This window comes from Ideonella sp. BN130291 (genome assembly GCF_036231905.1).
GTDB lineage: Bacteria > Pseudomonadota > Gammaproteobacteria > Burkholderiales > Burkholderiaceae_C > CAMLIZ01.
In genome coordinates, this window is the sequence record NZ_JAZARE010000006.1 from 273,147 (window position 1) to 435,499 (window position 162,353).

Sequence of the window (162,353 nt, forward strand, 5' to 3'; positions counted from 1 at the left end):
CCTTGCCGCGCAGCGCCTTCACCTGGCCGCGCTGGCTCTTGCCCTCCAGCCGCCGCTGCTTGGAGCCGAACGTCGGTTTGGTGGGCTTGCGCGGCTTGGGCGGCGTGGCCACGCTGTCCACCAGCGCCTGCAGCCGCTCCATGGCTTCGGCCAGGTTCATCGGCTGGCTGCGGTGGGTCTGCGCCTTGATCACCACCACGCCCTCGCCGGTGATGCGCTGGTCACCCAGGGCCAGCAGGCGCGCCTTCACCGCCTCCGGCAGGGACGACGCGTGGACGTCAAAGCGCAGCTGCACTGCGCTGGACACCTTGTTGACGTTCTGCCCGCCCGCGCCCTGGGCGCGGATCGCTGTCCACTCCACCTCGTCCGGGCGCACCTGCGGCATGGCGACGGATCAGCTCGTGGCTTCCTGCCGGATTTCCTGGTAGCGGCGCTCCAGCTCCTGGCGCAGCTGCTTGCGCAGCTTGGCCGCCTCGCAGCGGTGCTTTTCCGCTGGCGTGGCCGGCTGCAGCGGCGGCACCGGCACCGGCTTGCGTTCGTCGTCCACTGCCACCATCGTGAAGAAGCAGCTGTTCACATGCCGCTCTTCCTGGGTGCGGATGTTCTCGGCGATCACCTTCACGCCGACCTCCATCGACGAGGTGCCGGTGTGGTTCACGCTGGCCAAAAAGGTGACCAGCTCGCCCACGTGGATGGGCGAGCGGAACACCACCTGGTCCACCGACAGGGTGACCACGTAGCGCCCGGCGTAGCGGCTGGCGCAGGCATAGGCCACCTGGTCCAGGAGCTTGAGGATGGTGCCGCCGTGCACGTTGCCGGCAAAGTTGGCGGTGTCCGGCGTCATCAGCACCGTCATGGAGAGCTGGTGGGAAGGCAGGGTCATGAGGGGTCGCAAAGCGCGGGCTGAAGTGCCTGCATTGTGCGGCCAGGCTCTTGCTGCAGCAGCCGCACCTCGGCCGGCCCGCCCTCCGCACTGAGCACCGCTTGGGCGCCGGCGGCCAGCGCCATGGACTGGCCAGCGACCAGGAAGTGGTCATCCGGGTCGCCGGCCCGCGTGAGCCAGACCCGGCCCTGCAGCACGCTCAGGCGCACCGGGTGCTCGTCGTTGCAGCGCAGGTGCTGGCCTTCGCGCAGTTGCAGGAGGGTGGGCTGGGCGGTGGTGGTCATGGGGCGCTCCTTGTCAATGGCGTCCAGTGTCGGCAGCCGGCCGCCCGACCGACAGAGCCAGAGCAGAACCAAATGGAGCAGCACAGTTGGCCCGCCGCTGTGCGCTGTATTGCCCGCAACTGGGCACATCTGTGCCGGTACGGCAGCGCAGGAACTCCTCACAATAGGGTGCATGGACGACTCTGCGCGATCGCCGTCCGCCGCCGTTCCGGGGGCCGACACCCTGTACCAACGCATTGCGGGCCAGATCGAACGCGGCATTGCCAGCGGCGCGCTGCGCGCCGGCGCCCGCCTGCCCTCCGTGCGCCAGCTCAGCCTGCAGCACGGCGTGAGCATCACCACCGCGCTGCAGGCCCTGCGCCACCTGGAGAACCAGGGCATCGTGCAGGCGCGGCCCAAGTCCGGTTATTTCGTGATGCCGCGGGCACCCTCGCTGCCGGAGCCGCAGTTCGACCTGCGGGTGGACGCGGCCAGCTTCGTGAGCATGGACCACGTGCTGCACGAGTTCCTGCTCACGGTGGAGGACCCGCTCGCGCTGCCCGCTTTCCACGCCGCGCCGGCGCGCTCGCTGCTGCCGGAAGCCAAGCTGCAGCACATCCTGGCCAGCGTGAACCGGCGCCACCCGGAATACGCCACCACCTACAACATGGGCGGCAGCCTCGCCCTGCGCCAGCAGATCGCACGCCGGGCGGTCGGCTCGGGCGTGCAACTGCGGCCGGAAGAGATCGTTGTCACCAACGGCGGCATGGAGGCGATGTACCTGGCGCTGAAATCCGTGGCCAGCGCCGGCGACACCATCGCGCTGGAATCGCCCACCTACTTCCACCTGCTGCAGTCGGTGGAAAGCCTGGGCATGCGGGCGCTGGAGATCCCCAGCCATCCGAGGGTGGGCATTTCGCTGGAGGCACTGGACTTCGCGACGCAAACGCCGGGCGCCGTGAAGGCCTGCATCCTGCTGCCGCACTTTCCCAACCCCGGTGGCAGCCTGATGCCGGTGGAGCGCAAGCGCCAGCTGGTGCAGCTGTGCGCCGACCGCGGCATCACGCTGATCGAAAGCGACATCTACGGCGAGCTGTATTTCGGCGACCAGCGCCCGCCGGTGCTCAAGAGCTTCGACGAACACAACGACGTGATCCTGTGCTCGGCCTTCACCAAGACGGTGGCGCCGGGCTACCGCATCGGCTGGGTGGCGCCCGGGCGACATTTCCTCAAGACGCAGGCGCTGAAGATGCGCACCTCGGTGGCCTGCCCGATGCTGCAGCAGGAAGTGCTGGCAGAGTTCATGCGCGATGGCGGCTACGACCACCACCTGCGCCGGCTGCGCGCCGCGCTCAAGACCCAGGCGCACCAGATGGCCGATGCGGTGGCGCGCTACTTCCCCATGGGCTGCCGGCTCAGCCTGCCCCAGGGTGGGCTGCTGCTGTGGATCGAGCTGCCGCGCCATGTGGACTCGCGCGCGGTGTTTGCGCTGGCGCGGCTGGAGCACATCGGCGTGGCGCCGGGCGCGGCCTTCAGCATCAGCCGGCGTTTCGACCACTTCATCCGGCTGCAATACGGCCAGCCCTGGACACCGGAGCTCGACTCGGCGCTGCGCCGGCTGGGGCAGATCGTGGCCAAGCTGGCCGAAGCGCCGGTCGCCGCGCCCACCACCCAGTGGGAAGCGGCCTGAGGCCGGCCGGAGAACCGCGGCGCGCAAGCCGCAGCAGCCGGGTGCGGGGCGGCTTCTAGCCTCCCTTGGCGGCGCCCGCGGCTTCCGCCCGTGCATAGGCCGCGGGCGTGCGGCCCACCAGGCGCTTGAAGTCGCGGATGAAGTGCGCCTGGTCGAAATACCCCAGCTCCTGCGCCAGCGCGGGCCAGTCCACCGGCGCGCCGTGCTGCAGCCGCTCGATGGCGTCGTGCATGCGGTAGCGCTTGATCACCCATTTGGGACCGATGCCCACGTAGTCGTTGAACAGCCGCTGCAGCGCACGCGGACTGACGCCGCAGCGCTGGGCGAGTGCCTCCACGCGCGTGAGATCGCGGTCGTGCACGATGCCGGCAACGATGTGGGCCACCCACGCCGCCTGCGGATTGGGCGGTGGGCAACGCGGCCGCAGGAAACGCTCCATGGTGGCCGCCATGGCTGCCATGTCGCCGGCAGTCAGCACCTGCGTTTCGAGCGCCTGGCAAGCGCCGCCGAACACCTCGGCCAGGCTGGCGGAGCGGTTCACCAGCTGCGACACCGGCCGCCCGAACCAGGGCCGGAAGGCACCGGCCTTGAACTTCACGCCGAACACCAGGCCGCAGCCGGCCAGCTCGCGCCTGAAGCGGCCCTCGTGCACACCCCACACCGCCGTGCGGCCCGCCTCCACGACGAGGTGCACATTGGGATGGGGCAGCGTCTCCTGCACCTGCGGCGGTGCAGCGCCCATGTCCCAGCGCACGCACCAGAAGTGCTCCAGCCAGTCGGCCAATGCGGAGCCGGGCGCCAGGCGGTCGTGCCGGAAGGTGCCGGGGCCGAGGTGGCGGCGCAGCACGCCGCGCGGTGCGCCGGGGTCGCGTCGCGTTTTTGCAATCGGCGATGCGTCCGCCCTGTTCAAATCGATGCTCATCCCGTCAAGGTTGTTTTGCATGACGCCCAGATCGCGCATCATCGCCGCAGCGGCCACAACCGCCGCCGTGCTGCTGTCGGCTCCGGCAGCACACTGCGCCGACGCGCCGGCCGCCCCGCACAAGGAGACTCGCATGACCACCACCGCCACCGGCCCGTTCGAGGTGAAGCTCAATCCGGAGGCGCCCAGTGCGCCGGCCTCGGCGGCAGGCCTGGGCCGCATGTCGCTGGACAAGCAGTTCCACGGCGACCTGGAAGCACGCAGCCAGGGGGAGATGCTCGCCTTCCGCAGCCCGGTGGAGGGCTCCGCCGGCTACGTGGCGATGGAAACCGTGACCGGCCGCCTGCACGGGCGCGAGGGCAGCTTCACCTTGCAGCACAGCTCGACGATGCGGCGCGGTGCGCCGGTGCAGTCGATCAGCGTGGTGCCCGATTCGGGCACCGGCGAGCTCACCGGGCTGGAGGGGCGCATGACGATCATCATCGAAGGCGGCAAACACTCATACCGGTTCGAGTACAGCCTGCCCGAGCCGCGCTGAGCGCGCCGGCAGGGGAGCACTGCGCCGGTCAGGCGCGCAGGCGCTCTGGCGGCGGCGCCGAGGCCGGCTTCGCGCGCAGCCCGGGCAGGCTGGTGAGGCGCGGTGCCGCGCTTTGCAGCACCCGCCACAGCGCCAGTGCCGCCGGCTCCACGTCCTTGCGCCACACCAGGCGCCAGGGCCGGCGCAGCGGCGTGCGCGCCAGGCGGCGCGCCACCACGTCGCCGCGCCGCAGGTGCGGCTCGGCCACCCATTCGGACAACACGCCGATGCCCATGCCGGCGCGCGCGAAGTCGATCACCGCCTCTGTCAGCGGCATCAGCTGGTAGTGCAGCGGCGCCTCGCCCCGCCGGGCTGCAAGCGGCTTGTGGAACCAGCCCATGTCGCGGGTGGGCAGACGCGAGGTGAGCAGGGTTTCGCCGGCCAGGTCGGCCCGCGTGAGTGCCGGCAGCGCCGCCAGGCGATGCGAGGCCGCCATCACGAACACCACTTCGTCGGCAAACAGCGGTTTGTCCACCAGGCGGCGGCTGCGCGGCGTGGGCGCCTCGCTGATCAGCGCGACGTCGATCTCGCCGGCCAGCAGCGCGGCCACCGGATCGCGCGTGCCGTCCAACGCGATCTGCAACGACACCCCCGGCAGCGCGGCTTGCAGTGCGCGCACCGCGCTCGGCATCCAGTGGTAGGCGGTGTAGCACTCGCACACCAGGCGCAGCGGCTGCACCGGTGTGGCCGGGGCACGCAGCTGTGCCTCCAGCTGCTGCAGCTCCGCCAACAGGGGCGGGGCGCCGCGCAGCAGCGCGTGGCCGGCGGGCGTGGGCTCCAGGCCGCGCGGCGTGCGCTCGAACAGGCGCACACCGAGCTTGTGCTCCGCAGCCAGCAGCGCACGGCTGACGGCCGGCTGGGTGAGGTGCAGGCTGGTGGCCGCGCCGGCGGTGCTGCGTGCAGTGGCCAGCGCGAGCACCAGACGCAGGTCGCGGCTGTCGAGCCGGGTGGGCGATGCAATGCGGTCCATGCATCGAGTGTATGTGCCGAATGCGTTGGACGCATCGGCATGCGGTCGCAACACTGCGCTGCATTGCAACCCTTTGGGAGACACCATGTACGCCGACCCCTCCACCGCCACCGCATTTGAGAGCAGCACCTCCGCCACCGCCGAGGTGCTGCGCCGCTTCAACGAAGCCTTCCTGCGCCACGAGCCTGCGCTGCTGCCGCCGCTGATCGCGCCCGACTGCGTGGTCGAGCGCTCGCAGCCCACGGCCGACAGCACGCACCTGGTGGGCGGCCCGGCCTGCCTGGCGATGTGGCTGGAGATCGCCGCCAACCGCAACGGCCACTTCACCTTGGAAGAGGTGGTGGTGATGGGCGAACGTGGCCTGATCTTCTGGGAGTACCGCACCGGGCCCGGGCCGGCCGAGGTGTCGCGCGGGCTGAACGTGATGACCGTGCGCGGCGGCCGCATCGTTGAAGGCCGCGGCTACGTCAAGCGCCCGGCTTGAAGGAGCCCATCATGAAGAGCTATCACATGACCCTGGGCGCGGGGCTGCAGGGCCTGGTGCTGCGTGAGCACGAAGTGCCGCAGCCCGGGCCGGGCGAGGTGCTGCTGAAGGTGCACGCCGTGTCGCTGAACTTTCGCGAGCTGATGATCCTGCAGCAGGGCCGTTACCCCCTGCCGGTGAAGCCGGACGTGATCGGCCTGTGCGATGGCGCCGCCGAAGTCGTGCAGCTGGGCGCAGGGGCGCACCGGTTCGCCCTGAGCGACCGCGTGGTGGCGTCCATCTTTCCCCATTGGCAGGCCGGGCCGTTCACCGCGCAGCGCGCCGCCCAGCTCGGTGGCTCGCTCGACGGCATGCTGACCGAATACGCAGTGCTGCCGCAGGACGCGCTGGTGCCGGTGCCCGACCACCTGTCCTGGGAGGAGGCCGCCTGCCTGCCGTGTGCCGGGGTCACCGCCTGGAACGCCCTCACCGGCGGCCTGCCCTTGCAGGCGGGGCAGGACGTGCTGGTGCTCGGCTCCGGCGGCGTCTCGCCGTTTGCGCTGCAAGTCGCCAAGGCCTTTGGTGCACGCGTGATCGCCACCAGCTCGGGCGAGGCCAAGGCGCGGCAGCTGCGCAAGCTGGGCGCGGACGCGGTGATCGACCGCGGCGTGGTGCCCGACTGGTCGGCCGAGGTCAAACGGCTCACCGGCGGTACCGGGGTGCAGCACGTGGTGGAGGTGGGCGGCGGCGCCACCTTGCCGCAGTCACTGCAGTCGGTGGCCCTGGGCGGCGAGATCGCTTTTGTCGGCACTGCCGCGGGTGGCAGCTCGTTGATCGACGCCAATGCGGTGTTCGCCTCGGGCGCCGTGCTGCGCCCGGTGGCGGCCGGCAGCCGCGAACAGCTGGCCGCCTTCGCCCGCACGATGGCGGTCAACACCCTGCGCCCGGTCATCGCACGCGTGTTCGACTTCGAGGACGCGCCGGCGGCGCTGGCCTGGTACGCCCAGGGCCAGGCGGTGGGCAAGACAGTGATCCGGGTGGCGTCGTGAACCGGGCGCGCAGCTCTGCGCTCAGAAGGTGTGAATGAACCGGGCGTGCGCGAGCAGGCTGCGCAAACGGACTCAATCTAGGCGCAAAGCACAGCCGTAGCTCGGGCCACGGCGAGCATTTGCAACGACGAGTGGGGCCGTTTGCGAAGGATGAGCGGGCATGACGGGTTCGTTCACACCTTCTCAGGCCACCACGCTGACCGGCACCCGGCGCGCCAGCGCGCACATCAGTTCGTAGCCCAGCGTGCCGGCCGCGTGCGCCACCTCGTCGATCGGCAGCAGGCTGCCGTGCGGCCCGCGGCCCCACAAGGTGACCTCGCTGCCCAGGCCGGCATCGGGCACCGGGGACAGGTCGACCGCGATCATGTCCATGGACACCCGACCCAGCGTGCGGCAGCGCACGCCGTCCACCAGCACCGGCGTGCCGGTGCCGCAGTGGCGCGGATACCCGTCGGCATAACCGCAAGCGGCGGTGCCGACGCGCAGCGGCGTCTCGGCGCGGAAGGTGCTGCCGTAGCCCACGGTGTCGCCGGGCTGCAGGTCGTGCACCGCGATCAGCCGGGTGCGCAGGGTCATGGCCGGCTGCAGGCCCCAGTGGGCGATGTCGTGCTCGGGATGGTCGGGGGCGGAGCCGAAGCTCATGATCCCGGTGCGCACCCAGTCGGCCCGCACCTCCGGCAGGTGGGCATGGCGCAAGGTGGCGGCGCTGTTGCTGAGCGAGCGTTCGCCGGGCAGGTCGCGCGTGGCCTCCACGAAGGCCTGCACCTGGTGCCCGATGCCGCGCGGGCCGTCGGCGTCCGAGAAATGGGTGACCAGCGAGATCTCGTCCACCTGCGGCAGCGCGTTCAGCCGGGTCCAGGCGCTGCGGTAGGCATGGGGCGCAAAACCGAGCCGGTTCATGCCGGAGTTCATCTTGAGGAACACCCGGTGCGGGCGCTGGGTCTTGTGCGCGGCCAGCCAGTCGATCTGGGCGTCGTTGTGCACCACATGCCACAGGTCCAGGCGGGAACACAGCTCCAGGTCGCGCGGCTCGAAGGCACCTTCCAGCAGCAGGATGGGGCCGCGCCAGCCAAGCGTGCGCACCCGCTCCGCCTCGTTGAGGTCCAACAGCGCAAATCCGTCGGCAGCGCGGAAGGCCTCGTACACACGCTCGATGCCATGGCCGTAGGCGTCGGCCTTCACCACCGCCCAGACCCGTGCATCCGGCGCCGCCTGGCGAGCCCGCCGCAGGTTGTGGGCCAGGGCGTCGGTGTGGATCAGCGCTTCGATCGGGCGGGGCATGGTGCGGAAGATTCTGCCAGCCGGCCCGTCGAGCAATTCTCCAAAGCGCAAGGCTCGCACCGGCACAACCCCCGGTCGTTTCGGGCCTGCATGCTATAAACCCCGCCGGCTCCGTCTTTTGCCGACGGTCTGAGACCCCACACTCCGCACCGACCGTCCGCGCGCCGCCAGAGCGAATGAAAAAAGGCTTCTACACGATCATGTCAGCGCAGTTCTTCAGCTCGCTGGCGGACAACGCATTGTTCGTGGCGGCGGTGGAACTGCTCAAGACCTCGGGCGCGGCCGAGTGGCAGCGCGCCGCCCTGGTGCCGATGTTTGCGCTGTTCTATGTGGTGCTGGCCCCTTTTGTGGGCGCGTTCGCCGACGCCGTGCCCAAGGGCAAGGTGATGTTCGTGTCCAACGCCATCAAGGTGGGCGGCTGCCTGCTGATGCTGTTCGGCACCCATCCGCTGCTGGCCTACGCGATCGTCGGCCTGGGCGCCGCCGCCTACTCGCCGGCCAAGTACGGCATCCTCACCGAGCTGCTGCCGCCGTCGCAGCTGGTCAAGGCCAACGGCTGGATCGAGGGCCTGACCATCGGCTCCATCATCCTGGGCCTGCTGATGGGCGGCCAGCTGGTGGGCCGGGCGGTGGCGTCTCACCTGCTGGCCGTCGATGTGCCGTATGTGAATACCGGCATCGACACGCCGCCCGAGGCGGCGATCTCCAGCCTGATCCTGCTGTACATCATCGCGGCGGCCTTCAACCTGCGCATCCCGCGCACCGAGGCGCCGCTGCAGCCGCTGGCGCACAACCTGATCGTGCTGGTGCGCGACTTTTCCCAGTGCAACGCCCGGCTGTGGAACGACCGCCTGGGCCAGATCTCGCTGGCCACCACCACCGTGTTCTGGGGCGCCGGCGGCAACCTGCGCTATGTGGTGCTGGCCTGGGCCACCGCCGCGCTGGGCTACACCACCACCCAGGGCACCTCGCTCACCGGCGTGGTGGTGATAGGCACCGCCGCCGGCGCACTGCTGGCCTCGGTGATCATGCGGCTGGACAAGGCCACCGCCGTGATCCCGCTGGGCGTGGGCATGGGGCTGGTGGTGATTGCGATGAATGCCATCCACAACGTGTGGATGGCCGTGCCCTTCCTGATCCTGCTGGGCGGCTTCGGTGGCTTCCTGGCGGTGCCGATGAATGCGCTGCTGCAGCATCGCGGCCACAGCCTGATGGGCGCCGGCCGCTCGATCGCGGTGCAGAACTTCAACGAACAGGCGGCCATCCTTGGCTTTGGCGCCTTCTACACCGGGCTCACCCGGTTCGGCCTGTCGTCGGCCGGCGCGATCACCCTGTTCGGCCTGCTGGTGGCCGGCACCATGGGCCTGATCTGGCGCTGGCACCGGCGCAACCTGGTGATGCACGGCGACGAGGTGCAGCGCCTGCTGGCCATCGCCCGCTCCGACCGGCACTGACGCCGCCGAGACCTCCCCGCGTTGTTCAGCGCTGGATGGCGCGCACCGGCCCGGGACGGGTGAAGGTGGCACCGTGCGCGGCCAGCAGGCGGCGCAGGCTGCCGTCGTCCACCGGCTTGACCAGGTAGGCATCGGCACCGGCCAAGGTGGCGCGCACGCGCTGCACCGGCGCATCGGTGTCGCTCAGCAGGAACACGGCCGGGCGGGTGCCCGTGCCGACGGCGTGCTGGTGTTTCACATGCTGGCAGAGGTTGAGCCCGTCCATCTCGCTGGCCGCGCCCAACTCGGTGTCGACGAACACGAACTGGAAAGCCAGGCGCGCCATCAGCTCCAGCGCCTTGCCGCTGGTATTGGCGCGCGCCACCGACAAGCCCAGCGCCTGCAGCTGGCGCTCCAGCGTGCGCGCGCTCAGGTCGTTGGGGTCCACCAGCAGCACCTGGGGCGACACGGTGCGTGCAGGTTCCGGCAGGTCGCTGGCGCGCCGGCCAGTGGGTGGCGCAGCGGCGCCGGCCCAACGCTGCCCCACCACGCCGTCGAGCTCGCGCAGCACGTGCAGCGGGTCGATCGGCCGCATCATCCACGCCAGCGCACCTTCGGGCGCCTGCGCGCCGATGAACACCGTGTCGGCCACCCGGCCCGCGGCAATGACCTGGTCCACCACGCCGGGGTGGTCCGCATCGGCCACGATGAAGCGGGCGTCCTCGGGCGAGTCGGTCTGCTCGTAGGCGGGGAAGCGGTCCCCGGCGAGGCGGAAGTAGGACGCCAGCGCGCTGCGCTCGAACTCGCTGAAGCCTTGCAAGGCAACGCGGACACGGGGATGGGAAGCAGCGGCAGCGGCGGTCATGAACGAGGTATCAGGCGGGGCTGGCAATCATGTTCGGAGCGCGCGGCAGCGCTGTCAACGCGGCCCGCCCGGCAAACAGGGGGTGGCCCACGCGACTAACATGCACTTGTGTGGTGCCGGGCCGATGTTCAGAGTCCGGCCGGCAGCACTGGTTCCGCTTGCAACAGAAAGGCAGCCCATGACCGCCCAAAGCCTGTACGACTTCGAGGCCCGCACGATCGACGGCCAGACCCGCCGCCTGAGCGACCTGAAAGGCCATGTCGTGTTGATCGTCAACACCGCCAGCGAGTGCGGGTTCACCCCGCAGTTCGCCGGCCTGGAAAAGCTGTGGGCCCAGTACAAGGACCGCGGGCTGGCGGTGGTGGGCTTCCCGAGCAATGAATTCGGCGGCCAGGACCCGGGCAACGATGAACAGATCGCCTCCTTCTGCCAGGTGAACTACGGCGTCAGCTTCCCGATGATGAGCAAGATCGAGGTCAACGGTGCCAGTGCGCATCCGCTGTTCCAGTGGCTCAAGCAGCAAGCACCGGGCCTGCTGGGTACCCAGGCGATCAAGTGGAACTTCACCAAGTTCCTGGTCGGCCGCGACGGGCAGGTGATCAAGCGCTATGCCCCCAACGACACGCCCGAATCGCTGGAAAAAGACATCGTGGCCGCACTCGCCGCGCCGGCGCCCTGACCTGCACCCTTTCACTCCCGGAGAACCCATGTTCCAGCACGTCGAACCCTTCGGCGGCGACCCCATCCTGTCGCTCAACGAGGACTTCCAGAAGGATCCTCGCCCCCACAAGATCAACCTGTCGATCGGCATCTACTTCGACGACGAAGGCCGCATACCGGTGATGGCCTCGGTGCGCCGCGCCGAGCAGAAGCTGCTGCAGAACAACGGCCCCAAGCCCTACCTGCCGATCGAGGGGGCGGCCAACTTCCGCGCTGAAGTGCAGAAGCTGCTGTTCGGCCCCGGCCACGAGGCGGTGACCTCCGACCGCATCGCCACCATCCAGTCGGTGGGTTCCAGCGGCGGCCTGAAGGTGGGCGCCGACTTCATCAAGCGCTACTTCCCGGCCAGCGAGGTGTGGGTGAGCGACCCCACCTGGGACAACCACCGCTCGATGTTCGAAGGCGCGGGCATCACGGTGCGCACCTATCCGTACTACGACCCCGCCACCGGCGGCGTGCGTTTTGCCGAGATGATGTCCGCGCTGCGCGCCTTGCCGGCCAGCACGGTGGTGCTGCTGCATGCCTGCTGCCACAACCCCACCGGCGTGGACCTCACGCGCGCGCAATGGGATGAGCTGATTCCACTGCTGAAGGAGCGCCAGCTGCTGCCTTACCTGGACCTGGCCTACCAGGGCTTCGGTGACGGCATCGAGGCCGACGCCTATGCGGTGCGCCAGCTGGCGGCCGCCGGCGTGAGCTTCTTCATCGCGAACTCCTTCTCCAAGAGCATGAGTGTGTACGGTGAACGCTGCGGTGCGCTCAGCGTGGTGTGCCCCGACGCCGCACAGGCCGCCAACGTGCTGGGCCAGCTCAAGTTCACGGTGCGGCGCAACTACTCCAGCCCGCCCATTCACGGCGGCCAGATCGTGGCGCTGGTGCTGGGCGAGCCGGAGCTGCGCAGCCTGTGGGAGCAGGAGCTGGCGGCCATGCGCGAGCGCATCCTGGCCATGCGCAAGACGCTGCACGGCGTGCTCACGCAGAAGGTGCCGGGCCGCAACTTCGACTACTTCCTCACCCAGCACGGCATGTTCAGCTACACCGGCTTGAGCGCCGACCAGGTGGACCGGCTGCGCGAAGAGCATGCGGTGTACCTGGTGCGCTCGGGCCGCATCTGCGTGGCGGGCTTGAACTCGCACAACGTGGAGCCGGCCGCCAAGGCGATGGCGGCGGTGATCGCCCAGGGCTGATCCTTCGCCCCTTGCCGGGTGAATGCAAGGCGCTCCACGGAGCGCCTTTTTCATGCCCGCAGCACAGCGCCTCATCCAGCGCGGCGCCGGCGGCGTACATGAAGTCCAGCAGCCGGTGTAAGGAACGCCACAGAGCACCGACTGACTCCCGCCGCCTCACTGCGATGGCGAGCGTTCAACCCACACCAAGAGGAAATCACCATGGCAAACATCAAGACCGGTCTGGCCATCGCCACCGCTGCCGCCGCCCTGCTGTCCACCGGCCTGCTGGCCACCACCGCCCAGGCGGCCGACCAGGGCGCGGTGAAGTGCTCCGGCGTCAACAGCTGCAAGGGCACCTCGGAATGCAAGACCGCCTCCAACGAGTGCAAGGGCCACAACAGCTGCAAGGGCCAGGGCTGGGTGAGCAAGAAGTCCGCCGCCGAGTGCACCAAGGCCGGCGGCAAGGTCGTCACGGAATAAGCGCTGTTCCAGGAGCCACGGGCCGCGACGCATCGCGGGCCCGTGTTGTGAACCGATGCACGCCCATCGCGGGCATCGGCCTTTTTCCTGCACGACGACCATGACCTCCCTGCACGGCTTCGGCCTGGGCCTGCGCCCCGAGCACTACCGCGACTTCCTCGAAGGCCGCCCGCGCGTGGACTGGCTGGAGGTGATCTCCGAGAACTACATGGTGCCTGGCGGCAAGCCGCTGCACCACCTGGACCGCATCCGGCGCGACTACACCATGGTGATGCACGGCGTGTCCCTGTCCATCGGCGGCAGCGACGCGCTGGACCTGCACTACGTGCGCGAACTCAAGGCGCTGGTTGACCGGGTGCAACCGGCCTGGGTGTCGGACCACCTGTGCTGGACCGGCACAACCGGGCACAACCTGCACGACCTGCTGCCCCTGCCGTACACCGAAGCCGCCTTGCGCCACCTGGTGCCCCGCATCCACCAGGTGCAGGACCTGCTGGGCCGGCGCCTGGTGCTGGAAAACGTGTCCAGCTACGTGAGCTTCGCGGCCGACGAGATCAGCGAAGCCGAGTTCATCGTGCAGCTGCTGCAGCGTGCCGACTGCCAGCTGCTGCTGGACGTGAACAACGTTTACGTGAGCAGCGTGAACCACGGCTTCGACGCACATGCCTTCATCGATGCGATGCCGTCCGAGCGGGTGGTTCAGCTGCACCTGGCGGGCCACCAGGATCATGGCGACCACCTGGTGGATACGCACGACGCCCCGGTGTGCGACGCGGTGTGGGATCTGTACGGGTACACCGTGCAGCGCCTGGGTGGCGTGCCGACGATGATCGAACGCGACGACCACATCCCGCCGCTGGACGAGCTGGTGGCCGAGCTGGACCGGGCGCGCCAGATCGCCGCCAAGAACACGGCGTCGGTGCTGGAGATGGCCGCATGACAACGCTGCAGGCGCAGCAGCAGGCCCTGCTGCAGGCCATCACCGCACAGGCGCCACCCGCGGACACCCGCTGGCTACGCGCCAGCCCCGGCGGCGCCGCGCCGCGCCTAGGCATCTACCGCCACGCCTACCGTGCCCGCCTGGCCGCTGCGCTGGCTGACAACCACACCGTGCTGCAACGCGCGCTCGGTGACGACGCCTTCGCGGAACTGGCGGCGGCCTATGTGGCGGCCTGCCCGTCCACCACACCCTCGATCCGCTGGTTCGGCGATCGGCTGGCGGACTACATGTGCAGCCGGGAGGACCTGGTGCCGCATCCGGCGCTGGTGGACCTTGCGCGCATGGACTGGGCCTTGCGCGCTGCCTTCGACGCATCCGACGCCGCCGAGCTCGGGCTCGGCGCCCTGGCCAACGTGGCGCCGCAGCAGTTCGCGGGGCTGCGCTTCACGGCGCACCCGAGCGTGCGGCTGCTGGTGATGGACTGGACGATCGAGCCGGCCTGGCGCACACTGCGCGAGCACGACCCTGCCTCCGGCGCCGACGAACCGCAGCTGCCGGAACCGGAAGCCGCGCCGCACACGCTGCTGGTCTGGCGCCGGCAGCTGGACACGCAGTGGCGCTCCCTGAGCGCGCTGGAAGCAGCGCTGCTGCAGGCGGCCTTCGATGGGGAGCCCTTCGGCGCCCTGTGCGAGCGGGCTGCGGCCGCGCTGGACGGTGATGCGGAACAGGCCGCCGCCACCTGCGCCGGCGCGCTGCAGCAGTGGCTGCAGGACGGGCTGTTCTGCGCTGTGCAGCCAGCCCTGGGCTGACAGGCGCAGCCAGCCTCAGGCGTTGCCCGTTCGCCCGCCCGATTGGGTCTTGCGCTGGTCTTCCCGCGTTTCACGCGGCACGCCGGCGGCGCGTTCTTCGCCGGCCACGTCCTCCTGGTGTTCGGAGTGGGCGCCGTATTCGTCGGACGCCTGCTCACGATTCCATTCGCCGGGCGTGGCCTTGTTCTCCTTGGCGGCGCCAGGCGGTGATGCAGCGGGGCGGGTGGGCTCGGCCATGGTCTGCTCCTTCGGGTGACAGCTGTGTGGGCCATCACCCGGGCAACACGGATGCCCGCGCGCCGGCCGGCTGGGGCGGCTTGTCAGATGCAGCGCCCGCCGTCCACTTCCATCGCCACGCCGGTGATCATGGAAGCCTCGTCGCTGCAGAGGAAACACGCGGCGTTGCCCAGGTCCTCCGGCGTGGAAAAACGGCCGATCGGGATGGTGGAGAGGAACTTCGCGCGCATCTCCGGCGTGTCCTCGCCCATGAAGGTCTTGAGCATCGGCGTTTCGCCGGCCACCGGGTTGAGCGCGACCACGCGGATGCCGAAGGATGCGAGTTCCACCGCCATGGAGCGGGTGGCGGTGATGACCCAGCCCTTGCTGGCGTTGTACCAGGTGAGCCGCGGGCGCGGGCTCACGCCGGCGGTGGAGGCCATGTTGAGGATCACGCCGCCTTCGCCGGTGCGCTCCTTCTGCTCCTTGAAGCGTGGCACCACCTCGCGGCAGGCGAGGTAGATCGCTTTCATGTTCACCGCCACGATGCGGTCGAACTCGTCCTCGGGCAAGGTCTCCAGCGGCTGAGGCGTGTGGCCCACGCCGGCGTTGTTCACCAGGATGTGCAGGCCGCCGAAATGCGCCTCGGCGGCCTCCATCATGATGGTGACGTCGGCCGGGTTGCTCACGTCCACGCGCATCGCGCGCGCCCGTGGACCGAGCGACGCGGCCACGTCCAGGCCGGCTTGCAGGTCGCGGTCGGCAATGAGCACCTGCGCGCCCTCGGCCACGAACTTGCGCGCAATGCCGGCGCCGAAGCCGGAGCCCCCGCCGGTGACGATGGCGATCTTGTCTTTCAGTCGCATGCGGTCTGCCCCTGTGGGTTGTGTCACCCGTGGTGGATGGCGATGGTTTTCAGCGTGGAGAAACCATACAGCGCCTCGAAGCCTTTTTCACGCCCGTGGCCTGAGAGTTTCACGCCGCCGAAGGGCAGCTCGATGCCGCCGCCGGCGCCGTAGTTGTTGATGAACACCTGGCCGCACTTCAGCGCGCGCGCCAGGCGCAACTGGCGTCCGCCGTCGCGAGTCCACACCCCGGCCACCAGCCCGTAGGGCGTGCCGTTGGCGATGCGCAGCGCATCGGCTTCGTCGTCGAAGGGGATCACCACCTGCACCGGGCCGAAGATCTCCTCCTGCGCCAGCGCATGCTCGGGCGGCACCTCGGCCACCAGGGTGGGCGGCAGGTAGAAGCCACCATCGGGCGCATCGGCCACCACCTCGGCCTGGGCCGCGATGCGCAGACCGCTGTCCTGCGCCAGGCGCAGGTAGCGTTGCACGATCTCGCGCTGGCGTGCAGAGATGAGCGGGCCCACGTCCAGGTCGCTCAAGGCCGGGCCCACGCGCAGGGCGCGATAACGCTCGGCCATGCGGCGCAGCACCTCCTCGAACACCGGCCGCTGCACCAGGATGCGCGAAGCCGCCGAACAGGTCTGGCCGGCGTTCTGAATGCCGGCGTTCACCAGGAAGGGCAGCGCGGCGTCGAGGTCGGCATCGGCAAACACGATCTGCGGGCTCTTGCCGCCCAGCTCCAAGGTCACCGGCACCGCATGGCGCGCGGCGGCCGCCTGCACCAGCGCGCCGGTGGCCACGCTGCCGGTGAAGCTGATGTGCTGGATGCCGGCATGCGAGGACAAGGCCGCGCCCGCCTCCTCGCCCAGCCCGGGCACCAAGTTGAGCGCCCCGGCGGGCAGGCCGCTGTCGTGCGCGATGTGGGCGAAGGCGAGCGCGGTGAGGCAGGCCTCTTCCGCCGGCTTGAGCACGCAGGCGTTGCCCATCGCCAGCGCCGCGCCCACGCTGCGGCCGATGATCTGCATCGGGTAGTTCCAGGGCACGATGTGGCCGGTGACGCCATGCGGCTCGCGCAGCGTGAGTGCGGTGTAGCCGTTGGCAAAGGGCAAGGTCTCGCCATGCACCTTGTCGGCCGCACCGCCGTAGAACTCGAGGTAGCGCGCCAGCGCCACCGCATCGGCGCGGCCCTGTTTGAGCGGCTTGCCCACGTCCAGCGCTTCGAGGCGGGCCAGTTCGTCGGCCTGCTCCAGCACCCGGGCGGAGATGCGTTGCAGCACGCGGCCGCGCTCGGTGGCGCTCATGCGGCCCCAGTCGCCGGCGAGTGCCGCATGGGCCGCGTGCACCGCGGCATCCACATCGGCCGGGCCGCCGCGGGCGATGGGCACCAGCACCGAACCATCGGAGGGGTTGAGCAGCGGCAGCTGCCCGCCGGAAGCGGGCGCCTGCCAGCGCCCGCCGATGAACACGCGGTCGGTGTCGAAGGCCAGCGTGGCCGCCATGCGCGCTCTCCTGGTGAAGCCGGAAAGGCCATGTTAGCCTCGGCCGACTGTTCGCACCGTGCATCCATGCCCGCTGTGTCTGCCCCCTCACGCCACACCCGACGCAACCGCCCGGCATGAGCGTCTTCCTGCTGCGGCGCCTGCTCACCTTCGCCGCCACCTTGCTGGTGGCCTCGGTGGTGGTGTTTGCCGCGCTGGAGCTGCTGCCGGGCAATGTGGCGCAGATGATGCTGGGCGAAAGTGCCACGCCAGAATCCATCGCCGCGCTGGAAACCAAGCTGGGGCTCAATCGCCCCCCAGTGCAACGCTACGCCGACTGGATCGGCGGCTGGCTGCAGGGCCGCAGCGCGGTCAGCGTGTCCTACGACACCCCCGTGCCGCAGCTGATCGCCGAGCGCCTGCAGGTGAGCCTGCCGCTGGCGCTGATGGCGATGGCGCTCACCACCGTGCTGGCCCTGGCCCTGGGTGTGTACGCCGCCGCGCGCCACAACCGGCTGGGCGACGTGGGCGTGATGGCGCTCAGCCAGGTGGGCATCTCGGTGCCCAGCTTCTGGCTGGCCATCCTGCTGATCTGGTTGTTCGCGGTGAAGCTGCAGTGGGTGTCGGCCGGCGGCTTCCCCGGCTGGGGCGACGAGGATGGTGTGTGGGGCGGCGTGCGCGCCCTGCTGCTGCCCGCCGCGGCGCTAGCGGCAGTGCAGGCCGCCATCCTCGCGCGGGTGACCCGCTCGGCGGTGCTGGAGGTGATGCGCGAGGACTTCGTGCGCACCGCCCGCGCCAAGGGTTTGTCCAAGCGTGCAGTACTGTGGCGCCATGTGCTGCGCAACGCCTTCGTGCCGGTGCTCACCATCATGGGCCTGCAGTTCGCCAACCTGATCACCGGCACCATCATCGTGGAGAACGTGTTCGTGCTGCCCGGCATCGGCCGCCTGGTGTTCCAGGCGATCGCCAACCGCGACCTGGTGGTGGTGCGCGACGTGGTGATGCTGCTGGCCGCGGTGGTGATCTTCATCAACCTGGTGGTCGACCTGTTGTACGCGCTCATCGACCCGCGGCTGCGCCACTCATCATGAGCACGGGCCTCGCTTTGCACAAGCGCGCACGCCACCACCCCAGCTTCGTGCTGGGCGGCGTGCTGGTGGCGCTGATGCTGGCGGCCGCGCTGCTGTCGCTGGTGTGGTCCCCCTACCCGCCGGCCGACATCGACGTGCCGCACAAGCTGGCCCCGCCCAGCGCCTCGCACTGGCTGGGCACCGACAGCCTGGGCCGCGACATTGCGTCGCAGCTGCTGGTGGGTGCGCAGAACAGCATCGTGGTTGGCATCGTGGCCGTGGGCATCGGCCTGCTGTTCGGCGTGTCGCTCGGCTGCCTGGCCTCGGCCCGCCGCGGCTGGGTGGAGGAGCTGGTGATGCGCGCATCCGACTTCGCGTTCGCCTTCCCGGCGCTGCTCACCGCCATCATGCTCACCGCGATCTATGGCCCGGGCCTGCTCAACTCCATCATCGCCATCGGCATCTTCAACGTGCCGGTGTTCGCCCGCATCAGCCGCGGCGCCGCCAATGCGGTGTGGACACGCGACTACGTGCTGGCTGCCCGCGCCTGCGGCAAGGGGCCGTGGCGCATCACGCTCGAACACGTGCTGCCCAACATCGCCAGCGTGCTCATCGTTCAGGCCACCATCCAGTTCGCCGTCGCCATCCTGGCCGAGGCCGCGCTGAGCTACCTCGGCCTGGGCACGCAGCCGCCGCAGCCGAGCTGGGGCCGCATGCTCAACGAAGCGCAGAGCCAGCTGTTCCAGGCACCTGAGCTGGCGATCTATCCGGGGGTGGCGATTGCGTTGAGCGTGCTGGGGCTGAACCTGATGGGGGACGGGCTGCGCGATCTGCTGGACCCGAAGTTGGCGAGGCGTCGGTGATGAAGGTCAGTGCCCTCCACTGTGGAGCGAGCCGAGGGCGGCGGATGACCGGCTTCGCTCATGTCCCCCGCCCTTGGCCTGCGGCCAAGGCCTCCTCCTTTACTTCGCTACGCCGGTCACCCGCCACCCTCGGCATTCCACCGGCTTTGTCCTCATCGAGAACAGCAGGTGGTGGCGGATCGGGACCGCGGGGCGTTGTGCAGAGCGAAGTAAAGGAGGAGGGCCCGCAGGGCCCGGGGGACATGAGCGGCGCACAGCGCCCCGCCGTCCCGATCCTCGCCCAGTCATGGTGGACGCTTTTGAGATGAACAAACTTCTCGAGGTATCCGACCTGCGGGTGACGCTCAACACCTCACGTGGCCAGGTCCACGCCTTGTGCGACGTGTCGTTCGAGCTCGAACGCGGCGACTCCCTGGGGCTGATCGGTGAATCGGGATGCGGCAAATCCATGACCGCTTTGGCCCTCATGGGCTTGCTGCCTGAAGGCGCCAAGGTGAGTGGCTCCATCCGGTTCGATGGCCAGGAGCTCACGTCGCTGGACGATGGTGCCATGGGCCGGCTGCGTGGGCACCGCATCGGCATGGTGTTCCAGGAGCCGATGACCGCGCTGAACCCGCTGCACACCATCGGGCAGCAGATCGCGGAGCCGCTGCGGCTGCATCTTGGCTTGAACGCACGCGATGCGCGCGCGAAGGCCTTGGAACTGCTAGAGCGGGTGCACCTGCCGGACCCGGCGCGGCGGCTGGACGCGTACCCGCACCAGCTCTCCGGCGGCCAGCGCCAGCGTGTGGTGATTGCGATCGCGCTGGCCTGCGGGCCCAGCCTGCTGATCGCGGACGAACCCACCACGGCGCTGGACGTCACGCTGCAGCGCGAGGTGCTGGAGCTCATCGCCCGCCTGGTGGCCGAGGACGGCATGGCGCTGCTGCTGGTGAGCCATGACCTCGCGGTGATGGCCGACAGCGTGCGGCGCCTGCTGGTGATGTACGGCGGCACGGTGGTGGAACAAGGGCCCACCGAAGAGGTGTTCCGGCGCCTGTCGCATCCCTACACGCGCGGGCTGTTTGCCGCTCGGCCTCGGCTGGGGCTGCCGCGGCGCAGCCGGCTGGCGACCATCCCGGGGCGGGTGCCCGAGCTGGCCGACCTGCCCGCGGGCTGCCCGTTCGCCAGCCGCTGCGGCTTCGTGGTGCCGGCCTGCCACGATGCGCTGCCGGCGCAGCACCCGGTGGGGCTGGACCACACGGCGCGCTGCATCCGGCTCGGCGCGGTGCTGGACACGCCGCTGGAACAGGGGCTGGTGACATGAGCCGCAGGGCCGTTCCCAACCCGAATACCGCAGCCCGCAAGGCGGAGGTTTTCTCATGAGCGGTCCCGGCACCGCGCCCCTGCTGGAGCTGCAGGACCTCACGCGCCACTACCGGCTGCCGCGCCAATCGCTCTGGCAGCCGGCACCCCTGGTGAAGGCGCTGGATGGCGTGAGCCTGCAGCTGCAGGCCGGCCGCAACCTGGGCATCGTGGGCGAATCGGGCTCCGGCAAGTCCACGCTGGCGCGCCTGGTGATGGCACTGGAGGCACCGACCTCCGGCCGGGTGCTGATGGACGGCACCGACCTGCAGTCGCTGTCCGTGGCGGCGCTGCGGCGCGCGCGCGCCGGCTTCCAGATGGTGTTCCAGGATCCGTATGGTTCGCTGGACCCCCGCCGCACGGTAGAGCGCATCGTGGCCGAGCCGCTGGAGGCGCTGGTGGACCGCTGCACCCGGGCCGAACAGCGGGAGCGCGCGGCCGAGGCGCTGGAGGCGGTGGGCTTGCGCAGCAACGACCTGGCCAAGTACCCGCACGAGTTTTCCGGCGGGCAGCGCCAGCGCATCGCGATCGCGCGCGCCCTCATCACCCGGCCCAGGCTCATCGTGGCCGACGAGCCGGTGAGCGCGCTGGACGTGTCGGTGCAGGCGCAGGTGCTGAACCTGATGCTGGACCTGCAGGACCGGCACGGTGTGTCTTACCTGTTCATCAGCCACGACCTCGCGGTGGTGGGCCTGGTGTGCGACGAGGTTGCGGTGATGCAGCATGGCCGGGTGGTGGAGCAGGGTGACCCGCAGCAGCTGTTCCGCCAGGCCGAACATCCGTACACGCAGGCGCTGCTGGCCGCCATTCCCGGCCAGCGCGCCACAGTTCAGAATCGCCCCACGATTGCCCATTCATTGCCATGAGGAGCTCGCCATGAGGATCCACCGTCGTGCCGCCATTGCGCCGGCCGCCAGCGCCGCCCTGATTGCCGTCGCCCTGGTCGGCACTGCCTCGCCCGCGCAGGCCCAGAGCCGCAAGGACGCCGTGGTGCTGGCCATGGTGCTGGAGCCGCCGGGCCTGGACCCCACCACCGCGCCGGCCGCCGCCATCGGCGAGATCGTGCACTACAACGTGCTGGAGGGCCTGACCAAGATCAACCAGGACGGCAGCGTGACGCCGCTGCTGGCCGAGAGCTGGACCATGGACCCCGACGGCCGCAGCTACACCTTCAAGCTGCGCAAGGGCGTGAAGTTCCACGACGGCGAGGCGTTCGACGCCAGCGACGTGAAGTTCAGCTTCGAGCGCGCCAAGGCCGAGGGCTCCACCAACAAGGCGAAGAAGGCGGTGTTCGACAACATCGCCCGCATCGACACGCCGGACCCGGCCACGGTGATCCTCACGCTGAACAACGCCGATGCCACCCTGCCCTTCCGGCTGGGCGAAAACACCGCGGTGATCCTGGACCCCAAGAGCGCCGCCACCACGGCCACCAAGCCGGTGGGCACCGGGCCGTTCAAGTTCGAGAACTGGAGCAAGGGCGCCGCGGTCACGCTGACCAAGTGGGACGGTTTTCGCAACGCGGCCGCGGTGAAGCTCAAGAAAGTGAGTTTCCGCTTCATCAACGACCCGGCCGCGCGCGTGGCCGCGCTGCTGGCCGGCGACGTGGACGGCGTCCCGCGCATGGACAACCCCTCGGCCACCAAGCAGTTCCAGGCCGACAAGCGCTTCACGGTGGAGATCGGCAACACCGCGGGCAAGGGCATCATGACGATCAACAACAAGAAGAAGCCCTTCGACGACGTGCGGGTGCGGCGCGCCCTGGCCCACGCCATCGACCGCAAGGCTTTCATCGACGGCGTGCTCGACGGCCTGGCCAAACCGATCGGCAGTCACTTCGCACCCACGGATGCCGGCTACATCGACCTCACGGGCACCTACCCCTACGACCCCGAGAAGGCAAAGGCGCTGCTGAAGGAAGCGGGCGTGCAGACGCCGCTGAACGTGACGCTCACCCTGCCGCCGCCGCAATACGCGCGCAAGGGCGGCGAGGTGGTGGCCGCCATGCTGGCGAAGGTGGGCGTGATTGCGAAGATCGAGAACGTGGAGTGGGCCCAGTGGCTGGGCGGCACCTTCAAGGGCAACTTCGACCTCACGATCATCAACCACGTGGAGCCGCTGGATTACATGCAGTACGCCAACCCGGCCTACTACTGGGGCTACGACAGCAAGGTCTTCAAAGACCTGGCGGCCAAGCATGCGGCGGAGACCAATGCAAAGGAGCGCCAGCGGCTGTTTGGCGAGCTGCAGAAGATGATCGCCACCGATGCGGTGAACGTGTTCATCTTCAATCCGTCGCAGGTGGCGATTGCGAAGAAGGGGCTGAAGGGGTTGTGGTCGAGTTCGCCGATCTTTGCGAATGACATGGCCGCGGTCAGTTGGCAGTGAGTCGGTTGAGCGTGATCGGGACGATGGGGCGCTCTGCTGCGCTCATGTCCCCCGGCCTGCGGCCTCCTCCTTTACTTCGCTCCGCAGAACGCCCCACCGTCCCGATCCGGCACCACCGAGGCGGATCACCCATGAAGACCCGCTCACATTGTCGGAGGCAGCCCCTGTGACCCTGCATGATCTGAGTGCGATGGAGTTGTTGGCGCGCTATCGCGACGGTTCGCTGTCGCCGGTGGAGGTGGCGCGCGAAGTGCTGGCGCACATCGAGCGCTGGGAGCCGCAGTTGAAGGCGACCTATGCCCTGGATGCAGAGAGTGCCCTCGCGATGGCGCGGGCATCCGAGCGGCGGTGGTTGAAGGGTGAAGCGCTGGCGCTGGACGGCGTGCCGGTCACCATCAAGGAGAACATCGCCACGCGTGGCGTGCCGGTGCCCCTGGGCACCGCGGCCACCGAGCTGGTGCCGGCCGCGGAGGACGCACCGCCGGCCGGGAGGCTGCGCGAAGCGGGTGCGGTGATCCTGTGCAAGACCACGATGCCGGACTACGGCATGTTGTCCTCGGGGCTGTCGAGTTTTCATCCACTGGCGCGCAACCCGTGGAACCTGGCACTGAATCCGGGCGGTTCCAGTGCGGGGGCCGGTGCTGCGGCGGCGGCCGGGTACGGGCCTCTGCATGTGGGCACCGACATTGGCGGCTCGCTGCGCCTGCCGGCGAGCTGGTGCGGCATCTTCACCTTGAAGCCGAGCCTGGGGCGCATTCCGATCAAGCCGCCGTATGCGGGCCGCGTGGCAGGGCCGATGACGCGCACAGTGGCCGACAGCGCGCTGATGATGCAGGTGCTGTCGCTGCCCGACTGGCGCGACACCATGAGCCTGCCGTGGGCCGACATCCACTGGATGTCGCTGGAGCGGTCGCTCAAGGGGCTGAAGATCGGCCTGCTGATGGATGGTGGCTGGGGCCTGGGTTTGGATGGCGAGATTGCTGCGGCCGTGCAGGCGGCCGCGCGTGTGTTCGAGCGCGAGGGCGCGATCGTCGAGCCGATGCGGGCGTTCGGCAAGCGTGAGCACATCGACGGCATGGACCGTTTCTGGCGTGTGCGCTCGTGGCTGGACTTCAGCGCGCTGCCCGCAGAGCGGCAGGCCAAGGTGCTGCCCTACATCCGCGCCTGGGCCGAAGGCGGCGCCTCGGTCTCCGCGGCGCAGCTCTTCCACGGCTACAGCCAGATGGGCGCGATGCGCGATGCCGCCGTCGCGGCCTGCCAGCCGTACGACTTCGTGCTGTCGCCAGTGAGCCCGGTGGGCAGCTTCCCGGCCGAATGGGCCGGCCCCACCAACGACCCGAAGCGGCCGTTGGAGCACATCGCCTTCACGCTGCCGTACAACATGAGCGAGCAGCCGGCCGCGTCCATCAACTGCGGCTTCACCGCCGCCGGCATGCCGATCGGCCTGCAGATCGTGGGCCACCGGCATGATGACCTCGGCGTGTTGCAGGTCGCAGCCGCTTACGAACGGCTGCGATCGACACAACGCCCCTGGCCGGAACCCCCGCCGCGGTCGTGACACACTGCGGTCGGCATCACTTTGTGGAGTCGGCCGCATGAGCAGCACGATGCGCGACGTTCGAGGCAATCCGATCGGCACCGGATCGGCCGCGGCGCTGTCTGCCGCCGAGAAGGCGCTGTGGCGAATGATGTCGTTCTACGACGCACCGCTGGCCGACTTGGACACCGCGATCGCCGAAGACCCGGGCTGGCTGCTGCCGCGCGTGATGAAGGCCGGCTTCCTGTTGAGCCTGACCGAACCGGCGCAAGTCGATGAAGCGCGCCGCCTGCTGGACGAAGCCACCGCGCTCGAAGTCGACGCGCCGCCGCGCGAACGCGCCCACCTGGCTGCCACCCAGCAGGTGCTGGAAGGCCGCTGGCAGAACGCCTGCCAGACCTGGGACGAGCTGCTGCTGGAACATCCGCGCGACGCCCTTGCGCTGCAGTGGTCGCAGCTTTGGGACTTCTATCGCGGTGACGCGCCCAACCTGCGCCTGCGCCCGGCGCGCGTGCTGCCCGAGTGGGACGAAGGCGATCCGCTGCACCCTTTTGTGCTGGGGCTGTACGCCTTCGGGCTGGAAGAGAACAACCTCTATCCGCAGGCCGAAGAAGCCGGCCGGCGCGCGCTGAACGGCGCCGACTGCGTGCCCTGGGCGGTGCATGCGGTGGCCCATGTGATGGAGATGCAAGGCCGCTTCGACGATGGCGCCGCCTGGCTGCGCCAGCACCAGCACGCCTGGTCCGAAGGCAACGGGTTTGCCGGCCACCTGTGGTGGCACCTCGGCCTGTTCCGCCTGGAGGGCCTGGACGATGCCGGCGTGCTGCGCCTGGTGGACGCGCACCTGGCCGGCGAGGCGCTGCAGATCACCTTGCAGCGTGTGGACGCGGCTTCGTTGCTGTGGCGCCTGCAGCTGCTGGGCGCGGACGTCACCGCCCGCTTCCAGGCCCTGGTGGACACCTGGCCGCTGGACGACGCGCATGCCGGCTACTACGCCTTCAACGACCTGCATGTGCTGCTCGCGCTGGTGGGCGCAGGAGAACTGACGCGCGCCGACCGCTGGCTGGCGCGCTGCGCCGAACGGGCGATGCAGCCGGAAGACGCACGTCGCGCCAATCATGCGATGGCACGTGAAGTCGGCCTGCCATTGATGCGCGGCCTGCTGGCCCATGCCCGCGGCGAGCATGAGGCCGCGGCCCAGGCGCTGTACCCGGCGCGGCGCGTGGCGCAGCGCTTCGGCGGCAGCCATGCCCAGCGCGATCTCGTGGACCAGACCCTGCTGGCCACCTGCAGCGCCGGCCAGTTGCGCCCGCTGGGGCGCGCGCTGCTCAACGAACGGCTGATGGCCAAGCCGGCCACGCCGCTCACGCGGCACTGGGCGACGCAGCTCGGCTTTGCAGAGCGGGTGCCCTCATGAGCACGAAGACCCTGGACGAGCACATCGCCGAGCAGCTGGCGCACAGCCAGCGCAGCGGCGAGCTGCAAAGCGCCGAGAGCTGGGGCAAGCCGCTGGACTTCGGCGACGGTTATGCGCAGACCCCGGAAGAGCTGCGCATGGGCTTCAAGATCCTCAAGGACGCCGGCGTGGTGCCGCACGAGGTGGAGATGTTCAAGCAGATCGCTGCCTTGAAGGCGACCCTGCAGCACACCACGGACGAGGCCGAGGCCACGGCCCTGCGCCGCCGCATTGCCGAACTGCAGCAGGCGGTGGCCTTGCGGCTGGAGAAGCTGGCCACCTCGCGCCGTCTCTGACGCGCTCGCCCGCCCACCTGGCGGATCAGCCGCCGCCGGGCGATGCTGCATGCACCAGGGCGTCGCACCGGCCCTGCAGGAAGTGGCGCACCGCGGGATCTCGCTCCAGGCCGATCGCGCGGCGATAGGCTTGCGCCGCCCCATCGGCGTTGCCGCTGCGTGCCAGCAGCTCGGCGCGCGCAGCCCAATACGGCTGGTAGTCCGCCAGCCGGGCATCACCCGCCAGCGCGTCCAGCGCGTGCAGGCCCGCGGCCGCGCCCGCGGTTTCCGCCAGCGCCACCGCCCGGTTGAGCGCAGCCACGGGCGAGCCGGTGAGGCCGCACAACAGGTCGTACAGCTGGGCGATCGCCGCCCAGTCGGAGCGGCCGGTGTGGCGGCGCACCGCGTGGGCCGACTGCACCGCGGCCTCGAGCTGGTAGCGCCCGTGGCCGTCGAGCCGGCTGGCGTGCGCCAGCAGCGCCTCCGCCTCGTCGATCATCGCGCCGTCCCACAGGCGGGTGTCCTGCTGCGCCAGCGGCACGTAGCCTCCGTGGCGGTCGCGGCGCGCCGGCCGGCGCGCCTGCGCAAACAGCATCAGCGCCAGCAGGCCCAGTGCCTCCGGCTGCTGTGGCAGCAGCGACGCCGTCAGGCGGCCCAGCCATACCGCCTCGTCGGCCAGGTTGCGCCGCCGCGGATCGGTGCCTTCGCCGTCGGACCAGCCCTCGGCATAGGCGGCGTACACCGCGTCGAGTACGGCATCCAGGCGCGGCGCCAGTTCATGCCGGCCCGGCACATCAAAGGGCACGCCGGCCTGGCGGATCTTGGCCTTGGCCCGCACCAGCCGCTGGCCCATGGTGGCCGGCGCCACCAGGAAGGCCGACGCGATGGCAGCTGCGTCGAAGCCCAGCACCGCCTGCAGCATCAGCGGCGCGCGCACGCCGGGCTCGATGGCCGGATGCGCGCAGGCGAACAACAGCGCCAGCCGGTCGTCGGGCAGGCCGGCCTCGTCTGCCTCCGCAGCAGCCAGCTCCGCCAGCAACAGCTGGTGTTCGGCCGCCCCTTCGCCCAGTGTCCGTTCGCGGATGGCGTCCACCATGCGGCGGCGTGCCACCGTGAGCAGCCAGGCTTCCGGGTTGAGCGGCACGCCGCGCTGCGGCCAGTCGGCCAGCGCGGCGGCAAAGGCCTCGGACAAGGCATCCTCGGCGCCCGCAACGTCGCGTGTGCGGGCGCTCAGAAAGGCGATGAGCTTGCCGTAGCTGCGGCGCGCCGCAGCCTCGGCGGCCTGGGCGCAGGCCGCACGGGCAGAAGGCTGCGTCGGGTTCAGCGCACCACCGGCCAGATCGGCCGCACTTCCATCGTGCCGTGCGAGGCGCCCGGGCAGCGCGCCGCCCAGGCCAGGGCCGTGTCCAGGTCCGGCACGTCGATGAGGTAGTAGCCACCGAGCTGCTCGCGCGTCTCGGCATAGGGGCCGTTGAGCACCTCGGTCTTGCCGCTCCTCAGGCGCACCGTGGTGCCGGTGTCCGCCGAGCGCAGGCGGTTGGCCCCCCGCATCACGCCGGCCTTGGCCAGCGCCTCGGTGTAGGCGCCGTAGGCGGCCATGCGTTCGGCCATTTCGCCCGGGCTCAAGGTGTTGCCTTCGGCCTCTTCGGCGTGGATCAGCAGCAGGTATTCCATGGAGACTCCATCTGGTTGGCGACGGCGCACCATGCCCCGTCCGACAATGTCGCGCGGGCGGCGGGCATTTCGACATGGTGCGCGAAAAATCGCGCGGCGGGGTGTTTGCGGACCGCCTGCGATGCGGAGGCGCGCCCTTTGCTCCTTCCAGGCAGGCCAACCCGGCCGCGGAGGAAAGACCGTGCTGCGTGTGATTGCCCTGGTGTCCATCGGCCTGCTGGCCACGCCAACGGCCCGCGCCGACCGCCTGGCCACCCACGGCAGCGGCGAGGCCCGCATCGTGCTCACCGACGACATCTGCCCGCAGTCGCAAGGCAGCGATGAGCTGATGCAGGCCTACAGGCCGGCGCGGGGCACGGCGGCAGCGGGCTGCTGGATGATCAACCAGCGCGGCAATCCGGTGATCAGTTGGAACGGCGGGGGCGTGCAGGAGCTGGACGCCGCCCAGGTGCGGCTGGAACCGGAGTACGCGGCGCTGCTGCGCGACGTGGACACCGCCGCACCGGCGGTGCGGGTGGCGCCGGCTCGGTCACGGCCGGCCACCGGCACTTCATTTGCGCGCCCCGCGTGGTGCAAGGACGCTCGGCAGCCGCACGAGCGCGTGATCTGCGCCAACCGCGACCTGGCGGCGGCCGACCTGCAGCTGGGGCCGCTGTGGCGCGCCTACCGGGACACGCTGGCGCTGAGCCCGCTGGAGCAGGCCCGGCAGAAGAGCATGTTCTTTCATCAGCTCAAGGCCTGCGGCGAGGACCGGGCCTGCCTGGCCGCGCGCCAGGCGGAGCGCCAGCGGATCTACCGCGATGCGCTGGCGGCTGCCGGTCACTGACCGGCAGCGCTATCGCGGACGCGGGCGACTTACGCGGCGCGCGAGCGGCGGCGGCGTACAGCCAGGCCCAGCGCGGCCAACCCTGCAGCCACCAGGGACGAGGTGGTGGGCTCGGGCACGGGCGAGGTCTGGAACGTGAGGTTGTCCATGCCGAAGAAGCCGCGGTTGTGGTCACGCCACTCGATGCGGGCGATCGGGTCGGTGGAGCCGATGCCGAAGAAGACGGCCTCGCCCTCGGCGCGCGGCAGCAGCACGCGGAACCGGCCCAGGCTGTCACCCGCCGTGCCGTAGGCCTCGATGGTGATCAGGCGCACCGTGGAGTGCGTGAAGTCGGGGATGTTTCCCAGCCAGCTGCCCACGGCGTACACCGGGTTGGCGAAGCTCACGCCCATGTCGGAGTAGGTGGCGCTCACGAGGTTCGACATCCCCTGCTCGCCGAAGAAGCCCGAGAAGTTACCCGACGCGCCAAACCAGCGTTCCGTGGACGATGGCCCCGTTTCCAGGTACGCCATGCCGTCCACGCCGGGCAATGCGGTGCTGCCGGTTTCAAACGTGACCACCGTGGCGGTGTCAGCAAAGGCATCTGCGCCGATGCGCGTGGTGGCGGCCGTGGCTGCTTGCGACAGCAGCAATGCGCCCAGCGCGATGGCGCCCAGTTGATGGTTCATGGTCTTCCTCCTCCAAGGAAGGCGAATTACATCATTTGCAGTTGCCGCAGATGGCCCTCATCCGGGGGGAGGACGGCGCCCAGCCGGGGCACCGCCGGGCCGGCAGGCAAGCAATCGACCGGCCTGCGGCGCTCATGGTTTCCTCGGGGCGATGCGCGTCACCTGCGCGACGCGCCGGCGCGTGAGCCCGGTCGTACCCTCGTTGGCAATCGCAGCGACCTCTTTCGCTGCGGCTCTGGGAGACACCATGCACCGCACCGCCTCGCCCTACCGTTGCTCCGCGCTGGTCACCCTGGCGGCCAGCCTCGCCTTGCTCGCCGGTTGCGGCGGCGGCGACGATGACGACGACACGCCCGCGCCGGAAGAAAGCCGGCCGCAGGACGCGTTGACCTTCACACCCGTGGTCGAGACGAGCTTCGCCGCGCTCGCCGGCAGCGCGGTGGAGACCGACCGCTGGACCGGCGTGCTCAACGGCGCGGCCTACCGCATCGAGGTGCCCAAGACGGGCTGGAACGGCAAGCTCGTGATGTGGGCGCACGGCTACGCCGGCAGCGGCCCCAACCTCACCGTCGGTACGCCCATCATGCGGCGCTACCTGCTGGACAACGGTTATGCCTGGGCGGCGTCCAGCTACAGCAAGAACAACTACGACGTGCGCGCCGGCATCGAGGACACCAATGCGCTGGCGCTCAACTTCGTGAGCATCGCGGGCAGCAAGGGCCGCACGCTGGCCGCGCCCTCCAAGATCTTCATCACCGGCGTGTCCATGGGCGGCCACATCACGGCGGCCGCCATCGAGGCCGAGACGGAAACCACCGCCGTGCACAAGGTGCACTACCACGGCGCCGTGCCGCTGTGCGGCGTGGTGGGCGACAACGAACTGTTCAACTACTTTGCCGGCTACCAGGTGGCCGCGCAGCAGCTGGCCGGCGTGCCGATGACGAGCTTTCCGGTCACCAACTTCGCCACCCTCGCACCGGCCATCCAGTCGGCGCTGTGGACCACCTTCCCCACCCAGACCAACGCCCAGGGCGACAAGCTCAAGAACGTGGTGATGAACCTGAGCGGCGGCGCGCGCCCGTTCTATGCCGAAGGCTGGGCCAACGCGGGCAACCAGGGCAACATCTGGGCCTCGCTGGGCGGTGACGGCACCATCAGCGGCATCCTGAACAAGAACGTGCTGGACACCACCGGGCTGTACTACAAGGTGGACGCGTCCAGCACCGACAAGACCGCGCTCGACGACGCGTTCAATGCCAGCGCCTTCAAGATCACGCCGGCACCGGACGCGAACCGGCTGCGCCGCGACGGGCTGCGCTGGATTCCGGTGGTCAACGGCGAGTTCAGCGTGCCGGTGGTGTCGCTGCACACGCTCGGCGACCTTTTCGTGCCCTTCCGCATGGAGCAGGTCTATCACGACCGCGCCAAGGCCAAGGGCAACGACCAGCGGCTGGTGCAGCGCGCGATCCGCGACGTGGGCCATTGCGCGTTCACCGCGGCGGAAGCGACCACGGCGTTCGACGACATGGTGAAGTGGGAAGCTGGTGGTGCCAAGCCCGCGGGCGACGATGTGGCCACCGCCGCCACGGTGGCCTCGCCCACCTACGGCTGCGCCTTCACCAACAACACGCCCAGCACCGAGGACTACACCGCCCCGGACGTGCGCGCGGCATTCCAGGCGCACTACCCGGCTTGTCCGTGAGCGCCGCCCGGCCGGCCGAAGGCGCTCGCACCGCAGTGCGAAGCAGGGAGGTTGCCCAGTGAGCGGCGCGCGCTGTCGGCGCCCTCAGCGGGCCGACAGCGCCTCCCAGCGCTCCAGGGCGGCCATCAGCTGCTCCTCGATCTGGGCAAAACGCGCCTGCACTTCGGCCACACGCTGCGGCTGCTCGGCATACAGCTCATTGCTGGCCAGCTGCAGCTCCAGCGCCTTCTGCTCGGCCTCCAGCGCCTCGATGCGGGCGGGCAGTTCGTCCAGCTCGCGCTGTTCCTTGTAGCTGAGCTTGCGCACCGGCGCCGCCGGCCTGGGCGCGGCCACGGGTGGTGGCGGGGCCGGCACTGGCGCGGGCTTGGCCGCAGCCGCCTGGGCTGCACGTGAGCGGTCACGCTGCAGCTTCCAGTCCTCGTACCCACCTTCGTATTCGCGCCAGAGGCCGGGGCTGGCGTCGCCCTCCCAGGCGATCGTGCTGGTGACCACGTTGTCCAGGAAACGCCGGTCGTGGCTCACCAGGAACACCGTGCCGTTGTAGGACTGCAGCAGCTCCTCCAGCAGCTCCAGCGTGTCGATGTCCAGGTCGTTGGTGGGCTCGTCCAGCACCAGCACGTTGGCAGGCAGCGCGAACAGGCGTGCCAGCAGCAGGCGGTTGCGTTCGCCGCCGCTGAGCGTGCGCACCGGTGAGTTGGCGCGCGCCGGCGAGAACAGGAAGTCGCCCAGGTAGCTCATCACATGCTTGCGCTGGCCACCGATCTCCACCCATTCGCTGCCCGGGCTGATGGTGTCGGCCAGCGTGGCGTCCAGGTCGAGCGCGGTGCGCATCTGGTCGAAGTAGGCGACGCTCAGGTTGGTGCCGCGGCGCACCGAGCCGGCGGTGGGCTCCAGCTCGCCGAGGATCACCTTCAGCAGCGAGGTCTTGCCCGCGCCGTTGGGGCCGATCAAGCCCACCTTGTCGCCCCGCAGCAAGGTGGAGCTGAAGTCCTGCACCAGCAGCTTGTCGCCGAAGCGCAGGGAGACCTTGTTGAGCTCGGCCACGATCTTGCCGCTGGGCACGCCGGCGTCCAGCTCCAGGCGCACCTGGCCCAGTTGGTCGCGCCGCTTGGCACGCTGCTCGCGCAGCTGCACCAGGCGGGCGATGCGCGCCACGCTGCGGGTGCGGCGCGCCTCCACGCCCTTGCGCACCCACACCTCTTCCTGCGCCAGCAGCTTGTCGGCGCGCGCGCTGGCCAGGGCTTCGGCTTCGAGCTCACGCTGCTTGGCGGCTTCGAAGGCGGCCAGGTTGCCCGGGTAGCTGCGCAGTTGGCCGCGGTCCAGCTCCACGATGCGGGTGGCCACCGCGTCGATGAAGGCGCGGTCGTGCGAGATCAGCACGATGGCACCGCGGAAGCCGACCAGCAGCCCCTGCAGCCACTCGATCGCGTCCAGGTCCAGGTGGTTGGTGGGTTCGTCCAGCAGCAGCACCTCGGGCGAGGCCACCAGCGCCTGCGCCAGCGCCACGCGCTTCTTGGTGCCGCCGGACAGCGCGTCCACCTGCGCCTCGGGGTCCAGGTTCAGGCGGTGCAGGGTTTCATCGACCCGCTGCTCCCAGTTCCAGCCGTCCAGCGCCTCGATGCGGGTCTGCAGCGCGTCCAGGTCTTCGCCGGGCGCATGGGCTTCGTAGCGCGCCCGCACCGCCTTGGCCTCGGCCACCCCTTCGCTCACCGCCTCGAACACCGTGTGGCCGGGCTCGAACACCGGCTCCTGCGGCACGTAGTAGCGGCGCAGGCCCTGCTGCACCTGCAGGATGCCGTCGTCGGGCTTCTCCAGCGCGGCCAGGATCTTCAGCAGCGAGGACTTGCCGGCGCCGTTGCGCCCGATCAGCCCCACCCGCTCGCCCGACTCCAGCGACAGGCCGGTGCCATCGAGCAGGGCCACGTGGCCGTAGGCGAGGTGGGCGTTGGTGAGCGTGAGAAGGGCCATGGGGACAAGGGCAGGACTGCAGAAGAACCTGCGATTGTCGCCGGCCAAACGGATGTCCCTCTGGGACAGACCGCGCAGCGGTCAGGGGAGGCGCAAGCGCCTCCCCCATGGGGTGTCATGTCGCCCTCTCCCCAACCCTCTCCCCAGGGGAGAGGGGGTCCCCCCTGGACAGACCGCGTGCAGCGGTCAGGGGCGGTGGTGGCGGCGGTGGCGCCAAGCGGCCGGGGGCTCACATCCCTACCGGATGAAGCGACCGCCTGGGCCCACGATGAGGAGGTCGACGAAGTTGGAACCGTGGTGGTTGGTGGGGCTGAAGTTCAGCGTGAAGCCGCCCAGGTCCACCTTGCCCATGCTTTCGATCGCGCCCGGCAGGCTGGCCGAGGTGACGCCCTTGCCGGCGCGCTTCAAGGTCTCCAGCAGCACCCGCATGTTGAGGTAGCCGAAGAAGTGGTCGAAGTCGATCGGCAGTTTGGCCTTGTCCATCACCGCGGCGTATTCCTTGGTGATGGGCGTGGTGGCGCGCATCGGATACGGCACGTTCTGGGTGAAGGCCAGGCCGCGGGCGTCGTCGCCGAGCGCGGTGAGCAACTGGTGCGAATTGGCGATGGACGGCGCATACACCGGCACGGCGAGGAAGCTGCGTGCCGCGCGCGCAAACGGGATCAGCGCCGGGCCGAAAGCCATGAAAATCACGGCCTGCGGGTTGCTGGCCGCCAGCTGCTGGCACACCGCGCCCGATTCCTGGCCGGGGATGTCCAGCGCGGCCTTCGCCACCAGCGTGGAACCCTGTTCCTTGCAGACCTCTTCCACCACCGGCAGCATCAGCTGGCCGAAGGGGCTGTTGTGATAGGCCAGCGCGATCTTCGTGCGGCCGACGGTGGAGAGGTTGCGCACCATCTGCACCACCTCGTCGCGGTAGCTCGCCATCGCGGTGAAGAAGAAGGGATGCTGCCTGGCGCGCAGCGCCGGCGCGCCGGTGTACACGCCCACCAGCGGCACCTTCTTCTCGGCGATCAGCGGCAGCACGGCGGCCACGTTGGCGGTGCTGGCCAGGCCGAACAGGGCGGTGACGTGCTCCTTGTCGATCAGCGTGTTCACGTTCTCCACGCAGCGCTTGGGATCGTAGGCATCGTCCAGCGTGATCAGCTTGACCTTGCGCCCGCCCACGCCGCCCTTGCGATTGAACTCCTCCAGCGCCAGGTCCTGGCCCTTGAGCACCGCCTGCAGGGTGGCCGACAGCGGGCCGGTGAGGTGGGCACTCTGGCCGATCACGATCTCGTCGCCCGCGGCCGGCGCGGCCCAGCTGCTGCGGGCGGCGAGGGCGGTGGCGGCCAGCGCGCCCAGGCCACGGAGGCAGGCACGGCGTTGGGTGGAATACAGCATGGGACGGGTCTCCTGCGCGCGGTGGCACACGGCGGCGCGCTTGATCGTGGGGTCATCCGCCGTGCCGGATGCCGCTGCGGCGACAGCAGCGTGGCCGCACCGTAGCGGCCGCTCCTGTGCACGGCCGTCACCTTCGCGACAGCGCCCCGCGCCGTTCGTGAACCGCACCACGCCGCCAAGGCAAACCCCTACGCCCGCGCCGGCAGAAATGGCGCGGCAGGCCGCCCCGCGTCCAGGGCGTCGGCGTTCGGTCAGACGAAAGCGGCCGGGCTCAGCGGATCTGCAGCACTTGCAAGGGCAGCACCACCGGCGCCTCATGCCCCCAGCTGCGTCGGATGTAGGTGGCCACCGCGGCGATCTCGGTGTCGTTGAGCGTCGGGCCGAAGGGTGGCATGCCGTATGGGCGCGGGTTGCCGGCCGTGGTGGGCGGAAAACCACCGCTGACGATGGCGCGCAGCACGTTGGCGGGGGACTCCAAGGTCACGCCGCGGTTGCCCGCCAGTGGCGGATAGGCGCCGGGTGCACCCTGGCCCTGCTCGCCATGGCAGCTGGCGCAATGGTCGCGGTACAGGCGCCCGCCCAGCGCCATCTGCGCCGGGTCGGCCTTCTCGGGCTCGTCCTGCTTCTGCGGCGCCTGCTGCGGCAAGGCCTGCAGGTACACCGCCATCGCGCTGAGGTCGGCATCGGGCAGGTGCTGGGTACCGCGGAACACCACCTCCGCCATCGGCCCCATCACCGAGCCGCGGGGGGACACGCCGGTCTTGAGCAACTGCACCACGTCGTCGGTGCGCCAGCCGGCCACGCCGGCTTCGCGCGCCGAGGCCAGCGAGGGCGCATACCAGTTCTGCATCGGGATCAGGCCGCCGCTCAGCTCCAGCTCCCCGCTGGTGGCACCCAGCAGGTTGCGGCTGGCGTGGCAGGCATTGCAATGGCCCAGGCCCCGCACCAGGTAGCTGCCGCGGTTCCACTGGGGCGATTGGGCGGCATCTGGCTGGTAGACGCCGGGCGTGAAATAGAGCGCGCGCCACACCGCCAGCGCCGCCTGCAGGTTGTAGGGAAAGCGCAGCTCGTGTGCCAGGTTCGCCTGCGGCACCGGCGCCAGGCTGCGCAGGTAGGCATAGAGCGCGTCCGAATCGGCGCGTGTCACCAGCGTGAAGTTGGGGTACGGAAAGGCGGGATACAGCAGGCGGCCGTCGCGCGAGCGGCCGTTGTGCAGGGCGCGCCAGAAGTGGTCAGCGCTCCAGCGGCCCAGCCCGGTGGTGTCGTCGGGCGTGAGGTTGGGTGCGAACACGCGGCCGAAGGGCGTGTCGATCGCGCGCCCGCCGGCATAGGCCAGCCCACCACGCGCGGTGTGGCAACCCATGCAATTGCCGGCGCGCGCCAGCACTGCCCCGCGCTGCACCTGCTCCGGGGTGGCGACGAAGGGCGCGGGTGTGTCGGGGATGGCGGCTTCGTCACGGCGGTTCAAGGCCCACACCAGCGCCGTGGCGATCAGCAGCACAAGCGCAGAGATCAGCGCCAGGCGCAGGCCGGGCCGACGCCAGCGGCTGCTCACCGGGCCGCCTTCGCACCGCGGGCGGGGCGGCTCGGCGTGACGGCGGCCGCGCAGCTCATGGCGGCACGCTGCCGCAACGCAGCGGCAAAGGGCCGGGCAGCGCCGGCACCGGCCGGCTGTCGGCGGGCAGCGGCTGCGCCGCCAGCCAGTTGGCGAGGTCGCCAATGTCCTGCGGGCCCAGCCGCTGGGTGATCTGCGCCATGCAGTCGGGTGCGGCGGCCCGGCGCAGGCCGTTGCGCCAATTCCCGAACTGGCCCACCAGGTAGTCGCGCGGCAGGCCGAGCAGGCCGGGGGTGGCGGGCAACACACCGGTCATGGCCGTGCCGTGGCAGGCCACACAGGCCGGGATGCCACGCTGCGGGTCACCCCGCTGCACCAAGGCCTGGCCGCGTGCCAGCGCGGTGGTGTCGACGTCTGCGGGCTGCGGCGGCGGATAGGGCAGCTGCAGCCCGGCAAAGTAGTCGGCGATGTCGTGCAGGTAGGCATCCGACATCTGGTCGACCAGGTAGGTCATGGTTGCGTTGCTGCGCCGGCCGTCACGAAAGTTCGCCAGCTGGTTGAACAGGTAACCCGCCGGCTTGCCGGCGATGCGCGGAAACCAGCCCTGGTTGGTAGAGCGGCCCTCCTTGCCGTGGCAGGCGGCACAGGCCTGCATGCGCTGGGCCATGGTGTCAGGCACCTGCAGCGGCGCGGCGGACAGCACACCGCAGGCAGCGAGCGCAGCGCCCGCTGCCAGGGCGCGCAGCGATGCAAGAAAGGAGAGCATCACCGGGCTGGCAGCAAACCGCGCTCCAGCACGAAGTTGCTCGGCACATGGCGCTGGCGCAGCCGCATGAAGGGCGTTTCGACCGCGCGGTAGAGCAGCCAGCCACCCGCCAGGCAGACCAGCGTCACCACCGCCGGCAAGGCGGCGCCTGCCAGCGCGGTGCCCTGGAGCTGGCGCTGCACGATGAAGGCGAGCGGCTTGTGCGTGAGGTAGATCGCATAGGACCAGGCCGCCAGCGACGCGGCGCCCGGCACGCGCCAGCGGTACAGCACCGTCTGCGGGCTGAGCGCGGCCAGCACCAGCAGCGCGAAGGCGCAGGCGAGCAGCGAATAACCGAAGCCGGTCATGAAGTAGCCGTACCCGTAGCCGTCGATGTAGTAACCCTGCAGGATGCCCCAGCCGAGCAGCAGCAACGCGGCCAGGGCAGCCACCAGCAGCACGCGGCCACGGGCCATCAGCGCCGACCAGGCGGGGGGATGGAAGTTCTTCAGCAGGGCGATCGCCACGCCCGGCAGGAACTCGTCCATGCGGGCCCAGCTGGCGTAGTAGATGTTCGGCATGTAGCCGATCACGCCGCGGTCCGCCTCCAGGCCGTTGTCGCGCCACAGCAGGCTGCGCAGCACGATGCCGCCCAGGATGCCGCCCACCACCAGGCCCCAGCCCCAGCGCACCGACAGGCGCCAGCGCAGGCCCAGCACCAGCAGCGCCGGCAGCAGCAGGTAGAACTGCTCCTCGATGCACAGCGACCAGGCGTGCGAAAACGCGGTGCCCGGCTGCAGCCCGATGTTCTGCGTGAAGGTGAGAAAGCGCCACAGCGGCGGCGGCGTGCGCCCGCCCATCACGGCCGGGAACAGGAAGTACAGCGCCAGCACCACGTAGAAGTTGGGCAGCGTGCGCAGGAACCGGCGGGCGTAGAAGGCCTTCAGCGACGGCTCGCGCCCGCGCGCCACGCCGCTGAAGAGCTGGTTGCCGATGAGGTAGCCGCTCAGCACGAAGAACAGATCCACACCCGCCCAGCCCACGGTGCTCAACCAGCCGAAGGTGGGCTCGCGGCTGACGAACACCATGTAGTGGTAGGCGAACACCATCACGATGGCGGCAGCGCGCAGGGTGTCCAGGCCGGCCAGGCCGTCGGCCCGGGAGTGTGGCAAGGGCTCCACGTCAGAGCACGCGTTCGAGCGCGTCGACGAACATCTTCGGCACGTCGAAGCCGGTCTGCTGCGTGATCTCCTGGAAGCAGGTCGGGCTGGTGACGTTGATCTCGGTCATGCAGTCGCCGATCACGTCGATGCCCGCCAGCAGCAGGCCGCGCGGCGCGAGCACCTTACCCACCTCGACCGCGATCTCGCGGTCGCGTGCTGACAGCGGCTGGGCCACACCCTTGCCGCCCGCAGCCAGGTTGCCGCGGATCTCGCTGCCCTGGGGGATGCGCGCCAGCGAGAACGGCACCGGCTCGCCGTCGATCACCAGGATGCGCTTGTCGCCCTGCGTGATCTCGCTGAGGTACTTCTGCACCATCACGGTTTCCGCGCCGCCCTTGTTGAGCGTCTCGATGATGGAGCCCAGGTTCAAACCATCGGGCCCGACACGGAAGATGCCCATGCCGCCCATGCCGTCCAGCGGCTTCAAGATGATGTCGCGGTGCTGCGCGTGGAAGTCGCGTACCGCCTGCGGATCGCGCGTCACCAGCGTGGGGCCGATCAGGTGCGGGAACTCCAGGATGGCCAGCTTCTCGGGATGGTCACGCAGCGCGCGCGGCTTGTTCACCACCTTGGCACCTTCGCGTTCGGCCTGTTCCAGCAGGTGGGTGGCGTAGAAGTACTCGCTGTCGAAGGGCGGATCCTTGCGCATCAGCACGCCGCCGAAGCTGGCAAGCGGGCGCACGGCCTCTTCCTCCACGATGAACCAGTCGTGTTCGTCGCCGGTCAGGCGCACGCGCCGGCAGCGCGCCGTCACCTGGGCGCCCGTCTGCCACAGCAGCTGCGCCGGCTCGCAGGCCCACAGCCCATGGCCGCGCCGTGCCGCCTCGCGCATCATCGAGAACGTGGTGTCCTTGTAGGTCTTGAAGACCTCCAGCGGGTCGGCGACGAAGAGCAGTTCCATGGCGGTTTTCGGATCCGGTGGTGAGCGATGCGGCGGCGGGCGCTGGCCGCGGCCGGGCCCGCCATCAGCGGGCGGGGCGAAAGTGTTGCACAGCCATCGCGATCGCGCCGGCGACCACGCCCCAGAAGGGAGATCCCACCCGCCACAGGGTGACGCCACTCAAGGTGACCAGGAAGGTGATCAGCGCCGCATCGCGTGCATGTTCGTCCTTCATCGCCATGCTGAGCCCTCCGCCGATGGTGCCCAGCAGCGCGAAGCCGGCCACGGCGAGCACCAGCTCCTCCGGAAAGGCGGCGATCAGCCCCACCACCGCGCCGCCCAGCAGCCCGACCACGATGTAGAACACACCCGCCATCACCGCGGCCATGTAGCGGCGGCCGGGATCCTCATGGGCTTCGCGCCCCATGCAGATGGCCGCGGTGATGGCCGCGAGGTTGAGTGCGTAGCCGCCAAAGGGCGCAAGCACCAGGCTGGCCAGGCCGGTGACCCCGATCACCGGCGACACCGGCGTGGTGTAGCCATTCGCCCGCTGCGCCGCCACGCCGGGCAGGTTCTGCGACGCCATGGTCACCACGAACAGCGGCAATGCGATGCTGATGGTGGCCGCCAGGCTGAACACCGGCATCGTGAACACCGGCACCGCCGCATGCCATTCGACCGCGCCGAAATGCAGCTGCCCCTGCATCGCCGCGATGACGATGCCCGCGGCCAGGACCGACGGCACCGCATAGCGCGGCCACAGCCGCCGGCCGACCAGGAACACCGCGAACATGGCGGCCACCAGCACGAACTGCGTGCGCAGTGACAGAAAGGCATCGAGCGCAAAACGCGCGAGCACTCCCGCCAGCAAGGCCGCGGCCAGCGCCTGCGGAATGCGGTTCATCACGCGCTCGAAGAGGCCGCTGAAACCGGCCAGCGTGATCAGCAGTGCGCACACGATGAAGGCCCCCACGCCTTCGGCCATGGGCACGCCGGCACCGGCGGCCACCAGCACGGCCGCACCCGGCGTGGACCAGGCGGTGAGCACCGGCTGCCGGTAATACAGGCTCAAGCCCGCGCTGGTGAACCCCATGCCCAGGCCCAGCGCCCACATCCAGGAGGTGAGCTGCGCCGGCGTGGCGCCGAAGGCGGCCGCGGCCTGGAACACGATGACCACCGAGCTGGTGAAACCCACCAGCACCGCGACAAAACCGGCCACGGTGGCCGGCAGCGACAAGTCCCTCAGCATGTTCTTCATCGCGCCGGAGCATAGGGCAGCCCGGGCCGCGGCGCTGGCGCGGGGCGCTGCGCCGCCACGCATGTCATGCGCGCGGGGCCGCTGCGCCTTCGTCTAGAAGTCGCTCTTCCCGAAGCGGGCGAAGCCCTGGTTCACGCCCGGCGGATCGAGCGTGGCGAGGTCCAGCGCCAGCGGCTCGCCGATCCACTGCGCCAGCGTGGTGTGGTCCGCCAGGTCGTCGTGGGTGAGCGGATGCACTAGCACGCGCAGGCCGCTGGCCCGCAGCAGCGGCATCAGCTGCGGCAAGGCGCGCTGGTGGAAGTGGATCTCGTACTGGGGAATGGGGTGCGGCCCGGCCGGGCCTTCGCAGGGGCGGCCCACGAACAGCAGGTCAGGCAGGTCGCCGGAATCCTTCAGCGCGCCGAGCTGCCGGTGCAGCGCATCGGCACCGTCACGATCGGCCTGCGTGAAATACACATGGGCGTGCCAGGGTGCGAGTGCGTCGTCGGTCATGGTCGGCTCCCCTGCGGGGTCAGATCTCCACCTTGGCGCCCAGCTCCACCACGCGGTTGGACGGCAGGTTCAGGAAGTCGGCGGCCGCGGCCGCATTGCGGTGCATGCTGGCGAACAGCTTCTCGCGCCACATCGCCATGCCTTCGCCGAAGGTGGGGATCACGGTGTCGCGCGACAGGAAGTAGCTGGTTTCCATGTCGTCCAGCACCACGCCGCGGCCCTGCAGCAGCTTCAGCGCCTCCGGCACGTCGGGGTCGTTCTTGAAGCCGAAGTTCAGGGTCACGGCCCAGCAGGCGCGGCCCAGCGGCTCGATCTCCACCCGGCGGTTGAAGCCGATCCACGGCACCTCGTGGTGCTTCACATGCACGAACAGGTTCTGCTCGTGCAGCACCTTGTTGTGCTTGAGGTTGTGCATCATCGCGTTGGGCGTGAGGCCGGGCTCGCCCACCAGGAACACCGCAGTGCCGGGCACGCGAAGCGGCGGGCTGATGAACACCGCATCGAGGAAGCTCTTGAGGTCGATCGCCTCGTCTCGCAGCCGGTTGCTGAGGATGGTGCGGCCCTGTTTCCAGGTCATCATCAACGTGAACATGCCGATGCCGATGACCACCGGGAACCAGCCGCCGTTGAGGAACTTCAGCGTGTTGGACGCGAAGAACAACACGTCGATCACGAAGAAGAAGCCGGTGGCGGCGATGCACAGCAGCAGCGGCAGGCGCCAGCCGTAGCGGATGACGAAGAAGGTCATCACCGTGGTGATGGTCATGTCCAGCGTCACCGCGATGCCGTAGGCGTTGGTGAGCTTGGAGGAGGACTCGAACAGCACCACCGCCAGCACGATGAACACATACAGGCCCCAGTTCACGAAGGGCACGTAGATCTGCCCGGTGTCGCGCACGGAGGTGTGCTTGATGTGCATGCGCGGCAGCAGCCCGAGCTGGATCGCCTGCTTGGTGACCGAGAAGGCCGCGGTGATCAGCGCCTGCGACGCGATCACCGCCGCGGCGGTGGCCAGGAACAGCAGCGGCAGCTGGGCCCAGTCCGGCGCCATCAGGTAGAACGGGTTTTCCACCGCCTTCGGGTCGGCCAGCAGCATGGCGCCCTGGCCGAAGTAGTTGATCACCAGCGCCGGCATGACGATGCTGTACCAGGCGATGCGGATCGGCAGCTTGCCGAAGTGGCCCAGGTCGGCATAGAGCGCCTCGCCGCCAGTGACCACCAGCACCACCGCGCCCAGCGCGATGAAAGCCACGCCGCGGTGGTGCATCACGAAGTCGATGGCGTACATCGGGTCGAGCGCACGCAGCACCGACGGGTTTTCGGCGATGTGCGGCAGGCCCAGCAGCACCAGCACCGCGAACCACACCAGCGTGATCGGCCCGAAGGCCTTGCCGATGCCGGCGGTGCCGAAGCGCTGCACCGCGAACAGCGCGGTGATGATGATCAGCGCCAGCGGCACCACGAACCGCTGCGAGGCCGGGGCGATCACCTGCAGGCCTTCGATCGCGCTGACCACCGTGACGGCCGGCGTGATCACGCCGTCGCCATAGAAGATGGCGGTGCCGAACATGCCCACCGTCATCAGCACCCGGCGCAGCTGCGGCTTCTCGTTCACCGCCGTGGTGGCCAGGGCCAGCATGGCGATCAGGCCGCCTTCGCCGTTGTTGTCCGCGCGCAGGATCAGCAGCACGTACTTCAGCGACACGATGATCGTGATCGTCCAGAAGATGAGCGAGAGCACGCCCAGCACGTTGCCGGGTGTCATCGGCACATGGGCGCTGTGGAACACCTCCTTCAGCGCATACAGCGGGCTGGTGCCGATGTCGCCGTAGACGACGCCCAGGGCGCCGAGGGTCAAGCCCGCCAGGACGGAGGGACTGCGATGTGCAGTGGAGGTCACGAAGGAAGGCCCCGCGGCGGGGCCAATGCTCGGAAGGAGCCGTATTGTGCCCCTGGGGCCCCGGCACTCCGAAAACCGTTGTTGCAGTGCACCAACAATGGAAAAAGGGGGCATCGCCCCCTTTCGTCGGCCGAGCCCGGGTCGTTCAGCGGGCGCGGCGGCGCGCGGCGGCACCCACGGCGGCCAGGCCCAGCACCATCAGTGCATAGGTTTGCGGCTCGGGAACCGGATTGATCTGCGCCGACAGGTAGGTGCCGGTGGGCAGCGACTGCTCGCCCCAGCTGAACGTGATGGAGTCCGCGGTGTGGGTTTCCGTCACGCCGACAAGGTTGGTCGTGAACGTCACGCTGCCGATCGGCGCGCCCAGGTCCAGGCTGGTCAGCTGCAGGCTCACCGGTTCGCCACTGCAGGCGAACACACCGCAGAACTGGGAGGTGGAACGGATGCTGAAGCCGGTGTCGGAGTAGTCGTAGAACTGGTTGGAGAAGAAGTTGCCGTCTTCGCCGGCGCCCACCACGGCCACGCTCTCGCTGCTGCCGAACTGGCCGACGTATTTGGTGACCACGGTGTCGCCCGTGAGCCCTGCGTGCGCAGGCAGCGCGACGGCCAGTGCTGCCACGGCTGCGGCGGCGCTCGACTTGATGAATCCCATGTGTGTTCCCTCGAGGAATGTTGTTTGCAAATGCGGGCGAAGTGTCTCAACCCGGGCGGGTTTTGACCGCCCCCTCGAGCCGGGGGCACCACACGTTTGCGGGGGGAACTTGGGACGAGGCGCGCGGCTGGCGCCTTATTCGTAGATCTCGGCGTCGGGGTCGGTGGACTCCAGCTCGTAGCTGGCCGCCAGCATGGCCAGGCGGGCGATCACGCCGTACATGTAGAAGCGGTTGGGCGCGCTTACACCCGGCTTGACGCCCGCGCGCGGCAGCTGGTTGCTTTCGGCAAAGGCCAGCGGCACGAAGCTCGCCCCGGGTGAATTGAGGTTCTCGTCGATGCCGCGCTCGGCGTGCACCCGGTAGAAACCGCCCACGACGTAGCGGTCCAGCATGTAGACCACCGGCTCGGCCACCGCGTCGTTCATGCGCTCGTAGGTGGGCACGCCTTCCTGGATGATCAGCTCGCTGATGTCCTGCCCGTCCTTGGCGGTGCTCATCTTGTTGCGCGTGCGGCGGCCGATCTCGTCCAGCTCCTTCGCGTCGCGCACGGTCATGATGCCCATGCCGTAGGTGCCGTTGTCCGCCTTGACGATCACGAACGGCTTCTCGTTGATGCCGTATTCCTTGTACTTGCGGCGGATCTTGCCCAGCAGCGTCTCCACGTTGCTCTGCACTTCCTCCAGGCCGGTGCCTTCCTGGAAGCTGACGTTGCGCGCCTGCGAGAACATCGGGTTGATCAGCCACGGGTCCATGCCCAGCAGCTTGGCGAACTTCTTCGCCACCTCTTCGTAGGCCTGGAAGTGATGCGTCTTGCGTCGCACCGCCCAGCCGGCGTGCAGCGGCGGCAGCAGGTACTGCTCGTGCAGGCTCTCCAGCACCCGGGGAATGCCCGCGGAGAGGTCGTTGTTGAGCAGGATGGTGCAGGGGTCGAAGTCCTTCAGGCCCAGCCTGCCGCGGGTGCGCAGCAGCGGCTCCACGGTCAGCTCGCTGCCGTCGGGCAGCGGGATGGTGGTGGGCTCCTTCACCGCATCGTCCAGCGAGCCAAGGCGCACGTTCAGCCCCGCCTGGTGGAAGATCTGCACCAGCCGCTGCACATTCGTCAGGTAGAAGGTGTTGCGGGTGTGCTTCTCAGGGATGAGCAGCAGGTTCTTCGCCTCGGGGCAGATCTTCTCGATCGCCGCCATCGCCGCCTGCACCGCCAGCGGCAGCATCTCGGGCGTGAGGTTGTTCCAGCCGCCGGGAAAGAGGTTGGTGTCCACCGGCGCCAGCTTGAAGCCGGCATTGCGCACGTCCACCGAGGTGTAGAACGGCGGCGTGTGCTCCATCCACTCCAGCCGGAACCAGCGCTCGATCGCCGGCATCGATTCGAGGATGCGCTGCTCCAGCTCGTTGATCGGGCCGTTCAGTGCGGTGATGAGATGCGGGACCATGGGAATCGCCTTTGGTGCGGTGGAGCGCAGGGAGGGAAAAGATTGTAGGGATGTGGGGGCAATCCCTGGCCCGGCAAGGCTGATGCCATTTCGGCAAGGCGTTGATGCGCTCCGGCGCCGGCCGCGCCGCCTTGCGGCAACCGCGCGGTAAGCGCCCACACTGCCAACTGCCTCGAAAACACGGCGCTGCTGCAAGGCCCTGTGCCCAGCGGGACACATCCGCCCGCCCGCACATTTCAAACCGGAAAGGAAGTGGCAACACCGCGGCAACAGCCCGCAGGCGCAATCGACCCGCCGGCGACCCGACCGGTGAGAAGGAGTGTTCGACATGACGATCTTTGGAGCGCGCTCGCTGTGGCGCGCGGGCGCGGCCTGCCTGGCCGCCGCACTGGTGGCCGGCTGCGGCGGCAGCGGCAGCGACGACAGCGGCACCGCCTCGCTGCGCGTGGTGAACGCCAGCCCGGGCTACGGCCAGCTGGACTTCTATGTGGACGACAGCATCGCGCTGTCCTCCATCGCCAGCGGCACCGCCACCAGCTACATCAGCCTGTCCAGCGGCACGGCGCACAGCACGCTCTTCACCCGCACCGGCTCCGCCACCACCGTGCAGTCGCAGGACCGCACGCTTTCAGCGGACGTGGCCTACACCGTGGTGGCGTATGGCTGGGAGGGCAGCCTGAAGACCTTCCACCTGAGCGAGGACGAAAGCGCGCCAGACAGCGGCAAGGCCAAGCTGCGCACGGTGAACACCGCGCCCGACGCCGGCACGCTGGATGTCTACGTGACCGGGGTGACGGATTCCCTCACCGACGTGAGCCCGGTGAACAGCAGCGTCGCCGGCAACTCGCTCAGCGCCTTCAGCACCCTGACACAAGGCACCTACCGCATCCGCGTCACCGCGGCCGGCAGCAAGACCGACGTGCGCCTGGACATCCCCAGCGTCACGCTGGACAGCCAGGAGGTGGCCTCCCTGATCGTGACCCCCACCACCGGGGGCGTGCTGGTGAACGCGCTGGTGCTGCCCCAGAAGGGCCAGCTCGAGAGCTACACCAACACCTACGGCCGGGCGCGCCTGGTGGCCGCGGTGTCCGGCAACGCCGGCGTGGCGGCGGCCGCGGGCAGCACCACGCTGTCCAGCGGCTCACGCTCACCGCTGGTGGGCAACTACACCCTGGTGCCCACCGGGCTGCTGCCGCTGACGGTCAGCGTGAATGGCACCGCGGTGAGCGCAGGCAACGCCACCGTGGCACCGGGCGCCGAGCTGACGCTGCTGGTGCATGGCGACCCGGGTGCCGCGCAGGTGACCCTGCTCAGCGACGACAACCGGCTGCCCAGCCAGGTGACCGGCCTGTCCAGCCAGGCCAGGGTGCGCCTGGTGCACGCAGTGGCGGGCCTGGCCTCCGGCGTGTCCCTGGTGGCGGACTTCAGTGCACTGGCCGATGACGTGGCCTACGGCACCGCCTCCTCGTACGTCAGCCTGTCCGCCGGCACGCTGTCGCAGGTGGACGTGACCTCGCCGCTGCAGGCCAGCGCCTTGTTCAGCGCCACCGACGTGACGCTGCAGTCGGAAGGTGTGTACACGCTCTTCATGATGGGTGGCGCCAGCGCGCCGGCCGGCGTGTTGCGCAAGGACCGCTGAGCGCGCCCGCGGCAGGGTGCTTCACCCTGCCGCTGCCGAAAAGAAAAGCCGCCCCGAGGGGCGGCTTTGTCGTTCAACGCGCAGGCGCTCTTAGCGGTGGTACGCCGTTTCGCCGTGGGCGCTGATGTCCAGGCCCTCGCGCTCCTCTTCTTCCGTGACCCGCAGGCCGATCACCAGGTCGACGATCTTGTAGGCGACGAAGGAGACAACGGCCGACCACACCACCGTGACCAGCACGGCCTTGAGCTGGATCCACACCTGCTCGCCGATCGGGTTGGAGCCCACGGTGGCAGTGACCCAGTCGGTCACCAGGCCCGGGCCGCCCAGCACCTGGGTGTTGAACACGCCGGTGAGCAGTGCGCCCACGATGCCGCCCACGCCGTGAACGCCGAACACATCCAGCGAGTCGTCCGCGCCCAGCAGCTTCTTCAGGCCGTTCACGCCCCACAGGCAGGCAAAACCGGCGACGAAGCCGATGACGATGGCGCCCATCAGGCCCACGTTGCCCGCCGCCGGGGTGATCGCCACCAGGCCCGCCACCGCGCCGGACGCGGCACCCAGCATCGAAGCCTTGCCCTTCATCAGCGCTTCACCGATGCACCAGGCCAGGACCGCACCCGCAGTGGCGGTGAAGGTGTTCATGAAGGCCAGCACCGCGGAGTTGCCCGCTTCCAGCGCGGAGCCCGCGTTGAAGCCGAACCAGCCGACCCACAGCATCGAGGCCCCCACCATCGTGAGCGTCAGCGAATGCGGCGTGAACGACTCCTTGCCGTAGCCGATGCGCTTGCCGATCAGGAAGGCACCCACCAGGCCGGCCACCGCGGCATTGATGTGCACCACGGTGCCGCCGGCGAAGTCCAGCGCACCCCACTGCCAGATCAGGCCGGCCTTGCCGTTCATGGCATCGACCACGTCCTTGCTGGCGTAGGCATCCGGGCCCATCCAGAACCAGACCATGTGCGCGATCGGCGCATAGCTGAAGGTGAACCAGATCGCCATGAACAGCAGCACCGCCGAGAACTTGATGCGCTCGGCGAAGGCTCCCACGATCAGGCAGCAGGTGATGCCGGCGAAGGTGGCCTGGAAGGCGGCGAACAGCAGCTCGGGGATGTAGACGCCCTTGCTGAAGGTGGCCGCCATCGCGAACTCACCCGTCGAGGCGTTGAACAGGCCTTTGAGGAACAGCCGGTCCAGGCCGCCCACGAACTTGTTGCCTTCGGTGAAGGCCAGGCTGTAGCCGTACAGGGCCCACAGCACGACGATCATCGAGAAGGTGACCATCACCTGCATCAGCACCGACAGCATGTTCTTGCTGCGCACCAGGCCGCCGTAGAACAGCGCCAGGCCGGGGATGGTCATCATGATGACCAGCAGGGTGGACAGCAGCATCCAGGCGTTGTCGCCCTTGTTGGCCACCGGTGCGGAGGCCGCCGCGGCGGGTGCGGGCGCGGCCGCTGCGGCGGCGGAGGCTGCAGGCGCAGCGGCAGGTGCCGAGGCGTCGGCCGCCACGGCGGCCGCAGAGGCGGCCGGCGCGGATGCCGCGGCATCCTGGGCCAGCGACACGCCGGTGAAGCCGGCGAACGCCAGCCCGAGGGCCAGTGAAGCAATGAGCTTTTTCATGGGCTGTCTCTTGAATGTTGGTTTACAGCGCGTCCTTGCCGGTCTCGCCGGTGCGGATGCGCACCACCTGCTCCAGCGCGGACACGAAGATCTTGCCGTCGCCGATCTTGCCGGTGCGGGCCGCGCCTTCGATCGCTTCGATCACGCGTTCGACGATGGCATCGTCCACCGCCGCTTCGATCTTCACCTTGGGCAGGAAGTCGACCACGTACTCCGCGCCGCGGTACAGCTCGGTGTGGCCCTTCTGCCGGCCGAAGCCCTTGACTTCAGTCACCGTGATGCCTTGAACGCCAATGCCGCTCAGGGCTTCACGCACTTCATCAAGCTTGAACGGCTTGACGATCGCGGTCACCATCTTCATGGGTTGTCTCCTAGTTAGAAGGCGTACTTGACGCCGAGGACCGCGGCCTTCTTGCCGGTGAACTTGCCCGCGGGAGTGACGTACCAGGTGTCGTCCGCGTCGGTGCCCACGGCGGACAGGCTCACGGTGAGGCCCTTGACCACTTCCTTGGCCACGCTCACGGAATAGTCGGTGTAGGTGGCCACCGGGTCGTACGGGCCCTTGATCTTCTGGCGTCCCACATGGGGCGTGAATGTCAGGCCCCACGGGCCTTCGAACGTGGCGGACAGGTCGAGGTAGTAGCTGTTCTTGCTGTCGGGGTTGCCGAAGGTGTTGGACAGTGCGTGCGAGTACTTCAACGTCGCGGGTCCGTAGGTGAGCGCGCCGTAGAGTTCCGTGGTGTTGGCGTTCTTGAAGGCACCGAGCGGCGCATCACCGAGCTTGTTCTTCGGATACCAGTACTGCAGCACGCCGACGTCGAAGCTCAGGTCCTTGACGATCTCCTGCTTGTAGCCGCCGTAGAGGTCGATCTCGACATTGGCGTTGCCGGCGTCAAAGCCAAGGACGGTGCCGGTGTCCTCGATCCACTTGATCGTCGAAGCCCAGGTCCCGACATAAAAACCGCCCGGCAAAGTGGCATCCACGCCGCCTTGCAAAGCGGGCTTGAGCCGGCTTTGCGAGATGCCGCGGTAACGGTAGTCCGATACCGCACCCACATTGAAGGCGAACATGTCGTCGGCGTAGGACGCCACCGGCAGGGTGCTGAGCACCGCGGCGGCGGCAAGGGCGAACATCGATTTCTTCATGCGGGGGCTCCAACGAGTTGATATTCAGGACCGGGCCCTTTTTGCAGCTTCTGTGCCCGCGCCCCGGATGGCCAAAGCGCCCCAACTCAGGGCAACGCCTGCCTGCATGCACCGCGCCGCCGCACCAATGCGGTGATCGCATTCACGCCGCACCAATGCGAGGCGTAAAACGAGCCCCTTAGAGAGTAGGGCTGCCCAGGCACAATGCCGGCACAAGATCGAGGGAGGAGCACCAGCATGACGCTGGCCGTTGTTCACAGCCGCGCGCTGGATGGTCTGCAGGCACCCGAGGTGCAGGTCGAGGTCCACCTGGCGAACGGGTTGCCCAGCTTCACGCTGGTCGGCCTGGCTGACACCGAAGTGAAGGAAGCGCGCGAGCGCGTGCGCGCCGCACTCAACACCAGCGGGCTTGCGTTTCCCCACAACAAGCGCATCACCGTCAGCCTGGCGCCGGCCGACCTGCCGAAGGAGTCCGGACGCTTCGACCTGCCGATCGCGCTGGGCATCCTGGCGGCGGCCGGCGAGATCGACGCCACGAAGCTCGCACAACATGAGTTCGCCGGTGAGCTATCCCTGGCCGGCGAGTTGCGTCCGGTGCGCGGCGCGCTGGCCGTGGCGCTCGCCCTGCGCCACGGCGCCAGCACCCGCACGCTGGTGCTGCCCGCGCCGTCCGCCGCGGAGGCCGCGCGTGTGCCGGGCCTGGACATCCGCGGTGCCATTCACCTGCTCGACGTGGTGCAGGCCCTGCGCCCGGGTGAAGATGCGGTGCCGCTGCCACGCGCCGTGGCCGCCACCCCGGACGCCGCTGCGCCCCACCCCGACCTGCGCGACGTGCGCGGCCAGCTGGCGGCCAAGCGCGTGCTGGAGATTGCGGCCGCGGGCGGCCACTCGCTGTTGATGACCGGCCCACCCGGCACCGGGAAGTCCATGCTCGCCCAGCGCCTGCCCGGCCTGCTGCCGCCCATGGGCGAAGACGAGGCCTTGTCCAGCGCGGCACTGCAGAGCCTCACCCCGCGGGGTTTCGACCCGTCTCAGTGGAAGCTGCGGCCGGTGCGCTCGCCCCACCACTCGGCCACTGCGGTGGCTCTGGTGGGCGGTGGCACGCCGCCCAAGCCGGGCGAAATCTCGCTGGCGCACGGCGGCGTGCTGTTCCTCGATGAATTGCCCGAATTTCCGCGCAGCGCCCTGGAGGCCTTGCGCGAGCCGCTGGAAACCGGCCACATCACCATCTCCCGGGCCGGGCGGCAGGCGGCCTACCCCGCGCGGTTCCAGCTCATTGCGGCAATGAACCCCTGCCCCTGTGGGTTCCTGGGGGCGTACGCGGCCACCGGCAAGAGCTGTCGCTGCACGCCCGAGGCGGTGTCACGCTACCAGGGCCGCTTGTCCGGCCCCTTGATCGACCGCATCGACCTGCAGGTGGAGGTGCCGGCCGTCAAACCGGCCGAGCTGATGGCCCAGCCCGACGGCGAGCCCTCGGCCGCCATCGCGGCGCGTGTGCAGCAGGCGCGCGAGCGCCAGCTGGCGCGCCAGGGCAAGGCCAATGCCGACCTGCAGGCAGGCGAACTGGCGCAGCACGCCGCCATGGACACGGCTGCCGAGCGCTTGTTGCAGAGCGCAGCGGAGCGACTGGGCTGGTCCGGCCGCAGCCTGCACCGCGCGATCCGGGTGGCGCGCACCATCGCCGACCTGGCCGGCACACAGCAGGTGGGTGCGGAACATGTCGGCGAGGCGCTGCAATACCGGCGCGGCCTGCCGGCACCCTGAAAGGGGCACACGGCAGGCCGCGGGGTTGTGAGCTTGGGGCCCGACCGCCCCTTGGCGATCAGGCGCCCTGGCCGCTTTCGCGCTGGCTCGCCGGGCGCATGGTGTTGCCCTCCACCACCACACGCGTGCCCGGCGTGGGCGCGGTCTTCTGGGTGATGGTGCGCACGCTGCCGTCGTCCAGGCGCACGCGCGCTTCGTACACGGTTTCCGACTTGGCGCGCTTCTCGATCTCGTGGCCGGCCAGGCCGCCGCCCACCGCGCCAATGACCGTCATCGCCTTGCGGCCGTTGCCGCCACCCACCTGGTGGCCCAGCACGCCGCCCAGCACACCGCCGGCAATGGCACCCACCCCCGAACCCTCGCCCTTGCGGGTGACCTCGCGCACGCCTTCGATCACGCCGCAGTTGTGGCACACCGCCACCGGGCGCGTGTCCAGCGGGGTGGTGCTGCCTGTGCCGCTGCTCACGGCCGTGCCGCGATCGGTGTCATGGGTGGTCGCCGGTGCCTTGGGCGCCGGCTGGTGGCGCGGAGCCGCATGGCGGGTGGGCGCCGGCTTGGCGGGCGCAGGAGCCTGCTGCTCCGGGGCCGGCGTCGCCTGCAGGGCATTGGGTTGCACCGTGGCCGGTTGGGGCACCGGCAGGCTGGCGGGCGGCACCACGGTCTCGTTCGGTGCCAGCGCAAGCTTGGCCGGCACCGGGTCGGCCGGCGCGGCCTGGCGCGATGAACTCATCATCCAGCCGGCGGCGGCGCCCAGCGAGGCGATCATCACCGCCGCGCCGATCATGGCGGCGGGAGAGGTCATGCGGGAGCTCGGGCGGCTTGCGGTCGTGTTGTCGGTCATCGTGTTCTCCATTCGTTCAAGCGGCCCGCGGAACGCGGCCCCTCTAGGGATTGAACGTTTCGCAGCCCGGTTCGTTGCCGCCAACGCTGAATCAGGCGTAACTGGCCGTTACGCGAGGAACCCCAGGTTGCGCCTGGCAGCATCGAAGTTGCTGAGGCGGGGGAACAGGTCCAGCAGCTGGGAATCGCTCAGGCCGAACCAGCGGCCCAGAGTGGCGCCGACCTGTTCCACGCTGGTTTCCGGCAGCAAAGCGCCATTGGACAGCTGGTTCGGGCTGGTGAAGTCGCCCTTGCCGTCGGGCAGGCCATAGGCTGGGAAGTTGCCGTAGAGGTCGCGGCCCTTGACCGCGCCACCCATGACCAGGTGGTGCGCGCCCCAGCCGTGGTCGGTGCCGTCGCCATTGCTGGTGAACGTGCGGCCGAAATCCGAGGCGGTGAAGGTGGTGACGCTGTCGCGCACGCCCATGGCGCCCAGCACGGCATCGAAGTAGGCCAGGCCATGCGACAGCCTGGCCATCAGGTCGGCATGGTTGCGGTTCTGGAAGTCGTGGGTGTCGAAGCCACCCAGGCTGACGAAAAACACCTGGCGCTTCATGCCCAGCGTGCCGCGGGCGGCAATGGTGCGGGCCACCACCTGCAGCTGCTGCGCGAGGTTGTTGGTGGCCTTGGCCCCGGTGATCGGGTTGTCGTACTGCAGCAGCGGGTCGGTGCCGGTGGCGCCGGGCGTGCCGAAGGGCGCCGTGGTGGCCGACGGCAGGGCCGCGCTGAAGCTGGCCTCGGCGTCGATGGAGCGGCCCACCGCCCCGGCGTGGTCGCGCGCCAGGGCGGAATCCAGCCGCGCGGTGCGCATGATGCTGCGCATCTTCTCCAGCGCCACGGCGCTGCCGAACAGCGTGTTGCCCGAGCCGCCGATGCGAATGGCACCGCCGGTGGAGACCTGGTACTGCAGCACCTGCTGCCCGCTCAGCCACACGGCGTTGCCCGAGGCCGACACGCTGGTGAACACACTGCGCCCGTTCTGGCTGGCGAGCAGGTCGCCCATGCGGCCGCCCCAGCCGGTGGTGGCGCCTTCGGCAGCCAGCGTCTGCCAGGTGGACTGCTGGTCGTTGTGCGAGAACAGGCTGGCCGGCTTGGCGAAGCCGGCGTTCTTGTAGTCCGCCTTGGTGGTCGGCGCGATCAGCGGGCCGGCATTGGGCACGATCGCCAGCCGGCCGGCGTTGAACAGGTCGCGCGCGGCCACCAGCTGCGGATGCACCGCGAAGCTGCGCCCCTGGGCATTGATCGGGTTGAGTGCCAGCACGCCGCCCAGGCGGTCCGGCGAGCCAGCGGCGGCACTGCCCACCGGCACCGTGCCCACGGACTTGAGCGCGATCGGGTCGGGTGCCTGGTTGCGCACGCTCTGGTAGTTGGCCCAGGACGCAGCGTCCGTGGCCAGCACGGTGTTGTAGGTATCGTTGCCGCCAAAGAGGAACAGGCAGACGATGGCCTTGTAGTCGCCGGTGGACTGCGCGCTCGCGCTGCCGAGCGCGGCGAGGTTCAGCGCCAGCGGTGCGGCCGGCCCCAGCAGGGAAAAGGCGCCCGCCCGGCGCAGGAATTCACGGCGTGATGCAGAGGACGTCATGGATGCTTTCCGTGTCGGCTGGGCGTCATTTCATGACGATGAATTCGGGCGCGACGGCGGCCAGCGTCAAGGCCAGCCACACACGGTTCTTCTTCGCGTTGTCCACGCTGGTCTGGTTGCTCCCGTCAGGCTTGAGCGCCGGCAGGGCCACCGATTCCACCGCGGCCACCATGTCAGCCTTGAGTGCGGCGTCTGCCTGAGCGCCCATCAGCCGGCCGGTGATGCGGTCCACCAGCTCCGCCGGCTTGTCGGCCAGCGCGATCTCCGCCGCAAGGGACAGCTGCACGTCGCGCCGCGGCGCCTTCCAATCCACGCCGTTCTGGCCGAAACCGTTCTGCATGCCCGAGCGCATGTAGTTGGCGTAGCCGGCCACGGTGGTTTCGTGGGTGATCTGCATCTCCGGCTCGGTGAGGCCAAGGGCGCCCGCCTCGGTGCCCGGCGGTACGTAGCCCGGGCGATAGAAGTTGAAGACCGAGGGGCTGCGCATCGGCGTCTGGCCGAGCTGGGTGCCAGGGTCATCGGTGGTGCCGATGAGGAAGTGGCCGGTGTCGGAGGTGGCGCCGAAGGCGCGCAGCACGGCGGTCAGCCGCAGCACCGGCTCGCGCAGCTTGCCGGACGCGGCGTTGCCCACGGTGCGTGCCTCCGGGTCCAGCAGCACGGCCTTGATGAGGGCCTTCATGTCGCCACGCTGGCCGCTGCCCTTGGCATCGAAGGCCTCCGCCACCCGCTTCACGTAAGCGGGGCTCGGGTGGCCCGTCACCATGCGCTGGATGAGCTGGCGGCCGATGAAGGGGCCGACGTTGGGATGGCTGGCCAAGGTGTCCAGCGCCACCTTCAGGCTCGCGTTGGGATCGGCCTTGCCCTGGGCCACCACCGTCTGGCCGAGGAAGCGCTTTTCGCCCAGCGAATGGAACTGCGTGTAGCCCTGCATCGGCATCCACAGGCGCTCCGCATCCTGGTAGCCGCTCCAGCCCCAGAAGCGGCCGTCGGCGGTGTCGGGGCCGTCCCAGCTCCAGCCGGTGAACACCTTGGCCAGGCCGGCGATGTCGTCGTGGGTGTAGGTGTCCACCGCGGCGCCGTTGACCATCTTCTGCGAGCCGTCGCTGTTCAGCTCCTTCAGGCCGATGGAGAACAGCTGCATCACCTCGCGGGCGAAGTTCTCGTCCGGCACGCGGCCCTTGGCCGGGTCTTCCTTCTGGTTCTTCAGGTGGGACAGGTACACGCCCATCATCGGATGGCGCGCCACGCCTTCGAGCAGGTCGCGGTAGCGGCCGAAGGCATTGGCACCCAGCATGTCCATGTAGCCGGCGGCGCCGCGCGGGTTCTCGCCCACACCGTTGTCGAGCATGGAGATCACGAAGATCTGCGACAGCGCATAGGCCACGCGGCCACGCAACTGGTCCTCGCCCTGCACCGCCTGCCGATAGAACGAATCCAGCACCTCGCGCTGGCCGGCGCTGCTGTTCGGATTGACGGCCTTGATCGCCGCGTTCTCGCCGTCCCAGTAGGCGCGGTGCTGCGTGGCAGGCTTGCTGAACTGCTCGTCGATCCAGGCGCGGTAGCCGATCGACAGCACATGGTCGATGTCGGCCTCGGTGGCGCCGAAGGTCGCCTGGTTCAGGAAACGCGCCGCCTCTTCGCGCGAGGCCGGTTTGTCGGCCACGCCTTGCGGACTGGCGGTGCCATCGGTCGATGTGGCGGTGTCGCCGCCGTTACCGCCGCCGCAGGCGGCCAGCAAAACCAGCCAGCCTGCGGCGAGGCCGACCCTCCACCCTCGTCTGTTGTTCATGGATGCTCCCCACGGCGCCCTCGTTGTATGGGGCGCAGTGTGGGAGCAGCCGCGGTTTGAAGCCCAGCGGCAAAGTTCTCACTTCACGCGCGGTTTACCGCTTGTCGCAAAAGAGGAAAGCGACTACGACAACTGCGGTGCGAGCCGACGTTTTGCGTCATCCAGCGCCATGCGATGGCGCTCGGCCCAGTCGCGAAGTTGGTCCTCACCGATGCGGCCGACGTTGAAATACGCGGCTTGCGGATGCGCAAGGTAGAAGCCGCTGACACTGGCCGCCGGGGTCATGGCCAGGCTTTCGGTCAGGCCCATGCCCACTTCGCCGGCCTGCAGCAGCTCGAACATCGGCCGCTTGACGGTGTGGTCAGGGCAGGCCGGGTAGCCGGGTGCCGGGCGGATGCCGCGGTACTTCTCGGCGATCAGCTCTTCGTTGCTCAGTTGCTCGTCGCTCGCGTAGCCCCAGAAGTCGGTGCGCACCCGCTGGTGCAGGCGCTCGGCAAAGGCCTCGGCCAGCCGGTCGGCCAGGGCCTTGAGCATGATGGCGGAGTAGTCGTCCAGGTCCTCGACGAACTGGCGCTCCTTCTTCTCCACGCCCAGGCCCGCGGTCACCGCGAACAGGCCGACGTAATCCGGCCGCGTGCCCTTGGGCGCGACGAAGTCGGCGAGCGAGCGGTTGGGCCGCTTCACGCCATCGACCACCGGCCGCTCGGTCTGCAGGCGCAGCGGCTGCCAGCGCAGCAGCACCTGTTCACGCGACTCGTCGGCGTAGAGCTCGATCACATCATCGTCCACCGTGTTGGCCGGGTACAGGCCGATCACGCCGGCCGCCTGCAGCCAGCGCCCTTCGATCAGGCGCTGCAGCATGCGCTTGCCGTCGCTGAACACGCGCTGCGCCTCGGCACCGACCACGGGATCCTTGAGGATCTGCGGGAACGGGCCGGCCAGGTCCCAGGTCTGGAAGAAGGGGCCCCAGTCGATGCAGGCGGCGAGTTCGTTCAGGTCGTAGTTCCTGAACACGCGCCGGCCCAGGAACTTCGGCTTCGGCGGCTCATACCCCTGCCAGTCCATCTGGGCCTTGTTGGCGCGCGCCTGCGCCAGCGTGACCAGCGGCGTCTGCTTCTTGTTGGCGTGCAGCTCGCGCACCTTCTCGTAGTCGGCCTTCAGCTCGTCGATGTAGCGCGCGGCGCGTTCGTCGCTCAGCAGGTCGGCACACACCCCCACTGAACGCGAGGCGTCCGGCACGTAGACCACCGGCCCTTCGTAGTGCGGCGCGATCTTCACCGCGGTGTGCACCCGGCTGGTGGTGGCACCGCCGATCAGCAGCGGGATCTTCTTCATGCGGAAGAAATCATCGCGCTGCATCTCGGCCGCCACGTGCTGCATCTCCTCCAGGCTGGGCGTGATCAGGCCGGAGAGGCCGATGATGTCCGCGCCTTCGACCTTGGCCTTCGAGAGGATGTCCTGGCACGGGACCATCACGCCCATGTTCACCACTTCGAAGTTGTTGCACTGGAGCACGACGGTGACGATGTTCTTGCCGATGTCGTGCACGTCGCCCTTCACGGTGGCGATCACGACCTTGCCCTTCGGCTTCACGTCGCCGCCGGCGTCGGCGAGCAGCTTCTTCTCTTCCTCGATGTAGGGCAGCAGGTGCGCCACCGCCTGCTTCATCACGCGTGCGCTCTTCACCACCTGCGGCAGGAACATCTTGCCCTGGCCGAACAGGTCGCCCACGATGTTCATGCCGGCCATCAGCGGGCCTTCGATGACGTGCAGCGGGCGGCCGCCGCCAGCCTTGATGGCCTGCCACGCTTCTTCCGTGTCCTCGACGATGAACTCGGTGATGCCATGCACCAGCGCATGGCTCAGGCGCTCGCCCACCGTGCCGGCGCGCCAGGCCAGGCGCGCGCTGTCGTCCTTGGCCGCGCCCTTGGCCTGCTCGGCCACCTCCACCAGGCGCTCGCCGGCATCGGGCCGGCGGTTGAGCACCACGTCTTCCACGCGCTCACGCAGCTCGGGGTCCAGGTCGTCGTACACGCCGATCATGCCGGCGTTGACGATGCCCATGTCCATACCGGCCTGGATGGCGTGGTACAGGAACACGGTGTGGATGGCCTCCCGCATCGGGTCGTTGCCGCGGAAGCTGAAGCTCACGTTGCTGACACCACCCGACACCTTGGCGCCGGGCAGGTTCTGCTTGATCCAGCGGGTGGCATTGATGAAGTCGACCGCGTAGTTGTTGTGCTCCTCGATGCCGGTGGCGATGGCAAAGATGTTGGGGTCGAAGATGATGTCCTCGGGCGGGAAGCCCACCTCGTCCACCAGGATGCGGTAGGCCCGCTCGCAGATCTCGATCTTGCGTTCGTAGGTGTCGGCCTGGCCTTTTTCATCGAAGGCCATCACCACGGTGGCCGCGCCATAGCGGCGGATCAGGTTGGCCTGGCGCCGGAACTCGGCCTCGCCCTCCTTCATGGAGATGGAGTTGACGATGCCCTTGCCCTGGATGCACTTCAGGCCGGCCTCGATCACCTCCCACTTGGAGCTGTCGATCATGATCGGCACGCGCGCGATCTCGGGCTCGGAGGCGATCAGGTTCAGGAAGCGCACCATCGCGGCCTTGCTGTCCAGCATGGCCTCGTCCATGTTGACGTCGATCACCTGGGCGCCGTTTTCCACCTGCTGGCGCGCCACCGCCAGCGCCTGCTCGAACTCGCCGTTCAGGATCATGCGGGCGAAGGCCTTGGAGCCGGTGACGTTGGTGCGCTCGCCGATGTTGACGAACAGCGTGCCTTCGCCGATGAGCACCGGCTCCAGGCCGGACAGGCGCATCGGGGCAACGGCAGGGGAGGCGGTCTGGGATTCGGGCATGGTCGCTTCGCTTCGGAGTTCGAAAGCGAGCGCCGTTGCCGGCCCGGGCGGCGAAAAGGGGTGCGATACGGCCCGGGGGTCCCGAGCCTGGCGGTGAGGGCTCACCGTCGCAACGCTCCTCGGGACAACCCACGCATTTTATGCGGCTCGCACCCCCCTCATCCAGGGGAGTCTTCAACACGAAGTGACACGGTTTACCGTGCGAGGCTGGCACTTCGCACACTGTTTGCCTTCAATCCCGGCATGAAACTCCGCGCTCTTTGCTCCGCCACCACGCTGGCTGCCCTCCTGGCCGGCTGCGCCTCCACCGGCAACCAGCCACCGATCCAGCAGGCGCCGGTGGCACCGCCGCCGCAGGCCACCACGCCCACGATCTCCCTGGCCTCGGAGCAGCGCCGGCTGGCCGATCTGTTCCGCGACACCCCGGTGGTGATCGCGATGACGCCGGAAGGCCACATGCGGGTGGAAGTGCCGCTGAAGTTCTCGTTCAAGAAGGGCCAGTCGGTGGTGGAGCCGCCGCTGGCCAAGGTGCTGGACTATGTGGTGCCCAGTGCCAAGGCCCCCGGCATGAAGGCGCGTGTGTCCGCGCCCAGCGACAACGGCAAGGCCGGCCTGATCGCCCAGGACCGCGCTGCCAGCGCGCGGGACTACCTCATCGCCAAGGGCGTGCCGGTGACGCACTTTGCCGGCGTGGGGCCGGCGCACAGCGACTCGGTCGAGATCCTGATCGGCAAGCTCTGAGCGCGTCCCCTTCAGCGGGCGGAGGCCAGCTGCTCGCGCGCATGCGCGGCGCCCGGCCCGCTGGGCGCGAGCTCCAGGTAGGTCTTGTAGGCGGCTGCCGCCCTGTCCTTGTCGCCCGCGTTGGCATGGGCATCACCGAGGTTCAGGTAGGCCACGGCCCGTGACGGATCGAGCTTGAGCGCGTTGTCGTACCAGCGCGCGGCCTCGGCGAACTTGTTCTGCTTGTAGTACACGAAGCCCAGGTTGTTGGCCGCGAGCGCAAAGTCCGGCCGCAGCTTGAGCGCTTCGGTGAACTGGGCCTCGGCTTCGGCATAACGCTTCTCGCGGTACAGCTGCAAGCCGCGGTCGTTGGCCAGCTGGGCCCGCTGGCGCGCCGTGGCCGCCACCGCGACGGGCGCCTCGATCACACGATCCTTGCCCTGCAGGTCCTTCACCGTGGCGGCAACCGGGGCTGATGCCACGGACGCGACCGCCACCGGCTTGTTCAGCGCCGCATCCAGCCGCGTATTGAGCTGGATGGCTTCGCCCGACAGCTGGCTGGATGCGGCGCTGAGGAACTCGCCCTCCGACGGCAGCACGAACACGAACTCCCCGCCCTCCGAGCCCGGGAGGCTGCCGAAGGCCGGTGTCTGGCGCGACACCGACGCCACCGCCGGCGCCACATAAGCGGCCAGCTCGGTGGCGGTGATGATGCCGTCGCCGTTCAGGTCACCCTTGCCACCCAGGCCCTGCAGCAGCGTCCAGGTGAAGACGGAATGGCCGTTGGGGCCGCCATCGGCCACCAGCTGGTCGGCTCCGCCGGCGGTGATCATCTGCCGCCCCAGCCTGCGCGCGTTGTCGCGCAGGAAGTTGCCGGACGAGGGTGCGCCGCCACGCGTGAGACCCAGCCCGCTGTAGCAGGCGTCCATCACGAACAGCACATGCCGGGCGGCCAGGCTTTCGGCGATGTTCTGGATCTCGGTCATCGGGATGGCATCGCTGGCCAGCTGTTCGGGCGAGGTGCCGGCATCGGCCGGCACGATGTAGCCCAGCTCACGCCCGGAGCTCAGGGTGCGGGTGGCACCGTGGCCGGCGAAGAACACGAACACCCGGTCGTTCTTCTGCACCCCGCCGTGCGCCAGCCGGCCATGGAAGGCATCCAGGATGCCCTGGCGCGTGGCGTCCTTGTTGTACAGCGCCACCACCCGCTCCGGCGCCACGCCGAAGCGCTCCACCAGGGCCTGCGTCAGCGCCTTGGCATCGCGCACCGCGTACTGCAGGCGCGGCCACTTGGCATAGTCGTCCACCCCGATGACCAGCGCCCAGGCGTTGCCGTCGGCATTGGCCAGCTTGGGCGACTCCACCGGCTGTCGCTCGGCCTTGGCGCTCTCGAAGCTGCTGCCGCGCCAGCCGGCGAACTGATAGCCCTCGGCCACCAGCCGGTCCAGCACCAGCGGTAGCGCCTTGAGGGTGCGCTCGTGGATGTCGTGGAAGAGGATGATGCCGCGGCCTTGTTTGTCCACCTCGCGCAGCACCCGGTCGGCGATCGAGCGCGGCACGGGGTCGGCCCAGTCCAGCGAGTCGATGTTCCACATCACCGAGCGCAGCTGCGCGTCCCGCACCACGCCGAGACCTTCCGCGTTGCGGGCGCCATAGGGAAAGCGGAACAGCGGCGACCGCTGCGGGCTCACCGCTTTCAACAAGGTGTCGGTGTAGAGGATCTGCGACTTCAGCGCGTCGCCGGTTTCCTTGGACAGCTGGGCATGGGTGTAGCTGTGGTTGCCCAGCACGAACCCGTCGGCCTGCAACCTGGCGGCCACCTGGGCGCCACGCTCCAGCGCCGGCTTGCCGTCGGCACCCACCTGGCCCAGGTTGCGGCCCACCTGGAAGAACACCGCCGGCACGTTGTACTGCTTGAGGATGGCCTCCACCTCCTCGGTGTACTGGCGGTGCGGGCCATCGTCGAAGGTGAGCACCACGGTGCGCGCCGGCAGGCTGTTGCCGAAGATCTCGCGCTGGCCATCGTCGGCCGCCGCCGCGCGGCTGGCCGCCGGCTCGGGCGGGTACGGCACGAGCACGCCGTGGTCCTTGAGGATCTGTTCGCGCCGGTACAAGGTCTTGAGATGCGCCACGTAGTCCGCCCAGCGCTCGCGCTTCAGTTCGATCGCCCGTGTCTCGAAGCGGTTGAAGATCTGGCCGATCTCGCGGTCGTAGTTGTGCTCGATCTGGGCGAGCGCGTCCAGGTCCTCGCTCACGCGCTTGTGCAGCTTGACGGCCGGCAGTGAGCCGTCGCGGCCGATGCCGCGCTGCAGCGCGCGCAGCGCCTCCTGGAAGGCCAGCCGGTCGGCGTCGTACAGGCCCTCGCCGGACTCCACATAGTCCAGTACCTGCGCCAGGCCGGCATCGCGCGCAGCCGCGCCCGCCGAGGTCAGCGCGTCGAAGGCCCGCTCGATGTGGCGCTGGCGCTCCAGCTGCTCATGGAAGAGTTGCTGGCCCACGCTGTTGGCCGCCGCCTTGTCGGCCGCACTGAGGCTGGCTTCATCGGCCAGCAGCACGATGATCTGGCGATGCGCGGCCAGCTGCGCCTTCAGCAGGTCCAGCGCGCTGGCCACCGCCGGATGAGCGCTGGCGCTGGCCGCCGCGGACGCCGCCGGCGCGGCGGCGCCAACGGGCTTGGACGGGCCGCGCATGAACCACCAGGCGAGCACAAGCGCACCCTTGAGCAACAGCAGGACCGCCACCGCGGCCACGCGCCGCTGCGTTGTCGTGAAAGCCATGGAACTCCCTCGGCCGGCGTCTTGCGCGCCGGCCCCTCGAATCTTGTGGTGTCAGGCGGCCAGCAACTGGCTGAACAGCGTGTCCTGCTTGTGGCGCGGCCGGTAGGCGCTCACCCGCTTGGCGATCGCTGCAATGTGGTCCGGCGTGGTGCCGCAGCAGCCGCCGGCGATGTTGAGGAAGCCCGACTTCGCGAACTCCTCCATCAGCGCGCCGGTGACCTCCGGCGTCTCGTCGAAGCCGGTGTCGCTCATCGGGTTGGGCAGGCCGGCGTTGGGATAGCAGCTGATCCAGGTGTCGGCCGCCACCTTGCTCAGCTCCTCGATGTACGGCCGCATCAGTGCGGCGCCCAGGGCGCAATTGAGGCCCACCGCGATGGGGCGTGCATGGCGCACCGAATGCCAGAACGCGCTCACCGTCTGGCCCGACAGGATGCGGCCGGAGGCATCGGTCACCGTGCCGGAAATGATGACGGGCAGGCGCTCGCCGGTGTTTTCCATCAGCTCGTCGAGCGCGAAGATCGCCGCCTTGGCGTTGAGCGTGTCGAAGATGGTCTCCACCAGGAACAGGTCGCAGCCGCCTTCAAGCAGGCCTTCCGCCTGTTCGTAGTAGGCCGCCTTCAGCTCGTCGAAGTGGATGTTGCGCGCGCCCGGGTCGTTCACGTCGGGGCTGATGCTCGCGGTGCGCGGTGTGGGGCCGAGGGCGCCGGCCACGAAACGCGGCTTGTCGGGTGTGCTGTGCTGCGCCGCCACCTCCTTGGCGATGCGCGCGGCCGCCACGTTCATCTCGCGCGCATGCGCCTGCAGGCCGTAGTCTTCCTGCGCCACCGAGGTGGTGCCGAAGGTGTTGGTCTCGATGATGTCGGCGCCGGCGGCCAGGTAGCCGGCGTGGATCTCGCGGATCACATCGGGCCGGGTGAGCACCAGCAGGTCGTTGTTGCCCTTGAGGTCCTTGGGATGGTCCTTGAAACGCTCGCCGCGATAGTCCGCTTCGGTCAGCTTGTAGCGCTGGATCATGGTGCCCATGGCGCCGTCGATGATCACGATGCGCTGCTGCAGGATCTGCGGCAGCGCGGTGGCGCGGGTGTAGGCGGGCGTCGGTTTCATGGCGGAATTGTAGGAGGCCACCCGCCGGAGCGGGCATCATCGCGGCCGGCACCCTGCCTGCATCCCCGATACCCGTGAAGAAATCTGCTGCTCGTCTCCTGCTGCTGCTCGTCGCAGCCGCTACCTTGGTGGCCGCGCTGGTGTGGGCCACGCCCAAGCTGATGCGCCGGTTCTACACCCACGGCCTGACGGTCGTGCCGGTGGCCACCGGCCTGGACACGCCCTGGGCCTTCGTGTTCCTGCCGGACGGCCGCATGCTGGTGACCGAACGGCCGGGGCGCATGCGCATCGTCGAACGCGACGGCCGGCTGGGCGCGCCGCTGGCGGGGCTGCCGCCGGTGTGGTCGCAAGGCGAAGGCGGGCTGATGGACGTGGTGCTGGACCCTGACTTCCCGCACAACCAGCGCGTCTACTGGAGCTTCAGCGAGCCGGACGCCAGCAACGCGGCGCTGGCCAGCACCGCGGTGGCACGCGGCCGCCTCGCCGGCGAGCAGCTCAGCGAGGTGCAGGTGATCTATCGCCAGCCGGTGAAGACCGGCGACTCGCGCCATTTCGGCTCCCGGCTGCTGTTCGACCGCGCGGGCCATCTGTTCGTGGGCCTGGGCGACCGCTTCCAGCGCGACGACGCGCAGCGCCTGGGGTCCGCGCACGGCAAGATCCTGCGGCTGTGGCCCGACGGGCGCGCGCCCGCCGACAACCCGTTTGCCGGCACGCCCGGCGCCCTGCCCGAGGTCTGGAGCTACGGCCATCGCAATGTGCAGGGCCTGGCCATCCATCCGCAGACGGGCCAGTTGTGGGCCAGCGAACATGGCCCGCGCGGCGGCGACGAACTCAACCTCATCCAGCCCGGCCGCAACCACGGCTGGCCGGTGATCACCTACGGCTGCGAATACAAGGGCTGCGCGCCCATCGGGGAAGGCATGGCCAAGGCGGGCATGGAGCAGCCGGTGCTGTGGTGGGGGCCGGAGTCCACACCGCCGAGTGCGCTGCTGTTCGTTACCAGCGATCGTTATCCGGGCTGGAAGGGGCAGCTGCTCGTGGCCACCTTCCGCAATGGCGCTTTCACGCGGGTGACGCTGGACGGCCAGCGGGTGGTCGCCAAGGACGCCGTGTACCTGGCCGGCAACGAACGCGTGCGCGACCTCAAGCAAGGCCCGGACGGCTTGATCTACCTGCTGGCCAATGTGCCGGAGGGGCGCATTCTGCGGCTGGAGCCCTGACTCACGCCGAGCGCCGGGCCAGCACTGCGCGCACCTCGCCGTGCGCATCGCTCACGCTGCGCAGCTCGCTGTAGTGCGCATCGGCGCCCAGCCGGCGCAGCACGCCACTGCCCTGGCCCGCACCCACCTCGAAGGCCAGCCAGCCGCCCGGGCGCAGGAAACGCGGCGCCTCGCGCAGCAGGCGCTGCAGGATGCGGATGCCCAGCGGCCCGCCGTCGAAAGCCAGCGCCGGCTCATGCACCGCGATCTCGGCCGCCATGGCCGACAGGCGGGCGCTCGAGATATACGGCGGGTTGCAGGTCAGCACGTCCACCTTGGCAATGAACGCCGGCGTGTCGAAGGGCGCCAGCAAGTCGCCTTCGTGAAGCGCCACCCGATCCCCCACGCCTAGCAGTTCGGTGTTGCGGCGCGCAAGCGCCACCGCCTCGGCCGACAGGTCGGCCGCATGCACTCGCGCCTGCGGCACCCGTGCCGCCAGCGCCAGCGCGAGGTTGCCGCAGCCGGTGCACACGTCGATGGCGAGCGCTTCGCCGCGCTGCGCCGCCGCCTCGGCCAGCAGCACGGCAGCCGCCTCGCCCAACAGTTCGGTTTCCTGGCGCGGGATCAAGGCCTGCGGGCCGGCCAGGAGCTCGAGCCCCATGAAACGCTGGCGCTCGACCAGGTGGGCCAGCGGCACGCCGGACACCCGCTGCTCGACCAGGTTGTCGAAGGCCGCCAAGCCTGCGTCGTCCAATGCAGGCAGCGGTGCGAGCAAGGCCGCCACCGCCGACATCGGCTGCCCGGCCGCACGGCACCACAGGGCGCGCGTGGCGGCGAGCGGCGTGTCCTCCGGCTTGTCGGGCAAGGCATCGACGCGGACCAGCCGCGCATGCGCTCGCTGCAGTGCCTGCACGGCTGCCGCGCCCAGGCCCGCCGTTTCGGCCGGCGTCAGCAACGCGGCAACCTGCTCAGCGCTCATCGTGCTGCAGCACCGGCTCCACCAGCGCTGGCGCGGCATGCAGCGGTGCGGTGGTGCGGCGCTTGGTGGCGATGTCGGTGTAGACGGCCTGCGCCTGCGCTTCGGTGAGGTCCAAGGCCTCGGCCAGCTCGGCCGCCGGCACGCCATGGTTGTGGGCCCACAGCGCCAGGTCCATCTGCGCATAGGGCAGCGAAAAGTAGAACTCGTCCTGCCCCTGCGCCAGGCTGTAGGTGTCGGTGGTGGGCTGCGCGTTGCACACCTCGTCCGGCAGGCGGAGGTGGCGCGCCAGCGCATACACCTGAGTCTTGTACAGGTGGGCGATGGGCTTCAGGTCAGCCGCGCCGTCGCCGTTCTTCACGAAGAAGCCCTGGTCGTACTCCAGCCGGTTGGGGGTGCCGATCACGGCGTAGTTCAAGCGGTCGGCGTGGTAGTACTCGATGGCCTTGCGCACCCGCTGCTTGTGGTTGGTGGCGGCCACGATCTGCAGGTACTGCTTGAGCGGCAGGCGCGCCTGCTGCTGCGCGCCGTCGGGCGACTGCACGATCAGGTTGAAGAAGTGGATGCCGCCCGGCACGCCGGTGGCGATCGCGATCTTGCAGCGCCAGTCCTCGGCGTACTGCGGGAACACCGCGCGGATGGCTTCGTCGCGCTGCGCATAACAGCCCAGGCCCACCAGCGCGGGCGTGATGTCCACCACCTCGTAGGGCAGGCCCAGGTGCTCGGCCACCGCGCGGCCCCGGCTCTCGCTGCCGCCGCTGGAGTCGCGCTCGGGCAGCAGCAGGCCGTACACCTTCTTCGGCCCGAACGCCCGGGCGGCGAGCGCGGCGCACACACCGCTGTCCACGCCGCCAGAGATGGCGATGATCACGCCGCGGCGGCGCTGCGCGGCCACCGTGTCCACCATCCAGGCGCAGATGCGGTCGGCTTCGGCGCCTTCGTCCAGCGCCAGAACCTGGGGCCCCAGCCCGCGCATGGCGTCGGCGCTCACGGCGTGGCCGTGGCCAGGCCGGTCTTGCGCGCGACGTAGGCGCCGATGTTGTCCAGGCTGTCCAGGTTCTCCGGCACCATCTCCTCGTCCTCCACCGTGAAGCCGAAGGTCTCCTCGAGGAACATCACCAGCTCCAGGAAACCGGTGGAGTCGACCAGGTGGTGCGCCATGAACGAGTCGCCATCGGCGTAGCTCGCGCGCTTGGCGCCCATGAGGAAGTTGTCCTGGATGAATGCGCGCACCTGCGCCTTGATGTCGGTCATGGCTTTGACGTGGGAAAGAAAAGTCAAGCGAGTCCGGCCTTGCGGATCTTGCCGGTATCGGTTTTAGGCAGGGCCTCGACGAACTCCACGACCTTCGGTGCCATGAAGCTTTCGAGCCGCGCCAGGCAATGCCGGATGACGTCCCGCTCGGTGAGCGAAGCGCCCGGTTTGAGTGTGACATAGGCCTTCACCGCCTGGCCCAGCACGGCGTCGTCCACGCCCACGACCGCGACTTCGTACACGCCGGGCAGCGCATGGATCGCGTTCTCCACCTCGCGCGGACTCACCTTTTCGCCCCGGCTCTTGATGATGTCGTCACGCCGCGCCACGAAGTACAGCCAGCCCTCGGCATCGGTGCGGAACAGGTCGCCGGAATACAGCACGCGCTCGCCGGGCAGCAGGCCAGGTTTCAGCCGCTTTGCGGTCTCCTCCGGCTTCTCCCAATAACCCAGCATCACGTTGCTGCCGCGGATCACGAGTTCGCCCACCGAGCCGTTGGGCAGGCGCCGGCCTTCGTCATCGACCAGCCACACCTCTTCATTGGGCATGCCGCGGCCCACGCTGGTGGGGCGGATGTCCAGCTGCTCGGGCGGCAGGTAGGTCACCCGCTTGCATTCGGTGAGGCCGTACATCGAGTACAGCGTGGCCTGCGGGAACAGCGCGCGCAGCTGCGCGATGTGCGGCTCGGACAGCGCGGCCGCGGTGTTGGTGATCATGCGCAGCGCGTGCAGGTCGAAACGCTCCAGGCTCTTGAGCGCCAGCAGCGTCGCAAACATGGTGGGCACGCCGGGGAACACGGTGACCCGTTCGCGCGCCATGGTGTCCAGCACCTGCACCGGAAAGCTGAAGCCGCGCTCCAGCACCACGGTGGCGCCCACGTGCCAGGCCATCAGCACCTGGTACAGGCCGTAGTCGAAGGCGAGCGGCAGGGCACAGAGGATGGTGTCGCGTTCGTTCAGGCCCAGGTAGCCGCTGACCGAACGCATCGCACTCACCATGTTCAGGTGCGACAGCATCACGCCCTTGGGAAAACCGGTGGAGCCGGAGGTGTAGATGATGCTGGCCAGGTCGCAGTCGATGGTGCCGGGGTCGTGCGGTACGGCGCCCTCACCCGCCTCGGGCCAGGCTTGCAGGCGCGCATCGGCCGGGCCGTCGTCCGCGCCGGTGACCACCACGGTGTGCACGCTCGCCGCATCGGCCAGCGCCGCGCGCCACACGTCGGACAAGGTCGCCTGGGTCAGCAGCGCGGCGGCCCGCGCATCGCGCAGCATGTAGGCCAGCTTGTCGTGTTTGGTGAGCGCATTCACCGGCATGAAGACCGCCCCTGCGCGCAGCACCGCCAGCACGCCGGCGACGAACTCGACGCTGTTGTCCAGGAACAGCGCCACCCGGTCCCCGCGCTGCACGCCGCGTTGCCGCAGCAACCCGGCCAGTGCGTCGGCGCGCTGGTCCAGCTCGGCATGGGTGACCCGCAGGCCGGCGCACACCAGCGCCGGGTGATCGGGAAGGCGGGCGAGGGTGGCGTCGAAGGCGTGGTGCAGCAGCATGGAACGAGCGGGATCTAAGTCGCGCCGAACACGGCGGGTTGCACGAACTGGCGGTGCAAATGCATGGTGGACAGCACGCCCACGAAGGCCATGTTGTCGGGGAAACCGATCGCGCGGCCGCGGGCGCACTTGGCGCTCAGCCGGCCCACCGCGTCGGCGTCGAACAGGCCGGCCGCTTCGATGGACTGCGGGCTCAGCAGCTCGGCCACCTCCTCGGTGGGCCGGCCGTCCTGGAAGAAGCTGGCGCTGTCGGGGGCGCGGTAGGGCTGCTTGGTGCGCTGGGTGATGCTCGGCGGCAGGTCGGCGCGGGTGGCCTGCTTGAGCAGGTATTTTTCGGCCAGGCCGCGCAGCTTCAGCTGCGGTGGCAGCCGGTTGGCAAACTCGATGACGCGGTGGTCGAGGAAGGGCACCCGGCCTTCCACCGAATGCGCCATCGCCACCCGGTCGCCCTGGGCGCCGAGCAGGTAGCCCGACATCAGGGTGTGGGCCTCCACGTACTGGTCGCGCGCCATCGGCGACCAACGCGAGATGCCGGCCGGCAGCGTGGCGGCCAGCGCCTGGTAAGGGTCGGCCGCGGCCACGCGCTCGGCCAGCTCCGGTCGCATGAACTGCAGCACCCGGCGCGTGCTGGCGATGCGGGTGGCATGCGCGAACCAGGGCTGGTGCTGGTGCTCCAGGCCTTCGCTGAAAAAGCGCTGGGTCACGCCGCGCGCGGCCATCGGCGAGTGCGTGAGGTAGGGGTACAGGCGCTCCAGGATGCGGCCACGCCAAGTCGACTGCGGCGCACGCGCCAGGAAGCGCCGGATCTTGGCTTCCTTGAAAAGATCGTAGCCGCCGAACACCTCGTCGGCCCCCTCGCCGGTGAGCACCACCTTGAGCCCGGCCGCGCGCACGGCCGACGCCAGCAGCATCAGCGGCGTGGGCGCGGTGCGCACCAGGGCGGTTTCGGCATGCCACACCGTGCGGCCGAAGGCCGCGCCGATGTGAGCGCGCGACACACGCACGGTGGTGTGGCGCGTGCCCAGGTGGCGCACCATCGCCTGCTGGTGCTCGCTTTCGTCGAACTCGGCGTCCTCGAAGGTGAGCGAGAAGGTGTCCAGCGGCGTGTCGGTCTGGTGCCGGATCAGCGAGCTGACGATGGACGAGTCCAGCCCGCCGCTCAGGTAGGCACCCACCGGCACGTCGGCGCGCAGCTGCAGCCGCACGGCGTCCAGCAGCAGCGCGCGCAGCTCTTCGGCCGCTTCGCGTTCGTCGCGCGGCGGAGGCGTGCCGTCAGGGAAGGTCCAGTCCCAGTAGCAGTCGGTGTGCAGGCGATCGCCCTCCACCACCATGCGATGGCCGGGCGGCAGCTGCCGGATGCCCTCGAACACGGTGTTGTCGCCCAGCGGCGCCCAGTAGCTGAACACCTGCGCCAGGCCCACCGGGTCCAGCCGCCGCTTCACCTCGGGCAGCATGAACAAGGCCTTGACCTCGGAGGCGAACAGCAGCCGGCCGTCGGCCTGGGTGAAGTACAGCGGCCGGATGCCGGTGCGGTCGCGCGCCAGCAGCAGGCGCTGGCGATGGTCGTCCCACAGCGCGATGGCGAACTGGCCGTTGAGCTGCTGCAGGAAATCCTCGCCATGCTCCTCGTACAGGTGCACCAGCACCTCGGTGTCCGACTGCGTGCGGAACACATGGCCGAGGCGCTGCAGCTCGGCGCGCAGCTCCAGGTAGTTGAAGATCTCGCCGTTGAACACCACGCGGATGCGGCCGTCTTCGTTGGCGATCGGCTGGGCACCGCCGGCGATGTCGATGATGGACAGGCGCGCATGCGCCAGGCCCACGGTGTCACCGGCTTCGATGCCCGTGCCGTCCGGGCCGCGGTGGTGCAGCGCGCCGATCATCGCGAGCGACTCGTCGCGTCGTGGGGCGCGGCCCCAGGTGCCGCGGTGGATGCCTGCGATGCCGCACATGTCACTCGCCGTCGCGGTCGAAGCTGGTGAAGTACCAGTGCGCCGGCGGCGGCACCACCGCTGCTGCGCCGGCGACCAGGTACAGCGGCAGGTGCTCTGGCCGCGGCACGAACCCGGCGGCCCGCACGCCGCACGCCACCTCGGGGCTGCCGAAAAATTCCAGCGAGAGCCGCTCCACCGGCTGCGCGCGCTGGTGCCAGGCGAAGCCGCGCAGCAGGACGGCCGTGTCACGCGCAGGGTCGGCGCAGAAGAAGTCGGCGACCAGGACCATGCGGTCTTCCACGCGCCACACCACGTAGCCCAGGGGCGTGCCATCGCCGCGGCGGGCGAGCGACACGGTCCAGCGTGCGGGCACTTCGACCGCAAACCGCCACTCCAGCACAGCGCGCGAGCGCTCGGACATCAGCAGCGTTGCGCTGCGCTGTTGCCATACCGTGTCGAGCGCAGCATCGAAGCGGTGCGAGTCCTGCCATTGCAGCCGCCGTGCGCTGCCCAGCCGGGCGGCGTCGCGCAGCAGCAAGGCGGTGTCCACCAACGGCGCCATCCCGCGTGCCAGCCAGCCCGGCAAGCGGCGCCGGAGCAGCTGGCCGCTGCGCAGGGCATGGGTCCAGCGCACGACGCCGCCAAAGCGCTGCAGGCCGGATCGTTTGCACACGGCTTCGGACTTGTCGTTGGTGAGCCCGTAGACCCAGTCGTATTGCGCCTGCGCCAGCGCAATGCCCTTCTTCATGAGCTGCAATGCCGGCCCCAGCGAGCGGTGGGCGTCGGCCACCGCGTAGTCGGCAAAACCGGCCACGCGCCACTGACGGGCGCCCTGGTGGAAGCGGCGCTCATGCAGGCATTGCACGCCGGCCAGCTCGGCTGGCTCCGCATGCCTGAGCACCAGGGTGGCGCCGCTGCCGGCCGGATTGCCCAGGTAGCGGTGCTGCAGCCGGCCCAGCGCGGCCTGGGGCGTGAGTGAGCGCAGGCAGCGCGCCCACAGCGCACTGATGGCCTGCGCATGCACCCGCACATCCACCTGCTCGACCACGTACTTCGACGACATGCTGATCCGCTCTCACCAGGCGCGCAGGCCGGCCATCCCTCGGGGTGCGCGATCGTAACAGTGCGCTACCCTCGCGCCATCCCCCGGAATGGGCAGGCAGGCCTCGCCCGGCACACTGCTTGCCCCAGGAGGGCGTCTTCACGTCAACCCGGCTCTCGCCCAGAATCGCCGCATGCCTGTGCCTGCCTCCGACGCTGTTCCCATCGTGGCCGCCCGGCCCGATCTGCTGGCATGCGAGGAGTGCGACGCGCTGTACCGGCGGGTGCCGTTGGCCAGCGGCCAGCAGGCGCGCTGCGGGCGCTGCGGCAACCTGCTGGGGCGCGGCCACCGCATGAGCTTGCAGGCGATGCTGGCGCTCACCCTGGCGGCGCTGGTGGTGTACCTGATCGCCAACCTGCAGCCGGTGGTGCAGCTCAACCTGGGCGGCGTGCGCAACAGCGCCACCCTGCCCGGCGCCTTGGCCGACACCTGGGCCAGTGGGGAGCACGCCGTGGCGCTGCTGGCCGGCGCCGTCGCCTTCGTGTTCCCCGGAGCCGTGATCCTGTTGCGGCTGTATGCCCTGCTGCCGGTGCTCACGCGCCGGCTGCCGCCGCACTGGCCACTGGCGATGCGGGCGCTGGCGTTCGCGTCGCGCTGGAGCATGGTGGAGGTGCTGATGCTGTCGGCCATGGTGTCCATCGTGCGCATTGCCGGCATGGCCAGCGTGCAACCGGGCGTGGGCCTGTTCGGCTTCGGCACGCTGGCGCTGCTGCTGGCCGCCCTGGAGACGGCCGGGCAGTTCCGCCTCTGGCAACTGGCCGAACTGCGGTGATCCGAAGCGCCCACACCCTTGGCCTGCACGGCTGCCATGCCTGCGGGCTGGTGAGCGAGGTGCGCGGCCCGCTGGCCGGCGCGCGCTGCCCGCGCTGCCACAGCCCATTGCACCGCCATGCCGCCCTGGGGCTGCAGCGCAGCTGGGCCTGCCTGCTGGCGGCGGCAGTGCTCTACGTGCCGGCCAACGTGCTGCCGGTGATGGCCACGTCCAGCACACTGCAGGGCCATGAAAGCCATACCATCCTGGGCGGCATCGTGGAGCTGTGGCATGCCGGCTCCTGGGAGCTGGCGCTGATCGTGTTCATCGCCAGCATCGCCGTGCCGCTGTTGAAGATGGCCTCGCTCGGCCTGCTCGCCTACACCGCCCAGCGCCGCTCCACCTGGGCCCGGCCCGAGCGCACCTGCCTGTACCGCATGGTCGAGGCCGTCGGCCACTGGTCGATGCTGGACGTGCTGGTGGTGGTGCTGCTGGTGGCCATGGTGCGCTTCGGGCCGCTGGCCAGCGTGCAGCCGCTGCCCGGGCTGCTGGCCTTCGGCGCGGTGGTGGTGCTCACGATGCTGGCCTCCGAAGCGTTCGACCCCCGCTTGATCTGGAACCCACGGCCTGACGAAACGCACCTCCCCCGGAGCGCCTTCGGCGCCCCCCCTCGAGGGGGGGCCGCCAGCGGCCCGGCGAAGCCGGACCCGCGGCGTCCGCTGGAGGGCGACGCCACCGGCACACGACATGGACACACCTGATTCTTCTGACTTGCCCGCGCCGCAGGTGGAGGCACGCAACCGCCTGCGCCTGTCGCTGGTGTGGCTGGTGCCGCTGCTGGCCGTGCTGCTGGGCCTGGGCCTGGTGGTGCGCAACTGGCTGCAGACCGGGCCCGACATCGTGATCGAGTTCCGCACCGCGGAGGGCCTGGAGGCCGGCAAGACCGAGGTGCGCTACAAGGAGGTGGCCATCGGCAAGGTGTCTCGGGTGGCGTTGTCGCCCGACCGCCAGCGCGTGCTGGCCACGGTGCAGCTGGACAAGAGCGCCGAGAACATGGCGGTGAAGGACACCCGCTTCTGGGTGGTGCGCCCGCGCGTGGGCACCGGCGGCGTGTCCGGGCTGTCCACCTTGCTGTCGGGCGCCTACATCGGCGTCGATGCCGGGGTGTCGCCCGAGGCGCAGAAGCACTTCGTCGGCCTGGAGGTGCCGCCCTTCGTGCTGCGCAACGAACCGGGCCGCAGCTTCGTGCTCACGGCCGGCGACCTGGGCTCGCTGGACATCGGCTCGCCGGTGTACTACCGCCGCATCCGCGTCGGCCGGGTGGTGGGCTTTGCGCTCGATCCGTCGCTGGACATGTTGTCGGTGCAGGTGTTCATCGAAGCACCCAACGAGAAGCTGGTCACCGCGCAAAGCCGGTTCTGGAACGCCAGCGGCGTGGACCTGTCGCTGGGGGCCAACGGGCTGAAGCTCAACACCCAGTCGCTCGCCTCGGTGGTGTCCGGCGGCCTGGCCTTCGCCAATGCGCCCGGCACGCCCGCGTCTGCACCGCAGGCGGCCGAAGGCACCCGCTTCACCCTGTTCGCGGACCGCGACAGCGCGCTCGCGCCACCGGACGGCCCGCCGCTGACCGTGCGCATGGTGTTCACGCAGAACACCCGCGGCCTGGCGCCCGGCGCGCCGGTGGACGTGCTTGGCGTGGAGGTCGGCCGCATCACCGCGGTGAACCTGCGCCACGATTCGGGGCGCGAACGTTTTGCGGCCGAAGTGCTGGCCGAGCTGTACCCGCGCCGGCTGGGCATCCGCGGCCAGCCCGGTGTGCCGGACGACGACCGCCAGCTGATGAAACTGCTGGTCGAACGGGGCCTGCGCGCGCAGATGCGCACCGCCAACCTGTTCACCGGCCAGATGACCGTGGCGCTGTACTTCCCCAGCAACGAGAAGCCCGCGTCGGCCAGCTTCGACACCACGGCCGACACGCCCACCATGCCGACGATGCCGAGCCAGTTCGGCGCGCTGCAGCCGCAGCTGATGCAGATCGTCAAGCGCTTGTCGGAGGTGCGCTTCGACCAGATCGGCCAGGGCGTGCAGCAGACGCTGCACAGCGCCAATGCCGCGATCGAGCAGCTCACGCCCGAGGCGCAACGCGCGCTGGCGGACGTGCGCAAGACGCTGCAGCAGGCCGAACGCACGCTCGGCAGCGCCGAGAAGAGCCTGCAGCAGCTGGACCGCAACATCACCGCCGACGACGCACCGCTGCAGCGCAATGCGCAGCAGACGATGGACGAGCTCCAGCGAGCGGCGCGCGCGCTGCGCGTGCTGTCCGACTACCTGCAGCGCCATCCGGAAGCGCTGTTGCGCGGCAAGCCGGAAGACCTGCCGCTGAAAGACCCTTACAGCAAGCCCTGAGGCACCGCCGCTGCCCACCACGCCATGCCCATGAATCGCGTTGCTCCCTTGCCCAGCCTTTGCCGCGCCGCCTTGTCGGTGCTGGCGCTGCTGGCCGGCTGTGCCTCCCGGCCCGGCATCGAGTACCACACGCTGATGTCACCGGCCGAGGCGGCACCCGCCGCGCCGGCCAGCGGCCTGCGCTTTCGCATCGACAGCCCGGTGGTGGTGCCCAGCCAGGTGGACCAGCCCCAGGTGGTGCTGCGCAACCCCGACGGCACGGTGCAGGTGATGGAGCAGCAGCGCTGGGTGGCACCGCTGGCCGATGAGTGGCGCGACGCGATCGCCGAGCGGCTGGCGCGGCGCCTGGGGGCGATCGATGTGTCCCGGCTGGCGAACGCCAGCGAGGCGCCGATGGTTCGGCTGCAGCTGGAGTTGCAGCGGTTCGACAGCGTGCCGGGCGGCCAGGCGGTGCAGCAGGCCTTGTGGAGCCTGCGCCGCCCCGGTGAAGCGGCGGCTGCGCTCACCTGCCAGGTGGCAGCGGCGGAAGCGGGCGGCAACAGCGTTGCCACGCTGGCCGCCGCACACCGGCGTGTGGCGATGCGCCTGGCCGATGGCATGGCTGCGGCCCTGCAGGCACTGCAGCAGGGCCGGCCGGCCAGCTGCCCCTGACGTCGCCGTCAGCGGCTCAGTGCAGCGGCGAGCGCACCGTGTCCGCCCACAGCTTGGCCTGGAACTCGGCCTTCGCCGGCGGTGTGTCCTCCATCACCCACAGCGCCAGTGACTTCGGCGCCATCGGCTTGGCGATCAGGAAGCCCTGGAGCTCGTCGCAGCGCAGGCCCAGCAGCAGGTCGCGCTGGGCCTGGGTTTCCACGCCCTCGGCCACCACGCGCAAGCCCAGCGCATGCGCCAGGCTTACCACCGCATCCACCACCGCCAGCGCATCGGGGCTGTGTTCCAGGTCGGCCACGAAGCTGCGGTCGATCTTGAGCTGGCGCGCCGGCAGCTTGCGCAGGTAGGCCAGGCTGGAGTGGCCGGTGCCGAAGTCGTCGATCGCCAGCAGAACACCCAGCTGGGCCAGCTGGCTGAAGGCGCGCAAGGTGGCCTGGGTGTCTTCCATCGCCACCGACTCGGTGATCTCGAAGCTCAGCAGCCGCGGCGCGACGTCGTGGTGCAACAGCGCGCGCCGGATGCGGGGCACCAGGTCGTCATGGCGCAGCTGGTGCACCGACAGGTTCACCGCCACGCGGATGCTCAGGCCCTCGTCCAGCCATTCGCGCACCTGGCGGCAGGCATCCTCGATCACCCAGGCGCCCAAGGCGCCGATCAGGCCGAAGCGTTCGGCGATCGGGATGAAGACCTGCGGCGTGACGGTGCCGCGGGTGGGATGCTGCCAGCGCACCAGCGCCTCGGCGCCGGTGATCTCCGAGGTGCGTGCGTCCACCTTGGGCTGGTAGTACAGCTGCAGCTCGCCGCGCTCCATCGCCAGGCGCAGGTCACGCTGCAGCTCGACCTGGTCGCGCATGTCCATGTCCATGCGCGGCTCGAACAGCGCAAAGGTGGAACCGCCCACGCCCTTGGCGGCGTACATCGCGGCGTCGGCGTTCGGGATCAGCTTGGCCATCGGCCCGTGCTGCGGGAACAGCGCGATGCCGATGGAGCACGACAGGCTCACCTCGACCGCGTTGGGCAGGCTGTAGGACTGGTGCAGGGCCCGCAGGGTGCGCTGTGCCAGCGCGGCGGCCGCACCGGGGTCTTCCGGCTGCTCCAGCAGCAGCAGGAACTCGTCGCCGCCGACGCGGGCCACCGTGTCGCGTTCACCCGCCAGGGCCTCCAGGCGCTGGCCCACCTGGCGCAGCACCTCGTCGCCGGCCGCATGGCCGAAGGAGTCGTTGATCGGCTTGAAACCGTCCAGGTCGATGAACAGCACCGCCAGCCCGGAGGGCGCGCGGCCCACGGTGTCCAGCGCCTGCTGCAGGCGTTGTTCGAACAGCAGCCGGTTGGGCAGGCCGGTGAGCGGGTCGCGGAAGGCCAGCTGCTCCAGCTGGCGGTTGGCGTCGCGCAGCGAGGCCGCCAGCTCGCGCGTCTGCCCGCGCGAGCGCACGTCGATCAGCGCGCTCAGCAGCACCATCAGCACCGCCAGCACACCACCACCCGCCATGCGCAGCACGCTGGGGGGCGGCAGCAGCATGTCGCCGAGCGCCGCATCCGCGGCATGCACCTGCGAGGACATGATGCCGCTCACCTGCATCAGCCCCACGCCCAGGGTGAGCAGCAGCACGCCGCCGATGGCGCGCCGGATGGCGGCCGGGACGCTGGGGGTCCAGACGCCGGTCATCAGCAGGGCGGCGAACAGGCAGGGGGCAAAACCCACCAGCGCCGTGTAGACCAGGGCGTCGTCGTCCAGCGCGGGCAGCGGTTGCAGGGCGGGCGCGGCCACCGCGGCGCGCAACACCAGCGCCAGGGCCAGGGTGAGCACCACGCCCACGCCGGCGCCGCGCCGCCAGCCGGCCGGCAGCACGGCCGCCACCGCCAGCACCGCCAGGGCGGCCGTGACGGCCATCACCCAGCCGGCGAACAAGGCGTCGCCGCGGTAGCTGGCAGCCGGCCCGACCGCCAGCAGGGCGAGGATCTGCGACGCCCACCAGCCGCTGCCGATGCCCACCGCCCCACCCACGCCCCAGCCGGCGACAAGCAGCCGGTCCATCGACTGCAGCTTGCGCAGCACATAGGCCAGCGCCAGCGCCGCCAGGGCGGCCGCACACAGCGCACCCGCGAACAGCGGTGCTTGCAGGGCAGGCGGGAGCAGCCAGGGGAGGTCGGTCACAGGTGGGCGAAGAGGGGCAGCCGGCCATTGTGGGTGCGCGCTGTGCCCCGCCGGCCCCCCTCTTCAAGGGGCGGGTTTGTGTGTAAGCGCCGCCGGGTTCAGCGTGTGAAGCCGATGCCGCGGCGCTGGCGCACGTCCGGCTTGATGCGGTGCTCGCCTTCGAGCTGGGCCAGGAATTCGTCCGCGCTCAGCGGCTGGCCCAGGATCTCGGCCTGGCGCTTGACGGCCGCAAAGTCGCCCGGCGCCAGCTGGTCCAGGGCGGCCAGGCGGGCCTGCTGCTCCGCGGTCAGGCGCTCGGTGTCGCCCTCCAGCGCCTCGACCGCGAACATGCGCAGCCGCTGCTCCGGGTTCAGCGGCTTGAAGCGGATCTTGAAGGCGAAACGGCGCAGCGCCGCTTCGTCGAGGTCGTCGAACAGGTTGGTGGTGCAGATGAACACGCCGCCGAAGCGCTCCATGCCCTGCAGCATCTCGTTGACCTCGCTCACCTCGTAGTGGCGCTCGGCCATGCGGCGGCTGCGCAGAAAGCTGTCGGCCTCGTCCAGCAGCAGCACGGCCTGCTCGGCCTGCGCCTCCTCGAACATGCGGGCCATGTTGGCTTCCGTCTCGCCGACGTACTTGCTCACCAGGTCGCTGGCCTGGCGGATCATCAGCGGGCGCTGCAGCGCCTGCGCAATGTGTTCGGCCAGCGCGGTCTTGCCGGTGCCAGGGGGCCCGTGGAAACACAGGCTGCCATGGCCGCGCCGCTGCAGCGCCTGCACGATGGCGGGCAGCTCGAAGCGGCTGTCCACGTTGATCAGCCCCAGGTCATAGGTGGTGACGACGGGCCGCGCGCCGCGTTCGCCGCTGCCGGTGCCCAGCGCCTTGTCGGCATTGCCGAGCTGGCGTTCGATCAGCGCCTCCACGTTGGCGCTGTCCTGCGCCGCGGCGAGCTGGGCGAACCGCACGGCGGTGCGGATCTGCGCCGGCGTGAGGCCACGGCGTTCGGCCAGGCGCGCCGCGAAGCCCTCACCCACCTGCACGCCGGCCAGCGCACGCGCCACCAGCGCCTGGCGTGCCCCGGGCGGCGGCGACTTCAGCTCCAGGTGGTACTGGAAGCGGCGCCGGAAGGCGGGGTCGATCTGCTCGATGCGGTTGGTCACCCAGATCACCGGCACCGGGTTGGTCTCCAGGATCTGGTTCACCCAGGCCTTGCCGCTCACGCTGCCCGAGAGTGCGCCATCGCCGGTGTCTAGCCGGGCCATCAGCTGCGCGGTGTCGGTGGAGATGGGCGGGAACACGTCTTCCACCTCGTCGAACAGCAGCGCGACGTTGCGCCCGCCCTTGAGGAACACCTGGCTGATCTGCAGCGACCGGTAGCGGTCGCGGCCGGAGAGCGAGTTGCCGTCGCGGTCGGCGTATTCCACTTCATACAGCTGCAGGCCGGCCGCGTGCGCGGCCACCTTGGCCAGCTCGGTCTTGCCGGTGCCCGGCGGGCCGTACAGCAGCACGTTGACCCCCGGCTCCTTGCGCTGCACCGCATGGCGCAGCAAGGCGGTGAGCACCTGCACGTCGTCGCCCACGAACTGGAAATCCGCTGCGCTGAGCTCGCTGGGGGTGGCCGGGCGGGTGAACACCGCCATCAGGTCACCCGGCCCCTGGTATTCGCGCATCAGCACCGGCGGCAGTTGCTCGCTCACCTTCATCAGGTCGGCCAGGTCGGTGATGTTGTGTTCGGAGATCAGGTTCTCCACCATGCCGATGCGCTCCAGCCGCGAGCCGGCGCGCAAGGCCTCGGCCACCTCGCGCTCGTCCACCCCGGCCACCGCGGCGATCGCCGCATACGCCTCCTGCGCGTTGGACACCTTGAACTCCACCAGCAGGCCGCGCAGGTCGCGCTGGTAGCGCGCCAGGGTGCCGTACAGCAGCAGCGCGCGTTCGGCCGGGTTCAGCTGCAGCAGGCCGGCGAGCGCGTCGATGTTCTTCTCGACCAGCGTCGATTCCTTCTTCAGGCTGCGCTGCAGCCAGTCGGCCGTGGCGCCCAGCACGGCCAGCAGGTCCTTGGGCGCGTCCTTGATGTACTCGTCGATGTAGAAGAACAGCGTGCCTTCTTCATACGGCCCGCGCCAGCCGCCGTGGCGCTCCATGAAGGCCTTGTCGGACAGCGCCTCATGGCCCTTCCAGGCCTCGATGCCACGGCAGCGCCGCTGCAAGAAGGCACGCAGCCGGCCCAGCACCGACGCCGGCCAGACGAGGTGCTTGCCGGTGAGCGAGAGCACGCTGTTCCAGTCGCGCCGCAGGTTGAAGCGGCCGGCGTGCTTCATCGTGAGCGTCAGCACGAAGTGCGAGCACATGCGGTCCAGCACCGGGGCCTGGGTAAGGCCCGGCGACAGCAACTGGAGGTCGTTGGAAGTGCGTGGCATGCGCTTGGCTCGTGGCGACCGATCTTGGCGCAGCCGGCACCCGGCAGCAATACCCGCGCGCCACGGCGTGCCTTGACGCCACGCGACAAACGTCTCAGGGGGCGCGCATCGCAATGCGGCGGCCCGCGGCCTTGTGGCAAACCTTACGGCGAGACGCGCAAAAAGAAAGCCGGCACAAGGCCGGCTTCGTCGTGCCTGGCAACCCGCCGCGTCAGTGCAGCACCACCGGCTGCTGCGCCAGCGTGGTGTAGCGGGCGATGTAGTCGTCGAGTTCTTCTTCGGAAGGTTCGGTCTCGATCAGAGCTTCCACGCCGTCCTTGAAGTGCTGCGCCATCGGGCCTTGCAGAAAGATTTCCTTGCGGGCGAACTTGTCCACGATCTCGTAGCCGCCGCCCATCAGCGGGCCGTCCCCGCGGGCGGCCATGGCGTCCGGCACGTCGATCTGGACCACGGCAAAGCTGTCAGAGTTGTAGAGCATGAGCATGGAGGGCTCTCCTTGCGAAGCTATTTGTGAACGTCAACGCAAAAATCAAGCCCGGCAGGCCCTGACAGCTTTGCCTGACAGGCAAAACTGCGGCTCAAGGCGAAGTGGCGAGTGTCAGCTCGGTGAAGCTGTCGCCATTGGCCAGCCGCAGGCGGGCCGGCATGTAGTGCTGGGAAGGCGCCAGCCAGACTTCGGCGCGGGTGTCGTACAGCCGGTTCGGCTCGCGCACCAGCTTCAGCGCCGCCAGGGTCACCTGGTCGGAAAGCACCACCGTTTCCAGCCCGACGACGGTGAAGGTCCACAGCTCCGCATCCCCGCGGGCGCCGCTGACAAAGACCGAGAGCTTGCGCCCCGGCTGCCAGCGCGCGGGCTCGGCCGCCACGATGCCCGCCAACTGCAGGCACCAGGTGAGGCGGTCCTGGGCGCCGGCCGGCAGCGGCTGTTCCACCGGCGGGCCGGAATAGGTGATCTTGGCCGCCTCGCGCTGGAAGTTCGCCGCCTGCGCACCCCGGCCGCGCCGGCGGTCGACAAAGCGCACCGGCGCGATGCCGGCGCCATCGATCACGCCGCTGCTGCGCCAGTCGAAGGCGGCTGCCCCCGCCACACTGGCCTCCAGGCGGGCTTCGTAGCGCTCGCCTTCGGGCTGCCAGCGCAGCTGCGCACTGCCGCTGCCGGTGGGCCTTTGCACGGTGTAGGTCCATTGCAGCGGGGGCGGCAGGCGGGTCGGGTAGACCGGGACCTCGGTATTGCCGGCAGCGGCACCATCCGTGCCGACCGCCGGGGTGGCATCCGGCGTGGCCGCCGGTTCCGCCGCGGATGGCTGCGCGAGGGTGGCGGGCGACGGCGCAACTGCTTGGCGACCGGCCGGTGCACGCCTGCCGGGCGGCGGCGGAGGTGCTGCTTGTTCTGCGGCAGGGGCTGGGTCGGTGGCGGGCGCCAACGGCACGGCGGCCGGCACCAGCTGGACAGCACGCAGGCTGGGCGGCTGCAGGCGCAGCGGCGGCGGCATGGCCACCGGGTGCCATTGCAACAAGGCCAGCCCGTGCACCAGAAAAACGGCAAGCACCAGCAGCAGCCAACGCACCAGCGCAGGCCCGGGCCAGCCCGGCGCCGCAGCCCGGCCGACAATAGGCGCCTTCACCGCCTTCACGCTCATGAAACTCGCCACCTACAAAGACGGATCGCGCGACGGCCAGCTCGTCGTGGTCTCCCGCGACCTGGCCTCGGCCCATTATGCGACCGGCATCGCCACCCGCCTGCAGCAGGTGCTGGACGACTGGAACTTCCTGTCGCCGCAGCTGGAGGACCTGTACACCAGCCTCAACCACGGCCGCGCCCGCCATGCGTTTGCATTCGACCCGGCGCAGTGCATGGCCCCACTGCCGCGGGCCTACCAGTGGGCCGATGGTTCGGCCTTCATCAATCACGTGGAGCTGGTGCGCAAGGCACGCGGCGCCGAGGTGCCGGACAGCTTCTACACCGACCCGCTGATGTACCAGGGCGGCAGCGACGACTTCCTTGGGCCGCAGGACCCCATCGTCTGCGCCGACGAGGCCTGGGGCATCGACTTCGAAGCCGAGGTCGCCGTGGTCACCGGCGACGTGGCCATGGGCAGCACGCCGGAGCAGGCGCTGGAAGGCATCCGCCTGCTGATGCTGGCCAACGACGTGAGCCTGCGCAACCTCATTCCCAACGAGCTGGCCAAGGGCTTCGGTTTCTTCCAGAGCAAACCGGCCACCGCCTTCAGCCCGGTGGCGGTGACACCGGACGAGCTGGGCGACGCGTGGCAAGGCGGGCGCGTGCACCTGGCGCTGCAAAGCAGCTGGAACGGCAAGAAGGTGGGCCTGTGCGACGCCGGCGAGGAAATGACCTTCCACTTCGGCCAGCTGATCGCGCACATCTGCAAGACACGCAACGTGCGCGCCGGCTCCATCGTGGGCTCGGGCACGGTGAGCAACAAGGACTGGTCACGCGGTTATTCCTGCATCGCGGAAAAGCGCGCGATCGAAACCATCGAGGAAGGTTCGCCCAGGACCGGGTTCATGAAGTTCGGCGACACCATCCGCATCGAGATGAAGGGCCGTGACGGGCACAGCCTGTTCGGCGCCATCGAGCAGAAGGTGATGGCGCTGGCACCGGAAGCCACCGCCTGATGCGCCGCGCTCGGCATGCGCAAGGCGCGTGGCAGGTCGGCGTTTTGGCCACCGTCTTCGCGTTCCTGTCGCTCTTCCTGGCACTGCTGGCGCTGCGGCCTGCCCATGCGGCGCCCATCGACTGCCCGCCCGCGGCAGCCGCCGAGGCGCCCAGCGCGCAGGCGCTGGCCCGGATGGCCCGCGAGGCCACCGAGCACGGCGTGTTGTGGCGCATGGAGCGGCAGGGCCGGGTGTCCTACCTGTACGGCACCCTGCATGTGGGCCGCCGCGAATGGGCCATGCCGGGCCCCTCGCTGAGGGCGGCGCTGGCGGCCACCGACGTGCTCGCGATGGAGCTGGACCTGCTGGACCCGGCCACCCTGCAGGCGCTGCAGCAGGGCTTGGCGCAGGCCCAACGGCCGGTGCTGCCCGAGCCGCTGGCCCAGCGCCTGGCGCGCCAGATCACGCAGTCCTGCGCGCCAGCGGGCAGCCTGGACGGCCTGCATCCGGTGATGCAGGTGACCACGCTCACGCTGCTGGAGGCCTTGCGCGACGGGCTGGACGGCGGTTACGGGCAGGAGACCGTGCTGGCCGGTTTTGCCCATGCACGGCATCGGCCCATCGTGGCGCTGGAGACGGCGGCCGAGCAGTTGGCGGTAATGCTGCCGGCCACCGACGAAGAAGCGGTCACCGCGGTGGAGGACGGCTTGTCGCAGCTCGAACGCGGGGTGGCACGGGCACTGATGCGGCGCCTGGCCAACGCCTGGGCCGAGGGCCGGCTCGATGAGCTGGAGCGCTACGCCGAATGGTGCGAATGCACCGACACGCCCGAGCAACGCGCCCAGCTGGCACGCGAGCTCGACGGCCGCAATGCGCAGATGGCCCAGCGCATCGATGCCCTGCACCGCAGTGGCCGCCAGGTGCTGGCGGCGGTCGGCACGCTGCACATGACCGGCGAGCAGGGCCTGCCCCGGCTGATGCGATCGCTCGGATACCGGGTCGAGCGCGTGATGCCGGCCGGCGCCACGACGCACCGCGCCACACGCTGAGCCCACGGGCCCGCAGCAGCGGGCACAATCGGCCACACCCTCTTCGACCCTTCCGGGAGACCTCATGGCCGACATGCCCAGCTTCACCAAACTCGTGCCGGGTTTCGACTTCCTTCAAGGCCTGGTGAAGAACGCAGGCGCGGCCCTGCCCAACATCGGCCAGTGGGTCGCGCCCACCCTCAACCCGGAAGAGCTGGAAAAGCGCATCGAGGAGCTGCGCACCGTGCAGTTCTGGCTGGAGCAGAACGCGCGCATGCTGGGCGCCACCATCCAGGCGCTGGAAGTGCAGCGCATGACGCTGTCCACCCTGAAGACGATGAACGTGCAGATGGAAGACCTGCGCGATTCGCTGAAGATCAAGCTGCCCACCGATGGCGGTGCGGCCGCCGCGCCGACGCCAGCGCCGACACCCGCTCCCTCGCCCGCCGCGGCTGAAGCGGCGCGCAAGCCGGCGAAAAAGGCCGCTGCACCAGCGGCGGCCACACCCGGCAATGCAGTGGACCCGATGCAATGGTGGGGCGCACTGACCAAGCAGTTCACCCAGTTGGCCACCAACGCGATGAAGGACACCGCCACCGATGCGGCGAAGAACCTGGCCACGACCATGGTGAAACAGTCCTTCGACGCGGCCAGCCAGACGCTCAAGAGTGCCGTCACCGCGCCGGCCAAGGCAGCGGCCAAGGCGGCCGGTGGTGCGGCCAAGGGCGCGGCCAAAAGTGCCGCCAAGCGGGCCGCCAGCAAACGCAACACGGCACGCTGAGGAGCCACCATGTCCGCTTTCTGGCACGGCCACGCCGGGGATGCCGACTGGCAGGCCGCGCTGCGCCAGGCGGCCGGCCAGGTGGAGCACCAGCGTCGTGCGACCAATGACGCACACTCGCCGACGCTGGGCTTCCTCTACTTCACCGACCACCATCGCCCGCAGGCATCCGCCCTGCTGGCCGCCGTGCAGCGCCAGTGGCCAGGAGTGGCCTGGGCCGGCGCCATGGGCGTGGGGGTGGCCGCGAACGGCGTGGAGTACTTCGGCACACCCGGCCTGAGCCTGATGCTCGCCGCCCTGCCCACCGACCAGTTCCGCGTCTTCTCCGGGGCCCAGCCGCTGGGCCGGTTCCCGGCGCACACGGCGCTGGTGCATGCGGACCCCGCCACGCCGGACCTGCAAGAGCTGATCGCCGAGATGAGCGAGCGCACGGCCTCGGGTTACCTCTTCGGTGGCCTGGCTTCGGCGCGCGAGGGCGGGGCGCTGCATGTCGCCGACGGTGTGTTCGAAGGCGGCCTCTCCGGCGTGGCGTTCAGCAGCGCGGTGACCCTGGTGTCGCGGGTGACGCAAGGCTCCCAGCCGGTCGGCCCGGTGCATGAAGTGACCGAGGTCGACGGCAATGTGATCCTCACGCTCGACGGCCAGCCGGCCCTGCAGGTGCTGCTGGCCGACACCGGCATCAGCCTGCAGCGGCCGCAACACGCCTTTGCCCGCCTGCGCGACACCCTGATCGGCGTGAGCGAGGCCCATGAAACGGCCGTGTCGCAGGCCGGCGCCTTCGGCGTGGACACCCTGGTGCGCCACCTGGTGGGGCTGGACCCGGGCCGTGAGGCGATCGCCATTGCCGACGAGCTGCATGAAGGGATGCAGCTCGCCTTCTGCACCCGCCATGCCGAGGCGGCACGCCGCGACCTGGTGCGCATCTGCAGCGAGATCCGCGAGGAGCTCGCGCCCCATGCGGCCCTGGACGTGGCTGTACGCGACACCCTCGCCACCCCGGCGCCGGGCGCGGGCCAGCGCATCGCCGGTGCGGTGTACGTCAGCTGCGCCGGCCGCGGCGGGCCGCACTTCGGCGCGCCCTCTGCCGAACTGCAGATCCTGCGCCATGCGCTGGGCGACGTGCCGCTGGTGGGCTTTTTTGCCGCCGGCGAGATCGCGCGCCACCACCTCTACGGCTACACCGGCGTGCTCACCGTCTTCGTGGACGACTGATCCCGGTCAAAACAGCTTTGCGCCGCTCTCAGCGGCCTGTCAGCTGCCAGACGCTACAGTGGCACGGCCATGAACGCCCCCTTGCCCACCGCAGCCGCTGAAGGCCTCTCCGCACCCCAGCGGCGCGAGCGCCAGCAGCAGGCGGTGAAGGTGCTCTCGGCCTGCGTGCCAGCCCATGCCCTGCTCTGGCGCGGTGAGGACACCACCCCCTACGAATGCGACGGCCTCACCGCCTACCGGCAGCAGCCGCTGGTGGTGGTGCTGCCCGAAACCGAGGCACAGGTGGCCGCGGTGCTGCGCGCCTGCCATGCGCTGAAGCTGCCGGTGGTGGCCCGTGGTGCGGGCACGGGCCTGTCGGGGGGCGCCCTGCCGCACGCCCTGGGCGTGGTGCTGAGCCTGGCCAAGTTCAGCCGCATCCTGGAGGTTGACCCGCTGGCGCGCACGGCCCGGGTGCAATGCGGCGTGCGCAACCTCGCGATCAGCGAAGCGGCCGCGCCCTTCGGCCTGTACTACGCACCCGATCCCAGCAGCCAGATCGCCTGCACCATCGGTGGCAACGTGGCGGAGAACTCCGGCGGCGTGCATTGCCTCAAGTACGGCCTGACCTTGCACAACGTGATGCGGGTGCGCGGCTTCACGGTCGAGGGCGAGGCGGTGGAATTTGGCTCGCACGCGCTGGACGCACCGGGGCTGGACCTGCTGCCCGCGGTGGTGGGCAGCGAAGGCATGCTCGCGGTGGTGAGCGAAGTCACCGTGCGGCTGATCCCGAAGCCGCAGCTGGCGCGCTGCATCATGGCCAGCTTCGGCGACATCACCGATGCCGGCAACGCGGTGGCCAGCATCATCGCGGCCGGCATCATCCCGGCCGGGCTGGAGATGATGGACAAGCCGATGACCGCCGCGGTGGAAGACTTCGTGCACGCCGGCTACGACCTCAACGCCGCGGCCATCCTGCTGTGCGAAAGCGACGGCACGCCGGAAGAGGTGAACGAGGAGATCCGGCGCATGCTGGACGTGCTCACCGGCTGCGGCGCCACCCGGCTGGAAGTGAGCCGCGACGAAGCCCAGCGCCTGCGCTTCTGGAGCGGCCGCAAGAACGCCTTTCCCGCCAGCGGCCGCATCAGCCCGGACTACATGTGCATGGACTCCACCATCCCGCGCAAACGGCTGGCGGACATCCTGCTGGCGATCCAGGCGATGGAAGGCCGGCACGGCCTTCGCTGCGTCAACGTGTTCCATGCCGGTGACGGCAACCTGCATCCGCTGATCCTGTTCGACGCCAACGACCCCGGCCAGCTGGAGCGCGCCGAAGCTTTTGGTGCCGAGATCCTGGAAACCAGCGTCGCGCTGGGCGGCACCGTCACAGGCGAACACGGCGTCGGCATCGAGAAGCTGGGCTCCATGTGCGTGCAGTTCTCTCCCGAGGAACTGGCGCAGTTCACGGCGCTCAAAACCGCCTTCGACCCCGCCGGCTTGCTCAACCCGGGCAAGGTGATCCCCACGCTGCACCGCTGTGCCGAGGGCGGCAAGATGGTGGTGCGGCGCGGCCTGCTGCCCTTTGCCGAGCTGCCACGGTTTTAGATGACCACCCCCGACCCCGCCCTGCGGGCCCTGATCGACCGCATCCTGCAGGCGCGCAGCGAGCGCACGCCGTTGGCCATCCAGGGCGGCAACACCAAGGCCTTTTATGGCGAGGCGGTGCAGGGGGAGCCGCTGGACGTGCGGCCGCTGGCCGGCATCTCGAGCTACGAACCGAGTGAGCTGGTGCTCACCGCCCGCGCCGGCACCCCGCTGGCCGAGGTGGAAGCCGCACTCGCCGAATGCGGCCAGTGCCTGCCCTTCGAGCCGCCACGGTTTGGCGAAGGCGGCACGCTGGGCGGCATGGTGGCGGCCGGCCTGAGCGGCCCGGCCCGGCCCTCGGTGGGCTCGATACGGGACCATGTGCTGGGCCTGAGCCTGGTCAACGGCAAGGGCGAGCTGCTGAGCTTTGGCGGCCAGGTGATGAAGAACGTGGCCGGGTACGACGTGTCGCGCCTGATGGTGGGCGCGCTCGGCGTGCTGGGGGTGATCTGCGAGGTGTCGCTCAAGGTGCTGCCGGCTGCACCGGCCCAGCAGACCGTGCGCTTCGAGCTGGCGCAGGCGGACGCGCTGAAGGCGGTGAACACCTGGGCCGGACAGCCGCTGCCGCTGCAGGCCAGCGCCTGGTGGGACGGCATGTTGGTGCTGCGCCTGGCCGGCGCGGGCGCCGCCGTGGACGCCGCGCTCACCCGGCTGGGTGGCGAGGTGATCGAGCCGGCGCTCGCCGCCAGCTTCTGGCAGGGCCTGCGCGACCACGCCGATGAGTTTTTCGTGGGCGCCGCGCGGGCGGTACAGGCGGGGGCCACCCTGTGGCGCCTGTCGGTGCCGGCGACGGCGCCACCGCTGGGCTTGTCGGGCGAGATGCTGATCGAGTGGGGTGGCGCGCAGCGCTGGTTGTGCACCAGCACGCCAGCGCCGGCGGTGCGTGCGGCTGCAGCGGCGGTGGGCGGCCATGCCACCATGTTCCGCAGCTTGAACAAGGCGCCCGGTGTGTTCAGCGCGCTGCCGGCGCCGCTGGAGCGCATCCACCGCGAGCTCAAGCGGGCCTTCGACCCCGATGGCATCCTGAACCCCGGCCGCTTCTATCCCTGGCTCTGAAGAACCCGACACCGAACCGGCCGCCTCACCATGCAAACCCATCTGGCGCCTGCGTTCGCCGGCACCCCCGAAGGCCAGGAAGCCGAAAGCATCCTGCGCAAGTGCGTGCACTGCGGTTTCTGCACCGCCACCTGCCCCACCTACCAGCTGCTGGGCGACGAGCTCGACGGGCCGCGCGGCCGCATCTACCTGATGAAGCAGGTGCTGGAAGGCGAAACGCCGACCCGGAGCACCCTGCTGCACCTGGACCGCTGCCTCACCTGCCGCAACTGCGAATCGACCTGCCCGTCGGGTGTGCAATACGGGCACCTGGTGGAGATCGGGCGCGAGATCGTGGAGCAGCAGGTGGCTCGGCCGCCGAAGGAGCGCGCGCTGCGCTGGCTGCTCAAGGAGGGACTCACCTCGCCGCTGTTCGGCCCCGCGATGAAGTTGGGCCAGTGGGTGCGGCCGCTGCTGCCGGCCGCGCTGAAGGCCAAGGTGCCGGCATCGGCCGGCCCGCGCGCCCACCGCTGGCCCACCCAGCCGCACAAGCGCAAGGTGTTGCTGCTGATGGGCTGCGTGCAGCCGGCGATGATGCCCAACATCAACAGCGCCACCGCCCGCGTGCTGGATGCGGCCGGCATCCAGACGCTGGTGGCCGACGAAGCCGGCTGCTGCGGCGCCATCCGCGCGCACCTGAACGACCGCGACGGCGGCCTGGCCGACATGCGCCGCAACATCGACGCCTGGTGGCCGTTGGTGGAACGTGGCGGCGTGGAGGCGATCGTGATGAACGCCTCCGGCTGCGGCGCCACGGTGAAGGACTACGGCCATGCGCTCGCGCACGACCCGGCCTATGCCGGGAAGGCGCAGCGGGTGGCGGCGCTGACCAAGGATGTGTCGGAGCTGCTGCCCGAGCTGCTGCCGACCCTGCGCAAACGCCTGCGCAAGCCCAGTGGCACCCCAGCGCGCCGGGTGGTCTTCCACCCGCCCTGCACCTTGCAGCATGGCCAGCAGCTGCGCGGCGGGGTGGAGGCCGGCCTGGCCGAGCTGGGCTTCGAGGTGCGGCTGGCCGCCGCGGAAAGCCACCTCTGCTGCGGCTCGGCCGGCACCTACTCGGTGTTGCAGCCAGAGCTGGCGCTGGCCCTGCGCGACCGCAAGCTGGGGCACCTGCAGGCCACCGAGCCCACGGCCATCGTGTCAGCCAACATCGGCTGCATCCAGCACCTGCAAAGCGGCACCGGCATCCCGGTGCGGCACTGGATCGAGCTGGTGGACGAAGCGCTGCCGGGCTGATCCTCAGCCCGCTGCGCCCGGCCAAGGGGGTGGGCGCGCACGGCAATTGCTCTCATACCGGTATCGACGGTGGCCCTGCCGCGCGTCCGCGGGGGGGCTTTTGTTGTTCCACCCACTTCAGAAACGATGAAAAACATGGACCCCAGCATCCGACTCGCTGCCGAACGGGTGACCGCCTGGCACCTCGCCCGTTTCAAGGCCCACATTGAACCGCCCGAGCCCACCATGCCGCCGGCTCCAGCGCCCGCACCTGACGTGCTGCCGCCGGTGACCGACCCGGTGGCGCCGGGACAGATGGCCCCCATGCGTGAACCCGCGACGCCGTCGCCGGCCTCGCGCCAGCACTGAGACCTGCCTCCTCAATCCGTTGATGGGCTCCGGGGTGCCGACCGACCAACGCCTGCCTCAGCAGGCGCTGTGGGAGCTGGTGCGCGACATCCGCTACGCCATGCTCACCACGCGCAGCAGCGACGGCCGGCTGCATTCGCGCCCGCTGCTCACGCTGAACCGCGAGGCGCATGAAGACGAGAGTCTGTGGTTCTTTGTGTCGGCCAATGGGGAGGCGGCGGAGCATCTGGCGCGGGACAACCGCGTGGGCGTCACCTACGCCGACCCCGGCAAGGAGCACTACGTGTCGGTGAGCGGGCTGGCGCGCCTGGCGGACAACCGGCCCAAGCGCGATGCGCTGTGGACGCCGCGTGCGCGGGCCTGGTTTCCGCAGGGGGCGGACGATCCGAACCTGGCACTGCTGGAAGTGCGCATTGAACAGGCCGAGTACTGGGACGTGCACGGCAGCCGCGTGGTGCAACTGCTGCAGCGGGCGCGTGCGGCCGTCACCGGCGAGCCGGCGCCGCCGCTGCAGGCGGAGCACCGCGAAGTCGACTTCCGCTGATCGACCCGGTTATTCCTGCGGTTCTTCGCGTGAACCGCCGCGGCGCTCGCCGCGCATTTCAGCCATCAGCTCGCGGCGCTGGTGCTGCAGCTCGCGCAGGCGCGCTTCCACGATGGACGCATCGACAAACTCCGCCGGGGTGGCCTGGCGGGCGAGGCGCTGGCCGGCCCGCAGCCGGTCGATCGCGCCATTGAGATCGCCCACCACGGCGCGCGCTTCGGCTTCGGCCCGCAGCGCGCGCAAGCGCAACCCCAGCTGGTCGGAGGCTTGGGCCAGGTGGGTCCAGGCCGAGGCGTCATTGCGGTTCACCGAGACCCAGGTCTGCAAAGTTTCCATGCTCTTGCGCAGCGGGGCGGCGGCCTGTGGCACCCGCGCCGCATGCGCCGCCGTGGCCGCCTCGGCCCGCAGCAGCATGCCGGTGCGGGAGCCATCGTCCGGCAGGCTGGACACCAGCTCCAGGGCACGGGCGGGCTCCCCTCGCGCCACCAGCGACTGGGCCCGCAGCCACTGCAACTCGGTGTCCGCACGGGTGTCGCCATGCGGGCTGTTGCGCACCACCGCCAGCGCCTGCTGCAGCGCCGTGTCGGCGCGCGACCAGTCGCGCAGCTCGGTGGAGGCCAGCGCGCTGGCGTACAGGGCTGACAGGCGCTCGGCCGGCGAGGCCGCCGCGGGCACCGCGTCAGCGCCCTGCAGGCGGCGCAGCGACTGGTCGCGCGGATCCATCAGCACCCGGGCGCGTGCCTGCATCAGCACATGCCACAGCGGCGCGCTCTGCGGCACCGCCTTGCCCACCGAGCTGCGGTTGCGCGCCTCGCCGATGCGTTCGGTCGTGAGCGGATGGCTGCGCAGGTACGGGTACGCGCCGCTGTCGTTGAGCCGCGAGGCGTATTCCAGCTTCTCGAACATGGACGCGACGCCGCCGGGCGAAAAGCCCGCCGTGCTGAGCACGCCGTAGCCCACCCGATCGGCCTCGCGCTCCATGTCGCGCGAAAAATTGAGCTGGCCCTGCTGCAGCGCCGCCTGGCCGCCGACGATGACCGCCTGGGTGGCGTCGGCACTGCCGCTGCGCCCGGCCGCGATGGCGCCAAGGATGATGGCCGCCAGCCCCACCAGCGACTGGCGGGAGGCGTTGGTCATGCTGCGCGCGATGTGGCGCTGGGTCACGTGCGACAGCTCGTGCGCCAGCACCGCGGCCAGCTCGTCGCGTGTCACGGTGATCGCCATCAGGCCCAGGTGCACGCCGACGTAACCACCCGGCAGCGCAAAGGCATTGACGGTGCGGTCACGCACCAGGAACGGCTCCCAGCCGTAGAGCGTGTCGGTGTCCGCGCCGATCTCGCCGCGCTCGCGGGCGGCCTGCACCAGCGGCTGCCAGATCGTCTGCAGGTAGTCCAGGAGCTGGGGATCGTCGATGTAGTCCGGGTCGCGACGCACCTCGTGCATGATCTGCTCGCCCAGCTTGTGCTCGGCGCTCACGCTGAAGTCGTCCGACACGGATTCGCCGAGCGCCGGCAGGCGCACCTGTGCCAGGGGCGCAACGGGCGCGAACGCCCACAGCGCCACGGTGGCCGCAACGGCGGCGGAGAGACGGGACAGCTTCATGCGGTCGCTATCATGACACCGCACAGGTTGCTGGGTTGTTTCCGCATGAATTCGCCGCTGACGCACTTCGACGCCCACGGGCAGGCCCACATGGTGGACGTGGCGGCCAAGGCCGAAACGCACCGCATCGCGCGGGCGACGGGGGTGATCCGGATGCAGCCGGCGACGCTGGCGCTGATCGCGCAGGGCAACGCCAAAAAGGGGGATGTGATCGGGATTGCGCGCATTGCGGCGATCCAGGCGGCCAAACGCACGGCCGACCTCATCCCCCTGTGCCATCCGCTGCCGCTGACGCGGGTGGCGGTGGAATTCGAGCCGGATGCGGCCCACTCGGAGGTGCGTTGCACCGTGCAGGCGGAAACGCTAGGGCGTACGGGCGTGGAGATGGAAGCGCTGACCGCCGTGCAGGTGGGCCTGCTCACCATCTACGACATGTGCAAGGCCGCCGATCGCGGCATGGTCATCGACGGTGTGCGGCTGCTGGAAAAGCACGGCGGCAAGAGCGGCGACTGGGTGGCCGACGAGCCGCTTGGCACCGCCTGATCAGCGATACAAAGCCGGGTCGCGGAATTCGCGCCAGTCGATGGGCCGCGTGGGCTGTTCGCACTGGAACGGCAAGGGCGTGGGCGCCGGCTGCTGCATGCACGGCGCGAAGAACTCCGCCGCGTCTTCCTTCTTGAACTCGCGCAGGCGCTGCGCGATGTAGCGGGCACGGTCGAGGTCACCCCGTTCCGCGAAGGCGGTCGCCCACGCGATCATGAGTCGGGTGTCGAGCAGGTAGTGGGGGGCGGTCGCGAAGGATGCCCACGCGGTGGAGGGATGCTCAGCCACCGTGACCGCGGCGTAGTCTGCGTGGTGGCCGAACAAGAGGGACTTGCGGCCCGCTTCGATCCGCTCGGCGAGCGGGCGTTCGTCGCCGGGGACGGGTTCGAAGATGTGGGAGACAACGACGTACTGTTGCGCAGCCCACAGCGCGCCCACGACCATGGCTGCACCGGCGACTACCCCCAGGTAACGCAACGCCGACCTGGGCGACTGCGTTTGCTGCTCGGGAGGCGCACCCAGGCAGTACCCCCATGCCCAAGCGGTCGGCAGCAGGAAGTACGCGTACCAGAGCGGATATTCAAACTGTGAGTGAAGAGCCATCAGCAACACCATGACAAACGCTGTCCGGTGGCTCACCCCGCCAACCCCAGACAAGGACCACGCCCGCCTGAAGGCCTGCCACAACGCCACGCCGAAAAGGGCGACCACCGCCGCGCCTATCACCACGCCGCATTCCACAAGCATCTGCAAGACGACGTTGTGAGTGTGGTCGAAGAACGCGGTCGGCCTGCCAGGAAAGGCGGAAAGCGTCCAGGCGAAATTGAACTCCCCCACTCCCACGCCAGTCAGGGGAACGGCACGGACCAGTGCCAAGGTGTTGGCCCAAATACCAAAGCGCGACCCCGAAACGTCCGCTTCGGACAGACGGGCAGCCGCCCCAAATGTGTGGCGCCCTTCTGTCGCCCACAACGTCATTCCACCCCAGCCCACCGCATAGATCAGCACGCCGCTGACCAACAGCGCACGAGTGAAGCGGGTCAGCCTTCGGTCTAGCGCACCCCAAGCGGCCAGCACGCACACGCCCACCATGCCGGTTCGGGATGCCGACAGTTCTATTGAAAAGACGAAGAAGGCAAACAGCAACACAGCGGCTCGCCGGCTCAACCGGCCGCATTCCACCAGCGGCACCACCGCGACGGTGGACCAGAGCGCCAAGCTGCTGAGGTGGTTGGGTTGACGGAGGTTTCCGACGGCACGACCGGGAAGGCCTGAGCGCGCGATGACAACCCCGTCCGCCATTTCCGGCAGAAAGACCTGCACCAGGGAGATGGCGACGTTCGCGCCGCCGACGATGAGCAGCGCCCAGGCAAAGCCAAGCATCGGTTCATTTGCAGCGCGTCCGGCGCAAGCCCCAGCCCAGCATACGGCTGTGGCGGCGGTCACGGCCATGAGCGTCGGTGCCCCCATGGACACCGGTACCGCGCCGCTTACCAAGCCGCTCGCCTGGAACGCGCCATAAAGCAGGAGAGCGGCTACGAGCGCACCGAGCGGACGCCATTGCGCTGCCGGGCACTTCATTAGTGCGGACGCTACGACAAGACCCCAGCCGGCAATGGCGGCCAACTGGTTCAACACCGTCGCCGAAGGCGCGACGGTGTAGGCCAGCAGGGTTGCGGGCGCTAGGGCGAGAAGATAAAGAAGGGCAGTCACCGGCCAGCCTGAAAATGCGGACCGGCAATTGTCCGCTTGATTGCGGCCCCCTCTAGTTAGAACCAACCGTGCGACCAGAACCGAGGGTTGTCGCGCGGATTCTTGACTGCGGTATGCGCTTGTTGCAGGTGCGCCTTCAGGTCACGTACCTCTGGCCAGATAGACCAACACAACCACAGTTGCGACGCCAGCACCACACCCGCTACACATCTGAAAGTGCGCTTGGCTCTGGCCACTTCGGAATGGCTGACTCGACTGCTCGATTGCTGTCTGCGAGCCCAGCCGACGGACCAGCCGATTAGCACTGCAATCCACACCTGGGAAACAGGCATCACGAAGTTGCCTGAGACCACGCCGTCGACTGCCACCGCAACCAGGGCAGTGAACAAGCCAACGCCGATGATGGCCTCTCCCGGTTCATCACAGGACCGCACGGCCTTCGCCATACGAATCAGTGCCGCTACGGCAAGGCCCAGCAGCAGCCCCAACACAGGCAAGCCCCACTCGGCGCCGATCTGTAGATAAATGTTGTGCGGATGCGCGGCCTTCGGATTGGGATAGTGCGCATAGTGCGCCGGGCCTATCCCGAACCACGGGGACCGCTCCATATCCTCAACTGCCAGCTTCCACAAGAAATTTCGTGAGTGGTCGCTCGTCAACTCGTTTGCTGAGGGATCAAGCGAACTTCCCGACAGCAGAGGCATTCCCCAAAGAAGCAGCCCCCCAACGAAGACACCAGCAGCGAGGCAAACAAGAAGTCGCCCGACAAAGGGGAATGCCGTCTTCCTGAACAGGATCACGGAAAAGAAACCACCAGCCAGAATGGCAAGTGCCGTCCCTCGCGCGACGACATACACAACGAACGCCACACCGATGGCCACCGTCGCGGCGGCAACTCGTGAATACGCGCCCAACGCAAAGAGTGGCACGGCTGCGATGGCTACCAACGGCAGCGCTACGGTCTGCACGTGGTTAAAGAGCCGATAGTTGGTGTAGCCCGGGAATAGCCAGTACGGTTGGTTGTCGAGGCCATTCAGCGCTGCAAGCACAAACATCAGCAGGACAATGGCCGAATAGAGTGCAGTCGCAACGACAGCGACACCAGCGACCCGTACGTCTTCGTGACGTCTGAGGGTTGAGCGCGAAACCACGGCAGCGATGGCCAACAAGCCAAGCACCAGGGCCAGTTCTCGGGCTGCGGCCGACCTCACTTCAGCAGAGGCAACCGCAGCAATGGCAAATGAGGCAAGAACGCCGGCCGCCCAGGCCACTGGCCGGGAAACCGGGAACTGCGGTGGTTGACTGCGCAGCAATGCAATGGCGCAGCAGAGGGAGACGGCCACCTCCGCAACCCGGGCGAAATCGTGGGGAGACATTCCACCCGCCGGCCACAGCAGAGTGGTCCACGGCACAAAAACGAGGAAGAGGGCGACGACAAGCGGACCTCCGAAGCCTCGCGTCGCCTTCAGGAGTTGGAGCGTTCTCAAGTGCCGTCGCCACAGGCCTTCGGCAGGTATTTCTTATCGATCGTTCCAGCGCACAACCAGCGGATGGACGATTCGCCGGCGTCCATCTGCGGCGACAACACCAGGTCCTTGTCGGCCACCAGTGAACTGACTCCATTGGCCGACGAGTTCATGGCAATCGTGACAACGCCCTTCGCCGTTACCGCAGGAGCCTTTGCGTACTTGCCACCAGTGGACGGAGGAGCGATGTCGCTGCCTTCGACGTTGGCGCATTTGCCGCGCTCATGGCACGCTTCTTCGACGGGCGTCTTCAGCCCCTCGAAGAGAGTGAACGCTTCGGCTACTTGTGACCGAGCCACGTAGTCCTGATAGGCCGGCAGCGCGACAGCGGCAAGGATCCCGATGATGGCGACAACGATCATCAGTTCGATCAACGTGAACCCAGAGGTAGTGCGTTTCATCTTTCGGCTCCTTGCACAGCAGTGTGTCCGTGACTACGCAGGGCGCGTGCCATTCCGAAACACGTGAAATCGACTGCTCCCTGCGCAACTCATCACCCTCCGGCGGCGAATGGGTGACAAGGCTTGCTCTCCATGCCCCAAAGCGTCACATAACGTGAAGCGAGCGCTAAAACGAAAAGAGGCTGCCGAAGCAGCCTCAGAGATAGACGACTGAAAATCAGGTACCAGCGGCTTGGCAAGACTTCGGCAGGTACTTGATATCGATGGTGCCGGGCGTGCACTTGAAACGAATCGAGGTTTCGTTGTCTTCCATTTGCGGCTCGAACTTAATGGTCTTGCCCGCCACCAGCGAACTTGCGTCCGGGGAGGCCTTCATGGTGAACGTGACAACACCTTTGGCGGCGAACGTCGGCACCTCGGTGTATTTGCCGCCAGTCGTCGGCGCCACAAAGTCAGTAGCGGCCGTCGATGAGCAGTTGCCCTTGGCTTGGCAAACTTCGCCGATCGGGGTCTTCATGCCGTCCACGATGGCGAACGCTTCGGAGACCTGTGCACGCGCCACATAGTCTTGGTAAGCCGGCAGCGCCACAGCGGCCAGGATGCCGATGATCGCCACGACGATCATCAGTTCGATCAGGGTGAAACCCTTTTGGATAGCACGTTTCATAGGGAACTCCTTGCGGGGGTGAGAAAACGGAGGATCAGGTGAGCTTCCTGTTTGCAGAGCTCGTGCCAGTCAGGCTGCCACCTTGAAGCGTGGCATTTGCCACATCGCACGACACGCCAGGTCACTCCCGGTTTCGAAGCGCAGCCTCCCGCGGCCCGCGCTGCCGGAAATTGTCAGTTTCGGTGACCGCTGGTGACGAGTTGGATGCGCTGGCCGGTGTAAAGGGCCTGGATCCGATGGCGGCCGCCTGCCTTGGCGATGTCCGCCATCACCGCCGTCACTTCACCCGGCTTGATGTGGGTGATGTAAACCGCCACTTCGCTGCCCTCCAGGTGCGCGAGTTCGCGCGCCAGGGTGGCGGGGCAGAGGTGGCGGCTGAGCTCGGCCAGGGCGTGTTCTTCGTCGCTGAACGCGGTTTCGATCACCAGGGCCGCCACGGGCATCTCACGCAGCCGAGCCCACAGCGCGGGGTTGGGCGCGGTGTCGCCGGTGTAGACCCAGGCGCCGCCGCCGCCTTCCGGCAGAACGGCGAACCCCACCGCCGGCACGGTGTGCAGCGCGCTCAGCACTTCCACCTTCCGCTCGCCCAGCTGCAGGACATCGCCCACGTCGAACCGCTCGAACGCGAGCACCGGCTGCTCCGCGCTGGGCAGCCGGGTGAAATCCGGCCAGATCACGTTGTTGAAGATGTGCGCCTTCAGCGCCTCGATGGTGGCCCCCAGCGCATGCACGCGGATCGGCGGGCGGCCTTGCGCCCGGCGCAGGCGCAGCACGCTGTCGGCCAGCAGGCCGATGGACAACACATGGTCCAGGTGTGAATGGCTGATCAGGATGTGGTCGATGCGCCCCATCTCTTCCAGCGTGAGGTCGCCCACGCCGCTGCCCGCGTCGATCAGCACGTCGTCGTCGAGCAGGAAAGCGGTGGTCCGGCTGCCTGCGGCAATGGACCCGGAGCAACCGAGGACGCGGATGTTCATGTGCGGTGCAGGAGGGCGCCCTCGAAGCGCTGGCGGTAGGGGGAAACGGCCGCTTGCGCGCACCGTTCATCGAACCCCGATGTTGCAAACCGACGCCCGCCAGCGCAAGGGCTCAAAGTCGCGTTTTGCGTCGCTGCAGGCCGGGGTTCGTGGGGGTCACGGAGTGCGGCGTGACAAACCGCACGGCCTGCGTGTGCGAGCGGATTCAGTTCAGCCGGCAGGTGCCGACAGGGCGCCCCAGCAGTCAGCCCTGGATGAACTGCATCTGGGTGCCGGCCAGTTCGATCACATCGCCGTTTTTCAGCGGGATCGATTCACCGGTCAGCGCGGCGCCGTTCACCGTGGGCCGGGACGAGCCTTCGACGTGGGCAAAGACGTAACCGCCCGGCCGCTTGGTGATGGAGGCGACCTGCACGCCCGGCTTGCCCACCGTGGTGACCACCTTGGTGAGCGCCACTTCGCGGCCGGCGGCCGCGCCGTTGAGCACCTTGATCGACGCCGGCTGCACCGGCGCCAAGGCGCCGAAGCCGGAACTGGCCGGTTGCGGCGCGGTGTGCATGAAGGTGGGCACCGCGGCGCCCGGCTTCATGATCATCGTCTTTTCGTAGTCGTGGCCGTCGTCGGCCAGGTACTTGATCTTGTACTTGCCGATTTCCACCGTGTCATCGTGGGCCAGCAGCTGTTTCTTGACCGCCTTGCCGTTGATGTAAGTGCCGTTGGTGCTGTTCAAGTCTTCGATGAAGACGTCGCTGCCCACCATCTGCATGACGGCGTGTTCACCACTGACCGCCAGGTTGTCGATCACGATGTCGTTGTACGGACGCCGACCCAGGGTGGTCTTGTCCTTGGTGATCTGCACTTCCTTGATCACCACACCATCGAGCGACACGACGAGTTTGCCCATCAGTTGACCTCTTGAGAGTCTCCGCCTCTTTTGCTGTCGCGAACGTTCAGGGGCAAGTGCCGAGCCCACCTTCGTTCGTCAGCGCCGGAAAGGCCACCACGAGCGCGTCGCGGGCGTAGTGCCTCCCTGTACGCGCACCAGAATGACCGCGATATTATCCTTTCCGCCTGCGTCATTGGCTGCATCGATCAGGGCAGCGCCCGCGGCCTCGATGGAGTCGTACATCTGCAACACCTGGGCGATGGCCGCATCGTCCAGCATGTCCGACAGGCCGTCGGAGCACATCAGGTACACATCACCCGGCTGCAGCTCGTGCTGATGGGTCTCCAGCAGCACGGTGTCCTCCACGCCCACGGCGCGCGTGACCAGGTTCTTGTTGGCCGAGAAGGCGGCCTGCTCCGGGGTGATCAGGCCGGCGTCGATCTGCTCCTGCAGCAGCGAATGGTCGCGGGTGATCTGTACCAGCTTGCCGCCGCGGAAGCGGTAGGCGCGCGAATCCCCCACATGGCCCACCAGGAGACGGCCTTCGCGGAAGACAGCCAGCACCAGGGTGGTGCCCATGCCGGCATATTGGGGGTTGGAATTGGCCGCGTTGAAGATCGCGCGGTTGGCGTTGTCCACGCAGATGTCCATGGCGCGCCGCACTTCCACGTCGCTGGCCTGCGCGCCGGCTTCCTGCAGCCAGCGGCCGAGTTCGGCCTTGATGAAGGCGGTGAGCATGCCGCTGGCCACTTCGCCGGCGTTGTATCCGCCCATGCCGTCGGCCAGCACGGCGAGTTGTGCGCCGGTGTCCAGCGCCACCGAATCCTCGTTGTTGCTGCGAGCGCGCCCGGTGTCGGTGGCGCTGAAGAACTCGAAGGTCATGGCGGCTGTTGTTGTGGGCGGCGAGCAGGTCAGTTCCGGAAAGGATTGTGCCCCGGATCGTGCGGCTCACCGGCCGGCGAACCGGACCCGGCCCACCCTGAAACGTGGGGCCCCTGCGCGGTCCAAGCCTCTGCGATCTGCCGCAGCTCGGCCGCAACCTCACCCCCGTCCCGCGGCCTCTGGGCAGGCTGCCGTTGCAGCAAGCGGTCCATCAGCTCACCCAAGGCAAGTGGCAGGCCGGGGCGGAGCTCACTCAAGTGCGAGGGAGTCCCTCGAGCGATGCGCAGCAGCAGCTGGCCCATGGACTGCGCTTCGTAAGGCAATCGCCCCGTCAGTAGCTGGAACAGCATGACGCCCAGCGCGTACAGGTCAGCGCGGCCGTCGATCGCCCCTCCGGCCAACTGCTCGGGCGCCATGAAGGCGGGCGTGCCGAGCATCACGCCACTGCGGGACCGCGCGCTGTCCGACACCCGCGCGATGCCGAAGTCGGTGACTTTCACCTGGTGGCGGGGCAGGTCCACCATCACGTTGGCCGGCTTGATGTCCCGGTGGACCACGCCCGCCGCGTGGGAAAAGGCGAGCGCCTCGGCCACGCGGGCGCCGATGCGCAGGACAACCGGCTCGGGCAACAGCCGGGCGGGCCGGGTGTAACGAGTGAGGTCGCAGCCCGCCAGCAGCTCCATGACGATGAAGCCTTCGCCCGACGCCTCGCCGCTGCCGTACACGGTCACGATGTCGGGGTGCCGCAGGCTCGCGGCGGAATCAGCCTCCTGGAAGAAGCGCTTGCGCGCTTGCTCGAGGTCGGCGCCCTCGTATTCGGTGGCCAGAGGCAGCGTCTTGATGGCGACGACGGCCCCGGTGCGCGGATCCGTCGCCGCGTAGAGCATGCCCTGCGCACCCCGCGCAATCAGGCGCTCGACGCGATAGCCGGCCAGCAAGGGCGCGGGTCTGAGCGCCCCTGTGGGGCCAGCCTCGCCGGAGACGGCACTGCTCGCGGAGGGATCCAGGCGGCTGGCCGGCGGGCCGCCGGATGGCCGCCGCGTGGATTGCAGCGCACGGTGCCAGAACGAGTCGCGCAGGGCCTTCATGCGATGTGCGTGCGGATACGCACGCACATTAGCACGGGGCGATGTTATGCGGCCGTCTTGCGGTTGCCCTGCATATGGGTCACCCATTTCCCGAGGAGGAACACCAGTGCCGCGCCGGCGGCACCAGCGGAGTAGCGCACCCATGCCAGGGGTTCCGCCGCCGCACCGGCGTCCGCGGCAGCGAGCGGCAGGTAGGGCAACGCCGCCGGGTCGGTCACCGCCATGGTGCCGGCAATCCAGCCAAGGAGCATGCCACCCAGCGTGATGATCAGCGGGAACCGGTCCATGAGCTTGATGACCAGCTGGCTGCCCCACACGATGATGGGAATGCTGACAAGCAGGCCAAAGATCACCAGCGGCATCTGGTGGTCACCGCCGGCGGCCTGGGCCGCGCCTGCGATGGCGATCACGTTGTCCAGGCTCATGACGAAGTCGGCCACGATGACGGTCTTTACCGCAGCCCACAACTTGTCGCTCGCCTGGATGTTGGCGTGGCCGTCTTCGTCCTCAGGCACCAGCAGCTTCACGCCGATCCATAGAAGCAGGAGCGCACCGACGATCTTGAGGTATGGAATGGCCAGCAGCGTCAGGGCGAAGAAGATCAGCACGACTCGCAACACGATGGCGCCTGCCGTACCCCACAGGATGCCGAGCGTTCGCTGCTTGGCCGGCAGCTGCCGGCAGGCCAGCGCAATGACGACCGCGTTGTCGCCACCGAGCAGGATGTCGATCATGATGATCTGGCCGACCGCGACCCAGAAGTCTGGCGTCATGAACTGTTCCATCTACCGATCCTTCGTGTCTTTGCGCGGAAAAGTGTAGGGGCGTGTGGCGGGCAGCGAAGTGCGTGGAACTACGTGCCGCCAAACGAAGAAGGCCGCACAGGACGGCGGCCTTCGATGCATGCAAGTCGGTCTCTGCTCAGAGCAGGCCCTTGAGCAGCTTGCCCATCTCCGAGGGGTTGCGCGTGACCGTGAACCCGCACTCTTCCATGATGGCCAGCTTGGCGTCCGCGGTGTCGGCGCCGCCGCTGATCAGCGCGCCGGCATGGCCCATGCGCTTGCCGGCCGGCGCGGTGACACCGGCGATGAAACCGACCACCGGCTTCTTCATGTGTTCCTTGCACCAGCGGGCGGCATCCGCCTCGTCCGGGCCGCCGATCTCGCCGATCATGATCACCGCATCGGTGTCCGGATCGTCGTTGAACAGGCGCATCACGTCGATGTGCTTCAGGCCATTGATCGGGTCGCCGCCGATGCCGACCGCGCTGCTCTGGCCGAGGCCGATCTCGGTGAGTTGGGCCACCGCTTCATAGGTGAGCGTGCCGGAGCGCGACACCACACCGATGCGGCCCTTGCGGTGGATGTGGCCGGGCATGATGCCGATCTTGATCTCTTCCGGTGTGATGAGGCCCGGGCAGTTGGGGCCCAGCAGCAGGGTTTCCTTGCCGCCGGCTGCGACCTTGGCCTTCATCTTGTTGCGCACTTCCAGCATGTCCCGCACAGGGATGCCTTCGGTGATGCAGATCGCGAGGTCCAGGTCGGCCTCCACCGCTTCCCAGATGGCGGCTGCGGCGCCCGCGGGCGGCACGTAGATCACGCTGACGCTGGCGCCGGTGTTCGCCTTGGCGTCCTTGACGCTGGCGAAGATGGGAATGCCTTCGAAATCTTCGCCGGCCTTCTTGGGGTTCACGCCGGCGACGAAGCAGTTCTTGCCGTTGGCGTAGTCACGGCACATGCGGGTGTGGAACTGGCCCGTCTTGCCGGTGATGCCCTGGGTGATGACCTTGGTGTCTTTGTTGATGAGGATGGACATGTGGATTCCTTGATCAGCGCTTACTGCTTGGCCACGGCGGCCATCACCTTCTGGGCCGCTTCGGCCATGGTGTCGGCGCTGATGATGGGCAGGCCGCTCTCGGCCAGCATCTTCTTGCCCAGGTCTTCGTTGGTGCCCTTCATGCGCACCACCAGCGGCACGCTGAGGTTCACCGCCTTGCAGGCGGCGATCACGCCTTCGGCGATGGTGTCGCAGCGCATGATGCCGCCGAAGATGTTGACCAGGATGGCCTTCACTTCGGGGTTCTTCAGCATGATCTTGAAGGCTTCGGTCACCTTCTCCGCGGTGGCGCCGCCGCCCACGTCCAGGAAGTTGGCCGGCTCGCCGCCGAACAGCTTGATGGTGTCCATGGTGGCCATGGCCAGGCCCGCGCCATTCACCAGGCAACCGATGTTGCCGTCCAGGCTGATGTAGGCCAGGTCGAACTTGCTGGCTTCGATCTCGGCCGCGTCTTCCTCGTCCAGGTCGCGGTAAGCCACGATCTCCGGGTGCCGGAACAGCGCGTTGGAGTCGAAGTTGAACTTCGCGTCCAGCGCCTTGATGTTGCCGTTGCCTTCCAGGATCAGCGGGTTGATCTCGGCCAGGCTGGCGTCGGTGTCCATGTAGGTCTTGTAGAGCTTCTTGAACACGTCGATCGCCTGCGCCTGGCTGGCGGCCGGCACGCCGATGCCGTCGGCCAGGGTCTTGGCCTGCTCGTCGGTGAGCCCCGCGAGCGGATCGACGAACACCTTGATGATCTTTTCGGGGGTGGCGTGGGCCACTTCCTCGATGTCCATGCCGCCTTCGGAGCTGGCCATCAGGGCCACCTTCTGCGTCGCGCGGTCGGTGAGCGCGGCGACGTAGTACTCCTTCTTGATGTCGGCGCCTTCTTCGATCAGCAGGCGGCGCACTTTCTGACCCTCGGGGCCGGTCTGGTGCGTCTTGAGCTGCATGCCGAGGATCTGGCCGGCCAGCGTCTTCACTTCATCGACGGAGCGGCCCAGCTTCACGCCGCCACCTTTGCCACGCCCGCCGGCATGGATCTGGGCCTTGACCACCCAGACGTTGCCGCCCAGCTTCTGCGCGGCTTCGACCGCTTCCTGGACGGTGAAGGCGGGGTAGCCGCGCGGCACCGGCACACCGAACTGGCGCAGGATTTCCTTGCCTTGGTACTCGTGAATCTTCATGGGGCTGCAGTGTGAAGAGGAAAGGGAAACGGGACGAGCGCTAACGGATCGCGCGAACAGGCGCCTACGCCGGTGCACCGCGGCAGCGGCGCGCCCGAGGCGGGCAGTGCTGGAAGGCAGGGACACCCGCGCCTTGCACGTCGAGGGTTCGACGCTGCCTCTGCAATCGCTGCGTGGCGGCGGACGGGAGGAGCATGGCGGGCGGGGAAAGGCGGCTGCCGACCGCGGCGCGGTTTCAGCCGGTTTCGAAGACCGCGGACTTTAGCATGTTGCATTGCCGCAAAGCTGACGGCGGGCTGAACGCCTGGCCGCACCCTGAGCGGCAGGCAGCCGCGTGTCAGGCGATGTCGTCGGTGTCGCGGACCACGCGGCGCACCACCTCGGGCGAGAAACCGCGCTGAACCAGGAAGCGCATCTGGCGGGCGCGCTCCTTGGGGTCCCCCGCCGGCTCACCGAACTTGCGCCGCCAGACATCCTGCGCCCGCTGAAGCTCGGACTCGCGCAATTGCTGCTGCGTCGCCGCGTCCGCCGTCACGCCGTGCTGCGCCAGTTCCTGGCGGATGCGCAGGTTGCCGTAGCGGGCAGCCCGCGCGTTGATACGGCTTTCGACAAACCGCGCCTCGGACAGGTAGCGGTTGGCTTCCAGCCAGGCCAGCAATTGGTCAACGCAGCGCTCCGGATCAGCGCAACCCGCCGCATCCGGCGCCTCGCCGGCCAAGGCACGTTGGGCTTCGCGCTCCTTCTGCTCCTTGCGGGCGGCCGCCAGCAACTTGCGGCGCAACTCCGTGCGGCTGTGTTCGCGCTGGGCCAGCCACATCAGCGCACGGGCCTTGAGCGACAGGCGCTCCCGCGCCATCTACTGCACCGTGGGCACGCTGCCCCGGGTGTCCTGTGGCAGTTGGCGCCACCCGGGAAGCCGGCCTTCGCTGCGCCACGCAGGCGGCGCTTCGATGGTGGACCAGTACTCGTCCACTGCGGTGATGAGCCCATCGCGCAGGCGGAACAGGCTGTTGGCGAACACCGTGGGCCCATCTTGCAGGGTGACCCGCACGATGGAGTGCACCCGCCCGTCGGCCAGCGCATTCACCTCGATCAGGTGGATCTGCCAACCCTCCGGGTAGATGGCATTGACATGGATGATGGCGTCCGCCCCGGTGAACTGCTCGCCGCTGCTCCACCAGTGGCACACCGCGTCATCGGCGAACAGCGCACGCGCGTCCTGCCAGCGGCGGGCCTGGAACAGGGCCCAGAGCGCCCGCACCACCTCCGTGCCGGCCACCTGCAGCTCCTCAGTCGGCCGATACGGCCGGCGGCAGCAGCGGAATGCCCATGGCCTCGCGCACCTTGTTCTCGATCTCGACCGCCAGGTCGGGGTTCTCGCGCAGGAACTCGCGGGCGTTGTCCTTGCCCTGGCCGATCTTCTCGCCGTTGTAGGCGTACCAGGCGCCGGACTTGTCCAGCACCTTGCCGGCCACGCCCATGTCGATGATCTCGCCCTCGCGGCTGATGCCCTCGCCGTAGAGGATGTCGAACTCGGCGGTCTTGAAGGGAGGCGCCACCTTGTTCTTGACGACCTTCACTTTGGTCTCGTTGCCGATGACCTCTTCGCCCTTCTTGATGCTGCCGATGCGGCGGATGTCCAGCCGCACGGAGGCATAGAACTTCAGCGCATTGCCGCCGGTGGTGGTTTCGGGGCTGCCGAACATCACGCCGATCTTCATGCGGATCTGGTTGATGAAGATGACCATGGTGTTGGTCTTCTTGATCGTGGACGTGAGCTTGCGCAGGGCCTGGCTCATCAGGCGCGCCTGCAGGCCGGGCAGGGAGTCGCCCATCTCGCCTTCGATTTCCGCCTTGGGGGTGAGCGCGGCCACCGAGTCCACCACCACCAGGTCCACCGAGCCGGAGCGCACAAGCGCGTCGACGATTTCCAGCGCCTGCTCGCCGGTGTCAGGCTGGGAGATCAGCAGCTCCTGCAGGTTGACACCCAGCTTTTGCGCATAGGCGGTGTCCAGCGCGTGTTCGGCGTCGATGAATGCGCAGGTGCCGCCCTGCTTCTGCATTTCGGCGATGACCTGCAAGGTGAGCGTGGTCTTGCCCGACGATTCCGGGCCGTAGATCTCGACCACCCGGCCGCGCGGCAGGCCGCCGACGCCCAGCGCAATATCAAGGCCGAGCGAGCCGGTGGAGATGACCTGGATGTCCTCGATGACCTCGCCTTCGCCCAGGCGCATGATCGAGCCCTTGCCGAACTGCTTTTCAATCTGGGCCAGCGCGGCCTGCAGGGCCTTGGCTTTTTCGGTGTTCAGGGCTTTGACGGGTGCATCCATGCGAAATCTCCGGTGGGGTTGGGCGCATTATGGCAGAGCGCCTGGATATTCGTACAGTGATTCTCCGGCGTCAATCCGGGCTGCATCCCTAGAATCAGGCCGCGCCGCCGACAGCCGACGGACGGGGGAACAACGGCATGCGAATCCTCATAGCGGAAGACGACCAGGTGCTGGCTGACGGCCTGCTGCGCTCGCTGCGCAACGCCGGCTATGCGGTGGACCAGGTGGGCAGCGGCAGCGAGGCTGACGCCGCCCTGTCGTCGCACGAGTTCGACCTCGTGATCCTGGACCTGGGCCTGCCAAAGCTGCATGGCCTGGAAGTGCTGCGCAAGCTGCGCGCCCGAGGATCGGCGGTGCCGGTACTCATCCTCACCGCCGCCGACAGCGTGGAGCAGCGCGTCAAGGGACTGGACCTCGGCGCCGACGACTACATGGCCAAGCCGTTTTCGCTGCAGGAGCTGGAAGCGCGGGTGCGCGCCCTCACCCGGCGCGGCCTGGGCACGGCCTCCAGCGTCATCAAGCACGGCCCCTTGAGCTTCGACGCCACCGGCCGCGTGGCCTACATCAACGACCAGATGATCGACCTCTCGGCGCGCGAGCTGAGCCTGCTGGAGGTGCTGCTGCAGCGTGCCGGCCGGCTGGTGAGCAAGGACCAGCTGGTCGAGCGCCTGTGCGAATGGGGCGAAGAGGTGAGCAACAACGCGATCGAGGTCTACATCCATCGCCTGCGCAAGAAGATCGAGCAGGGCCCGATCCGCATTGCCACCGTGCGCGGGCTGGGGTACTGCCTGGAAAAGATCCCCGGGTGACCGCAACGGCGGCCGGGCCGCTGGGCGCCGCGGCATCATGGCGGCGATGAAGGAACAGCGCTCCCTCTTCGGCGAGATCCTCGACTGGATGCTCGCGCCGCTGCTGCTGCTGTGGCCGATGAGCGTGGCGCTCACCTGGCTGGTGGCGCAGGGCATCGCCAGCCGGCCCTACGACCGCGAGCTGGGCGAGATGGCGCGCAACGTGGCCCGCCGGGTGGTGGTGGAGCAGGCTGAGCCCGCCCGCAAGCACACGGTGCGCCTGCGTACGCCCGAAGGGTTGACCGACCTGCTGCGCTCGGACGACACCGACCAGCTGTACTACCAGGTGCTGGGCCTGCGCGGCGAGCTGGTCAGCGGCGACCGCGAGCTGCCGGTGCCGGAGGAAGAGCGCGCCACCAGCAGCACCGAGCTGCGCTTTCGCGACGACACCGTGCGCGGCGAGCCGGTGCGCATCGCCTACCTGTGGCTGCCGCAGAGTGCGGCCACAGGGGAAACGCCGCCGCTGGTACAGGTGGCCGAAACCCTGGACAAGCGCTCGCGCCTGGCCACCGAGATCATCAAGGGCGTGATCCTGCCGCAGTTCGTGATCCTGCCGCTGGCGGTGCTGCTGGTGTGGCTGGCGCTGGCACGCGGCATCGCGCCGCTGAACGAGCTGCAGCACCGCATCCGCCAGCGCGAAAGCCATGACTTGAGCCCGATCGAGGAACACAGCGCGCCGGAGGAAGTGGCGCCGCTGGTGCGCGCCATCAACGACCTGCTGGCGCGGCTGGACCAGTCGATGAGCCGGCAGAAGCACTTCCTGGCCGATGCGGCGCACCAGCTCAAGACACCGCTGGCGGGCCTGCGCACCCAGGCCGAGCTGGCGCAGCAGGAAATCGATGCCGGGCGCCAGACGCCGCAGGAGATGAAACGCTCGCTGCAGCAGATCGCCCGCTCCAGCCAGCGCGCCGCCCACATGGTGAACCAGCTGCTCGCTCTGGCCCGCGCGGAAGACAGGGAGCAGGTGCAGAAGCGCCAGGACGTGCCACTGGCCCGACTGGCCACCGAGACGGTGCGCGACTTCGTGCCGCGGGCGATGGACAAGCGCATCGACCTCGGCTACGAGGGCCCCGAGCGCGACGACCCGCGCTGCCGGCTGGCTGGCCAGCCGGTGCTGGTGCGTGAGCTGATCCGCAACCTGGTGGACAACGCCTTGCAGTACACACCCGCCGGCGGCACCGTCACCGTGCGTCTGATGCCCGACCCGTTCGGGCAGGTGGTGGTGCTGCAGGTGGAGGACTCGGGGCCCGGCATCCCGGAAGCCGAACGGGAACTGGTGTTCCAGCCGTTCTACCGCGCCCTGGGCACCAACGTGGACGGCAGCGGCCTGGGCCTGGCCATCGTGCGCGAGATCGCGCAGCAGCACGGCGCCGAGGTGACGGTGGAGGATGCCCAGAAGCGCAGCCCCGCCGGCACGCCCGGCACACGCATCACCGTGCGCTTCCACGCCGAGCCGGCGGCCGCTTGAGCCGCATCCGCGGCGCGCAAGCGGCGGCCGCTCAGGTCTGCATCAGGCGCCGGCTGCGCGAGATCGACATCAGGATGCCCAGCCCCAGCCCCAGGGTCACCATCGCGGTGCCGCCATAGCTGATGAAGGGCAGCGGGATGCCCACCACCGGCAGGATGCCGCTCACCATGCCCATGTTGACGAAGGCATAAGTGAAGAAGCTCAGGGTGATCGCGCCGGCCAGCAGGCGCGAGAACAGCGTGGGCGCTTCGGCCGCAATCATCAGGCCGCGGAAGATGAGGAACAGGAACCCCACCACCAGCAGCACCACGCCGATCAGGCCGAACTCTTCGGAGAACGCGGCAAAGATGAAGTCGGTGGTGCGCTCCGGAATGAACTCCAGATGGGTCTGCGTGCCCTTCATGAAGCCCTTGCCGCTGAGGCCGCCGGAGCCGATGGCGATCATGCCCTGGATGATGTGGAAGCCCTTGCCCAGCGGATCGGTGGTGGGGTCCAGCAGCGTGCAGACGCGGTGCTTCTGGTACTCGCGCAAACCGGGCCAGTTGATCTCCGGCCTGCAGATCGTGTCGCCGTAGATCACGAGCGCGGTGATCGCGATCGCGCCCACCACCAGCACCGGCACGATGAGCTTCCAGTTCAGGCCGGCGAAGAAGATCACGTACAGCCCGGCCGACAGCACCAGGATGGCCGTGCCCAGGTCCGGCTGCTTCACGATCAGCCCCACCGGCAGTGCCAGCAACACCAGCGCCACCGCGAAGTCCAGGCCGCGCAGCTGGCCCTCGCGGCGCTGGAACCACCAGGCCAGCATCAGCGGCATCGCGATCTTCAGCACCTCGGAGGGCTGGATCACGACACCCACGTTGAGCCAGCGGGTGGCGCCTTTCTTGGTGATGCCCATCACCGCGGTGGCCACCAGCAGCGCCACGCCCACGGTGTACAGCGGCACCGCCAGCATCATCAGGCGCTGCGGCGGCACCTGGGCCACCAGGAACATCACGCCGAAGGCCAGCAGCATGTTGCGCGCATGGTCGGGAAAGCGCGTGCCCGAATCGAAGCCGGCCGAATACATGGTGACCAGCCCGAGCGCGCACAGCCACAGCACCGCCAGGCCGAGCAGGACGTCGAAGCCGATGAAAGCCGGCTTGATGCGCTGCCACAACGACGGCTTGTCAAATGCGGCGCTCATCGGCTGGCTCCTGAGGCGGTGGGCAGCGGCGCCACAACGCCACCGATCGGCGGCAGCGGCCGGCTGGACGCCACCTCGGGCGCCGAGGCCGCCAGCAGGGCGGACGCCGCCTGCGCCACCGGCACCGGCGGCTTCAGCGGCGCGGTGGCCTTGCCCTCCTGCACTGCCGCAATGTCCTCGGGCGTCGGGTAGACCCCCTGCAGCCAGTAGTCGAACACCCGGCGCACGATGGGCGCCGCCGACTGGGCGCCGAAGCCGGCGTTTTCCACCACCAGCGCCACGGCGATCTTCGGCTGCTCGGCCGGTGCAAAAGCGCTGTACAGCGCATGGTCGCGCAGGTGCTCGGCCATCTTCGCTGCGTTGTACTTCTCGTTGGCCTTGATGCCCACCACCTGCGCGGTGCCGGTCTTGCCGGCCGCCACATAGGCCGCGCCCCGGAACGCCGCGGCGGAGGTGCCCTCGATGTTCACGCCCACCATGGCACGCTTGATCACCTCCACGTTCTCCGGCTTCAGTGGCACCGACGGCAGCGGCGTGGCGGCCACCTTGCGTGCGTCGTTGCTGACCACGTTGACCACCTCCTTCACCAGGTGCGGCTTGAAGCGCACGCCGCCGCTGGACATGGTGGAGGTGGCCTGCGCCATCTGCAGGATGGTGAAGCTGTTGTAGCCCTGGCCGATGCCCAGCGAGATGGTCTCGCCCGCATACCACTTCTGCTGCTCCGGCTTGCGAAAGAACTTGCGCTTCCACTCCGTGGACGGCAGCAGGCCCTTGGACTCGCCCCGGATGTCGATGCCGGTGATCTGGCCGAAACCAAACGGTGCCATCTGCTCGGCCATGGTGTCCACGCCCAGGTCGTTGGCCAGCATGTAGTAGTAGGTGTCGCAGCTCTGCACGATGGAACGGTACATGTCCACCAGGCCATGCCCGCCTTCCTTGTCGTCGCGGAACTTGTGGTTGCCGAACCAGAAGTAGCCAGGGTCGGAGATCGCCTGGCCGGGCGTGCGCTTGCCGGTCTGCAGGCCGATCAGCGCCATGAAGGGCTTGTAGGTGGAGCCGGGCGGGTAGGTGCCGTTGAGGGCGCGGTTGAGCAGCGGCTTGTCGATCGACTCGTTGAGCTCCTTCCACGAATCGCTGTCGATGCCGTCGACGAACAGGTTGGGGTCGAAGGTGGGCTTGCTCACGAAGGCCAGGATCTCGCCGGTGCGCGGGTCCATGGCCACCAGCGCGCCGCGCCGGTCGCCGTACAGCTGCTCCACCAGCTGCTGCAGCTTGATGTCGATGGACAGGCGCACCGTGTTGCCCGGCGTGGGCGGGCTGGCCTTCAGGCGCCGCACCGCGCGGCCGCCGGCGCTGGTTTCCACCTCCTCGAAGCCGGTCACACCATGCAGCTCGCGTTCGTAGCTCTGCTCGATGCCCAGCTTGCCGATGTAGTCGGTGCCGCGGTAATTGGCCACCACCTCGTCGGGCTCCTCGTCCAGCGCCTCCTGCTCCTTGGTGTTGATGCGCCCGATGTAGCCCAGCACATGACTGGCCACCTCGCCGAAGGGGTAGTGGCGGAACAGCCGGGCCTTGATCTCCACGCCGGGGAAGCGGAAGCGCTGCGCGGTGAATCGTGCCACTTCCTCTTCGCTCAGCTTGGTGCGGATGGGCAGCGACTCGAAGCTCTTGGACTCCTCCAGCAGCTTGCGAAAGCGGCGCCGGTCGCGCGGCTCCACGCTGACGATCTGGGCCAGCGCGTCGATCACCTCGTCGATCGGGCGGTCCAGCTTGGAGGGCGTGATCTCGATCGTGTAGGCCGAGTAGTTGTTCGCCAGCACCACGCCGTTGCGGTCCACGATCAGCCCGCGGTTGGGCACGATGGGCACCACCGAGATGCGGTTGTTCTCGGCCTGCAGCTGCAGCTGGTCGTGCTTGACCACCTGCAGGTGCACCAGCCGGGCCATCAGCAGGCCGAAGGCGAACAGCACGAAGGCAGCCGCCGCGATCAGGCGAAAGCGGAACCGCGACAGCTCGCGCTCGAGGTTCTTGAGTTCAGTCATTCCAGGGACCTATCGCGTGCCAGCCCTGCACGCAACCTGCGCACCAACGCAGCCCAGCGGACGCCGCAGAACCGGCTCCGCCGAGCCGCTGGCGGCGCCCCCTTGAGGGGGAAGCGCCGGAGGCGTTCCGGGGGTGGGTCATCACAAGGGCCGGTTTTCGTCCCGGTCTGGCGGGCGGCGCTGCGGCGCCAGCAGCAGCCAGTTGGCCACCGGCCACAGCAGCGCTTCGAACAGCGGCGCGAGCGCAAACGACCAGCCGGGGAACATGCCGCCGGCCAGCAGGCGCACCAGCAGCGCCACCACGTGCATGCCGGCAAACAGCGGCAGCAGCTGCAGCGCCTGCGACGGCACCGTGAACCACAGCAGCCGGCGGTGCAGCGCGATCGACGAGAACCCGAGCAGCGTGTAGGCCAGCGCATGCTGGCCCAGCAGGGCACCGTCGTGCACGTCCATCATCAGGCCGAAGAAAAACGCCACGCCCACGCCCACCCGCAGGGGCTGGTGCACGCTCCAGAACACGAGCGCGATGGCCAGGAAGTCCGGCATCGCCGGCACCCGGCCGAATGGCACCAGGTTCAGCATGAAGGCCAACAGCAGCGTGAACCACATGAACACCGGGTTCAGCGGCAGCAGCAGCTGGTCGGAGCCGCGCGGCATGATCATCGCGAGGCTCCCCTGGCGGGCGCGGATGCCGCCGCCGATGCGGCGTCCGCCGGTTTGCCCTTGGCCTTGCGCGCCTTGCCCACGGCCTCGATCGGCACTTCGGGTTCCGGCCGCTTGGGCATCTGCAGGCCCAGCGGCTCCAGCACCAGCACATGGCGCACCGAATCCGGCTTGGCGGTGGGCGCGAGCAGGATGTGCGCAAAACCCGATTCGCCCTTGCGGTCCACCGACACCACCCTCGCCACCGCGAGGCCAGCGGGATACACGCCGTCCACGCCGGAGGTGGTGAGCAGGTCACCCTCCTTCACGTCGGCATTGCTGGCGATGAAGCGCAACTCCATGCCACCGCCCAGCGAGGTGCCGAAGGCGGCGCTGCGCTGCTGCGTGCGGGTGTTGAGCACGGGAATGGCGGCGTCCTTGTCGGTGAGCAGCGACACCTCGGCATTGAGCGGGTACACCCGCGTCACCTGCCCCAGCACGCCGGCTTCATTGACGACCGGCGAGCCGAGCGCAATGCCGTTGAGCGAGCCGCGGTCCAGGAACACCTTGCGCGAATAAGGATCGGGCGCTTCGTACAGCACCTCGGCCGCCACGCTGCGCACCTGGATGGCCGGCCGCAGCTCCAGCAGCGCCCTCAGGCGCGCGTTCTCGGCCGCCAGCTGCTCACCCCGTGCCGCACGCTCGGCCTGCGCGGCCAGCTGGCGCCGCGCAGCATCCTCGGCGGCCAGGGCCTTGCTCAGGCCGCCGAGATAGTCACCACCCCCGCGCCACACCTCCAGCGGCGTGCGCAGCGCGCGCTCCACCGGGCTCAACACGGTGGCGATCGCGGCCCGCAACGGCAACACCATCTTGAAGCGGGTGTCCGCCACCATCAGGAACAGCGCCAGCGCCGAAAAGAACACGAGCTTGCTCAGGGCGGAGTAGCCCTGGCGAAACATCGGTGGCGGGTTGCGGTCTAGGGTGCCCAGCGGCATGGCACGCAGTGTGGCTTAACGGAACGCCAGGCGGTCTGGCACGGAGGTGAGGGCCAGCGTCCCTCTGGGACAGGCCGCGCAGCGGCCAGGGGCGATGGTGGCGGCGGGGCGACTTGCGGACGGGTTGCCCGGCCGCAAGTCGAGCCCCCTCGGGGGGCGGCCGTCAGACGGCCGGGGGCTCACTCTCGCTCACTCGGACGTGAAGATGGAGCCCAGGCGTTCCATGCGCTCCAGGGCCATGCCGCAACCGCGCACCACGCAGGTCAGCGGGTCTTCGGCCACCAGCACCGGCAGGCCGGTTTCCTCGGCGAGCAGGCGATCCAGGTCGCGCAGCAGGCCACCACCGCCGGTGAGCATCATGCCGCGCTCGGCGATGTCGGCGCCCAGCTCGGGCGGGGTTTGCTCCAGCGCGTTTTTCACCGCGGAGACGATCTGGTTCAGCGGGTCGGTGAGCGCTTCCAGCACTTCGTTGCTGGAGATGGTGAACGCACGCGGCACGCCTTCGCTCAGGTTGCGGCCCTTGACTTCCATCTCGCGCACTTCGCTGCCCGGGAAGGCGCTGCCGATGCCGACCTTGATCGCCTCTGCGGTCTGCTCGCCGATCAGCATGCCGTAGTTGCGGCGGATGTAGTTGATGATGGCCTCGTCGAACTTGTCGCCACCCACGCGCACGCTGCCCTTGTAGACCATGCCGCCCAGCGACACGACGCCCACCTCGGTGGTGCCACCGCCGATGTCGACCACCATGGAGCCGGAGGCTTCGCTCACCGGCAGGCCGGCGCCGATGGCCGCGGCCATGGGTTCTTCGATCAGGTAGACGGCCGATGCGCCGGCGGCTTCGGCCGCGTCCTTGATGGCGCGGCGCTCGACCTGGGTGGAGCCGCAGGGCACGCAGATGATGATGCGCGGGCTCGGCGTGAGCAGGCTGCGCGGGTGCACCATCTTGATGAACTGCTTGATCATCTGCTCCGTGATCACGAAGTCGGCGATCACGCCGTCCTTCATGGGGCGGATGGCCTCGATGTTGCCGGGCACCTTGCCCAGCATGGCCTTGGCTTCGGCGCCAACGGCCTGGATGACTTTCTTGCCGTTGGGGCCGCCTTCGTGGCGGATGGCGACGACCGAGGGCTCGTCGAGCACGATGCCTTTGCCACGCACGTAGATCAGCGTGTTGGCGGTGCCCAGGTCAATCGCGAGATCGGTCGAGAAGTAGCGACGCAGGGATCCGAACATGGTTTTTTGGGGTGCGGGGCGCTTCCGTTGAAGGGCGCGCCTGGGGTCCGTCGTGCGGGCACAAAAATCCTCCGGACAGGGCTGCAGGTCTGGAGGACCCGGCAACCGCACCGGAGGGCTGTGGATAACCAGAGATAATACCCGATCACCCTGCGGTTACGGGGCTTCCGGCAACCGCTGCAACGAGCGAAATCAAGGGGTTTTCGCCCCCAATTCCAGATGGCCCTGACCTCCGATGACGTCAGCCGCATTGCGCACCTCGCACGGCTGGAACTCAAGCCCGAAGAACAGGCCGCGATGCTGCAGCAGCTGAACGGCTTTTTCGGCATCGTCGAGCGCATGAGTGCGGTCGATACCAGCGGCGTGGAGCCGCTGTACACCCCGCTGTCCGCGGTGCAGCAGGTGAGCCTGCGCCTGCGCGACGATGCGGTGACCGAGGCCGACCACCGCGCGCTCAACCAGCGCAGCGCACCGGCCGTGGAAGACGGCCTGTTCCTCGTGCCGAAGGTGATCGAATGACCCGTGCGCTGCACCAGATGGGCGTGGCGGAGCTGGGCCGCGCGCTGCAGGACAAGGCCGTTTCCAGCGTCGAAGTGACGCAACACCTGCTTTCACGCATTGCGACTCACGAACACCTGGGCGCATTTCTCGCCACCGCCGGGGACGCGGCGCTGCAACAGGCGCGGGCCGCGGACGAACGCCGGGCCAGCGGCCAGGCGACCGCGCTGACCGGCATCCCGATCGCCCACAAGGACATCTTCGTCACCAGCGACCTGCCCACCACCGCCGGCTCGCGCATGCTGCAGGGCTACCGCAGCCCCTTCGACGCCACGGTGGTGGCGCGCCTCGGCGAAGCCGGCGTGGTGTCGCTGGGCAAGCTCAACTGCGACGAGTTCGCCATGGGCTCGGCCAACGAGAACTCGGCCTACGCCCCGGTGAAAAACCCCTGGGACACCGGCCGCGTGCCCGGCGGCTCGTCGGGCGGCTCCGCGGCCGCAGTGGCTGCGCGCCTGCTGCCGGCGTCCACCGGCACGGACACCGGCGGCTCCATCCGCCAGCCGGCGAGCTTCTGCGGCATCACCGGCATCAAGCCGACCTACGGCGTGTGCTCGCGCTACGGGATGATCGCCTTCGCCTCCAGCCTGGACCAGGCCGGCCCGATGGCGCGCTCGGCCGAGGACTGCGCCCTGCTGCTGTCGGCCATGAGCGGCTTCGACGAGCGCGACTCCACGAGCGCGCAGCGCCCGCCGCAGGACTTTCATGCACAGATGCTGCAGCCGCGCGAAGGCGCGTCGGCCGGCCAGCCGCTGAAGGGCCTGCGCATCGGCCTGCCGCGGGAATTTTTCCCCGAAGCGCTGGCGCAGGACGTGAACGGCGCGGTGCGCGCCGCATTGGCCGAGCTGGAGAAGCTGGGCGCCACGCTGGTGGATGTGAGCCTGCCGCGCACCGAGCTCTCGATCCCCGTGTACTACATCATCGCGCCGGCCGAAGCCAGCTCGAACCTGAGCCGTTTCGACGGCGTGAGGTATGGCCATCGTGCCAGCCAGTATGGCGACCTGATGGACATGTACAAGAAGACGCGTGCCGAGGGCTTCGGCCCCGAGGTGAAGCGCCGCATCATGATCGGCACCTACGTGCTCAGCCACGGCTACTACGACGCCTACTACCTGCAGGCGCAGAAGCTGCGCCGCATGATCGCCGACGACTTCCAGGCCTGTTTCCAGCAATGCGACCTGATCGCCGGCCCGGTGGCCCCCACGGTGGCCTGGAAGCTGGGCGACAAGGGTGGTGACCCGGTGGCCGCCTACCTGGCCGACATCTTCACCCTGCCCGGCAGCCTGGCCGGCCTGCCCGGCATGAGCATCCCCGCGGGCTTTGGCGAAGGCGGCATGCCGGTGGGCCTGCAGTTGCTGGGCAACTACTTCCAGGAAGGCACGCTGCTGCACGCAGCCCATGCCTTCCAGCAGGCCACCGACTGGCACCAGCGCGCACCGGCCGGAATCTGAACCGATGAGCACACCGTCCCTGATCCGTGGCTACGAGGTCGTCATCGGCCTGGAAACCCACGCGCAGCTGTCCACCCAGTCCAAGATCTTCAGCGGCTCCTCCACCGCCTTCGGCGCCGCGCCCAACACGCAGGCCAGCGCGGTGGACCTGGCCCTGCCCGGCACCCTGCCGGTGATGAACCGCGGCGCGGTGGAACGCGCCATCCGCTTCGGTTTGGCGGTGGGCGCCAAGGTGGCGCCGCTGTCGATCTTCGCGCGCAAGAACTACTTCTACCCCGACCTGCCCAAGGGCTACCAGATCAGCCAGTACGAGATTCCGGTGGTGCAAGGCGGCAGCCTGTCGTTCTTTGTCGGCGACGCCGAGAAGACCGTGCGCCTGACCCGTGCCCACCTGGAGGAGGACGCCGGCAAGTCGCTGCACGAGGATTACCACGGCCTCACCGGCATCGACCTCAACCGCGCCGGCACGCCGCTGCTGGAGATCGTGACCGAGCCCGACATGCGCTCCGCCGCCGAGGCGGTGGAGTACGCCAAGGCGCTGCATGCGCTGGTGGTGTGGCTGGGGATCTGCGACGGCAACATGCAGGAAGGCAGCTTCCGCTGCGACGCCAACGTGTCGGTGCGCAAACCCGGTGGGCCGCTGGGCACCCGGCGCGAAATCAAGAACCTGAACAGCTTCCGGTTCCTGCAGCAGGCGATCGACGCCGAGGTGCAGTGGCAGATCGACCAGCTGGAGGACGGTCTGGCGGTGCAGCAGGCCACCGTGCTGTTCAACCCTGACAGCGGCGAAACCCGCGCGATGCGCACCAAGGAAGACGCGCATGACTATCGCTACTTCCCCGACCCCGACCTGCCGCCGCTGGTGATCGAGCCGGCGTGGGTGGAGCGGGTGAAGGCGGAGATGCCAGAGCTGCCGCGGGTGATGGCCGAGCGCTTCCAGCGCGAGGACGGGCTGCCGGCTTATGACGCGTCGATGATGACTCAGAGCCTGGCCTTTGCCGGTTTCTACGAAGCCGCCAAGCGCGCCGGCGCCAACCCCAAACTGGCCGCCAACTGGCTGATGGGCGAGGTGTCGCGCCGGCTGAACGCGGAAGGCCGCGGCATCGAGGCCTCCCCGGTGGGCGCCGACACCCTGGCCGCGCTGATCCGCCGCATCAGCGACGGCACGGTGTCCAACAACGGCGCGCGCCAGGTGTTCGATGCGCTATGGACCGGCGAAGGCCGCGACGTGGACGCCCTCATCGAGGCCAAGGGCCTGAAGCAGATGAACGACTCCGGCGCGCTGGAGGCCATCATCGACGAGGTGCTGGCCGCCAATGCCAAGTCGGTGGAGGAATACCGCGCCGGCAAGGAAAAGGCCTTCAACGCCCTGGTCGGCCAGGTGATGAAGGCCAGCAAGGGCAAGGCCAATCCGGCCCAGGCGAACGAGCTGCTGAAGAAGAAGCTGGACTGAGGGCGCTGGCGGCCTCGCTGCAGGCCGCGCCCCGGGCCGGCCGATCAGCGGCGCTTTGGCGGGGCGCTCAGGCCGCCGTCCGCTGCCACCGTGCCGGGCGAGGCGCCCGCCCACAGGCGCTTCAGCCGCGCCAGCTCCGCGTCATACAGCCGGTTGATCCGCTCCAGCTCCGCCTGCTGGTTCTGGATGGCTGTGCGCTGCGCTTCGACCGACGCGTCGTTGGCATCCAGCTGCTGTCGCAGCTTGGCAGGCAGCGCCTTGCCCTTGTAGAACTCGGCCTCGGCCAGCAAGGGCTTGCGCTCGGCCGCCAGCTCGTTCACCCGCTGCTCCGAGGCCTTCATGGCCAGGCGCACCGTGTCCAGTGCCGCCTCGCGCGCCTTGGTGTGGCTGGCTTCGTCGGGGTAGCGCGCGACCAGGTTGCGGTCGCGCCGGATCGCGTCCACCTGCTGCAGGCGTTCGATTTCAGCCCGGCGGTCGCGCATTTCCTTCTCGGCGCGCTCCTCGGCCGTCATCTGCGGCGGCATCACGCGCTTGAGCGAGCCGTCGCTGTTGAGCACGCGTTGCTCGCGGGCATTGCACTCGGGAATGGGCCGGTCGGAGGTGAGGCGCCGGCCATCGGGCGTGACGCAGGTGTAGATGCCGGCCGTGCCGCTCTTGTCCTCAGCGCTCCAGGCGGGGCCGGCCAACGCCGCCAGGGCGCACAGCAGCGTGCTGCGTGCAACCCGGGACCGTGAACCGGCTCCTCTGTTCATTCAAACCCCGTAACGCTCGCGGTAGGCCGCCACCCCGGTGGCATGGGCGAGCAGGGAGGCATCACCACCGGACCGCAGATACTGCAACAAATCCGCCAGGGTGGCGATTGCCACGACTTGCAGACCCAACTTGGACGTGACGTACTGCACTGCGGACCAAGGCACGTCGGCGCCGTTCTCGGTGGCTTTCTCCTGCCGGTCCAGCGCGATCGCCACGCCGCACGGGGTGGCCTTGGCGGCCTGGATCATGGCAATGGATTCGCGCACCGAGGTGCCCGCGGAAATGACGTCATCGATGATCAGAACGCGGCCGGCCACCGGCGCGCCGACCAGCGTGCCGCCTTCGCCGTGGTCCTTGGCTTCCTTGCGGTTGTAGGCAAAGGGCACGTTGCGCCCCAGTCGCGCCAGCTCGATGGCCACCGCGGCGGCCAGGGTGATGCCCTTGTAGGCGGGGCCGAACAGCATGTCGAACTGCAGACCCGAGGCCAGCAGGCGGCGTGCATAGAATTCGGCCAGGCGCTGCAGCTTGGCGCCGTCATCGAACAAGCCGGCGTTGAAGAAGTAAGGCGACAGGCGCCCGGCCTTGGTCTTGAATTCCCCGAAACGCAGCACTCCCGCGTCCACCGAGAACTTCACGAACTCCTGGGCCAGCGGATCGGTGGGCGTGGTGGTCATCGTGCGTTTGATTGGTGTGGAGAACCTGTGTTCCGGCTCGTGACGCTCAACTTGAACGGCATCCGCTCCGCCGTGAACAAAGGCCTGCTGCCCTGGGTGGACAGCGTGGCCGCCGATTGTATGGGGGTGCAGGAGGTCAAGGCGCAGGCCGCGGACGTGGACGGCCGCTTCGAGCACATCGCCGGCATGAAGGGCCACTTCCACTTCGCGCAGAAGAAGGGCTACTCCGGCGTGGGCGTGTACGCCCGCAAGGAGCCGAGCGACGTGGTCATCGGCTTCGGCGTGCCGGAGTTCGACGACGAAGGCCGCTACGTGGAATGCCGCTTCGACACCCCGCACCGCAAGCTCAGCATCATCAGCTGCTACTTCCCCAGCGGCTCCAGCGGCGAGGAGCGCCAGCAGGCCAAGTTCCGTTTTCTCGACGTGGTGTACCCGCACCTGCAGCGGCTGAAGGGCGAACGCGAGTACATCCTCGTGGGCGACATCAACATCGCGCACAAGGAGATCGACCTGAAGAACTGGCGCGGCAACCGCAAGAACAGCGGTTTCCTGCCGGAGGAACGGGCGTGGATGAGCAAGGCGCTTGATGAGCTGGGGCTGTGCGATGTCTTTCGGCGGCTGAACCCGCATCCGGAGCAGTACACCTGGTGGAGCAACCGGGGGCAGGCTTGGGCCAAGAACGTGGGGTGGCGGCTGGACTACCACCTGGCCACGCCGGCGCTGGCGGAGACGGCGAGGAGCGAGAAGATCTATCTCGACCAGCGCTTCTCCGACCACGCGCCGCTGACCATCGACTACGATTTCACGCTCTGACCCCCACCGATGCTGCGCTATCACACCGTGCCGGTCACCGCGTTCCAGCAGAACTGCTCGATCGTCTGGTGCGATGAGACGATGGCGGCCGCCATCATCGACCCTGGCGGCGAGGTGGACCGGCTGCGCGGCGAATGCGAGCGCCTGGGCGTGCAGCTGCAGGCGGTCTGGCTCACCCATGCCCACATCGACCACGCCGGCGCTGCCGGCCAGCTGGCGCGCGAGGACAAGCTGCCGATCATCGGCCCGCACCCCGGCGACCAGTTCTGGATCGACGGCCTGCCGCAGCAGAGCCGGATGTTCGGTTTCCCCCCTGCCGAGGCGTTCTTGCCCAGCCGCTGGCTGGCCGATGGCGACACGGTGACGCTGGGCCACTGCACCCTTGCGGTGCGCCATTGCCCCGGCCACACGCCCGGCCACGTGGTGTTCCATTCGGCCGAGGCCCAGCGCTGCTTCGTGGGCGACGTGCTGTTCGCCGGCAGCGTGGGCCGCACCGACTTTCCGGGCGGCGACTTCGACACGCTGGTCGCCAGCATCACGCAGCGGCTGTGGCCGATGGGCGACGAGACGGTGTTCATCCCCGGGCACGGGCCGGAAAGCAGCTTCGGCGAGGAACGACGGTCGAATCCGTATGTCACGGACCCGCGTAGTGCAAGGTAAATAGGTCACAGGCCATGCGGTGACATTCACCGCCCGGCCGCCAGGGCGACACCTACGCTTGCTTCCAACACAAGGAGGAAGCCATGTTCGACCTGCTGCCCACCATCGCCGACGAACCCCCTGCCGCCGCTCCTGCCGCGTCGCGCTACTGTGGCCCGGAGCGCCGCAGCCAGGAACTGCTGTTGTGGCTGGTGGCAGCGATGCTTGACGAGGTCGACTACGGCATGTTGCTGGTCACCCACGACGCGCAGGTGCTGCACGCCAACCGGGTGGCCCGGCAGGAACTTGACGCCAGGCATGCCCTGCAACTGCTGGGCGAGCAGCTTCGCGTGCGGCGTCCGCAGGACGTGGCGCCCTTGCGCGAGGCGCTGGACGGCGCGGCCCGCCGCGGCCTGAGGCGCATGCTGACACTGGGCGGCGAGGTGCCGGTGAGCCTGGCGGTCGTGCCGCTCGCGGCCTCGACGCCGGCGTTCGAGGGTGCGGTGCTGGTGATGTTCGGCAAACGCCAGGTGTGCGAAGCGCTGTCGGTGCACTGGTTCGCCCGCAGCCACGGCCTCACATCCGCCGAAGCCGCCGTGCTGGCTCGCTTGTGCGCCGGCGAGCGGCCGAGCGAGGTGGCCGACCGCCAGGGTGTGGCCATCTCGACAGTGCGCACTCAGATCACCAGCATCCGGGCCAAGACGCGCGCCGCCAGCATCCGGGCGCTGGTGCAGCAGGTGGCGGTGCTGCCGCCGATTGTGGGTGCGCTGCGCAGCCTGAACAGCTAGCGTCGGCAGCAGGCGCTGGCTAGGATGCGGGCGACATGCCCGCTCGCCCACCCAGCCCCCGCATCGAAGACCTTCCCGGCATGAGCGACGCGCTCAAGGCGCTGGCTCAGCGGGGCGAGGTCCGGCACTACCGCAAGGGCACGGTGCTGATGCAGGAGGGCGACGAGGGCGGCACGCTGCTCATCATCCTCAGCGGCCGAGTGCGGGTGTACTCGGCCAACGGCGAAGGGCGCGAGCTCACGCATGGGACCTATGGCCCGGGGGAATACATCGGCGAGATGAGCCTGGACGGCGGGCCGCGGTCGGCCAGCGTGGTGACGCTGGAGGCCTGCTCGTGCGCCTTCGTGACGCGCGTGCTGCTGCACCGTTTCATCGGTGAGCATCCGGAGTTCGCGTTCGAGTTGCTGACGAAGGTGATCTGGCGGGCGCGGGCAGCCACGCTGTCAGCGAAGCAGCTCGCGCTGAGTGATGTGTATGAGCGGCTGGTGGCACTGCTTGGTCGCATGGCCCAGGACACGCCCGACGGGCAGCGGACGTTGGATCCGCTGCCCACGCACCAAGCCTTGGCCAACGAACTCGGCTGTTCACGCGAGATGGTCAGCCGGTTGCTCAAGGACCTGGTGCGGGGCGGCTACTTCGAGCTGTCCGCTCACAAGCTCAAGTTCATGCGCCGCGTACCGGACCGTTGGTGATCAGGCCCACTCGGCAGCGGCCGCCTGGAGCACCGTGGACCACACGCTGCGGCTGGAGCCAGTGCCCATGGCGACAAGCTCCCGCCCCACCGCGCGTCCGAACGCGGCGCCTTGCCTCACGTCCAGCTCGGTGTGCAGTCGGGCCCACATGCGGTTGTCGCCGATATCCCCCGCCATGGTGGCCAACGCTGCATTCGAAGTCGGCCGCACGAACGCCAGGACTTCCGCCAAGGCGCCCGTGACCGCCGGGTGCCCCGCCGGGTACGCCGAGTACGCCGGCGTGACGATACCCGCCGGAGGCGGTGGCGAAGGCGGCTGGAAACAGCTGTCGGACGGGCGCGCCACCGAGGCGATCCCCTTCGCATGGAACACCAGGGCGGAGGTCACCCTCGCCGTGACGTCGACGACCAGGCACGTCCACGAGAGGGTGTTGGTGCCGCAACGTCCTGGCAGCCAGGCGCCCACGCCCATCGCCAGCGCCATGTCCAGGTCAGCCGTGAACTGCTGCAACGCCATTCGAAGCGCCTGCGCCGCCGTGGGGTTTCCCAGCCGGCTCACCGCGTTGACTTCCAACTGGACGCTCGCCTTCAAGGTCCTGGCGTGTTGCCAGAGGAGACTTGCTCCCGCGGTCAGCTTGAGTCCGGGGATGGTCCCGGTGTCGCAACTCCAGGGGGCGCCATCGTCGTCGAGGTAGTCCACGTCGAACTTGCGGCGCAACATGCGCGACAGAAACTCCCGCCGAGGGTCTTCCAGCATGTGTGCCAGGTTGTCCAGATCGGGATCCTGGGCCGGATCGATGACCTTGCCGGGGTCGGACGGTAGCGGGCCCGTCACGCTTTCGACCATTTGCACCCTCTGCGTGAAGTCGGATGCGTGGTTGGTCATCAGGTCGCACAGCGCCCGTTGCGACCGGGGCGGCTGCGTCGTGGTGAGCATGCCTAGCGCGGTGGAAAGACCCGACGGGCTCGCTGTCCCGATGTCGGCTACTTGCTCGTTCGTCATGGCTCCATCTCCCGTTCTACCGTGGTATTCCTGCCTCCAGCAGGGCCGCACCTTGCCGTCGCGCGATGTCCGAGTCGCCGGCAACGTGATGGTCGAGGAACCGCTGCACGGAGGCCGCGGGCCGCATGGCGAGGTAGCGTTGCGCGGTGCGGCGGGCCAGGAGCACATCGCCCGCCTCCACTGCCGCCACCATCAGCTGCACCATGCTCGACAAGTGCAGTGCGTTCAGCGCCACCGAGCGTTCGGCTGCGACCAGCGCCTCCCGGTGCCGCCCCGCCAGCGAGTAGGCACACGACGCCAGCAACTCCACGAAGTAGTTCATCGGGTCCAGAGGTGACAAGGCCTGGGCCTTGCGCACCGCATCGAGTGCCTCTTCGCCTCTTCCCAGGTAGGTGAGCGTGTTGCCGAGGAAGGCCCACGCCAGCGCCTCGTTGGGGTGCAGGGCGACCGCCTGGCGAAGCAGGCCTTCGGCCTTCTCCAGCCGAGCGTCCTTGAACGCATACAAGTGCCCGCGCATGGCCAGTGCAAGCCCGTGTTCCTCGTCATCGGCCAGCGCGCGCTCCAGGTGGCGCTCGGCAAAGTCGAGCTCCGAGCGGTCGGTGGTCCAGTTCTGCGCGACGCGAAGGAAGTGCCACTTGGCGAGCCACGCACGCGCCTCGGGTGCTCGGGGGTGCCGGTCGACCAGGTGTTCCAGCGCTTCGCCGGCGCGTTGCGAATCGGCGCGCGACAGCCGGTGCAGCAGACCCACCGCCTGCAGCAGCAGTGCATAACCGGGCAGCGACGGCATGGCCGCCTGGTGCGCCAGCACCAACTGCCGCTGCAGCAAGGCACTGCATATCGACTCGGCGAGCGCTGACGCCCACTGCTGGTGCGGCCGGAACAAGGTGTCGGCGTCGACCTCGGCGCCGCCGCTCCACAGCGTTTCGCCGCTGCGCACTTCGACCAGTGACACGCGCAGGGCGAACCCGCTGCCTGCCACACCCACGGAGCCTTGTACGGTGTAATCGGCGTTGAGCACACGCAACTCGCGCGGGCCGATGTTGCGCCCCGCCAAGGCCTGCACGCTCAGGCGCGACACCACACACAGGAACGATTGGCGCGACAGTGCCGCGCTCACCGCATCGGCCAGCGGCGCGCACGCCGGGTGAACGGACGGCACGCCGTCCGCAGAGCGCAGCGGCAGCACCGCAACCAGCGGCAGCACGCTATCCGGCGAAAGGCGCACCGGCGCATCGCCACCAACGGGGCGGACCCGGAACGCACGCTGCGGCCCTTCGATGTGCTTGAGATAGCACTCGCCGAGATCCTCCACCTCCACATCCAGCCCGGCCAGCAGTTCATCGCGCACCTCGGCCGACACGACGATGTCGCCGGGGCGGGCCAGCCCGGCAAGGCGCGCAGTGAGGTTGACGCCGGCGCCGTATACATCGAGTTCGTCGACCACCACGTCGGCAACATGCACGGCGATGCGCAGCTGCATCTGCGCATCGGGCGCGCGGCCCTCGTTGTAGGGCGCCACCAGCTGTTGCATCCGGCAACCGGCCTGCACGGCCCGGCGCGCCTCGGCGAACTCCAGCAGCATCCCGTCCCCCAGACTCTTCACGAGCCGTCCCCCGTGGACAGGCAGCACCTCGGTGCGCACCTCGTTGACGAAGCGTCGCCAGCGGTCGATCACGTCATCCTCATGCTGCTGCATGAGGCGCACCGACTCGACGACATCCACCACCACGATGGCGCGGCGGGCCCGGCGCAACTGGGGCCAGCCAGCATCCTCCTGAGTGGTCGTGCTCATCGTCACGATGTTTCGACTTGTTTTCATCCCCATTCTGTGGGATGCATTCCGTCGAGCACAAGCGATCTTTTCCACTGCACCGCGCCGGTGCAGTGCACGTCATTCAAACGGTGGACGACAGCGTGCGGGCCGGCCACTACCTTGGCGGCTCCCACAACAGCCACCCGAGAGGACGCCATGGCCATCGACACTCGCCGATTTGCCCGCATCACCACCCTGGCCGCCGCTGCGGCGGCCCTCGCCGCCTGCGGTGGAGGCGGCGGCGACGACACGCCTGCCCCGCCGCCGCCTCCGCCCCCGCCCCCCGCCGTGCAGGCCGTGCAAGGCACGGCCGCCGTCGGCGGCGCGCTGGCCCATGCGACGGTGAGCGTCGTCGACACCACCGGCGCCTCGGTGTGCACCGAATCCGCGATCGTGACCAGCGACACTGGCACCTACACCTGCACGCTACAGGCCGGCAAGACAGCGCCGTTCGTCGTGGTGGTCACCGATGCCGAAGGCGCCGTGGCGCCGCTGGTCAGCGTCGGCACCAGCACGCCGGTGGCCGGCACGCCGGCCACCGTGAACGCCACGCCGCTCACCACGGCCATCGTGGCCCAGCTGTCGCCCGACCGCAGCGCCCTGACGGTGGCGGCCCAGCCGGCCAGCATCGACGTTGCTGCGCTGCAGTCGATCACGGTGAACGTGCTGGCGCAACTGGCCGACGTGGTTGCGTCGGTGAGCGCGCCGGCCAACTACAACCCCTTCACCACGCCGATCGTGGCCGCCACCACCAGCACCGCTGGCGATGCCGCCGACAAGGTGCTGGAGGTGCTGAAGATCAGCACCGTGAATGGCGAAACGGTGGTGGCCACGGTGGACAAGCCGGACCAGGCGGTGCCGCTGGCAACCACCATCCCCGCTACCGTGGTGCTGGCCGCACCCGCACCCGGCGTGGCCACCCTGTCACAGGAGCTGAGCGTCAGCGCCATCGGCCTCCAGCGGTGCTTCAGCGTGGACTTGCCGCAGCGTGTGATTTCCGCCGACAGCTCCATTGCGCTCAGCGACGGAGGCCCGGAGGTCACGCAAGCGGCCGACGAATGCAACGAGATCGTGACCAACGACTACCTCCACAACGGCTACTCGTCCGGCCAGCACTTCTACGGCCTGCTGAACGACCCGGCCATGACGGGCGCCGTCTTCAGCGTGCCCGAGGTCATGCGCTTCATCGCTGCCTCCTCCTCCGTGCCGCAGGACCGTGCCGTCGTGAACCTGCGCTATGTGGACAAAAACGGCGTGGCGGGCAACATCATCACCGTGGCCTACAAGTTCGCCGGCTCCAGCAGCACGGCGCACCCCACCGAGTGGTGGCTGCATGGCAACCGGCATCCGATCGACAGCTCGGTGCAGGCGTCCATCCGCCGCCGCGAGCAGCTGGCGCCCAACCCGGGCACGGCGCCCTTCCCCAACGCACCCAGCAGCCGCTACGAAACCGGCCTGAACATCTTCATCAACAAGGACGGCCCCGGCAGCAGCGGCATGCGCGCCGTGCGGGTCACCGGCCCCGGGTTGCCGCCGGCCGGGCTGGTGTACACCCGGCCCGACCCCGCGCTCGCGCTGTCGCAGAACTGGATGAACATCAAGAGCAAGAACGGTGTCACCGACCCGGCCTCGGCCACCTTCTCGGCCAACGTGGGCAACGTGTTCCTCTTGCAGCGCACGCAAGGCATCAGCGGCGCGGATGCCAGCACGGTGCGGCCGAACCCGAACCAGTCGAACGGCAACAACACGCAGTTCGTCAACTGGGCCCATCCGGTGGACTACGGCGCTGCGCCGGGCAGCAGCAACTACATCGACTTCACCCAGCTGAAGGCACACAACGCCTATCACTTCGAGGTGTTCTATGACGGGGAGACGGCGCCCCGCCACAGCTATGACTCGACGCCGCTGACGCCGGTGGCGCCAGCCAGCTACGGCGGCGCGCTGCAGTGGGTGGACCTCACGCCGGCCACCAAGGGCTACCTCGATCCGGGCAACGTGCTCGCCGCCGCTACGCAGAGCATCGGCTTGTCGTGGAATGCCAATCCCTATGCCGAAACCATCCGGTCGGCCGGGGTGTACACCTACTCGGGCTCGGGGCCGGTCAACCAGGGGTTGGTCAGCGTCGCGCGGGGTGCCACCACCGCCACGGCGGCCGCGCCGGCGGTGAATGGCGTCACCGTGCCCTTCCCCACACTGACCAGCGACGGCAGCACCGGCCGGCAGCTGCAGCTGCGCTACCGCACGCTGGACGGCAGCTACAAGGACAGCATGACGCAGTACAACTGAGCGTAGCCGCCCGTGCACCGCAACGCCCCGCCCGAGCGGGGCGTTTTTCGTTCAGCCGCTGCTGCCCTTGGCGGCCGGCGGCCCGAACTTGCGGTCCGGCTTGTCCGCCCTGGCGTAGATCGGCTCCACCCGCGGCAGGTTGGCCTGGATGTCGTGGATGCGGCTCGGCCCCGACGGGTGGGTGGACAAGAACTGCGGTGGTGCGCCCTTGTTGGCGCCGAGCATCTTGTTCCACAGCGACACGCCGGCCCGCGGGTCATAACCCGCGCGTGCGGCCAGCTCCATGCCCACCAGGTCGGCTTCGGACTCGTCCTCGCGGCTGAACTTCAGCGTCAGCAGCTGGCTGCCCATGTTGAGCAGCGCGTCGCCGGTGTTGCCCAGGCCGAAGATGGCGGACAGCACGCCGGCGCCGATGCGGGTGGCGGCCGTCTTGCCCATGCGCTCGCGGGCGTGCTCGCGCAGGGCGTGGGCCATCTCGTGGCCCATCACCATGGCCACTTCGTCGTCGCTCAGCTGCAGGTTCTGCAGCAGGCCGTAGAAGAACGCAATCTTGCCGCCTGGCATGCAGAAGGCGTTGAGGTCCTTGGAGCCGACCAGGTTCACCTCCCAGTTCCACTGGCGGGCGCGCGGATTCCAGTCGTAGCTGTACGGGATGATGCGCTTGGCGATGTCGCGCAGGCGCTGCACCTGGGGGTGGCCATCCGGGCCGAGGGCGCGCTGCTGCGCCGCCTGCTGCATCATCTGGCGGTATTGCTGCGTGGCCGCCTGCTCCACCTGCTCGGCCGGCACCAGCTTGGAGAAGGACGATTCCTTGCCCACCTCCACACCCTCGCGCGCCAGCGCGGGCAGCGTGGCCAGGGCGCCGGCGCCCAGCAGGCCAGCGGTGAACAAACGCCGGCCGTGGCAGCTGCAGCCCAGCCCGTGACCCGCCGCCGCAGCGGGCAAATGCGCATCGGTGTTGAAAAAACGGTCCGTCATCTCAAGCCCTTGTCAGGCAAACAGTTCAGGCAAACGGTGCGCCCAGTACCCTAATCGTCCACCAGCGGCGCGTCGGGGTCCACCTCCAGCGCTTGCACGGTGGCGCGCAGCCACCAGAGCATGCCCAACGCCGGCAAGGCCATCACCGTGGACACGATGAAGAAGGTGGGCCAGCCGATCGACTCCGCCAGCACGCCCGCCAGCGGCCCCACCCACACCCGGCCCACCGAGGCAAAGGCCGACAGCAGCGCGTACTGCGTGGCGGTGAAGCGGTGGTTGCACAGGCTCATCAGGAAGGCCACGAACGCGGCCGTGCCCATGCCGCCGGAGAGGTTCTCGAAAGCGATCACCAGCAGCAGCCCCCCGTCCACCGGCGTGTCGGTGGCCAGCTTGACAAAGCCCCAGTCGAACGCCGGAATGGTCAGCCCCGGGATCACGCCCTTGCCGGACACCGCCAGCCACCAGAAGCCCACGTTGCTGGCCGCCTGCAGCACACCAAACAGCAGCAGCGAGCGCCACAGCCCGAGCTTGACCATCAGCGTGCCACCCACCAGCGCGCCCAGGATGGTGAGCCACAGGCCCAGCACCTTGTTCACCACGCCCACCTCGGCCTGGCTGAAGGCCATGGCCTTGAGCAGGAAGGGCGTCATCAGGGATCCGGCAAAGGCGTCGCCCAGCTTGTAGAGCACGATGAAGCCGAGGAAAGCGCCTGCACCGGGCAACGAGAAGTAGCTGCGCAGGCCGTTGATCAGGGTCTCGAAGCGGGCCTTGCGCGCGGCCCAGGCCGCCAGCGGCAGCGTGAACGCGATGCCCAGCAGCAGCGCCAGCAGGTCGGCCCACTTGGTCTGCAGGGCGGGCGACAAGCTGCTGCCTGCCCAGAAGGGCTGCAGCAGCGCCTTGGCGATCGGCTCGCCGATGCGGTCCGTCACGGCCGCGCCCACCGCCACCGCGGCCACCACGGCCACGAAGCCGATCACGTCGTGCCGCGCCACGCTGCTGGGCGGACGTGGTGTCCTCAACGGCGGCAGCAGCAGGGCCGACACCGCGGCCGCCCCCACCATGATGGCCGCCATCAGCTGGTACACCTGGGGCCAGGTCCAGGCGCCGCCTTGGGTCGGGTCGGTCCAGATGAACGCGATGCCGCCGGAGAAGATCATCGCCATGCGGTAGCCCAGCACGTTCAGCGACGAGCCGATGCCACGCTGGGCGGGTGGCAGCAGGTTGGTGCGGTACGCGTCGTACACCACGTCCTGCGAGGCCGAAAAAAACGCCACCAGCAGCGCCAGCAGGGCAAAGGCACGGGTGGCGCCGGTGGGTGAGGTGGCGGCCATGGCCATCAGCGCAGCGGCCAGCAGCAGCTGGGTCAGCACCAGCCAGCCGCGGCGCCGCCCCAGCCAGGGCAGCTCGAAGCGGTCCATCAGCGGCGCCCAGAGGAACTTGAAGGTGTAGGGCAGGCCCACCAGGCTCAAGAAGCCGATGGTGGCGATGTCCACGCCTTCCTGGCTCAGCCAGGCCTGCATGGCCTGGCCGGTGAGTGCCAGCGGCAGGCCGGAGGCGAAGCCGAGCACCGTCACCACCACCAGCCGGTGCAGCGCGGCAGCCCGGTGCACGGGCGCGGCGGCGATGGAGCGGTCGGAAGACACGTCGGTCATCGGTCCATTCTAGGGACGCAGCCCACGGCGGCGGCGGAGCGCCACGGTGCCTGCCAGCGTTTGCCGACGCACCCATGTGGCGGCGGCTGATAACACCGGCGAGCCGGCCGCCCTAGTCTGGCGGCATGCCGGAGCCTGTGCCATGAAACACCGCCTTCTCGTGCTTGCCGCCCACCTTGCCATCAGCGCAGGTGCGCCCATGCCCAGCCACGCGGCGGACAGCGCACCACCGCTCGCCGCCCGGCTCGAGGCGCTGCGCCCCGAGCTGGCGCGCAGCCCGTTCGGCCGACCGCTGGTGCTGCGGGCGAACGATTCCGACACCGCGCCGCAGGGCGACGTCTACGCCATCATCGACCGGCCGATCGGCGCCGTGTCCGCAGCACTGCAAACCCCGGCCCATTGGTGCGAGGTGCTGATGCTGCAGACCAATGTGAAGCGCTGCGCGGCGGGCCAGGGCGCCAACGGCAGCACGCTGGAGGTGGGCATCGCACGCCGCTACACCGACCCCGTGGACAGCGCGCAGTCGATCACCTTCGACTGGCAGGTGCGCGATGCCCGGCCCGAGCACCTGTCGGTGGCGTTGTCGGCGCCGCAGGGGCCGCTGGGCACGCACAACTACCGGCTGCGCTTCGAGGCCGTGCCGGCCGGCGAAGGGCGGTCGTTCGTGCACCTGTCGTATGCCTACGAAACCGCGGCCACCGCCCGCTGGGCCACGAATGTCTACCTCGCCACCAGCGGGCGGGACAAGGTGGGCTTCACCGTCACCGGCCGCGATGAACAAGGCCGTCCGCGCTACGGGGGCGGCATGCAGGGCGTGGCAGAGCGCAACACGATGCGCTACTTCCTCGCGATCGAAAGCCAGGTGGATAGCCTGGCGCTGCCACCGGCCGAGCGCGCCGAGCGGCGCTGGCGTTCGTTCCATGCCGCGCTGGAGCGCTACCCGGCGCAGTTGCACGAAACAGGTCTGCAGGAATACCTGGCACTCAAGCGCCGCGAGGCGGGCGCATCGTGAGTGGCGCCACCGGGTAGCAGGCGACCCGGTGGCAGCGCGTCAATGCGCGGTGTAGCTGCCCATGCGGTGGTGTCGGACACCCTCGCCCCAGGCCCAGTAGCGCTCCACCAGCTGCACCCAGCGGTCGGCGAGCGGCGCGGGCGGCTCGGCGTGCACCCGGCTGACGGCCACGCGGCTGGCAGGGCGCTCCAGCAGACGCAAGGGGGAATGGAAGGTGTTGGCGGTGCTCATACAGGGCCTCATCAGTAGTAACCCGAGGTGAAACCACTTTAGGCCTTCAGGTTTGCGCACACAACCGGGCCATGCGCATTCGCAGTTTGCGCATTCGCACATCCAAACCGATACTGCGGCCCATGGCTGAACTCGACTGGAGCGACCTGCGCTATGCGCTCGCGGTGGGCACCGCCGGCTCGCTGGCGGGCGCGGCGCGCAAGCTGGGCGTGAACCACACCACCGTGCTGCGCCGGCTGGACGCGCTGGAGGCCCACCTGGGCGCGCGCCTGTTCGAGCGCCACCGCAGCGGCTACCACCCCACCGAGGCGGGCATGAGCCTGCTGGAGCAGGCGCGCCGCATGGCCGACCAGGCCGACGAGATCGAGCGCCGCGTGCTCGGCCGTGATCGCGAACTCACCGGCCCGCTGCGCGTGACCACCGCCTTCGTGATCATGGAACACCTGCTGCCCGCACCGCTGGCCGGTTTTGCGCGCCGCTACCCCGGCATCGAGGTGGAGGTGGTGGAAAACGCCTTCCTGGTGGACCTGTCACGCCGCCACGCCGACCAGGCCCAGACCTGGGCCCGGCTGGAAGCCGACGTGGCGCTGCGACTGTCCGCCAACGTGGCGGAGCACCTGGTGGGCCGTCAGGTCGGCATGACGCACTGCCGGGTGTATGCACTGCGCGGCTCGAAGGACCTGCCGCAGGCGGTGACGTCGTTGAGCGCCCTGGTGAAGGAGGCGCCCTGGGTGGCCTTCGAGCGCGACGCGCATTCGCGCGTGTACGACCGCTGGATGCGGCAGCAGCTGGCGCAGGCCAACGTGCGGCTGCGGGTCGACATCTTCAACGCCATGGTCGCGATGATCCGCACCGGCATCGGCGTGGGCGTGCTGCCCACCTTCATGGAAGCCAGCCATGCCGACATCGTGCCGGTGTCGGAGGTGATCCCCGAGCTGTCGGTGCCGGTGTGGATGCTCACGCATCCGGACCTGCGCGAGACCGCGCGGGTGCGGGCCTTCATGCAGTTCGTGGGGGATGCGCTGGGGGAGCGGCTGCGCGCGGGCGCCTCCGCTGCCTGACGGGGCCGGCGCGCCCGGCCGGTGGTGCTACTTCAGCGCCTTGGCGCGGGCTTCGGTGTCGATGTCCACCAGGTGCCACCAGTCGGTCCAGAACACCGGCCGGCGGTAGCCGATCAACCAGGGGTGCACCAGGTCGTTGGCGATGCGGTGCATCGTCGCCTTGTAGGGCACGTAAGCGGCCTGGATGCGCTTGGCCTGCAGGAACAGCGCATCGCGTTCAGGCCCATCCTCCAGCTCGCTCATGCGGTCGTAGAGCTGGTCGAAGGCCGCCAGCTTGAAGTGCGCGAAGTTCTGGCTGCCCGCCTGCGGGCCGTACATCGACGCCAGCGTGTCCTGGCCGTCGGGCTGCGACGCCGAGCCACCCAGCTGCCACATCATCAGCTTGCCGGCGCGCGCAGCCTTCAGGTTCTCCGGCCACTGGGCGATGTCGAACTGGATGCGCAGCCCGATCTCGTTCATGCAGTGCTGCCACTGCTCCGAATACTGGCGCGAGAGCGAGTCGCCCTGGTTGGCCATGCGCAGCACCAGCGGCGAGCCGTCGGGCATGTCGCGCCAGCCGTCGCCGTTCTTGTCGACGTAGCCGTACAGGTCCAGCAGCGCCTTGGCGCGCGCGGGGCTGTACTCGCTCATCTCGCTCTTGTAGGCAGGGTCGTAGCCGCTGGTGTGCGGGATGATGCGCGACTGCGCCGGCACCGCCTGGCCGCGCCGGATCAGCCGGATGTCACGCTCCACGTCGTAACCCAGGCTGATCGCTCGCCGCAGCGCCACCTTGTCCGGCGTGTAACCGCCCACGATCGGGTCCTTCATGTTGAACCAGGCCACCACCACGTCGGCATTCACCGAGCGCTGGTGCACGATGCCGCGCTTGGCAAGATTGGGCGCGAGCTTGCCGCCCGGCACGGCGACCACGACGAATTCATCCGGCACCGGCCCGGTGAGCGTGCCGATCATGTCGGTCTGCCCGTTGAGGAACGCCAGCCAGCGCGGCTGGTTCTCCTCGATGATGGACACCTGCACCTCGTCGATGAAAGGAATGCGCTTGCCCTTGAAGCGCGCCAGGATCGCCTGGCCCTCGGCATCGTCGGGCGCCGGCTCCGCGTCGTAGTACACCGGCCGGTAGCCGGGGTTGCGCTCCAGCACGATCTGCGACGAGCGGCGCCACTGCTTCAGGCGGAACGGCCCCGTGCCCACCGGGTGCGCGGCGATCGCGTCGCCATAGTGCTCCACCACCTCGCGCGCCAGCGCGCCCATGAGGTCGGGTGCGGCCAGCGTTTCAATGAACCGCGGGCGCGACTGCGCCAGCTTGAACTGCAGGGTGTAGCGGTCCAGCGCCTTCAGGCCTTCGATCTCGCGGTCGTAGTTGAAGGGCTTGCGGCTCTTGACCGCGTCCTCGTGCAAGGCTTCGTAGCCCAGCATCGTCGTCTCGATCATGTACGAGATGTGCGGGCTGCGGTTGGCCGGGTCGGCAAAACGCTTGAACGAATAGACGTAGTCCTGCGCGGTGAGCTCGCGCCGCTGGCCCTTGAAGGCCGGGTCGTCGGCGAAGTAGATGCCGGGCTGGATGCGCACGGTCCACGTGCGGTGGTCAGGCGACACCTCCGGCATGGCCGCCGCCGTCTGCGGGCGGATCTTCACCGGCCGTGCCAGGTGGTCGTAGGTGTACAGCGCCTCGAAGATGTGCGGCGTGATGGTGCGCGAGTACAGGTCGTTGATCTTGGCCGGGTCGAACCCGGTCTCCGCCACGCGGAAGGCCACGCGCAGCACCTTGGGCTCGGTGGCTTGCGCGCCTGTCACGACACCGGCCAACGCAACGGCGGCCAGCATGGCGCCAGCCCAGCGGCGCACGGGGCACTGCCGATGATTCACTGTGTTCACTTCACCGCCTTGGCCCGCAGGGCCGTGTCCAAGTCCACCATGTGCCACCAGTCGTTCCAGAACACCGGCCGCCGGTAGCCGATGACCCATGGGTGCACCAGGTCCGTTTCGATCCGGTGCAGCAGGGGCTTGTACGGCATGTAGGCCACGCTCAGGCGCTTGGCCTGCAGGAACAGCGCGTCACGCTCGGGGCCGTCCTCCAGCTCGCTCATGCGGTCGTAGAGCTTGTCCATCTCGGCCAGCTTGAAGCGCGCGAGGTTCTGCGCCCCGGTGTGCGGGCTGTACACGCTGGACAGCGAATCGAGCCCGTCGCCGCCGGCGCTGCTGTAGGCCAGCTGCCACATCATGAAGCGCCCGGCCTGCGCGGTCTTCAAGTTCTCCGGCCACTTGGCGGTGAGGAACTCGATGCGCACGCCGATCGCGCCCATGCTCTTCTTCCACAGCTCGTCGAGCAGCCGCGAGCGCTGGTCGGGCTGGGTGTTCATGCGCAGCACCAGCGGGCTGCCGTCGGGCAGGTCGCGCCAGCCGTCGCCGTTTTTGTCGACATAGCCGTACAGGTCCAGCAGCGCCTTGGCGCGGCCCGGGTCGTAGTCGCTCGCCTCGCTCTTGAACTTGGGGTCGTAGCCGCTGGTGTTGGGCATCAGGCGGGACTGCGCGGGCACCCCCTGCCCCTTGCGCGCAAAACGGATCTCCGCGGGGGTGTTGTAGGCCAGCGAGATGGCGCGCCGCAACGCCACCTTGTCAGGCGTGTAGCCGCCCACCACGGGGTCGTCCATGTTGAACACGGCGATGCCGATGTCCGAGTTCAGCACCCGCCTGGCCACGATGCCACGCTTGGCGAGATTGGGTGCGAGCTTGCCGCCGGGCACCGCGATGTTCACGTAGTCGTTGGGCAGCGGCGCGGCATAGGTGCCGATCATGTCGGTCTGGCCGTTGAGGAAGGCCAGCCAGCGCGGCTGGTCCTCCTCGATGATGGAAATCTGCACCTCATCCACCATGGGGATGCGCCGACCTTTGAACCGCGCCAGCAGCGCCTGGCCTTCGGCGTCGTCGGGCGCGGGCTCGGCGTCGTAATACATCTCGCGGAAGTTCGGGTTTCGCTCCAGCACGATCAAGGACGAACGGCGCCACTGCTTCAACCGGAAGGGCCCCGTGCCCACCGGATGTGCGCCCACCTCTTCGCCATAGGCCTCCACCACTTCGCGCGCCACCGCGCCCCACAGGTCGGACTGCGCCAACTGCGAGCCGAAGCGAGGCCGGGGCTGCGCCAGCTTGAAGCGCAGGGTGTACCGGTCGATCGCCTTCATGCCCTCGATCGGCCGGTCATAGTCGAAGGGCTTGCGTTGCTTCAGCGACTCCTCGCGCAGTGCGTCCAGGCCAAGGATGGTCTGGTTCAGCACGTCCTCTCCCACCGGGCTCTTGTTGGCCGGGTCCACCAGGCGCTTGATGGAGTAGACGTAGTCCTCGGCCACCAGCTCGCGCCGCTGGCCCTTGAAGGCCGGATCGTCGGCGAAGTAGATGCCGGGCTTGAGCTTCACCGTCCAGACGCGGAAGTCAGCCGAATGTTCGGGCATGCCGTCGGCGGTCAGCGGGCGCAGCTTGATCGGCCGCGCGAGGTGGTCGTAGCGGTAGAGCGACTCGAAGATGTGCGGCGTGATGTTGCGCGAATACAGGTCGCTGATCTTGGCCGGATCGAAGGAGGTCTCGGCGACACGGAAGGCCACGCGCAGCACCTTGCGTTCGGGCGCCGGGGCGCCCGCCGAGTCGGCGGCAGGAACGGCGGAAGCAAAAGCGAGCAGCAGCACGCCCAGCAGCCGGATGCACAGGGGTTTCATGAGGGTTGCCTGGAAGGTTGGATGTCCACGTACTGCCAGAACACATTGCCGAACGGCGGGCGGCGAAAGCCCTGCAGCCGGGGTTGCGTCAGGTCGGTGATGATGCGGTGCACGTTGTACTTCTTGGGCGCGAAGGCAATCACCAGCCGGCTGGCCTCGCGGATGAGCGCCATACGCTGCGGGCCGTCGGGCAGCTCGAGGATCTGCTCGTAGAGCTGGTCATAGGCCGGCAGCTTCAGACGCGCGAGGTTCTGCCCGCCGGCGGCAGGCCCGTACAGCGTCTGCATCGAATCCTGCACGTCGGGGGCGGAGGCGGTGCCGCCGAGTTGCCACATCATCAGCTGGCCGGCCTGGGCCTTCTTGTAATTCTCCGGCCACTGCGCCGTTTCGAACACCATGCGCACAGCCAGCGCGTCCATGCACTTCTTCCAGAGCTCGGCAAACTGACGTTCGATCTGGCTGGGCTGCGTCGGGTAGCGCAGCACCAGGGGCTGGCCGTCGGGCAGGTCACGCCAGCCGTCGCCGTCCTTGTCGACGTAGCCGTACAGGTCCAGCAGCGACTTGGCACGGGCGAGGTCGAAGTCGCTGTTCTCGGTCTTGAACTGCGGGTCGTACCCGAAGGTATTCGGCACGACCGGCGACTGCGCCACGATGGCCTGGCCGCGGCGCACGTCGCGGATCTCCCGCTGCACGTCGTACGCCAGGCCGATCGCGCGCCGCAACGCCACCTTCTCCGGCGTGTAGCCGCCCACCACCGGATCCTCCATGTTGAAGTAGAGGTAGACGGTGTCGGCAGCCAGCAGCCGGTGCATTGCCAGACCCTTGCGCGCCAGGTTGGGAGCCAGTTTCCCGCCGGGGATCGCGGTGGTGGCGAAGTCCAACGGCACTGCCACCAGGTCCAGCTCGCCGTTGAGGAAGGCCAGCCAGCGAGGCTGGCTTTCCTCGATGATGGAGATGTCCACCCGGTCCACCATGGGCAGGCGCCGGCCCTTGAAGCGCCGCAGCAGCGCCTGGCCTTCGCGGTCGTCGGCCGCGGGCTGCCCGTCGTAGCGCACCTCGCGGTAGCCGGGGTTGCGTTCCAGCACGATCTGCGAGCTGCGCCGCCAGGACTGCAGCCGGAACGGGCCGGTGCCCACCGGATGCTCCACCAGCTTGTCGCCATAGAACTCCACCACTTCGCGCGCCACGGCGCCGTACAGGCTGGAGTCGGCGATGGTGTACAGGAAGCGCGGGCGCGGATGCGCGAGCTTGAACTGCACGGTGTAGCGGTCGAGCGCGCGGATGCCCTCGACGGGCCGGTCGTAGTCGAAGGGCTTGCGGGTGCTCAGGGCCTCTTCACGCAGCGCCTCCAGCCCCAGCACACCTTCTTCGGCGAAGCTGGCATAGCTGGAGCTCTTGTTCGCCGGATCGAAGTAGCGCTTCCAGGTGTAGACGTAGTCCTGGGCGACCAGCTCGCGCCGCACGCCCTTGAAGGCCGGGTCGTCGGCGAAGTAGATGCCCGGTTGCAGACGAACGGTCCAGGTCTTGAAATCGGCCGACGCCTCCGGCATGCCGGCCGCGGTGTTGGGCACCACCTTGTACGGCCGCGCGAGGTAGTCGTAGCGGTAGGGCGCATCGAACACATGCGCCAGCACCGTGCGCGAATAGATGTCGGTGACACCGACCGGATCGAAGCCGGTCTCCGCGGCGGGGAACGCATAGCGCAGGGTCTTCACGGTCGCCGCCTGGGCGGCCGCCGGGGTGGCCACGGCGGACGCCAACGAAAGCACGGCGCCCAGCAGGGCGGCGGCGAGCAAGCGGCAGATCATCGCTGTCGGCTCCGGGATGCGAGCTGCGCCGTATCGACGTCGATGTAGCGCCAGAAGTCCTTCACGAACACGTTGCGGTGGTAGCCCTGGACCCAGGCGTGCGTCATGTCGGTGAACACGCGGTGCACATGCACCTTGTACGGCATGTAGGCCACCAGCAGGCGCTTGGCCTCGTCGATGCCGGCCTGGCGCTCGGGGCCGTCGGGCAGCACGCGCAGCTGGTCGAAGAGCTGGTTGTAGGCCGGCAGGTCGAAGCGCGCGTGATTCGACTGGCCCTTGTTCGGCCCATAGGCCAGCGAAAGGAAATCTTCCGCATCGGGGATGCTGGCCGACCAGCCCACGCCCCACATCATCAGCTTGCCGGCGCGCGAGGCCTTCAGGTGCTCGGGCCATTGCGCCAGCTTGAAGCGCATGCGCACGCCAATGGCGGCCATGTTCTTCTGCCAGAGGTCGGCGAGCTGGCGGTTCTCACCGTCGTTGGTGGTGGCGTATTCCAGCTCCAGCGGCGAGCCGTCCGGCTGGTCGCGCCAGCCGTCACCGTCCTTGTCCACATAGCCGTACAGGTCCAGCAGCGCCTTGGCGCGGCCGCGGTTGAAGTCGCTCATCTCCGACTTGAACGCCGGCTGGTAGCCCGCCACCAGCGGCGAGACGATCGACTGCGCGGGAATCGCCTGGCTGCGGCGCGCAAGGCGGATCTCACGTTCCACGTCCACCGCCAGGCTGATCGCCCGCCGCAGCGCGATCTTGTCCGGCGTGTAGCCACCCACCACCGGGTTCTCCATGGCGAAGTAGGAGTACGACACATCCGCGCGCGGGTAACGCTCCATGTGGATGCCACGCTTGGCCAGGTTGGGCGCCAGCCGGTTGTTGGGCATCGCGCTGGTGACGAAGTCGTTGGGCACGATCTCCACCATGTCGTGCTCCTGGTTCAGGAAGGCCAGCCAGCGCGGCTGGTTCTCCTCGATGATGGACACCTCCACCCGGTCGATCATCGGCAGGCGCCGGCCCTTGAACTGCGCGGCCACCTGCTGCAGCCGGGTATCTCCCTCGGGCGGGTGCTCGTCGTAGAAGCGCTCGCGGTAGCCGGGGTTGCGCTCCAGCACGATGCGCGAGCTGCGCCGCCATTCGGCCAGGCGATAGGCACCGGTGCCCACCGGGTGCTCCATCATGTGGTCGCCATAACGCTCCACCACCTCGCGCGCCACCGCGCCCACCAAGGACGGATCGGCCATCACGTAGATGAAGCGAGGGTTCGGCTCGGCCAGCTTCACCTGGAAGGTGTAGCGGTCGATCACCCGGGCGCCTTCCACCTCCCGGTCGTAGTCGAAGGGCTGGCGCGTCTTGAGCGCCTGCTGGCGCAGCTCGCTCAGGCCCAGCAGCTTGTTGCCCTCCAGCCAGTACAGCCGGCCGCTCTTCCAGCGCGGGTCGTAGTGGCGCTTGATGCTGTACACGTAGTCAGCCGCCACCAGCTCGCGGCGCCGGCCTTCGAAGGCCGGGTCGTCAGCGAAATAGATGCCCCGCTGCAGCTTGAAGGTGAAGGTGCGGAAATCGGCGGACACCTCGGGCATGGCGGCCGCGGTGTTGGGCCGCACCCGCGTGGGCGAGGCCAGGAACTCGAACTCCAGCGGCGCATCGAAGATGTTGGCTTCGAGGATGCTGGAGTACAGGTCGGTGGTCTGCGCCGGATCGAAGCCCGTCTCCGCCACGCGGAACGCGTAGCGCAGCACCTTCACCGGCGCGGTTGGCGATTGCGCACGCGATGGCGGCATGGCCAGCAGCAGGCTTGTGGCCAACGCCAGCAGGAAGGAACGCTTCATGGTGTTCAAGCCCGGAGGGCGTGGCGGCCGGGTGGGCGGCGGGCCTGAGCCGGGCGGGGTCGACACAGGCGGCGAAGTCTAGCGGCCCGGCCACGGCTCAGCTTGTGTTTCGGCGCCATTCCCATGGAAAACCCGAACCAACGCAGGACAAACCGCCAGGGCAACCGGCGTTTGCTCGGCCTACACTCGCGCATCCCGAATTTTGACGACCACGAGCGCCGCCACAAGCGGCCGCCGGTTCCCTGGAGCGACGATTCATGGCCGCCTACCTGATACGGCGCCTGCTGCAAATGGTGCCCACCCTGCTGGGCGCCGTGCTGCTGGTGTACGTGCTGTTCTACTTCTTCGGCGAAGACCCGGCCGTGATCCTTGGCGGGCAGAACGCCACTGCGGCGCAGATCGAAGCGATCCGCCAGCAGCTCGGCCTCGACCAGCCCTGGTATGTGCAGCTGGGCATCTACCTCAAGCAGGTGGCCACGCTGAACTGGGGCCGCAGCTGGGCCACCAATGAAGCGGTGAGCAACATCTTCGCGACCCGGCTGCCGGCCACGCTGACGGTGATGCTGCCCATCCTGATTCTGGACACCCTGCTCGCGCTGCCGGTGGCCATGTGGGTGGCCTACCGCCGCGGCTCCTTCAGTGACCGCGCCATCATGGTGGGCGCCACCGTGGCGCTGTCGATCTCCTTCCTGGTCTACATCATCGTCGGGCAATACCTGTTCGGCTTCCAGCTCGGCTGGTTCCCGGTGCAGGGCTGGAGCGACAGCCTGTGGACCAACCTCGCGGTGTACGTGCCGCTGCCCGTGATCCTGGCGCTGGCCGTCGGCCTGGCGCCGCAGACCCGGCTGTACCGCAGCTTCTTCCTCGACGAGCTCGGCCAGGACTACGTGCGCACCGCGCGCGCCAAGGGCCTGACGGAGAAGACCGTGCTGTTCAAGCACGTGCTGCGCAACGCGATGATCCCGATCCTCACCAACCTGGGGCTGGCGCTGCCGGGCATCTTCGTCGGCTCCTTCCTGATCGAGGTGTTCTTCTCGATCCCCGGCCTGGGCCGCGAGGTGATCCTGGCGGTCAACCGCAGCGACTATCCGGTGATCCAGGCCACCACCGTGTACCTGGCCCTGCTGACGATGCTCATCAACCTGGGCGTCGACATCCTCTACAAGCTGGTCGATCCGCGGGTGGTCCTCAAATGAGCGCAGTCCTGGACAACAAGATGCCCGCGCCGGCCCCGGCGGCGCAACGCTCCGAAGGCGTCTGGCACGCGGCCTGGCGCCGCCTGCGCACCGACCGCGTGGGCATGCTGGCGATGGCCATCGTGGCGGCCTTCATCCTGCTGATCGTGCTCACGTCCGCCCGCCTGGTGGCGCGCGACTGGCAGGTGGAAAAAGGTGTGCCAAGTGCGCCGCCGACCTTCATGGGCCCGTCCAAGCAGGAAGCTGCCAGCGTGATCGAGAGTCCAAAGGGGCCGAACGTGGACCTGTCGGACATCGACCCGCTGGCGCCACGCTACGCCGAGTGGGCCGAACGCGCGAAGCAGTACAAGACCGAGGAAGCACCGCGCGCGCAGACTTTGCCTTTCGGCGGGGACCGTCTGGGCCGCGACGTGCTCACCAAGACGATCAAGGGCACTCAGACCTCCGTGTTCGTGGGCCTGATCGGCGCGCTGTTCGCCGCCGTGATCGGCACCGTGCTGGGCGCACTGGCGGGCTTTTTCGGTGGGCGCATCGGCGACTTCATCGAATGGGTCTACAACGTGTTCACCGCGATCCCGGACGTGCTGCTGATCCTGGCGTTCGCGGCCATCTTCGGCCGCGGCGTGGGCTCGGTGGCGATCATCCTGTCGCTGGTGGGCTGGACCGGGCTGTACCGCCAGGTGCGCGCAGAGTTCCTCAAGCACTCGTCGCGCGAGTATGTGCGCGCCGCCGAAGCCATCGGCGCCAGCGTGTCGTCACGCATGTTCCGCCACATCCTGCCCAACGTCAGCCACGTGATCTTCGTGCGCATGTCGCTGCTGGTGGTGGGCTTCATCAAGTACGAGGTGATCCTGTCCTACCTCGGGCTGGGTGTGAGCGTGGACGATGTGTCCTGGGGCACGATGCTGGCTGAAGCGCAGCCCGAGCTGATCCTCGGCCACTGGTGGCAGCTGGTGTCTGCCACGCTGTTCATGGCGGTGTTCATCACAGCCTTCTCGATGATGACTGACGCGCTGCGCGACGCGCTGGATCCAAAGCTGCGCGGCCTGGAGTAACGATGTTGCTGAGCCTCCAAGACCTGCGGGTCGCCTTTCGCATGGGCAAGGTCGACGGCGTGGTGCAACGCGCCGAGGCCGTCAAGGGCATCTCGTTCGACATCCCCGAAAACAGCACCCTCGCCCTGGTGGGCGAGTCGGGCTCGGGCAAGAGCGTGACCGCGATGTCCATCCTCAACCTGCTGCCCGACAACGCGGAGCGCAGCGGCCGCATCCTCTACCAGGAGCGGGATCTGCTGCACGCCTCCCTGCCCGAGCTGCAGGCGCTGCGCGGGCGCGACATCGCCTGCGTGTTCCAGGACCCGATGAGTTCGCTGAACCCGGTGTTCACCGTCGGCAACCAGCTGTGCGAACCGCTGATGCGCCACCTGGGCATGAAGCCGAAGGAGGCGCTCGCCAAGGCCGAAAGCCTGCTCAACGAGGTGGGCATGCCGGAGCCCAAGCGCCGGCTGAACGCGTTTCCGCATGAGCTCTCCGGCGGCCAGCAGCAGCGCGTGATGATCGCCATGGCGCTGGCTTGCGAGCCCAAGCTGCTGATCGCCGACGAACCCACCACCGCGCTGGACGTGACCATCCAGCGCCAGATCCTGGAGTTGCTGGCCAAGCTGCAGCAGCGTCATCGCATGAGCGTGCTGTTCATCAGCCATGACCTCGGCGTGGTGGGTGAGATCGCCGACCAGGTGGTGGTGATGCGCCATGGCATCGTGCGCGAGCAGGGCCCCGTGGGCCAGATCTTCAGCGCCCCGAAGGATGCCTACACCCAGGCCCTGCTGGCCTGCCGGCCCAGCCTCACCGAGAACCCGGCCCGCCTGATGGTGATCGACGACCACATCGCCGGCCGCGCCGCGCGCACCGAGCACACGCGCAAGGACCCGAATGCGCCGGTGGTGCTGTCTGTGAGTTCGCTCGCCAAGTCCTTCTGGCTCAAGGAGGGCTTGTTCGGCAAGCGGGAGTTCAAGGCGGTGCAGAACGTGAACTTCCAGCTGCGCAAGGGCCACACGCTCGGCGTGGTGGGCGAGTCGGGTTCCGGCAAGACGACGATGGGCCTGACCTTGCTGCGCCTGCACGAGCCCACTGGCGGCGAGGTGCTGTTCGAGGGCAAGAACCTGCTCAAGCTCTCCGATCGCGAGCGCCAGCTGATGCGCCGGCGCATCCAGATCGTGTTCCAGAACCCGTATGCCTCGCTCAACCCGCGCTTCACCATCGGCGAGACGCTGGTGGAGCCCATGGCCATCCACGGCATCGGCGCCAACACCTCCGAGCGCGAGCAGCGCGCCCGCGCCCTGCTGGAAAAAGTGGGCCTGGACGGCACCGCCTTCGGCAAGTACCCGCACGAGTTTTCCGGTGGCCAGCGCCAGCGCATTGCGATCGCGCGCTGCCTGACGCTCAACCCCGAGGTGCTGGTGCTGGACGAAGCGGTGTCGGCGCTGGATGTGTCGGTGCAGGCGCAGGTGCTCAACCTGCTGAAGGACCTGCAGGACGAACTCGGCCTGTCCTATGTGTTCATCAGCCACGACCTCGCGGTCGTGCGCTTCATTTCCGACGAGGTGCTGGTGATGAAGGACGGGGAGGTGGTGGAGCAGGCGAGCGCCGAGCAGATCCTGCGCGCACCGCAGCAGGACTACACCAAGCGCCTGCTGGGCGCCGTGCCGCGCGGCTGGCAGCCCGCACCGGCCTGAGCGCGCCGCCCAGCCCTTTCCGCCGGCCGGGTGGCAGCGCCCCCCCGGCCTTGAACCCCTCGGTACTGTGGGGCAATTGCGATTTCGCACGATCGTGCTAGATTGTGCCCCATGGAGACCAAGACTGAACGCAGCGGGCTCACGCTGGCTGCGATCCTCGACACGGCGCTGCGCATGGCCGCCGCCGAAGGGCTGGAAAGCCTGACGATCGGCGAGGTGGCCAAGCGTCTGAACCTGTCCAAGAGCGGCGTGTTCTCCCGCGTGGGGTCGCGCGAGGCCCTGCAGAAGGCGGTGCTGGAGGAATACGACCGGCGCTTCCTCAGCGACGTGCTGGTGCCCGCCCTGCGCGAGCCGCGCGGCCTGCCGCGGCTGAACGCCATCATGCGGCTGTGGCTGCAGCGCGTGCGCGACGTCGAAGCGTCGCAAGGCTGCATCTACTGCAAGGGCGCCTTCGAATACGACAGCCGCGAAGGCCCGGTGCGCGAGCTGCTGGAAGACGGCATCCGGCGCTGGCGCAGTTCGCTCAAGCGCACCGTCATCCAGGCCATCGACGCCGGCCACCTGTGCGCGGACACCGACGCCGAGCAGCTGGTGTTCGAGATGGATGCCTTGTTTGTCGGCCTGATGCACGACGCGCGTTTCCTGCGCGAGCCGCGTGCGGCCGAACGCACCTGGACGGCCTGGCAGCGGCTGGCGAGCAGCCACCTCGCGCCCGGCGTCTCCTTGGAACCCGGCCCCTCGACCAGGAGCCCTGCCACGCGCTGAGGGCTACAAGCCCCCGGCGTTTTGTTGTCCTCAATTTCGCACGATCGTGCGACGAAGGGAAAGACGATGTTGATCTTGCTGATCCTCCTGGCGCTGGTGGGCGCCCTGCGCAGCGCCTGGCTGGTGTGGCGCCTGTGGCGCGCCGTGCCGCGGCGCAATTCCGACTTCAACCTGGTGTGACGCGATGGACACCGCTTCCAACCCCGCCGTGCGGCCGGTGACCGCCCAGATCGACGCCTTTTATGCCGGCAGCCGCATCGCGCGCTGGATGGGCCGCGGCATGCGGGCGGCCAACCAGCTGTCGCCGGCGCTGGCGCTGCGCCTGGGGATGCGCCTGTTCTTCACGCCGCTGCCCTCCAAGCTGGCCGCCCGCGCCAAGCCGGTGCCGGCCGCCTGGCGGCCCGAGCGCCTGCCCTTCGAAGGCGGCACGATGGTGCTCTGGCGCCACGCCCCGGCCGCCACCGCCAACGCCTACGTGGACCGGCCCGCCGAGCGCCCGCGGGTGCTGCTGGTGCACGGCTGGGCCGGTGATGCGATGCAGCTGCGGGCGCTGGGCGATGCGCTGGCCGCCGATGGTTTCGATCCGCTGCTGTTGGACTTTCCGGCGCACGGCCGCAGTGACGGCTGGCGCAGCACGCTGCCGCAGTTCGTGCGCGCGCTGTTCGCGGTGCAGGCCCGGGTGGGGCGGCTGCACGGTCTGGTGGCGCATTCGCTGGGCGCGCTGGCGGCCGCCCACGCCGTAGGGCGCGGGCTGGCCGCCGAGCGCCTGGTGCTGATCGCCCCGCCGATCCCGCCCGCCGCATTCATGCACGGTTTCATGCACAGCTTCGGCCTGGGCTCGGGCCAGGCCCGACGCATGAAGGAGCTGGTGCAGCAACGTGAGGGCGTGCCGCTGGAGCAGTTCGAGCCGGCCTGGCTGGGCCAGCATGTACACCAGCCCACCTTGCTGCTGCACGACCGCGACGACCGCATCGCCCCGCTGGCGGCGGCGCAAAGCCTGCTGCAGGCGCTGCCGCGCGCACGCCTGCAGCAGACGGAGGCGCTGGGCCATCGGCGCATCCTGGGCGATGGCGCCGTCGCGGCCGCGGTGGTGTCGCACCTGCGCGCGCGCTGAGCCGCCCACGGCGCCCCGGCGGGTGGCTCAGGCTGCGGCCAATGTGGCCGGATGCTGCGGCAGCGCGGCCGGCCCCGCCACCGTCTGCAACACCACCTCACCCGCATCCCGCGCGGCGGCCAGGTCGCTGCGCACCCGCTCCAGCTGCGCCCGCTCGGCCACCGCCATCAGGCAAGTGGCCCGGTTGCGTCCGCCGGCCTTGGACTGGTAGAGCGCCAGGTCGGCCAGGTGCAGCGCATCCTCCCAGGGCTGGCCGGCAAACATCGGCCAGGCGACGCAACCGCCCGACACCTGCACCCCCAGGGGCTGCCCGCCCGCCAGGAACACCGGCTCGGTGGCAATCGCCCCCAGCACCCGCTCGGCCACCACCGGCAGCGCTTCGCGCGGCGTGGCCGGCAGCACGAGCACGAACTCCTCGCCGCCCCAGCGCACCACGGCATCCTGCTCGCGCAGCAGGCCCTGCAGCCGCCGCGCCACCTCCACCAAAACCTGGTCACCGGCCGCATGGCCATGGGTGTCGTTCACCCCCTTGAAGAAGTCCACGTCCACCAGCATCAGCCCGACGCCGGCCTGGGCGTCCATCGCACCGCGCGCCTGCAGGCGCTGCGTGTGCCGCAGCATCAGCTGATCGCAGTAGCGCCGGTTGTAGGCGCCGGTGAGCGGGTCGTGGCTGGACTGCTCGCTCAGCTTGGCGTTGTCCACCTCCAGCGCGCGGGCGCGCTGGCGCGCCCGGCCCAACCATTGCGCCAGCATCAAGGCGCCCAGGGTCAGCGCCACGGCGGTGGCGGCCCACAGGCGCTGTTGTGAGGTGGTGGCTGCCAGCTCGGCCGCGCGGCGCGCGTTTTCCAGCTGCAGGCGCTCGATCTCGCGGGTCTTGCGTTCGGCGGAAAAGCGCTCCTGCAGGCTCAGTACGTCCTTGTCGCGCTGGGTGCGCGTGAGCTCCTGGCTGAGCGCCACCTGCCGCCGCAAGGCGACGAGCGCCTCGCGCGGGCGGCCGGCGGCCTCCAGCGCATCGACCAGCTGGGCCTGCAGATCTGCCACCTCCAGCTTCAGGCCGAGCTTTTCGGTGATCGCCACACCTTCGCGCACCATCGCCACCCCGGCGTCGGCCTGACCCAGGTGCACCAGCGCCACGCCGCGGTTGACGATGGCAAAGGCCCGCGAATCCTCGTCATGCCGCTTCAGCGCCAGCGCCTGCGCCTGCTCCGCCCAGTGCACTGCCTTGTCGTATTCGTGCACGTCGTTGTGGAAGGCGGCCAGGTTGATCAGCGTGTTGAGCTCCACGTGCTCCAGCCCGGTGGTCGAGCGCGCCAGCCGCAGGATCTCGTGCAGCGGGGCGCGGCGCGGTTCGCCCTCTTTCAAGGTGGCGCGGGCGTAGGCCTCGTTGGCCCGCAGCATCACCATCATGTAGGTGAAGCCGATCTGCCTGGCCAGCGCATAGCCCTCGCCGGCCAGCGCCACCGCGCGCTGCAAATCGCGGCGGCCGGCATTGCTGCGCACCAGCAGGTTGAACATCGTGGCCTGGTCGGCCGGGCGGCGCTCGCGCACCGCCAGCTCGCTGGCCCGGACGGCCGCAGCGATCGCCGCGTCGTACTCACCCAGCACGTCGTTGCCGGAGGCCTGGGCGGACAGCTGCTCGAAAGCCAGCTGCGGGTCAGCCGACAAGGGCATCGCAGCGATCTGCTGCAGCAGCTGCCGAAGCTGCGCGGTGTCGTTCGCCAGCTCGGCCGCCTGCTCACGCCGCAACAGCAGTTCCACGCGGCAGGGCTCGCAGCGCTCCTGCGCTGCCATGCGGCCCAGCTCGGCCAGCGCCGCCGCGGCGAGCGTGTCCTCCCGCAGCCGCAGCGCGTGCCAGGCCACGGCCGCCTGGTAACGCCAGCGCAGGTCCAGCGGCGCGTCGGCGGCCGGCGCCGGGGTGGCCCGCAGGCGCTGCAAGGCCACACGGGGCGAGGAAAACCCGTGGTCGCGAAACTCCTCGAGCAGCGCGCGGGCGGTGTCGCCCGCCCAGGCCGGCTGCATGCAGGCCAGTGCAGCCCAGCACGCGAAGAGCGCAGTCATCCGTTTCATGCCAGCCTTATCGGCAGGCGGCCGGTCGGTCGACAGCACCGATGGCGTGGATCATTCCCGTCAGCGTTGTAACCCCACGCTACCGCTACACCAGCGGTGACGAACGCGTTTGGTCGTTGCTACGCCTTGTTGCCAGCCGCGCGTGAACAAGGTCACGCCACGGCCATTGGCACGAAAGCTGCGCAGGAATGCGCACCCGCGCGCTCCATGTGGTTCGAGTGCCGGGCTTTCGAGGAGTGCGCAAGCGTCATGGCCCAGAAACAATCGATGTCCAAGCCGCGGCTCAGAGCGGCCGGTTTGCGCAGCAACGGTGCTGCATCGTCGCTGCTGCGCCTGTCGCATGCGGCCGAAAGCAACCGGCTGCCCACCGGCAGCGCGCTCACCGGCTGGTTGCGCCGTGCCGCCATGCCCTTGGTGTCCGATTCCATCGTTCCCCGCTAGCGAGAGTTCATCATGTGGAGCAAAGTTCTCAAGCCGGTGCCCGTGACCACCCTGGGCACCACGCGCCCGGCCCCGGCAGCCCTGCCCAGCGCGCCGCCGGCGCGCCCCACGCGCGTGCTGCAGTCCAGCCGCACGCCGCAACAGCTGTCCTTCGAGTTTCGGCGCGGCTGACCCGATCGCGCGCAGGCGTCGACCCCGGTTGACGTCCAGGGGGAGCGGGCGCCAGGGGTGTTGAGAGCGAGCTCCCTGGATCTCCCGTCCCGCTCCCCCTCTTTTTTCACGCTTGCCCTGCTGCTGCGCCCAAGCCGGCGCCAGCGCGGCCGCCCAGGCCGCCTAAACTGCCCGCGGGCTGTACCGCATCGCCGGCGCAGCCAGTACAGGCCACCCGTCGCGGTGGCCACGCATGCTGGAGGGTGCCGATGAACCTGACCCCGGAACGCATGGCGCACGCCATGCAGCGCCGCCGTGCGACCGCCATGCCGGCGCGTTCGTGCGCCCGCGTCGGGTGAGCGCTCGCTCAAGTCGCCCAGCGAGCGGTCGATACCTCGGGCCATGATCGGCGCGCTTTCGTCCCGCGGGGCAGTACGCGGCGCGGCGCGCACCTGGGGCGTTGTCGTGCTGCTGCTGTGCCTGGCCATGCCGGCGAGCGCGCTCACCCCGCAGGAGGCGGACCAGCAGCTCGCCGTCCTGCGCCACCACGGCCGCGCCCAGCCGGAGGCCGCGGCGGCCGCCCTGGTGACCCTGCTGGGGCGCCTGCCGCCCCAAGCGCCCCAGCGCATCACCGCGCTGGAGCAGCTCGGCCTGCTGCGCGCGGTGATGAACGACACCGACGGCGGCGAGCGTGTGGCGGCCCAGCTGGAGCAGCTGGCGCAAGAGCTGCCCGCCTGGCGTGCCCGCGCCGAGGCCGGGGCCGGCCTGGTGCGCGCCAAGCTGGCGTACCACACCGGCACGGTCAACCGGGCCGAGCGCCTGATGAGCGAGGCGCTGCACCGCCTGCCGGACAACACGCCGCCGCTGCAGCGCGTGCCCTACCTGCTGCTGGCCGGCGACGTGAAGGAGCGCACCGGCCGGCTCGACGACTCGGTGCGGCTGCATCTGCAGGCGCTGCAGCTGGCCGACGCGTCCGGCGAGCCCTGGCTGCGCAGCGAAGTGCGCAGCACCCTGGCCTACACCCTGTACGAGGCGCGCCAGAAGGACCGTGCGCGCGCGCTCAACCAGGAGGCGGTGTCGCTGGCCGAGCAGGCTGGCGACTCGGTGGCAATGGCTGGCGCGATGACGACGCAAGCCATCTTGCTGGGGGGTGAGGGAAAGGACGACCCCGCCGAACTGGCTGCGCTGCGCTCGGCGATCGAGCACGCCCGCCGCGCGGGTGCCAAGCGCGACGAGATCCTGGGCCTGGCCAACATCGCCGACTACTACCTCAAGCGCGGCCAGTACGAGGTGGCGCTGCAGATGTCGGAACAGGCCCTGCCGCTGGCGCGCGAGGTGAAGAACCGCAGCTCCGAAAGCCTGGCGCTCACCAACATCGGCCTGGCGCTGATCTCCCTGCATCGCAAGGCCGAGGGCCTGAAGGCAGTGCAGGCGGCGCTGGCGATCGAGGAGCGCATCGGCGCGGTCACCAGCATGGCCGACACGTACGCCGAGCTCGGCACCTACCTGGAAAAGGCCGGCGAGCTGAAAGACGCGCTGGAGGCTTACCGCCAGCACCGGCGCCTGGCCGACGAGGTGTTCCGGCAGGAGCAGCAGCAGGCGATCGTGGAGATGCAGGAGAGCTACGACAACGAGCGCCGCAACCGCGACATCGACCTGCTCAACCGCGAGAGCCGGCTGAAAGAGGAGCAGCTGCTCGAGCGTGAGCTGCACCAGCGCCTGTGGGCCACGGGCGCCGCCCTGGCGCTGCTGGTGCTGGGCGTGATCGTGCTGCTGGTGCAGCGCGGCCGGCGCGCCAACCAGCTGCTGGCCAGCACCAACGAGCTGCTGAAGGTGCAAAGCGAACGTGACCCGCTCACCGGCCTGGCCAACCGCCGCCATTTCCAGCAGGCGCTGGTGGCCCTGGCCGCCGACGGCCGCCTGGCCGGCACCATCTACCTGCTGGACCTGGACCACTTCAAGCGCATCAACGACGAGCATGGCCATGCCGCGGGCGATGCGGTGCTGGTGGAAACGGCGCGCCGCCTGCGTGCCACGCTGCGCGAGGAAGACCTGATCGTGCGCTGGGGCGGCGAGGAGTTCCTGGTGGTCGTGCAGGCCTTGTCGCCCGAGCAGGTGGAAGGGCTGGCGCAGCGCCTGCTCGCCGCGGTGGCCGCCGAGCCGATGCAGTGCGTGAACAGCCGGCTGGATGTCACCGCGTCCGTCGGTTTTGCCACCTTCCCGCTGGAGCCCGCGGGCGTGGCGCTGTCGTGGGAACGGGCGATCGAGCTGGTGGACACCGCGATGTACCTGGCCAAGGCCCATGGCCGCAACCGGGCCTATGGCATCCGGCTGCTGCATGCCGCGACCGAGAGCGAGGTGGTACCCATCGTCAAGACGCTGGAGCAATCCTGGCGCGAAGGCCGGGTGGCGCTCACGCTGCTGCAGGGCCCGCCTTCCGCGCAGGAGGTGGCCGCATGAAGCGCGTGCTGGGGCAGGCGCTGCTGCTGGTGCTGGCCTGGGCCGGCGGCGCGGCGGCGGCCACGTCCATCCGCAGCTGGCAGGAACAGCTGGACCAGCAGGTGCAGCTGGGCTACGACCGGCCCGACGCCGCCCTGGCCACGCTGCAAGCCCTGCTGCCGCAGGCGGCGGCCGACCCGAATGCGGAGCGGGCCTGGTGGCTGGCGCGCGGGCTGGTGGAGGCGCGCAGCGGCCGCGAACCGGCCGCGCTGGCCAGCGCCCAGCGGCTGGACGCGCTCCAGCAGGCCCATTCCGACCCCATGGCCGGCGCCGACGCCGAGCTGGTGCGGGCGGTGGTGGACGAAAACGGCGGCCGCCTCGGGCGCGCGGCCGAACATGCGCAGACCGCGCTGGTGCACTACGAGCAGCTCTGCGGCAAGGTGGCGGCGGCACCGCGGGTGGATTGCGACCACCGTGCACGCTGGCGCGCCATGCAGGTGCTGGCCTCGCGCGCCACGGCGCAGGGCATCCAGGTCAACCAGCGCCAGATCTGGCAGGCCGCGGCCGCGCTGGCACACGATGCGCAGGATCTCTACCGGGAGGCCTGGAGCCTGGCCTTGCTGGCCAGCGCCCATGCGAGCGCCGGTGAGTTCGACGCTGCCAGCCGGCTGATCCAGCAGGCCAACCGCATGGCGCGCCTGCAGGGGGCATCCGACCTGACAGCCCGGCTGAAGCTGAGCGAGGCGCGGGTGCTGGGCCGCCGCGGCGACGCGGCTGCCGCGCGCGAGGCCTCCGAAGAAGGCGCCCGCCTGGCGCGGGAGGCGGGTTCTCCGCGGCTCGAAGCGCTGTTCCTCACCAACCTCAGCGACGACTACGTCAACGCCGGCCAGCCGCAACGCGCGCTGCGCGCGGTGGAGCGGGCGCTGCCCACGGTGCGCCGCTATGGCCAGGTGCTGGCCGAGCGCACGCTGCTGCACAACGCCAGCCTGGCGCGGCTGGGCCTGGGGCAGCTCGCGGGCGCGAAGAAGGACTTCGAGCACATGCTCACCTTGTGGGAATCCAGCGGCGAGGCGGACCAGGCCACCGTGCTGCGCGAGTTCGGCAGCGCCCTGGCCAACGCGGGGGACCTGAGCGGCGCGCTGGAGCTCTACCACCGCGAGCGCAAGCTGGCGGCCGACATCATGGCGCGCAACCGCGACAGCGCGGTGCGCGAGCTGCAGGCCCGCTACGAACGCGAGGCCAAGCAGCGCAGCATCGAGCTGCTGGAGCGCGACAACGCGCTCAAGACCGCCCGCATCGGCAACCGGGCGCTGCTGCAGCGTGTATGGACCCTGCTCGCAGCCACGCTGGTGGCCGCCACGGCCTTTGCCGTGCTGCTGTACCTGCGGGTGCGCGAAACCCAGCGCCAGCTCGAACACAGCCACGCCCGCCTGCGGGTGCAGAGCGAGCGCGATGCGCTCACCGGGCTGGCGAACCGGCGCTACTTCCAGGACGTGATGCGCCAGCGCGGCGCGCACCAGGCGTTCGAGGGCTCGCTGCTGCTGGTGGACATCGACCACTTCAAGCATGTCAACGACCGGCACGGCCATGCCGCCGGCGACGAGGTGCTGGTGGAAGTGGCGCGCCGCCTGGCGGACGCGGTGCGCAGCGAGGATGTGCTGGTGCGCTGGGGCGGGGAGGAGTTCCTGGTGTTCGCACCCGCACTCGAACCCGACGCGCTGGAGGCCTTTGCCGAACGCCTGCTGCGGACAGTGGCGGCCGAGCCCGTGGCCTGCAGCGGCCCGCAGGCGCTGCGCGTCACCGTGTCGATCGGCCAGGCGCACTTCCCGCTCGCGCCTTCGGGCCTGCGCCTGACCTGGGAGCAGGCGGTGAACTTCATCGACATGGCGCTCTACACCGCCAAGAGCCTGGGCCGCAACCGGGCGGTGGGCATCGTGTCGGTGCGTGCCGACGATGTGGACGCGATGCGCGCGGTGGAACAGGACTTCGAGCGCGCCTGGACCGAAGGCACGGTGGTGCTGCACGTGACCGAAGGGCCCTGAGCGCCTCGGCGCTCGAGCGGCAAGCGCTCAGCCGCGCGGCGCCTCGCGCAGCAGCAGGACCGAAAAGCGCGAACCCTGGCCCGGCGTGCTGTTCACCTCGATGCGGCCACCCATCAGGTCCACCAGCCGGCGCGTCACCACCAGGCCGATGCCGCTGCCCTCGACCCGGCTGCGCTCGGCGCCCAGGCGGTTGAAGGGCTCGAACAGATGCTCTCGTTGCGCCGGCGTGAGGCCGGGCCCGGTGTCACGCACGCTGATGCGCAGGTGCGGGCCTTCCACGCACCAGGCCACCGCGGCTTCGCCACCGCGGTGGTTGTACTTCACCGCGTTGGACAGCAGGTTCACCAGCACCTGGCGCAGGCGCAGGCCGTCGGCCCACAGTTGCGCCGCCGGGTCGCCCTCGTCGCAGCACAGGGCCACGCCGGCGTCGCGCGCCGCCGTCTGCAGCAGCGCGAAGGCATCGTCCACCACCGGCGCCAGCGCCAGCGACTCCATGTGCACGGCGAGCGCACCTTGCTCGATGCGCGCCAGGTCCAGCACGTCGTTGATCATGCCCAGCAGGTGCTGGCCGGCGCGCTCGATGTGCACCACATGCTCTTGCTGGCGCGGCGCCAGCGGTTCGCCCGGATTCATGCGCAACAGCTGCGCGAAGCCCAGCACCGCGTTGAGCGGCGTGCGCAGCTCATGGCTCATGCGCGAGAGGAACTCGGTCTTGGCCCGGTTGGCGCGCTCGGCCGCCTGGGCCGCCACGCGGGCATGCTCCAGCTGGCGGCGCTCGCTCACGTCTTCCAGCGTGGAGACGATCTTGTGCGGGCTGCCGTCGGCATGGCGCAGCAGCGCCACGGTCAAGCGCGTCCACACCGTGCTGCCGTCCGGCCGCAGGTAGCGCTTGTCCAGTGCGTAGTCCGTCACCTCGCCGTCCAGCAGGGCCTGCAGGCGCTGCACGTCGGCCGCCAGGTCGTCCGGATGGGTGATCTCGTGGAAGCGCAGGCCGCGCAGCTCGTGCGCCGGCCGCCCGAGGATCTGGCACTGGCGCTGGTTCACCTCCAGGAACCGCCCTTCGAGATCCACCTGCGCAAAACCCAGCGGCGCCCGGTCGAAGGTGGCGCGGTACAGCGCCTCGCTGTCGCGCAGCGCCTGCTCGGTGCGGCGGCGCTCGCGCTCCACCTGCACCTGGCCCATGATGGAGCCCACCGTGGCAAACAGCGCCTGCAGGTGGGTGATGAGCGCCTGGTCATATCCGCCCGGGCGGTTGGCCAGCCCCACCAGGCCGACCAGCACGCCGCCCTGGTGCAACGGCATGCCGAGAAAGGCGCGCATCGGGGGATGGCCGGGCGGCAGCCCGCCGCGCCGCGGGTCGGTGGCCGGCTCGTTGGCGATCACCGGCTCGCCGCCGAGCACGGCCGCACCGAACAGCGTGTTCATGTTGCGGAACTCGATGCCCGAATCCTTCTGCGCCTCGAAGAGCGCGCGCGTGGCATCGTCCCAGGCGATGTTGGTGAGCGTGAAGACCTTGAGGTAGGGCTGGCCGGAGGGCTCGCGCCACACCTCGGCGATGAAGCCGTATTCGCTACCGGTGAGCGCCAGCAGCTCGGGCAGCAGCCCGTCGAAGACCTGCCGAGGCTCCACGCCGCGGATGTACTGCGCCTGCAGCCGGGTGATGACCACGCCCAGGTCGGGCAGGCCAGGGTGCACGGAATCGGTCATGTGCCCGCATCGTGTCACAGAAGCCGCGCGGCGGGCAGCCGGGCTGTCATCGATACCGCGCCGGTGCGGCGTGCTGCACACTGGGCCAACGAGCCCTTGTGAAGGAGTTGCCGATGACCGTTCTCCGTCGCCGCGCCTGCTTGGCCTTTGCCGCATCCGCCCTGCTGCCTGCGCTGGCCCACGCGCAGGCCTCCTGGCCCACCAAGCCGGTGCGCATCGTGGTGCCGTTTGCCGCCGGTGGCACCACCGACATCCTGGCCCGCGCGCTGGCGCCCGAGCTGCAGCGGGTGTTCGGCCAGCCTTTCATCGTGGACAACAAGCCCGGCGCGGGCGGCAACGTGGGTGCCGCAGACGTGGCCAAGGCCGCACCCGACGGCCACACCCTGCTGATGGGCACCGTGGGCACGCATGGCATCAATGCCTCGCTGTACCCCAGGCTGCCTTACGACCCGGTGAAGGATTTTGTGCCGGTGACCCTGGTGGCCGGCGTGCCCAACGTGCTGGTGATGAACCCGGCCAAGGCGCAGCAGTACGGCGTCCACAGCGTGCCGGACCTGATCCGCTACGCCAAGGCGCACCCGGGTCAGCTCAACATGGCCTCCAGCGGCAACGGCACCTCCATCCACCTGGCCGGCGAGCTGTTCAAGAGCATGACCGGCACGTACATGGTGCACTTCCCGTACCGCGGCTCCGGCCCCGCGCTGATGGACCTGGTGGGCGGCAGCACCGACCTGATGTTCGACAACCTGCCCTCGGCGCTGCCGCAGATCAAGGCCGGCCGGCTCACTGCGCTGGCCGTCACCAGCGCCAGCCGCTCGCAGGCCGTGCCGGACCTGCCCACCGTGGCCGAAGCCGGCGGGCCCGCGCTCAAGGGCTACGAAGCCAGCTCCTGGTTCGGCCTGCTGGCCCCTGCCGGCACGCCGATGGACGTGGTGACCCGGCTGCAGCAGGAGACCGCCAAGGCGCTGGGCGCGCCCGCGCTGAAGGAGCGCCTGCTGGCCCAGGGCGCCATCCCGAGCGGCATGACCAGCACGGAATTCGCGCGCCACATCGCGGCCGAAACGAAGAAGTGGGCGCAGGTGGTCAAGACCTCCGGCGCCAAGGTGGACTGAGGCCTGCTCAGCCGGGCGGGCGCGTGGCGGCCAGCCCGTCCAGCGGCTCGGGCGCCGCGACCGCATAACCCTGGGCGTAGTGCACGCCCAGCTCGCGCAGCACCTGCACGTCAGCGGCATCCTCGGCGAACTCGGCCACCGTCTGCAAGCCCATCAGGCAGCCGATCTGGTGGATCGACTTCACCATCTCGCGGTTGACCGCATCGCCGGCGATGCCGCGCACGAACAGGCCGTCGATCTTGAGCACGTCCACCGGCAGGCGCTTGAGGTAGGCAAACGATGCCAGCCCGCTGCCGAAGTCGTCCAGCGCAAAACGGCAGCCGCGTTCGCGCAGCCGCGCGATGAACTGCTGCGCCGTGGCCAGGTGCGTGATCGCGGCGGTTTCGGTGACCTCGAAGCACAGCAGGCCCGGCGCCACCGCATGGCGGTCCAGCAGTTGCTCCACATGGCCCAGCAGCGCCGGATCGCCGATGCTGTGGCCCGACAGGTTGATCGAGCAGCAGCCCACCGCCCCGGCGGGCTGGCGCTGCAGCCAGCGCAGGGCGTGTTCGATGACCCAGCGGTCCACGCGGCTCGCCAGGTGGTAACGCTCCACCGCCGGCATGAAGGCCGCGGGCGGCGCCATCTCGCCATGCTCGTCGATCAGGCGCAGCAGCAGCTCCACGTACAGGCCCTGGCGCGGCAGGCCCGGCTGCAGGGCCTCGATGCGCTGTGCGTAGAGGCAGAACCGGTTCTCGTCGAGCGCGCTCTCGATGCGGCTCACCCATTGCATCGCGCCATAGCGGCGCGCCAGCTCATGGTCGTTGGGGTCGTACACCTGGATGCGGTTGCGGCCGCTGTCCTTGGCCATGTAGCAGGCCCCGTCGGCCGCCTGCAGCAGCGCGTCCACGCTGGCGCTGAAAGCGTCGATCCCCGCCAGGCCGATGCTCACCCCGATGCGGAAGCTGCGCTCGCCCCAGATGAAGCGGTAGTCGTTGACCAGCTGCTGCAGGGCATCGGCGTGCAGCGCGGCATCCGGCAGCGCCAGGTCCCGCAGCAGCAGGCCGAACTCGTCGCCGCCCAGGCGCGACAGCATGCTGCCGTCGGGCAGGTGCGCCAGCAGGCGGTGGGCGAGCTGGCGCAGCAGCTCGTCGCCGGCGGCATGGCCGCAGGTGTCGTTGACCACCTTGAACTCGTCCAGGTCCAGGTACAGCAGCACATGGCGGGCGGCGTGCTCGTGCGCATGGGCGATGGCCTCGCGCAGCGCACGCTCGAAGCTGCGCCGGTTCGGCAGCCCGGTGAGTTCGTCCTGCGTGGCCTGGCGCGCGATCTCCTGCGCCAGCCGGCGCTGCTCGGTCACGTCGCGGAAGACCAGCACCAGCCCTTGCGGCTCGCCCTGCGCGTCGCGGATGGGTGCCAGGCTGTGTTCGATGGTGGCGAAGCGGCCGTCGCGCTGGCGCAGCGCGCCGAAGCGGGCGGCGCCGCCCACGCTGGCATCCGCGGGCGACAAGGGCAGGGGCTGCGCGCCCTGTTCGTCGAACAGCGTCACCACATCGGGCAGCGGCCGGCCCACGGCTTCGGCCAGCGGCCAGCCGCTGAGCGCCTCGGCCACCGGGTTCACATAGTCGATGAGGCCGTCGGCGCCGGTGGTCACGACCGCATCGCCGATCGAATTGAGCGTGACCTGCAGGCGCTCCTTCTCGTGGAACAGCGCCGCTTCAGCCTCGCGCCGCGCGCGCATGAAGCGCACCCGGTCCAGCGCCACCGCGACATGGCCGGCCACCGCATTGAGGTAGTCGATCTGCCAGGGCGCCGGCTCGCGCACGCCCTCTTCGTTGAAGGTGCCCAGGCCCATCGTGCCCACACGCTGGTCGGCCAGGAACAGCGGCACGTTGATGATGGTGCGGTTGCCCAGCGCCTTGACGATCTGCTTGTTGGTGCGCGGATCGGTGCGGGCGTCGGCCACCACCACCACGTGGTCGGCCGCAACGATCTCCTCCATCATCGCGTCGCCCTCGATCGGCACGTCGGTCAGCTCGTTGATGCTGGGATCGGCCGCCTCGGCCACCAGGGTGACGATGTTGTAGCTGCGCTGGCTGTCGTTGAGCAGGCCGAACCACACCGAGCGGTAGCCGAACACGAGCTGGAACTCCTGCTGCAGCGCGTCCAGCATGTGGGCCAGGGTCCAGGCCCGCTCCAGGCGCTTGCACAGCCGCAGCAGCGAATCGGTCGCCAGCCGCGCGCTGTCGGTGGAAAGCGGTGGGGCGATGTGCATGGTGGGCCGGCCAGTATGCGGGAGCCGGCCTCAGCGCGCGGGCCTGGATTTCACGGAGTGTGAACGGTGTGCCGCTCAGGCCGCTTCGAGCTGCTGCGACACCTTTTGCGCCGCACGCAGCACCAGCGCTTCATCCAGCGGCACCTGGGGCGCCACCCGCGCCACCACGTCCGGCAGGGTCTGGGGCGCGGCCAGCAGCGCATGCGCCACCGCCGACAGCGCGGCCACGCCACGGCGTGGCACCGACATCGGCAGGTCCTCGCCCGCCTGGATGCCCACATGGTGGCGCACGCTGGCCACCGCCGCCGGGCCGAGGCCCCAGCTTTCGCACAGGGCGGAGCCGAGCGCGTCATGGCTGACGCCGAAACCGACATGCTCCAGCTGCACCAGCTCGGTGTCGGTGGTGGCCGCGCGCAGCATGGAGCGGTAGTGCTCCAGCGAGTGGCGCAGCAGCACCGCCTTGCCGCATTCCTCGAACAGGCCGGCGGAGTGCGCGGCCCAGGCGTCCACGCCCAGCTGCTGCGCCATGCGGCCCATGATCAGCCCGCGCCGGCTGGCCCGCTCCCACAGCGGGTCCAGTTCGGGCGCCGGCGGGAAGGCCGCGCGCAGCCCCATCTCGAAGGTGATGGCGGCCACCTCGCGCATGCCCAGGTAGGTGACGGCCTGCTGCACGCTCTGCACCCGGCCCTTCAGGCCGTAGAGCGAGGAGTTCACCGCCTTCAGCACCGCGGCGGCCAGCGCCATGTCGGATTCGATCAGCGTGGAGGCGGCCTGCAGATTGATGTCGTCCTCGGCCAGCAGCAGCGACAGCTTGACCAGCGCCTCGGGCTGGGCCGGGATGTCGATCTCGAGGGAGCGCAGATCGGGGTCGACGGGCATGGGCGGACTCGTGGCAGGTTGAGCGACGACCCATGCTACGCCGTGCCTGCGCGCGGCTAAGCCCGAATAAGGCCGTCGTAACCTGTCTTCAAGATCAATGCGCCCACCACCACGATGAACACGATGCGCACGAAGCCGGCGCCATGCTTGAGCGCCAGCCGGGTGCCCAGCAGGCTGCCCACCACATTGGTGACCGCCATCACCGCGGCCACCTGCCACCACACGTGGCCCTTGAAAGCGAACAGCGTGAGCGCGGCGGTGTTGGTGGCGGTGTTCAGCAGCTTGGCGCTGGCCGATGCGTGCAGGAAGTCATAACCCAGCAGGCGGACGAACAGAAAGACGAAGAAGCTGCCGGTGCCCGGGCCGAAGAAGCCGTCGTAGAAACCCACCGTGGCGCCCACCCCGGTGGCGACCAGCGCCTCGTGGCGGCCGGCAAAACGCGGCGTGTGGTGCTGCCCCAGGTCCTTGCGCCAGAGGGTGTACAGCAGCACCGCCAGCAGCACGAAGGGCAGCGCCTTGCGCAGGCCGTCAGCACTGATCTGGGTGACGGTCCAGGCGCCCAGGAAGCTGCCCGCCAGTGCCGCGACCACGGCCGGCCACAGCGCTGCCCAGCGCAGGCTGACCTTGCGTGCGTATTGCAGCGTGGCCCAGCCGGTGCCCCAGACGGCCGCGCCCTTGTTGGTGCCCAGCAAGGTGGCCGGCACGGCCTGCGGATAGACGCTGAACAGCGCCGGCGTGAGCACCAGGCCGCCGCCGCCCACGATGGCATCGATGAAGCCGGCCAAGCCGGAAGCCGCTGCGACCAGGAGGAGTTCGAACATGGAGACCCGGAAAAAGAAAGGCACCCGACAAGGGGTGCCTTTGAATTCTGACATCCGCCCGCTGTGCATCAGCGGTGCAGGTCATGTCTTGTCTGTTCGAGTTGCTGCTGTCTCCTCAGTCCCCCGTCCGGCGGCTGCGCCCCAGAAGAGGGCAACCGCTGCGAGTGGGCGCACTCTAGGGGAGCGCCTCACGCACGTCATCAGGGCTTTCCCGTGGCTCACACCGGGCAGTTGGCATCCCGGCGGGCCCGCTCCGCATCGCGGCGCTGCTGGTTGAGCCGCTCCATGGTCACCGCGTTGGCACCGGCGCGCTGCTGGACCTGGATCTGCCGCAACTCCTCCACCAGGGCGGCGCAGCGCTGCTGTTGTTGCTGCTCTTTCTGCCCGGCGTCCGCCTTGCGCTCCACCCGTTCGGGCGGAGGCGCGTCGTTGACCGGCGGGCGGGCGGCGCGTTGGCCGGCCGCGCCCGATTCCTCCTGCTGGCGGGCCAGTGCCTCCAGCATCACCGCGGCCTGGGCGGCCCGCTGCTTTTCCACCACGCAGTCGGCTTCCACCGCGGCACGGACTTCGGGCGCGGTGCCGCGCCGGCTGTACACGTCGCCAACCAGCCGGCGCTCCGGGGGTGTGCCGGCCGCCGCGGTGGACGCTTCCTCGGTGACGCCGGCCTCGCGCTGCCACACCAGCTTCTGGGCGGCGGCGCCGCGGCGCGAACAGTCCGCGTCAAGGACCGGCCGGGCCACCGTGGGCGACGGCGCCGCCTTGCCCACCACCTTGGCGGGCTGGCCGCTGTCACAGGGGCGGTCCTGGTAGGCGTTGCCGCAGCGGAACATGTTCTGCGCCAGCACCGGGGCCGCGAGACCGAGGCCGAGCGCCAGCACGGCGGCGTTTTTCACCAGAGGACGTGGCATGCGGTGGGTCATTTGGATGCGGTTGTTGTGGGCCGTTGGCCTTTGGCCAGGCGCAGGCGCTCGGCCATGCAGTTCTGCTCCACCGCCGAACGCTGCTGGGCGGCATCGCCCTCCTGGCGGTAGACCTCGCTGATGAGGCGCTTCTCGGCCACGCTGCGGGTGCCGGCCAGCTGGTCGTCCTCGGTGCTGCCTTCCTGGCGCTGGCTGATGATCTTCTGGGCGTCCGCGCCCCGGCGCTGGCAGGCCGCATCCACCGTGCGGCGGGTGGCCACGGCCTTCTGCTCCTGCGTGCGGGCGACCAGCCGGCCCTCCTGGCCGGCGCACGGCCGGTCCTGGTAGACGCGGCCGCACTTGACGGCCTTGGACTCGGCCGCGGCCGGCCCGGTGGCCAGGCCGGCAAGCAGCAGGGTGGCGGCCAGCAGGCCGGGACGGCGCAAAAAGGGGGTGGTCATGGACAGGTGCGCGCCCCGAGGCGCGACGGCGGATGGACCAGGGCCGCCATCGTAGAAGCCGCCACGCGCCGCTGCGCCCTGTTCCGGCCCGCCAACCCGCCAGGTGCGGGCTTCCTTCACGACTTCAGCCGGCGGCCGCCAGGATCCACTCGGCCGCCCGCTCCGCGATCATCAGCGTGGGCGAGTTGGTGTTGCCGCTGGTGATGGTGGGCATCACGCTGGCGTCCACCACCCTCAAGCCGGCCACGCCGCGCACCTGCAGCCGCGCGTTCACCACGGCGGCGGGGTCGTCGTCGCGGCCCATGCGGCAGGTGCCCACCGGATGGAAGATGGTGGTGGCGATGTCGCCGGCCAGGCGCGCCAGCTCCTCGTCGGTCTGGTACTGCAGGCCGGGCCGGTATTCCTTGGGTTCGTAGCGGGCCAGCGCCGGCTGCGCCACGATGCGCCGGGTCAGGCGCAGGGATTCGGCGGCGACGTGCCGGTCTTCGGGCGTCGAGAGGTAGTTGGCGCGGATCAGCGGGGCGGCATCGTGCGCGGGCCCGGTGATGTGCACATGGCCCCGGCTGGTCGGGTTGAGGTTGCAGACGCTGGCGGTGAAGGCGTTGAAGTTGTGCAGCGGCTCGCCAAACGCGTCCAGCGACAGCGGCTGCACGTGGTATTCCAGGTTGGGCCAGGTGTGTTCGGCCGAGCTGCGGGTGAAGGCGCCCAGCTGCGAGGGCGCCATGCTCATCGGCCCGCTGCGGCTGAGCGCGTACTGCAGCCCGATCAGTGCCTTGCCGACCAGGCGGCTGGCCATGGTGTTGAGCGTCTTCACGCCCTGCACCGTGTAGACCGCGCGGATCTGCAGGTGGTCCTGCAGGTTCTGGCCCACGCCCGGCAGGTGGTGCACCACGGGCACGCCATGGCGCTGCAGCAGCTCGGCGGGCCCGATGCCCGACAGCTGCAGGATCTGCGGCGAGCCGATGGCCCCGGCGCTGAGCACCAGCTCGCGCGAGGCATGCACCGTCTCCACGCCATGCGGCGTGACCACCTCCGCCCCGGTGCAGCGCAGGCCGCCGTCGGCGCCCGGCTCGACCAGCAGGCGCTTCACATGGGCGCCGGTCCACATCTCGAAGTTGGGGCGGCCGAAGCAGGCGGGCCGCAGGAAGGCCTTGGCCGTGTTCCAGCGCCAGCCGCCGCGCTGGTTGACCTCGAAGTAGCCCACGCCTTCGTTGTTGCCGGCGTTGAAATCCTCGGTGTGCGGGATGCCGGCCTGTTGCGCCGCCTGCGCGAAGGCGTCCAGGATGTCCCAGCGCAGGCGCTGCTTTTCCACCCGCCATTCGCCGCCATGGCCGTGCAGGTTGGCGAAGCCGGCGCTCGCCGTGCCGGGCTTGTCCAGGCGCCAGTGGTTCTCATGGCGCTTGAAGTACGGCAGGCAATGCTCCCAGCGCCAGTTGGCATCGCCGGTGAGCTGGGCCCACTGGTCGTAGTCGCGGCTCTGGCCGCGCATGTAGATCATGCCGTTGATGCTGGAGCTGCCACCCAGCACCTTGCCGCGTGGATAGCGCAGGCTGCGCCCGTTCAGGCCCGGGTCGGCATCGGTCTTGAACAGCCAGTCCGTGCGCGGGTTGCCGATGCAGTAGAGATAACCCACCGGAATGTGGATCCAGTGGTAGTCGTCGTGGCCGCCGGCTTCCAGCAACAGCACGCGCCGCGACGGATCGGCGCTCAGGCGGTTAGCCAGCAGGCAACCGGCGGTGCCGGCGCCCACGATCACGTAATCGAAGGTCGGTACCGCGGCAGCGTTCATGGGCCGATGGTAAGGGCCGCCGTGGCGCAACCAGTTACACAAAACCCCCATCGGCCCCCACAAGTGGGGGCATGTCCACGCCGGGGCGCCTTGGAGAATCGGCGCGCACAAGAAGTCATTGGGAGGAACGGGATGATCGACGACACGCTGCAGGCCGTAGCGCAAGCATTGGGCGTCCCGCTCGGCGCACCGTTCACCAGCCAGGCGCGCCTGTACCACCTGGAAGCCGCTGGCGAGCACGCCGCACTGGCCTCCCAGCTGCTCGTCGAAGCCTGGACCATGGACGAGGCGCTCAACGCGCTGTACGAACTGGTCATCACCTGCGTCTCGGCCAACGCCCACATCGACCTCGACGTCCTGCTCGGCCGCCCCTTGCGCCTGCGCACCACCCTGGCCGACGGCAGCGTGTGCTGGCGCAGCGGCTATGTGTCCTGCGCCGAACAGCTCGATTGCGACGGCGGCCTGTCACGCTACCGCTTCACGCTCGTGCCGTGGAACTGGCTGATGTCGCAGATGCGCGATAGCGCGATATGGCGCGAGCGAGCCTTCAGCAACGTCATCGACGACCTGTATGGCGCCGCCCATCCGCTGGCCCACTGGCGCTGGAGCCCGGAGGCCGAAGCCTTCATCGCCCAGGGCGACCAGGGCCAGCCGCGCCCGAGCATCGCCCAGTACCGCGAGAGCCACTTCGACTTTGCCGCCCGCCTGCTCGCCGCCGAAGGCCTGAACTGGCGCTTCGAAGAGGTGGACGACGCCCCGCTGCACCACAGCCAGGTGCTGTTCGCCGACAGCGCCAGCGAACAGGCCTGCCCCGAAGACCCCACCAGCGCCGCTGCAGGCGGCATCCGCTTCCACCGTGCCAACAGCCAGGAAACCAGCGATGCGATCCAGGCCTTCGGCAACAGCCTGGTGCTGAACCCGGCGGTGACCACCGTGCTGAGCTGGGACGCGCTGAACAAGCGTGTGACCGCACGCACCGTGCCGCTGGCCGAAGCCTTCAACGACAGCGCGCCACGCCTGGAACGTTTTGAGCCGGCCCGCCACCACCGCGATGCAGCCGCGGCCGACCACGACGCCCGCATCCGGCGCGAAGCCCTCGAATGCCGCGACCGCCTGTACCTGGGCCGCTCCACCGTGCGCAGCCTGCGCGCGGGCACCACGTTCAGCCTGCGCAACAGC

143 protein-coding genes and 1 riboswitch (1 of these 144 only partly in view) are annotated in these 162,353 nt (G+C 69.3%); of the genes, 61 read left to right on the forward strand and 82 right to left on the reverse strand.

Annotated features, from left to right (window positions below; translation table 11 throughout):
- The 3 genes in view from arfB to VPH43_RS15035 are tightly spaced (at most 9 nt apart) and all read right to left on the reverse strand, a layout consistent with a single transcriptional unit that may run on beyond the window.
- Positions 1-385: the 5' portion of an alternative ribosome rescue aminoacyl-tRNA hydrolase ArfB gene (arfB, locus tag VPH43_RS15025; RefSeq protein ID WP_328578526.1), read on the reverse strand. It extends 14 nt beyond the left edge of the window; only the first 385 of its 399 coding nucleotides appear in the window; the start codon lies at positions 383-385; its stop codon lies beyond the left edge, outside the window.
- Between the two features lie 9 nt (positions 386-394).
- Positions 395-883: an acyl-CoA thioesterase gene (locus VPH43_RS15030; protein WP_328578527.1), complete on the reverse strand. Its 489-nt coding sequence runs from the start codon at positions 881-883 to the stop codon at positions 395-397.
- Positions 880-1,167: a DUF2917 domain-containing protein gene (locus VPH43_RS15035; protein WP_328578528.1), complete on the reverse strand. Its 288-nt coding sequence runs from the start codon at positions 1,165-1,167 to the stop codon at positions 880-882. Before VPH43_RS15035 ends, VPH43_RS15030 begins: the two co-directional genes overlap by 4 nt.
- A 172-nt stretch (positions 1,168-1,339) precedes the next feature.
- Here VPH43_RS15035 and VPH43_RS15040 point away from each other — a divergent pair, with 172 nt between their 5' ends.
- Positions 1,340-2,836, forward strand: coding sequence for an aminotransferase-like domain-containing protein (locus VPH43_RS15040; protein WP_328578529.1), 1,497 nt, complete (start codon positions 1,340-1,342; stop codon positions 2,834-2,836).
- Between the two features lie 55 nt (positions 2,837-2,891).
- On the opposite strand, the gene VPH43_RS15045 is transcribed toward VPH43_RS15040, so the two are convergent.
- Positions 2,892-3,758 carry a helix-turn-helix transcriptional regulator gene (locus VPH43_RS15045; protein ID WP_328578530.1) on the reverse strand — a complete coding sequence of 289 codons (867 nt, stop codon included), beginning with the start codon at positions 3,756-3,758 and terminating at the stop codon, positions 2,892-2,894.
- 133 nt (positions 3,759-3,891) lie between these two features.
- Between VPH43_RS15045 and VPH43_RS15050 the strand changes: the two genes are divergently transcribed.
- Positions 3,892-4,296, forward strand: coding sequence for a DUF3224 domain-containing protein (locus VPH43_RS15050; protein WP_328578531.1), 405 nt, complete (start codon positions 3,892-3,894; stop codon positions 4,294-4,296).
- 28 nt (positions 4,297-4,324) lie between these two features.
- On the opposite strand, the gene VPH43_RS15055 is transcribed toward VPH43_RS15050, so the two are convergent.
- On the reverse strand, positions 4,325-5,305 hold the full coding sequence (locus VPH43_RS15055) for a LysR family transcriptional regulator (RefSeq protein WP_328578532.1): 981 nt from the start codon (positions 5,303-5,305) through the stop codon (positions 4,325-4,327).
- Positions 5,306-5,390: 85 nt separating this feature from the next.
- Here VPH43_RS15055 and VPH43_RS15060 point away from each other — a divergent pair, with 85 nt between their 5' ends.
- A complete protein-coding gene (locus tag VPH43_RS15060) occupies positions 5,391-5,789 on the forward strand; it encodes a nuclear transport factor 2 family protein (RefSeq protein WP_328578533.1) in 399 nt (132 codons plus the stop codon).
- Positions 5,790-5,800: 11 nt separating this feature from the next.
- Positions 5,801-6,817 (forward strand): zinc-dependent alcohol dehydrogenase family protein, encoded by a 1,017-nt coding sequence (locus tag VPH43_RS15065; protein ID WP_328578534.1) that lies wholly within the window; start codon positions 5,801-5,803, stop codon positions 6,815-6,817.
- A 183-nt stretch (positions 6,818-7,000) separates the two neighbouring features.
- On the opposite strand, the gene alr is transcribed toward VPH43_RS15065, so the two are convergent.
- A complete protein-coding gene (gene alr / locus VPH43_RS15070; RefSeq protein WP_328578535.1) occupies positions 7,001-8,098 on the reverse strand; it encodes an alanine racemase in 1,098 nt (365 codons plus the stop codon).
- A gap of 176 nt (positions 8,099-8,274) precedes the next feature.
- Between alr and lplT the strand changes: the two genes are divergently transcribed.
- A complete protein-coding gene (lplT, locus tag VPH43_RS15075; protein ID WP_328578536.1) occupies positions 8,275-9,552 on the forward strand; it encodes a lysophospholipid transporter LplT in 1,278 nt (425 codons plus the stop codon).
- Positions 9,553-9,577: 25 nt separating this feature from the next.
- Here the strand turns inward: lplT and VPH43_RS15080 are convergent, their stop codons facing one another.
- Positions 9,578-10,396: a response regulator gene (locus tag VPH43_RS15080; RefSeq protein ID WP_328578537.1), complete on the reverse strand. Its 819-nt coding sequence runs from the start codon at positions 10,394-10,396 to the stop codon at positions 9,578-9,580.
- A gap of 178 nt (positions 10,397-10,574) precedes the next feature.
- Here VPH43_RS15080 and VPH43_RS15085 point away from each other — a divergent pair, with 178 nt between their 5' ends.
- From VPH43_RS15085 to VPH43_RS15105, 5 genes are all read left to right on the forward strand, one after another.
- Positions 10,575-11,075 (forward strand): glutathione peroxidase, encoded by a 501-nt coding sequence (locus VPH43_RS15085; protein ID WP_328578538.1) that lies wholly within the window; start codon positions 10,575-10,577, stop codon positions 11,073-11,075.
- A gap of 28 nt (positions 11,076-11,103) precedes the next feature.
- Positions 11,104-12,303 (forward strand): amino acid aminotransferase, encoded by a 1,200-nt coding sequence (locus VPH43_RS15090; RefSeq protein ID WP_328578539.1) that lies wholly within the window; start codon positions 11,104-11,106, stop codon positions 12,301-12,303.
- 201 nt (positions 12,304-12,504) lie between these two features.
- Entirely contained in the window at positions 12,505-12,765 is a 261-nt protein-coding gene (bufA2, locus tag VPH43_RS15095) for a BufA2 family periplasmic bufferin-type metallophore (protein ID WP_328578540.1), read from the forward strand.
- A gap of 100 nt (positions 12,766-12,865) precedes the next feature.
- Entirely contained in the window at positions 12,866-13,705 is an 840-nt protein-coding gene (gene bufB / locus VPH43_RS15100) for an MNIO family bufferin maturase (protein ID WP_328578541.1), read from the forward strand.
- Positions 13,702-14,514 (forward strand): HvfC/BufC family peptide modification chaperone, encoded by an 813-nt coding sequence (locus VPH43_RS15105; RefSeq protein ID WP_328578542.1) that lies wholly within the window; start codon positions 13,702-13,704, stop codon positions 14,512-14,514. The genes bufB and VPH43_RS15105 overlap by 4 nt, the downstream gene beginning before the upstream one ends.
- A 15-nt stretch (positions 14,515-14,529) precedes the next feature.
- On the opposite strand, the gene VPH43_RS15110 is transcribed toward VPH43_RS15105, so the two are convergent.
- The 3 genes from VPH43_RS15110 to VPH43_RS15120 form a co-directional block, all read right to left on the reverse strand.
- Positions 14,530-14,751 (reverse strand): hypothetical protein, encoded by a 222-nt coding sequence (locus VPH43_RS15110; protein ID WP_328578543.1) that lies wholly within the window; start codon positions 14,749-14,751, stop codon positions 14,530-14,532.
- An 83-nt stretch (positions 14,752-14,834) separates the two neighbouring features.
- Positions 14,835-15,596 (reverse strand): glucose 1-dehydrogenase, encoded by a 762-nt coding sequence (locus tag VPH43_RS15115; protein WP_328578544.1) that lies wholly within the window; start codon positions 15,594-15,596, stop codon positions 14,835-14,837.
- A 23-nt stretch (positions 15,597-15,619) separates the two neighbouring features.
- Positions 15,620-17,077 carry an aldehyde dehydrogenase family protein gene (locus tag VPH43_RS15120; protein WP_328578545.1) on the reverse strand — a complete coding sequence of 486 codons (1,458 nt, stop codon included), beginning with the start codon at positions 17,075-17,077 and terminating at the stop codon, positions 15,620-15,622.
- A gap of 116 nt (positions 17,078-17,193) precedes the next feature.
- On the opposite strand from VPH43_RS15120, the gene VPH43_RS15125 reads away from it, so the two are divergent.
- From VPH43_RS15125 to VPH43_RS15160, 8 genes are all read left to right on the forward strand, one after another.
- Entirely contained in the window at positions 17,194-18,147 is a 954-nt protein-coding gene (locus VPH43_RS15125; RefSeq protein ID WP_328578546.1) for an ABC transporter permease, read from the forward strand.
- Positions 18,144-18,989 (forward strand): ABC transporter permease, encoded by an 846-nt coding sequence (locus VPH43_RS15130; RefSeq protein ID WP_328578547.1) that lies wholly within the window; start codon positions 18,144-18,146, stop codon positions 18,987-18,989. Before VPH43_RS15125 ends, VPH43_RS15130 begins: the two co-directional genes overlap by 4 nt.
- Before the next feature lie 304 nt (positions 18,990-19,293).
- Entirely contained in the window at positions 19,294-20,295 is a 1,002-nt protein-coding gene (locus VPH43_RS15135) for an ABC transporter ATP-binding protein (protein WP_328578548.1), read from the forward strand.
- Positions 20,296-20,350: 55 nt separating this feature from the next.
- Positions 20,351-21,199, forward strand: a complete 849-nt coding sequence (locus tag VPH43_RS15140) for an ATP-binding cassette domain-containing protein (protein ID WP_328578549.1) — start codon at positions 20,351-20,353, stop codon at positions 21,197-21,199.
- A gap of 10 nt (positions 21,200-21,209) precedes the next feature.
- Positions 21,210-22,721, forward strand: coding sequence for an ABC transporter substrate-binding protein (locus tag VPH43_RS15145; protein ID WP_328578550.1), 1,512 nt, complete (start codon positions 21,210-21,212; stop codon positions 22,719-22,721).
- Between the two features lie 172 nt (positions 22,722-22,893).
- Positions 22,894-24,279, forward strand: a complete 1,386-nt coding sequence (locus VPH43_RS15150) for an amidase (RefSeq protein WP_328578673.1) — start codon at positions 22,894-22,896, stop codon at positions 24,277-24,279.
- 37 nt (positions 24,280-24,316) lie between these two features.
- Positions 24,317-25,675, forward strand: a complete 1,359-nt coding sequence (locus tag VPH43_RS15155) for a tetratricopeptide repeat protein (protein ID WP_328578551.1) — start codon at positions 24,317-24,319, stop codon at positions 25,673-25,675.
- Positions 25,672-26,010, forward strand: a complete 339-nt coding sequence (locus VPH43_RS15160; RefSeq protein ID WP_328578552.1) for a J-domain-containing protein — start codon at positions 25,672-25,674, stop codon at positions 26,008-26,010. Before VPH43_RS15155 ends, VPH43_RS15160 begins: the two co-directional genes overlap by 4 nt.
- A 25-nt stretch (positions 26,011-26,035) precedes the next feature.
- On the opposite strand, the gene VPH43_RS15165 is transcribed toward VPH43_RS15160, so the two are convergent.
- Together VPH43_RS15165 and VPH43_RS15170 are read right to left on the reverse strand one after the other, a co-directional pair.
- The gene (locus VPH43_RS15165; protein WP_328578674.1) at positions 26,036-27,313 is read right to left on the reverse strand and encodes an RNA polymerase sigma factor; all 1,278 of its coding nucleotides are present in this window, start codon (positions 27,311-27,313) and stop codon (positions 26,036-26,038) included.
- Positions 27,310-27,663 carry a YciI family protein gene (locus VPH43_RS15170; protein WP_328578675.1) on the reverse strand — a complete coding sequence of 118 codons (354 nt, stop codon included), beginning with the start codon at positions 27,661-27,663 and terminating at the stop codon, positions 27,310-27,312. The genes VPH43_RS15165 and VPH43_RS15170 overlap by 4 nt, the downstream gene beginning before the upstream one ends.
- A gap of 181 nt (positions 27,664-27,844) precedes the next feature.
- Here VPH43_RS15170 and VPH43_RS15175 point away from each other — a divergent pair, with 181 nt between their 5' ends.
- Positions 27,845-28,489, forward strand: a complete 645-nt coding sequence (locus VPH43_RS15175) for a hypothetical protein (RefSeq protein ID WP_328578553.1) — start codon at positions 27,845-27,847, stop codon at positions 28,487-28,489.
- Positions 28,490-28,518: 29 nt separating this feature from the next.
- On the opposite strand, the gene VPH43_RS15180 is transcribed toward VPH43_RS15175, so the two are convergent.
- Positions 28,519-29,157: a PEP-CTERM sorting domain-containing protein gene (locus tag VPH43_RS15180; RefSeq protein ID WP_328578554.1), complete on the reverse strand. Its 639-nt coding sequence runs from the start codon at positions 29,155-29,157 to the stop codon at positions 28,519-28,521.
- A 247-nt stretch (positions 29,158-29,404) separates the two neighbouring features.
- On the opposite strand from VPH43_RS15180, the gene VPH43_RS15185 reads away from it, so the two are divergent.
- Positions 29,405-30,859: an alpha/beta hydrolase family protein gene (locus tag VPH43_RS15185; protein ID WP_328578555.1), complete on the forward strand. Its 1,455-nt coding sequence runs from the start codon at positions 29,405-29,407 to the stop codon at positions 30,857-30,859.
- 84 nt (positions 30,860-30,943) lie between these two features.
- Here the strand turns inward: VPH43_RS15185 and VPH43_RS15190 are convergent, their stop codons facing one another.
- The 11 genes from VPH43_RS15190 to gshA form a co-directional block, all read right to left on the reverse strand.
- The gene (locus VPH43_RS15190) at positions 30,944-32,827 is read right to left on the reverse strand and encodes an ATP-binding cassette domain-containing protein (RefSeq protein ID WP_328578556.1); all 1,884 of its coding nucleotides are present in this window, start codon (positions 32,825-32,827) and stop codon (positions 30,944-30,946) included.
- Positions 32,828-33,064: 237 nt separating this feature from the next.
- Positions 33,065-34,210 carry an ABC transporter substrate-binding protein gene (locus tag VPH43_RS15195; RefSeq protein WP_328578557.1) on the reverse strand — a complete coding sequence of 382 codons (1,146 nt, stop codon included), beginning with the start codon at positions 34,208-34,210 and terminating at the stop codon, positions 33,065-33,067.
- 271 nt (positions 34,211-34,481) lie between these two features.
- Complete coding sequence (locus VPH43_RS15200; protein WP_442909293.1) at positions 34,482-35,765, reverse strand: cytochrome c; 1,284 nt, start codon at positions 35,763-35,765, stop codon at positions 34,482-34,484.
- Positions 35,766-35,820: 55 nt separating this feature from the next.
- Complete coding sequence (locus VPH43_RS15205) at positions 35,821-36,531, reverse strand: c-type cytochrome (protein WP_328578558.1); 711 nt, start codon at positions 36,529-36,531, stop codon at positions 35,821-35,823.
- Positions 36,531-37,682, reverse strand: coding sequence for an acyltransferase family protein (locus VPH43_RS15210; RefSeq protein WP_328578559.1), 1,152 nt, complete (start codon positions 37,680-37,682; stop codon positions 36,531-36,533). The genes VPH43_RS15205 and VPH43_RS15210 overlap by 1 nt, the downstream gene beginning before the upstream one ends.
- Positions 37,683-37,692: 10 nt before the next feature.
- Entirely contained in the window at positions 37,693-38,634 is a 942-nt protein-coding gene (gshB, locus tag VPH43_RS15215) for a glutathione synthase (RefSeq protein ID WP_328578560.1), read from the reverse strand.
- Between the two features lie 64 nt (positions 38,635-38,698).
- Positions 38,699-39,871, reverse strand: coding sequence for a benzoate/H(+) symporter BenE family transporter (locus VPH43_RS15220; RefSeq protein ID WP_328578561.1), 1,173 nt, complete (start codon positions 39,869-39,871; stop codon positions 38,699-38,701).
- A gap of 93 nt (positions 39,872-39,964) precedes the next feature.
- On the reverse strand, positions 39,965-40,363 hold the full coding sequence (locus VPH43_RS15225) for a DOPA 4,5-dioxygenase family protein (RefSeq protein WP_328578562.1): 399 nt from the start codon (positions 40,361-40,363) through the stop codon (positions 39,965-39,967).
- Positions 40,364-40,382: 19 nt separating this feature from the next.
- Positions 40,383-42,221, reverse strand: a complete 1,839-nt coding sequence (locus VPH43_RS15230; protein ID WP_442909294.1) for a potassium transporter Kup — start codon at positions 42,219-42,221, stop codon at positions 40,383-40,385.
- A gap of 187 nt (positions 42,222-42,408) precedes the next feature.
- Complete coding sequence (locus VPH43_RS15235; protein WP_328578564.1) at positions 42,409-42,915, reverse strand: PEP-CTERM sorting domain-containing protein; 507 nt, start codon at positions 42,913-42,915, stop codon at positions 42,409-42,411.
- 135 nt (positions 42,916-43,050) lie between these two features.
- Positions 43,051-44,346: a glutamate--cysteine ligase gene (gshA, locus tag VPH43_RS15240; RefSeq protein WP_328578565.1), complete on the reverse strand. Its 1,296-nt coding sequence runs from the start codon at positions 44,344-44,346 to the stop codon at positions 43,051-43,053.
- A gap of 328 nt (positions 44,347-44,674) precedes the next feature.
- Between gshA and VPH43_RS15245 the strand changes: the two genes are divergently transcribed.
- The gene (locus VPH43_RS15245; protein WP_328578566.1) at positions 44,675-45,985 is read left to right on the forward strand and encodes a DUF4397 domain-containing protein; all 1,311 of its coding nucleotides are present in this window, start codon (positions 44,675-44,677) and stop codon (positions 45,983-45,985) included.
- A 90-nt stretch (positions 45,986-46,075) separates the two neighbouring features.
- Here the strand turns inward: VPH43_RS15245 and VPH43_RS15250 are convergent, their stop codons facing one another.
- From VPH43_RS15250 to VPH43_RS15260, 3 genes are read right to left on the reverse strand one after another with little or no spacing between them, the layout of a single operon-like run.
- Complete coding sequence (locus tag VPH43_RS15250; protein WP_328578567.1) at positions 46,076-47,605, reverse strand: ammonium transporter; 1,530 nt, start codon at positions 47,603-47,605, stop codon at positions 46,076-46,078.
- 22 nt (positions 47,606-47,627) lie between these two features.
- A complete protein-coding gene (locus tag VPH43_RS15255; protein ID WP_328578568.1) occupies positions 47,628-47,966 on the reverse strand; it encodes a P-II family nitrogen regulator in 339 nt (112 codons plus the stop codon).
- Positions 47,967-47,980: 14 nt separating this feature from the next.
- Complete coding sequence (locus VPH43_RS15260; RefSeq protein ID WP_328578569.1) at positions 47,981-48,751, reverse strand: TorF family putative porin; 771 nt, start codon at positions 48,749-48,751, stop codon at positions 47,981-47,983.
- 237 nt (positions 48,752-48,988) lie between these two features.
- Here VPH43_RS15260 and VPH43_RS15265 point away from each other — a divergent pair, with 237 nt between their 5' ends.
- Positions 48,989-50,515, forward strand: coding sequence for a YifB family Mg chelatase-like AAA ATPase (locus VPH43_RS15265; RefSeq protein WP_328578570.1), 1,527 nt, complete (start codon positions 48,989-48,991; stop codon positions 50,513-50,515).
- 58 nt (positions 50,516-50,573) lie between these two features.
- On the opposite strand, the gene VPH43_RS15270 is transcribed toward VPH43_RS15265, so the two are convergent.
- From VPH43_RS15270 to metH, 4 genes are all read right to left on the reverse strand, one after another.
- The gene (locus VPH43_RS15270; protein WP_328578571.1) at positions 50,574-51,356 is read right to left on the reverse strand and encodes a glycine zipper 2TM domain-containing protein; all 783 of its coding nucleotides are present in this window, start codon (positions 51,354-51,356) and stop codon (positions 50,574-50,576) included.
- A 108-nt stretch (positions 51,357-51,464) separates the two neighbouring features.
- Entirely contained in the window at positions 51,465-52,976 is a 1,512-nt protein-coding gene (locus VPH43_RS15275) for a DUF1501 domain-containing protein (RefSeq protein WP_328578572.1), read from the reverse strand.
- Positions 52,977-53,001: 25 nt separating this feature from the next.
- The gene (locus VPH43_RS15280; RefSeq protein ID WP_328578573.1) at positions 53,002-54,765 is read right to left on the reverse strand and encodes a DUF1800 domain-containing protein; all 1,764 of its coding nucleotides are present in this window, start codon (positions 54,763-54,765) and stop codon (positions 53,002-53,004) included.
- 123 nt (positions 54,766-54,888) lie between these two features.
- Positions 54,889-57,630, reverse strand: coding sequence for a methionine synthase (gene metH, locus VPH43_RS15285; protein ID WP_328578574.1), 2,742 nt, complete (start codon positions 57,628-57,630; stop codon positions 54,889-54,891).
- A 20-nt stretch (positions 57,631-57,650) separates the two neighbouring features.
- Positions 57,651-57,757, reverse strand: a riboswitch (S-adenosyl-L-homocysteine riboswitch).
- Positions 57,758-57,873: 116 nt separating this feature from the next.
- Between metH and VPH43_RS15290 the strand changes: the two genes are divergently transcribed.
- Positions 57,874-58,371: a hypothetical protein gene (locus VPH43_RS15290; RefSeq protein WP_328578575.1), complete on the forward strand. Its 498-nt coding sequence runs from the start codon at positions 57,874-57,876 to the stop codon at positions 58,369-58,371.
- A gap of 11 nt (positions 58,372-58,382) precedes the next feature.
- On the opposite strand, the gene VPH43_RS15295 is transcribed toward VPH43_RS15290, so the two are convergent.
- Together VPH43_RS15295 and VPH43_RS15300 are read right to left on the reverse strand one after the other, a co-directional pair.
- The gene (locus VPH43_RS15295) at positions 58,383-61,127 is read right to left on the reverse strand and encodes a polysaccharide deacetylase family protein (protein WP_328578576.1); all 2,745 of its coding nucleotides are present in this window, start codon (positions 61,125-61,127) and stop codon (positions 58,383-58,385) included.
- A 51-nt stretch (positions 61,128-61,178) separates the two neighbouring features.
- Entirely contained in the window at positions 61,179-62,231 is a 1,053-nt protein-coding gene (locus VPH43_RS15300) for a homocysteine S-methyltransferase family protein (protein ID WP_328578577.1), read from the reverse strand.
- Between the two features lie 74 nt (positions 62,232-62,305).
- Between VPH43_RS15300 and VPH43_RS15305 the strand changes: the two genes are divergently transcribed.
- Positions 62,306-63,451 carry a PQQ-dependent sugar dehydrogenase gene (locus tag VPH43_RS15305; protein WP_328578578.1) on the forward strand — a complete coding sequence of 382 codons (1,146 nt, stop codon included), beginning with the start codon at positions 62,306-62,308 and terminating at the stop codon, positions 63,449-63,451.
- A 1-nt stretch (position 63,452) separates the two neighbouring features.
- Here the strand turns inward: VPH43_RS15305 and VPH43_RS15310 are convergent, their stop codons facing one another.
- From VPH43_RS15310 to VPH43_RS15335, 6 genes are read right to left on the reverse strand one after another with little or no spacing between them, the layout of a single operon-like run.
- Positions 63,453-64,409: a N5-glutamine methyltransferase family protein gene (locus VPH43_RS15310; RefSeq protein WP_328578579.1), complete on the reverse strand. Its 957-nt coding sequence runs from the start codon at positions 64,407-64,409 to the stop codon at positions 63,453-63,455.
- A complete protein-coding gene (gene nadE / locus VPH43_RS15315; protein ID WP_328578580.1) occupies positions 64,399-65,397 on the reverse strand; it encodes an NAD(+) synthase in 999 nt (332 codons plus the stop codon). Before nadE ends, VPH43_RS15310 begins: the two co-directional genes overlap by 11 nt.
- Entirely contained in the window at positions 65,394-65,660 is a 267-nt protein-coding gene (locus VPH43_RS15320; RefSeq protein WP_328578581.1) for an acyl carrier protein, read from the reverse strand. The genes nadE and VPH43_RS15320 overlap by 4 nt, the downstream gene beginning before the upstream one ends.
- A 23-nt stretch (positions 65,661-65,683) precedes the next feature.
- Positions 65,684-67,207 (reverse strand): class I adenylate-forming enzyme family protein, encoded by a 1,524-nt coding sequence (locus VPH43_RS15325; RefSeq protein WP_328578582.1) that lies wholly within the window; start codon positions 67,205-67,207, stop codon positions 65,684-65,686.
- Positions 67,208-67,221: 14 nt separating this feature from the next.
- The gene (gene asnB / locus VPH43_RS15330; RefSeq protein WP_328578583.1) at positions 67,222-69,159 is read right to left on the reverse strand and encodes an asparagine synthase (glutamine-hydrolyzing); all 1,938 of its coding nucleotides are present in this window, start codon (positions 69,157-69,159) and stop codon (positions 67,222-67,224) included.
- Between the two features lies 1 nt (position 69,160).
- Positions 69,161-70,204 (reverse strand): hypothetical protein, encoded by a 1,044-nt coding sequence (locus VPH43_RS15335; protein WP_328578584.1) that lies wholly within the window; start codon positions 70,202-70,204, stop codon positions 69,161-69,163.
- A 172-nt stretch (positions 70,205-70,376) separates the two neighbouring features.
- Here VPH43_RS15335 and VPH43_RS15340 point away from each other — a divergent pair, with 172 nt between their 5' ends.
- From VPH43_RS15340 to VPH43_RS15355, 4 genes are read left to right on the forward strand one after another with little or no spacing between them, the layout of a single operon-like run.
- Positions 70,377-71,015, forward strand: a complete 639-nt coding sequence (locus VPH43_RS15340; RefSeq protein WP_328578585.1) for a paraquat-inducible protein A — start codon at positions 70,377-70,379, stop codon at positions 71,013-71,015.
- Positions 71,012-71,755 carry a paraquat-inducible protein A gene (locus VPH43_RS15345; RefSeq protein WP_328578586.1) on the forward strand — a complete coding sequence of 248 codons (744 nt, stop codon included), beginning with the start codon at positions 71,012-71,014 and terminating at the stop codon, positions 71,753-71,755. The genes VPH43_RS15340 and VPH43_RS15345 overlap by 4 nt, the downstream gene beginning before the upstream one ends.
- Positions 71,742-73,400 (forward strand): PqiB family protein, encoded by a 1,659-nt coding sequence (locus VPH43_RS15350; protein ID WP_328578587.1) that lies wholly within the window; start codon positions 71,742-71,744, stop codon positions 73,398-73,400. Before VPH43_RS15345 ends, VPH43_RS15350 begins: the two co-directional genes overlap by 14 nt.
- Before the next feature lie 30 nt (positions 73,401-73,430).
- Positions 73,431-74,051: a PqiC family protein gene (locus tag VPH43_RS15355; protein ID WP_328578588.1), complete on the forward strand. Its 621-nt coding sequence runs from the start codon at positions 73,431-73,433 to the stop codon at positions 74,049-74,051.
- Between the two features lie 16 nt (positions 74,052-74,067).
- Here VPH43_RS15355 and VPH43_RS15360 read toward each other — a convergent pair whose 3' ends face one another.
- The 4 genes from VPH43_RS15360 to VPH43_RS15375 all read right to left on the reverse strand — a co-directional run bounded on the left by VPH43_RS15360 (position 74,068) and on the right by VPH43_RS15375 (position 80,245).
- Positions 74,068-76,206 (reverse strand): putative bifunctional diguanylate cyclase/phosphodiesterase, encoded by a 2,139-nt coding sequence (locus tag VPH43_RS15360; protein WP_328578589.1) that lies wholly within the window; start codon positions 76,204-76,206, stop codon positions 74,068-74,070.
- A gap of 98 nt (positions 76,207-76,304) precedes the next feature.
- The gene (locus VPH43_RS15365; protein WP_328578590.1) at positions 76,305-78,605 is read right to left on the reverse strand and encodes an ATP-binding protein; all 2,301 of its coding nucleotides are present in this window, start codon (positions 78,603-78,605) and stop codon (positions 76,305-76,307) included.
- A 211-nt stretch (positions 78,606-78,816) separates the two neighbouring features.
- Positions 78,817-79,089, reverse strand: a complete 273-nt coding sequence (locus VPH43_RS15370) for a BTH_I0359 family protein (RefSeq protein ID WP_328578591.1) — start codon at positions 79,087-79,089, stop codon at positions 78,817-78,819.
- Between the two features lie 94 nt (positions 79,090-79,183).
- Complete coding sequence (locus VPH43_RS15375; RefSeq protein ID WP_328578592.1) at positions 79,184-80,245, reverse strand: DUF3108 domain-containing protein; 1,062 nt, start codon at positions 80,243-80,245, stop codon at positions 79,184-79,186.
- Between VPH43_RS15375 and VPH43_RS15380 the strand changes: the two genes are divergently transcribed.
- The 9 genes from VPH43_RS15380 (at position 80,244) to VPH43_RS15420 (ending at position 89,085) form a co-directional block, all read left to right on the forward strand.
- Entirely contained in the window at positions 80,244-81,242 is a 999-nt protein-coding gene (locus tag VPH43_RS15380; protein WP_328578593.1) for a fumarylacetoacetate hydrolase family protein, read from the forward strand. The genes VPH43_RS15375 and VPH43_RS15380 overlap by 2 nt on opposite strands.
- Positions 81,243-81,286: 44 nt before the next feature.
- Positions 81,287-82,270 carry a TraB/GumN family protein gene (locus VPH43_RS15385; RefSeq protein WP_328578594.1) on the forward strand — a complete coding sequence of 328 codons (984 nt, stop codon included), beginning with the start codon at positions 81,287-81,289 and terminating at the stop codon, positions 82,268-82,270.
- A gap of 64 nt (positions 82,271-82,334) precedes the next feature.
- Positions 82,335-83,030 carry a PhaM family polyhydroxyalkanoate granule multifunctional regulatory protein gene (locus VPH43_RS15390; RefSeq protein ID WP_328578595.1) on the forward strand — a complete coding sequence of 232 codons (696 nt, stop codon included), beginning with the start codon at positions 82,335-82,337 and terminating at the stop codon, positions 83,028-83,030.
- Between the two features lie 9 nt (positions 83,031-83,039).
- Complete coding sequence (locus VPH43_RS15395; protein ID WP_328578596.1) at positions 83,040-84,242, forward strand: FIST signal transduction protein; 1,203 nt, start codon at positions 83,040-83,042, stop codon at positions 84,240-84,242.
- Between the two features lie 69 nt (positions 84,243-84,311).
- Positions 84,312-85,823 carry an FAD-linked oxidase C-terminal domain-containing protein gene (locus VPH43_RS15400; RefSeq protein WP_328578597.1) on the forward strand — a complete coding sequence of 504 codons (1,512 nt, stop codon included), beginning with the start codon at positions 84,312-84,314 and terminating at the stop codon, positions 85,821-85,823.
- Positions 85,824-86,918 carry a glycolate oxidase subunit GlcE gene (gene glcE, locus VPH43_RS15405; protein WP_328578598.1) on the forward strand — a complete coding sequence of 365 codons (1,095 nt, stop codon included), beginning with the start codon at positions 85,824-85,826 and terminating at the stop codon, positions 86,916-86,918.
- Positions 86,919-86,948: 30 nt separating this feature from the next.
- Positions 86,949-88,193, forward strand: a complete 1,245-nt coding sequence (gene glcF, locus VPH43_RS15410; protein ID WP_328578599.1) for a glycolate oxidase subunit GlcF — start codon at positions 86,949-86,951, stop codon at positions 88,191-88,193.
- A gap of 135 nt (positions 88,194-88,328) precedes the next feature.
- Complete coding sequence (locus tag VPH43_RS15415; protein ID WP_328578600.1) at positions 88,329-88,541, forward strand: hypothetical protein; 213 nt, start codon at positions 88,329-88,331, stop codon at positions 88,539-88,541.
- A gap of 22 nt (positions 88,542-88,563) precedes the next feature.
- Complete coding sequence (locus tag VPH43_RS15420) at positions 88,564-89,085, forward strand: pyridoxamine 5'-phosphate oxidase family protein (protein ID WP_328578601.1); 522 nt, start codon at positions 88,564-88,566, stop codon at positions 89,083-89,085.
- Between the two features lie 9 nt (positions 89,086-89,094).
- Here VPH43_RS15420 and VPH43_RS15425 read toward each other — a convergent pair whose 3' ends face one another.
- A complete protein-coding gene (locus VPH43_RS15425; RefSeq protein WP_328578602.1) occupies positions 89,095-90,687 on the reverse strand; it encodes a M48 family metalloprotease in 1,593 nt (530 codons plus the stop codon).
- A 45-nt stretch (positions 90,688-90,732) separates the two neighbouring features.
- On the opposite strand from VPH43_RS15425, the gene moaC reads away from it, so the two are divergent.
- Entirely contained in the window at positions 90,733-91,230 is a 498-nt protein-coding gene (gene moaC, locus VPH43_RS15430) for a cyclic pyranopterin monophosphate synthase MoaC (RefSeq protein ID WP_328578603.1), read from the forward strand.
- Here moaC and VPH43_RS15435 read toward each other — a convergent pair whose 3' ends face one another.
- The 14 genes from VPH43_RS15435 to recA form a co-directional block, all read right to left on the reverse strand.
- Positions 91,231-92,943 (reverse strand): PglL family O-oligosaccharyltransferase, encoded by a 1,713-nt coding sequence (locus VPH43_RS15435; protein ID WP_328578604.1) that lies wholly within the window; start codon positions 92,941-92,943, stop codon positions 91,231-91,233.
- Positions 92,944-92,999: 56 nt separating this feature from the next.
- Positions 93,000-94,319 carry an O-antigen ligase family protein gene (locus VPH43_RS15440; protein ID WP_328578605.1) on the reverse strand — a complete coding sequence of 440 codons (1,320 nt, stop codon included), beginning with the start codon at positions 94,317-94,319 and terminating at the stop codon, positions 93,000-93,002.
- Between the two features lie 107 nt (positions 94,320-94,426).
- Entirely contained in the window at positions 94,427-94,870 is a 444-nt protein-coding gene (locus VPH43_RS15445; protein WP_328578606.1) for a pilin, read from the reverse strand.
- Between the two features lie 217 nt (positions 94,871-95,087).
- Positions 95,088-95,537 (reverse strand): pilin, encoded by a 450-nt coding sequence (locus tag VPH43_RS15450; RefSeq protein ID WP_328578607.1) that lies wholly within the window; start codon positions 95,535-95,537, stop codon positions 95,088-95,090.
- Positions 95,538-95,710: 173 nt separating this feature from the next.
- On the reverse strand, positions 95,711-96,514 hold the full coding sequence (locus tag VPH43_RS15455) for a 3',5'-cyclic-nucleotide phosphodiesterase (RefSeq protein WP_328578608.1): 804 nt from the start codon (positions 96,512-96,514) through the stop codon (positions 95,711-95,713).
- Positions 96,515-96,758: 244 nt separating this feature from the next.
- Positions 96,759-97,418 (reverse strand): FHA domain-containing protein, encoded by a 660-nt coding sequence (locus VPH43_RS15460; protein ID WP_328578609.1) that lies wholly within the window; start codon positions 97,416-97,418, stop codon positions 96,759-96,761.
- Positions 97,419-97,496: 78 nt separating this feature from the next.
- Positions 97,497-98,282, reverse strand: coding sequence for a Stp1/IreP family PP2C-type Ser/Thr phosphatase (locus VPH43_RS15465; protein ID WP_328578610.1), 786 nt, complete (start codon positions 98,280-98,282; stop codon positions 97,497-97,499).
- A gap of 29 nt (positions 98,283-98,311) precedes the next feature.
- Positions 98,312-99,370, reverse strand: a complete 1,059-nt coding sequence (locus tag VPH43_RS15470) for a serine/threonine-protein kinase (RefSeq protein WP_328578611.1) — start codon at positions 99,368-99,370, stop codon at positions 98,312-98,314.
- 44 nt (positions 99,371-99,414) lie between these two features.
- Positions 99,415-100,155: a TerC family protein gene (locus VPH43_RS15475; protein ID WP_328578612.1), complete on the reverse strand. Its 741-nt coding sequence runs from the start codon at positions 100,153-100,155 to the stop codon at positions 99,415-99,417.
- Between the two features lie 136 nt (positions 100,156-100,291).
- The gene (gene sucD / locus VPH43_RS15480; RefSeq protein ID WP_328578613.1) at positions 100,292-101,185 is read right to left on the reverse strand and encodes a succinate--CoA ligase subunit alpha; all 894 of its coding nucleotides are present in this window, start codon (positions 101,183-101,185) and stop codon (positions 100,292-100,294) included.
- 20 nt (positions 101,186-101,205) lie between these two features.
- Entirely contained in the window at positions 101,206-102,372 is a 1,167-nt protein-coding gene (gene sucC, locus VPH43_RS15485) for an ADP-forming succinate--CoA ligase subunit beta (RefSeq protein ID WP_328578614.1), read from the reverse strand.
- Between the two features lie 337 nt (positions 102,373-102,709).
- Positions 102,710-103,228, reverse strand: coding sequence for a regulatory protein RecX (locus tag VPH43_RS15490; protein ID WP_328578615.1), 519 nt, complete (start codon positions 103,226-103,228; stop codon positions 102,710-102,712).
- On the reverse strand, positions 103,229-103,651 hold the full coding sequence (locus tag VPH43_RS15495) for a nuclear transport factor 2 family protein (RefSeq protein WP_328578616.1): 423 nt from the start codon (positions 103,649-103,651) through the stop codon (positions 103,229-103,231).
- Between the two features lie 10 nt (positions 103,652-103,661).
- Positions 103,662-104,702: a recombinase RecA gene (recA, locus tag VPH43_RS15500; RefSeq protein ID WP_328578617.1), complete on the reverse strand. Its 1,041-nt coding sequence runs from the start codon at positions 104,700-104,702 to the stop codon at positions 103,662-103,664.
- Between the two features lie 137 nt (positions 104,703-104,839).
- Between recA and VPH43_RS15505 the strand changes: the two genes are divergently transcribed.
- Together VPH43_RS15505 and VPH43_RS15510 are read left to right on the forward strand one after the other, a co-directional pair.
- Positions 104,840-105,511: a response regulator transcription factor gene (locus VPH43_RS15505; protein WP_328578618.1), complete on the forward strand. Its 672-nt coding sequence runs from the start codon at positions 104,840-104,842 to the stop codon at positions 105,509-105,511.
- A gap of 37 nt (positions 105,512-105,548) precedes the next feature.
- Positions 105,549-107,018, forward strand: a complete 1,470-nt coding sequence (locus tag VPH43_RS15510) for a sensor histidine kinase (RefSeq protein ID WP_328578619.1) — start codon at positions 105,549-105,551, stop codon at positions 107,016-107,018.
- Between the two features lie 31 nt (positions 107,019-107,049).
- Here the strand turns inward: VPH43_RS15510 and rodA are convergent, their stop codons facing one another.
- The 5 genes from rodA to VPH43_RS15535 form a co-directional block, all read right to left on the reverse strand.
- Positions 107,050-108,204, reverse strand: a complete 1,155-nt coding sequence (gene rodA, locus VPH43_RS15515; protein ID WP_328578620.1) for a rod shape-determining protein RodA — start codon at positions 108,202-108,204, stop codon at positions 107,050-107,052.
- Entirely contained in the window at positions 108,201-110,246 is a 2,046-nt protein-coding gene (mrdA, locus tag VPH43_RS15520) for a penicillin-binding protein 2 (RefSeq protein ID WP_328578621.1), read from the reverse strand. Before mrdA ends, rodA begins: the two co-directional genes overlap by 4 nt.
- A 141-nt stretch (positions 110,247-110,387) precedes the next feature.
- Positions 110,388-110,909, reverse strand: coding sequence for a rod shape-determining protein MreD (mreD, locus tag VPH43_RS15525; RefSeq protein WP_328578622.1), 522 nt, complete (start codon positions 110,907-110,909; stop codon positions 110,388-110,390).
- Entirely contained in the window at positions 110,906-111,883 is a 978-nt protein-coding gene (gene mreC / locus VPH43_RS15530; RefSeq protein ID WP_328578623.1) for a rod shape-determining protein MreC, read from the reverse strand. Before mreC ends, mreD begins: the two co-directional genes overlap by 4 nt.
- A 189-nt stretch (positions 111,884-112,072) precedes the next feature.
- Positions 112,073-113,116: a rod shape-determining protein gene (locus VPH43_RS15535; RefSeq protein ID WP_328578624.1), complete on the reverse strand. Its 1,044-nt coding sequence runs from the start codon at positions 113,114-113,116 to the stop codon at positions 112,073-112,075.
- A gap of 219 nt (positions 113,117-113,335) precedes the next feature.
- Here VPH43_RS15535 and gatC point away from each other — a divergent pair, with 219 nt between their 5' ends.
- The 3 genes from gatC to gatB are packed head-to-tail and all read left to right on the forward strand — an operon-like array spanning position 113,336 to position 116,575.
- Positions 113,336-113,635: an Asp-tRNA(Asn)/Glu-tRNA(Gln) amidotransferase subunit GatC gene (gatC, locus tag VPH43_RS15540; protein WP_328578625.1), complete on the forward strand. Its 300-nt coding sequence runs from the start codon at positions 113,336-113,338 to the stop codon at positions 113,633-113,635.
- Positions 113,632-115,122 carry an Asp-tRNA(Asn)/Glu-tRNA(Gln) amidotransferase subunit GatA gene (gene gatA, locus VPH43_RS15545; protein WP_328578626.1) on the forward strand — a complete coding sequence of 497 codons (1,491 nt, stop codon included), beginning with the start codon at positions 113,632-113,634 and terminating at the stop codon, positions 115,120-115,122. Before gatC ends, gatA begins: the two co-directional genes overlap by 4 nt.
- A gap of 4 nt (positions 115,123-115,126) precedes the next feature.
- The gene (gatB, locus tag VPH43_RS15550; protein WP_328578627.1) at positions 115,127-116,575 is read left to right on the forward strand and encodes an Asp-tRNA(Asn)/Glu-tRNA(Gln) amidotransferase subunit GatB; all 1,449 of its coding nucleotides are present in this window, start codon (positions 115,127-115,129) and stop codon (positions 116,573-116,575) included.
- 44 nt (positions 116,576-116,619) lie between these two features.
- On the opposite strand, the gene VPH43_RS15555 is transcribed toward gatB, so the two are convergent.
- Positions 116,620-117,327 (reverse strand): hypothetical protein, encoded by a 708-nt coding sequence (locus tag VPH43_RS15555; RefSeq protein ID WP_328578628.1) that lies wholly within the window; start codon positions 117,325-117,327, stop codon positions 116,620-116,622.
- Positions 117,328-118,002 carry an orotate phosphoribosyltransferase gene (pyrE, locus tag VPH43_RS15560; RefSeq protein ID WP_328578629.1) on the reverse strand — a complete coding sequence of 225 codons (675 nt, stop codon included), beginning with the start codon at positions 118,000-118,002 and terminating at the stop codon, positions 117,328-117,330.
- A gap of 27 nt (positions 118,003-118,029) precedes the next feature.
- Between pyrE and VPH43_RS15565 the strand changes: the two genes are divergently transcribed.
- From VPH43_RS15565 to VPH43_RS15580, 4 genes are all read left to right on the forward strand, one after another.
- Positions 118,030-118,815 carry an exodeoxyribonuclease III gene (locus VPH43_RS15565; RefSeq protein WP_328578630.1) on the forward strand — a complete coding sequence of 262 codons (786 nt, stop codon included), beginning with the start codon at positions 118,030-118,032 and terminating at the stop codon, positions 118,813-118,815.
- A gap of 9 nt (positions 118,816-118,824) precedes the next feature.
- Positions 118,825-119,475, forward strand: a complete 651-nt coding sequence (locus VPH43_RS15570) for an MBL fold metallo-hydrolase (RefSeq protein WP_328578631.1) — start codon at positions 118,825-118,827, stop codon at positions 119,473-119,475.
- An 83-nt stretch (positions 119,476-119,558) separates the two neighbouring features.
- Complete coding sequence (locus tag VPH43_RS15575) at positions 119,559-120,242, forward strand: helix-turn-helix transcriptional regulator (RefSeq protein WP_328578632.1); 684 nt, start codon at positions 119,559-119,561, stop codon at positions 120,240-120,242.
- A 35-nt stretch (positions 120,243-120,277) separates the two neighbouring features.
- The gene (locus VPH43_RS15580) at positions 120,278-120,934 is read left to right on the forward strand and encodes a Crp/Fnr family transcriptional regulator (RefSeq protein WP_328578633.1); all 657 of its coding nucleotides are present in this window, start codon (positions 120,278-120,280) and stop codon (positions 120,932-120,934) included.
- Here the strand turns inward: VPH43_RS15580 and VPH43_RS15585 are convergent, their stop codons facing one another.
- Together VPH43_RS15585 and VPH43_RS15590 are read right to left on the reverse strand one after the other, a co-directional pair.
- The gene (locus tag VPH43_RS15585) at positions 120,935-121,936 is read right to left on the reverse strand and encodes a hypothetical protein (protein ID WP_328578634.1); all 1,002 of its coding nucleotides are present in this window, start codon (positions 121,934-121,936) and stop codon (positions 120,935-120,937) included.
- A gap of 16 nt (positions 121,937-121,952) precedes the next feature.
- Positions 121,953-123,803, reverse strand: coding sequence for an adenylate/guanylate cyclase domain-containing protein (locus VPH43_RS15590; RefSeq protein WP_328578635.1), 1,851 nt, complete (start codon positions 123,801-123,803; stop codon positions 121,953-121,955).
- Positions 123,804-123,905: 102 nt separating this feature from the next.
- On the opposite strand from VPH43_RS15590, the gene VPH43_RS15595 reads away from it, so the two are divergent.
- Complete coding sequence (locus tag VPH43_RS15595; RefSeq protein ID WP_328578636.1) at positions 123,906-126,035, forward strand: hypothetical protein; 2,130 nt, start codon at positions 123,906-123,908, stop codon at positions 126,033-126,035.
- 51 nt (positions 126,036-126,086) lie between these two features.
- Here the strand turns inward: VPH43_RS15595 and VPH43_RS15600 are convergent, their stop codons facing one another.
- Together VPH43_RS15600 and VPH43_RS15605 are read right to left on the reverse strand one after the other, a co-directional pair.
- The gene (locus VPH43_RS15600) at positions 126,087-127,013 is read right to left on the reverse strand and encodes a M48 family metallopeptidase (RefSeq protein ID WP_328578637.1); all 927 of its coding nucleotides are present in this window, start codon (positions 127,011-127,013) and stop codon (positions 126,087-126,089) included.
- A gap of 50 nt (positions 127,014-127,063) precedes the next feature.
- Positions 127,064-128,665 carry an AmpG family muropeptide MFS transporter gene (locus VPH43_RS15605; protein ID WP_328578638.1) on the reverse strand — a complete coding sequence of 534 codons (1,602 nt, stop codon included), beginning with the start codon at positions 128,663-128,665 and terminating at the stop codon, positions 127,064-127,066.
- A gap of 142 nt (positions 128,666-128,807) precedes the next feature.
- On the opposite strand from VPH43_RS15605, the gene VPH43_RS15610 reads away from it, so the two are divergent.
- Positions 128,808-129,677, forward strand: coding sequence for a hypothetical protein (locus VPH43_RS15610; protein WP_328578639.1), 870 nt, complete (start codon positions 128,808-128,810; stop codon positions 129,675-129,677).
- 39 nt (positions 129,678-129,716) lie between these two features.
- Here the strand turns inward: VPH43_RS15610 and VPH43_RS15615 are convergent, their stop codons facing one another.
- Positions 129,717-129,908: a hypothetical protein gene (locus tag VPH43_RS15615; RefSeq protein ID WP_328578640.1), complete on the reverse strand. Its 192-nt coding sequence runs from the start codon at positions 129,906-129,908 to the stop codon at positions 129,717-129,719.
- Between the two features lie 122 nt (positions 129,909-130,030).
- Here VPH43_RS15615 and VPH43_RS15620 point away from each other — a divergent pair, with 122 nt between their 5' ends.
- A complete protein-coding gene (locus VPH43_RS15620) occupies positions 130,031-130,969 on the forward strand; it encodes a LysR family transcriptional regulator (RefSeq protein WP_328578641.1) in 939 nt (312 codons plus the stop codon).
- A gap of 27 nt (positions 130,970-130,996) precedes the next feature.
- Here the strand turns inward: VPH43_RS15620 and VPH43_RS15625 are convergent, their stop codons facing one another.
- Genes VPH43_RS15625 through VPH43_RS15640 form a run of 4 tightly spaced genes read right to left on the reverse strand, consistent with a single transcriptional unit; the run spans position 130,997 to position 138,304 of the window.
- Positions 130,997-132,793, reverse strand: a complete 1,797-nt coding sequence (locus tag VPH43_RS15625; protein ID WP_328578642.1) for an ABC transporter substrate-binding protein — start codon at positions 132,791-132,793, stop codon at positions 130,997-130,999.
- A gap of 47 nt (positions 132,794-132,840) precedes the next feature.
- Complete coding sequence (locus VPH43_RS15630; RefSeq protein ID WP_328578643.1) at positions 132,841-134,679, reverse strand: ABC transporter substrate-binding protein; 1,839 nt, start codon at positions 134,677-134,679, stop codon at positions 132,841-132,843.
- Entirely contained in the window at positions 134,676-136,487 is a 1,812-nt protein-coding gene (locus tag VPH43_RS15635) for an ABC transporter substrate-binding protein (RefSeq protein ID WP_328578644.1), read from the reverse strand. Before VPH43_RS15635 ends, VPH43_RS15630 begins: the two co-directional genes overlap by 4 nt.
- On the reverse strand, positions 136,484-138,304 hold the full coding sequence (locus VPH43_RS15640) for an ABC transporter substrate-binding protein (protein WP_328578645.1): 1,821 nt from the start codon (positions 138,302-138,304) through the stop codon (positions 136,484-136,486). Before VPH43_RS15640 ends, VPH43_RS15635 begins: the two co-directional genes overlap by 4 nt.
- A gap of 257 nt (positions 138,305-138,561) precedes the next feature.
- Between VPH43_RS15640 and VPH43_RS15645 the strand changes: the two genes are divergently transcribed.
- The 5 genes from VPH43_RS15645 to VPH43_RS15665 all read left to right on the forward strand — a co-directional run bounded on the left by VPH43_RS15645 (position 138,562) and on the right by VPH43_RS15665 (position 144,113).
- The gene (locus VPH43_RS15645; protein ID WP_328578646.1) at positions 138,562-139,500 is read left to right on the forward strand and encodes an ABC transporter permease; all 939 of its coding nucleotides are present in this window, start codon (positions 138,562-138,564) and stop codon (positions 139,498-139,500) included.
- Positions 139,497-140,555, forward strand: coding sequence for an ABC transporter permease (locus tag VPH43_RS15650; protein ID WP_328578647.1), 1,059 nt, complete (start codon positions 139,497-139,499; stop codon positions 140,553-140,555). Before VPH43_RS15645 ends, VPH43_RS15650 begins: the two co-directional genes overlap by 4 nt.
- A gap of 2 nt (positions 140,556-140,557) precedes the next feature.
- A complete protein-coding gene (locus VPH43_RS15655; protein WP_328578648.1) occupies positions 140,558-142,234 on the forward strand; it encodes an ABC transporter ATP-binding protein in 1,677 nt (558 codons plus the stop codon).
- Between the two features lie 111 nt (positions 142,235-142,345).
- Positions 142,346-142,999 (forward strand): TetR/AcrR family transcriptional regulator, encoded by a 654-nt coding sequence (locus VPH43_RS15660; protein ID WP_328578649.1) that lies wholly within the window; start codon positions 142,346-142,348, stop codon positions 142,997-142,999.
- 184 nt (positions 143,000-143,183) lie between these two features.
- The gene (locus VPH43_RS15665; RefSeq protein WP_328578650.1) at positions 143,184-144,113 is read left to right on the forward strand and encodes an alpha/beta hydrolase; all 930 of its coding nucleotides are present in this window, start codon (positions 143,184-143,186) and stop codon (positions 144,111-144,113) included.
- 27 nt (positions 144,114-144,140) lie between these two features.
- Here the strand turns inward: VPH43_RS15665 and VPH43_RS15670 are convergent, their stop codons facing one another.
- A complete protein-coding gene (locus tag VPH43_RS15670; RefSeq protein WP_328578651.1) occupies positions 144,141-146,171 on the reverse strand; it encodes a GGDEF domain-containing protein in 2,031 nt (676 codons plus the stop codon).
- Between the two features lie 258 nt (positions 146,172-146,429).
- Between VPH43_RS15670 and VPH43_RS15675 the strand changes: the two genes are divergently transcribed.
- From VPH43_RS15675 to VPH43_RS15690, 4 genes are all read left to right on the forward strand, one after another.
- The gene (locus VPH43_RS15675) at positions 146,430-146,621 is read left to right on the forward strand and encodes a hypothetical protein (RefSeq protein WP_328578652.1); all 192 of its coding nucleotides are present in this window, start codon (positions 146,430-146,432) and stop codon (positions 146,619-146,621) included.
- A 12-nt stretch (positions 146,622-146,633) separates the two neighbouring features.
- A complete protein-coding gene (locus VPH43_RS15680; protein WP_328578653.1) occupies positions 146,634-146,792 on the forward strand; it encodes a hypothetical protein in 159 nt (52 codons plus the stop codon).
- 381 nt (positions 146,793-147,173) lie between these two features.
- Positions 147,174-149,231, forward strand: a complete 2,058-nt coding sequence (locus VPH43_RS15685; RefSeq protein ID WP_328578654.1) for a GGDEF domain-containing protein — start codon at positions 147,174-147,176, stop codon at positions 149,229-149,231.
- Positions 149,228-151,252: a GGDEF domain-containing protein gene (locus VPH43_RS15690; protein WP_328578655.1), complete on the forward strand. Its 2,025-nt coding sequence runs from the start codon at positions 149,228-149,230 to the stop codon at positions 151,250-151,252. The genes VPH43_RS15685 and VPH43_RS15690 overlap by 4 nt, the downstream gene beginning before the upstream one ends.
- A gap of 27 nt (positions 151,253-151,279) precedes the next feature.
- Here the strand turns inward: VPH43_RS15690 and VPH43_RS15695 are convergent, their stop codons facing one another.
- Positions 151,280-152,959 carry an ATP-binding protein gene (locus tag VPH43_RS15695; protein ID WP_328578656.1) on the reverse strand — a complete coding sequence of 560 codons (1,680 nt, stop codon included), beginning with the start codon at positions 152,957-152,959 and terminating at the stop codon, positions 151,280-151,282.
- Between the two features lie 113 nt (positions 152,960-153,072).
- Here VPH43_RS15695 and VPH43_RS15700 point away from each other — a divergent pair, with 113 nt between their 5' ends.
- The gene (locus VPH43_RS15700) at positions 153,073-154,071 is read left to right on the forward strand and encodes a tripartite tricarboxylate transporter substrate binding protein (RefSeq protein ID WP_328578657.1); all 999 of its coding nucleotides are present in this window, start codon (positions 153,073-153,075) and stop codon (positions 154,069-154,071) included.
- Positions 154,072-154,078: 7 nt separating this feature from the next.
- Here the strand turns inward: VPH43_RS15700 and VPH43_RS15705 are convergent, their stop codons facing one another.
- The 6 genes from VPH43_RS15705 to VPH43_RS15730 form a co-directional block, all read right to left on the reverse strand.
- Positions 154,079-156,325 (reverse strand): EAL domain-containing protein, encoded by a 2,247-nt coding sequence (locus VPH43_RS15705; protein ID WP_328578658.1) that lies wholly within the window; start codon positions 156,323-156,325, stop codon positions 154,079-154,081.
- 75 nt (positions 156,326-156,400) lie between these two features.
- Positions 156,401-157,204 carry an HDOD domain-containing protein gene (locus VPH43_RS15710; protein ID WP_328578659.1) on the reverse strand — a complete coding sequence of 268 codons (804 nt, stop codon included), beginning with the start codon at positions 157,202-157,204 and terminating at the stop codon, positions 156,401-156,403.
- Between the two features lie 56 nt (positions 157,205-157,260).
- On the reverse strand, positions 157,261-158,025 hold the full coding sequence (locus VPH43_RS15715) for a TSUP family transporter (protein WP_328578660.1): 765 nt from the start codon (positions 158,023-158,025) through the stop codon (positions 157,261-157,263).
- A gap of 218 nt (positions 158,026-158,243) precedes the next feature.
- On the reverse strand, positions 158,244-158,933 hold the full coding sequence (locus VPH43_RS15720; RefSeq protein WP_328578661.1) for a hypothetical protein: 690 nt from the start codon (positions 158,931-158,933) through the stop codon (positions 158,244-158,246).
- Positions 158,934-158,941: 8 nt separating this feature from the next.
- Positions 158,942-159,385 carry a hypothetical protein gene (locus tag VPH43_RS15725; protein ID WP_328578662.1) on the reverse strand — a complete coding sequence of 148 codons (444 nt, stop codon included), beginning with the start codon at positions 159,383-159,385 and terminating at the stop codon, positions 158,942-158,944.
- Between the two features lie 124 nt (positions 159,386-159,509).
- Positions 159,510-161,174 carry a GMC family oxidoreductase gene (locus tag VPH43_RS15730; RefSeq protein ID WP_328578663.1) on the reverse strand — a complete coding sequence of 555 codons (1,665 nt, stop codon included), beginning with the start codon at positions 161,172-161,174 and terminating at the stop codon, positions 159,510-159,512.
- 132 nt (positions 161,175-161,306) lie between these two features.
- On the opposite strand from VPH43_RS15730, the gene VPH43_RS15735 reads away from it, so the two are divergent.
- The coding region (locus tag VPH43_RS15735) for a type VI secretion system Vgr family protein (protein WP_328578664.1) at positions 161,307-162,353 on the forward strand (1,047 nt) is incomplete at its 3' end.

Coding starts and splice junctions, on each gene's coding strand:
- VPH43_RS15105 (WP_328578542.1), top strand. CDS start 13,702: ATGACAACGCTGCAGGCGCAGCAGCAGGCCCTGCTGCAGGCCATCACC.
- VPH43_RS15115 (WP_328578544.1), bottom strand. CDS start 15,596: ATGCGACTGAAAGACAAGATCGCCATCGTCACCGGCGGGGGCTCCGGC.
- VPH43_RS15030 (WP_328578527.1), bottom strand. CDS start 883: ATGACCCTGCCTTCCCACCAGCTCTCCATGACGGTGCTGATGACGCCG.
- VPH43_RS15310 (WP_328578579.1), bottom strand. CDS start 64,409: ATGAGCGCTGAGCAGGTTGCCGCGTTGCTGACGCCGGCCGAAACGGCG.
- VPH43_RS15320 (WP_328578581.1), bottom strand. CDS start 65,660: ATGACCGACATCAAGGCGCAGGTGCGCGCATTCATCCAGGACAACTTC.
- VPH43_RS15415 (WP_328578600.1), top strand. CDS start 88,329: ATGGACCCCAGCATCCGACTCGCTGCCGAACGGGTGACCGCCTGGCAC.
- sucD (WP_328578613.1), bottom strand. CDS start 101,185: ATGTCCATCCTCATCAACAAAGACACCAAGGTCATCACCCAGGGCATC.
- VPH43_RS15390 (WP_328578595.1), top strand. CDS start 82,335: ATGGCCGACATGCCCAGCTTCACCAAACTCGTGCCGGGTTTCGACTTC.
- VPH43_RS15610 (WP_328578639.1), top strand. CDS start 128,808: ATGAAACACCGCCTTCTCGTGCTTGCCGCCCACCTTGCCATCAGCGCA.
- VPH43_RS15090 (WP_328578539.1), top strand. CDS start 11,104: ATGTTCCAGCACGTCGAACCCTTCGGCGGCGACCCCATCCTGTCGCTC.
- VPH43_RS15365 (WP_328578590.1), bottom strand. CDS start 78,605: ATGCCACGCACTTCCAACGACCTCCAGTTGCTGTCGCCGGGCCTTACC.
- VPH43_RS15035 (WP_328578528.1), bottom strand. CDS start 1,167: ATGACCACCACCGCCCAGCCCACCCTCCTGCAACTGCGCGAAGGCCAG.
- alr (WP_328578535.1), bottom strand. CDS start 8,098: ATGCCCCGCCCGATCGAAGCGCTGATCCACACCGACGCCCTGGCCCAC.
- VPH43_RS15255 (WP_328578568.1), bottom strand. CDS start 47,966: ATGAAGATGGTGACCGCGATCGTCAAGCCGTTCAAGCTTGATGAAGTG.
- gshB (WP_328578560.1), bottom strand. CDS start 38,634: ATGGAACTGCTCTTCGTCGCCGACCCGCTGGAGGTCTTCAAGACCTAC.
- VPH43_RS15715 (WP_328578660.1), bottom strand. CDS start 158,025: ATGTTCGAACTCCTCCTGGTCGCAGCGGCTTCCGGCTTGGCCGGCTTC.
- VPH43_RS15060 (WP_328578533.1), top strand. CDS start 5,391: ATGTACGCCGACCCCTCCACCGCCACCGCATTTGAGAGCAGCACCTCC.
- VPH43_RS15645 (WP_328578646.1), top strand. CDS start 138,562: ATGGCCGCCTACCTGATACGGCGCCTGCTGCAAATGGTGCCCACCCTG.
- VPH43_RS15555 (WP_328578628.1), bottom strand. CDS start 117,327: ATGAACAGAGGAGCCGGTTCACGGTCCCGGGTTGCACGCAGCACGCTG.
- VPH43_RS15670 (WP_328578651.1), bottom strand. CDS start 146,171: ATGACTGCGCTCTTCGCGTGCTGGGCTGCACTGGCCTGCATGCAGCCG.
- VPH43_RS15185 (WP_328578555.1), top strand. CDS start 29,405: ATGCACCGCACCGCCTCGCCCTACCGTTGCTCCGCGCTGGTCACCCTG.
- bufA2 (WP_328578540.1), top strand. CDS start 12,505: ATGGCAAACATCAAGACCGGTCTGGCCATCGCCACCGCTGCCGCCGCC.
- VPH43_RS15510 (WP_328578619.1), top strand. CDS start 105,549: ATGGCGGCGATGAAGGAACAGCGCTCCCTCTTCGGCGAGATCCTCGAC.
- VPH43_RS15535 (WP_328578624.1), bottom strand. CDS start 113,116: ATGTTCGGATCCCTGCGTCGCTACTTCTCGACCGATCTCGCGATTGAC.
- VPH43_RS15630 (WP_328578643.1), bottom strand. CDS start 134,679: ATGAAACCCCTGTGCATCCGGCTGCTGGGCGTGCTGCTGCTCGCTTTT.
- VPH43_RS15635 (WP_328578644.1), bottom strand. CDS start 136,487: ATGATCTGCCGCTTGCTCGCCGCCGCCCTGCTGGGCGCCGTGCTTTCG.
- VPH43_RS15085 (WP_328578538.1), top strand. CDS start 10,575: ATGACCGCCCAAAGCCTGTACGACTTCGAGGCCCGCACGATCGACGGC.
- VPH43_RS15605 (WP_328578638.1), bottom strand. CDS start 128,665: ATGACCGACGTGTCTTCCGACCGCTCCATCGCCGCCGCGCCCGTGCAC.
- VPH43_RS15615 (WP_328578640.1), bottom strand. CDS start 129,908: ATGAGCACCGCCAACACCTTCCATTCCCCCTTGCGTCTGCTGGAGCGC.
- VPH43_RS15490 (WP_328578615.1), bottom strand. CDS start 103,228: ATGGCGCGGGAGCGCCTGTCGCTCAAGGCCCGTGCGCTGATGTGGCTG.
- VPH43_RS15050 (WP_328578531.1), top strand. CDS start 3,892: ATGACCACCACCGCCACCGGCCCGTTCGAGGTGAAGCTCAATCCGGAG.
- VPH43_RS15235 (WP_328578564.1), bottom strand. CDS start 42,915: ATGGGATTCATCAAGTCGAGCGCCGCCGCAGCCGTGGCAGCACTGGCC.
- VPH43_RS15680 (WP_328578653.1), top strand. CDS start 146,634: ATGTGGAGCAAAGTTCTCAAGCCGGTGCCCGTGACCACCCTGGGCACC.
- VPH43_RS15465 (WP_328578610.1), bottom strand. CDS start 98,282: ATGACCTTCGAGTTCTTCAGCGCCACCGACACCGGGCGCGCTCGCAGC.
- VPH43_RS15055 (WP_328578532.1), bottom strand. CDS start 5,305: ATGGACCGCATTGCATCGCCCACCCGGCTCGACAGCCGCGACCTGCGT.
- VPH43_RS15065 (WP_328578534.1), top strand. CDS start 5,801: ATGAAGAGCTATCACATGACCCTGGGCGCGGGGCTGCAGGGCCTGGTG.
- VPH43_RS15685 (WP_328578654.1), top strand. CDS start 147,174: ATGATCGGCGCGCTTTCGTCCCGCGGGGCAGTACGCGGCGCGGCGCGC.
- VPH43_RS15130 (WP_328578547.1), top strand. CDS start 18,144: ATGAGCACGGGCCTCGCTTTGCACAAGCGCGCACGCCACCACCCCAGC.
- VPH43_RS15335 (WP_328578584.1), bottom strand. CDS start 70,204: ATGTCGTCGAAGTACGTGGTCGAGCAGGTGGATGTGCGGGTGCATGCG.
- VPH43_RS15440 (WP_328578605.1), bottom strand. CDS start 94,319: ATGTCTCCCCACGATTTCGCCCGGGTTGCGGAGGTGGCCGTCTCCCTC.
- recA (WP_328578617.1), bottom strand. CDS start 104,702: ATGGATGCACCCGTCAAAGCCCTGAACACCGAAAAAGCCAAGGCCCTG.
- VPH43_RS15475 (WP_328578612.1), bottom strand. CDS start 100,155: ATGGAACAGTTCATGACGCCAGACTTCTGGGTCGCGGTCGGCCAGATC.
- VPH43_RS15125 (WP_328578546.1), top strand. CDS start 17,194: ATGAGCGTCTTCCTGCTGCGGCGCCTGCTCACCTTCGCCGCCACCTTG.
- glcE (WP_328578598.1), top strand. CDS start 85,824: ATGACCACCCCCGACCCCGCCCTGCGGGCCCTGATCGACCGCATCCTG.
- VPH43_RS15340 (WP_328578585.1), top strand. CDS start 70,377: ATGCCTGTGCCTGCCTCCGACGCTGTTCCCATCGTGGCCGCCCGGCCC.
- VPH43_RS15145 (WP_328578550.1), top strand. CDS start 21,210: ATGAGGATCCACCGTCGTGCCGCCATTGCGCCGGCCGCCAGCGCCGCC.
- VPH43_RS15655 (WP_328578648.1), top strand. CDS start 140,558: ATGTTGCTGAGCCTCCAAGACCTGCGGGTCGCCTTTCGCATGGGCAAG.
- VPH43_RS15195 (WP_328578557.1), bottom strand. CDS start 34,210: ATGCTGTATTCCACCCAACGCCGTGCCTGCCTCCGTGGCCTGGGCGCG.
- VPH43_RS15355 (WP_328578588.1), top strand. CDS start 73,431: ATGAATCGCGTTGCTCCCTTGCCCAGCCTTTGCCGCGCCGCCTTGTCG.
- VPH43_RS15625 (WP_328578642.1), bottom strand. CDS start 132,793: ATGCTGGCCGCCGTTGCGTTGGCCGGTGTCGTGACAGGCGCGCAAGCC.
- gatB (WP_328578627.1), top strand. CDS start 115,127: ATGAGCACACCGTCCCTGATCCGTGGCTACGAGGTCGTCATCGGCCTG.
- gatA (WP_328578626.1), top strand. CDS start 113,632: ATGACCCGTGCGCTGCACCAGATGGGCGTGGCGGAGCTGGGCCGCGCG.
- gshA (WP_328578565.1), bottom strand. CDS start 44,346: ATGGTCCCGCATCTCATCACCGCACTGAACGGCCCGATCAACGAGCTG.
- rodA (WP_328578620.1), bottom strand. CDS start 108,204: ATGAGCGCCGCATTTGACAAGCCGTCGTTGTGGCAGCGCATCAAGCCG.
- VPH43_RS15250 (WP_328578567.1), bottom strand. CDS start 47,605: ATGAAAAAGCTCATTGCTTCACTGGCCCTCGGGCTGGCGTTCGCCGGC.
- VPH43_RS15260 (WP_328578569.1), bottom strand. CDS start 48,751: ATGAAGAAATCGATGTTCGCCCTTGCCGCCGCCGCGGTGCTCAGCACC.
- VPH43_RS15705 (WP_328578658.1), bottom strand. CDS start 156,325: ATGCACATCGCCCCACCGCTTTCCACCGACAGCGCGCGGCTGGCGACC.
- VPH43_RS15280 (WP_328578573.1), bottom strand. CDS start 54,765: ATGAACAACAGACGAGGGTGGAGGGTCGGCCTCGCCGCAGGCTGGCTG.
- glcF (WP_328578599.1), top strand. CDS start 86,949: ATGCAAACCCATCTGGCGCCTGCGTTCGCCGGCACCCCCGAAGGCCAG.
- VPH43_RS15350 (WP_328578587.1), top strand. CDS start 71,742: ATGGACACACCTGATTCTTCTGACTTGCCCGCGCCGCAGGTGGAGGCA.
- VPH43_RS15220 (WP_328578561.1), bottom strand. CDS start 39,871: ATGAAGAACATGCTGAGGGACTTGTCGCTGCCGGCCACCGTGGCCGGT.
- asnB (WP_328578583.1), bottom strand. CDS start 69,159: ATGTGCGGCATCGCAGGCATCCACCGCGGCACCTGGGGCCGCGCCCCA.
- VPH43_RS15575 (WP_328578632.1), top strand. CDS start 119,559: ATGTTCGACCTGCTGCCCACCATCGCCGACGAACCCCCTGCCGCCGCT.
- VPH43_RS15665 (WP_328578650.1), top strand. CDS start 143,184: ATGGACACCGCTTCCAACCCCGCCGTGCGGCCGGTGACCGCCCAGATC.
- VPH43_RS15375 (WP_328578592.1), bottom strand. CDS start 80,245: ATGAGCGTGAAGGCGGTGAAGGCGCCTATTGTCGGCCGGGCTGCGGCG.
- VPH43_RS15135 (WP_328578548.1), top strand. CDS start 19,294: ATGAACAAACTTCTCGAGGTATCCGACCTGCGGGTGACGCTCAACACC.
- VPH43_RS15730 (WP_328578663.1), bottom strand. CDS start 161,174: ATGAACGCTGCCGCGGTACCGACCTTCGATTACGTGATCGTGGGCGCC.
- VPH43_RS15700 (WP_328578657.1), top strand. CDS start 153,073: ATGACCGTTCTCCGTCGCCGCGCCTGCTTGGCCTTTGCCGCATCCGCC.
- VPH43_RS15725 (WP_328578662.1), bottom strand. CDS start 159,385: ATGACCACCCCCTTTTTGCGCCGTCCCGGCCTGCTGGCCGCCACCCTG.
- sucC (WP_328578614.1), bottom strand. CDS start 102,372: ATGAAGATTCACGAGTACCAAGGCAAGGAAATCCTGCGCCAGTTCGGT.
- VPH43_RS15205 (WP_328578558.1), bottom strand. CDS start 36,531: ATGCTCTCCTTTCTTGCATCGCTGCGCGCCCTGGCAGCGGGCGCTGCG.
- pyrE (WP_328578629.1), bottom strand. CDS start 118,002: ATGACCACCACGCCCACCGATCCGCTGGCCCAGGAGTTCGTGAAGTTC.
- VPH43_RS15160 (WP_328578552.1), top strand. CDS start 25,672: ATGAGCACGAAGACCCTGGACGAGCACATCGCCGAGCAGCTGGCGCAC.
- mreC (WP_328578623.1), bottom strand. CDS start 111,883: ATGCCGCTGGGCACCCTAGACCGCAACCCGCCACCGATGTTTCGCCAG.
- VPH43_RS15170 (WP_328578675.1), bottom strand. CDS start 27,663: ATGGAATACCTGCTGCTGATCCACGCCGAAGAGGCCGAAGGCAACACC.
- VPH43_RS15620 (WP_328578641.1), top strand. CDS start 130,031: ATGGCTGAACTCGACTGGAGCGACCTGCGCTATGCGCTCGCGGTGGGC.
- VPH43_RS15300 (WP_328578577.1), bottom strand. CDS start 62,231: ATGAAACCGACGCCCGCCTACACCCGCGCCACCGCGCTGCCGCAGATC.
- VPH43_RS15190 (WP_328578556.1), bottom strand. CDS start 32,827: ATGGCCCTTCTCACGCTCACCAACGCCCACCTCGCCTACGGCCACGTG.
- VPH43_RS15155 (WP_328578551.1), top strand. CDS start 24,317: ATGAGCAGCACGATGCGCGACGTTCGAGGCAATCCGATCGGCACCGGA.
- VPH43_RS15595 (WP_328578636.1), top strand. CDS start 123,906: ATGGCCATCGACACTCGCCGATTTGCCCGCATCACCACCCTGGCCGCC.
- VPH43_RS15265 (WP_328578570.1), top strand. CDS start 48,989: ATGACGCTGGCCGTTGTTCACAGCCGCGCGCTGGATGGTCTGCAGGCA.
- VPH43_RS15710 (WP_328578659.1), bottom strand. CDS start 157,204: ATGCCCGTCGACCCCGATCTGCGCTCCCTCGAGATCGACATCCCGGCC.
- bufB (WP_328578541.1), top strand. CDS start 12,866: ATGACCTCCCTGCACGGCTTCGGCCTGGGCCTGCGCCCCGAGCACTAC.
- moaC (WP_328578603.1), top strand. CDS start 90,733: ATGAATTCGCCGCTGACGCACTTCGACGCCCACGGGCAGGCCCACATG.
- VPH43_RS15275 (WP_328578572.1), bottom strand. CDS start 52,976: ATGACGTCCTCTGCATCACGCCGTGAATTCCTGCGCCGGGCGGGCGCC.
- VPH43_RS15040 (WP_328578529.1), top strand. CDS start 1,340: ATGGACGACTCTGCGCGATCGCCGTCCGCCGCCGTTCCGGGGGCCGAC.
- VPH43_RS15380 (WP_328578593.1), top strand. CDS start 80,244: ATGAAACTCGCCACCTACAAAGACGGATCGCGCGACGGCCAGCTCGTC.
- VPH43_RS15245 (WP_328578566.1), top strand. CDS start 44,675: ATGACGATCTTTGGAGCGCGCTCGCTGTGGCGCGCGGGCGCGGCCTGC.
- VPH43_RS15225 (WP_328578562.1), bottom strand. CDS start 40,363: ATGACCGACGACGCACTCGCACCCTGGCACGCCCATGTGTATTTCACG.
- VPH43_RS15325 (WP_328578582.1), bottom strand. CDS start 67,207: ATGCTGCTGCACCACGCCTTCGACGCCACCCTCGCCCGCCTTCCCGAT.
- VPH43_RS15370 (WP_328578591.1), bottom strand. CDS start 79,089: ATGCTCATGCTCTACAACTCTGACAGCTTTGCCGTGGTCCAGATCGAC.
- VPH43_RS15445 (WP_328578606.1), bottom strand. CDS start 94,870: ATGAAACGCACTACCTCTGGGTTCACGTTGATCGAACTGATGATCGTT.
- VPH43_RS15675 (WP_328578652.1), top strand. CDS start 146,430: ATGGCCCAGAAACAATCGATGTCCAAGCCGCGGCTCAGAGCGGCCGGT.
- VPH43_RS15080 (WP_328578537.1), bottom strand. CDS start 10,396: ATGACCGCCGCTGCCGCTGCTTCCCATCCCCGTGTCCGCGTTGCCTTG.
- VPH43_RS15270 (WP_328578571.1), bottom strand. CDS start 51,356: ATGACCGACAACACGACCGCAAGCCGCCCGAGCTCCCGCATGACCTCT.
- VPH43_RS15455 (WP_328578608.1), bottom strand. CDS start 96,514: ATGAACATCCGCGTCCTCGGTTGCTCCGGGTCCATTGCCGCAGGCAGC.
- VPH43_RS15600 (WP_328578637.1), bottom strand. CDS start 127,013: ATGACGGACCGTTTTTTCAACACCGATGCGCATTTGCCCGCTGCGGCG.
- VPH43_RS15120 (WP_328578545.1), bottom strand. CDS start 17,077: ATGGCGGCCACGCTGGCCTTCGACACCGACCGCGTGTTCATCGGCGGG.
- VPH43_RS15570 (WP_328578631.1), top strand. CDS start 118,825: ATGCTGCGCTATCACACCGTGCCGGTCACCGCGTTCCAGCAGAACTGC.
- VPH43_RS15690 (WP_328578655.1), top strand. CDS start 149,228: ATGAAGCGCGTGCTGGGGCAGGCGCTGCTGCTGGTGCTGGCCTGGGCC.
- VPH43_RS15450 (WP_328578607.1), bottom strand. CDS start 95,537: ATGAAACGTGCTATCCAAAAGGGTTTCACCCTGATCGAACTGATGATC.
- VPH43_RS15110 (WP_328578543.1), bottom strand. CDS start 14,751: ATGGCCGAGCCCACCCGCCCCGCTGCATCACCGCCTGGCGCCGCCAAG.
- gatC (WP_328578625.1), top strand. CDS start 113,336: ATGGCCCTGACCTCCGATGACGTCAGCCGCATTGCGCACCTCGCACGG.
- VPH43_RS15650 (WP_328578647.1), top strand. CDS start 139,497: ATGAGCGCAGTCCTGGACAACAAGATGCCCGCGCCGGCCCCGGCGGCG.
- VPH43_RS15295 (WP_328578576.1), bottom strand. CDS start 61,127: ATGGCTTTCACGACAACGCAGCGGCGCGTGGCCGCGGTGGCGGTCCTG.
- metH (WP_328578574.1), bottom strand. CDS start 57,630: ATGCCCGAATCCCAGACCGCCTCCCCTGCCGTTGCCCCGATGCGCCTG.
- VPH43_RS15045 (WP_328578530.1), bottom strand. CDS start 3,758: ATGAGCATCGATTTGAACAGGGCGGACGCATCGCCGATTGCAAAAACG.
- VPH43_RS15640 (WP_328578645.1), bottom strand. CDS start 138,304: ATGAAGCGTTCCTTCCTGCTGGCGTTGGCCACAAGCCTGCTGCTGGCC.
- mreD (WP_328578622.1), bottom strand. CDS start 110,909: ATGATCATGCCGCGCGGCTCCGACCAGCTGCTGCTGCCGCTGAACCCG.
- VPH43_RS15580 (WP_328578633.1), top strand. CDS start 120,278: ATGCCCGCTCGCCCACCCAGCCCCCGCATCGAAGACCTTCCCGGCATG.
- VPH43_RS15395 (WP_328578596.1), top strand. CDS start 83,040: ATGTCCGCTTTCTGGCACGGCCACGCCGGGGATGCCGACTGGCAGGCC.
- VPH43_RS15695 (WP_328578656.1), bottom strand. CDS start 152,959: ATGACCGATTCCGTGCACCCTGGCCTGCCCGACCTGGGCGTGGTCATC.
- VPH43_RS15290 (WP_328578575.1), top strand. CDS start 57,874: ATGAAACTCCGCGCTCTTTGCTCCGCCACCACGCTGGCTGCCCTCCTG.
- VPH43_RS15425 (WP_328578602.1), bottom strand. CDS start 90,687: ATGAAGCTGTCCCGTCTCTCCGCCGCCGTTGCGGCCACCGTGGCGCTG.
- VPH43_RS15720 (WP_328578661.1), bottom strand. CDS start 158,933: ATGCCACGTCCTCTGGTGAAAAACGCCGCCGTGCTGGCGCTCGGCCTC.
- VPH43_RS15585 (WP_328578634.1), bottom strand. CDS start 121,936: ATGACGAACGAGCAAGTAGCCGACATCGGGACAGCGAGCCCGTCGGGT.
- mrdA (WP_328578621.1), bottom strand. CDS start 110,246: ATGACTGAACTCAAGAACCTCGAGCGCGAGCTGTCGCGGTTCCGCTTT.
- VPH43_RS15505 (WP_328578618.1), top strand. CDS start 104,840: ATGCGAATCCTCATAGCGGAAGACGACCAGGTGCTGGCTGACGGCCTG.
- VPH43_RS15180 (WP_328578554.1), bottom strand. CDS start 29,157: ATGAACCATCAACTGGGCGCCATCGCGCTGGGCGCATTGCTGCTGTCG.
- VPH43_RS15660 (WP_328578649.1), top strand. CDS start 142,346: ATGGAGACCAAGACTGAACGCAGCGGGCTCACGCTGGCTGCGATCCTC.
- VPH43_RS15140 (WP_328578549.1), top strand. CDS start 20,351: ATGAGCGGTCCCGGCACCGCGCCCCTGCTGGAGCTGCAGGACCTCACG.
- VPH43_RS15470 (WP_328578611.1), bottom strand. CDS start 99,370: ATGAAGGCCCTGCGCGACTCGTTCTGGCACCGTGCGCTGCAATCCACG.
- VPH43_RS15400 (WP_328578597.1), top strand. CDS start 84,312: ATGAACGCCCCCTTGCCCACCGCAGCCGCTGAAGGCCTCTCCGCACCC.
- VPH43_RS15460 (WP_328578609.1), bottom strand. CDS start 97,418: ATGGGCAAACTCGTCGTGTCGCTCGATGGTGTGGTGATCAAGGAAGTG.
- lplT (WP_328578536.1), top strand. CDS start 8,275: ATGAAAAAAGGCTTCTACACGATCATGTCAGCGCAGTTCTTCAGCTCG.
- VPH43_RS15420 (WP_328578601.1), top strand. CDS start 88,564: ATGGGCTCCGGGGTGCCGACCGACCAACGCCTGCCTCAGCAGGCGCTG.